General features: G+C 71.9%; 163 protein-coding genes, 2 tRNA genes, 3 pseudogenes and 1 riboswitch (1 of these 169 only partly in view). Of the genes and pseudogenes, 104 read left to right on the top strand and 64 right to left on the bottom strand.

The window, feature by feature from the left end; genetic code table 11:
* The 4 genes from ACH4KB_RS24280 to ACH4KB_RS24295 form a co-directional block, all read right to left on the bottom strand.
* Window positions 1–1194 carry the 5' portion of an aspartate:alanine exchanger family transporter gene (locus tag ACH4KB_RS24280; protein ID WP_398068143.1) on the bottom strand. 387 nt of this gene lie to the left of the window's left edge, so the window shows 1194 of its 1581 coding nt (coding positions 1–1194); it begins with the start codon at window positions 1192–1194; its stop codon lies off the left edge, out of view.
* 99 nt (window positions 1195–1293) lie between these two features.
* Entirely contained in the window at window positions 1294–2151 is an 858-nt protein-coding gene (locus ACH4KB_RS24285) for a hypothetical protein (RefSeq protein WP_398067998.1), read from the bottom strand.
* Entirely contained in the window at window positions 2151–3431 is a 1281-nt protein-coding gene (locus ACH4KB_RS24290; protein WP_398067999.1) for a VWA domain-containing protein, read from the bottom strand. The genes ACH4KB_RS24285 and ACH4KB_RS24290 overlap by 1 nt, the downstream gene beginning before the upstream one ends.
* Window positions 3432–3472: 41 nt before the next feature.
* Window positions 3473–4132, bottom strand: coding sequence for a TetR/AcrR family transcriptional regulator (locus ACH4KB_RS24295; protein ID WP_398068000.1), 660 nt, complete (start codon window positions 4130–4132; stop codon window positions 3473–3475).
* Between the two features lie 156 nt (window positions 4133–4288).
* Between ACH4KB_RS24295 and ACH4KB_RS24300 the strand changes: the two genes are divergently transcribed.
* Both ACH4KB_RS24300 and ACH4KB_RS24305 read left to right on the top strand, forming a co-directional pair.
* Window positions 4289–5908 carry an ABC-F family ATP-binding cassette domain-containing protein gene (locus ACH4KB_RS24300; protein ID WP_398068001.1) on the top strand — a complete coding sequence of 540 codons (1620 nt, stop codon included), beginning with the start codon at window positions 4289–4291 and terminating at the stop codon, window positions 5906–5908.
* 72 nt (window positions 5909–5980) lie between these two features.
* Window positions 5981–7156 (top strand): macrolide family glycosyltransferase, encoded by a 1176-nt coding sequence (locus tag ACH4KB_RS24305; protein WP_398068144.1) that lies wholly within the window; start codon window positions 5981–5983, stop codon window positions 7154–7156.
* Here the strand turns inward: ACH4KB_RS24305 and xylB are convergent.
* Entirely contained in the window at window positions 7143–8627 is a 1485-nt protein-coding gene (gene xylB / locus ACH4KB_RS24310; protein WP_398068002.1) for a xylulokinase, read from the bottom strand. The two genes, ACH4KB_RS24305 and xylB, sit on opposite strands and share 14 nt — an antisense overlap.
* Window positions 8628–8848: 221 nt before the next feature.
* Here xylB and xylA point away from each other — a divergent pair, with 221 nt between their 5' ends.
* On the top strand, window positions 8849–10015 hold the full coding sequence (gene xylA / locus ACH4KB_RS24315; protein ID WP_398068003.1) for a xylose isomerase: 1167 nt from the start codon (window positions 8849–8851) through the stop codon (window positions 10013–10015).
* A gap of 46 nt (window positions 10016–10061) precedes the next feature.
* Here xylA and ACH4KB_RS24320 read toward each other — a convergent pair whose 3' ends face one another.
* The 4 genes from ACH4KB_RS24320 to ACH4KB_RS24335 all read right to left on the bottom strand — a co-directional run bounded on the left by ACH4KB_RS24320 (window position 10062) and on the right by ACH4KB_RS24335 (window position 13311).
* Window positions 10062–11309, bottom strand: coding sequence for an ROK family protein (locus ACH4KB_RS24320; protein WP_398068004.1), 1248 nt, complete (start codon window positions 11307–11309; stop codon window positions 10062–10064).
* Window positions 11310–11445: 136 nt separating this feature from the next.
* Complete coding sequence (locus ACH4KB_RS24325) at window positions 11446–12105, bottom strand: DUF305 domain-containing protein (RefSeq protein WP_398068005.1); 660 nt, start codon at window positions 12103–12105, stop codon at window positions 11446–11448.
* The gene (locus ACH4KB_RS24330; RefSeq protein ID WP_398068006.1) at window positions 12102–12752 is read right to left on the bottom strand and encodes a DUF3105 domain-containing protein; all 651 of its coding nucleotides are present in this window, start codon (window positions 12750–12752) and stop codon (window positions 12102–12104) included. Before ACH4KB_RS24330 ends, ACH4KB_RS24325 begins: the two co-directional genes overlap by 4 nt.
* Window positions 12753–12879: 127 nt before the next feature.
* Window positions 12880–13311, bottom strand: coding sequence for a hypothetical protein (locus tag ACH4KB_RS24335; protein ID WP_398068007.1), 432 nt, complete (start codon window positions 13309–13311; stop codon window positions 12880–12882).
* Between the two features lie 145 nt (window positions 13312–13456).
* Here ACH4KB_RS24335 and ACH4KB_RS24340 point away from each other — a divergent pair, with 145 nt between their 5' ends.
* The 8 genes from ACH4KB_RS24340 (at window position 13457) to ACH4KB_RS24375 (ending at window position 22519) form a co-directional block, all read left to right on the top strand.
* Window positions 13457–15166, top strand: coding sequence for an FUSC family protein (locus ACH4KB_RS24340; protein ID WP_398068008.1), 1710 nt, complete (start codon window positions 13457–13459; stop codon window positions 15164–15166).
* Entirely contained in the window at window positions 15163–15669 is a 507-nt protein-coding gene (locus ACH4KB_RS24345) for a MarR family winged helix-turn-helix transcriptional regulator (protein WP_398068009.1), read from the top strand. The genes ACH4KB_RS24340 and ACH4KB_RS24345 overlap by 4 nt, the downstream gene beginning before the upstream one ends.
* 463 nt (window positions 15670–16132) lie before the next feature.
* Complete coding sequence (locus ACH4KB_RS24350; RefSeq protein ID WP_398068010.1) at window positions 16133–17773, top strand: sensor histidine kinase; 1641 nt, start codon at window positions 16133–16135, stop codon at window positions 17771–17773.
* Entirely contained in the window at window positions 17770–18177 is a 408-nt protein-coding gene (locus ACH4KB_RS24355; RefSeq protein ID WP_007454741.1) for a roadblock/LC7 domain-containing protein, read from the top strand. Before ACH4KB_RS24350 ends, ACH4KB_RS24355 begins: the two co-directional genes overlap by 4 nt.
* Entirely contained in the window at window positions 18174–18545 is a 372-nt protein-coding gene (locus ACH4KB_RS24360; protein WP_026290056.1) for a DUF742 domain-containing protein, read from the top strand. Before ACH4KB_RS24355 ends, ACH4KB_RS24360 begins: the two co-directional genes overlap by 4 nt.
* Window positions 18526–19140, top strand: coding sequence for a GTP-binding protein (locus tag ACH4KB_RS24365; RefSeq protein WP_398068011.1), 615 nt, complete (start codon window positions 18526–18528; stop codon window positions 19138–19140). Before ACH4KB_RS24360 ends, ACH4KB_RS24365 begins: the two co-directional genes overlap by 20 nt.
* A gap of 236 nt (window positions 19141–19376) precedes the next feature.
* Window positions 19377–21038 carry a cytochrome P450 gene (locus ACH4KB_RS24370; protein WP_398068012.1) on the top strand — a complete coding sequence of 554 codons (1662 nt, stop codon included), beginning with the start codon at window positions 19377–19379 and terminating at the stop codon, window positions 21036–21038.
* A 134-nt stretch (window positions 21039–21172) separates the two neighbouring features.
* A complete protein-coding gene (locus ACH4KB_RS24375) occupies window positions 21173–22519 on the top strand; it encodes a 6-phospho-beta-glucosidase (RefSeq protein ID WP_398068013.1) in 1347 nt (448 codons plus the stop codon).
* 92 nt (window positions 22520–22611) lie between these two features.
* Here the strand turns inward: ACH4KB_RS24375 and ACH4KB_RS24380 are convergent, their stop codons facing one another.
* Window positions 22612–23052 (bottom strand): hypothetical protein, encoded by a 441-nt coding sequence (locus ACH4KB_RS24380; RefSeq protein ID WP_398068014.1) that lies wholly within the window; start codon window positions 23050–23052, stop codon window positions 22612–22614.
* Window positions 23046–23522, bottom strand: a complete 477-nt coding sequence (locus ACH4KB_RS24385; protein ID WP_398068015.1) for an ATP-binding protein — start codon at window positions 23520–23522, stop codon at window positions 23046–23048. The genes ACH4KB_RS24380 and ACH4KB_RS24385 overlap by 7 nt, the downstream gene beginning before the upstream one ends.
* A 207-nt stretch (window positions 23523–23729) precedes the next feature.
* On the opposite strand from ACH4KB_RS24385, the gene ACH4KB_RS24390 reads away from it, so the two are divergent.
* The 4 genes from ACH4KB_RS24390 (at window position 23730) to ACH4KB_RS24405 (ending at window position 26176) form a co-directional block, all read left to right on the top strand.
* Entirely contained in the window at window positions 23730–24590 is an 861-nt protein-coding gene (locus ACH4KB_RS24390) for a helix-turn-helix domain-containing protein (protein ID WP_398068016.1), read from the top strand.
* Window positions 24590–24826 carry a DUF397 domain-containing protein gene (locus tag ACH4KB_RS24395; protein ID WP_018955330.1) on the top strand — a complete coding sequence of 79 codons (237 nt, stop codon included), beginning with the start codon at window positions 24590–24592 and terminating at the stop codon, window positions 24824–24826. The genes ACH4KB_RS24390 and ACH4KB_RS24395 overlap by 1 nt, the downstream gene beginning before the upstream one ends.
* Window positions 24827–24869: 43 nt before the next feature.
* Complete coding sequence (locus ACH4KB_RS24400) at window positions 24870–25679, top strand: SAM-dependent methyltransferase (RefSeq protein ID WP_398068017.1); 810 nt, start codon at window positions 24870–24872, stop codon at window positions 25677–25679.
* A 62-nt stretch (window positions 25680–25741) separates the two neighbouring features.
* Complete coding sequence (locus ACH4KB_RS24405) at window positions 25742–26176, top strand: YchJ family protein (RefSeq protein ID WP_398068018.1); 435 nt, start codon at window positions 25742–25744, stop codon at window positions 26174–26176.
* A 75-nt stretch (window positions 26177–26251) separates the two neighbouring features.
* Here the strand turns inward: ACH4KB_RS24405 and ACH4KB_RS24410 are convergent, their stop codons facing one another.
* The 7 genes from ACH4KB_RS24410 to ACH4KB_RS24440 form a co-directional block, all read right to left on the bottom strand.
* On the bottom strand, window positions 26252–28345 hold the full coding sequence (locus ACH4KB_RS24410) for an MDR family MFS transporter (protein WP_398068019.1): 2094 nt from the start codon (window positions 28343–28345) through the stop codon (window positions 26252–26254).
* A gap of 60 nt (window positions 28346–28405) precedes the next feature.
* Window positions 28406–29260 (bottom strand): hypothetical protein, encoded by an 855-nt coding sequence (locus ACH4KB_RS24415; RefSeq protein ID WP_398068020.1) that lies wholly within the window; start codon window positions 29258–29260, stop codon window positions 28406–28408.
* 187 nt (window positions 29261–29447) lie between these two features.
* Window positions 29448–29624 (bottom strand): hypothetical protein, encoded by a 177-nt coding sequence (locus tag ACH4KB_RS24420; RefSeq protein WP_398068021.1) that lies wholly within the window; start codon window positions 29622–29624, stop codon window positions 29448–29450.
* A 421-nt stretch (window positions 29625–30045) separates the two neighbouring features.
* Window positions 30046–31260 carry an acyl-CoA dehydrogenase family protein gene (locus ACH4KB_RS24425; RefSeq protein WP_398068022.1) on the bottom strand — a complete coding sequence of 405 codons (1215 nt, stop codon included), beginning with the start codon at window positions 31258–31260 and terminating at the stop codon, window positions 30046–30048.
* 4 nt (window positions 31261–31264) lie between these two features.
* Window positions 31265–31738, bottom strand: coding sequence for an SCP2 sterol-binding domain-containing protein (locus ACH4KB_RS24430; RefSeq protein ID WP_398068023.1), 474 nt, complete (start codon window positions 31736–31738; stop codon window positions 31265–31267).
* 176 nt (window positions 31739–31914) lie between these two features.
* Window positions 31915–32178 (bottom strand): hypothetical protein, encoded by a 264-nt coding sequence (locus ACH4KB_RS24435; RefSeq protein ID WP_398068024.1) that lies wholly within the window; start codon window positions 32176–32178, stop codon window positions 31915–31917.
* 200 nt (window positions 32179–32378) lie between these two features.
* Window positions 32379–33593, bottom strand: coding sequence for a helix-turn-helix domain-containing protein (locus tag ACH4KB_RS24440; RefSeq protein ID WP_398068025.1), 1215 nt, complete (start codon window positions 33591–33593; stop codon window positions 32379–32381).
* A gap of 811 nt (window positions 33594–34404) precedes the next feature.
* Between ACH4KB_RS24440 and ACH4KB_RS24445 the strand changes: the two genes are divergently transcribed.
* The 17 genes from ACH4KB_RS24445 (at window position 34405) to ACH4KB_RS24525 (ending at window position 52455) form a co-directional block, all read left to right on the top strand.
* Window positions 34405–35340, top strand: a complete 936-nt coding sequence (locus tag ACH4KB_RS24445) for a hypothetical protein (protein ID WP_398068026.1) — start codon at window positions 34405–34407, stop codon at window positions 35338–35340.
* Window positions 35341–35552: 212 nt separating this feature from the next.
* Window positions 35553–36209, top strand: coding sequence for a hypothetical protein (locus ACH4KB_RS24450; protein WP_398068027.1), 657 nt, complete (start codon window positions 35553–35555; stop codon window positions 36207–36209).
* 573 nt (window positions 36210–36782) lie between these two features.
* Complete coding sequence (locus tag ACH4KB_RS24455; RefSeq protein ID WP_398068028.1) at window positions 36783–38279, top strand: DUF6801 domain-containing protein; 1497 nt, start codon at window positions 36783–36785, stop codon at window positions 38277–38279.
* A 529-nt stretch (window positions 38280–38808) separates the two neighbouring features.
* Window positions 38809–39795, top strand: coding sequence for an ABC transporter ATP-binding protein (locus ACH4KB_RS24460; RefSeq protein WP_398068029.1), 987 nt, complete (start codon window positions 38809–38811; stop codon window positions 39793–39795).
* A complete protein-coding gene (locus tag ACH4KB_RS24465; protein WP_398068030.1) occupies window positions 39792–40664 on the top strand; it encodes an MlaE family ABC transporter permease in 873 nt (290 codons plus the stop codon). The genes ACH4KB_RS24460 and ACH4KB_RS24465 overlap by 4 nt, the downstream gene beginning before the upstream one ends.
* Window positions 40665–40667: 3 nt before the next feature.
* Complete coding sequence (locus ACH4KB_RS24470; RefSeq protein ID WP_069755576.1) at window positions 40668–41471, top strand: ABC transporter permease; 804 nt, start codon at window positions 40668–40670, stop codon at window positions 41469–41471.
* Window positions 41471–42763: an MCE family protein gene (locus tag ACH4KB_RS24475; RefSeq protein ID WP_398068031.1), complete on the top strand. Its 1293-nt coding sequence runs from the start codon at window positions 41471–41473 to the stop codon at window positions 42761–42763. Before ACH4KB_RS24470 ends, ACH4KB_RS24475 begins: the two co-directional genes overlap by 1 nt.
* Window positions 42760–43791 carry an MCE family protein gene (locus tag ACH4KB_RS24480; protein ID WP_398068032.1) on the top strand — a complete coding sequence of 344 codons (1032 nt, stop codon included), beginning with the start codon at window positions 42760–42762 and terminating at the stop codon, window positions 43789–43791. Before ACH4KB_RS24475 ends, ACH4KB_RS24480 begins: the two co-directional genes overlap by 4 nt.
* The gene (locus ACH4KB_RS24485; protein WP_398068033.1) at window positions 43788–44807 is read left to right on the top strand and encodes an MCE family protein; all 1020 of its coding nucleotides are present in this window, start codon (window positions 43788–43790) and stop codon (window positions 44805–44807) included. The genes ACH4KB_RS24480 and ACH4KB_RS24485 overlap by 4 nt, the downstream gene beginning before the upstream one ends.
* Window position 44808: 1 nt before the next feature.
* Entirely contained in the window at window positions 44809–45963 is a 1155-nt protein-coding gene (locus ACH4KB_RS24490) for an MCE family protein (RefSeq protein WP_398068034.1), read from the top strand.
* Window positions 45960–47222 carry an MCE family protein gene (locus tag ACH4KB_RS24495; RefSeq protein WP_398068035.1) on the top strand — a complete coding sequence of 421 codons (1263 nt, stop codon included), beginning with the start codon at window positions 45960–45962 and terminating at the stop codon, window positions 47220–47222. Before ACH4KB_RS24490 ends, ACH4KB_RS24495 begins: the two co-directional genes overlap by 4 nt.
* Window positions 47219–48454, top strand: coding sequence for an MCE family protein (locus ACH4KB_RS24500; RefSeq protein ID WP_398068036.1), 1236 nt, complete (start codon window positions 47219–47221; stop codon window positions 48452–48454). Before ACH4KB_RS24495 ends, ACH4KB_RS24500 begins: the two co-directional genes overlap by 4 nt.
* A complete protein-coding gene (locus ACH4KB_RS24505; RefSeq protein ID WP_398068037.1) occupies window positions 48451–48972 on the top strand; it encodes a hypothetical protein in 522 nt (173 codons plus the stop codon). Before ACH4KB_RS24500 ends, ACH4KB_RS24505 begins: the two co-directional genes overlap by 4 nt.
* Window positions 48973–48995: 23 nt before the next feature.
* On the top strand, window positions 48996–49586 hold the full coding sequence (locus ACH4KB_RS24510) for a hypothetical protein (RefSeq protein WP_398068038.1): 591 nt from the start codon (window positions 48996–48998) through the stop codon (window positions 49584–49586).
* Window positions 49587–49765: 179 nt separating this feature from the next.
* Window positions 49766–50263, top strand: coding sequence for a nuclear transport factor 2 family protein (locus ACH4KB_RS24515; protein WP_398068145.1), 498 nt, complete (start codon window positions 49766–49768; stop codon window positions 50261–50263).
* A 61-nt stretch (window positions 50264–50324) separates the two neighbouring features.
* On the top strand, window positions 50325–51146 hold the full coding sequence (locus ACH4KB_RS24520) for a hypothetical protein (protein WP_398068039.1): 822 nt from the start codon (window positions 50325–50327) through the stop codon (window positions 51144–51146).
* A gap of 25 nt (window positions 51147–51171) precedes the next feature.
* Window positions 51172–52455 (top strand): lytic murein transglycosylase, encoded by a 1284-nt coding sequence (locus ACH4KB_RS24525; protein ID WP_398068040.1) that lies wholly within the window; start codon window positions 51172–51174, stop codon window positions 52453–52455.
* 41 nt (window positions 52456–52496) lie between these two features.
* Here the strand turns inward: ACH4KB_RS24525 and ppk2 are convergent, their stop codons facing one another.
* The gene (gene ppk2, locus ACH4KB_RS24530; RefSeq protein ID WP_398068041.1) at window positions 52497–53465 is read right to left on the bottom strand and encodes a polyphosphate kinase 2; all 969 of its coding nucleotides are present in this window, start codon (window positions 53463–53465) and stop codon (window positions 52497–52499) included.
* Window positions 53466–53599: 134 nt separating this feature from the next.
* A complete protein-coding gene (locus tag ACH4KB_RS24535; protein WP_398068042.1) occupies window positions 53600–54661 on the bottom strand; it encodes an ATP-dependent DNA ligase in 1062 nt (353 codons plus the stop codon).
* Between the two features lie 76 nt (window positions 54662–54737).
* On the opposite strand from ACH4KB_RS24535, the gene ligD reads away from it, so the two are divergent.
* Window positions 54738–55781, top strand: a complete 1044-nt coding sequence (gene ligD / locus ACH4KB_RS24540) for a non-homologous end-joining DNA ligase (RefSeq protein WP_398068043.1) — start codon at window positions 54738–54740, stop codon at window positions 55779–55781.
* The gene (locus tag ACH4KB_RS24545; protein ID WP_398068044.1) at window positions 55778–56845 is read left to right on the top strand and encodes an ABC transporter permease; all 1068 of its coding nucleotides are present in this window, start codon (window positions 55778–55780) and stop codon (window positions 56843–56845) included. The genes ligD and ACH4KB_RS24545 overlap by 4 nt, the downstream gene beginning before the upstream one ends.
* Before the next feature lie 15 nt (window positions 56846–56860).
* Here the strand turns inward: ACH4KB_RS24545 and ACH4KB_RS24550 are convergent, their stop codons facing one another.
* Complete coding sequence (locus tag ACH4KB_RS24550) at window positions 56861–59098, bottom strand: OmpL47-type beta-barrel domain-containing protein (RefSeq protein WP_398068045.1); 2238 nt, start codon at window positions 59096–59098, stop codon at window positions 56861–56863.
* Window positions 59095–61599, bottom strand: a complete 2505-nt coding sequence (locus ACH4KB_RS24555; protein WP_398068046.1) for a ThuA domain-containing protein — start codon at window positions 61597–61599, stop codon at window positions 59095–59097. Before ACH4KB_RS24555 ends, ACH4KB_RS24550 begins: the two co-directional genes overlap by 4 nt.
* 271 nt (window positions 61600–61870) lie before the next feature.
* Between ACH4KB_RS24555 and ACH4KB_RS24560 the strand changes: the two genes are divergently transcribed.
* The gene (locus ACH4KB_RS24560) at window positions 61871–62920 is read left to right on the top strand and encodes a multicopper oxidase domain-containing protein (RefSeq protein WP_398068047.1); all 1050 of its coding nucleotides are present in this window, start codon (window positions 61871–61873) and stop codon (window positions 62918–62920) included.
* Window positions 62921–63040: 120 nt separating this feature from the next.
* On the opposite strand, the gene ACH4KB_RS24565 is transcribed toward ACH4KB_RS24560, so the two are convergent.
* Complete coding sequence (locus ACH4KB_RS24565; protein ID WP_398068048.1) at window positions 63041–65269, bottom strand: DEAD/DEAH box helicase; 2229 nt, start codon at window positions 65267–65269, stop codon at window positions 63041–63043.
* 423 nt (window positions 65270–65692) lie between these two features.
* On the opposite strand from ACH4KB_RS24565, the gene ACH4KB_RS24570 reads away from it, so the two are divergent.
* Together ACH4KB_RS24570 and ACH4KB_RS24575 are read left to right on the top strand one after the other, a co-directional pair.
* Window positions 65693–66487, top strand: a complete 795-nt coding sequence (locus ACH4KB_RS24570) for a VOC family protein (protein ID WP_398068049.1) — start codon at window positions 65693–65695, stop codon at window positions 66485–66487.
* Between the two features lie 114 nt (window positions 66488–66601).
* Window positions 66602–66856: a WhiB family transcriptional regulator gene (locus ACH4KB_RS24575; RefSeq protein WP_398068050.1), complete on the top strand. Its 255-nt coding sequence runs from the start codon at window positions 66602–66604 to the stop codon at window positions 66854–66856.
* A 107-nt stretch (window positions 66857–66963) separates the two neighbouring features.
* Here ACH4KB_RS24575 and ACH4KB_RS24580 read toward each other — a convergent pair whose 3' ends face one another.
* From ACH4KB_RS24580 to ACH4KB_RS24595, 4 genes are all read right to left on the bottom strand, one after another.
* Complete coding sequence (locus ACH4KB_RS24580; protein WP_398068051.1) at window positions 66964–67938, bottom strand: acyl-ACP desaturase; 975 nt, start codon at window positions 67936–67938, stop codon at window positions 66964–66966.
* A 175-nt stretch (window positions 67939–68113) separates the two neighbouring features.
* A complete protein-coding gene (locus ACH4KB_RS24585) occupies window positions 68114–70489 on the bottom strand; it encodes an ATP-binding cassette domain-containing protein (RefSeq protein WP_398068052.1) in 2376 nt (791 codons plus the stop codon).
* Window positions 70490–70606: 117 nt separating this feature from the next.
* Window positions 70607–72238 carry an ABC-F family ATP-binding cassette domain-containing protein gene (locus tag ACH4KB_RS24590; protein WP_398068053.1) on the bottom strand — a complete coding sequence of 544 codons (1632 nt, stop codon included), beginning with the start codon at window positions 72236–72238 and terminating at the stop codon, window positions 70607–70609.
* Between the two features lie 210 nt (window positions 72239–72448).
* Entirely contained in the window at window positions 72449–72865 is a 417-nt protein-coding gene (locus ACH4KB_RS24595; protein ID WP_398068054.1) for an SsgA family sporulation/cell division regulator, read from the bottom strand.
* Window positions 72866–73073: 208 nt separating this feature from the next.
* On the opposite strand from ACH4KB_RS24595, the gene ACH4KB_RS24600 reads away from it, so the two are divergent.
* Window positions 73074–74210 carry an oxidoreductase gene (locus ACH4KB_RS24600; protein WP_398068055.1) on the top strand — a complete coding sequence of 379 codons (1137 nt, stop codon included), beginning with the start codon at window positions 73074–73076 and terminating at the stop codon, window positions 74208–74210.
* Window positions 74211–74249: 39 nt separating this feature from the next.
* On the opposite strand, the gene ACH4KB_RS24605 is transcribed toward ACH4KB_RS24600, so the two are convergent.
* Window positions 74250–75119 (bottom strand): alpha/beta fold hydrolase, encoded by an 870-nt coding sequence (locus ACH4KB_RS24605; protein WP_398068056.1) that lies wholly within the window; start codon window positions 75117–75119, stop codon window positions 74250–74252.
* A gap of 76 nt (window positions 75120–75195) precedes the next feature.
* Entirely contained in the window at window positions 75196–75492 is a 297-nt protein-coding gene (locus ACH4KB_RS24610) for a YciI family protein (RefSeq protein WP_398068057.1), read from the bottom strand.
* 107 nt (window positions 75493–75599) lie between these two features.
* On the opposite strand from ACH4KB_RS24610, the gene ACH4KB_RS24615 reads away from it, so the two are divergent.
* The 3 genes from ACH4KB_RS24615 (at window position 75600) to mmpA (ending at window position 77069) form a co-directional block, all read left to right on the top strand.
* Window positions 75600–76292 carry an endonuclease V gene (locus ACH4KB_RS24615; protein ID WP_329161879.1) on the top strand — a complete coding sequence of 231 codons (693 nt, stop codon included), beginning with the start codon at window positions 75600–75602 and terminating at the stop codon, window positions 76290–76292.
* Window positions 76293–76406: 114 nt separating this feature from the next.
* On the top strand, window positions 76407–76844 hold the full coding sequence (locus tag ACH4KB_RS24620) for a glutaredoxin domain-containing protein (protein WP_398068058.1): 438 nt from the start codon (window positions 76407–76409) through the stop codon (window positions 76842–76844).
* Window positions 76845–76925: 81 nt separating this feature from the next.
* Window positions 76926–77069, top strand: coding sequence for a morphogenic membrane protein MmpA (gene mmpA / locus ACH4KB_RS24625; RefSeq protein WP_371627076.1), 144 nt, complete (start codon window positions 76926–76928; stop codon window positions 77067–77069).
* Between the two features lie 47 nt (window positions 77070–77116).
* Here mmpA and ACH4KB_RS24630 read toward each other — a convergent pair whose 3' ends face one another.
* Complete coding sequence (locus tag ACH4KB_RS24630; RefSeq protein ID WP_398068059.1) at window positions 77117–78307, bottom strand: saccharopine dehydrogenase family protein; 1191 nt, start codon at window positions 78305–78307, stop codon at window positions 77117–77119.
* Window positions 78308–78512: 205 nt separating this feature from the next.
* Here ACH4KB_RS24630 and ACH4KB_RS24635 point away from each other — a divergent pair, with 205 nt between their 5' ends.
* From ACH4KB_RS24635 to ACH4KB_RS24650, 4 genes are all read left to right on the top strand, one after another.
* Complete coding sequence (locus ACH4KB_RS24635) at window positions 78513–79661, top strand: CaiB/BaiF CoA transferase family protein (protein WP_398068060.1); 1149 nt, start codon at window positions 78513–78515, stop codon at window positions 79659–79661.
* A gap of 8 nt (window positions 79662–79669) precedes the next feature.
* A complete protein-coding gene (locus ACH4KB_RS24640; protein ID WP_398068061.1) occupies window positions 79670–80812 on the top strand; it encodes an acyl-CoA dehydrogenase family protein in 1143 nt (380 codons plus the stop codon).
* Between the two features lie 70 nt (window positions 80813–80882).
* Window positions 80883–82097 (top strand): acetyl-CoA C-acetyltransferase, encoded by a 1215-nt coding sequence (locus ACH4KB_RS24645; RefSeq protein ID WP_398068062.1) that lies wholly within the window; start codon window positions 80883–80885, stop codon window positions 82095–82097.
* A gap of 39 nt (window positions 82098–82136) precedes the next feature.
* Window positions 82137–84311 (top strand): 3-hydroxyacyl-CoA dehydrogenase NAD-binding domain-containing protein, encoded by a 2175-nt coding sequence (locus tag ACH4KB_RS24650; RefSeq protein ID WP_398068063.1) that lies wholly within the window; start codon window positions 82137–82139, stop codon window positions 84309–84311.
* 36 nt (window positions 84312–84347) lie between these two features.
* Here ACH4KB_RS24650 and ACH4KB_RS24655 read toward each other — a convergent pair whose 3' ends face one another.
* Window positions 84348–85079 (bottom strand): MerR family transcriptional regulator, encoded by a 732-nt coding sequence (locus tag ACH4KB_RS24655; protein WP_398068064.1) that lies wholly within the window; start codon window positions 85077–85079, stop codon window positions 84348–84350.
* 131 nt (window positions 85080–85210) lie between these two features.
* On the opposite strand from ACH4KB_RS24655, the gene ACH4KB_RS24660 reads away from it, so the two are divergent.
* From ACH4KB_RS24660 to ACH4KB_RS24675, 4 genes are all read left to right on the top strand, one after another.
* Entirely contained in the window at window positions 85211–85687 is a 477-nt protein-coding gene (locus tag ACH4KB_RS24660; RefSeq protein WP_398068065.1) for a macro domain-containing protein, read from the top strand.
* A 115-nt stretch (window positions 85688–85802) separates the two neighbouring features.
* A complete protein-coding gene (locus ACH4KB_RS24665) occupies window positions 85803–86702 on the top strand; it encodes an oxygenase MpaB family protein (protein ID WP_398068066.1) in 900 nt (299 codons plus the stop codon).
* 288 nt (window positions 86703–86990) lie between these two features.
* Entirely contained in the window at window positions 86991–88379 is a 1389-nt protein-coding gene (locus ACH4KB_RS24670) for a M14 family metallocarboxypeptidase (RefSeq protein ID WP_398068067.1), read from the top strand.
* 73 nt (window positions 88380–88452) lie between these two features.
* Window positions 88453–90219 (top strand): BCCT family transporter, encoded by a 1767-nt coding sequence (locus ACH4KB_RS24675; RefSeq protein ID WP_398068068.1) that lies wholly within the window; start codon window positions 88453–88455, stop codon window positions 90217–90219.
* 219 nt (window positions 90220–90438) lie between these two features.
* Here ACH4KB_RS24675 and ACH4KB_RS24680 read toward each other — a convergent pair whose 3' ends face one another.
* Entirely contained in the window at window positions 90439–91371 is a 933-nt protein-coding gene (locus ACH4KB_RS24680) for an FAD-dependent oxidoreductase (protein WP_398068069.1), read from the bottom strand.
* 121 nt (window positions 91372–91492) lie between these two features.
* Here ACH4KB_RS24680 and ACH4KB_RS24685 point away from each other — a divergent pair, with 121 nt between their 5' ends.
* Window positions 91493–93130, top strand: coding sequence for an ABC-F family ATP-binding cassette domain-containing protein (locus ACH4KB_RS24685; protein WP_398068070.1), 1638 nt, complete (start codon window positions 91493–91495; stop codon window positions 93128–93130).
* A 92-nt stretch (window positions 93131–93222) separates the two neighbouring features.
* On the opposite strand, the gene ACH4KB_RS24690 is transcribed toward ACH4KB_RS24685, so the two are convergent.
* Complete coding sequence (locus ACH4KB_RS24690) at window positions 93223–95676, bottom strand: Tex family protein (protein ID WP_398068071.1); 2454 nt, start codon at window positions 95674–95676, stop codon at window positions 93223–93225.
* 190 nt (window positions 95677–95866) lie between these two features.
* Window positions 95867–96736 carry a hypothetical protein gene (locus ACH4KB_RS24695; RefSeq protein WP_398068072.1) on the bottom strand — a complete coding sequence of 290 codons (870 nt, stop codon included), beginning with the start codon at window positions 96734–96736 and terminating at the stop codon, window positions 95867–95869.
* Window positions 96737–96911: 175 nt separating this feature from the next.
* On the opposite strand from ACH4KB_RS24695, the gene ACH4KB_RS24700 reads away from it, so the two are divergent.
* Together ACH4KB_RS24700 and ACH4KB_RS24705 are read left to right on the top strand one after the other, a co-directional pair.
* Window positions 96912–97883, top strand: a complete 972-nt coding sequence (locus ACH4KB_RS24700; RefSeq protein ID WP_398068073.1) for a GlxA family transcriptional regulator — start codon at window positions 96912–96914, stop codon at window positions 97881–97883.
* Between the two features lie 39 nt (window positions 97884–97922).
* Entirely contained in the window at window positions 97923–98558 is a 636-nt protein-coding gene (locus ACH4KB_RS24705) for a DJ-1/PfpI family protein (RefSeq protein ID WP_398068074.1), read from the top strand.
* Here ACH4KB_RS24705 and ACH4KB_RS24710 read toward each other — a convergent pair.
* Window positions 98548–99312, bottom strand: coding sequence for an enoyl-CoA hydratase/isomerase family protein (locus tag ACH4KB_RS24710; protein ID WP_398068075.1), 765 nt, complete (start codon window positions 99310–99312; stop codon window positions 98548–98550). The genes ACH4KB_RS24705 and ACH4KB_RS24710 overlap by 11 nt on opposite strands.
* An 80-nt stretch (window positions 99313–99392) precedes the next feature.
* Here ACH4KB_RS24710 and ACH4KB_RS24715 point away from each other — a divergent pair, with 80 nt between their 5' ends.
* Both ACH4KB_RS24715 and ACH4KB_RS24720 read left to right on the top strand, forming a co-directional pair.
* Window positions 99393–100016 (top strand): HdeD family acid-resistance protein, encoded by a 624-nt coding sequence (locus ACH4KB_RS24715; protein ID WP_398068076.1) that lies wholly within the window; start codon window positions 99393–99395, stop codon window positions 100014–100016.
* 146 nt (window positions 100017–100162) lie between these two features.
* Complete coding sequence (locus tag ACH4KB_RS24720) at window positions 100163–100618, top strand: ATP-binding protein (RefSeq protein WP_097870931.1); 456 nt, start codon at window positions 100163–100165, stop codon at window positions 100616–100618.
* Between the two features lie 27 nt (window positions 100619–100645).
* On the opposite strand, the gene idi is transcribed toward ACH4KB_RS24720, so the two are convergent.
* The 4 genes from idi to galE all read right to left on the bottom strand — a co-directional run bounded on the left by idi (window position 100646) and on the right by galE (window position 104994).
* Window positions 100646–101239 carry an isopentenyl-diphosphate Delta-isomerase gene (idi, locus tag ACH4KB_RS24725; RefSeq protein WP_361866758.1) on the bottom strand — a complete coding sequence of 198 codons (594 nt, stop codon included), beginning with the start codon at window positions 101237–101239 and terminating at the stop codon, window positions 100646–100648.
* 147 nt (window positions 101240–101386) lie between these two features.
* Entirely contained in the window at window positions 101387–102655 is a 1269-nt protein-coding gene (locus ACH4KB_RS24730) for a GNAT family N-acetyltransferase (RefSeq protein ID WP_398068077.1), read from the bottom strand.
* 239 nt (window positions 102656–102894) lie between these two features.
* Window positions 102895–103836 carry a cation diffusion facilitator family transporter gene (locus tag ACH4KB_RS24735; protein WP_398068078.1) on the bottom strand — a complete coding sequence of 314 codons (942 nt, stop codon included), beginning with the start codon at window positions 103834–103836 and terminating at the stop codon, window positions 102895–102897.
* A 180-nt stretch (window positions 103837–104016) separates the two neighbouring features.
* Window positions 104017–104994, bottom strand: coding sequence for a UDP-glucose 4-epimerase GalE (gene galE / locus ACH4KB_RS24740; RefSeq protein WP_398068079.1), 978 nt, complete (start codon window positions 104992–104994; stop codon window positions 104017–104019).
* 315 nt (window positions 104995–105309) lie between these two features.
* Between galE and ACH4KB_RS24745 the strand changes: the two genes are divergently transcribed.
* The 17 genes from ACH4KB_RS24745 (at window position 105310) to ACH4KB_RS24825 (ending at window position 123428) form a co-directional block, all read left to right on the top strand.
* A complete protein-coding gene (locus tag ACH4KB_RS24745; protein WP_398068080.1) occupies window positions 105310–107070 on the top strand; it encodes a DUF5941 domain-containing protein in 1761 nt (586 codons plus the stop codon).
* A complete protein-coding gene (locus tag ACH4KB_RS24750; protein ID WP_073868898.1) occupies window positions 107067–107804 on the top strand; it encodes a sugar phosphate nucleotidyltransferase in 738 nt (245 codons plus the stop codon). The genes ACH4KB_RS24745 and ACH4KB_RS24750 overlap by 4 nt, the downstream gene beginning before the upstream one ends.
* Window positions 107792–108853 (top strand): iron-containing alcohol dehydrogenase family protein, encoded by a 1062-nt coding sequence (locus ACH4KB_RS24755; RefSeq protein WP_398068081.1) that lies wholly within the window; start codon window positions 107792–107794, stop codon window positions 108851–108853. The genes ACH4KB_RS24750 and ACH4KB_RS24755 overlap by 13 nt, the downstream gene beginning before the upstream one ends.
* Complete coding sequence (locus ACH4KB_RS24760) at window positions 108831–109610, top strand: CDP-alcohol phosphatidyltransferase family protein (RefSeq protein ID WP_215101549.1); 780 nt, start codon at window positions 108831–108833, stop codon at window positions 109608–109610. The genes ACH4KB_RS24755 and ACH4KB_RS24760 overlap by 23 nt, the downstream gene beginning before the upstream one ends.
* An 8-nt stretch (window positions 109611–109618) precedes the next feature.
* On the top strand, window positions 109619–110491 hold the full coding sequence (locus ACH4KB_RS24765) for a glycosyltransferase family 2 protein (RefSeq protein WP_398068146.1): 873 nt from the start codon (window positions 109619–109621) through the stop codon (window positions 110489–110491).
* 101 nt (window positions 110492–110592) lie between these two features.
* Entirely contained in the window at window positions 110593–111522 is a 930-nt protein-coding gene (locus tag ACH4KB_RS24770) for an ABC transporter permease (protein ID WP_398068082.1), read from the top strand.
* Window positions 111515–112300 (top strand): ABC transporter ATP-binding protein, encoded by a 786-nt coding sequence (locus ACH4KB_RS24775; protein WP_398068083.1) that lies wholly within the window; start codon window positions 111515–111517, stop codon window positions 112298–112300. Before ACH4KB_RS24770 ends, ACH4KB_RS24775 begins: the two co-directional genes overlap by 8 nt.
* Window positions 112301–112774: 474 nt before the next feature.
* Window positions 112775–113686: a squalene synthase HpnC gene (gene hpnC / locus ACH4KB_RS24780; protein WP_398068084.1), complete on the top strand. Its 912-nt coding sequence runs from the start codon at window positions 112775–112777 to the stop codon at window positions 113684–113686.
* A 29-nt stretch (window positions 113687–113715) separates the two neighbouring features.
* Window positions 113716–114636 carry a presqualene diphosphate synthase HpnD gene (hpnD, locus tag ACH4KB_RS24785; protein ID WP_398068147.1) on the top strand — a complete coding sequence of 307 codons (921 nt, stop codon included), beginning with the start codon at window positions 113716–113718 and terminating at the stop codon, window positions 114634–114636.
* 118 nt (window positions 114637–114754) lie between these two features.
* A complete protein-coding gene (hpnE, locus tag ACH4KB_RS24790) occupies window positions 114755–116140 on the top strand; it encodes a hydroxysqualene dehydroxylase HpnE (RefSeq protein ID WP_398068085.1) in 1386 nt (461 codons plus the stop codon).
* A gap of 29 nt (window positions 116141–116169) precedes the next feature.
* The gene (locus ACH4KB_RS24795; RefSeq protein ID WP_398068086.1) at window positions 116170–117240 is read left to right on the top strand and encodes a polyprenyl synthetase family protein; all 1071 of its coding nucleotides are present in this window, start codon (window positions 116170–116172) and stop codon (window positions 117238–117240) included.
* Between the two features lie 107 nt (window positions 117241–117347).
* The gene (gene shc, locus ACH4KB_RS24800; protein ID WP_398068087.1) at window positions 117348–119345 is read left to right on the top strand and encodes a squalene--hopene cyclase; all 1998 of its coding nucleotides are present in this window, start codon (window positions 117348–117350) and stop codon (window positions 119343–119345) included.
* Complete coding sequence (locus ACH4KB_RS24805; RefSeq protein ID WP_398068088.1) at window positions 119345–119992, top strand: 1-hydroxy-2-methyl-2-butenyl 4-diphosphate reductase; 648 nt, start codon at window positions 119345–119347, stop codon at window positions 119990–119992. The genes shc and ACH4KB_RS24805 overlap by 1 nt, the downstream gene beginning before the upstream one ends.
* 5 nt (window positions 119993–119997) lie before the next feature.
* Window positions 119998–121017, top strand: a complete 1020-nt coding sequence (gene hpnH, locus ACH4KB_RS24810) for an adenosyl-hopene transferase HpnH (RefSeq protein WP_397927141.1) — start codon at window positions 119998–120000, stop codon at window positions 121015–121017.
* Between the two features lie 91 nt (window positions 121018–121108).
* Window positions 121109–122506, top strand: coding sequence for an aspartate aminotransferase family protein (locus ACH4KB_RS24815; protein ID WP_398068089.1), 1398 nt, complete (start codon window positions 121109–121111; stop codon window positions 122504–122506).
* Window positions 122507–122580: 74 nt separating this feature from the next.
* Window positions 122581–123189: a helix-turn-helix domain-containing protein gene (locus tag ACH4KB_RS24820; RefSeq protein ID WP_398068090.1), complete on the top strand. Its 609-nt coding sequence runs from the start codon at window positions 122581–122583 to the stop codon at window positions 123187–123189.
* 65 nt (window positions 123190–123254) lie between these two features.
* Window positions 123255–123428, top strand: a complete 174-nt coding sequence (locus ACH4KB_RS24825; protein WP_398068091.1) for a DUF6126 family protein — start codon at window positions 123255–123257, stop codon at window positions 123426–123428.
* 48 nt (window positions 123429–123476) lie between these two features.
* Here the strand turns inward: ACH4KB_RS24825 and ACH4KB_RS24830 are convergent, their stop codons facing one another.
* On the bottom strand, window positions 123477–124289 hold the full coding sequence (locus ACH4KB_RS24830; protein ID WP_398068092.1) for a tyrosine-protein phosphatase: 813 nt from the start codon (window positions 124287–124289) through the stop codon (window positions 123477–123479).
* A gap of 443 nt (window positions 124290–124732) precedes the next feature.
* Window positions 124733–124893, top strand: a riboswitch (cyclic di-AMP (ydaO/yuaA leader).
* 2 nt (window positions 124894–124895) lie between these two features.
* On the opposite strand from ACH4KB_RS24830, the gene ACH4KB_RS24835 reads away from it, so the two are divergent.
* Together ACH4KB_RS24835 and ACH4KB_RS24840 are read left to right on the top strand one after the other, a co-directional pair.
* Window positions 124896–125867 (top strand): peptidoglycan DD-metalloendopeptidase family protein, encoded by a 972-nt coding sequence (locus ACH4KB_RS24835; protein WP_398068093.1) that lies wholly within the window; start codon window positions 124896–124898, stop codon window positions 125865–125867.
* Between the two features lie 188 nt (window positions 125868–126055).
* The gene (locus ACH4KB_RS24840; RefSeq protein WP_398068094.1) at window positions 126056–126883 is read left to right on the top strand and encodes an SGNH/GDSL hydrolase family protein; all 828 of its coding nucleotides are present in this window, start codon (window positions 126056–126058) and stop codon (window positions 126881–126883) included.
* A gap of 12 nt (window positions 126884–126895) precedes the next feature.
* Here ACH4KB_RS24840 and ACH4KB_RS24845 read toward each other — a convergent pair whose 3' ends face one another.
* Genes ACH4KB_RS24845 through ACH4KB_RS24870 form a run of 6 tightly spaced genes read right to left on the bottom strand, consistent with a single transcriptional unit; the run spans window position 126896 to window position 133134 of the window.
* The gene (locus tag ACH4KB_RS24845; RefSeq protein ID WP_398068095.1) at window positions 126896–127819 is read right to left on the bottom strand and encodes an STM4011 family radical SAM protein; all 924 of its coding nucleotides are present in this window, start codon (window positions 127817–127819) and stop codon (window positions 126896–126898) included.
* 7 nt (window positions 127820–127826) lie between these two features.
* The gene (locus ACH4KB_RS24850) at window positions 127827–129209 is read right to left on the bottom strand and encodes an STM4012 family radical SAM protein (protein WP_398068096.1); all 1383 of its coding nucleotides are present in this window, start codon (window positions 129207–129209) and stop codon (window positions 127827–127829) included.
* On the bottom strand, window positions 129206–130036 hold the full coding sequence (locus ACH4KB_RS24855) for an STM4013/SEN3800 family hydrolase (protein ID WP_398068148.1): 831 nt from the start codon (window positions 130034–130036) through the stop codon (window positions 129206–129208). The genes ACH4KB_RS24850 and ACH4KB_RS24855 overlap by 4 nt, the downstream gene beginning before the upstream one ends.
* Before the next feature lie 43 nt (window positions 130037–130079).
* On the bottom strand, window positions 130080–131237 hold the full coding sequence (locus tag ACH4KB_RS24860) for an STM4014 family protein (protein ID WP_398068097.1): 1158 nt from the start codon (window positions 131235–131237) through the stop codon (window positions 130080–130082).
* Entirely contained in the window at window positions 131218–132177 is a 960-nt protein-coding gene (locus ACH4KB_RS24865; protein WP_398068098.1) for an STM4015 family protein, read from the bottom strand. Before ACH4KB_RS24865 ends, ACH4KB_RS24860 begins: the two co-directional genes overlap by 20 nt.
* Window positions 132178–132183: 6 nt before the next feature.
* A complete protein-coding gene (locus tag ACH4KB_RS24870) occupies window positions 132184–133134 on the bottom strand; it encodes an STM4015 family protein (protein WP_398068099.1) in 951 nt (316 codons plus the stop codon).
* 176 nt (window positions 133135–133310) lie between these two features.
* On the opposite strand from ACH4KB_RS24870, the gene ACH4KB_RS24875 reads away from it, so the two are divergent.
* The 5 genes from ACH4KB_RS24875 to ACH4KB_RS24895 all read left to right on the top strand — a co-directional run bounded on the left by ACH4KB_RS24875 (window position 133311) and on the right by ACH4KB_RS24895 (window position 138116).
* On the top strand, window positions 133311–133637 hold the full coding sequence (locus tag ACH4KB_RS24875; RefSeq protein WP_398068100.1) for a hypothetical protein: 327 nt from the start codon (window positions 133311–133313) through the stop codon (window positions 133635–133637).
* A gap of 71 nt (window positions 133638–133708) precedes the next feature.
* On the top strand, window positions 133709–134710 hold the full coding sequence (locus tag ACH4KB_RS24880) for a DUF6745 domain-containing protein (RefSeq protein WP_398068101.1): 1002 nt from the start codon (window positions 133709–133711) through the stop codon (window positions 134708–134710).
* Between the two features lie 193 nt (window positions 134711–134903).
* Window positions 134904–135344, top strand: a complete 441-nt coding sequence (locus ACH4KB_RS24885; protein ID WP_398068102.1) for a PPOX class F420-dependent oxidoreductase — start codon at window positions 134904–134906, stop codon at window positions 135342–135344.
* 104 nt (window positions 135345–135448) lie between these two features.
* A complete protein-coding gene (locus ACH4KB_RS24890) occupies window positions 135449–136645 on the top strand; it encodes an MBL fold metallo-hydrolase (RefSeq protein WP_398068103.1) in 1197 nt (398 codons plus the stop codon).
* A 352-nt stretch (window positions 136646–136997) separates the two neighbouring features.
* Window positions 136998–138116 carry a pentapeptide repeat-containing protein gene (locus ACH4KB_RS24895; protein ID WP_398068104.1) on the top strand — a complete coding sequence of 373 codons (1119 nt, stop codon included), beginning with the start codon at window positions 136998–137000 and terminating at the stop codon, window positions 138114–138116.
* A gap of 760 nt (window positions 138117–138876) precedes the next feature.
* On the opposite strand, the gene ACH4KB_RS24900 is transcribed toward ACH4KB_RS24895, so the two are convergent.
* The 3 genes from ACH4KB_RS24900 to ACH4KB_RS24910 form a co-directional block, all read right to left on the bottom strand.
* Window positions 138877–139275, bottom strand: coding sequence for a hypothetical protein (locus ACH4KB_RS24900; RefSeq protein ID WP_398068105.1), 399 nt, complete (start codon window positions 139273–139275; stop codon window positions 138877–138879).
* A gap of 543 nt (window positions 139276–139818) precedes the next feature.
* Window positions 139819–140580 (bottom strand): MerR family transcriptional regulator, encoded by a 762-nt coding sequence (locus tag ACH4KB_RS24905; protein WP_398068106.1) that lies wholly within the window; start codon window positions 140578–140580, stop codon window positions 139819–139821.
* Between the two features lie 145 nt (window positions 140581–140725).
* On the bottom strand, window positions 140726–141223 hold the full coding sequence (locus ACH4KB_RS24910) for a hypothetical protein (protein WP_398068107.1): 498 nt from the start codon (window positions 141221–141223) through the stop codon (window positions 140726–140728).
* A 148-nt stretch (window positions 141224–141371) separates the two neighbouring features.
* On the opposite strand from ACH4KB_RS24910, the gene ACH4KB_RS24915 reads away from it, so the two are divergent.
* Both ACH4KB_RS24915 and ACH4KB_RS24920 read left to right on the top strand, forming a co-directional pair.
* Window positions 141372–141854, top strand: a complete 483-nt coding sequence (locus tag ACH4KB_RS24915) for a hypothetical protein (protein WP_398068108.1) — start codon at window positions 141372–141374, stop codon at window positions 141852–141854.
* A 228-nt stretch (window positions 141855–142082) separates the two neighbouring features.
* A complete protein-coding gene (locus ACH4KB_RS24920; RefSeq protein WP_398068109.1) occupies window positions 142083–142511 on the top strand; it encodes a pyridoxamine 5'-phosphate oxidase family protein in 429 nt (142 codons plus the stop codon).
* Between the two features lie 90 nt (window positions 142512–142601).
* Here ACH4KB_RS24920 and ACH4KB_RS24925 read toward each other — a convergent pair whose 3' ends face one another.
* Entirely contained in the window at window positions 142602–143381 is a 780-nt protein-coding gene (locus ACH4KB_RS24925) for an SDR family NAD(P)-dependent oxidoreductase (protein ID WP_398068110.1), read from the bottom strand.
* A gap of 173 nt (window positions 143382–143554) precedes the next feature.
* Here ACH4KB_RS24925 and ACH4KB_RS24930 point away from each other — a divergent pair, with 173 nt between their 5' ends.
* A complete protein-coding gene (locus ACH4KB_RS24930) occupies window positions 143555–144028 on the top strand; it encodes a nuclear transport factor 2 family protein (protein ID WP_398068111.1) in 474 nt (157 codons plus the stop codon).
* A 91-nt stretch (window positions 144029–144119) separates the two neighbouring features.
* Here ACH4KB_RS24930 and ACH4KB_RS24935 read toward each other — a convergent pair whose 3' ends face one another.
* Window positions 144120–145565 (bottom strand): glyceraldehyde-3-phosphate dehydrogenase, encoded by a 1446-nt coding sequence (locus ACH4KB_RS24935; RefSeq protein WP_398068112.1) that lies wholly within the window; start codon window positions 145563–145565, stop codon window positions 144120–144122.
* Between the two features lie 423 nt (window positions 145566–145988).
* On the opposite strand from ACH4KB_RS24935, the gene ACH4KB_RS24940 reads away from it, so the two are divergent.
* The 7 genes and pseudogenes from ACH4KB_RS24940 to ACH4KB_RS24970 all read left to right on the top strand — a co-directional run bounded on the left by ACH4KB_RS24940 (window position 145989) and on the right by ACH4KB_RS24970 (window position 150843).
* On the top strand, window positions 145989–148130 hold the full coding sequence (locus ACH4KB_RS24940; protein WP_398068113.1) for an ATP-binding protein: 2142 nt from the start codon (window positions 145989–145991) through the stop codon (window positions 148128–148130).
* A complete protein-coding gene (locus ACH4KB_RS24945) occupies window positions 148127–148561 on the top strand; it encodes a roadblock/LC7 domain-containing protein (RefSeq protein WP_398068114.1) in 435 nt (144 codons plus the stop codon). The genes ACH4KB_RS24940 and ACH4KB_RS24945 overlap by 4 nt, the downstream gene beginning before the upstream one ends.
* A 2-nt stretch (window positions 148562–148563) precedes the next feature.
* Window positions 148564–148935: a DUF742 domain-containing protein gene (locus tag ACH4KB_RS24950; RefSeq protein ID WP_006128964.1), complete on the top strand. Its 372-nt coding sequence runs from the start codon at window positions 148564–148566 to the stop codon at window positions 148933–148935.
* The gene (locus tag ACH4KB_RS24955; protein ID WP_398068115.1) at window positions 148913–149536 is read left to right on the top strand and encodes a GTP-binding protein; all 624 of its coding nucleotides are present in this window, start codon (window positions 148913–148915) and stop codon (window positions 149534–149536) included. The genes ACH4KB_RS24950 and ACH4KB_RS24955 overlap by 23 nt, the downstream gene beginning before the upstream one ends.
* Window positions 149533–150117 (top strand): GAF domain-containing protein, encoded by a 585-nt coding sequence (locus ACH4KB_RS24960; protein ID WP_361866685.1) that lies wholly within the window; start codon window positions 149533–149535, stop codon window positions 150115–150117. The genes ACH4KB_RS24955 and ACH4KB_RS24960 overlap by 4 nt, the downstream gene beginning before the upstream one ends.
* 179 nt (window positions 150118–150296) lie before the next feature.
* Window positions 150297–150401 (top strand): annotated as a pseudogene (locus tag ACH4KB_RS24965) (ABC transporter ATP-binding protein); the annotation flags it as partial.
* 31 nt (window positions 150402–150432) lie between these two features.
* A complete protein-coding gene (locus ACH4KB_RS24970; protein WP_398068116.1) occupies window positions 150433–150843 on the top strand; it encodes an MmcQ/YjbR family DNA-binding protein in 411 nt (136 codons plus the stop codon).
* A gap of 127 nt (window positions 150844–150970) precedes the next feature.
* On the opposite strand, the gene ACH4KB_RS24975 is transcribed toward ACH4KB_RS24970, so the two are convergent.
* Window positions 150971–151873 (bottom strand): transketolase family protein, encoded by a 903-nt coding sequence (locus ACH4KB_RS24975; protein WP_398068117.1) that lies wholly within the window; start codon window positions 151871–151873, stop codon window positions 150971–150973.
* Between the two features lie 78 nt (window positions 151874–151951).
* Window positions 151952–152662: a transketolase gene (locus ACH4KB_RS24980; RefSeq protein WP_398068118.1), complete on the bottom strand. Its 711-nt coding sequence runs from the start codon at window positions 152660–152662 to the stop codon at window positions 151952–151954.
* A gap of 127 nt (window positions 152663–152789) precedes the next feature.
* Here ACH4KB_RS24980 and ACH4KB_RS24985 point away from each other — a divergent pair.
* The 4 genes from ACH4KB_RS24985 (at window position 152790) to ACH4KB_RS25000 (ending at window position 154912) form a co-directional block, all read left to right on the top strand.
* Window positions 152790–152863 (top strand) — tRNA-Pro (locus ACH4KB_RS24985).
* A 678-nt stretch (window positions 152864–153541) separates the two neighbouring features.
* Window positions 153542–154306 (top strand): hypothetical protein, encoded by a 765-nt coding sequence (locus tag ACH4KB_RS24990; protein WP_398068119.1) that lies wholly within the window; start codon window positions 153542–153544, stop codon window positions 154304–154306.
* Between the two features lie 239 nt (window positions 154307–154545).
* Entirely contained in the window at window positions 154546–154680 is a 135-nt protein-coding gene (locus ACH4KB_RS24995; RefSeq protein WP_398068120.1) for a hypothetical protein, read from the top strand.
* 58 nt (window positions 154681–154738) lie between these two features.
* Complete coding sequence (locus tag ACH4KB_RS25000) at window positions 154739–154912, top strand: hypothetical protein (protein WP_398068121.1); 174 nt, start codon at window positions 154739–154741, stop codon at window positions 154910–154912.
* 74 nt (window positions 154913–154986) lie between these two features.
* Here ACH4KB_RS25000 and ACH4KB_RS25005 read toward each other — a convergent pair whose 3' ends face one another.
* On the bottom strand, window positions 154987–155460 hold the full coding sequence (locus ACH4KB_RS25005) for a MarR family winged helix-turn-helix transcriptional regulator (RefSeq protein ID WP_398068122.1): 474 nt from the start codon (window positions 155458–155460) through the stop codon (window positions 154987–154989).
* Between the two features lie 277 nt (window positions 155461–155737).
* On the opposite strand from ACH4KB_RS25005, the gene ACH4KB_RS25010 reads away from it, so the two are divergent.
* The 7 genes from ACH4KB_RS25010 (at window position 155738) to ACH4KB_RS25040 (ending at window position 170739) form a co-directional block, all read left to right on the top strand.
* Window positions 155738–156673, top strand: a complete 936-nt coding sequence (locus ACH4KB_RS25010) for an NADP-dependent oxidoreductase (protein WP_398068123.1) — start codon at window positions 155738–155740, stop codon at window positions 156671–156673.
* Between the two features lie 285 nt (window positions 156674–156958).
* Entirely contained in the window at window positions 156959–157819 is an 861-nt protein-coding gene (locus tag ACH4KB_RS25015; RefSeq protein ID WP_398068124.1) for a DUF4132 domain-containing protein, read from the top strand.
* Complete coding sequence (locus ACH4KB_RS25020; protein ID WP_398068125.1) at window positions 157816–163035, top strand: hypothetical protein; 5220 nt, start codon at window positions 157816–157818, stop codon at window positions 163033–163035. Before ACH4KB_RS25015 ends, ACH4KB_RS25020 begins: the two co-directional genes overlap by 4 nt.
* Window positions 163032–164282 carry an AAA family ATPase gene (locus ACH4KB_RS25025; RefSeq protein ID WP_398068126.1) on the top strand — a complete coding sequence of 417 codons (1251 nt, stop codon included), beginning with the start codon at window positions 163032–163034 and terminating at the stop codon, window positions 164280–164282. Before ACH4KB_RS25020 ends, ACH4KB_RS25025 begins: the two co-directional genes overlap by 4 nt.
* A 3-nt stretch (window positions 164283–164285) precedes the next feature.
* Window positions 164286–168527, top strand: a complete 4242-nt coding sequence (locus tag ACH4KB_RS25030) for a DUF5682 family protein (protein WP_398068127.1) — start codon at window positions 164286–164288, stop codon at window positions 168525–168527.
* Window positions 168524–170431, top strand: coding sequence for a hypothetical protein (locus tag ACH4KB_RS25035; protein ID WP_398068128.1), 1908 nt, complete (start codon window positions 168524–168526; stop codon window positions 170429–170431). The genes ACH4KB_RS25030 and ACH4KB_RS25035 overlap by 4 nt, the downstream gene beginning before the upstream one ends.
* Window positions 170428–170739, top strand: coding sequence for an NIPSNAP family protein (locus tag ACH4KB_RS25040; protein WP_398068129.1), 312 nt, complete (start codon window positions 170428–170430; stop codon window positions 170737–170739). Before ACH4KB_RS25035 ends, ACH4KB_RS25040 begins: the two co-directional genes overlap by 4 nt.
* 21 nt (window positions 170740–170760) lie before the next feature.
* On the opposite strand, the gene ACH4KB_RS25045 is transcribed toward ACH4KB_RS25040, so the two are convergent.
* Window positions 170761–171477: a DUF899 domain-containing protein gene (locus ACH4KB_RS25045; protein ID WP_398068130.1), complete on the bottom strand. Its 717-nt coding sequence runs from the start codon at window positions 171475–171477 to the stop codon at window positions 170761–170763.
* Between the two features lie 64 nt (window positions 171478–171541).
* On the opposite strand from ACH4KB_RS25045, the gene ACH4KB_RS25050 reads away from it, so the two are divergent.
* Together ACH4KB_RS25050 and ACH4KB_RS25055 are read left to right on the top strand one after the other, a co-directional pair.
* Window positions 171542–172198 (top strand): alpha/beta hydrolase, encoded by a 657-nt coding sequence (locus tag ACH4KB_RS25050; RefSeq protein ID WP_398068149.1) that lies wholly within the window; start codon window positions 171542–171544, stop codon window positions 172196–172198.
* A gap of 91 nt (window positions 172199–172289) precedes the next feature.
* Window positions 172290–174356: a phosphocholine-specific phospholipase C gene (locus tag ACH4KB_RS25055; protein ID WP_398068131.1), complete on the top strand. Its 2067-nt coding sequence runs from the start codon at window positions 172290–172292 to the stop codon at window positions 174354–174356.
* Window positions 174357–174443: 87 nt separating this feature from the next.
* Here ACH4KB_RS25055 and ACH4KB_RS25060 read toward each other — a convergent pair whose 3' ends face one another.
* The 4 genes and pseudogenes from ACH4KB_RS25060 to ACH4KB_RS25075 form a co-directional block, all read right to left on the bottom strand.
* Complete coding sequence (locus ACH4KB_RS25060) at window positions 174444–175352, bottom strand: DUF2510 domain-containing protein (protein ID WP_398068150.1); 909 nt, start codon at window positions 175350–175352, stop codon at window positions 174444–174446.
* A gap of 75 nt (window positions 175353–175427) precedes the next feature.
* A pseudogene (locus ACH4KB_RS25065) lies at window positions 175428–175667 on the bottom strand (response regulator transcription factor); the annotation flags it as partial.
* Window positions 175668–175883: pseudogene (locus ACH4KB_RS25070) on the bottom strand (sensor histidine kinase); the annotation flags it as partial.
* Window positions 175884–176110: 227 nt separating this feature from the next.
* The gene (locus ACH4KB_RS25075; RefSeq protein ID WP_398068132.1) at window positions 176111–178036 is read right to left on the bottom strand and encodes a DUF2264 domain-containing protein; all 1926 of its coding nucleotides are present in this window, start codon (window positions 178034–178036) and stop codon (window positions 176111–176113) included.
* Window positions 178037–178176: 140 nt separating this feature from the next.
* Here ACH4KB_RS25075 and ACH4KB_RS25080 point away from each other — a divergent pair, with 140 nt between their 5' ends.
* The gene (locus tag ACH4KB_RS25080) at window positions 178177–178962 is read left to right on the top strand and encodes a sulfite exporter TauE/SafE family protein (RefSeq protein ID WP_398068133.1); all 786 of its coding nucleotides are present in this window, start codon (window positions 178177–178179) and stop codon (window positions 178960–178962) included.
* Between the two features lie 34 nt (window positions 178963–178996).
* On the opposite strand, the gene ACH4KB_RS25085 is transcribed toward ACH4KB_RS25080, so the two are convergent.
* Both ACH4KB_RS25085 and ACH4KB_RS25090 read right to left on the bottom strand, forming a co-directional pair.
* A complete protein-coding gene (locus ACH4KB_RS25085; protein ID WP_398068134.1) occupies window positions 178997–179443 on the bottom strand; it encodes a hypothetical protein in 447 nt (148 codons plus the stop codon).
* An 87-nt stretch (window positions 179444–179530) separates the two neighbouring features.
* A complete protein-coding gene (locus ACH4KB_RS25090) occupies window positions 179531–180010 on the bottom strand; it encodes a DUF309 domain-containing protein (RefSeq protein ID WP_398068135.1) in 480 nt (159 codons plus the stop codon).
* 110 nt (window positions 180011–180120) lie between these two features.
* Here ACH4KB_RS25090 and ACH4KB_RS25095 point away from each other — a divergent pair, with 110 nt between their 5' ends.
* Window positions 180121–182775: an ATP-binding protein gene (locus ACH4KB_RS25095; RefSeq protein WP_398068136.1), complete on the top strand. Its 2655-nt coding sequence runs from the start codon at window positions 180121–180123 to the stop codon at window positions 182773–182775.
* A 50-nt stretch (window positions 182776–182825) separates the two neighbouring features.
* Window positions 182826–182899: transfer RNA gene (locus ACH4KB_RS25100), tRNA-Pro, on the top strand.
* Window positions 182900–183017: 118 nt separating this feature from the next.
* Here the strand turns inward: ACH4KB_RS25100 and ACH4KB_RS25105 are convergent.
* The 3 genes from ACH4KB_RS25105 to ACH4KB_RS25115 all read right to left on the bottom strand — a co-directional run bounded on the left by ACH4KB_RS25105 (window position 183018) and on the right by ACH4KB_RS25115 (window position 187671).
* Complete coding sequence (locus tag ACH4KB_RS25105; RefSeq protein ID WP_398068151.1) at window positions 183018–184235, bottom strand: tyrosine-type recombinase/integrase; 1218 nt, start codon at window positions 184233–184235, stop codon at window positions 183018–183020.
* A gap of 1122 nt (window positions 184236–185357) precedes the next feature.
* Window positions 185358–186842, bottom strand: a complete 1485-nt coding sequence (locus ACH4KB_RS25110; RefSeq protein ID WP_398068137.1) for a hypothetical protein — start codon at window positions 186840–186842, stop codon at window positions 185358–185360.
* 20 nt (window positions 186843–186862) lie between these two features.
* Window positions 186863–187671 (bottom strand): IS5 family transposase gene (locus ACH4KB_RS25115; protein WP_398068138.1). Its coding sequence is split into 2 segments (ribosomal slippage): window positions 186863–187332 and window positions 187332–187671, totalling 810 coding nucleotides; the frame shifts between segments, so codons are not numbered across the junction.
* Window positions 187672–188476: the final 805 nt, after the last annotated feature.

Below are 188476 nucleotides of genomic sequence, written 5' to 3' on the forward strand. Positions count from 1 at the left end.
GCGCCGGCGCCGGCCGAGGACCATCCCCACCACCAGCGGTCCCGCCCCCGTGCCCAGGGCGAGCGTGGTGGAGCCAAGGGTGAGAGAGGGGATGCCGACGAGGAAGCCCAGGGTGAGACCGAGGCCCAGGCTGACCGCGCTGACCTCGCTGACCTTCGCCTCGGTGTCCCCGAGGTACGTGGTGACCTCGCCCGTCCGCTCGCGCGGCATGACCACCCGTACCCGGTCGTCGAGCTGGAGCAGCAGGCCGTCGTGGGCGAGCATGTCGAAGTCGCCGCGCCGCACCCGGCTGACGAGGGCCCCGTACTTCTCGCCGAGCCCGAGCTCCCCGACGGTGTGCCCGGCCAGGTCCGGGTTGGTGAGCAGGACCCGCCGGTAGTCCACCGCACTGCGGTCGTCCAGCAGATGGCGCGGAGCGAGGGACCCGAGCGCGTCCGTCGCCGCCCCTACGTCGTCCTCGCCGCCGACCAGCACGACCTGGTCGCCGGGGGAGAGGCGGCCCAGCTCCCGGGCGACCCGGGTCGCGCCTTCGGCGGGACGGTACTCGCTGGCCAGTACCCGGTGCGCGGCGACGCCGGGCACGTCCGCCCAGCGCGCGTTCCGGGCCACTTGGACCGTACGGGTGACGAGGGCGGCCGGCAGGCCCGGGTCGGGGTCCCGGCGGGCGGTCCAGTGGCGGCGGGCCGCGATCGCCGAGACGCACATGATCGTGATGACGACGGCGAGCGGGTAGCCGATGGCGTACCCCACGGCGGGCTGCGTCGGATCATCCGAGGCGTCCTGGGCGGCTGCGAGACCCGGGGTGGTGGTCCCGATCCCCGCGTATCCGCCCGCGAGGAACGGTCCGTCGATGCCGAACCAGCGGTGTCCGACGAAGCCGACCACCGCCGCGGTGAGGGCCAGGGCCGCCACCGCTCCGGCCATCACCGGGAGCTGGCCGCGCAGTTCACGGAAGAACGCGGGACCCGACTCCAGGCCGACCGTGTACACGTACAGTGCCAGGCCCAGTGCCGAGACCCCGGCCGGCACGGCGGCGGCGATGTCCTCGTCGAGCGCCCCGACGAGGAGGCCGACGAACAGGACGCCGGCCGCGCCGAGCCGGACCGGGCCGAAGCGCACCATGCCGAGCAGCGCGCCGAGCGTGATCACGGCGAACACCGCCACCCACGGATTGTCCGCGAAGAACTGCCACACCGGCCCTGCCTCCCCGGCCTCGACGATCCCGTCCCTGTCGGGGGCCAGGATCTTCGAGGCCGGGGGAGGCCGCCACCCGGGGAGCGGCGGCCACATCTCTCAGACGCGGGGCGGCACGTGGGCCGGCCGGCCCCGGCCCCGCGTCAGCGAGTAACCGAACACGGCCGCCAGCGCGGCGAGCACGCCGCCGCCCGCGGTCCACAGCCAGCGGTCGGTCCACCAGCCCGACGCCCAGCCGTCCTCCGGCTCACCGGCGGACGGCACCCGCGGCGTGCCCGCGTCACCCGTGTCACTGGCGTCGCCTGCCGAGGCGACCGAGACGCCCGGCACCAGCGGCTCGGAGAGCGCACCGTCCACGTCGTGGGCCCCGCCCTGCTCCTGGACGGTCGCCTTCACCTCGGCGCCGACCGGCAGTCCGAGCTCGTCGGCGGGCAGGTCCACCACTGTGAGCCGGACGTAGTAGCTGCCGGGCAGCGGGTCGTTCGCCCACGGCTCGGACCAGGCCCGCACGGGCCGCAGGACGCAGGACAGCTCGACGGTGGCCGCGTCGGCCGCCGCCTTCCTGGTCTGGTGCCCGTACATGCAGGCCTGGCGGCGGCGCAGCCCGTCGTACACGTCGATCTGCCAGGTGGACGTGGAGCGCCGGGCCGCGTTCTCGGGCAGCTTCACCGTGGCCGTGACGGTGGGCCGCTGACCGGCGTCGGCCGGGAACACCCAGTACAGGTAGTCGCCCGCCGAGGCGTGGGCGATGCCGGTCTGGTCCTGCTTCAGCGCGGTGGCCGTGCGGAAGGTGGTGCCGGCCTCGGTGGGGCCCGCCTCGTCCTCGGCGGGGCTCGCGCTCGCCGACGGGTCGTCCGCCACCGCCGCGCCGGCCGAGGTGAGCAGGGTCAGTCCGGCGAGCAGCGCTCCGGTGAGCGCGCGTCCTGTGCCGTGGGTACGGCGAGGGGTGGTGTGCATCAGTTGGTCCTCCATACGGCGACGCGCCAGCGCGAGATCCAGCCGGTCAGCAGGCCCGCGACCAGTCCGGTCAGGACGAGCACGCCGAGGAGCCACCAGCCGCGGCCGAGCCCGAAGGCCGCCACGTCGGAGGCGTCGTCCGGGCCGTCCACCAGGTCCACGGTCAGTTCGACCGGCAGACCGGGTGACTTCTTCACCGAGGCGGGCGCGGAGAAGGAGTGGGCGAGCTGGAGGCAGACGGTCTCGGCGGCGGGCTTGCCGTCTCCGTCGTCGCCGTCCTCCACCTCGGGCTTCGGATAGCGCAGCCCGGACGAGATGACGTCGGTGCGGCCGGCCCCGGCCTCGGAACCCCGGACGATCTCCCGGCCGTGCACGGTCACCGCGCGCAGCAGCACCCCGTAGTCGTCGTCCACGGCACGGTCGGCGGCCACGCTCGCCGAGGCGCGCAGCTCCTGACCGGGCAGCACGGCGACGCGGTACCAGCGGTGCTGGGCGATCTCCGCGCGGTCGGTGTAGAGACCCGGCTTGAGCTCGGGCGCGGCGGAACAGCTCCCGGCCCCCTCGGTCGCCACCGGGGTGATGACCGGCTCGGCGGCCCGGTCCACCAACTGCTTGACCCGGCCGGAGAGTTCGTCCTTGTGCTGGACGGCGGTGTACGTGCCGCCGGTGGCCTCCGCGATGCAGGTCAGCTGCTGGCGGATCTTGGCGTTGGGCACCAGACCCAGCGTGTCCACGACCAGGTGGGTGCCGCGCGCGGCGATCTCCCGGGCCACCTCGCACGGGTCGAGCGGCCCGCAGGTGTCCTCGCCGTCCGTGATGAGCACGATCCGCCGCGAACCCTCCCCGCCCTCCAGGTCGTCGGCCGCGCCGAGCAGGGCCGGGCCGATCGGGGTGAAACCGGTCGGGGCGAGGGTGGCGACGGCGGCCTTGGCCTCGGTACGGTCCAGCGGGCCGACCGGGTAGAGCTGCCGGGTGTCCTTGCAGCCGACCTTGCGGTCCTCACCCGGATAGTCCGCGCCGAGCGTCCGGATGCCGAGCTGCACCTCCTCGGGCGCCGCGTCCAGTACGTCGTTGAACGCCTGCTTGGCGGCGGCCATCCGGGACTGGCCGTCGATGTCGCGGGTCCGCATCGAGCCGCTGACGTCGAGCACCAGCTCGACCTGGGGGGAGGGGGCGGCGGGGGCTTCGTCGGCGGCGGCGGGGATCGCGCTGCCGAGACCGGCGGCCAGGGTGGCGAGCGCTATGCCCACCCCGGTCGTCAGCCGTTTTCTAGTGATCATCGCCGGATCTTATGGAAAATCAGTTCGTATTCCCAACCGGGTCACTTGGGGCCCGCCTCCTCCGGTGCGGGACGGTCGAACGCGCCCGCGGCGGCGGCCAAGGTCGCCGTGGTCGCCGCTCGGGCGGGCAGCTGCGGATCGGGAGCGGTCCGCAGGAGCACCAGCTGGTGGTAGAGCGGTGCGGTGGCGGCGATCAGCAGATGCCGCGCGTCCGTGTGCCGCGGCAGTTCACCGCGCTCGGCGGCGCGCTCGACGATGATCTCGCAGCGCGCGTACCGGTCCTCCCACAGCCGCCGCTGGGCGTCGGCCGCCCGCGCGGAGCGGAACGAGGCGGCCATCAGCGCCTGGGGGATCGACGGCCGTACGACCAGCGACTCCTGGATCTCGTCGTTGAGGGCCGTCAGATCGCCGTGCAGCGAGCCCGTGTCCGCGGGGCCCCAGTCGTCCTCGCCCGCCGCGTCGAGCACATCGGCGAGCAGGCCGCCGACGTCCTCCCAGCGTCGGTAGACCGTGGTCCGGTGGACGCCCGCGCGGGCCGCGACGCCCTCCATCGTGAGCCCCTCGTAACCGTGCTCGCCCAGCTCGGCGCGTACCGCGTCGAGCACCTGGGCACGGACGCGCGCGGTGCGGCCGCCCGGCCGGCGGTCCGGTGCCTGGGCGGCGCGGGCGGGTAGCGGTGGGCCGGCCGGTGCGTCGTTCATCGGGAATCCGGTTGCCCGGCGGTATGGGTCATGGCACCATCTTAAAGCAACAGTTGTCGCACTAGTGGAGTCACCGATGCTCTTCCGAAGCTTTCCCCCGGCCTTGCGGTCCGCCGCCACCACCGCTTCGTCCACGACAGCTTCGGAGTTGCCCGTATGCCAACACAGATCACCGCACTCGCCGTCAGCAAGGCCTTCGACGGCAGGCCCGTTCTCGACTCGGTGAGCTGCTCGCTCGCACAGGGCGAGCGCACCGGAATCGTCGGTGAGAACGGCTCCGGCAAGACGACCCTGCTGCGGCTGCTCGCCGGGCGGGTCAGCCCCGACCGGGGACGCGTCATCCTGCGGGCCGACGGTGGCGTCGGCTACCTCGCCCAGGACGAGCCTCTGCCTGCCGATATGACGGCCCAGCAGGTCATCGACCGCGCGCTGGGCGACCTTCGCGCGATCGAGGCACGTATGCGCCGTCTGGAGGCGGCGATGACCGACGGCGACACATCGGCGCTCGACGCGTACGGCGAGGCCGTCTCCGCCTTCGAGCTGCGCGGCGGCTACGACGCCGACGCCCGGCTGGAGCGCGCCCTGCACGGCCTCGGCCTGAGGCAGGTGGACCGCACCTCGGCCCTGGGCGCCCTCTCCGGCGGGGAGCGGGCCCGGCTCCGGCTGGCGGCGGTGCTGGCGGCCGCTCCGGAGGTGCTGCTCCTCGACGAGCCGACCAACCATCTGGACAAGGCCGCCCTGGCCTGGCTGGAGGAGCACCTGCGCGGCCGCCGGGGCACCACCGTGACCGTCTCCCACGACCGGCGCTTCCTCGAACACGTCGCCACGAGCCTCCTGGAGGTGGACGGGGACCGGCAAGGCGTCGTCCGGTACGGCAACGGCTATGCCGGCTACCTCGCGGAGAAGGCGGCGGCACGGCAACGCTGGGGCCGGCGCCACGAGCGGTGGTGCGAGGAGGTCGACCGGGCGCGCGAGTCGGCGGCTGTCACCGCCCGCCGGGTCGCTCCGGGCCGCCCGATGAAGGACGGCGACAAGCTCTCCTACAACCAGGCCGGGGCCCGGGTGCAGCAGTCCCTGGCCGGCCGGGTCCGCAACGCCGAGGAACGGCTGAACCGCCTGCTGGCCGACCCGGTCCCGGCCCCGCCGGAGCCGTTGAGCTTCTCGCCCGTGCTGCGCGCCGGACCGCTCTCCGGCACCGTGCTCAACGCCGCGGGGGTCTCGGTCGCGGGCCGACTCGGCCCGGTCGACCTCACGGTTCGGGCGGGCGAGCACCTGCTGATCACGGGCGACAACGGCACGGGCAAGACCACCCTGCTGCGCGTCCTCGCCGGAGACCTGACGCCCGACCGGGGCCACGTCGTCAGACGCGGCCGGATCGGCTTCCTCCCCCAGGACCCGGCGCCCGGTCCGGCGCACGAGACGTTGCTGGCCGCCTACGCCCGGGGGCTCCCCGGGGATGCGGACGAGCACGCCGAACGGCTCCTGGCCCTCGGGCTGTTCGACCGTGCCCGGCTGACGGTGCCCGTCGCGCGGCTTTCCACCGGCCAGCGGCAGCGGCTCGCCCTGGCGCGGCTCGTCAGCCGGCCCGCCGACGTCCTGCTGCTCGACGAGCCCACCAACCACCTCTCTCCCGCCCTCACCGAGGAGTTGGAGAGCGCCCTGGCCGGTTTCGCCGGCACGGTCGTCCTCGTCGGCCACGACCGGCTGCTCCGGAACCGTTGGCGGGGCGCCCAGTTGGCGCTGCGGGCCGCCCAGGTCCCCGCGCTCAAAGGCTGAGGCCTCCGCCGGCCCCGTACCCCTACCCGAAGCGAGTGATCACCCTTGTCCCCACGCCGCTCCCACATCGCGATGATCGGCGTCCCGATCGTCAGCCATGTCCTGCCCGGCCTCGGCATCGTCCGTGAACTGGTGGCCCGCGGCCACCGGGTCACCTACGCCAACGACCCTTTCGTGGCGGACCGGATCGAGGCCACCGGCGCCGAACTCGTCCCCTGCACCTCGGTGTTGCCAGTCGTCGACAACAACTGGCCGACCGATCCCGTCGCCGCGATGGACCTCTTTCTGGACGAGGCGACGCAGGCCCTGCCCCAACTGCACGCCGCCTACGACCACGACCCGGCGGACCTGTACCTGTACGACATCGGCGCCTACGCCGCCCGCGCGCTGGCCGAGTCACAGGGACGGCCCCTCATGCAGCTGTCCCCTTCGTTCGTGGCCTGGGAGGGCTACGAGGAAGAGGTCGCGGCGCACCTGCGGGCGCTGCCCGGAGCCCCCGCGCACCGGGAGCGGTTCGCGCGCTGGCTCGCCGGCTGCGGGGCGTCCACCCTCGACGTGGACGCCTTCTCCGGCCCTCCCTCGCGGGCCCTCGCGCTGATCCCCGAGGCCATGCAGCCCAGCGCCGACAGAGTCGACACCGGGACGGTGACCTTCGTCGGGCCCTGTTTCGACACGCGGGCCGACACCGGCCGGTGGACCCGGCCCGAGGACGCGGAGAGGGTCCGGCTGATCTCCCTCGGCTCGGCGTACACGCACCGGCCGGAGTTCTACCGCCAGTGCCTCGCGGCGTACGGGAACCTGCCCGGCTGGCACGTCGTGCTCCAGATCGGCAGGCACACCGATCCGCGCGAGCTCGGCGGCATCCCGCCCAACGTCGAAGTGCACCCGTGGGTCCCGCAGCGGGCGATCCTGGAACAGGCGGACGCCTTCGTCACCCACGCCGGCATGGGCGGCTGCGGCGACGGACTTCTCGCGGGCGTCCCGATGATCGCCGTACCGCAGGGCGCCGAACAGTTCATGAACGCGGACCGGCTGGTGGAGCTGGGCGTCGCCCGCCGCATCGACACGCCGGACGCCACGGCCGAGACGCTGCGGGCGGCCCTGAACGCCCTGGTCACCGACCCGGAAACCGCCCGCCGGTCCGCGCGGCTGCGCGTCGCCGCCCGGGGCGAGGGCGGCACCCCGCGCGCCGTCGATCTCATCGAGGACATGGCGGCCCCGGCCCCAGGGGGCGTCAGGGGCCGGTGAGCAGGGGCCCGGAGGCGCGCTCCAGGACCGAGGTGACCCGCTCCCAGGTCCCCGTGTCCCGTTCCACCGGAGGCAGTCGGCGGTCCGTCCCGGACCGCTGCCAGACCGTCGCCAGCGCCACCGGATCGCCGCCGCCCGCCGCCGAGGCGGCGAGCGCCGCCGCACCGAGGGCGACCAGCTCGCCGCTGCCCGGGATCACGAGCGGCCGGCCGGAGAGCCGGCGGACCGACTCCACCCACATCCGCCCCCGCGCCCCGCCGCCGATCAGGCGCAGCGGGCGGGCGGCGACCTCGGGCGCGTGCGGGTCGAGACCGCAGGCCGACAGCAGCTCGTCCATGGCCCGCAGCACGGTGACGGCCGCGCCCTCGTAGGCGGCGCCCAGCAGTTGCTGCCGGGTCGTGTCGTGGCGCAGGCCGGTCAGCAGCCCGGAGGCGGTCGGCAGGTCGGGGGTCCGTTCGCCGTCGAGATAGGGGAGCAGGACGGCCTCGCCGCCGGGCGTCGCGTCCTCGCGGTCCAGGCCGAGCAGGGCGGCCACCTTGTCCACGGCGAGCGTGCAGTTGAGGGTGCAGGCCAGCGGGAGGTAGGTGCCGTCGGCGGCGGCGAACCCGTTCAGCGCGGTGGACGCGGGCCGGGTGCGGGAGGCCGCGAACACCGTGCCGGAGGTGCCCAGACTGAGGACCGGGTGGTCCAGCAGTCCCTCGCCGCCGAGCCCGAGCCCCACGGCGGCGCTCATGTTGTCGCCGGTGCCGGCCGCCACCGCGATGCCCGCGGGCAGCCCGAGCGCCTCGGCCGCCGACTCGGTGAGCGAGCCGATCCTGGCCGCCCCGGTGGGCGCGACCTCCGGGAGCAGCGCCGCGTCCAGACCGAGCAGCTCCAGCAGATGGGGGTCGTAGGCGCCGGTGGCGGTGGAGTACCAGCCACTGCCCGAGGCGTCCCCGGGGTCGGTGGCGGCGACGCCCGCGAGGCGCTCGGTCAGGAAGTCGTGGGGGAGCCGGACCGCCGCCGCGTTCGCGGCGCTCGCGGGGTCGCTCTCGCGCAGCCACTGCCACTTGGACGCGGTGAGCGAGGCGACCGGCACGGACCCGGTCCGTTCCGTCCAGGCCCCGGGCCCGCCGAGCGCGTCGGTGAGCGCGGCGGCCTGCGGAGCGGAGCGGGTGTCGTTCCACAGCAGCGCGGGGCGCAGCGGCCGGCCCGCCCCGTCCAGGACGACGAGCCCGTGCTGCTGCCCGGCGACCGCGATGCCGGTGACCGTCCGGGCGGGGAGGCCGGACTCCTTCAGCCCGGCGCCCACCGCCTCGCACAGGGCCCGCCACCAGATCTCCGGGTCGCTCTCCCGGGCCCCGGCCTCGCCGGTGACCACGTGCGGGGAGCGGCCCACGGCGAGCTGCTCGCCGGTCGCCGCGTCGATGAAGGCGGCCTTGGTGGACTGGGTCGAGCTGTCCACGCCGATGACGACGGCGGGTGACGGCATGGGGAGCCTCTTTCGCACGGGACGGCCTGATCATTTGGCTGGGCCACGAACAAATTACGGGATGAGCGGCGCCCTGCACAGGGGGGCGGGGGTGCCTTCGCCCGGCAGGGGGGTTCCCTCGTCGAGGTGCGGTGTGCTTGATTAGTCATGACACTGAACAAATAGGGATGCCGGGCCGACGGCCGGGCGTCCCGACGGCAGGCGAAGGCGGACGGACGACGATGACGGAACGCTTCACCCCCACCCCCGAGGACAAGTTCAGCTTCGGCCTGTGGACCGTGGGCTGGCAGGGCCGGGACCCCTTCGGCGACGCGACCCGTGCGGCCATCGACCCCGTGGAGTCGGTTCGGCGGCTCGCGGAGCTGGGCGCCTGGGGGGTGACCTTCCACGACGACGACCTGATCCCCTTCGGGGCGCCGGAGACCGAGCGCGAAAGGATCGTCAAGCGCTTCCGTACGGCGGTCGACGACAGCGGGCTCGTCGTGCCCATGGTGACGACGAACCTCTTCACCCACCCCGTCTTCAAGGACGGCGGATTCACGGCCAACGACCGTGGCGTACGCCGCTACGCGCTCCGCAAGACCCTGCGCAACATCGACCTCGCCGTCGAGCTGGGCGCGACCACCTTCGTGGCGTGGGGCGGCCGCGAGGGGGCCGAATCCGGCGGGGCGAAGGACGTACGCCTCGCCCTCCACCGGATGAAGGAGGCCTTCGACCTGCTGGGCGAGTACGTCGTCGAGCAGGGCTACGACCTGCGCTTCGCCATCGAGCCCAAGCCGAACGAGCCGCGCGGCGACATCCTGCTGCCCACCATCGGCCACGCCCTGGCCTTCATCGAGCGCCTGGAGCGCCCCGAGCTGGTCGGCGTCAACCCGGAGACCGGGCACGAGCAGATGGCCGGGCTCAACTTCCCGCACGGCATCGCCCAGGCCATGTGGGCGGACAAGCTCTTCCATATCGACCTCAACGGGCAGTCCGGCATCAAGTACGACCAGGACCTGCGCTTCGGCGCGGGCGATCTGCGCCAGGCGTTCTGGCTCGTCGACCTGCTGGAGAGCGGCTACGAAGGCCCCCGCCACTTCGACTTCAAGCCCCCGCGCACCGAGGACTACGACGGTGTCTGGGCCTCCGCCGCGGGCTGCATGCGCAACTACCTCATCCTCAAGGAGCGGGCCGCCGCCTTCCGCGCCGACCCCGAGGTGCGGGCGGCCCTGCGCGCGTCCCGCCTGGACGAACTGGCGCGCCCCACCGTCGGCGAGGGACTGGCGGGCCTGCTCGCCGACCGCAGCGCGTACGAGGACTTCGACGTGGACGCCGCCGCGGAACGTGGCATGGCCTTCGAGGCACTGGACCAGCTCGCCATGGACCACCTGCTCGCCGTGCGCTGACGTCGGGCCCGTCCCACCGGCTGGGCCGGAGCCGTCCGGCGCCGGCTCAGCCGCCGGACGGCTCCGCGTACGCCACCGGATCGTCCAGCACGTCCCGCACCACGAGCGCCGCCGCGCCCCGCGCCGCGTCGCCCGCCACCGACGACGCCCGGAGCCGGCCGCTGCCCCGGGACCAGAGCCCCGACACCACCCGGCCGGTCAGCTCCTCGTCGGCGGGCGGCGCCAGCCACGGCATCAGTCCCCGGTAGATCCCGCCGAGCACCACCGCGTCCGGGTCGATCAGGTTCACCGCGCCCGACAGCACCCGGCCCAGCATCCGGCCCGCCTCACCGAGCGCGGCCACCGCCCGCGGGTCCCCGGCGCCCGCGCGCCGCTCCAGCTCCAGCACCCCGGAGGCGCCGCCGAGGCCCTCGATCCCGGCCGCCCGCAGCAGCGCCGCCTGACCGGCGTACTGCTCCAGGCACCCCCGCGAACCGCACCGGCACTCCGGCCCCGCCGGATCCACCACGACATGCCCGATCTCCCCGGCGAAACCGTGCGCACCGCGCGCCAGTTCGCCGCCCAGGACGAGGGCGCCGCCGACCCCGATCTCCCCGGTCAGATAGAGGAAGCTCCGAACATCCCCCAGGCCGCCGAACCACAGCTCGGCCAGCGCCGCCAGATTGGCCTCGTTCTCCGAGGCGACCGGCAGCACCGGGTGGCCGGGGCGCAGGGCCGCCAGCGCCTCGGCGAACAGCTCCTGCGCCGGGACCTCGTTCCAGCCGAGGTTCGGGGCCTGCCGCACCGACCCGCCGGAGACGAGACCCGGCAGCGCCAGTGCCGCGCCCACCGGGCGCAACTCCTGCTCGTACGCCGACTCCAGGGTCCGCGCCGCGATCCGGGCCGCCCGGGCCAGAGCCTCCTCGGCGGGCGCGCCCCGGCTGTCGAGGTGCTCGGTCTGCCGGACCCGGCCGGTGCCCGCCAGGTCGACCACGCACACCGAGACGTAATCGATGTTGATCTCCACGCCGAGCCCGGCCGGTCCGGTCCTGGCCACCTTGAGCGCGGTGCCGGGGCGGCCTGCCTGCCCGCTGAACGTCTTGCCCGACTCGGTGAGGAACCCGCTGTCCATCAGCTGCTCGACGAGCGAGGACACCGCGGCCCGGGTCAGCCCGACCCGGGCGGCCACTCCGGCCCGGGTCGCCTCGCCCCGCTCACCCTCGTCCCGTACGGCGCGGAGTACCAGGCTCAGATTGTGCCGTCGCACGGTGTCCTTGTCGGCCTTGGGCCCCAGCGGAGTGAGGATGCTCTTCATATCGTCGCCGAGCCTATGCGATGCGGGGCGCCCGGCGGGGGTGCGGGGACGGGCGGTATCGCGGAAGCGGAGGAGGAGGCGTCACGGAAGGGGGGCGGTCCCGGCCGTCCGGCCCGAACCGCCCCCTCCGATCGGCTCAGGGCTTGGCGCCCCGGTCCTTCAGCATGGTCGCCATCAGGCCGATCTCCGACTGCTGGCCGCGGACCATGCCCGCCGCCAGATCCCGGATGGCGTCCGTCCTCGCCGCACCGGCAGCCGCCCGCGCCATGTCCGCACCGGCGCGGTGGTGCACGGTCATCAGGCGCAGGAACAGCACCTCGGCCTTCTCACCCTTCGCGGTCGTGAGGGCCGCCAGCTCCGCGTCGGTGGCCATGCCCGGCATCAGCGAACCGTCGTCGGTCGGCGTGAGGGTGTGCCCCATCCACTCCATCGGCGGTCCGGACGCGCTCTTCGGCAGCCCCCACAGCTCCAGCCAGCCCAGCATCATGCCGCGCTGGTTGGCCTGGGTGTTGATGATGTCGTACGCGAGACGCCGCACGTCCTCGTCGTCGGTGCGGTCCCGCACGATGAACGACATCTCGACCGCCTGCTGGTGGTGGATCGACATGTCCCGGGCGAAGCCCGCGTCCACGGAGTCCTCCGCCGGAGCGGACCGCGCCGCCGAGGACGCCCCGGACGGGGAGGCCGCGGAGGGGCGTACGACCATCAGCGCCACCAGCCCGAGCGCCAGGAGCAGCACGGCGGCCCCCGCGAGGACCATCCGGCGCGTGGAGCCGGAAGGCGTCAGGGCGGTCACTTGTCCAGCCCGCCGGTGCAGGCGGCCCCCGGCTCAGGGGTCTGCGGGCCCTGCACGTACTTGGTGAAGAACTGCGCGACCCGGTCGTCCGTGGCGCTCTTGACCGTCACCTGCTTGCCCCACGCGCTGAGCATCAGCGGGTCCTTCTGGTCCTTGACCGGACTCATCAGGGAGTACGGAGTCGACTTGACCTTCTTGGTGAGCGCCTCGACGTCGGCGTCGGAGGCCTTGTCGTTGTACGTGACCCAGACCGCGCCGTGCTCCAGCGAGTGCACGGCGTTCTCCTTCGGTATCTCGTCGGTGTAGACGTCGGCGTTGCAGTTCATCCAGACCTGGTTGTGGTCGCCGCCGACGGGCGGGTTCATCGGGTAGTCGACCTTGGTCGTCACGTGCTCCTGCGTCAGCTTGTCCCAGCTGCGCTCGCCGGTGACCGGCGAGGTCTTGGCCTGGTTCTCCTTCTCCTCCTTCTCGTTCGCCTGCGACATCAGATAGCCGCCTCCGGCGACCAGCGCGGCGACCACGGCCACCGACGCGCTGATGGTGATGGCGCGGACCCGCCGCTCGCGGGCGCGTTCCTTGCGGCGCGCCTCCTCGAGCTTGGCGCGACGCGCTGAGGCCGGGTTGTTCGGGTTCTTGGCGGAAGCCATGGGGAGTCCTCGTCGTTCAACCGATGCATACAGGGCGATGCATGAAGGGGAAGGTGCGGTGCGGGCATGCGGAAAACCGCTCCCGGTGAACCGGCGCCGGGGCGCGGCGGGAGAGCGGACCCGGCCTCTAGATCCGCTGGACCTGAAGGCGTAGTTGATCGACGGAACGCACACCGTCGTGCGCGGGACCCCGGATGGCCGCCGCGCCGGTGAGCGGGGTGGCGGGGACGAAGGTCACGGGCGAGGGGACGGCGGCGGGAGCGGACGACGCCGGAAGCACGACGGCCGCCGTGTGCGTGGAGCCCCCGTGGCACGACGTCCCGAGCCCGCGGTCCGCCGGGGAGGCCAGGACGACCGGTTCGAAGGCGGCGTCGGGCGTCGGGGTGAAAGCGCGGACAGCACTCGCCCCGGCCGGGCCCGCCGCCACCGGGGCGCCGGCCGACGAGGTGGCGACCGAGCAGCAGAAGAGCATGGCCAGGAGGAAGAACACCCAGCCCAGAGCGAGGGGCGTGCGAGAGCGGTACCGCTGCCGGTCCGTCCGCGTGCTCACCCTGGTCATCGCCCGTCATCGTAGTGGGTGCATGAAGATTCAAAGAATATGGGTCGCGCTGTCCGCGGGACAGTGTGCCCGAGTCGCCGTCGCTCGAACAGAGCCCCATGAGGTCCAGGTGATTTACGAGTGTAATACCTGCTAACGTATATGAGTGACTGATACACCTATCCGTTCGGGGCGGCCCGCCGCCCGGGCCCTCCCGCCGGCCCTCCGGCTCTCGCGGCCGTCGGACACCTGGTTCAAGCCCGCCCTCAGCGTGGTCGTCGCCTCCGCCGCACCCCAGCTGACGCTGCTTGCCATCGGCCGGCTGGACCTCGTGATGTACACGATGGCCGGTTCGCTCTGCGCGCTCTACGGTCACGGCCTGCCGTACGCCCGGCGGGCCGGGGCCGTCGCGGGCGTGGTGCTCGGCATGGCGGCCTCGCTCGCCGTCTCCCTGGTCACCGCGTCGCTCACCGGATCGACCGCCGTGCTCATCGCGGTCGGGGCGTTGCTCGCCGCCGCCCAGAAAGTGCTGTGCGACGCCACCCGGATCGGACCGCCCGGCCATGTGATCTTCACCTTCGTCAGCTCCGCCGCCCTCTTCGCCCCGCAGCGCCCGGAGCAGATCCCCGGTCACCTCGCCCTGACCCTCGGCGCGGGCGCGTTCGCCTGGCTGGTCGCCGTCGCCCCCGCCCTGGTCCGTCGCGAGGGCCCCGAACGCCGGGCCGTCGCCCGCGCCCTGGAGGCCGCGGCCGTGTGCGCCGCCGACCCCGGCCCCCGTACCCGCAACGCGGCGGCGGCCGCCGTGCACGCCGCCTGGCAGTGTCTGCTCGCCTCCGGCCGCCCCACCCCCGTACGCCGGTCGCTGGAACGCCTGGTGGTGCACGCCGAGGCGGCCTTCGCGGCCCCGCGCCCCGGGGGTGGAGCCGTGGATCCGGACCGGCTGCGCGCCTGGGCCGCGCTGACCCGGGCCCGGGGCCCCGTGCCCACGCCGCCGCCGGCCCCCGGCACCGCCGACGAGCTGTACGGGATCGACGCGGAGCGCGCCGCCCGGCGGGCCCCCGAGGGGCGGCGCGCGGCCCGGCGCGCCCTGCTCCGCCGCCTCGGCCCGGGATCGCCGCTGCTGCCGGTCGCCGTCCGCACGCTGGCGGGCTGCGCGCTCGCCGGATACCTCTGCGCCGCGCTCGGCGTCGGACGCCCCTACTGGGCGATCGTCACCGCCGCCTCCCTCTACCAGGCCAACATCACCCTGTCGTGGAACAGGGCCCTCCAGCGCATCCTCGGCAACCTCCTGGGCGTGCTCGTCTTCGCCGCCGCCCTGCCCGTGTCCCGGATCAGCCCGCTCGCCCTCGTCTGCTGCTGCCTCTTCTTCGGCTTCGCCGCCGAGGCCCTCATCACCCGCAACTACTGGCTCGGCTCCGTCGCGGTGACCCCGATGGCCCTGCTGGTCCTGGAGTTCGGCGGCGCCCATCCGGCCGGGGAGCTCATCGGCGACCGGGTCCTGGACACCGTCCTCGGAGCGGTCGTCGGCTTTCTGGCCGCGACGCTGGTCACCAACCGACGGGCGGCGGGGCGCGTCGAGCGGGCGCTCGACGCCCTTGACCGGGCCCGTGCCGACGCCGAACGGACCGGAGTCGACCCCGGGGCGGCGCCCGCGACGCGGGACCGGGCGCGCCGGACGCTCACCGCGAGCCTCGTCGAACTGCGCGAGGCCGGCGACACCGCCGCGGGCGAATGGTGGCAGCGCGCCCTGCCCGAGCAGCGCCTTCTCGCGGCCGAGCGGGCCGGACACCGTACGCTCGCCGCGACAGCCATACGGCGGGGGCCCGGGGGCGATACGCCTCCCGCGGCCCACGCCCCTTCGATCGGAGCGGAGTGACCGACGACATCGTTGCCTCGGTGGTCCGGCAGTGGCAGGCCGTCAACCCCGGGCTCGACACCGGACCGATGGAGATCATCGGCCGGATCAACCGCTGCGCGGCCCTGCTCCAGCAGGCGGAGGACGCCCCCGTGCGTTCCGCCGGACTGACCCGCGCCGAATTCGACCTCCTCGGCGCCGTGCGCAGGACGGGCCGGGAGCTCACCCCCGGCGAGCTGGCCCGTGAGACCTTCTCCTCCGGAGCCGCGGTCACCAAGCGGCTGCGCGCCCTCCAGGACCGCGCCCTGGTCGAGCGCCGTGGCGACGCCCGCGACCGGAGGGTCGCCCATGTCCGGCTCACCGACGAGGGCCGGGCCCTGGTCGACCGGATCCTGCCCGAACAGCTCGCCTACGAACGCGCGGTACTCGCCGGTCTGGACGGCGACGCACGCGACGAACTCGGCTCCAGGCTGGGCGAGTTGCTCGTCCAGTTGGAGGGGCGCCTCGGCGGGGCCCGGCGCTGACCCGGCGGCTCGGCCCAGGGTCTTGGCAACCGCGTCAGCGCGGCGCTTTCGCGCGTCACTCGCTCGTCGGTCAGGAATCTGCGCCTTTCGATCTGGTTCGATCACTTGTGTCGTTGTCCTGTTCTGCCCTACGAAAGTCGCCCATGCAAGGGTGATTTGCCCTAGAAAAGGCCCTTAATCGGCGGTGAATGCCCGGACTCACCGGGCCCGGGGGCCTCCTCAGGGAGGCGATTTCGGCCATCGTCACTCACCGCGCACGTCTCGAAGCGCAGCGTGCAGAAACTGGCGAGTGTATTCCTCTCGGAGAGCTTCCGCAGGGGGTTGGGTGAATATGCCGAAGCACTGTTCTGATCTGGCTAAGCTCACGCGCAGTGAAGTCGAGTTGAGATGAATTCGAGCACTTGTTCCTGAGTCTCCGCTCACGTGCGCATACATCCCGGAATCAACCGCCAGAGGGTTTTAGATGGTCCGTGCTGAATCACCGCCGACCGACAGAGAAGTTCCCGTCGTCCGCGTAGTCCTGCTGCCCGTGGCCCTGCTCCTCGGCGCCACCGCCGCCGGCTCGGCCGTGGTCGCACCGGCCGCGCGGATACCAGTCGCCGTGTGCGGTGCGATCGCCACGCTCGTGGTCGCCGTACTCACCGTGGCGCTGCACCGCCGCCGACGCGCCATGCGCGTCCAGCGCGCGGAGTACGAACAGCGCATCGCCTACCTGGAACACCGCATCCTCTCGCACGACGCCGAGACGGTACGGCTCACCAAGGAAGTCATGCCCGCCGCCATCCGGCGGCTGCGCGTGGGCAATTCGCCCGAAGAAGTGATGCGCGACATCGTCGACGCGGACGCGGCCAACCGGCATCTGCCCAAGGCGCTGCGCGAGCAGGTCTACCAGGTCCTCGAAGTCATCGACAACGAGGAGGCGCGGCGTGACTCCGCTCAACGCGCCTTCGTCAGCGTCGCCCGTCGCGTCCAGGCGATCGTGAACCGCCAGGCCAGCGAACTGCGGGAGATGGAGAACCACTACGGGCGCAACCCCGAGGTCTTCGACGACCTGCTGCGCATCGACCACGGCACCGCGCTGATCGGCCGCCTCGCCGACTCCATCGCCGTGCTCGGCGGCGCCCGCCCGAGCCGACAGTGGCCCAAGCCCGTACCGCTGTTCAGCGTGTTGCGCGGAGCGATGTCCCGCATCCTGGAGTACCAGCGCGTCGAGCTGCACTCGATCGCCAAGGTCGCCATCGTCGGCACCTCGGTCGAACCGCTCATCCACGCCTGCGCCGAACTCCTCGACAACGCGACCCGCTACTCGCCGCCCCAGACCCGGGTGCACGTCACCGCGGTCGAGGTGCAGACCGGCATCGCCATCGAGATCGAGGACGGCGGCGTCAGCCTCAGCGAGGAGGCCCGCGCCCGCGCCGAGAACATGCTCGCCCAGGCGCAGGCCGGCATCAACATGAACGACCTCGGGGAGTCCCCGCGCCTCGGCATGGCCGTCGTCGGCCGGCTCTCCCGGATGTACCAGCTCCAGGTGTCGCTGCGTCAGTCGGCTTACGGCGGCGTCCGCGCCGTCCTCATCGTGCCGCGCGACATGATCACCACCGGACCCGCCCCGGGCATCGCCCACGGCATCGGCGCCACCTCGCGGCCCACCAGCTCCCTGGACATGTCGCAGCTCCAGCACGTGGTGCCGCCGCCCGGCAAGCGCAAGTCCAAGCCCGCCGCCACCGGCCCCGTGCCGTCCGTGACCGCACCGGTCTCCACCGGAGCCCCCGCGGCCACGTCGCACCAGGCCCCTCCCGCGGCAGCCATGGAGGACGACCTTCCCGTGGTCACCGAGTGGACCGAGAACGGGCTGCCGCAGCGCCGCAGCCGGGGCCGCGCCCCGCTCGGCTCGCACAACCTCCCGCAGCAGCCCCCACCGGCCCCCGCTCCCGCCAACGGGTTCCACCCCGGCGCGGACGAGGGCGCGGACGGCGGACGCGGCGAGGAGAAGCCCCCCGGCCTCTGGCTGGAGGCCTTCACCAAGGCCGTCAACGGCGTACCGCAGGAACGAAAGCACGGCGAAGACACCGATGACGCGTGGGACAAGGGAGACCTGAAGTGATCCAGCAGCGGGGAAACATGGACTGGATGCTCAAGGAGCTGGCCGACGACGTTCCGAGCATCCACCAGATCGTGGTGCTCTCGTCGGACGGTCTGCGCATCGCGATGCACGGCGGCGACCCCGACGTCGCCGACCGGCTCGCGGCGGCCTGCGCGGGACTCCAGAGCCTGGCCGCCGCCGTGGCCACCGAGATCCCGTACAGCGACGGCCTCATGAAGCTCGTGGTCATCGAGGTGACGGGCGGGTTCTTCTACCTGATGGCGGCCGGGGCCGGCGCCTATCTCGCGGTCCTGGCCGGCGAGACCGTCGACGCCGGACTCGTCGGGGCCCGGATGCGGGACATGGTCGTGCGGATCGGAGCCCACCTGACCAGTCCGCCCCGCCACGGCGGGCAGTCCGGATGAGTGGTCCTCGACGAGAACGCCGCAAGGCCGATCCGGACCTGCACGATCCGGAACGGCTGTACGTGATCACCGGTGATCTCGACGACAGTGAACGGTCCGCGCTCGACCTGGTCACGATGGTCGTCGCCAAGGCGGAGCCCTCGCCGACCTTCCAGCCCGAGCAGGCGGCCATTCTGCGGCTCTGCCAGGCGCCGTTGTCCGTCGCCGAGATCTCGGCCTACCTCAGCCTGCCGTTCAGCGTGGTCACCTCGCTCCTGAGCGATCTCCTCGCGACCGATCTCATCCAGTCGCGTGCGCCGATCGTCCGTGCCACGCTCCCCGACAGGTCCCTTCTCGAAGCGGTGATGCATGGACTTCAGAAACTCTGACACGATCACCGGACCCCGCAGCGAGGACGTCCTTCCCACCACGGCCACCGCCGCGGTGAAGGTCGTGATCGTCGGCGGGTTCGGCGTCGGCAAGACGACCATGGTCGGTTCGGTGAGCGAGATCCGGCCGCTGACGACCGAAGAGACCATGACCCAGGCCGGCGTCGGCGTGGACGACAACGCCGGGGTGGAGACGAAGACCGCCACCACGGTCGCCATGGACTTCGGACGGATCAGCCTCAGCGAGGAACTGATCCTCTACCTGTTCGGCACCCCCGGCCAGGAACGCTTCTGGTTCCTCTGGAACGGCCTCTTCGAGGGCGCCCTCGGCGCGGTCGTCCTCATCGACACGAGACGGCTCGAAGTCAGCTTCGACGTCATCGGCCGGCTGGAGGAGCGCGGAGTGCCCTTCGTGGTGGCCGTGAACACCTTCCCCGACGCGCCGCACCACCCGGTCGAGGCCCTGCGCAGAGCCCTCGACCTGCCGGACGAGGTCCCGATGATCGACTGCGACGCCCGGCTGCGGGTCTCCAGCCGCGATGTGCTGATGACCCTCATGCGCTATCTGCACAGCCTGGCCGTCCCCCTCGCCTGACACCGCACCAACCTCGGGACAACCCCGGTCCCGCGGATCCACGACCGGATCCACGACCGGATCCACGACCGGATCCACGACCGGATCCACGACCGGATCCACGACCGGATCCACGACCGGGGGCGCGCGCCATCCCGCGGCGCCTGCCCCCGGTCCGGCCCGGACCGGGCCGCGAACCGTCGACCCGTCCCGCCCACTTGCGCACCAGCCCTGGAATCCTGATCCCTGGAGCCCCTGTGACAACCCCCTTCCACCACGAACCCGGCGCCGTGCCCCCGCCCCAGTGCCCGGCCCACAACCTCGACATCGGCCCCGGCGGACTGCGCCGGCTCTACGGCCCCGAGGCGGAGAACGACCCGGCCGGCCTCTACGACAAACTCCGTGCCGAACACGGCTCGGTCGCCCCGATCCTGCTCCACGGCGACGTGCCCGCCTGGCTCGTGCTCGGCCACAGCGAGAACCTCCACGTCACCCGTACGCCCTCCCAGTTCTCCCGGGACTCGCGGCGCTGGCGGGCCCTCCAGGACGGCAGCGTCGCGCCGGATCACCCGCTCGCCCCGATCTTCACCTGGCAGCCCGTCTGCGTGTTCGCCGACGGCGCCAAACACGAACGGCAGCGCGGCGCGGTCACCGACAGCATGGAGCGCATCGACACCCGCGGGGTGCGCCGCCACATCAACCGCTTCAGTAACCGTCTCGTCAACGACTTCTGCGAGAAGGGCACCGCCGACCTGGTCAGCCAGTTCGCGGAGCATCTGCCGATGATGGTGGTGTGCGCGATCTTCGGCATGCCGGAGGAGTACGACGAGCGTCTCGTCCAGGCGGCCCGGGACATGACGCGCGGCACCGAGACCGCCGTGGCCAGCAACGCCCACGTCGTGTCCGTGCTGACGCGCCTGGTCGAGCGCCGCCGCGCCGAATCCGCGCCGGACCTGGCCTCCTGGCTCGTCGAGCACCCCGCGACGATGACCGACACCGAGGTCATCGAGCATCTGCGCCTCGTCATGATCGCCGCCTACGAGTCCACCGCCAACCTCATCGCCAACGTGCTGCGCATGGTCCTCATCGACCCGCGTTTCCGCGCCCGGCTCAGCGGCGGGCACATGACCGTCCCCGAAGCGGTCGAGCAGACCCTGTGGGACGAGCCGCCGTTCACCGCCGTGTTCGGCCGCTGGGCGGTCGGTGACACGGAGCTGGGCGGCCAGCAGATCAAGGCGGGCGACGCCCTGCTCGTCGGGATCGCCCCGGCCAACACCGACCCCACCATCCGCCCGGACCTGGCCGCAGACATGAGCGGCAACCGCGCCCACCTCGCCTTCAGCGGCGGTCCCCACGAGTGTCCCGGACAGGACATCGGCCGGGCCATCGCCGACGTCGGGGTCGACGCCCTCCTGATGCGCCTGCCGGACCTGGAACTCGGTGTCGGGGAGAGCGAGCTGCGCTGGGTCGGCAACATCATGTCCCGCCACCTGGTCGAACTGCCGGTGAAGTTCGCCCCCAGCCCCCAGCAGAAGCTGGACGCCGACCCGCTCTCGGTGATGGCCCGCGCCGCCCGCCCGGCCGACGCCTGGGAGATCTCCTCCCCGGCCAGGCAGGTCCCCGAGCCCCGGCACGAGGCGGCCGTGGCGCAGCCCGCCCACGCCCCGGGAGCCACACCCGCCCACGCCCCAGGACCCACACCCGCCCACGCCCCAGGACCCACACCCGCCCACGCCCCAGGAGCCACACCCGCTCCCGCCCCGGTAGCCACACCCGCTCCCGCCTCGGCCGCACCCCTCGTGCCCGACCCGGCCCCTTCCCCCGAACCCGCTCCGGTGGCGGCGATCCCGCAGCAGCGCCGGCCGGCCGCCCCCGCCCGGCTCTGGCAGGCCGTCGTCCGCTGGTGGAGCGGCTACTGACACGCCGTCGACCCCGTCTCCGGCCGCGGCGGCCCCGGATCACGCCCACGGGCCCGGGGCCGCCGCGTCGCGCTCGGGGGGCATGGGCGCGGGCAGCACCGGGGAGCCCGGACCTGCCCGTACCATCGAGCAGCGTGAAACTGACAATTCTTGGCGGTGGCGGATTCCGGGTGCCTCTCGTGTACGGGGCCCTCCTCGGCGATCACGCCGAGGGCCGCGTCTCCCGGGTCACGCTGTACGACACCGACGCGGACCGGCTCACCGCCGTCGCCCGCGTCCTGGAGGAACAGGGGCGGGGCACCGCGGACGCCCCCGCCGTCGTCGCCACCACGGAGCTCGACGAGGCACTGCGCGGCGCCGACTTCGTCTTCTCCGCCATCCGGGTCGGCGGGCTGGCCGGACGCGCCGCCGACGAACGGGTGGCTCTCGACGAAGGCGTCCTCGGCCAGGAGACCGTCGGCGCCGGAGGCGTCGCGTACGGGCTGCGCACCGTCCCCGTCGCCCTCGACCTCGCCCGGCGCATCGCCCGCCTCGCCCCGCACGCCTGGGTCATCAACTTCACCAACCCGGCGGGCCTCGTCACCGAGGCCATGTCCCGGCACCTGGGGGACCGGGTCATCGGGATCTGCGACTCGCCGGTCGGTCTCGGGCGGCGCGTCGCCCGCGTCCTGGGCGCCGACCCGGACCGGGCCTGGATCGACTACGCCGGGCTCAACCACCTCGGGTGGGTGCGAGGGCTGTACGTGGACGGGCGGGACGAACTGCCCCGGCTGCTCGCCGACCCGAAGCTGCTCGCATCCTTCGAGGAGGGCCGCCTCTTCGGCGCGGAACTGCTCCGGTCGCTGGGCGCGATCCCCAACGAATACCTCCACTACTACTACTTCAACCGTGAAGCCGTCACCGCCTACCAGGAGGCCGAACAGACCCGCGGCGCCTTCCTCCAGGAACAGCAGGAGGGCTTCTACGCCCGCATGCGGGAGCCCGGCACCCCTGCCCTGGCCACCTGGGACCGCACCCGCGCCGAACGCGAGGCGACGTACATGGCGGAGAACCGCGACGTCGCCGGGGCGGGGGAGCGGGAGGAGAGCGACCTGGAGTCCGGCGGCTACGAACAGGTCGCGCTCGCCCTGATGCGGGCAGTCGCCCGCAACGAACGGACCTCGTTGATCCTCAACGTCCGCAACCGCAGCGCCCTCTCGGTCCTGGACGCGGACGCCGTCGTCGAGGTGCCCTGCCTCGTCGACGCCAACGGGGCCCACCCGGTGGCCGTTTCCCCCCTCCCGCACCACGCGGTCGGCCTCGTCACCGCCGTGAAAGCGGTGGAGCGGGCGGTGCTGGAGGCGGCGGAGAGCGGATCCCGCGCGGCGGCCGTCCAGGCGTTCGCGCTGCACCCGCTGGTCGACTCCGCGGCAGTGGCCGGGCGGCTGCTCGACCGGTACGTCGAGGTCCACCCGGGGCTCGCGTACCTCGACAGGCGCTGACCCCGCGGGTCCCGCGTCGGAACGATACGGGCCCGACCTGACCGGGCCCGGCTCGCTCCGACGCGGGACCCGCCGCCCGGTCGCCAGGGAGACTACGGCGCTGACACGACGCTCGGCCTGCCGGCCGTGGCCCAGCTCGGCGCCACCCCGGTCACCTGGCAGACCATCAGGAAGAGCGGAATGGGCGGGGTGTACGGAGTGAGTCCCTCCGGAGAGTGGATCAGCCGGGGCCGCCCCCCGGGCACGACCGCGTCGCGCGCGTACGTCGCCTGCTCGGGCCAGTCGAGGTCCAGGTCGGAGCCGGCCGGGACGATCCACCACCAGCGGTCCGCGTCGGCGAAGACGCATCCGGTGCGCGGCAGATGGGACATGAGGCGGAAGCCGTGCCGGGCGGGCACCCCGACCGCGTCACAGCCCAGGGTGGCCGACATCGAGGCCGGCAGGACCAGCCGCACCCGGCCGCCGCCACGGGCCTGCTCGGGCGTCCGGGCCCGTTGCGCCGAGCGCAGCCTGGCCAGCGCGTTCTTCAGCATGGCCGCTCCGTGCCGGACGGCTGCTCGGCGTCGGGCGCCAGCTCCGCCCAGACGATGCGTCCCGAGGCGTTGCCCGCGTCGTGCGAACCCCAGGCGCTGCTCATCGCGTCGACCAGGAGCAGACCGCGGCCGTGCTCGTCGTCGGACGAGCGGCGCAGCCGTGGACCGCCGGGCTGGTGCCCCTGGTCCTGCACTGCTATCCGCAGTCGTCTGCCGAACCGGGTCAGCTCACACACCACCCGGGTGCTCGCTGTGTGCACGACGGCGTTGGTCACCAGCTCGGAGACGATGAGGACAGCCGCGTCACCGGTGTCACGGCCCAGCTCCCAGGCGTCGGTCCGGGCTCGCGTCAGCTCGCGCGCACCGGCCACCGACTCGGGGTGCGCCGGCAGCGCGAAGCAGTATCGGAGCGCCTCCGTCCCGGGGCTGAGGTCCATGAGCCGGGGGATGAGCGCACTGCCAGGTGCCACGACCGATTCCTCACAGTGGGGGCTGCGTCACGCTTCGTTCCCCGGGTGATCGGGGGCGGGCGTGACTGAGCGAACTGGTTCGGGAGTCAACTCTCCCCCTGACGATGACACTTGGCAAGAGGCACTCTGAAATTTCCAGAGTGACTGTGTCGTTGGGGGCGCACGCATGGCACACTGCTCGCAAAACAGCGCATGGGGAGGTCTGAAGTGAGCGAACCGCGGTCCGCCCCGACCGTGGGCCAGGTCGTTCTCGGCAAGCGCCTGCAAGATCTGCGCGAGCGTGTCGGTCTGACCCGTGACCAGGCGGCGAAGGTGCTCAGGGTCGCCCCGGCGACGATACGCAGAATGGAAACGGCCGAGGTCGGGCTGAAGATCCCCTACGTCCAGCTGCTGCTGAAGGCGTACGGCATCGCCGACCAGGAGGCCGACGCCTTCGTCGACCTGGCCGAGGAGGCGAACAAGCCGGGCTGGTGGCAGCGTTTCCACGACGTCCTGCCCGACTGGTTCAGCATGTACGTCAGCCTGGAGGGCTCGGCGAGCCTGCTGCGCATGTACGAGCCGCATTTCGTGCCCGGACTCCTCCAGACCGAGGACTACGCACGTTCCGTGATGCGGACCGGAGCGGTCGGCCAGACCCGGCCCGAGGACATCGAGCGCCATGTGGCGCTGCGGATGGAGCGCCAGTCCCTGCTGGCGAGGGAGGACGCCCCCCGACTGTGGGCGATCATGGACGAGACCGTCCTGCGGCGACCCGTCGGCAGCGCGCAGGCGATGCGCGGGCAGATCGACAAGCTGCTCGAAGCCACGGAGCTCCCCCACGTCACGCTTCAGATCGCGGAGTTCGCCTCCGGCCACCACCCGGGAACCTACGGACCGTTCGTCCTCTTCCGCTTCGCCGTCCCCGAACTCCCCGACATGGTCTACAGCGAGTACCTGACCGGAGCCGTCTACTTCGACGCCCGACCCGAGGTGGCCTCCTACCTCGAAGTCATGGACCGCATGGCGGCTCAGGCCGCGACTGCACAACGCACGAAGGAAATCCTCCGGGACTTCCGCAAGGAGCTGTGATGAACCACATATACAACGGCATGCCCGCCGGTGACCTCGGCTCCGAAGGCTGGTACAAGCCATGGAGCGGCGGGAACGGCGGCAACTGCGTCGAGGCCATGAAGCTCGCCGACGGGCGGGTCGCCGTACGCCAGTCCGCCGACCCGGACGGCCCCGCGCTCATCTACTCCAACGGCGAGATCGCCGCGTTCATCCAGGGAGCCAAGGCAGGCCAGGCCGACTTCCTTCTCACCTGAGACCCCCTCCTCTCTGTACGGACACCCGACCACGGAGCGCGCCATGACCGGGCAAGAACCCCACTCCATCGAGATCGACACCAGCAAGCCGCACCCGGCCCGGATGTACGACTGGTTCCTCGGCGGCAAGGACAACTACCCGGTCGACGAACAGATGGCGCGACAGCTGCTCGCCCTGGACGCACGGGGCCGTGACATGGCACGGGTCAACCGGGCGTTCATGCACCGGGCCACCCGCCGGCTCGCCGGGAGCGGGGTGCGCCAGTTCCTGGACATCGGCACCGGCATACCCACCGAGCCGAACCTCCACCAGATCGCCCAGCGGACCGCCCCCGACTCGCGCGTCGTCTACTGCGACAACGACCCGATCGTGCTCGCCCACGCGGCGGCGCTGCTCCGCTCCACGCCCGAGGGCGCCACCGAGTACATCCAGGCCGACGCCCGCAGGCCGGAGACCATCCTGGCGGAGGCCGGCAAGGTCCTGGACTTCGACGAGCCGATCGCCCTGTCGATGCTGGCCCTGCTGCACTTCATCGACGACGAGGACGGCGCGGCCGAACTGGTCGGCAAGCTGGTCGAGCAGCTTCCCTCCGGCAGCTATCTCGTGCTCTCGCACACCACCGGCGACTTCGACCCGGAGGGCGCCGCGCAGGCACGGGCCATGTACAAGGCGCGCGGGATGACGCTGCGTCCCCGCAGCCGCGCCGAACTCACGGCGTTCTTCGACGGTCTCGAACTGGTCGAGCCGGGCGTCTCGCTCTCCGCCGACTGGCATCCGGAGCTCGGAGAGGTCATCGACGTCCCGGGCGACGAGCCGATCCCCGGCTACGCCGGCGTGGCCCGCAAACCCTGAGCCCGCGGCCACGCGCAACACCCGCAAACCCCGAGCTCGCCACCACGCGTCACAATGGACCCATGTCACGACGCACCTCCCGGCCGCGGGGGCCCGCCGCCGCGCGGATCACCCCCGCCTCCCCATGCCCCTGCGGCCTGCCGGCCGCCTACGGGGAGTGCTGCGGCCGCTTCCACTCCGGCAGCGCCGCCGCGCCGACCTGCGAGGCCCTGATGCGCTCCCGGTACGCGGCCTTCGTCGTCCGGGACGCGGCGTACCTGCTGCGCACCTGGCACCCCGGGACCCGGCCGCCCGGCGTCGACTTCGACCTCGCGATGCGCTGGACGGGGCTGGACATCCTGGACACCACCGAGGGCAGCGCCTTCCACTCCACCGGAACGGTCACCTTCCGCGCCCACTACACCGACGACGGTCGCCCCGACTCCCTCCACGAGAAGAGCCGCTTCGTCCGGCACGAGGGCGCCTGGGTCTACACGACGGCGGTCTTCGTCGACTGAGCCCGCCCGCACGGCAGCGGCCGCGACCGGGAGCGGGCCCGGGCCTCGGACCGGGGCCGGGTGGCGGCCCGGGACTCAGACCGGGGCCCCCACCCGCCTCGACCCCCCGGGACCGGCCGCCGGGGACAGCTCCTGGGCCAGGTCCTCCGCCAGCAGCCGTTTGGCGATCACGTCCACGGTGGCCCGGAGCCGGCGGTCGTCGGGGCGGGCGCCGTCCTCGGCCAGGCGCTCGTTGAGCCAGCGGCCCCAGGCGTCGGAGATCACCGCGGCCTCGCGCCGGCCCGCCGCCGTGTGCGAGAAGATCCGGCCGTCGCCCGTCAGATAGCCCTCGTCGATCATCCGGTCGAAGACGGGCACCAGCACCTCCGGCGGGATGCGGTGCCGGGCCGCGATCAGCCCGAGGCCCGCATGGCCGACCATTCTGGTGAAGAGGTCCACCTGCATCACCGCCCAGGCCCCCGCCATGTCGAGCCGGGTGTCGGACCCGGCGGTGATCCGCCGGGCGGTGTCCGGGCCCGCGCCGTGCAGGATCGTGGCCACGGAGTACTCCAGGACCTTCGCCGAGTCCCCGCTGCCCGGCTGGGCGAAGCCCTCGCCCATGTCCGTCGACCCGAGCCGGGCCGAGTCCCGCAGCTTGACCTCCTTCAGGAACAGCGCGACGACGAAGCCGATCAGGGCGACGGGCACCGTCCACAGGAACACGGTGTGCAGGGTGTCCGCATAGGCCAGGGCCAGCGGTTCCGACTGGGCGGCGGGCAGCGCGTGCAGCGCCTGCGGGTTCTGCGAGGCGCGGGCCAGGGTCGCCGGGTCGCCGCCCGCCGCCACCGCCCGCGCGATGCCGTCGGTGAGGTTCGGCTTCAGCGCGTTGGCGTAGATCGTGCCGAACACCGCCGTGCCGAAGGCGCTGCCCAGGGTACGGAAGAACGTCACGCCCGACGTGGCCGTGCCCAGGTCCTCGTACTCGACGGTGTTCTGCACGGCGATTGTCAGCACCTGCATGGCCAGACCGATGCCGAGCCCCAGCACCACCATGTACAGCGACTCCAGCCAGACGCCGGTCCCCGGCCCCATCCGGGACAGCAGGAACAACCCGGCCGCCATGACCAGCGTCCCCACGATCGGGAACACCCGGTAGCGGCCCGTCTTGCTCACCACGTTGCCGCTGAAGATCGAGGCGGCCAGCAGACCGACGACCAGCGGCAGCGTCCGCACCCCCGAGAGCGTCGCCGAGTCCCCGTCCACGTACTGGAGATAGGTCGGCAGGAAGATCATCGAGCCGAGCATCGCGAAGCCCACGATGAAGCTGAGGATCGAGCAGACCGTGAACACCGGGTTCCGGAACAGCCGCATCGGCAGCATCGGTTCCTTCGCCCGTGTCTCCACCACGCAGAACAGCGCCAGGGCGATCAGCCCGCCGGCGACCAGCCCGATGATCATGGGTGAGCCCCAGGCGTACTCGTTCCCGCCCCAGCTGGTCGCCAGGATCAGCGCGCTCGCCCCGACGGTGACCAGCGCGATCCCGGCGTAGTCGATGACCGGCCGGCCGGCGGCCTTCACCGACGGAATGTTCCGGGCGGCGGCGATCACCACCACGATGGCGATCGGCACGTTGACGTAGAACGCCCAGCGCCAGGTCAGATGGTCGGTGAAGAGCCCGCCGAGGAGCGGCCCGATCACCGTCGAGATGCCGAAGACCGCCCCGATCGCGCCCTGGTACTTGCCCCGTTCGCGCAGCGGGATGACGTCCGCGATCAGCGCCATCGACGTGACCATGAGGCCGCCCGCGCCGATGCCCTGCATACCGCGCCAGATGATCAGCAGCAGCATGTCGGAGGCGAGGCCGCACAGGAACGAACCCGTGACGAAGATGATCGCCGAGACCTGGAAGACCAGCTTCCGCCCGAACAGGTCGCCGAACTTGCCGACCAGGACGGTGGCCACCGTCTCCGCCAGCAGATAGGCGGTGACCACCCACGACATGTGCGCGGCCCCGCCCAGCTCCGAGACGATCGTCGGCAGGGCCGTGCCCACGATCGTCTGGTCCAGGGCCGCGAGCAGCATGCCCAGCACGATCGTCGCGAAGACGATGTTCCGCCGCCGCCGGTCGAGGACGGGCGGCGGCGCGGCGGCACTCTGCGCGGCGGGAGCTTGCTCGCTGGCAGTAGTCACCTCTGCACCCTCACACCGGCCCCACGCCCCCGCATGCGGGAGCGGGCCGGACGGGGGTGGTCAGCGGGGCAGTGAGGCGATCGACGTCTTCAGCCGCGCGACGAACGCCTCGCGGACGTCCTCGCCGACCCGGTCGAGCGAGAGATACGGATTGAGGTCCTCCAGCTCGACGAGCAGCAGCGCGCCGTCCCCCGTGCGGCAGGCGTCGACCCGCTGGATCCCGTGGGTGAGGGAGTTCCAGGCGATGAAGCGCTGGGCGAACTCCAGGTCCGCCGCGCTCGCCGCGTACGGCTCCAGCACCCAGCGCCGTTCCGGGTCCGGCGCGTACAGCGCGTACTGGAAGTCCTGGTCGATGAAGTAGAAGGACACCTCGTGGCGGAAGTCGATGCGCGGCTGGACGAGGAGCGAGCCCTCGGCCGCCCGCTCCAGCTCGGTGGCCGCCTCGGCCGCCGTGACGAAACGCAGCCCGACCGAGTCCGCCCCCAGCTTCGGCTTGACCACGTAGGCGGGGGCGTCGGGCAGCTCCGGCAGCGCCGCCGCCCGGTCCACCGTGGGGATGACCGGCAGGCCGGCCCGGTCCATCTCGACCAGGTACTCCTTGCCCGCCATGTCACCACGCCCGTTCAGCGGGTTGTAGACCGGCGTCCGCAGCTCCCCGGCCCGGGAGCGGTACGCGTCGTAGGCCTCCCGGTGGTGCAGCACCGGTCCGCTGTTGCGGATGAGTACCGTGTCGAAGCCCTCCAGCAGCGCGGCGGCGTCCCGGGGGTGGCAGAGCGCGACGTCGAACGACTCGCGCAGCCGGGAGCCGAGGTAGATGTCCTCGTCGCAGTAGCGGCGGCCGCGGGCCTCGTACGCGAGATCGGTGACGAGCAGGAGGGACGGGCGGCGTGCGCCGGCGGGTGACGCGGCGGTCATGAGGTTCTCCCGGGGTCAGGACGCGGACGGACGATCACTATCGCCGACGCCCGGCCGGACCCGCGGAGCGGGTGGTTCCCCCGCGTCCGAAGCCCTGCGCCCGCCCTCGCGTCCGGATCTTCCTCCTGCGTCCGGATGCTCTTGCGCCCGGGCCCTCACCGCTTCCGGTGGCAGCGCGGACCCGCGATCAGACAGCGTCCGTGGATCCGCTCCGTACGGCCGCCACCCATTCGACGAGCAGCCGCTCGTACTCCCGGCGACCCTCCGGCGACACCACACCGCCGTCGGCGACCAGAGCGCGGATCTCCGCGTTCAGCTCAACCAACGGGCGGGCAGGCGTCGGCTCGGTCGAAGTGGAGGTCATGTGAAGAGGCTAGTGGCAGGGAGGCCGGAGAGGCACCGGGCAAACATGTGGGGCCCACCACGGGCACCGTTCGTCGTCGGCCCCGAGGCGGCGCCGACGCGCTGTCGTCCCGTGTGGCGACGCTCTCCACGCCGTCGTCACCGATCGCCGCGCATCGTCACGACCGGACGATCCGGGCCCTGTTGCCGCACGTCGGCGGCGTGTGGCACGGCCTCGGCGTTGTTGCGTACACGCCCCGACGCGCTCGGTGACGATCTCCGTCCGGCCTGGCCCGACGAAGAATTCCACGGCTCCGTTCCCCATCGGTGTACGCGTTCGGCGCGACGAGGATCACACGGATTCTGGGCGGATTCCGCCCGGCTCAGGTCCGGATCCCGCCCGGATCAGGTCAGGATCAGGTCCGGATCAGGGCGGATTCAGCTCAGCGGATGTGCCGACCCGAGATCGCCCGCGCGATGACGAGGCGCTGGATCTCGCTGGTGCCCTCGAAAATGGTGTAGATCTTCGCGTCGCGGTACATCCGCTCCACCGGATGCTCCCGGCTGTAGCCCGCGCCGCCGAGGATCTGGACCGCCTTCTCCGTTGCCGCCACCGCGAGTTCGCCGGCCCGGAGCTTCGCCATGGAGCCCTGGCCCGCGTCGAAGGTCCGGTCGTTGCGGGCCATCCAGGCGGCCTGCCAGATCAGCAGACGTACGGCTTCGATCTCGGTGCGGAGGTCGGCCAGGGCGAAGGCGATCGACTGGTTCTCGATGATCGGCCTGCCGAACGCCTCGCGCTCCCCGGCGTATTCCAGGGCGTACTCGTAGGCCGCCCGGGCGATGCCGAGTGCCTGCGCCGCCACGGTCGGGCGGCTGACCTCGAAAGTCGCCATCGCCGCCTGGCTCTTGGCGGTGTCGCCCTCGCGTGCCCGCGCGAGGCGGGCGTCCAGCTTCTCCTTCCCGCCCAGCAGACAGTGCCCCGGTACGGTCACCTCGTCGAGGAAGAGATCCGCGGTGTGCGAGGCGCGCAGCCCCAGCTTCTTGACCGTACGGCCCGCCGTCAGGCCCTTCGTGCCGGGCGGCACGATGAACGCGGCCTGTCCGCGGGCGCCGAGCGCGGGATCGACCGAGGCGACGACGACGTGGACCTCGGCTATGCCGCCGTTGGTGATCCACGCCTTCTGACCGGAGATCACCCAGGAGTCGTCGGCCTCGGTGTAGCGGGCCTTCGTCGTCATCGCGGAGACGTCGGAGCCGGCCCCCGGTTCGGATACGCAGAAGGCGGCGACCTTCGGGTCGTCCTCGTCCCCGTAGCACTGCGGCACCCACTCGGCCAGCTGGTCCGGGGTGCCGGAGGCGAAGATTCCGGCGACCGCGAGCGAGGTGCCGAACAGGGCCATGCCGATGCCCGCGTCGCCCCAGAACAACTCCTCGTTGGCGATCTGGAGGGAGAGTCCCGTGGGGTCCCCGTACAGGTCGGCGAGCGACTCGAATCCGTACAGCCCGATCCGCGCGGCCTCCTGGATCACGGGCCAGGGGGTTTCCTCCCGGGCGTCCCACTCGGCGGCGGCCGGGCGTACCACCTGGGCGGCGAAGCCGTGCACCCAGTTGCGCAGGTCCTGCTGCTCCTCGGTCAGGGCGAGGGAGAAGAAGCTCATGCGCTCACGCCTTCGGGATGTCGAAGTAGCGGGTCAGGCCGGAGGCGAGGCCGACGTCACCGGCGACCTTGAGCTTGCGCGTCATGAACATGGTGACGGGGTTTCCGTTGCCGGAGACGAGCTTGAGGAACTCCGCGTCCCCCATCGTCAGCGTGGTGCGCGGTTCGGCGTCCGAGCGGCCGGGGGTGACCCGGCAGGCTCCGTCGGCTATCGCGGTCTCGTAGAGGGCGTCGCTCTCCCCGGTGATCCTCCAGCGGATCAGCGCGGTGAGGCCGCCCGCCGCCTCGGGCCGGAACTGCTGCTTCATCCGGCCGAAGACCTCGCCGAGTATCCGGGTGCGCAGCTCGCCCCTCATGACCTCGGCGAGCTGCTTCGCGGACAGGCGCTTGACGATGCGGGCGAACTCCTCGGGTGCGACCGCCGCGAAGTCGAGCCCGGACAGGTCGTCGGTGAGGTTGCCGCTGTTGGTTCCGTCCACGCCAGATCCTTACTCCAAAGTAAACTTACTTTTGAGTAAGGTAAGGGGAGTGGGGGCGCCCCGCAAGGCCGGTCCGCGGTCGGTCCGAGGTCGGTTCGGGGTCGGACCGGTCCGCGGTCGGTCCGCGGTCGGTTCGCGGTGAGAGGGGCAGGTGGGTGGTGAGGGGTGAGAGGCGGTCAGAAGAGTGAGCCCGGGAGCACGGCGAGTCCGGGGTGGTGGGCGGCCAGCATCTTGTTGGCGCGGGCCAGGTCGGACAGGGCCTGCTCGCGGTCGGCCTGGTCCTCGACGCCCAGCCGGGGGCCGCGGAACCTGCGTACCTCGCGGGCCGCGCAGTCGGCGTCGAACTCCGCCTGGAGGATGTGCGGCGGAATGCACGAACCGATCAGCGCGGCGACCCGGTCCGGGATCGGCACGGGGACGAGGAGGTGCGAGGCGGTCATGGGGCGTTCCCTCTCGGATGGTTGGCCAGGAGGCGGTGCACGGGCCTGTCGCCTGGTGGGCGGCAGGTGCCCTCCTGTTTACGGGAGGCGGTTCCGGGTTTCTCGTCGGATACGTCTCCGTGTCGCAACCGTTTGGGACTGACCGTCTATTTCGCCTTACGCGCCGGTAAGTTGACCCGCCGCGCCAAACGTGATCCGGATCAGGGGGATGTGCCCGTGGCGCGGGAGCGCAGCCGCAGCGCGCGCAGCACCGCCTCGGTGGTGAAGCGGCTCTCGGGATTGACGAGTTGGTCACCGAAGATGGTCTCCAGGCTCCGCATGCGGTAGCGCACGGTCTGCGGGTGGACATCCAGCAGTGCGCCCATCTGGGCCGCGGTGCCCCGGGTGTCGAGCCAGATCCGCAGGGTCTCGACCAGCCGGTCACGGCGGGTGGCGCTGATCCCCGCGACGGCGGCCAGTTCCCGCTGGGCGAGCTGGTCCAGCAGGGCGGGGTCGGAGAGCAGCCACAGGGTGGTGAGGTGGTCCTCGCAGCGGATCAGCGGTGCGTCGTCGATCACGCCGGAGTCGACGAGCTCCAGGACCCGGCGGGCCCAGCGGATCGACTCGCAGGCCAGCGCCGTGGGGACGGTCAGCCCGATCGCCGCGCGGCCGGCCGGCAGGGCCTGTTCCAGCATGGATCTTCGTGCGTCGTCCAGTGCTCCGGGGATGAGCAGATGGGGCTGCGGCGCGCTGAGATCGACGAGGAGATCGCGGTCCGCGCGGAGCCGGTCCAGCTCCGCCGGGGCGCGGGCGGCGATCAGCGTGACCTCTTCCGGCAGCGCCCATCCGACCTGCTCGCACAGGTCGGCGATGGCGCTGCCGGGTGCCGGGCGCCCGGCGAGGATGAGGTGGAGCAGGCGGCGGCGCAACGCCTCGCTGTGCTCGCCCGACTGGGACTGCACCTCCTGGAATCCCTCCCGGGAAAGCGATTCCAGTTCGTCGACGTAGGCGAAGAGCGCGTCGGCGAAGCTGAGCATCAGGGTGGGGGACAGGTGGTAGCTCTGCCCGACCTTCTTCGCCCGCCGCAGGGCCACCCGTGCGCCCAGCCGGTAGGCCCCCTGGAGGGTGTCCATGCTCCGGCCCTCGTACGCCTCGAACCGTCCGAAGCGCCGGCACATGTCGTCGCGGAGCGTGGTGGAGGAGGAGGGTTCGGCCACCAGATCGACGAAGGAGGCGAGGCTCTGCTCCACGCCCACCCGGATGGCCTGCCCGTTCGGGCCGTCGAGCAGTCGGGCGTATTGCGGATAGGCCCGGGTGACCTCTACGCCGATTTCCTTGATGAGACTGGGCAGTTCGGGCCGCATGATCGCCGCGAATTCCTGGGGGAGCGGCCCCAGCGGGTCTTCGCTATCCAACGGCCGTATGAGATGTGGCATGACAGGTCCCCTTGCTCTCGGCGCCCGGTGGTGGGGTGAGGCGGTGGGGGGAAAGCGCTCCCACGAACCGACAGGTGCGTACCAAGTTCGCGACGAAGATAGACCAACGAACAGGCACTGCACACCACTTGCGCAAGATCGAAGTGCAGGGGGCACCCATCCCGGCCGCACTGCGCGACTTCCGTGCAGGTCGGGCGGCACTACGCGCTTTCGGACAATGAATTTCGGCCGCGTGCTCCGGCGATGACAACAAAGCCGTTCCGCTGCCCGGAGATGTTTCCCGAGTGGTGCGTGCAGTATCGGTCGGCTCTCGTGACGAACGGGCGCGCAGGCGGCTCACCACGGCGAATGATGGTGGGTGGCCGCTCTGTGCTGAGCATTTTCGGCCGAGTGGCTGATTTGCGCGCCGTCCGAGCGTGAGTGGAGGTGGGGCTTCCGGCCGCCCCCGCCCCCATGGGGCCGCGTGCGCACGGCACGCGGGGTTCCGGTCGCCGCTGCGCAATTCCCTGCCCCCGGGTGCGCATTCCTTGACAAGGATACGGTGTCCCGATGCTCATTTCCGGATCAAAAAGGGCGCGATGCAAAGAATCTTAGACGGACGGATTGTGTCGCCCGGTTTCCCGCGAGTAACATCACGCCTCGATCAATTCGGTCACGAAATCTGCCCGAAATTTGATGCTCCGATACTCCGCCCCCGGGCCCACCCGAGGCTCCAACGCCGTCGAGAAGTCGTCGCGGTGCGGGCTCGCATTGCGGAACCGCTCAACTTCGTGCACGAGGCCGCGCCACGGCGGCCGACAGAGGGGACGACATGAGATCCGTTTCCAATCGAACCCGCGTAGGTCTGCTCGCGGCGTTCACGGCATTCAGCGCTCTGCTCTCCACCGGCTCGGCCACCGCCGCCACCCAGCTCAACGGCGACTGGGCGCCCTTCGACCGCTGCCCGGTCGACGCGGCCCCCATGCTGGCCGCGGACGGCCTCAACACCATCGCGACCTGCATAGCGTCGAGCTCGGCCACCGGAACCATCACGCTGGGCAAGACGAAGGTCTCCACCGGCAACACCGACCTGCAGCTCGGAGTCATCCAGCGCCCCGACGGCACCGCCTCCCTGGTGGCCCCTCCCGAGGGGGCGCTGACCGCGGACCCGGCGGAGGTTCCCGGCGGGCTGATCGGACTGATGTGTCCCAGCGGAATTCCGCTCGTATCGGGAATCTGCCGTCAGTTGACGGACAACAATCTCAACCGGATCACAGCCACCATCGAACCGGCCGGAGCGCCACGCGACTTCCATATGAGCGCGGCATTCTCCACCGGTGAGCCCATTCTCACGATCCCGGTCCGCATCCACCTCAAGAATCCGTTCCTCGGTGACAAGTGCTACATCGGGACCACTTCCAACCCGGTGCTCCTGAAGCCCCAGAACGTGACGGCGCCGAGCCTCTCGCTGCAGCGGTTCTCGGCCGACGGCACCCCGAACGACGACGAGGGCGAGATGGGGCGCTACACCTTCGACGGCGCCGACCAGGGTGACGCCACGTTCGCCGTCCCCGGGGCCAGCGGCTGCGGTGCCGGGCTCCTGGACTGGGCGGTGAACCTCAAGACCGGTCTTCCGTCCGCCGCCGGCAAGAACAGCGTGACCCTCGACGCCACCACCACGTACTTCGGCAGCCCCTACGACCCCGCCGGCCTCGCGCCGAACGAGGGCAGGAAGCTGTCCGAGTTCTGGCACTCCGCGAAGCGGTAGCCCCGGTCCCGATCCGCCGGACCCGCCCTGACGCCGAGTACCGAGGAGGTGATGCGCGACCGCCCCCGATTCCTTGTCCGCGCGCCTCGACACGAGCCGGTGCCGTGGACCCGCCGAGTGCCGCACCGTCCGGCACGGCGAGCAACTGAGCAAGCGCCTCTCCAGTCACGTTCAGTCGAATCCCCAACGGGACGAGAAAAGGGAGTACCCCCATGTTCAAGCGAACCGGTGTCCTGACCGCGATCGGTGCCGCCGCGGCATCCGTCGTCCTGGCCGCACCGTCGGTCGTCGCCGCGCCGACCAGCTGGACGATCAGCCCGACCGGTGCCTTCAAGGGCACCGCCGGAGTGACCGTCCTGACCGACAACAACGGCAACAAGATCCAGTGCGCGACCTCCGCCGCCTCGGGCTCGGCGCCGACCTCCCCGGTCGCCGGGAGCCCGGCCAAGCTCGCGTCCATCTCGGCGATCTCGTTCAACTCGCCGTGCACCGGGCCGTTCAGCTCGACGTGGACGGTGACCACCACACCGCCGTGGGAGATCTGGGGCCTGGACTACGCGGCGGGCGCCGGCACCAACTCCACGGGCCAGGTGACCGGCGAGATCAGAGCGATCAAGGCGAAGGTGTCCGGGAGCAGCATCCTCGGCCCGTGCACCTTCAACGTGACCGGCAAGGTCGCGGCCAAGTACAACAACCCGACCCTGAACGGGAGCAACGGCACCCTCAACACCGCGGGCGGCGGGCTCACCCTCTCCATCGCCAACAAGGTCGGCGGCGGCTGCGGCATCGTCGGCACCACCGCCAGCTTCCAGGGCCTGTACACCATCGTGAACACGGCCTCGGGCAAGTCCCCGGTCATCAGCGGGTGACCCACCGCCGATGACGTCCCGTACCTGAGCGTCGGGGGGGGGGGGGGGGGGGGCCCCCCCCGGGGGGGGGGCGGCCGGGGGGGGGGGGGGGCCGCGGCGGGGGGCGCCGCGGGCCCCCCCCCCCCCCCGCCCGCCGCCCCCCCCCCCCCCCCCCCCCCCCCCCCCCCCACGGCGAGCGGGGTGCTCCACCGGCGTCGGCCGGAGCCGCGCGTGCCACTCCACCGCGCCGGCGGACCTGTCCCGTTTTCGCGCACCCGCCGACAAGGGCGCGGCCGCGGATTGTCACCGGCTGCCAAAGTCCGAACACCCGTGATCCGAACGGAAACCCGGCCCTTCCCAGGCGTCGTCGGCGTGCGTACCGTACCCGTCGGTAGGGGCCGTATCCCCGTCCGGACGGCGTACCACCGAAGCCCGGCCGACGTCCGTTCGGACTCCGCTCGACGTACCACCGAAGCCCGCCCGACGTCCGTTCGAACTCCGCTCGACGTCCGCCCGCAGGGGGCCGTTGCCGAGAAGCGGACCCGCTCTCCGCGACCACCCCCGGGCCCACGCGCGCCGGAAGGACACACCCGTATGACCGTCGATGCACGCGCCGCAGCGAGACGACCGATCCACTGGGCCGTGGGCGGGGCGCTCGTCGTCGCCACCGCGCTCGTCCCCAGCGCCGAGTCGGCCGCCGCGGAACAGACCTCGGAGGTCGCCCTCCGCTACGCCTGCCCGTTCCCCTCCGGGCCCGAGGAAGTGGACGTCGTCGTCTCGGCGGTGCTCCCCACCTCGGTCCGCACGGGCGAGGAGATCCGCCCGTCCCAGGTCTCCGTGGAGGTGAACCTGGAGCCCACGGCGCTCGCCCGGTTCGGGGAGCTGGACGCCGCCACCCTGTCGGCGGTCGCGCGGCTCACCGTCCGCAACACCGTCGGCGACAAGTCCGCCGACGCCTCCTGGCAGGACCTGACCGCTCCGCCCGTCGCCCTTCCCGGGCCCGACGGGGGCGGGCTTGCCCTGACCGCGACCGGTGACGTGCCGACGGTCGCCTTCGGCAGCCCCGGGCGCGCGACGCTGGCCCCCGCCGGGCTGGCCCTCACCCTGTCCTCGCTCACCGGGGCGGGCGAACCGACCACACCTCCGGGGCTCGATGTCGTCTGCGAACCGTCCCCGGGTCAGGAACCCGAACTCGCCGCGATCACCGTCCGCGGCGACAGCGGCCCCACGGCCCCCGCCCCGCAGCCGTCGGCGAGCGACCCCGCACCGGACCCGGCCCCCACCCGGCCGGCCGAGGGCCTGTCGCCCGGTGCCCGGAAGAAGATCGACGCCCTCACCGACGAACGGCTCGCGGCCCTGGACGGCGAGGACCCGGGCAGCTGCCCGATCGAGATCCCGCCCGAGTGGGTGATGACCACCGCCGAGACCTACGCGGCCGGCTTCGCCAACGCCGCCAAGCTGGACGGCGCGGCGGCGCTGGGGCCCGCGTTCATGAAGGTGGTGCTCAACAAGCGCTACATCAACGACTCCTGCGCCTCGACCGTCGACGTCAGCTCGGAGGTGAACTTCGACTACCAGGGGCGCCGGCAACTCCCCCCGACGAAGGCCACGTTTCTCAGCTACGGCTTCATGCCGACGACCGCGACCATGACGCTGGAGCAGGTCGGCCCGCCGGCCGCGATCCACACGCACACGGTCACCAACACGCCCACCTACCCGGAGGAGACGACCGTCACGGCCCAGCTCGTGATGCGGCTCTCCGACGTCGAGGTGAACGGTGTACCCCTGGACGTGGGCCCCGACTGCCGCACGGAGCGCCCCTTCGAGCAGGTGCTGAGGGGGTACGGCCAGAGCTATCCGCCGGCCGGCTACCTCGTGGCGTACGGCGGCACCCTGACCGGCTACGCGCACATCCCGCCGTTCGAGGGATGCGGCGTGGGCGAGGACCTCGACCCGATCTTCACCTCGGCCATTTCCAGCCCGGGCAAGAAGGCCGACAACTACACCAAGATGACGCAGGCGCCCCTGTGCGTGGCCACGAACCCGGAAGGGCCGGACTGCCCGCCGAGGGTGCCCGACCCCGAGCGCTGACCCGGACAGCCCTTGGCCCTTCCGGTTTCCCGACCGGAAGGGCTCTTTCCTGCCCACCGGCCGTCGCGTGATTCCTCATCATCCGACAGGTTTGACGCGCGTATTACTCACCCGTGAACAATTCTTCGCCCCGCGTGAATTCTCGCCGAGGAAAGTCTGTACCCAGTATTGCGAAGTCAGGTTACCGGCCCGTAGCGTCCCAGACGTGCCGATCGAAACCGACTGCGTGCCTGTTCGGCGGGCACACCCGGGCCCGGTTCGCTCCGCTCCGGTCCAGGGGCGCCCCGGATCGAACGCCGACTGCTTGCGCAGATTTCGACAAGGACGGGAAGCGGCCTTGTCACCGAATGACAAGTGATCCATTCTCAGCCCCGCGTTCGCCGATCTTCGCTGTTCAACGGCTTGCCCTGACGGTTTCGGCGGACATAACGTGCGCCCCCTGGTGCACGTGTGACGAGCCGCCATCGCCTTTCTCAGAGCCGGAGCGCCAATCGATGAACACGTTCACCGCCACTTCGAGGGAGGGCCGATGGGAATCGAAGTAGTCGTCGAGGGCCTGACGAAGTCCTTCGGCAAGCAGAACATCTGGCAGGACGTCAGCCTCACCCTGCCCGCCGGTGAAGTGAGCGTCATGCTCGGTCCTTCCGGGACCGGAAAGACCGTCTTCCTGAAATCCATCATCGGGCTGCTCAAGCCCGAACAGGGACGCGTCCTCATCAACGGCGTCGACATGGTGAACAGCTCCGAGCGCGACATCATGGAGACCCGGAAGCTCTTCGGCCTCATGTTCCAGGACGGTGCCCTCTTCGGCTCGATGTCGCTCTTCGACAACATCGCCTTCCCGTTGCGCGAGCACACCCGCAAGAAGGAATCCGAGATCCGCCGCATCGTCATGGAGCGCATCGACATCGTCGGGCTCCTCGGCGCCGAGGGAAAGCTGCCGGGCGAGATATCCGGCGGCATGCGCAAGCGCGCCGGCCTCGCCCGCGCCCTGGTCCTAAACCCGCAGATCATCCTCTGCGACGAGCCGGACTCCGGCCTCGACCCGGTCCGCACCGCCTACCTGTCGCAACTCCTCATCGACCTCAACGCGCAGATCGACGCGACGATGCTCATCGTCACCCACAACCTCGACATCGCGGCGACCGTCCCCGACAACATGGGCATGCTGTTCTGCCGCAACCTCGTCACCTTCGGCCCGCGCGAGGTGCTCCTCACCAGCGACACCCCGGTCGTCTCCCAGTTCCTCGCGGGACGCCGCGAAGGCCCCATCGGCATGTCCGAGGAGAAGGACGCCGCCACCCTCGCCGCCGAGCAGCTGGCCGACACCGCCCCCTTCCGCACCGGGCCCCGCACTGTCGTCCCCCAGCTGGAGCCCTCGCCCGGGATGCCCGTACGCCAGGGCGCGCTGCGCCGCCGGGAGCGGGTCATGTCGATGATGGGCCAGCTGCCGGAGGCCGCCCGTACGGCGATCCTCGACAGCTACGCCCCGGCCGCGGGAGGTGCGCGCGCGTGACCGCCCCGATGCCGGTGCGGCCGCCCGAGCCGCCCGAGAAGCCCCCGCCGCCCCCCGACCCCGGGACGGCCGACCCGTCCGCGCCCGAGCAGCGGCGGCCCTCCCGGCTCCTCGCCCCGCTCCGCGAGACCGGGAAGCTGTTCGCACTCGCCGTCGCGGTGGCCCGGGCGATCTTCCGCCGCCCCTTCCAGGTGCGCGAGTTCATCGAGCAGTTCTGGTTCGTCGCGAGCGTCACGATCCTGCCCGCCGCCCTCGTCTCCATCCCCTTCGGCGCGGTCATCGCCCTCCAGGTCGGCTCCCTCACCCAGCAGCTCGGCGCCCAGTCCTTCACCGGCGGCGCCAGCGTGCTGGCGGTGATCCAGCAGGCGAGCCCCATCATCGTGGCGCTGCTGATCTCCGGGGCCGCCGGATCCGCGATCTGCGCCGACCTCGGCTCCCGCAAGATCCGCGAGGAACTCGACGCGATGGAGGTCATGGGCGTCTCGCCCATCCAGCGCCTCGTGGTCCCCCGGGTGCTCGCCACGATGCTCGTCGCCGTCCTGCTCAACGGCCTGATCTCCGTGGTCGGCACCCTCGGCGGCTACTTCTTCAACGTGATCATGCAGGACGGCACCCCGGGCGCGTACCTCGCGAGCTTCTCCGCCCTCGCCCAGCTGCCCGACCTCTACATCAGTGAGTTCAAGGCGCTGATCTTCGGCTTCATCGCGGGCATCGTCGCCGCCTACCGGGGCCTCAACCCACGCGGCGGCCCCAAGGGCGTCGGCGACGCGGTCAACCAGTCCGTCGTCATCACCTTCATGCTGCTGTTCTTCGTGAACATGGTCCTCACGGCGATCTACCTCCAGATCGTCCCCGCGAAGGGGAGCTGACCCATGGCGATGCTCAGCTGGCTCGACCGATCGGGCGACCAACTCACCTTCTACGTCAAGGCACTCGTCTGGATCCCGCGCACGCTGCGCCGCTATCTGCGCGAGGTGCAGCGGCTGCTGGCCGAGGTGGCCTTCGGCAGCGGCGGACTCGGCGTCATCGGCGGGACCATCGGCGTGATGGTCGCCATGACCCTGTTCACCGGCACCGTCGTCGGACTCCAGGGCTACGCGGCCCTGAACCAGATCGGCACCTCGGCGTTCACCGGGTTCATCTCCGCCTACTTCAACACCCGGGAGATCGCCCCCCTGGTCGCCGGCCTCGCCCTCTCCGCAACCGTCGGCGCGGGCTTCACCGCCCAGCTCGGCGCGATGCGGATCAACGAGGAGGTCGACGCCCTGGAGGCGATGGGCGTCCGCTCCATGCCCTACCTCGTCACCACCCGGATCATCGCCGGAGTCGTCGCGATCATCCCGCTGTACGCGATCGGGCTGCTCTCCTCGTACGTCGCCTCCCGCTACATCACCATCTTCTTCAACGGGCAGTCGGCGGGCACCTACGACCACTACTTCAATCTCTTCCTCTCCCCGGAGGACGTGCTGCTGTCGGTGCTCAAGGTGCTGATCTTCAGCGTGCTGGTGATCCTCGCCCACTGCTACTACGGCTTCCACGCCACCGGCGGACCGGCCGGAGTGGGCGTGGCGGTCGGCCGGTCGGTGCGCAACGCGATCGTCCTCATCAGCGTCACCGACTTCTTCCTCTCGCTCGCCATCTGGGGCGCCACGACGACGGTGAAGGTGGCCGGCTGATGCGCACCTCAAGCGCCACCCGCACGGTCCGCCGACGCCTGGCCGGAGTCACCTTCCTGGTGGTGCCCGCCGTCCTGGTGTGGGTCTCGGTCTCCGTGTACGAGAAGGACTTCACCGACGACGCCACGGTCACCGTCCGCACCGGAGCGGTCGGCAACGAGATGCACGACAACGCCGATGTGAAGCTGCGGGGCGTCGTCATCGGACAGGTCCGCTCCATCGCCACCGACGGCGACGGCGCCCGCCTCACCCTGGCCATCGACCGGGACAAGCTCGATCAGGTCCCCGCCGACGTCACCGCCCAGATGCTGCCCACCACGCTCTTCGGCGCGCGGTTCGTCGCGCTCGTCCCGCCCCGCATCCCCACGGGCACCACGATGCGGGCCGGGGCGGTCATCCCGCAGGACCGGTCCAGCAACGCCATCGAGCTGGAACAGGTCCTGGACAACGTCCTGCCGCTGCTGACCGCCGTGAAGCCCGAGAAGCTCTCCGCCACCCTCAACGCCGTCTCCCAGGCGCTGGAGGGACGCGGTGAACGCCTCGGCGAGACGCTGACCACGCTGGACGGCCACCTGAAGAAGTTCAACCCCCAACTCCCCACCCTCAACGCCGACATCAAGGAACTCGTCAAGGTGAGCACGCTGTACGCGGATGCCGCGCCGGACGTCCTCGACGCGCTGACCGACGCCACGGTCACCAGCTCCACCCTCGCCGACCAGGAGGCGCGGCTGGCCGGGCTCTACGGCACCACCACGGCCGCCGCGCAGGACACGACCTCCTTCCTGCGGGAGAACCAGGAGAACCTCATCCGGCTCTCCGCCGCCGGCCGTCCTTCCCTCGAACTCCTCGCCGAATACGCCGAGTCGTTCCCCTGCACGCTGCGCACCATGGCCGGCTTCGTGCCCGCCATGGACAAGGCGCTGGGCAAGGGAACCGACCGGCCGGGGCTGCATGTGTCGATCAAGTCCGTGCCCTCCAAGGGAAAATACCTCCCCGGCAAGGACACCCCGGTCTACAGCGCGAGCGGCGGGCCCGCCTGCTACTCGGTGCCGTACGTCGGTAAACACGCCCCGACCGCCGACTCCCGCCACGCCGCCGACGTCACCGCGCCCCCGGCGGACCCGGGCGACGACGCGGACACCGCGCTCGGACTGCCCAACTCGCCCCAGGAGTCCCGGCTCGTCAACGAACTGGTCGCACCTTCGCTGAAGGCCCGGCCCGGAGACCTGGCCGACTGGAGCAGCGTCCTCATCGGCCCGGCCTTCCGCGGTGCGGAGGTGAAGCTCAAGTGAAACGCCGCTCGCTCGCGGGACCGGTCGCCAAGTCCCTCGTCTTCATCGTCGTCACCGTGCTGGCCACCACCGTCCTCGGGCTCTCCATCGCCAACACGGGCGTCGGCGACACCACCACGTACCGGGCCCGGTTCACCGACGCCACCGGCCTCATCCCCGGCGACAGCGTCCGGATCGCCGGAGTCGAGGTCGGCCAGGTCGAATCCGTGAAGGTCGCCGACCGCCGGGTCGCCGAGGTCGCCTTCGCCGTACGCAAGGGGCGCAGCCTCCCCGCCTCGGTGACGGCGTCCATCAAGTACCTCAACATGGTCGGCCAGCGGTACGTCGACCTCGACCGGGGCCCCGGACCCGTCGGCCGGGCCTTCGCGCCCGGCGACACCATCCCGCTCTCCCGCACCACCCCGGCACTCGACCTCACCCAGCTCTTCAACGGCTTCCAGCCGCTCTTCGAAGGGCTGTCGCCGCCCGACGTCAACCAGCTCGCCGGCTCCATCGTCCAGGTCCTCCAGGGCGAGGGCGGCACCGTCGACAGCATCCTGCGGCACGTCGGCTCGCTCACCACCACGGTCGCCGCGAAGGACAAGGTGATCGGCGAGGTGATCAAGAACCTCAACACGGTCCTCAAGACGGTCAACGACCGGGAGGCCGGCTTCGACGACCTCGTCGTCACCCTCCAGAAACTCGTCACCGGATTCTCCGGCGACCGCGAACCCCTGGGCGAGGCCATCACCGCGATGGGCGCGCTCACCACCGTCACCGCCGACCTCTTCCAGGACGGCAGGAAGCCGCTCAAGGACGACATCCGCCAACTCGGACGTCTCAGCGGCCAGTTGGAGAAGGGGACCCCGCAGATCGAGAACTTCCTGGAGAAGACCCCGGCCAAGATGGCGGCCATCACCCGGCTGACGTCCTACGGATCGTGGCTCAACCTCTACCTCTGCGAAGCGAAGGTCAGCGGCGTCACCCACGACGACGGCAGCCAGCCACCGGGCGGCATCGCGATCACCCAACCGAGGTGCCTGGCATGAGAATCACCCCCATCCGGGAACGCAACCCGGTCGCCGTCGCCGTCGTCGGGCTCCTCGTCCTGACCCTGCTCGGCCTCGCCGCCTGGCGCGCCGACTCCCTGCCCTTCGTCCAGGGCGGCACCTCCTACAGCGCCGACTTCACCGAATCCGCCGGGCTCACCGACGGCGACGAGGTGCGCATCGCCGGAGTGAAGGTCGGTGAGGTCACCGGCGTCTCCCTCGACGGCGCGAAGGTCCGCGTCGACTTCCGGGTGAGAGGCGCCTGGATCGGCGACTCCTCCACCGTGGGCATCGCCGTCAAGACCCTGCTCGGCGAGAAGTACCTCGCCGTCGACCCCCTCGGCGACGCCCCGCAGGACCCCGGCTCCCGCATCACCGCGAGCCGCACCACCTCCCCGTACGACGTCACCCAGGCGTTCAACGGCCTCGGCGAGACCATCGGGGAGATCGACACCGAACAGCTCGCCAAGAGCTTCGAGACGATCTCCGCCACCTTCAAGGACTCCCCGCCGCACGTCCGCAGCGCCGCCGACGGACTCTCCGCCCTCTCCCGTACGGTCTCCGAACGCGACGCCCAGCTCGCCACCCTGCTCCGCAACAGCAAGAAACTCACCAAGACCCTCGCCGGGAAGAAGAGCAGCTTCGAAACGCTCCTGGAGGACGGGAACCTGCTGCTCGGCGAGATCCAGGCCCGCCGCGACTCCATCCATCTGCTGCTCACCGGTACCCGTGACCTCGGCACCCAGCTCACCGGACTCGTCCGGGACAACGACAAGCAGCTCGGGCCGACCCTGGAGTCCCTCGGCCGGGTCACCGCCGTCCTGGTCAAGAACCGCAAGAGCCTCGACAAGGTCCTCGCGATGACCGGCTCCTACAGCCGGCTCGTCGGCAACACCCTCGGCAGCGGGCGCTGGTTCGACAACTACGTCTGCGGAGTCGTGCCCAAGAACTACCTCCCCGCCGGCACACCCCCGGCGACCGGCTGCATGCCACCCCGGCAGCAAGGGGGCCGCTGACATGAGACGTACCCGCATCACCGGCATCACCGCCGGACTCGCCCTCGTCGCCGTCGCGGCCGCCACCGGCGTGAGCGCCCTGGAGGAGGACGGCAAGACCACCGTCACCGCCTACTTCGAACGCGCCACCGGTGTCTACGCCGGATCAGACCTGCGGATCCTCGGTGTCAAGGTCGGCACCGTCGCCTCCGTCGAGCCCCGCGGCGAGGAGGTGAAGGTCGTGCTCCGCCTCGACCACGGCATCGACGTCCCCAAGGACGCCCACGCCGTCGTCGTCGCCCCCAGCCTCGTCGCCGACCGCTACGTCCAGCTCGCCCCGGCCTACGACGGCGGCCCCCGGCTCGCCGACGACGCGGTCCTGCCCGCCGCCCGCAACGCCACCCCCGTCGAGGTCGACGAGCTGTACGCCTCCATCACCGAACTCTCCACCGCCCTCGGCCCGAACGGCGCCAACGCCGACGGGGCGCTCGCCCGGCTCCTGGACACCGGGGCGAAGAACCTCGACGGCAACGGCAAGGCCATCGGCGACTCGATCGAGCAGTTCGGCAAGGCCACCAAGACGCTCGACAAGTCCAGCGGCGACCTGTTCGACACCCTGGCCCACCTCCAGTCCTTCACCACCATGCTCAAGAAGAACGACGGCAACGTCCGCAGCGCCGAGCAGCAGCTCAACACGGTCACCTCCTTCCTCGCCGACGACAAGAAGAACCTCAGCGCGGCCCTCAAGGAACTGGGCACCGCCCTCGGCCAGGTCAAGACGTTCATCGCCAAGAACCGCGGCGCGCTCAAGAAGAACGTCGAGGCGCTGGTGCCCGTCACCCAGGCGCTCGTCGACCAGCGCGCCTCGCTCGCCGAGGCGATGGACACCCTCCCGCTCGCCGCGGGCAACGTCCTCAACGCCTACGACCCCGCCAACCGCACCCTCAACGGACGCACCAACCTCAACGAACTGTCCATGGGGGGGCCGCTCGTCGACCCCGGAGCCGCCTCGGCCGCCGGCCGGCTCACCGGTCTCGCCCCCGTCGACGCGACCCGCCGCAAGGCCCTGCCCGTCCTGCCGCTCCCGGAGGTCGGCACGGTCTACGGAACCCCCGACAAGCAGCCCGACAAGCAGCCCGGCAAGCAGCCCGGCAAGGAGAAGGGGGCGCGACGATGAACGACGACGACCGGCGCAGACCCGTCGTACGGGCCGCCGTCGCAGCCGTGTCCCTCCTGGCCACCGGCGCGCTGATCGCCCTGGTCGCGGTCGGTCCCGACGGCCCCTCCTTCAGGGGCATCGAGCAGATCCCGCTGCCCGGCGGCGCCGACCTCGGCGACCGGCCGTACGAGGTCACCGCCGAGTTCGGCGACGTCCTCAGCCTCGCGCCGCAGTCCTCGGTCAAGGTCAACGACGTGGCCGTGGGGCGCGTCACGAAGATCGCGCTGGCCCCGGACGGCTGGCGGGCCCGGGTCACCATGCGGGTCAACGGGAAGATCAAGCTCCCCGCGAACTCCTATGCCCGCCTCGAACAGTCCAGCCTGCTCGGCGAGAAGTTCATCCAGCTCGCCCCGCCCCCCGAGGGCACCGCACGAGGATCGCTCGCCGCCGGCGGCCGCATCCCGCACTCCCGCACCAACCGGAACCCGGAGGTCGAAGAGGTCTTCGGGGCCCTGTCCCTGCTCCTCAACGGGGGCGGCGTCAACCAGCTCAAGACCATCACCACCGAACTCAACAAGGCGCTCGCCGGGCAGGAACCGCAGATCCGCTCCCTGCTCAACCGGGTCGACACCCTCGTGACCAACCTGGACGGGAACAAGGGCGACATCACCAGGGCCCTGGACGGCGTCAACCGCCTCGCCGCCACCCTCGCCACCCGCAAGCAGGACGTCGGCACGGTCCTCACCGGACTCAGCCCCGGACTCAAGGTCCTGGAGAAACAGCGCGGCTCGCTGCTGACCATGCTGCGCTCCCTCGACACCCTCTCCACCGTGGCCGTGGACACGATCAACCGGAGCAAAGCCGACATGATCGCCGATCTCAAGGCGCTCGCCCCGACCCTCAAGGCGCTCGCCGACTCCGGCCAGGACCTCCCCGACTCCCTCCAGGTGCTGCTGACCTATCCGTTCACGGACGAGGTGCTGCGCGGCGTCAAGGGCGACTACCTCAACGTCTACCTGGACGTGACGGCCCTGCCCGGTACGCAGATCATCCCCGCGCTCACCCCCGATCCCCCCGGGATCCCGCCGCTGCCCCCGGCCGAGGGCGAGGGCGCGGCGGCCAGGGGCGCGCTGCCCCTGCCCCTGCCGTTGCCCGCCGTGTCGGGAACGCCGAAGACCGGGGCGCCGAAGACCGGGACGCCGCAGACCGACGCGCCGCAGCCCGAGGCTCCGAAGCCCTCGGGGGCCTCGAACAAGGCGAAGGGGGCGACACCGTGATCACGCTCGCCATCCGGCTGAAGAACGTCGCCTTCCTCGTCATCGCCACGCTGGCCCTCGGCTACCTGGGGGTGCGGTACGCCGATCTCGGCCACTACGTCGGACTGCGGAGCTACTACACCGTCACGGTCCAGCTCCCGCAGACGGGCGGCCTGTACACCCACTCCAACGTCACCTACCGGGGCGTCTCCGTGGGCCGCGTCGGCCCCATCGAGCTGACCGAGGACGGCGTCGAGGCCGAGTTGCGGATCGAGAACGACGCGCCGCCGATCCCGGACAGCCTCACCGCCGTCGTCGCGAACCTGTCGGCGGTCGGCGAGCAGTACGTCGATCTGCGGCCCACCCGCAAGGAAGGGCCCTTCCTGGGCAACGGCTCGGTCATCGACGAGGCCGACACCACCACCCCCGCACCCCCCACCTCCGTCCTCACCAGCGTCGACGACCTGGCGAGCAGCGTGGACCTGGAGAGCCTGCGGACCGTCGTCGAGGAGTTCGGGGCCGCCTTCGAGGGGCGCGGCGACGACCTCCAGGTCCTGCTGGACACCGGCGGCGACTTCGTCGAGGCCGCCGACAAGGCCCTGCCGGTCACCACCCGGCTGATGGCCGACGGCGAACGCGTCCTGCGCACCCAGGCCGAACAGGGGCAGGCCCTCAAGGGCTTCGCCTCGGGGGCCAAGGAACTGGCCGCCGAACTCAAGGGCTCCGACACCGACCTGCGCCGCCTCATCGCGACCACCCCGGACGCCGCCGTCCAGATCAGCGGACTGCTGCGCGACCTGGATCCCGCCTTCGGTGTCGTCGTCGCCAATCTCCTCACCACCTCGGAGGTCGCCGTCACCCGCCAACGGGGCCTGGAGGAACTCCTCGTGAAGCTGCCCGCCGTCGCCGCAGCCGGAGCGAGCGCGGTGGACGACGACGGCGCCCGGTTCGGGATGTCCGTCACCTTCTTCGAACCGCTGCCGTGCACCGCGGGCTACGGCGGCACGGTCTACCGCAACGGCCTCAACACCTCGGACGGGCCCGCCGTGAACACCGCCGCCCGCTGCACGTCCTCGCCCGGCACCGGCATCAACGTCCGGGGCAGCGCCAACGCCCCCCAGGGCGGCCCGGTGCCGAAACCGGCCGTCCCGGGCTCGATGAAGCTGCCCGGAACCCCGGACGGTGGGTCCGCGACCGCACAGCCGCCGGCCGAGGGAATGGCCGGGCTGCTGGGTCTGGGAGGCGGCTCATGACCCCCCGCACCCGACGCCGGGCCGGCTGGGCCGTCCTGCTCGTCGCCGCCCTGCTCTGCGGCCTGGGAGCCTGGTCGTACGGGCAGGCGCGCGGCGACCGCTCCCTGTCCTACGCGAAGGCCCGCGACACGGCCCTGGCCGAGGGCAGACGGCACCTGGCGACGCTGAACAGCCTCGACGGCGAGGACGCGAAGCGGGTCGAGCACGGGTTACGGGCCTGGCTGGACTCCTCCACGGGGCCGCTGCACGACCAGCTGAAGCGGACCCGGAAATCCGACGCGAAGTCCCTGACGGCCGCAGGCGACACGGCCCGGGGCAAGGTCACCTCGGCGGCGCTGACCGCACTCGACGAGCGCACGGGCACGGCGGAGCTGATCGCCACCGTGGACGTCGAGGTCACCCCGCGCTCCGGCGCGGCCGGCACCCAGCGCAAGCGGTTCGGGGCGACCCTCGCCCGCACGGCCGACGGCTGGAAGGTCAAGGCGCTCACAGCGATCGGAACGGGCGGCGGCCGATGAGACCGCGGGGAGGAACGGCGACGATGAAGAGCGACACGGTCCTCGATCCCGACGTGGACCGGGAAGCCGGGACGGAGACGGCGGACCCGGACGGTGCGGCGGCGGACGTACCCCTCCGGCGGTGGCCACGCGCCCTCGGCGCCCTGCTGACGGTCGTGCTGCTCGCCACCGGGGGCGCCCTGTACGCCGAGGGACGCCACCTGCGGGACACCCCGGCCACGGCGAACCTCGCGCTCACCGACGCGGAGGCGACCGCCCGCGTCACCGGTGACGTCAGCAGCGCGCTCGGGAAGATCTTCTCGTACGGTCCCGGGGCCACCACCGCCACCAGGGCGGCGGCGGAAGACGTCCTGGCGGGCAAGGCGCTCCAGCAGTACGCGACGCTGTTCGGCCAGGTCGAGCGGCAGTCCGCCGACCAGAAACTGACGCTCACCACCGAGGTCGTCCGGGCCGGCGTGACCCGGCTGACCGGCAGCAGCGCCCACCTCCTGGTCTTTCTCGACCAGGTCTACGAGCGCCGCGGCCGCGCTCCCACCACCGCCTCCGCACAGCTCACGGTGACCGCGCGACTGAGCGACGGACGCTGGTGGATCGTCGAGATCGGCTCCACATGACGGCGGGCCGGAGGCGATGGGCAAACGGTCCGGTTCGGCAGGCAGGGGAGAGGCAGCGCATGGCACGGCAGGGGACGGCACAGCAGGACCCGGCAGGGCAGGACTCGGCAGGGCAGGACTCGGCACAGGAGAACTCCGCGCCGGCGGGGACGGCACGGGCGGGGGCGCGGAGCCCGCTGGTGATCGCCGCACTGGCGCTGGCGGTCTGCGCGGCCGGAGCGGCGGGCTGGGGCGGCTGGCTGCGCTACGAGGCCACGCACGACGACGCGGCGTCCTTCGCACAGGCGCGGGACGACGCACTGGCGGCCGGCGAGCAGGCGGTGCAGAACATGAACACCCTGGACCACCGCTCCCTGGAGCAGGGGCTCGACAGCTGGGAGCAGTCCACCACGGGCGATCTGCACAGCCAACTCGTCGACGGACGAGACGCGTTCGCCGAGCAGATCGCCGCCGCCAAGACGGTGAGCACCGCGAAGGTCCTCTCCGGCGCGGTGACCGAACTGGACCAACGGGCGGGCCGGGCCGGGGTGATGGTGGCGCTACGGGTCACCGTGACCGCGCCGAAGGGTGAACCGGCGGTGAAGGAGAGCCGGTTGCTCGGGAGCCTCACGCGCACCGCCGACGGGTGGAAGCTCAGCGCGCTCGGCCAGGCGCCCGTCGGCGGCACGGGCGGCTGACCCCGGTCCCCGTATCCGCCCGCACCCGCCTGCCCGCACGCCCCGGAGAGGACCCCGCCCCATGTCGACGACCCGTCACCTCGTGAACCGCCGCCGCCGGCTGGCCACGGCACCACCGCGCACTCCGGGGGCCGAGACCGACCCGGCACCCGAACAGACCACCGCCACCACCACCGCTGTCTCCGCGGCCGAACCGCCGCAGACAGCGGAGAACACCGCCACCGATCTCGGCACCGGCCCCGACCCCGACGCCACCGACGGGTCCGACGCCACCGACGGGTCCGCCACCACCGACGGGTCCGCCACCACCGACGGGTCCGACGCCGCTCCCGAGGCCCCGGCGGACGCCCCCCGTGCCACGGCGTCCCGCCTGCGCGTCGGGCTCCCCGCCGTGCTCTGCGCGCTCACCGTCCTCCTCGGAGCCTTCGCCGCCTGGGCGTTCACCTCCGCCGACAGCCTCCGCGACGAGCCGGCCCGGCAGAACACCGCGCTCACCGACATCGGCCGGACCAGCGAGGTGAAGGGCCGGATCAGCGAGGCGGTCGGCGCGGTGTTCTCGTACGACTACGCCTCGCCCGCCCGGTCCGACCGCGCCGCGAGCACCTATCTGACCGGCCGGGCCGTCCAGCAGCACAAGGACATGCTCGCCGACGTACGGGAGCAGGCCCCGCAGCAGAAGCTCGTCCTGACCACCACCGTGACCGAGAGCGGGGTCGAGTTCCTCGACGGCGACCGCGCCCGGCTGCTGATCTTCGCCGACCAGAGCAACACCCGTACCGGCAAGGACGAGGAGACGACGTACGCGGCGGCCATGTTCGCCGTGGACGCCGTCCGCCGCGGGGACACCTGGCTGATCGCCGCCATCGACACATTCACCCGCTGAGCCCCGGAGAGGGAGTCGAGTCCAGATGAGCTTCAACCGCACGGTGCGCCGACGGCTCGGCACCACGGCCACCGCGGTCGCCGCGATGACCGCGCTCACCGCCTCCCAGGCCCCGGGGATCGCGCTGCCCGAGCCCCGGCAGGGGAAGGCGGCGGCTTCGGACGACGTCGTGTGGAGCGAGGTGCCGGGCGACGACGTCTACCACACCGAGTTGCCTCCGCTGCGGTCCCCGAAGCCGCCCGCTCCCCTGAAGCCCGGGACGAAGCCCGGTCCGCTCGTGGCCCGCGCCTGGTCCCAGGCGGGCATTCCGGCGACCGTGCTGGCCGCCTACCGCAAGGCCGAGAGCGCGCTGCGCCGCGGCGACCCGGGCTGCGGGCTGCCGTGGCAGCTGCTCGCGGCGATCGGCAAGGTCGAGTCGGGCCAGGCGTCCGGCGGGCGGGTCGACGCCCGGGGCACGACGCTCACCCCGATCCTCGGCCCCGCGCTCGACGGCAACGGCTTCGCCCTGATCCGGGACACCGACGACGGGGCGTACGACGGCGACCGTGCCTACGACCGGGCCGTCGGGCCGATGCAGTTCATCCCCTCGACCTGGGCGGCCTGGGGCGCGGACGGCAACGGCGACGGCCGCCGGGACCCGAACAACATGTACGACGCGGCGCTCGCCGCCGGACGCTACCTCTGTGCCGGGCCCCGCGATCTGACCCGCCGCTCCGACCTGGACCGGGCGATCCTCAGCTACAACCGGTCCGACACCTATCTGCGGACCGTGCTGTCCTGGCTGGAGTTCTACCGCAGCGGAAGCCACGCGGTCGCCGACGGGCAGGGCGTTCTCCCGGCCGGCCCCGGCCCCGGCGGGAAGACCCCACCCACCTCCTCGGTCGGCGGACCGGGCGCGCCGGAACGTCCCGGCAAGGGCGACGGAGGCGTCGTCGTCGGCCCGCAGCCCACCCGGCCGCCGGGCCCGACGCCCACTCCCCGTCCCACGGGCCCCGGCTCACCGAGCCCGAGCCCCGACCCGACGGATCCCGGCCCCACCGACCCCGGCCCGGGACCCAGCCCCGACCCGACCGGTCCGACCGACCCGGGTCCCACCGATCCGGGCCCGGGCCCCAGCCCCGACCCGACGGACCCCGGCCCCACCCCATCGCCCGACCCCACCCCATCACCCGACCCCACCACCTCGCCCGACCCCGGCGAGACCGGCCCGGACTGCCCCGATGGCACCCCGTCACCCTCCCCGTCGGCGCCTTCTCCGGGCAAGGAGCCCCTGAGCGGCCAGGACGAACCCGGCGATCCCTGTGCCTGAGGAGGAGAAGGGGGAACGCCCTGGGGCGGAACGCTCCGGGGTCACGTCCGCCCGGGATGGTCGCCCGGCCCGTGGACCCCGCCGGTCAGGGGGGTGGGCGAGAGATCCGTCCGTTCCTCACCCGGCTCCAGCAAGGTGTCCGCGGGACCCACGATGAGCGGATCCGGGGCTCCTACGCCCTTCTCATCCTTGTTGTCGTAGTCGAAACGCCACAGAAGGCTGCGCATCGCCTCCAGCCGGCCGCGCTTCTTGTCGTTGTTCTTCACCACGGTCCACGGCGCGCACTCGGTGTCCGTGGACCGGAACATCTCGACCTTCGCGGCGGTGTACTCGTCCCAGAGATCCAAGGAGGCCATGTCGGTCGGCGACAGCTTCCACTGGCGTACCGGGTCGACCTGCCTGATCGCGAAGCGGGTCCGCTGCTCGGCGCGGGAGACCGAGAACCAGAACTTCACCAGCAGGACGCCGTCGTCGACGAGCATCCGCTCGAACTGCGGGGCCTGCTTCAGGAAGTGCTTGTACTGCTCCGGTGTGCAGAAGTCCATCACCCGCTCCACCCCGGCCCGGTTGTACCAGGAGCGGTCGAAGAAGACGATCTCGCCCGCGGTCGGAAGATGCGCCACGTACCGCTGGAAGTACCACTGTCCGCTCTCCCGCTCGGTGGGCTTCTCCAGGGCGACCATGCGCGCCCCACGCGGGTTGAGCCGCTCGGTGAACCGCTGGATCGTCCCGCCCTTGCCCGCCGCGTCGCGGCCCTCGCACAGGACCACCAGCCGCTGCCCGCTCGCGCGGACCCACCGCTGGAGCTTCAGGAGCTCGATCTGGAGGAATCGTTTCTCCCGTTCGTACTCCCTGCGGCGCACCCGACGGTCGTAGGGATGGTTCTCCCGCCACGTCTCCAGAGGATGGCCCTGTTCGTCGAGGAGCACGGGCTGCTCGGGGCGCCGGCCGTCGACGGTCAGTCCCTTCAGGAGCTCCGCGGGGTCGGTGTTCCGGTCGTCGTCGGTCATGGTCGTTTCCCCGTTCGCTTCGCAGGGTCCGGTGCGGCGGGAGAGGGCCCACCCGCCGCGGATGAGCCCTCTTCCGCCCGGGAATGTTCCCCGACAACGGCCGGGCATGTCCGTGCGGGCACGGTGAGCAGGGTTCAGCCGCCCGACAGCACCTCGGACAGGTCGTAGGAGACGACCTCCTCCAACTGCGCGTACGTACAGCCGGCGGGGGACCGGTCCGGCCGCCACCGCCGGAACTGGGTGGTGTGCCGGAACCGGTCGCCCTCCATGTGGTCGTAGGCCACCTCGCACACCCGCTCCGGGCGCAGCGGCACCCAGGACTGGTCCTTCTTGCCCGACCAGCGGCTCTGCGTCCCCGGCAGCCGGGACTGCTCGTGCGCCGCCGCGTCCGCCCAGGCGCCCCACGGGTGTTCGGCGAACTCGGCGCGCAGCGGCGCGAGTTCCCCGGCCAGCTCGGCGCGCCGCTTCATCGGGAACGCCGCGCAGACCCCGACGTGATGCAGCACGCCGTCGGCGTCGTACAGGCCGAGCAGGAGCGAGCCGACGACCGGGCCGCTCTTGTGCTCGCGATAGCCCGCCACCACGACGTCGGCGGTCCGCTCGTGCTTGATCTTGTACATCGCCCGGGCGTCCGGCCGGTAGGGGAGGTCGAGCGGTTTCGCCACGATCCCGTCGAGCCCGGCCCCCTCGTACCGTTCGAACCACTCCCGGGCGATCTCGATGTCCGTGGTGGCCGGGGCGAGGAAGACGGGCGCGGACGCTTCCGAGAGCGCGGCTCCCAGCACCTCTCGCCGGTCCGCCTGCCCGGTGGGGAGGAGGGAGGTGTCGTCCACGGCGAGGACGTCGAAGGCGATCAGGCTCGCCGGGGTCCGCTCGGCGAGCAGCCGCACCCGGGAGTCCGCCGGATGGATGCGCTCGCTCAGCCGATCGAAGTCGAGTCGCCCCTCGTGGGCGACGACGATCTCCCCGTCGATCACACAGCGCGGCGGGAGGTTCTCCCGTACGACGTCGACCAGGTCGGGGAAGTAGCGGGTCAGGGACTTGCCCGTGCGGCTGCCGATCTCCACCTCGTCCCCGTCCCGGTACACGATCGCCCGGAAGCCGTCCCACTTCGCCTCGTAGCTCATGCCCGGCGGGATCTTGGAGGCCGACTTGGCGAGCATCGGCTTCACGGGCGGCATCACCGGCAGGTCCATGGGCCGATTCTGGACCGCGACCCCGCCCGTGTCTCCCGATGTGCGGCATATGTGCGACCGGCCTACGGTGGCCGTCATGGGAGCAGCGGTGGAGCTGGACGTGGGCGGACGGGCCGTGAGGCTGTCCAACCCGGACAAGGTGTACTTCCCGGAGAAGGGCTACACCAAGAGGGACGTGGCCGAGTACTTCCTGGCGGTGGGGCCGGGGATCACCCGCGCTCTCGACCAACGGCCGACCACGCTCCAACGCTTCGTGGACGGAGTGGAGGGCGACTTCTTCTACCAGAAGCGCGCCCCGAAGAACCTCCCCGAATGGATCCCCACCGCTCGCATCGACTTCCCGAGCGGCCGTTCCGCCGACGAGATCTGCCCCACCGAGCTCGCCGCCGTCATCTGGGCCGCCAACCTCGGCACCCTCACCTTCCACCCCTGGCCGGTCCGCGCCGGGGACACCGACCACCCGGACGAACTCCGCATCGATCTGGACCCGCAGCCCGGCACCGACTACGCCGACGCGGTCAGGGCAGCCCACGAACTGCGCTCCGTCCTGGAGGACCACGGTGTACGCGGCTGGCCCAAGACCTCCGGCGGCCGGGGCATCCACGTCTTCGTGCCCATCGAGCCCGCCTGGACCTTCACCGAGGTGCGCCGCGCCGCCATCGCCGTCGGGCGCGAGCTGGAGCGACGGATGCCCGAGCGGGTGACGACCGCCTGGTGGAAGGAGGAGCGCGGCGAGCGGATCTTCGTGGACTTCAATCAGACCGCCCGCGACCGCACCATCGCCTCCGCCTACTCGGTGCGCCCCTTCCCGCACGCCCCGGTCTCCGCGCCGCTGCGCTGGGAGGAGATCGACGACGCCGAACCACGCGACTTCGACATCGTCACGCTCCCGGCGCGCTACGCCGAACTGGGCGACGTCCACGCCGACATGGACCAGGAGGCATTCCGGCTCGACGCCTTGCTGGAACTGGCCGACCGGGACGGGAAGGAGCGCGGGCTCGGCGACATGCCCTATCCGCCGGAGTATCCGAAGATGCCCGGCGAACCCAAGCGCGTCCAGCCCAGCCGCGCCCGCCACGACGACGGCGACGACAGCGGCGACGACGGCGGGACGGCGTGAGCGGGGGCACGGAGCGGCACGGCGCGCACGCGCTGCCCCCGAACCCCCGCCAGCGCTGGGAGGCGTACAAGAACGGCCCGTTCCTCCCCGCGACCGTCCTCGTCCTGATCGTCGCCGCCGCGGCCGGCCTCTTCGCCGGTTCCTACACGTACGCGATGGCCGACCCCACCCCGCACCGCATCCCCGCGGCCCTGGTCACCCGGCCGGAGGCGGCGCGCGGCGAGGCGTTCGTCGCGGGCATGGAGAAGGCCCTCGACGCCTCCCTCGAACTGCGCGACTACCCCGACGTCGCCGACGCCCGCCGCGCCCTGAACGAACAGAAGGTCTTCGCCATCGTGCGCGCGTCCGACGGGGGAGTGGCGCTCGACGTGGCCGGAGCCTCCGGCGCGTCCGTGGCCGAACTGCTCGGCAAGGCGGCCCTGGAGGTGGGCGAGGCCACCGGGGTCGAGGTCACCGTCCGGGACATCAAGCCGCTCCAGCGGGGCGACCCGCGCGGACTCGCCCTGTTCTACATCTCGCTGGCCGCCGTGATCATGGGCTTCCTCGGCGCGATCCAGCTCAGCGTGCACGCCCGCGGCCTGAACCCGGCCGAGCGGATCGCCTTCACCGTCGCCTACGCCCTGCTCGGCGGGTTCGCCATCGCGGCGGCCGTGGACTGGTGGCTCGGGGCGGTGGACCTGCCGTTCGTCCAGTCCTGGCTGATCCTGGCGTTCACGATGTTCACCTCCGGCATGGTCTTCACCATGTTCAACACGTTGATGGGCCGCTGGGCGATGATCCCCACCTGGGGCGTCATGGTGCTGCTCGGCAACCCGTCCTCCGGCGGCGCGGTGTCCTGGCCGCTGCTGCCCTCGGCGCTCGGGCACATCGGCCGCTGGCTGCCGCCGGGCGCCTCCGTCAACGCCCAGCACACCGCCGTCTACTACCAGGGCCACCAGTTCGTCTTCCCGTACCTGGTCCTCGCCGGCTGGGCGCTGGTCTCCTGCACGGTGTTCTGGGTGTGGCGCCACCGGCACCCCGGTGGCCGCGTCCGCACGCCGGAGCATGCGGACGCGGCCACCTGAGCGGGATCCTGCGGTCTACAGCTCCTTGATCCGGATGTCGCGGTACGAGATGACGTCGGTGACGCCGTGCACCTGGAGCCCGATGTAGCCGGAGGCGAACCGCCGGCCGTCGGTGCCCGGGTCGTCGCCCCGCGGCGGCTCGAAGAGCTGACCACGGGTGTTGTCGAACTCGTTGATCAGGACACCGTTGCGGTAGATCTCGTAGTGCTGGTCCACCACCTTGATCTCGTAGTCGTTCCAGGTGCCCTTCGGTGTGACCCCGGCGCCGCCGAGACCCACCCGGTCGAAGCCGTACACCGAACCGGTCTTGTACATGTCGCCGTCCGGCCGGTCGTTGACCTGGATCTCATGGCCGTACTTGATGGCGACCCACTCCGGACGCGACTCCTCCGGGTGGTCGTGGACCTGCGGGAAGCGGACGAAGACCCCGCCGTTGGCGTTGCCCGAGCCCGGGGCGTCGTCCCGCCACTGGAGCTTGAGCGAGTAGTCGCCGTAGGCCCGGTTCGGCAGCCACAGCATGCCCATTCCACCGACCGTGGTGGAGCTGGTGATGGAGCCCTCCTCCTCGTTCAGCTCGAACTTGCCGCCGCCCACGTGCTGCCACTTGGCGAGCGAGGCCGCCGTACCGTCGAAGAGCTTGGTGTAGCCCTCGACCTGGCCCGGCTTCCCGATGCCCGACTCCTTGGCGGCCTGGTTGATCGCCCTGCGCTCGCGCCGGTCGATGACGCCGTCGGCCTTCAGCTTGTCGATCACCGACGTCACGTGCTTGAGAAACAGCGCGTGGGAGGACCAGTCCTTCTCGTCCTCGATCAGCTCGTTGATCGTGCAGCGGTTACGGGTGATCCGGTTCGGCACGCCCGTGTCGATCGTGCCGACGAAGACGGTGTGCCGCTCGTCGAACTCCGCGCAGTTCGGCGCGGGAACCCCACCGCCCTGGGCGATGGTGAACGACACCTTCTTCGCCTCGGAGGTGTTGCCCGCCTTGTCCGTCGCCCGGTGGGCGATGGAGTGGTAACCGACCCGGTCGACGATCACCGGGGTGGTGTACGCCAGGTAGGGGCCGCCGTCGAGGGAGTACTCGACCTTGTCCACGCCCGAGTCGTCGTCGGTCGCCGAGACGGTGGCCTTGGCGCTGGTGATGAACGCGCCGTCACTGTTCTTGTCGCCCTCGACCTTCACCGAGGTCTCCGGAGCCGTCTGGTCCTTGGACGGCGGCTCGACCACGGTGAAGTCGACGGCCTTCCCGTCCGCCACGTTGCCCGACCGGTCGGTGGCCCGGTAGCGGACCTGGTGCTCGCCCAGCTCGTGGACCATCACCGGTGCGGTGTACGGCTGCCACGCGCCGTCCGCGCCGAGCGCGTACTCGATGGTGTTGACGCCGGACCCGGTGTCGGACGCGGTCACGGTGACCGTGGCCATCCCCAGGTACGCGCCCGCGTCGTCCTTCTCGCCCGAGACGGTCGCCGAGGTCTCCGGCGGCGTCTTGTCGTCGGTCGGGGGTGCGGCGACCGCGAAGTCGACGGACTTCTCCGCCGCCACGTTGCCCGCCTTGTCGGTGGCCCGGTAGCGGACCGTGTGGTCGCCGACCTCGTTCACCACGACGGGCGAGGTGTAGGGCTGCCACTCGCCGTCCGCCCCGAGGGCGAACTCGACGGTGTCGACGCCGGAGCCCGTGTCGGTGGCCTCGACGGCGACGGTGGCCTGGCCGATGTACGCGCCGTCGCCGTTCTGGTCGCCGTCGACCTTCGCCGAGGTCGCGGGGGCCTCGGTGTCCTCGCCGCTGCCCTCGGTGACGGTCAGGATGCCCTGCATCATGCCGTGGCCCGGGATCGTGCAGTGGTAGAAGTACCGGCCGGGCGACAGCGTGACCTCCACGCTGTGCTTGCCGCCCTCGGCGTCGCCGGGGTTGGCCAGGATGTTCAGCTGGACGTCGTTGTTGAACTCCGGGTCCGACACGCCGAACGTCAGCGTGTGCGGCATGCTCGTCGTGTTCCCGGTGGCCGTGCTGTTCTCGAAGACGATGGTCGCCCTGCCGGCCACCGCCGTCTTCGGCGCGGACAGATAGCGGTCGATCGGGTCGCCCGCGGTCCAGGTCAGCACCTGGTCGGCGGCGGCCGCCGGGGGAGCGTCGTCCCCCTTGCCGTACGCGGCCGTCGAGGTCAGTCCGAGAACCATCAGGAGGGAGGCCAGCAGGGCCACCCAGAAGCTCGGCGGACGGTGCCGCCCGCGTGTCAGGAGCGAGTGGTGTCTCACTTCGCCGCCGCCTTTCCGACGAGGTCCTTGGCGGCCGGGGTCGCGGCGCCGCCCTTGTACGTCACGCGCCACAGCGCCGACTTGGAGTCGGAGGTGAAGAAGCCGCGCCCGTAGTCCAGGACGTACAGCGAACCGTCCGGCGCGAACTTCCAGTCCATCAGGTTGCGGATGCCGTCGGCCCCGACCGGGATGATCTCCTTCAACGACTCCGCGTGCGTGGGCAGTCCGCCCTTGCCGACCGTCCTCGGGTCGGTCAGCACGGCGTGCCGGGGCTGGGTGGCGTCGTAGAAGTCTCCGACGAACCACTTGCCGTCCCAGTAGGCGGGCCACTTGGCGGTGGACTCGCTCTGCGCGTCGTAGCGGTAGACCGGGCCGTTCATCGTGGCCTGCCCGCCGCCCTTGAGCCAGGGGAGCAGCTCCTTGCCCTCCTCGGTCTTGTAGCTCGGTACGCCGTTCTCGTCGCGCGGGTAGTCGACCCCGCCGCCCTGCGGGGAGTACCAGATGGTGTTCGGGGTCACCGGCGGGATCTTGACCAGGCCGTCGTTGTGCGGCGACTCGTTCTTCGGGGCGTCGCAGTCGTACCAGCCCAGCGGCTTGCTCGGGTCGGGCAGATTACGGTCCCGGTAGGGCTGGTTGTTGCCCATGCAGTACGGCCAGCCGTGGTTGCCCGCCTTGGTGATCGCGGCGAACGTGTCGTACTTCGCCGGACCCCAGGTGGTGGACGGGGCGCCCGCGTCGGGGCCGACCCACCCCGCGTACAGGGTGTCCGTCGCGGTGTCGATCGAGATCCGGGCCGGGTTGCGCACGCCCATCACGTAGATCTCGCCGCGGGTCTTCCCGCCGCCCTCGTCCGGCTCCTCGCCGGTGAAGAGGTTGCCGGACGGCAGGGTGTACGTGCCGTCGTCCTCCGGGTGGATCCGCAGGATCTTCCCGTTGAGGTTGTTGGTGTTGCCCGCGGTGCGCCGCGCGTCGGCGAAGGAGACGCCCTTGTAGTTCGGCTCCGGGTTGTTGCCGGAGTAACCGCCGCTGAACCCCGAGGAGTTGTTGTCACCGGTCGCGATGTACAGGTTGTCCTTCGAGTCCCACGCCATACCGCCGCCCGCGTGGCAGCAGCTGTTGATCTGCACCGGCCAGCCGAGCAGCACCTTCTCCGAGGCCAGGTCCAGCTTGTTGGTCGCGGAGTCGAAGGTGAAGCGGGAGACCTGACGGGTCGCCATGCGCTTGTCGCGGTCGATCTTCGCGTGCGGCGTGTAGTGCAGATACACCCACCCGTTGGACGCGAAGTCCGGGTCCAGCTCGATGCCGAGCAACCCCTCCTCGACCTTGACCAGTTCGTCGCCGCCGCCCTTGTTGCCGAAGACGTCCAGCGCACCCGCCAGGGTGACCTTCCCGGTCTTCGGGTCGTAGACGTGGATCTCGCCCTTGCCCTTGCCGATGTCCGGGTCGTTCCAGTCGATGACGACCGGGACGGAGCTGTCGGCCCCGCCGCGCCCGATGTAGAAGACCCGGCCGTCCGGTGCGGTCACCAGGCCGTGCGGCTCGCCGATCTGGTCGTTCTGGCCCGGCTGGTTGGGCTGGGTGACGCGCTCGGCGGTGTAGTTGGAGGTGATCGTCGCCTTGCAGTCGGCCTGCGAGGTCCGGTTCGTCCACGCGAGGGCGCCGCGCAGATGGTCGCGGAAGTCTGTCTCCGCGAAGCTGTTGACCGTACCGCCCATGGCCGTGTAGAAGGACCGGCCGCCGTCGTAGTCGCGGCACCAGGAGACCGGGTGGTCCCAGCCGTTGGCGCTCGCGCCCGGCTTGTACGTCAACTCCCGTACGCGTGCCACTGTGTGGACGTCACCGGACGGGTTCTTCGTCCAGTTGAGCCACTTGTCGGGGCGCTTCCACTCCAACGGCAGGTTCTTGGTGGCCGGGTGGACCCGGTCGCCGATCTCCACGGTCGCCCGCTGTGTGGAAGCCGGGCTGTTCGCCGCGGGGCGGGCTCCGACCAGTCCGGTGAACCAGTCCGAGTACGGTTCGGTCCGCGCCGCGTCATGGATGCCGAGGAAACCGCCGCCCGCCTCCATGTAGGCCTCCAGGCCCGCTTCCTGCTCCGGGTCGAGGACGTCGCCCCCGCCGGTCAGGAAGACGACGGCGTGGAACGAGCCGAGCCGCTTGCCGTTGGTGAAGACCCGGGGGTCGGCCGTGGCCACGGTCGCGAACCGCCCGGCCTCCGGGCCGCTCAGCCCGATCTTCTCGATCGCCGCGATACCGGCGTCCGTGTACGGTGCCTCGTCGCCGGCCGAGGCGTGGAAGACCAGCACCTTGACCTGCTTGGCGGAACCGGGCGGAGTCGGCAAGGACAACGTTGTCGCCATCTTCTCGACCAGGGCCCGGTCCGGCGACTGGTCCGCGCTGGCCGGGCCGCCGCCGCCCAGCATGGACACGGTCAGTGCGCCGGCCGCCACGGCCGCCGCGAGGCCGCGTCGTGATCTGGACCGGTGATGTGATGCGCGCTGCATGTGGTCACCCACCCCTCTGTGGTCACTGCACCTCTCGGTGACTGTGGCTTGCTCACTCTTCGTCAGTACCTCTTGATTCACTGTGACAGCGCACGAAGCTAGACCTCTTTTCGCGGTAGGCCAATAGGTATGGCAGCAATCGTGTGAACTTTGTCCTGGGTGTGGATAAACGAGGATGCCCCGGCTACGGTGTGGCCCGTTCCGGGATCCCGTGAGCGCCGTTCCGTTCCTGCGGCATCGCCAGTTCTCTTATCGCAGTGGGGAGTTCGACATGGACCGAAGGACCTTCAGCCGGCGGATGCTGGTCGGTGGCGCCGCCGCGGCGGCGACCGGGGTGACATCGTTGTCGCTCGGAGCGGTGGAGGCGAGCTCGGCCGAGAACCCGCCCCGTACGGCCCCGGCCGGCGGGGTGGTGCGACGGCTGAAGATGTACGCCGAGAAGCTGCCGAACGGCGAGCTGGGCTACGGCTTCGAGAAGGGCAGGGCCTCGATCCCCGGCCCCCTCATCGAGCTGAACGAGGGCGACACGGTCCACATCGAGTTCGAGAACCTCACCGACGTCGACGCCAGCCTCCACGTCCACGGCGTCGACTACGACATCGCCAACGACGGCACCCGGATGAACAGGAGTCACGTCGAGCCCGGCGGCACCCGGACGTACACCTGGCGCACCCACGCCCCGCGCCTCCGCAAGGACGGCACCTACGAGCCGGGCAGCGCGGGCTACTGGCACTACCACGACCACGTCGTCGGCACGGACCACGGCACCGGCGGCATCCGCAAGGGGCTGTACGGGCCGGTCGTCGTGCGCCGCAAGGGCGACATCCTGCCCGACCAGACCTGCACGGTCGTCTTCAACGACATGATGATCAACAACAAGACGGCCCACAACAGCGTCAACTTCGAGGCCACGGTGGGTGACCGGCTCGAATTCGTGATGATCACGCACGGTGAGTACTACCACACCTTCCATATCCACGGTCACCGCTGGGCGGACAACCGGACCGGCATCCTCACCGGCCCCGACGACCCCAGCCGGGTCATCGACAACAAGATCTGTGGACCCGCGGACTCCTTCGGCCTCCAGATCATCGCGGGCGAACGCGTGGGCGCGGGCGCGTGGATGTACCACTGCCATGTCCAGAGCCACTCCGACATGGGGATGGCCGGGCTCCTGCTGATCAAGAAGCCCGACGGCACCATTCCGGGGTACGAACCCCACCACGCGGCGGGCGGCGCGGAGAAGAAGGCCGAGGAGAAGAGCGGCACGCAGAGCACCGAGGAGAAGTCCGGGAAGGGCACCGGGGAGCACCAGCACTGACCCCGTCCTTGCCCCCGTCCGCCACGGGGCCCGCGGAGGGGGCGGCCCCGGTCATGGACGGCGGGCGGGCCCGGTCATGGACGGAGGGGCGCCCCGGTCGCTTCCGGCGGGCGGCCCCGGTCACGCACGGCGGGCGTCGTCCGCGAGCCGCCGCTGCTCCTCCTCGACGATGCGCCGGGCCAGCTCGGCGTCGGAGACGTCCACCGCGTCCGGGGTGGTCTCCGCGAGATCGCTGCGCCGGGCGTACGCGTCGAAGAGCCGGTCCTTGCGGGCCAGCGGCTCCACCAGGCGCTGGTCGACGCTCTCCGTGGCCAGCAGCCGGTGCACCTGGACCGTGCGCACCTGGCCCATCCGGTGCGCGCGGGCCACGGCCTGGTGCTCCAGCGTGGGTTTGATCTGCGGCTCGCACAGGATGACCACGGAGGCGGCCTGCATGTTCAGACCGGTGCCCCCGGCCTGGATCTGGCTCAGCAGCACCGCGTGCCCGTCCACGGCGGAGAAGGCGTCGACGAGCTCCTGCCGCCGGGCCGGCGGGACGCTCCCGGAGAGCGGCCCGAAGGCGTCCGGGCCCAGGGCTTCGCCGACGGTCGCGAGGACCTCGCGGAAATAGGAGAAGACGACCACCTTCAGGCCGGTCTCCCGCGCCTCGCCGACCAGTTCGCGCAGCCGCTCCAGCTTGGCGGACGCCTCGGGCACGGCGTAGGCGGCCCGGCGCATCCGCATGAACCGCCCCGAGGCGACCGCCTGCCGGTAGGCGTCGCGGTCCTCGGCGCCGAACTCCTCCCACTCGTCCACGTGGACCAGCGCCGGGAGTTCGGCCAGCACGTCGACCTGGTTGCGGCGCAGATAGGCGGGGGCGACGGCCCGGCGGAAGGCCCGCGAACCGGCCGCGCCGTGCGTACCGCTGACCGACGGCGCGAGCTCGGGGCGGAGCTGGCGCACGAGGCTGCGGAACTCCTCGACCCGGTTCTCCATCGGGGTGCCCGTCAGGAACAGCACCCGCTCCACGTGCTCCGCCCAGCCGGCGACCGCCCGCGACCGCCGGGCCGCGGGGTTCTTCACGAAGTGGGCCTCGTCCACGACCAGCATCCCGGGCCGCACCGTGGCCGCCGCCCCGGGCAGCAGGTGCAGCGCGTCGAACGTGGTCACCGCCACCCCGCCGTTCTCCCGCCAGTCCGCGAACGCCTCGGTCCGCTCCGCACCGTGCACCGGCACGGCGCGCAGGGTGGAGCGGGCCCGTATCTCCCGCGTCCAGTTGATCAGCACGCTCGCCGGGCAGACCACGAGGAAGTGGCTCTCGCCGTGGGCGGCGAGATGGGCGAGCGCCGCGATGGCCTGCACGGTCTTGCCGAGCCCCATCTCGTCCCCGATGACGACCCGTTTCTGCGCCAGCGCGAAGCGCGCCCCGAACGCCTGGTAGCCGCGCAGGGAGACCCGCAGATGCGTGTCGTCCAGGCGCAGCGCGCGTACCCGGTCCGCGATCCCGGCGGGCAGGAACCCCTCGGCGGCGTCCCGGTCCGGACCGCTGCCGGACAGCTCGGCGAGCAGGCTGTAGTACTCGGCGGACCGCAGCTCGAAGTCCACCCAGGCCTCGACGGGCGACGCCGGTGACCGCAGCAGGTCGGCCGACGCCTGCGCGAAGAGCACCGGCAGCTCCCGCTCCACGGCGTCCGCCACGGCCGCGTGCACCGCGCCGACGGCCTCGCGCGCCCGCGCCCGCCCCTGCCGTCCCGTGAACAGCATGCGCAGCCGGCTCCCGGCCGGTGCGGCCGCCGCCGCCGGGGGGCCGAGCCGCTCGGCGAGCCGGCGGGCCGCGTCCACCGCCCGCCGCGCGTCCGTACCGGCCTCGGCCAGCCGGTGCAGGGCGACGACCAGTGCGGTGCTGGTGTCGTCCGGGGCGTCCACGTCGATCCGCACCGAGACGGTGTCCCGCACGGCGTGGGCGATCTGCGCGGCGGCGGCCAGCGCCTGATCGGCGGTGTGCGCACCGACGCCGGGGAGCTGCCGGAGCTCGTAGCGGTTCGTGCCGTGGACCTGCCCGACCGTGCCGAACCCGGCCTGCTCCAGCGCCCCGAGTCGCAGCCGCCCCTCGGTGACGTCCTTGAGCCGGGAGACGGGGATGGCGGCCAGCTCCCGGCCCACCAGGGAGTCGAGCAGCGGATCGAGCACGGAACGTACGGCGTCCACGGCGGCTCCCCGGTCCGCCGGCACGGCACGGGCGCTCTCCAGGAGCCGCTCGGCCCGCGCGAGCAGCTCCCGGACCGCGCCGCCCGTCGGCACCGGGCCCGCGGCGGACCCCTGCGCGCGTGTCCCGAGGGCCGTGCCGCCCGCCGCCCCGCTCTGCTTCATGTGCGTCCTTCTGTTCCCCGAGTGGGCGCCTCACCGCTCCGGGACCGGTGTCTCACCGCCCCGGGACCCGCTCCGTCGGCTTTCCCGCCATCGTGCCACGCACTGCCGGCAGGCCCCGGGCATGCACTCCCGACCCCCGACAGCCGCGGGACGCGTCGGGCGGCAGGACGCCGACGTACGGCGCCGCACGAACACCGCCCGACGGCCGGGCCGACGCGCCGGTCCAACGCTTCGCCCCGGCCCCCCGGTGCTGTCTACGCTGCACCGTGTGACAGCAGCGATCACCGTCGGCCCCGGCTCCCACCGGACCGCCCGGACCGCCCGGACTGCGGTCGTCGGTGCCCGGTGCAAGACTCGGAACGAGTGGAACCACCAGGCAGCACCGGACGAGCCACCTCATCCGGACCGACTGAGGAGCACGCCATGATCAGCCCCACCTTCCTCGACGGAGCGCCCAACTGGGTCGATCTCGGCACCCCCGACCTCGACGGGGCCACCGCCTTCTACCGGGAGCTGTTCGGGTGGGGCCTGATCCCCGGCGGCCCCGAGGTCGGCGGCTACGGGATGCTCACCCTGGACGGCCGTTACGTCGGCGGTGTGATGACGGTGGCGGAGGAGGAATCGCCCAGCGCCTGGTCGGTCTCCTTCCAGTCGCCCGACATCGCCGCCACCGCCGCGGCGGTGGAGCGGGCGGGCGGCACCGCCGCGTTCGAGCCGATGGACGTCCTGGACCTCGGCAGCATGGGCGGCTTCACGGACCCGGCCGGGGCGTATTTCGGAGCCTGGCAGCCGAAGGAGCACCCCGGCTTCGGCGTGGTCCAGGAGCCCGGCTCGTTCCTCTGGGCCGAGCTGTACACCTCCGACGTCCCGGCGGCGGCGGCCTTCTTCGGAACGGTCTTCGGCTGGGGGACCGACCAGTTGAAGGTGGAGGGCACCGACTACACCTACACCACCGTCCACCCGGCCGGCGCCGGCCCGGACGCGTCGTTCGGCGGCCTGGTCCGGATGGGCGACGTCCCGTCCGAGGCTGCCCGGGGCCCGCACTGGCTGCCGTACTTCGCCGTGGCCGACGTCGACGCCACGGTGGCCGGGGCGAAGCGGCTCGGCGGCACGGAGACCCTGGCCGCCATGGACGTGCCCGGCGTCGGCAAGATGGCCAACGTCGCCGATCCGTACGGGGCGGTCTTCGCGGTCATGAGGCCCGAGCCGAGGCAGTAGTCACGGGCCGGGACGGCGGCCCCGAAGGCTCGGGCGGGTACTTCGTGGCCGCCCGCGGAGCGCATTGATGAATCGTTGATCAGCTGTTTATCGCCACCGGGCACCGTGTGCACCATGCTGATCAACACCGTGACCGACGACGCGCTCGCCTGGCAGGAGTCCGCGCTGTGCGCGCAGGCCGGGCCCGAGTTCTTCTTCCCGGCCCCGGGCAGTTCGACCCGCGAGGCCAAGCAGTTGTGCAACGCCTGCGAAGGCCGACTGGCCTGCCTGGAGTACGCCCTCGCCCATGACGAGCGGTTCGGCGTCTGGGGCGGGCTGTCGGAGAAGGAGCGCGAGCGGCTGCGCAGAGAGGGCCGCGACCGGGGCTGAACACCCCGGACCGGGGCTGAACACCCCCGGCCACACCGTAAAACCCCGGGTGTTCGGGGCGGGGGTGAGGCCCCGGCTCGGATCAGGGCACCGGCCGGGGGCTGGGATCAGGCGCGGCCGCGCGCCACCATACGGGCCTTGCGGGCGGCGAGCTTCTCGTCGAACTTCGACGCCTCGCTGTCCAGCCCGCCCATGTACAGACCGAGCTCCTCCTGCGCCTTCGCACCCTCCGGGCCGAGCCCGTCGATGTCCATCACCTTCAGGAAGCGCAGCACGGGCTGGATCACGTCGTCATGGTGGATGCGCATGTTGTAGATCTCGCCGATCGCCATCTGCGCGGCGGCCCGCTCGAAGCCGGGCATGCCGTGTCCGGGCATCCGGAAGTTGACGACCACGTCGCGCACGGCCTGCATGGTCAGGTCCGGGGCCAGCTCGAAGGCGGCGCCCAGGAGGTTGCGGTAGAAGACCATGTGGAGGTTCTCGTCGGTCGCGATCCGGGCCAGCATCCGGTCGCAGACCGGGTCGCCGGACTGGTGGCCGGTGTTGCGGTGCGAGACGCGGGTGGCCAGCTCCTGGAAGGCGACGTACGCGACGGAGTGCAGCATCGAGTGCCGGTTGTCCGACTCGAAGCCCTCCGCCATGTGCGCCATGCGGAACTGCTCCAGCTTGTCCGGGTCAACGGCGCGCGAGGTGAGCAGATAGTCGCGCATCACGATGCCGTGGCGGCCCTCCTCGGCGGTCCAGCGGTGCACCCAGGTGCCCCACGCGCCGTCGCGGCCGAAGAGGGAGGCGATCTCGTGGTGGTAGCTGGGGAGGTTGTCCTCGGTGAGGAGGTTCACCACGAGGGCGATCTTGCCGATGTCGGTGACCTTGGACTGGTCGGCCGCCCACGCCTCGCCGTCCTCGAAGACGCCGGGGAAGTTCCGGCCGTCGGAGAAGGGGACGTACTCGTGGGGCATCCAGTCCTTGGCGACCTTGAGATGGCGGTTGAGTTCCTTCTCCACCACCTCTTCCAGCGCGTACAGCAGCTGGGCGTCGGTCCACGCCTTCGAACTGCCGAGGTGGGGAGAGGCGATCGTCACGGGGAGCTCCTGGGGACGGGAGAATTACCTACGGCTTCGTAGGTTACGTGACCGTAGGTTAAGGCGACCGTAAGGTCAAAGCCAAGCCCGTCCCCGGGGACAGCCGGACACGCGGAGTCATCAGGCCAGGTGGGAGGGTGTGCGCGAGCCCTCCCGGGCCCTTCCGAGCCCCGTTTCACCGTTCCGGAATGGGTTGCTCCACTCCTGGGCTCCGAGGCCGTTCCGCCCCGGCGCCCGGGCGTGGCGCCGCGCCCGGGTCCCGCCGCAGGTAGTGGCCGGTGACGGACGTCGGATGAGCGAGCAGATCGGCGGGCGTTCCCTCGAAGACCAGCTCCCCGCCGCCCTTGCCGCCGTCCGGACCGAGGTCGATCACCCAGTCCGCCCGCTTGACCACATCCAGGTTGTGCTCCACGCAGATCACCGTGTTCCCCGCGTCGACCAGCCGGTCCAGCAGAGCCACCAGCGTGCCCGTGTCCGCCAGGTGCAGCCCGGTCGTCGGCTCGTCCAGCACGTACACGCTGGAGGTGCGGTGCAGCTGGGTGGCGAGCTTGATCCGCTGACGCTCACCGCCCGACAGGGAGGAGAGCGGCTGGCCCAGGGTGAGGTAGGTGAGGCCGACCGCGTCCAGGGTGCGCAGCTTCCGCAGCAGCACCGGGTCCTCGAACAGCCCGGCCGCCCGCGCCGCCGTCATGTCCAGGACGTCCACGATCGACCGGCCGCCGACCCGGTGCTTCAGCACATCGTCGTGGAACCGGCGGCCCTCGCACTCCGGGCAGGTCGTGGTGACCGGATCCATGAACGCCAGGTCGGTCGAGATCTCTCCTCGGCCGGAGCAACCCGCGCAGGCCCCGGCGGAGTTGAAGCTGAACAGCCCCGCGTCCACGCCGTTCTCCCGGGCGAACACCTTGCGGATGGCGTCCAGCGCGCCGATGTACGAGGCGGGGGTGGAGCGCGACGAGGCCGTGATCGCGCTCTGGTCGATCACCACCGCCTCCGGGTACGCCGCCGTGAACACCCGTGAGACCAGGGTCGACTTCCCGGATCCCGCCACCCCCGTCACCGCGGTCAGCACCCCGGTGGGGAACGACACGTCCAGTCCCTTGAGGTTGTGCAGGTCGGCCCCGTACACCGGGAGCCGGCCGGTGGGGGAGCGGACGGCCTCCTTGAGCGGGGTGCGGACGCGCAAGGAACGGCCGGTGAGCGTGTCGGCATCGCGCAGCCGCTCGAAGCTGCCCTCGAAGACGATGTGTCCGCCGTCCGCCCCGGCCCGCGGCCCCATGTCGACGACATGGTCGGCGACAGCCATCACATCCGGGTCGTGCTCGACGACCAGCACCGTGTTGCCCTTGTCGCGCAGCCGCACCAGCAGATCGCCCAGCCGCCCGACGTCGCGCGGATGCAGCCCGACGCTGGGCTCGTCGAAGACGAACGTCAGCCCGGTGAGCGAACTGCCCAGGTGCCGCACCATCTTGAGGCGCTGGCCCTCGCCCCCCGACAGGGTCGTGGTCTCCCGGTCCAGGCTCAGATACCCGAGCCCGATGCCGACCAGCCGCTCCAGCCGTTCCCGGGCCGCGGCGGCGATGGGGCCGCCCACCGGATCGACGATCCGCTCCAGGACGCCGACGAGTTCGGAGACCTCCATCCGCCCGTAGTCGGCGGGCGAGAAGCCGTCGATCCGGGTGGCGAGCGCCGCCGCGTTCAGCCGCGCCCCGCCGCAGGCCCCGCACACCCGCTCCACGGTGAACCGGGCGGCCGCCTCGCGCCGCTTCTCGGACAGCGAGGCGGTGTCGCGCTTGAGGTACAGCCGCTCGAACCGCGTCACGACCCCCTCGAACTTCATGTCCGCCGAGCCGGTCCGCATGTCGATGCGAACGCTGAACCCGGAACCGTGCAGCAGGATCCGCCGCTCCTCCTCGCCGAACTCGGACAGGGGCAGATCGTTGTCGAAGCGCCCCGACCCCCCGTACAGATTCCACTCCCAGCTGCCCACCGTCAGCCCGGGCAGCAGCAGCGCCCCCTCGTTCAGCGACTTCGACCAGTCGATCGCCCGGTCGAGATCCAGCTGGACCGTGCGCCCCACGCCGTCGCACTCCGGGCACATCCCGCCGGGGTCGTTGAACGAGTACGCGGTCGCCCCGCCCGCGCTCGGAGTCCCGAAGCGGGAGAACAGCACCCGGATCACCGACCAGATGTCGGTCGCCGTGCCGACCGTGGAGCGGACGTTGCCGCCCAGCGGCTTCTGGTCGATCACGATGGCCACCGACAGGTCCTCGACGGACTCGACGTGCGGTCGCTCGTACTTCGGCAGCCGGTTGCGGAGGAACGAGGTGAACGTCTCGTTCAGCTGCCGCTGCGACTCCACGGCGATCGTGTCGAAGACGACCGACGACTTGCCCGAACCGGACACACCGGTGAAGACGGTGATGCGGCCCTTGGGGATCCGGAGGGAGACGTCGCGCAGGTTGTTCTCGCGCGCGCCGGTGATGACGATGTCGCGGTGCGCGGAGCCAGGGGTGTACGGCTCCGCGTCGCGCTCGGGGAAGCGATCCATGAGCGCGACGCTAGGCGGAATACCCGACAGCTCCTGTCCCCTTTTCCCGGGAGATCCGATGCCACCTGCCCGTACCCCGGGATCCCCGCCCCCGGCGCCACCCCGCCCCGGCCGGTCTCAGCGGCCCTCGCGCACCGCCCGGGCCGTCGTGTCCGACAGCCCGCCGTCGAGCCGGAGCCAGCGGGTGATCCCGATCGACTCCAGGAACGGCACGTCGTGGCTCGCCACGATCAACGCCCCCTCGTAGGCCCCCAGCGCCTCGGTCAGCCGCCGTACGCTCGCCAGATCGAGGCTGTTCGTCGGCTCGTCGAGCAGCAGCAGCCTGGGCGGCGGGTCGGCCAGGAGCAGCATCGCCAGCGTCGCCCGGAACCTCTCCCCGCCCGAAAGGGTCCCCGCCGGGCGGTCCGCCGCCGCCCCCTTGAACAGGAAACGGGCCAGCCGCGCCCGTACGGCGTTGTCCGTGCGGTCGGGAGCCGACCGTGCCACGTTCCGCACCACCGACGACGCGTCGTCCAGCACGTCCAGCCGCTGCGGCAGGAACCCGGTCGCGACCAAGGGGGTCACCTCGCCCGAGACCGGCGTCAGCTGCCCCGCGATCAACCGGAGCAGCGCGGTCTTCCCCGCCCCGTTGCGACCGGTCAGCGCGATCCGCTCGGGACCCCGCACCATCAACTCGCCCCGCAACGGCGGGCCGTAGGGCGGCACCGGATCGCGCAGCAGCAGCACCTCGCCGCCCGGATGGACCCGGGTCCCCGGCAGCTCGACCCGGATCTCCTCGTCCTCCCGCACCGCCAGCTCCGCCTCGTCGAGACGCTCCCTGGCCGCGGCCAGCCGCTCCGTGTGCAGGATGCGGTGCTTGCCGGCCGACTCCTGCGCGGAGCGCTTGCGCTGCCCCATGACGACCTTGGGCTCCCGCTTGGTGTCCCACATCTTCTGCCCGTAGCGCTTGCGCCGGGCCAACTTCATGTGGGCGTCGGCCAGTTCACGCTTCTGACGCTGTACGTCCGACTCGGCGACGCGCACCATGCGCTGCGCCGCCTCCTGTTCGACGGCGAGCGCCTCCTCGTACGCCGACAGGTTCCCGCCGTACCAGGTGACCGAACCCTCGCGCAGGTCCGCGATCCGGTCCACCCGTTCCAGCAGCTCCCGGTCGTGACTGACGACGAGCAGCGCACCGGTCCAGGCGTCGACCGCGTCGTGGAGCCGCCGCCGGGCGTACACGTCCAGGTTGTTCGTCGGCTCGTCCAGCAGCAGCACCCCGGGCCGCTCCAGCAGCAGCGCGGCGAGCCGCAGCAGGACGCACTCGCCGCCGGACATCTCCCCGACGGCGCGGTCGAGCCCGATGTGGCCGAGGCCGAGCCCGTCCAGGGTGGCGAGGGAGCGTTCCTCGATGTCCCAGTCGTCGCCGATCACCGCGAAGTGCTCGGGCCGGACGTCGCCCGACTCGACCGCGTCGAGCGCGGTGCGCCGGTCGGCGACGCCGAGCACCTCGTCGGCCCGCAGCGTGGTGTCCAGGATCAGGTCCTGGGGAAGGTAGCCCAGTTCGCCACGGGTCCTGACCACACCGGACCGTGGGGCGAGGTCACCGGCGATCAGGCGCAACAGAGTCGATTTGCCGCAGCCGTTGAGGCCGATGAGACCGGTGCGGCCCGGCCCCACGGTCAGATCGAGACCGGTGAAGACCTCGCTGCCGTCGGGCCAGGAGAAGGCGAGGGAGGTACAGCTGATGTGGGTGTCGGCGGTAGACATACGGATCTCCCGTTGTGCGTCGGGAACGACAGGGACGGCCGGCGGAAGCTGAGATCGCACACGGGCGCTCCGGGCCGCGGCAAGGCGCGGCGGGCGCTGCACGGTGTGCACAGGACCTCAGATCAGCAACGTCCCACTCCGATCGACGACAACAGGAACCGTCACGAAAATAGGGCCGGGGGCGTGGGCCCGGCAACCGGATTTACGAGGTCAGCGAGGACCGCCGAGCAGATCGGTCAGACCCCGGTCCAGGTCCAGATACCGGTGCTCGTCGCCCATCGGCACGAGATCCTGCGCCCGCTGGAGGAAACGCCGCAGCTCCTCGGTGCGCACATGGACCATGGCGATGCCCTCGGGGGCATGGAACTCCAGCACGGTCCGCTCGTACCCGAACGGCCGTACACGTACGTCCCCCTGCCCGGCGGGGGAGTCCACCCCGGTGGTCAGCAGCTCGCGGGAGAACTCCCAGGACACCTCGGTGCCTTCCAGGGTCGCCGGAGCCGGGAACGCCATGCGTACGGCGAACGGGTACTGGCGGTCGTACTGAAGAGTGGCGGGCAGGGTCTCCATCCGCGGTGCGGACGCGACCATGCGGGCTTGCACGGACTGCTCGATAACGCTGGACAAGACCTGCTCCCTCTCGCGCGGCCGGATGAACGGCTCCCGGCATTGGAGTAGACGACGGAACTCCTGGTTTCGTGCACCGGCGCGCGGCGTGAGCTGCGTCACCGGCTCCCGGCGGTTCCGCCCGGGCCTCGCGCACCCCCGCTCTCCTGCCCGCTCGGCGGCGACGCACCCTGGACGGGCCCTAACCCGTCGGCTAGCTTCCAGCGCCATGAAGGCCATGGGGAACACGAGACGGCTGATGGCACTGGTGACCGGCGGCGCGGCCCTGGCCGCCGCACTGGTCACACCGGGCGCGCATGCGGCACCGACGGAGGGCCCGGCCGGGACGGGGGGAGCGCCGGCCGCGTCCCGGGAGGCGAGCACCCGCGGGCCTCTGCCCGGCTGGCAGCTCACCGAGACCGCCGCCGACGCCCGCTTCCGGGGGCTGGCCGCGGTCAGCCGGACCACCGCCTGGGTCGCCGGGGCGAAGGGCACGGTCCTGCGCACCGGCGACGGTGGCCGCACCTGGCGCGACGTGTCACCGCCGGGCGCCGCCGAACTGGAGCTGCGGGACATCGAGGCGTTCGACGGCCGCCGGGCCGTAGCCCTGGCCATCGGCGAGGGCGAGGCCTCCCGGGTGCTGCGCACCGACGACGGCGGGGCCACCTGGACCGAGTCCTTCCGCAACACCGACCCCCGCGCCTTCTTCAACTGCCTGACGTTCTTCGACAGTCGGCACGGGCTCGCGGCGGGCGACCCGGTGGACGGGAAGTTCCGGGTCCTGTCCACGGCGGACGGCGGCCGTTCCTGGCGGGTCCTGCCCGACGCCGGGATGCCCGCCGCCCAGCCGGGCGAGGCGGGCTTCGCGGCGAGCGGCCAGTGCCTGGTCAGTTCCGGCCCCAAGGACGTCTGGCTGACCACCGGGGGAGCGGCGACCGCCCGGGTCCTGCACTCCCGGGACCGGGGCCTGACCTGGACGGCGAGCGCGTCGACCATCCCGGCGGGCGACCCGGCCCGCGGGGTCTTCGCCGTCGCCTTCCGCGACCGGGGGCACGGCATCGCCGTCGGCGGGGACTACCGACCCGACCAGGCCTCCCCGAGGGCCGCCGCCGTCAGCGGAGACGGCGGCCGGCGCTGGCGGGCGTCCGCCACCCCGCCGCCCGCCTACCGCTCCGGCGTCGCCTGGCTGCCCCACAGCCGCTCCGCCGCCCTGGCCGTCGGCCCGACGGGCACCGACCTCACCCTGGACGGCGGACGCACCTGGCGGACGGTCGACTCCGGTTCGTACGACACCGTCGACTGCACGCCCGACCTGGGCTGCTGGGCGGCGGGCGAGAAGGGGCGAGTGGCCCGGCTGGGGTTCTGAGGGCTGCCCCGCGATTCCCGGCGACGCCACGCCCGCGCTCTACGAGGCGCCGTCGAGCACCTCCCGCAGCCGCTGCCCGAACTCGTCCGGCTTCCCCGGATAGCCGAACTCCCCGTCGAGGAAGCCGCCGTGATGGCTCGGGAAGACGGACACCCGCTGCCCGAGCAGTTCGGCGGTCGCGACGGACGTCCGCCCCGTCTGGACGCTCCGGGACTCCTCGCCCACGGCGATCACCACACGGGTGGCGGCCGCGGCGAGGGCGTCGGCGTCCGGCCGGTAGTCGCTGATCGCCCACGACCGGTCGGACAGCAACGGGTCGCCGCGCGAGCCGTCGTCCTCGGCGGGCATGCCGAACGCGGCGGGATCGGGTTCGGGCTGGGCGAAGTACGCGTCGGTGAACTCGCCCTCCCACGAGGTCATCGCCACGAACGCGGCCATCCCGGCCCCCCACCCGCGCTTCTCGTAGGCGTCCCGGACCCCGGCCCGCGCCCGGACGGCGGCCGGACCGTCCGGGGTGAGGGTGATGAGCGGCGGCTCGTGTGCGACGAGGGTGGTCACATCACCGGGGTGACGCGCCACGAGGGCGAGAGCGGTGACCGCCCCGCCGCTGCTGGCGAACATCTCGACCGGCCCGGCCCCGAGCGCCTCGATGACGGCGTGCACGTCGTCCGCCTGGGTCTCGGGCGTGTGGTCGGTCCGGCCGTCCTTGCGGATGCTGCGGCCGAGCCCCCGGGGGTCGTAGGTCACCACGGTCCGCCCGGGGAAGCGGGCCGCGAGCGCGACGAATCCGGTGGCGTCCATGGGCTGCCCGATCATGAACAACGGCGGGCGGCCGGCAGCCGTCGGCAGGGGCCCGCGGACGTCGTGGACGAGGTCGGCGCCGGCTGTCTTGAGTGTGTGCGTTTCCATACCCGTGCAGACCGGCCCCGCCGCGAAAACTCATCGGTGGCGCCCGGATCCGCCGCGGGCGGGGCCCGACTGCCCGCTACGGCAACCGCTGCTGGTACGGAGCGAGTTCGGGCGCCGTCCTGGTGGCGACGAACTCGGTGATCCGGTACGCGCACACACCGTGCTCCGCGAACGGATCGGCAGCCGCGATCCGCTCGATCGCCGCCCGGTCCTCCCCGACGGCCAGGATCACTCCGCCGTCCCGCGGGTTCTTGCGGCCCGAGGCGATGAAGACGCCCGCCGCGTAACTCTCGTCGAGCCAGGCGATGTGCTCCCGCATCAGGGCGTCGACGCGTTCGACCGGAGCCGTACAGGTCAATTCGAGTACGAACATGATCGTCAGGCTACGGGACTCCGGCCGCCCGCCCCGAGGTCCCGCGACGGGCGGCCGGCGGACACCGCGTAACGGGCCGGGGCCCGTCACCGCATAAGCTTCCGGGCATGACGACCTCCCCCACCCCCGCCCACGAGACCCCCGCCGACGAAGCCGAGGGCCGGGCGATCCAGGACCGGCTGCGCGGCCGGGTGATCCTGGACGAGGCGGGTCCGGAGCCCGGAACCGGCCTGGTCACCGGGGTGGACGTGGCCTACGACGACGTGAAGGACGTCGTCGTCGCGGCGGCCGTGGTGCTGGACGCCGTGACCCTGGAGACGGTCGACGAGGCCACCGCCGTCGGCCGGATCACCTTTCCGTACGTTCCCGGGCTGCTGGCCTTCCGGGAGATCCCGACGGCGCTGGAGGCGCTGGAGGGGCTGAGCGTCGACCCGGGCCTCGTCATCTGCGACGGCTACGGTCTGGCGCATCCGCGCCGCTTCGGACTCGCCAGCCACCTCGGCGTGCTGACCGGCCTGCCGGTGATCGGCGTCGGCAAGAACCCGTTCACGTTCACGTACGAGGCGCCCGGCCCCCGGCGCGGCGACTTCTCGCCGCTGCTGGACGGCGAAGAGGTGGTCGGCCGGGCGCTGCGCACCCAGGAGAACACCAACCCGGTGTTCGTCTCGGTGGGCCACCGCATCAGCCTCGACAACGCCTGCGCCCACACGCTCCGCCTCGCCGGCCGGTTCCGCCAGCCGGAGAGCACCCGCCGGGCGGACGCCCTGTGCCGGCAGACCCTGCGGGAAGCGACCGCCTGAGGCGGAACTCCAGGACCCCGTGCGGGCTCCACGGCCCCCGTGCGGGGCTCCACGGCCCCCGGGCGGGCGACCCGCCTCAAGGGCCGGGCGCGCGCGGGGATAGCGTGCGTCCTCATGACGCGTGTGTGGATGCTGCCGGTCCTGTTGCTGCTCAGCGGCGCCGCCGTCGCGACGGGGCTCGCCCGCGGCGGCGACCCCGTCCTGGCGGCCGTACTCCTGGTGCTGTTCGTGCTCTTCGCCGGGATGACCTCGCCCCTGGTCTTCCCGGGGCCGGTCCCCGCCGCCGAGGCCCGGCGGCGCAGCGCGGCCGACGGCCGCCCGGTCGTCTACTGGCGCCCGGGCTGCACGTACTGTCTGCGGCTCCGCCTCCGGCTGGGCCGCGACGCCTCCCGGCTGCACTGGGTCGACATCTGGCGCGATCCGGCGGGAGCGGCCGAGGTGCGGGCGGCCAACGGCGGCGACGAGACCGTGCCGACCGTCTTCGTGGCGGACCGGCCGCACACCAATCCGGACCCCTCGTGGGTGCGCGGACAACTGCCGCCTGCCGCGTGACGGTCCCGGGCGTGGAACAGTCCTGCGACTGAGTACCCGTACGGATGGCGTAGATCTGTACAGCTGGGCAGGCTAGAACGCATGAACGCCTCTCGTGCAGCCGTCCGCACCGCGCCCTTCGACCCCGCTCAGCGCCGTATGGCCCTCGGCATGCTCCTCGGGAGCGCCGCCGGCCTCGTCTGGCTGGGCGCGATGCTCTACACGCTGGCCGACTGGATCCTCTAGACGCCTCCGCATCTTCTGGACGCCCCCGGCCGACTCCCGGGCGTCGCCTACCGCACCGCCGCGACCCGGAACCGCAGTCCCGCCGCCGTCAGCCTCTCCAGGAGCGCGTTGCCCATGGCCACCGCCGTGGTCACCTGCCCGGAGGTCTCCGGCAGCTCGTCCAGGGCCAGGCACACCGCCGACTCGGCGAGGATCTTCGCCGTCTCGCCGTAACCCGGATCGCCGCCCGACACCTCGGTGAAGACGCGCCGTCCGCCGCCCTCGCCGACGAAGCGGATGGTGAACCAGCTCCGCTCGCGGCGTTCCTCGTCCGGCCCCTGCCCCGGCTCGTAACGCCCCATCAGCCACTCCCGGGCGCCCTTCACCTGCGCGGCGGCCACCAGCGCGCCGATCGCCACCGGGGCGCCGAGGGCCATCGGCAGGGTCTTGACCGAGGCGAAGTGCCGGTAGCGGAAGTCGGGACCGTACCGCTCCAGGGAACGAGCCGAGCGGCCCACGATCGTCGGGTCCACCGTCGGCAGCGGCAGCGCCCACGTGCCGACGGACCCGCTGAAGTGCGGGGGGCCCGCCGGGGTGCGGACCCGCCGCCCCACCAGGCGTGGCTCGTGCAGCCGGCGTTCCCGGGCGGCGGCCAGCAGCTGCGGGCCCCGGCCCATCGCGGTCAGCGCCGAGGCGAACGTCCCGCCGGAGAACACCGCGTCGGTACGGACGAAGCCGTCGACGGTGAGGGGGACGTCCTCGGGCAGTTGCTTGACGGTGAAGTACGCCCCCAGGTCGTGGGGGACGGAGTCGAAGCCGCAGGCGTGCACGATGCGCGCCCCCGTCTCACGGGCCCGTGCGTCGTGCTCCAGATAGGTCAGGTCGATGAACTCCGCCTCGCCCGTGAGGTCCGCGTAGTCCGTCCCGGCCTCCGCGCAGGCGGCGACGAGCTTCCCGCCGTAACGGATGTACGGCCCCACCGTCGTGGCCACCACCCGGGTGGAGGCGGCCAGCTCGGCCAGGGCCTCCGCGTCGTCCGCGTCGGTCTCCAGCAGCGGCAGCTCCGCGCAGCCGGGTGCGATCGCCGTGAGCCGCTCACGCAGCCGCTCCAGCCTGGCCCGGCTGCGACCGGCCAGCGCCCAGCGCAGGCCGGCGGGGGCGTGGGCCGCCAGGTACTCGGCCGTGAGCGTCCCCACGAAGCCGGTGGCACCGAAAAGGACGACGTCCAAGGGGCGGGGCGCGTCGTTCTGCCTGTTCACGAGTACCTCCACTGCGAGCCGGTGCCGACGTGGCAGGCAGAGGGTAGCGGAGAGCGACGTGGCGGCGCCCGGCCGGGCGGCCGGATGCGAGAGGATCGAGGGAAAGAACTAAGCGCTTGCTCGGCCCGAGGGGTTGTGCGGAGCGGGGCGCGTTCTTAGCATCACTGATGTTACATCGCTTGTGTCACACCACTGGGGGTCACAGATGGCGAAAGGTCCAACGCCCGGGCACGGTCCGCTGACCGGTGTCCGCGTCGTCGAGCTGGCGGGCATCGGACCCGGACCGTTCGCCGCGATGCTGCTGGCGGACCTCGGGGCCGACGTCGTACGCGTGGACCGTCCCGGCGGCGCGGGGCTCGGCATCGATCCCGCGTCCGACCTCACCAACCGCAACAAGCGCTCCGTCCTCCTGGACCTCAAGAGCGACGAGGGGCCGGCCCGCGTCCTGGACCTCGTCGAGCGCGCCGACATCCTGGTCGAGGGCTACCGCCCCGGCGTCGCCGAACGCCTCGGCGTCGGACCCGAGGCCTGCCTCGCCCGCAACCCGAAGCTCGTCTACGGCCGGATGACCGGCTGGGGCCAGGACGGGCCGCTCGCCCAGCGCGCCGGACACGACATCGCCTACCTCGCGCTCACCGGCACCCTGTCCATGATCGGCAAGCCGGACGAGCCGCCCGTGGTCCCCGCCAACCTGCTCGGCGACTACGCGGGCGGCTCGCTCTACCTCGTCATCGGTGTCCTCGCCGCCCTCCAGCACGCCCGCGCCCACGGTGAGGGGCAGGTCGTCGACGCCGCCATCGTCGACGGCGCCGCCCATCTCGCCACGATGATCCACGGCATGCTGGCCGCCGGGAGCTGGCAGGACCGGCGCGGCACGAACCTCCTCGACGGCGGCTGCCCCTTCTACGGCACCTACGCCACGTCCGACGGCGGCCACATGGCGGTCGGCCCGCTGGAGGAGAAGTTCTACACGGAGTTCGCCGGCCTCCTCGGCATCGCGGACGCCTTCCCCGACCGCTGGGACCTCGCCCGCTGGGACGAACTGCGCGCCGCCGTCACCGAGCGCTTCCTGAGCCGTACGCGCGCCGAGTGGACCGAGGTGTTCGACGGCACCGACGCCTGCGTGGCCCCCGTACTCTCGCTCGCCGAGGCGCCGCACCACCCGCACCTCGCCGCCCGCTCCACCTTCGTCGAGCACAGCGGCCTTACCCAGCCCGCCCCCGCCCCGCGCTTCTCGGCGACCCCCGTATCCGTACGCGGCGGGCCCGCCCTGCCCGGCGCCGGCACGGCCGCCGTCGCCGCCGACTGGGACGTCCCCGCGCTGCGGCCCGCCGACTCGACCGACACCCACTAGGAGCCCCCGTGCAACGGCAGATCTTCACCGAGGAGCACGAAGCCTTCCGCGAGACCGTCCGGGCCTTCCTGGCCAAGGAGGTCCTCCCGTACTACGAGCAGTGGGAGCAGGACGGCATCGTCTCCCGCGACGCCTGGCTCGCCGCCGGACGCGCGGGACTGCTGGGCCTCGCCGTCCCGGAGGAGTACGGAGGCGGCGGCAGCGACGACTTCCGCTACAGCGCCGTCCTCGCCGAGGAGTTCACCCGGGCCGGGGCCCCCGGCCTCGCGATCGGCCTGCACAACGACATCATCGGCCCCTACCTCACCGGCCTGGCCACCGACGAGCAGAAACGGCGCTGGCTCCCCGGATTCTGCTCCGGCGAGACCATCACCGCGATCGCGATGACCGAGCCCGGCGCGGGCTCCGACCTCCAGGCCATCCGCACCACCGCCGAGGACCAGGGCGACCACTGGCTGCTCAACGGCTCCAAGACCTTCATCTCCAACGGCATCCTCGCCGACCTGGTCGTCGTCGTCGCGAAGACCACCCCCGACGGCGGGGCCAAGGGCCTCTCGCTGATCGTCGTCGAACGCGGCGCGGAGGGCTTCGAGCGTGGCCGCAACCTCGACAAGATCGGCCAGAAGTCCCAGGACACCGCCGAACTGTTCTTCAACGACGTCCGCGTCCCCAAGGAGAACCTCCTCGGCGAACTCGACGGTGCGTTCATCCACCTGATGACCAACCTGGCCCAGGAACGCATGGGCATAGCGGTCGCCGGGATCGCCGCCGCCGAACACCTGCTGGAGATCACCACCCGGTACGTCAAGGAGCGCGAAGCATTCGGACGCAAGCTCTCCAAGCTCCAGCACATCCGCTTCGAGATCGCCGAGATGGCCACCGAGTGCGCCGTCACCCGGACCTTCCTCGACCGGTGCATCGTCGACCACTCCGACGGGACGCTGGACGCCGTCCACGCCTCCATGGCCAAGTGGTGGGCCACCGAACTGCAGAAGCGCGTCGCCGACCGCTGCCTCCAACTCCACGGAGGCTACGGCTACATGAGCGAATACAAGGTCGCCAAGGCGTTCACCGACGGCCGTATCCAGACCATCTACGGCGGCACGACCGAGATCATGAAGGAGATCATCGGCCGCTCGCTGCTCGCCTGAGCCGCCCCTCATCGGGCGGCCCGAGCCGCCCCTCACCCGGGCCGACAACCACCCTCGAAAGGCAGCTGTCTTGAGTACCGAAGCATTCGTCTACGACGCGATCCGCACCCCGCGCGGCCGCGGCAAGGCCAACGGCGCCCTGCACGGGACCAAGCCGATCGACCTGGTCGTCGGCCTCATCCACGAGATCCGGGGCCGCTTCCCGGACCTCGACCCGGCCGCCATCGACGACATCGTCCTCGGCGTGGTCAGCCCGCTCGGCGACCAGGGCTCCGACATCGCCCGCATCGCCGCCATCGCGGCCGGTCTGCCCGACTCCGTCGCAGGGGTCCAGGAGAACCGCTTCTGTGCCTCGGGCCTGGAAGCGGTCAACCTGGCCGCCGCCAAGGTCCGCTCCGGCTGGGAGGACCTCGTCCTCGCCGGTGGCGTCGAATCGATGTCCCGGGTGCCGATGGGCTCCGACGGCGGGGCCTGGGCCATGGACCCGATGACCAGCTTCGAGACCGGCTTCGCCCCGCAGGGCATCGGCGCCGACCTCATCGCCACCATCGAGGGCTTCAGCCGCCGCGACGTCGACGAGTACGCCGCGCTCTCCCAGGAACGCGCCGCCGCCGCCTGGAAGGACGGCCGCTTCGCCCGCTCCGTCGTGCCCGTCAAGGACCGCAACGGCCTCCTCGTCCTCGACCACGACGAACACCTGCGCCCCGGCACCACCGCCGACTCCCTCGCCGCGCTCAAGCCGTCCTTCGCGGGCATCGGCGAGATGGGCGGCTTCGACGCGGTGGCCCTCCAGAAGTACCACTGGGTCGAGAGGATCGACCACGTCCACCACGCGGGCAACTCCTCCGGCATCGTGGACGGCGCGTCGCTCGTCGCCATCGGCTCCAAGGAGGTCGGCGAGCGCTACGGCATGACCCCGCGCGCCCGTATCGTCTCCGCCGCCGTCTCCGGCTCCGAGCCCACCATCATGCTCACCGGCCCCGCCCCCGCCACCCGCAAGGCGCTCGCCAAGGCCGGGCTGACCATCGACGACATCGACCTCGTCGAGATCAACGAAGCCTTCGCCGGAGTCGTCCTGCGCTTCGTCAAGGACATGGGCCTGCCCCTGGACAAGGTCAACGTCAACGGCGGCGCGATCGCGCTCGGCCACCCCCTCGGCGCGACCGGCGCGATGATCCTCGGCACCGTCATCGACGAACTGGAGCGCCGCGACCAGCGGTTCGGCCTGGTCACCCTCTGCGTCGGCGGCGGCATGGGCGTCGCCACCGTCGTCGAACGCATCTGACCTGCCCCGGCCCCACCCGCTTACGGAGAAGACACCGACATGACCGAGAGCACGACCATCCGCTGGGAACAGGACGAGACCGGCGTCGTCACCCTCGTCCTCGACGACCCGAACCAGTCGGCCAACACGATGAACCAGGCCTTCAAGGACTCCATCGCGGCCGTCGCCGACCGCGCCGAGGCCGAGAAGGACTCCATCCGCGGCATCATCTACACCTCCGCCAAGAAGACCTTCTTCGCCGGCGGCGACCTCAAGGACATGATCAAGGTCGGCCCTCAGAACGCCCAGGACGCCTTCGACGCCGGCAACGCCATCAAGGCCTCGCTCCGCCGCATCGAGACCCTCGGCAAGCCCGTCGTCGCCGCCATCAACGGGGCGGCCCTCGGCGGCGGCTACGAGATCGCGCTCGCCTGCCACCACCGCGTCGCCCTCGACGCCCCCGGCTCCCGCATCGGCCTGCCCGAGGTCACCCTCGGCCTGCTCCCGGCGGGCGGCGGCGTCACCCGGACCGTACGCCTCATGGGCATCGCCGACGCCCTGCTCAAGGTGCTGCTCCAGGGCACCCAGTACACGCCGCTCCGCGCCCTGGAGAACGGTCTCGTCCACGAAGTCGCCGCCACCCGCGAGGAGATGACCGAGAAGGCGCGCGCCTTCATCGACGCCCACCCCGAGTCCCGGCAGCCCTGGGACGTCAAGGGCTACAAGATCCCCGGCGGCACCCCGTCCAACCCGCGCTTCGCCGCCAACCTGCCCGCCTTCCCGGCCAACCTGAGGAAGCAGCTCGCGGGCGCGCCGATGCCCGCGCCGCGCAACATCCTGGCGGCGGCCGTCGAGGGCTCCCAGGTCGACTTCGAGACCGCCCTGACCATCGAGGCCCGGTACTTCACCGAGCTGGTGACCGGCCAGGTCTCCAAGAACATGATCCAGGCGTTCTTCTTCGACCTCCAGGCCGTCAACTCCGGCGCCAACCGCCCGAAGGACATCCCCGAGCGACCCGTCCGCAAGGTCGCCGTCCTCGGCGCCGGCATGATGGGCGCGGGCATCGCCTACTCCTGCGCCAAGGCCGGGATCGAGGTCGTCCTCAAGGACGTCTCCACCGAAGCCGCCGCCAAGGGCAAGGCCTACAGCGAGAAACTGCTCGCCAAGGCGCTCTCCCGGGGCCGTACGACCGAGGCGAAGCGCGACGAACTGCTGGCCCGGATCACCCCGACCGGGGAGGTCGCCGACCTCGCGGGCTGCGACGCGGTGATCGAGGCCGTCTTCGAGGACACCGCCCTCAAGCACAAGGTGTTCCAGGAGATCCAGGACGTCATCGAGCCGGACGCGCTGCTCTGCTCCAACACCTCGACCCTCCCGATCACCGTCCTCGCCGAAGGCGTCTCGCGCCCCGTCGACTTCATCGGGCTGCACTTCTTCTCGCCCGTCGACAAGATGCCGCTCGTCGAGATCATCAAGGGTGAGCGCACCGGCGACGAGGCGCTCGCCCGCGCCTTCGACCTGGTCCGCCGGATCAAGAAGACGCCGATCGTCGTCAACGACTCCCGCGGCTTCTTCACCTCGCGCGTCATCGGCCAGTTCATCAACGAGGGCGTCGCCATGGTCGGCGAGGGCGTCGAGCCCGCGTCGATCGAGCAGGCCGCCGCCCAGTCCGGCTATCCGGCCAAGGTGCTCTCCCTGATGGACGAGCTGACCCTGACCCTGCCGCGCAAGATCCGCGACGAGACGAAGCGCGCGGTTCAGGAGGCCGGCGGCAGCTGGCCCGGCCACCCCTCCGACGAGGTCATCGACCGCATGGTCGACGAGTTCGGCCGCCCGGGGCGCAGCGGGGGAGCGGGCTTCTACGACTACGACGAGGACGGCAAGCGCACCGGTCTCTGGCCGGGCCTGCGCGAGCACTTCACCACCAAGTCCGACGCGGACGTCCCCTTCGCGGACATGAAGGAGCGGATGCTCTTCTCCGAGGCGCTGGACAGCGTCCGCTGCCTGGAGGAGAACGTCCTCATCTCCGTCGCCGACGCCAACATCGGCTCCATCATGGGCATCGGCTTCCCGCCGTGGACCGGCGGCGTCCTCCAGTACATCAACGGGTACGAGGGCGGCCTGCCCGGCTTCGTGGCCCGCGCCCGGGAACTCGCCGAGCGTTACGGCGACCGCTTCCTGCCGCCCGCCCTGCTGGTGGAGAAGGCGGAGAAGGGCGAGACCTTCCACGACTGACGCGCCAACAAGCGTCGCTGCGGACCGTGTTCACCGTCACTCGGCGGTGAACGCGGCCCGCAGCTCCTCCTTCAACGACCGCTGAAACGCCGTCACCAGCGCCTGCACCAAGATCGGTTGCATATCGGCGGACAGCGACTTCATCGCCGCCACGTGTTCCGGGTCGCCCTCACGCTCCCGATAGGGACTCCACACCTCGTCCCGGAACAGCCGGGTCATCTCCTGGGCCGCCGAGCGGGTGTGCTCCAGCAGAACGGTCCGCGCCGCCAGGATCGTCTCGTGCGCGATCGGCACGTCCAGCAGCTCCACCCCGAGCCGCAGCAGCCCCAGATCCACCCGGTACGCCCCGTCGCCCTCCTGCGGCCCGACCAGCACCCCCATCGCCGCCAGCCGCTCCACATCCGCCTCCGACAGCGCCCGCCCGGCCCGCCGCTCCAGCTCGGCCCGGGAGAGGTCCTCGGTCCGGTCCGGCGCCCAGGACGCGACCAGCGCCCGGTGGATCGCCAGATCGTGGGCGCTCAGGTCGGGCGGCAGCTGTTCCAGATACCGCTCGATCGCCGCCAGCGTCATGCCCTGCTGCTGGAGCTCCTCGATCAGCGCGAGCCGCGAGAGATGGTCCGGCCCGTAGCGTCCGACCCGGCGGGGCCCGATGACCGGGGGCGGCAGCAGGCCCCGGGTGCTGTAGAACCGCACGGTGCGCACGGTGACCCCGGCGCGCGCCGCCAGCTCGTCCACCGTGAGCGTCGGCTCGTCGGTCCCCGTCGCCATCTCTGCTCCCCGCCGTCGAACGCTCATGTCGGACAGTGCCGCTGTCTCACCACTACTGTGAAAGTCTCCGGCACCATCGCCCCGCCGTCCACCCCGGACCCGTTGTCAGTGGCGGCCCGTACGGTGAGGGAATGTCGGAGATCACCTATGTACGGGGGGACGCCACCGCCCCGCAGGGCAAGGGCGTCAAGCTGATCGTCCACGTCTGCAACGACCTCGGCGGCTGGGGCAAGGGTTTCGTCCTGGCCCTCTCCCGCCGCTGGCCGGAGCCCGAGGCCGCCTACCGGCGCTGGCACCGGGAGCGCGCGGGCAACGACTTCGCCCTGGGCGTGGCGCAGTTCGTGCGGGTGGGGCCCTGCCTCTGGGTGGCCAACATGGTCGGCCAGCGGGGCATGCGCACCGGCAGCAAGGGGGCGCCCGTGCGGTACGAGGCGATCGACGCGGCGCTCGGCGCGGTGGCCGTCAAGGCGGGCGAGCTGGGGGCGTCGGTCCATATGCCCCGGATCGGCTGCGGGCTCGCGGGCGGCACGTGGGCCAGGATCGAGCCGCTGATCGAGCGACGCCTGATATCCGCCGGCATACCGGTGACGGTGTACGACCACGACTGACCGGGGCGACGGCGGTCCCGGACCCCGCCGCCGGGGTTCTTCCGCGAGCGAGGGATCATGGAGAGGAAGGGGACGGGCAGCGCACGGCAGGCCCGCCGGGACCGCGGGAGCACGGATGAGCAGCGCGACCGACGCGTGGAACCCCGAGCCGCCACCGCCCGGAGGGGTGCTCTGGAGCCTGTCCGGGGACATCCGCGCCCTGCTGATGCTGCCCGCCGCGCTCACCCTCCAGGTCGCCCACCCGGCCGTCGGCGCCGGCGTCGACGAGCACTCCGTCTTCCGTACGGACCCCTGGGGACGCGGTGAACGCTCGCTGCGCTCGCTCCAGCTCTGGGTCTACGGCGGCGCGGAGGCCGCGGAGGAGGGCCGCAGACTGCGGGTGCTGCACCGCACCATCCAGGGGACCGACACCCGCGGCCGCCGCTACCACGCCCTGACGCCCGCCAACTACGCCTGGGTGCACGCCACCGGCTTCCCCGTGTACCAGCACGCGGCCCGGTATCTGATCCGCCCCATGAGTCCCGACCAGGAGCGTGCCCTGTACGCGGAGTGGCTCCAGGTCGGCCGGATCCTGGGCATCCACGACCGCGACATGCCCCAGACCATCGAGGACTTCTGGCCCTACTGGGAGAAGATGCTCGCGGGGGAGATCGAGGCGACCGCCGTCGTCCGGGAGCTCGTCGCCACCGACCAGTCCGTCCCGCCGCCGGACCGGGGGCCGTGGCCGCTCCGGCTGCTGCTGCGGGCGCTGTGGCCGGTGCTGCTGCCTCCGCTGGCCCGCTTCCGCCGGTTCGTCACCATCGGGCTCATGCCGCCCGACGCCCGCAGGGCCATCGGCCTGCCGTGGACCCAGGACCAGGAGAAGCGGCTGCGCCGGATGTGCGCGGTGCTGCGGGTCGTCGTCCCCGCCCTCCCGGAGCGGCTGCGCTATCTGCCCCGGGCGCGAGCGGCCCGCGCCGCGTCGCGTACGGCGGGGCAGGACGCCCGCGCCGCCGAGACGGGTCGCAACGGCTGAACGCCCGCCGCTCCGACGCCCCCGGGACCCGTCAGCGGTGGTCGTGCCCCGCGTGCTCCCGGCCGACTCCCTCTTCCGGCCGGTCGTCATAGGGCCTTGCGGGGCGGAGCAGGAGGTGCCCCGCCGGTCGTCTCTGTCACATGATCGCCCGTCCGCCGGCATGCGCGGCCCGTACGACAGCAGTGATCAACCCCTGTCGCCCAGGAGTTGACCGGGGTAACGTCCGCACATTGCCGACAGCCGGACGGGCGTCACGGCGCCCGCCCCCCCATGCTCCGGAGGCCGCTGATGACCCCTCGCATCGCTCGTGCGCTCCGCATGCTCAGCCCGCACCCGTGGCTCGCGCCGGTCGCCGGCCCCGCCCGGTGGCCGTCGCCGCCCGTGCGCCGCGGGGCGAGGGCGATGCGCCGGACAGCCGTCGCGGCGACCCTCGCCGGGCTGGCCCTCCCGTTCGCCATCGCGCCCGCCGAGGCCGCGCACCGCCCGCCGCGCACGGGGTTCGAGACGAGCGAGGGGGCCCGCTGGACCGGCGAGGCGGAGGAGCGGTCCTTTCTCGCCGAGGTGGACCGGGAGAGCGACCGGGTCTCCGTGGACCACGTCGGAACGACCCGTCAGGGCCGCCCCCTGCGGCTCGTACGCGTCGGCCAGGAACGCCCCGGGGCCGCCACCACGGTGCTCCTGATCTGCAGCCAGCACGGGGACGAGCCCGCCGGGCGCGAGGCCTGTCTGGCCACCATCCGTGACCTGGCGTTCGCCGAGGACCGGGCGACTCGCGCCTTCCTGAGCCGTACGAACCTGCTGGTGCTGCCCACGGCCAACCCCGACGGACGCGCCGCCGACACCCGCGGCAACGCCGACGGGGTCGACGTCAACCGCGACCACATCGCCCTGGAGACCGCCGAGGCGCGGGCCGTCGCCACCGTCGTGCGCGACGAACGGCCCCAGGTGATCTACGACTTGCACGAGTACGGCGCGACCCCGCCGTACTACGACAAGGACCTGTTCGCGCTGTGGCCGCGGAACCTCAACGTCGACGACCGGGTCCACGACGTCTCGCGCACTCTCTCCGAGCGGTACGTCCGCCCCGCCGCGACGGCGGCCGGCTACAGCAACGGCCATTACGGCATCTGGACCGACCCGGCCACCGGGGAGCCCGTCAAGCAGGTCGCCGGCGACGGTCAGGAACGCATCCTGCGCAACACCTCCGGCCTCAAACACGCCGTCGGCCTGCTCATCGAGTCCCGGATCGACGCGCTGAGCGACGCGGAGAGGGCCGATCAGGCGCTCAACCACCGTCGCCGGGTCCACTCCCAGCAAACCGCGCTCGGCGGTCTCTTCGCCTTCACCGACGAGCAGCGTGCCCGGCTCCGGTCGGCCACCGCCCTCGCGCGCCTGACCGGCCTCGCCGACCGGGGGCCCGTGTATCTCGGCGGCGCGGACAACGACCCGGCCGAGCCCTTGGAGGTCCTCGCCGACCCGCCGTGCGGCTACCGGCTGGACGCGGCCCAGTACGTGGCGGTGAAGGACGAGCTGGCCCTGCACGGCGTCTCGGCCCGACCGGAGGAGGGTGGCGCGTTTGTGCCTATGCGTCAGTCGGCTCGACGCTTGATTCCGCTGCTTCTCGATCAGAGAGCGACATATCACCTCACAAACGGTCAAGCCAGAACCGTTTGTTGATCCTTCGAGTTCCAGGGCAGGTGTGGTACTGCCTACGGAGAGCGTTTTTCAGACTCGGTGAAAGGTGCCATCAGTGTCCCAGGACGACCAGACAACGGACGGGCGGGAAGTGCTGTCGGTCACGGCGGACCTTCCCCCCGAACCGCTCAGTACCAGGATTCCGAGCACCGACCGGGTGGTGTTCGGTGTCACGGCGGTCCTCACCCTCGCCTTCGTCATCTGGGGCGCGACCGCCACCGACTCCCTGGAGACCGTTTCCGGCAAGTTGCTCACCGGGCTGATCCACAACGGTGGCTGGGCCTTCATACTGGCCGCGTCCGCCTTTGTCATCTTCGCCCTGTGGCTGGCCGTCAGCCGGTACGGGAAGATCTGCCTCGGCCAGGAGGGCGAGAAGCCGGAGTTCCGGACCATCTCCTGGATCGCGATGATGTTCAGCGCCGGTATGGGCATCGGGCTGATGTTCTGGGGCGTCGCCGAACCCCTCGCACACTTCCGGACCCCGCCGCCGGGCACCGACCCCGCCGACTCGGCCGAGGCCATGCAGACGGCGATGGCCACCACGCTCTTCCACTGGACGCTGCACCCCTGGGCCATCTATGCCGTGGTCGGGCTCGCCATCGCCTACAGCGCCTACCGGATGCGCAGGCGGCAGACGATCAGCGCGGTCTTCGAACCGCTGATCGGCAAGCGTCATGCCTACGGCGGCGTCGGCCGCGTCATCGACATCCTGGCCATCTTCGCCACCCTGTTCGGCTCCGCGGCCTCCCTGGGCCTCGGCGCGCTCCAGATCGGCAGCGGTATCCAGGAACTGGACTGGCTGGAGAAGGCGGGCACCGGGCTTCTCGTCACCGTCATCGCCGTGCTGACCGTCGCCTTCGTCGCCTCGGCGGTCTCCGGCATCGAGAAGGGCATCCAGTGGCTGTCCAACATCAACATGGTGCTGGCCCTCCTTCTCATCGTGTTCGTCTTCATCGCCGGTCCCACGATCTTCGTGCTCGACCTGGTGCCCACCTCCCTCGGCGCGTACGTCACCGACCTGGGGCAGCTCGCCGGACGCACCGAGGCGACAGGCGGCGGCGACGTGGCCGACTGGCTCGGCAGCTGGACCGTCTTCTACTGGGCCTGGTGGATCTCCTGGACGCCCTTCGTCGGCATGTTCATCGCCAGGATCAGCCGCGGTCGCACGATCCGTCAGTTCGTCGGCGGCGTCATCCTGGTGCCCAGCACCGTCAGTCTGATCTGGTTCGCCGTCTTCGGCGGCTCGGCCATGAGGCTGGACGAGGCCGGGAAGCTCGGTGGCGCCGACACTCCGGAGGCGCAGCTGTTCGGCGTCCTCCAGGAGTTCCCGATCGCCACGTTCACGAGCATTCTGGTGATGGTCCTGGTCGGCATCTTCTTCGTCTCCGGAGCCGATGCCGCCTCCATCGTCATGGGCACCCTCTCCCAGAAGGGCGTCCTCGAACCGAGCAAGTTGGTCGTGATCTTCTGGGGTGTCGTGACCGGGGCCGTGGCCGCGATCATGCTGCTCATCGGCGACGGCAAGGAGAACGCGCTCCAGGGGCTGCAGAACCTCACCATCCTGGTGGCCGCCCCCTTCGCCCTCGTCATGATCGGCATGTGTGTGGCCCTGATGCGGGACCTGCGCAAGGACCCGCAGATCGTCCGCCAGGAGTTCGGCGTGGAGGCGGTCGAGTCCGCGGTGATCGAGGGGCACGCCAAGTACGACGGCGACTTCGAGATCCGCATCGGCCCCGGGACCACGACCATCACGGACGAGCGCCACAGTCCCGGCGCCACCGGCTCGGGCTCCACGGCCACCGAGAAGCGCCCCTCCGACTGACCGGGGCACCGCCTGTCCGTATCCGTACCCGAACCGGAGCCCGCGACCGCCGACAGGCCGCGGGCTCCGGTACGTCGTGCCCCACGCGCCACGGGGCGGGCCCGGCACCCGGCAGGTATCCGCGCACCACCGGACGGCCCCAGTCCAGGCCGGCCCGCGCACCAACCGGCGGGCCCGCGCGCACCACCCCGCGGGCCCGTGCCGTGACCGGGGCCCCGGTCAGCCCACCAGCGCCGCTGCCGCCCGCGCACACCCCCAGGCCACGGTCACGCCCGCGCCGCCGTGCCCGTAGTTGTGCACCAGCAGACCGCCGCCCGGCAGCGCCTCCGCCTCGATCCGCACCCCGGCCTCCCGCGCCGGGCGCAGCCCCACCCGGTGCCCGAGCACCCGGGCCCCGGCGATCTCCGGCCTGATCCGCGCACACCGCGCCACGATCTCCCGTGCCGTCCCCGGGTCGGGCTCCGTGCGCGGATCGTCCACCTCGGCCGTACCGCCCAGCACCAGCCGGCCCGGCTGCGGGAAGAAGTACGTCGTCGCGGCCGACGCCGGATCCGCCTCGGTGTACCACTCCTCGATTCCCGGGTTCTCCACCGCGACCAACTGCCCCCGCACCGGCCGCACCCCCGCGTCGGGCACCAGCTCGCGCGCCCCGAGCCCCGTGCAGTTCACCACCACCGGGCTCCGCTCCGCCGCCTCGCCGAACCCCGTCACCGCCCGCCGCTCCACCGCGCCGCCCGCGGCGGCGAGCCGCCGCTCCAGCCACGCCAGATGGACGGGCATGTCCAGCAGCGGCAAGGTCACCCGCAGCCCTTCGGGCACTTCCGCGGCGTCCTTCAGCCCGGCCGCCCAGTCGCCCAGCGCCGCGAGCCGCTCCCCGCCGTGCAGCCCCGCCACCCGCCGTACGCCGGTCTCCTCCGCGGCGCCCGACAGCTCCTCGTAGACCGCCAGTGTCGCCAGCGACCAGTCGCCCACCCGCTCCGCCGGCTCGATCCGGTACGGCCACCACAGGGCCCCCGCCACCGCCGACGTCGTCGCCCCGGCCGGATCGCGCGACCAGACCCGCACCCGCAGCCCGCGCTCCGCCAGCGTCACGGCGGTGGTCAGACCGACGACCCCGCCGCCCACCACGATCACATCCGCCATCACGGCCACTCCTGTCACAGTCCCACCGGTGCACCCGGTCGCTGCGTGGACGCTAACGGAAGCCCGAATCCGGAGGCCAGGGGCACAGGGCGACGGGCATGGAGTGCCGGAGACTAGGATCGGCACCCTGATGACTGCCACTCTCGTCGCCAAGGACCTCGCCGCCGGACACGGCGACCGCACGCTCTTCGCCGGGCTCGACCTCGTCGTCGCCCCGGGTGACGTGATCGGTCTCGTCGGAGTCAACGGCGCCGGCAAATCCTCCCTGCTCCGGCTGCTCGCCGGGCTCGACCGCCCGGAGGAGGGCGAGCTCAGGCTCTCCCCGCCCACCGCCACCGTCGGCCACCTCCCGCAGGAGCCCGAGCGCCGCGACGGCGAGACGGTGTCCGCGTTCCTGGCCCGCCGCACCGGCGTCGCCGACGCCCAGCGCACGATGGACGAGGCGACCGAGGCCCTGGTCGCGGGCGCCCCGGGCGCGGACGACGCCTACTCCGAGTCCCTGGAGCGCTGGCTCGCCCTCGGCGGCGCGGACCTGGAGGAGCGGGCCGAGCAGGTCGCCGCCGAGCTGGGCCTGACCGTGGGCCTCGACCGGCCCATGACCGCGCTCTCCGGCGGACAGGCCGCCCGCGCCGGACTCGCCTCGCTGCTTCTGTCCCGTTACGACGTCTTCCTGCTCGACGAGCCCACCAACGACCTCGACCTGGACGGCCTGGAGCGCCTGGAGCGCTTCGTGTCCGGCCTGCGCGCGGGCACCGTCGTCATCAGCCACGACCGCGAGTTCCTGATGCGCACGGTCACCAAGGTGCTGGAGCTGGACCTCGCCCAGCAGCAGATCAACCTGTACGGCGGTGGCTACGCGGCCTACCTGGAGGAGCGGGAGACCGCCCGGCGGCACGCCCGCGAGGGCTATGAGGAGTACGCCGACAAGAAGGCGTCCCTCGAAGCACGCGGCCATATGCAGCGCTCCTGGATGGACAAGGGCGTCAAGAACGCCCGCCGCAAGGCCACCGACGGCGACAAGCTCGGCCGCAACGCCCGCAGCGAGGCCAGCGAGAAGCAGGCCGCGAAGGCCCGCCAGACCCAGCGCATGATCGAACGCCTCGATGCCGTCGAGGAACCGCGCAAGGAGTGGGAGCTGCGGATGGAGATCGCCTCCGCCCCGCGCTCCGGATCCGTCGTCGCGACCCTGCGCGACGCCCGCGTGGCGCGCGGCGACTTCTCCTTCGGTCCTGCCTCGCTCCAGATCGACTGGGCGGACCGGGTCGCCATCACCGGGGCCAACGGCGCCGGCAAGTCCACACTGCTGGCAGCCCTGTTGGAGCGGTTGCCGCTGGACTCCGGGAACGCCACCCTCGGTTCGGGCGTCGTCGTCGGGGAAGTGGACCAGGCCCGCAAGCTGTTCCTCGGCGCGCAGTCGCTGCTGGACGCGTTCTGCGCGGCCGTGCCCGACACGGAACCGGCGGAAGTCCGCACCCTGCTCGCCAAGTTCGGCCTCCGCGCCGACCACGTGATGCGCCCGGCGACCAGCCTGTCCCCGGGTGAGCGCACCCGCGCCGCCCTCGCCCTGCTCCAGGGCCGGGGCGTCAACCTCCTGGTGCTCGACGAGCCGACGAACCACCTGGACCTGCCCGCCATCGAGCAGTTGGAGGCGGCCCTGGAGACGTACACGGGCACCCTGCTGCTGGTCACCCACGACCGGCGGATGCTGGAGGCGGTCCGCACGACCCGGCGCATCGAGGTGGCCGACGGCCGGGTCAAGGAAGTCTGAGCGGAGGCACGGGGGGTGGGGCGGGCCGCATACGGCAGCCCGCCCCACCCGGGCGGGCCGCACACGGCAGCCCGCCCCCACCTCTGTCCGTCTCAGCGCCCCCGGCCGCCGCCCTGCTTCGGGTCGGTCAGCCCGGCCCGCCGCAGCGCGTCCGCCATGGCGCTGTTCGCCGGAGCCGGGGCCCCCTGGCCCTGCCGGGACGCACCGCCACCACCGCGTCGGTCCCGGCCGCCGCCGCCCTGCCGGCCCTGGCCGCCACCGGACGGCTGCCCCTGGCCCTGGCCCTGCCCCTGGCGCTGCTTCGGGGGACGGCCGCCGCGCTCGCCGCGGCCCTGCTGCCCGCCGCCGGAACCGCCGCCCGCACCGGGCTCGTCGTCCAGCCGCAGCGTCAGCGAGATCCGCTTCCGGGGCGCGTCGACGTCCATGACCTTGACCTTCACGATGTCCCCGGGCTTCACGATGTCGCGCGGGTCCTTCACGAACGTCTTCGACAGCGCGGAGACGTGCACCAGACCGTCCTGGTGGACGCCGACGTCGACGAACGCGCCGAACGCGGCCACGTTGGTGACGACGCCCTCCAGCACCATGCCGGGCTCCAGGTCGCCGAGCTTCTCGACGCCCTCCTTGAAGGTCGCCGTCCGGAAGGCCGGACGCGGGTCGCGCCCCGGCTTCTCCAGCTCTTTGAGGATGTCCGTCACGGTCGGCAGCCCGAACATGTCGTCCACGAAGTCGGCGGCCCGCAGGGTGCGCAGGGCCTCCGCGTTGCCGATCAGCGAGGCCACCTCGCCGCCCGCGCTCTTCCCCATCCGCCGCACCACCGGATAGGCCTCGGGGTGCACGCTGGAGCCGTCGAGCGGGTCGTCGCCGTCCCGGATCCGCAGGAAGCCCGCGCACTGCTCGTACGCCTTCGGACCCAGCCGCGCCACGTCCTTGAGGGCCTTGCGGGACCGGAAGGGGCCGTTGGAGTCCCGGTGCGCGACGATGTTCTCGGCGAGCCCCGAGCTGATGCCCGACACCCGTGAAAGCAGCGGTGCGGACGCGGTGTTGACGTCCACGCCGACCCCGTTCACACAGTCCTCGACGACCGCGTCCAGCGAACGTGACAGCTTCACCTCGGACAGGTCGTGCTGGTACTGGCCGACACCGATCGACTTCGGGTCGATCTTCACCAGCTCGGCCAGCGGGTCCTGGAGCCGCCGGGCGATGGAGACGGCACCGCGCAACGACACGTCCATGTCGGGCAGTTCCTGCGAGGCGAACGCGGAGGCGGAGTACACCGAGGCGCCCGCCTCCGAGACCATCACCTTCGTGAGCTTCAACTCCGGGTGCTTGTCGATCAGTTCACCGGCGAGCTTGTCCGTCTCGCGGGACGCCGTGCCATTGCCGATCGCGACCAGGTCGACCGCGTGCTCCTTCGCGAGGCGCGCGAGCTTCGCCAGCGCCTGGTCCCACTTGTTCGCGGGCACGTGCGGGTGGATCACATCGGTGGCCACGACCTTGCCGGTGGCGTCGACGACCGCGACCTTCACCCCCGTACGGAACCCGGGGTCCAGGCCCAGCGTGGCCCGCGTCCCGGCCGGGGCGGCGAGCAGCAGATCGCGCAGGTTCGAGGCGAAGACCCGCACCGCCTCGTCCTCCGCCGTCGTGCGCAGCCGCAGCCGCAGGTCGATGCCCAGGTGCACCTGGATCCGGGTCCGCCACGCCCAACGCACGGTGTCCCCGAGCCACTTGTCGCCCGGGCGGCCCCGGTCGGCGATCCCGAAGCGGCGGGCGATCATGTTCTCGTACGTGGACGGGCCGGGCCGCTCGGCGGCCTCCGGCTCCTCCGGTTCCAGGACCAGGTCGAGGACGTTCTCCTTCTCGCCGCGCAGCATCGCGAGCACCCGGTGCGAGGGCAGCGCGGTGAACGGCTCCGCGAAGGCGAAGTAGTCGGCGAACTTCGCGCCGGCCTCCTCCTGGCCCTCACGCACCTTCGCCGCCAGCCGGCCGCGCGTCCACATGCGCTCGCGCAGCTCGCCGGTCAGGTCGGCGTCCTCGGAGAACCGCTCGGTGAGGATCGACCGGGCGCCGTCCAGGGCGGCCGCCGTGTCCGCGACGCCCTTGTCGCCGTCCACGAACGCGGCGGCCGCCGCGAGCGGATCGACCGACGGGTCGCCGAGCAGGCCGTCCGCCAGCGGTTCGAGCCCCGCCTCCCGGGCGATCTGCGCCTTCGTCCGCCGCTTCGGCTTGAACGGCAGGTAGATGTCCTCCAGGCGCGCCTTGGTCTCGGCGGCCCGGATGCTCGCCTCCAGCGCCGCGTCGAGCTTGCCCTGTTCGCGTACGGAATCGAGGATCGACGTACGCCGCTCCTCCAGCTCCCGCAGATAGCGCAGCCGCTCCTCCAGCGTGCGCAGCTGCGCATCGTCGAGGGATTCGGTCGCCTCCTTGCGGTAGCGCGCGATGAACGGCACGGTCGATCCGCCGTCGAGCAGCTCGACGGCCGCCCTGACCTGTCGCTCACGTACGCCGAGCTCCTCGGCGATCCTGCCTTCGATGGACGTCGTCACGGTTTTCCCGACTCGCCTTCTCGTACTGGCTGTGCTGGTCGTGCTCGTGTCGCGATGAGCACGTTCTTGCTTGCCGGGGGTGTCCCCCCTGGCCTGCATTCTGCCGGGTGGCCGGGGGCCGTGTCGCGTGACCTCGACGAACACGCCCGGAGCCCCCGCGGCGCGTGCGACGGCTCCGGACGGTGCGGGGTCAGCCCTGGCCGGTCGCCGAGGCCGGGAAAGCGCCCGCGGCGGCGGCCGTGAGGAGGAAGCCGCGCCCCAGCTCGGTGAGCCGCTCCACACCTTCCGCGCCCAGGTGTTCGTACGGGGCGGAGTCCATGCGGTCCGTCGCCTCCTCGACCTCCGCGCGCAGCGCCGTGCCCGCCTCGGTCAGCGCCAACTCCTCGCCCTCGGCCAGCAGCCCGCGCTCCCGCAGCCGGCCGCACGCCGCCTCCCAGTCGGTGCGGCGCCAGCCCCGGGAGGACAGGATCCAGCCGATCGCCATGCCCTTGCCGGTGGCCGTGTGGCTGACGAGCGACTCCAGCGGGTCCAGGCCGGCCGCGAGGAGTACGGCGAGGTGCGCGTCGCCCCGGTGCTCGCGCAGCAGGGTCGCGGCGTGCCAGAACGCCAGGTGCGGCTCTTCGGGTACCGGCAGATCCGCGTGCGCGGCGTACAGCGGGCGGGCGTGCGGGGTGCAGGCCTCGGTGGCGCGCAGCGCGAGCCGGGCCGCCTCCGCCATCGTGTCGGAGGCTATGACCTCCTCGCCGAGCAGCCGGCGCAGCGTCGTGTCCGCCGCCCGCAGCCGGGCGCCGAGGACCACGTCGGGGGAGGCGGTCTCCCAGACGGCGGGCACATGGCGGGCCACCAGCTCGGGGTTGAAGTTGTAGAAGGTGGCGCTGACGGTCCCCGCCCCGACCGCGCCGAGTGCGGCGGCCCGGGTCGCGAAGTAGGCGGCGCTCTGGTCCTCGATGCCGATCTTCGCCATCTCCGCGCCCAGGTCGGGGGAGAAGAAGAGGCTGGAGTGCAGGGGGTTGACGGCGTTGTGGCAGCGGCGCTCCGCGCGGGCCGGAAGAATACTCATACCGGAACGTTACCGACTGGTCGGTACGGAGCGGAACCCCGGGGGAGCGGAACGCTCCACCAGGGCAGGTCCAGAGCAGGCCCAGGACAGGCCCGGCGCCGGGCGGGGCGAGGCCGGTAGATGGCAGGAAAGGTGGGGTACTCGTCATTGCGGCCATCGTCGCCCACCGCGCAGGATGGCGGACGTGCAGCAGCGAACCGTGCTCGTCGTCCTCTTCGACGGCATCCAGAGTCTCGACGTCACCGGCCCGGTGGAGGTCTTCGCCGGAGCCTCCCGGGCGCCGGGCGTCTCCTACGGCCTGTGGACCGCCTCGCTCGACGGCGGCCCCGTCCGCTCCACCAGCGGCCTGACCCTGATGCCCGACAGCAGCCTCGCCGACGCACCCGAACCGCACACCCTGCTGGTGCCCGGCGGGCACGGCACCCGGGGCGCCCACCCGGAGCTGACCGGCTGGCTGCGCGAGCACGCGCCGCGGGCGGAGCGGCTCGTCTCCGTGTGCACGGGCGCGCTGCTGCTGGCCGAGGCGGGCCTGCTGGACGGACACCGGGTCACCACCCACTGGAACTACTGCGAGCAGTTGGCCCGCGACTACCCGGCCGTTCACGTCGATCCCGAACCGATCTTCGTACGGGACGGGCGGCTGGCCACCTCGGCGGGCGTCACCGCGGGCATCGACCTCGCCCTCGCGCTCGTCGAGGAGGACCACGGGCGGGATCTCGCCCTGGACATCGCCCGGCATCTCGTGGTGTTCCTGCGCCGCCCCGGCAACCAGGCCCAGTTCAGCGCCCAGCTCTCCGTCCGGACAGCACGGAGCGAACCGCTGCGCGAGGTCCAGCACTGGATCACCCAGCACCCCGAGGCCGACCTCGGGGTCGACGCCCTCGCGGCGCGCGCCCGGCTCTCGCCCCGGCACTTCGCCCGCGCGTTCCGGGCGGAGACCGGAACGACCCCGGGGCGGTACGTCGAGCGCGTCCGCCTGGAGCACGCCCGCCGGCTCCTGGAGGACACCGCCGACGGCGTCGAGCGGGTCGCCCGCGCCAGTGGCTACGGCACCCCGGAAGCCATGCGCCGTGCCTTCGTGAGGACCCTCGCGACGGCGCCGGCCGAATACCGCCGCCGCTTCCGCACCCCCGCGTCCAGCACCTGAACCGCACCGTCCGACCGACCCAACCGAGAGGCAGCTCCCGTGCAGATCGCCATCCTGCTCTTCGACCGCTTCACCGCCCTGGACGCGGTGGGCCCGTACGAGATCCTCAGTCGTGCGCCCGGCGCCGAGCCCGTCTTCGTCGCCGAACGGACCGGCCCCGTCCGCAATGACAGCGGGAGCCTCGCGCTCGTCGCGGAGAAGACCCTCGCCGAGGTGCCCTCCCCGGACCTGGTGATCGTCCCGGGCGGCCCCGGCCAGAGCGACCAGATGGAGAACGAGGCCCTGCTCGGCTGGCTGCGCTCGGCCGACGCCACCAGCACCTGGACGACCTCCGTCTGCACCGGGTCGCTGCTGCTGGCCGCCGCCGGGCTGCTGAAGGACAGGCGGGCCACCTCGCACTGGCTGGCGCTGGAGGTGCTGAGGGGGTTCGGCGTCGAGCCCACCGGGGAGCGTGTCGTCCTGGACGGCAAGTACGTCACCGCCGCCGGGGTCTCCTCCGGCATCGACATGGGGCTGACCCTGCTCGGCCGGATCGCGGGCGACGACGTGGCGCGCTCGGTGCAGCTGCTCACGGAGTACGACCCGCAGCCGCCCTACGACTGCGGGTCGCCCGAGAAGGCCCCCGCGGCCCTCGTCGAGGAATGGCGGGCCAGGAGCCGCCACATCACCCGGTAGCCCCCGCGGTCCAGGTGAACCGGGGCGCGCGCCGCTCCAGGAAGGCGGCGGCGCCCTCCGCCGTGTCACCGCTGCCCCGCGCCTCGGCGGCCCAGTGGGCGTCCCGGTCCGTCCGGCCCGCGGCGAATTCCTTCGCCGCGGCCTGGGTGAGCAGGGACCGGGACGCCAGGACCCGTACGTACTCCTCGACCCGCCCGTCCAGGCCGCCCGCGGGCAGCACCTCGTCGACCAGGCCGGTGCGCAGCGCCCGTTCCGTGCCGATCAGCTCGCCGGAGAACAGCAGGTGCTTGGCCGTGGCCGGACCGACGAGGGCGACCAGCCGCCGGGTCGAGGAGGCGGGGTAGACGATGCCGAGCCTGGCCGGGGTGACCCCGAAGGAGGCCCCCTCCTCGGCGAACCGCAGATCGCAGGCGGCGGCGAGCTGGCCGCCGCCGCCCACGCAGTAGCCGCGCACCGCGGCCAGTGTCGGCAGGGGGAACGCGGCGAGCGCGTCCTCGGCCGCCACCGCCAGGCCCTGGGCGGTGTCCGCGCCCTCCCGCAGCGTGGAGATGTCGGCGCCGGCGCAGAAGGTGTCCCCGGCCCCGGTCAGCACCAGCGCCCGGACCGCCGGATCGGCCGCGAGCCGCTCCAGCAGCTCCGGCAGACTCCGCCACATCGCGGTGGTCATCGCGTTGCGCTTGGCGGGGTTCGCGATCACGACCGTGGCGACGCCGCGCTCGACGGTCGTGATCAGGTGGGGGTCCGTAGGGTCCATGCGCCGGATGCTATCCGGAGGGTTCGAACCTATGATCAAGAAGGGGTCGCGGGGCGGGCACGCACCGTAAGGAGTCGTCGATGAACGAATCCACCGCCGAGGGCCGGAAGCTCAGCCGCAGTTTCGGCTGGCTCGCGCTGCTCGGCACGCTGCTGGTGGTCGCGGGCGTCATCGGTCTCGTCTACACCGGCGTCGCCACGCTCACCTCGATGCTGCTCTTCGGCTGGCTGCTGCTCGTCGGCGGCCTGGTCGGGCTGCTGCACGCGATCGAGTCGCGCGGTACGAACTACTTCTGGCTGGGCGTGGTGGTCGCGGCCCTCAACCTCGCCGCGGGCGTCGTCGTCATCAAGCACCCCGAGGGCACGGCCGAGGCGCTGACCATGTTCGCCGCCCTGCTCTTCCTGACCGGCGGGGTCTTCCGGCTGGCCGGCAGCGTCGTCGTACGCGGTCCGCAGATGGGCTGGACGCTGCTGCAGGGCGCCTTCGGCCTGCTGCTCGGCCTGCTGGTGCTGTTCGACTGGCCGCACAGCAGCCTCTACGTCCTCGGCTGCTTCTTCTCGCTGGCCCTGCTGTTCGACGGGCTCGGCCTGATCGCCATCGGCGTGGGCGGCCGACGCATCGTGAGCATGGTCTCGGAGCGGCTCGATGAAGCCACCCCGCCCCCGGACGAGCCGATCACGTCACCAGAAGACGAGCGGAAGTAGTCTCCGGGACGTCAGAATCGTGCACGTTTGGTCAAATAGCGCCGATACCTGGCTACTTCCGATCAGTGGCACGGGCCGGACCGGGCCATTCCCAACACTCTTTACTCGACGGTCAGTGCAGTGCGAGTGAGAGCTGGTGCCGGACGATGGAGAGCCTCGGGAGTGCCCCTGCCGACCCCGTGTCGTACGAGGGGGTGTGGCGCTTCACCGCCTCCGCCGTGGACGCGTCCGTGCCGAGCGCCCGGCACGCCGTACGCGACCTCCTCGACCGGCAGGGCGTGCCGATCGAGGACGACATCCTCCAGGGGCTCCTGCTGATCGTCTCGGAGCTGGTCACCAACGCCGTCAAGCACGCGGCGCTCCTCTCGCCCGAACTGGCCGTCGAGGTGGCCATCGCCGCCGACTGGGTCAGAGTCTCGGTCGAGGACAACCACCCCTACCGCCCCACCGCGCTGGAGACGGACTACGCACAGACCGGCGGCCGGGGCCTGCTGCTGGTCAAGGTGATCACCGCGGAGGCGGGCGGCACCTGCGACGTCGAGCACACCGCGAGCGGCGGAAAGATCATCTGGGCGGCGCTGCCGTTGAAGACGCAGCTCTGACCGCCCCGTACCGATACGAGCGGGGGTTCACCAGCCCGCGGAGGGGCCCGTCAGCTCACGGATCGCCGGCCGTGCCGCGTCCAGCACCGTCATGAACCACGCCGAGAACGGCGCCCGCGCGTGGCGCTCCGCCAGCTCCGCCGCCGTCACGAAGGCCGTCTCGCCGACCTCCTCGGGGTCCGGTTCCGGGGCAGTCTGCGCCATCCCCACGAACAGGTGGTTGAACTCCTGCTCCACCAGCCCCGACACGGGGTCCGGGTGGTTGTAGCGGACCGTTCCGGCCTCGGCCAGCAGCGAGGGGGAGAGCCCCAGCTCCTCGTACGTACGCCGGGCGGCGGCCGCGAACGGGGCCTCGCCCGGGTAGGGGTGCCCGCAGCAGGTGTTCGACCAGACACCGGGGGAGTGGTACTTGCCGAGTGCCCGGCGCTGGAGCAGGAGCCGCCCCTGCTCGTCGAAGAGGAACACGGAGAACGCGCGGTGCAGCTGCCCGGGGGCCTGGTGGGCCGCCAGCTTCTCCGCGGTGCCGATCGTGGTGCCGTTCTCGTCGACCAGTTCGAGCATGATCGCTTCTGCGGTGCCGTTCGACGAGCTGTGCGTCGCGGTGGCTGGTGTGGTCGGCATACCCATCCTTCGCTTTGGTCCCCGGCCTTGTGCGCCGGGCCCCTGGAGTCCGGTCAAGTCTGCCGTACAAAAGCCGCTTGTCCGCACTGCGGGGCCGGGCATGTCCGCCCCGCCGCGGCCCGGGAGCGCGGCGGGGCGGACGGGGCGTCAGACCCCGAAGGCCGCCGGATAGCGGATCACGCCCGCCGGAACAGGAACGGAATCGTCCAGTACCAGGGCCATCATCGCCTCGTCAGGCACCTCGAAACCCGGCCGGATCCCATAGCGCGAGGCCGGCACGAAACCGAAGCGCGGATAGTACTCGGGATGGCCGAGCACCAGCACCAGCGCCTCACCGCGCATGCGGGCTCCATCCAGCACCGCCCGCACCACGGCCTGCCCCGCACCCTGCCGCTGGTACGCGGGAGAGGTGGCCACCGGGGCCAGGGCGAGCGCCGGGGCGTCGCCGACCCGGCAGCGGGTGAGCAGCGCGTACGCCGCCGGTGAACCGTCCGGGGCCTCGGCGATACGGCCGAGCTCCGGCAGCCAGGCCTCGGAGTCGGCCCGCAGGGCGTCCACCAGGTCCGCCTCGTCCCGGGTGGGGAACGCGGCCGTGTTGACCGCGTGCACGGCCGCACGGTCCTCCGGCGTCTCCGGACGGGTCTTCCACCGGGGGTCGGCGGGGCGCAGCACATACGCGGCGTAGCCGTACTCCGTGCCGTGCTCCCGCCGCACCGCCAGCTCCTCACGGGTGGCCGCGAGCGCCCACTCCATACCGGGAGTGCCGGGGTCGGCGCTCCCGACCCGTTCGGCGAGCGGGACGTAGTACTCGTCCCAGTCGCTCTCGGGCTGGACCAGCACGGCGTCGACCGTGCAGCCGGCGGCGACGGCCGCCGCGGTGGTCTCCGGCAGGGTGCGCAGGGGGCCGTTGCGGTCCCAGAAGTCGCGCGCCACGGCGGACGGCGCGTCCGTGGTCCAGACGCACTCGGAGATCATCATCGTGCCGCCCGGGGCCAGCAGGCGCTGCCAGTCCCGGACGGCGGTGTCGAACCCGATGCAGTACGCGGAGCCCTCGGCCCAGATCAGGTCGAAGGACCCCGCGGGGAACCCGGGGCCGGTGAGGTCGCCCATGTCCGCCTTGACGGTACGGACGCGATCGCCGAGGCCACGGGCCCCGGCCGCCTCGCGCAGCTCGTCCAGGAACGGCTGGTGCAGGTCGACCGCGGTCACCTCGGCGCCCGCCTCGGCGGCGAGCAGCAGAGCGGCCCGGCCGGGACCGCAGCCCAGGTCGAGGACGCGCGGGCGGTCGGGCAGCGGGCCGGCGAGAGCGAGCAGCCGACGCGTGGTCGCGTCGGAGCCGGGACTCTGCCGGGGAAGACGGTGGTGCAGGGTGAAGAACGCCTCGATGCGCGAGGCGTTGTCAGTGTGGTCGGTCAACGTGGGAACCCTTGAGTGTGAGGGCTCCGACCCGATCCGGGAAGAAAGTGGACCTAGCCGGAAACCCGGGAGATGAGGAAGGACCGATTGCCGCGCCGGGAAGGCGTCGTCGCGACCGTCATCAACCTCAGCTCCTCTCGAAAGGGGTCCCGGTGTCACCGGGGTCCGCTCCACCGCGAGACTCGAACGTCTCAGCGAAGCCACCCTAGCACCAGCTCGGTCCGCACTTGGAGGGCGCCTCAGTGGCAGAGCCGCGCCTCGTGCTCCGCGTGACCGCTCGGCTCCAGCTGGAAGGTGCAGTGCTCCACGTCGAAGTGGTCCCCGAGGCAGCCCTGCAACTCGTGCAGGACCTTCTCGTGCCCTATCGAGTCGAGCATCTCCTGGCGCACCACCACATGGGCGGAGAGCACCGGCATCCCCGAGGTGATCGTCCAGGCGTGCAGGTCGTGGACGTCCAGGACCCCGGGCAGCTCCGTGATGTGCGCCCGTACCTCCGCCATGTCCACGCCCTTGGGCGCCGCCTCCAGGAGCACGTTCAGGGTCTCCCGCAGCAGCTTCACGGTCCGGGGAACGATCATCAGGCCGATCACCAGGGAGGCGATCGGGTCGGCGGGCTGCCAGCCGGTCGCCATGATGACGCCCGCCGAGATGATCACCGCGAGCGAGCCCAGGGTGTCGGCCAGCACCTCCAGATAGGCGCCCCGCACGTTCAGGCTCTCCTTCTGCCCGCGCATCAGCAGGGAGAGGGAGACGACGTTGGCCACCAGACCGACGGCGGCGAACGCGATGGCCAGGCCGCCCTTCGTCTCGGCCGGGGTGATGAACCGCTCGACCGCCTCGAAGACCAGATAGCCGCCGACCCCCAGTAGCAGCAGACAGTTCGCGAGCGCCGCCAGGATCTCCGCGCGGGCGAAGCCGAAGGTGCGGTTCGGCCCGGCCGGACGGTTGGCGAAGTGGATGGCGAGCAGCGCCATCCCGAGTCCCAGGGCGTCGGTGGCCATGTGGGCGGCGTCCGCGATCAGGGCCAGTGAGTCGGAGAGCACCCCGCCGACGATCTCCATGACCATCACGCTCAGCGTGATCCCCAGGGCCACCCGGAGCCTGCCCCGGTACGCGGCGGCCGCCGTGCCTGTCGGAGGCGGTCCGCCGTGTGTATGCCCGTGATCGTGGCCAGCCCCCATGCGAAACGCCTCCAGGTCCGTGCGGCGCGCCGGGGCGGAACCGCCCCGGCGTGGCCAGTGAACTACGGGTGGGGGGTATCGGGCAACACGGCACTGAACACCGTTGTCATTGGCTCTGACCTGCGGAAACGTTCCGCAGGTCACGGCGTTGACACGATCGCCGGCGCCACCTGTGACCGATCATGAACGCGCCTCGGGGTGACGCAGGCACCAGCCCTCCCAGGCCGACTCCACCATCTCGCGGACGCTCCGCCGCGCCGCCCAGCCCAGCTCCTCGGTGATCCGCGCGGACGACGCCACCGCCGTCGGCGCGTCGCCGGCCCGGCGCGGCTCGACCACCGGCTCCAGGGCGTGGCCGGTCACCTCGCCGATCACCGCGGCCAGCTCCCGGACCGAGACGCCCTCGCCCCGGCCGACGTTGAGCGTCAGCTCACCGGCGCCCGCTCCGTCCAGCCGCCGGGCGACGGCGAGATGCGCCTCCGCCAGATCGGCGACATGGATGTAGTCACGGACACAGGTGCCGTCCGGCGTCGGGTAGTCGTCACCGAAGATCCGCGGGGCCTCGCCGCGCGACAGCCGCTCGAACATCATCGGCACGATGTTGAAGACCCCGGTGTCCGCGAGTTCCGGTGCGGCGGCGCCCGCCACGTTGAAGTACCGCAGGCAGGCGGTCGAGAGCCCGTGGGCCTTCCCGGTGGCCCGCACCAGCCACTCACCGGTGAGCTTGGTCTCGCCGTACGGGTTGATCGGGAGGCAGGGGGTCTCCTCCGTGATGAGGTCCACGTCCGGTACGCCGTAGACGGCCGCCGAGGACGAGAAGAGGAAGCGCCGCACCCCCGCCGCGACCACGGCCTCCAGCAGCACGGCCAGTCCGGCCACGTTCTCCCGGTAGTACAGCAGCGGCTTCTCCACGGACTCGCCGACCTGCTTCTTCGCCGCGAGATGCACCACACCGCTCACCGCGTGGTCGGCCAGCACCCGGTCCAGCAGAGCCCGGTCGGAGGCCGAGCCATCCACCACCGTGACGGCGTCCGGCAGCCGGTCCACGATGCCGCTGGAGCGGTCGTCGAGCACCACGACCCGCTCTCCCGCCGCCACCATGGCCCGCGCCACGTGTGCCCCGATGTATCCCGCCCCGCCTGTGATCAGCCATGTCATGAGCGCCAGCCTAAGCGTCCCGCTCACCTGGTCCGGGCGCGGTTTGTGGGCCGGGCCCCCGATCGATGATGATGATCGCCAACGCCGCCCGGGCCCGCGGGTCCACCCGTACAGCGCGCAAACGGGCGGTGAACTCGGTCTTCCGTTCATCCGATAGCCTCAGCCGACACGCCGCCGGCCCGCCTCGTGGCTGTGCCGTCGTGTGTCGTCCACGTCAGTGCCAAGGAGTGAGTTCGTCTGTCGACCGCCATTCTCACCGGTACGCCGGTACCCGGGTCGTCGCTCGCGGACGATCTGCGGTCCCTGGGTTTCGACGTGCGGACCGCCGCCGACGCCGCTGACGCCGCCGCCCTCCTCGCCGCCGTACCGGCAGGCCGCCGGGTCGCCCTCGTCGACCCGCGATTCGTGGGCCACGTCCACGCGCTGCGACTCGGGCTGACCGACCCGCGCTTTCCCGCCGCCACCGTCCCCGGCGCGCTCACCGCCCAGCCCGAGGCGCGCGGAGCCCTGCTGCGCGCCCTGGACCGCACCGCCGCCGCCGTCGGCGCGGGCGCCCCGGTCGTCGAGCCGGCGACCGACCCCGCGCCCGAGGACCGGACGGTCCCCGGCCGGATCGCCGTCGCGCTGGAGGCCGAGGGCACCGCCGTGCAGCGCCCCGCCCTCGGCTCGCTCGTCGCGGCCGTCCCCACGGACCCGGAGCAGCGGGCCGCCGCCGAGGCGGGCCTCGCCTCGGTCGACGACGAGGCGGTGCGGCTGCGCAACGCGGTCAAGGCCCAGGACGGCTTCTTCACCACGTACTGCATCAGCCCCTACTCCCGCTACATCGCCCGCTGGTGCGCCCGCCGCGACCTCACCCCGAACCAGGTCACCACCGCCTCCCTGATCACCGCGCTCATCGCGGCGGGCGCGGCGGCCACGGGCACCCGGGGCGGCTACGTCGCCGCCGGAATCCTGCTCCTGGTCTCCTTCGTCCTGGACTGCACCGACGGGCAGCTCGCCCGCTACTCGCTCCAGTACTCCACGATGGGCGCCTGGCTGGACGCCACCTTCGACCGGGCCAAGGAGTACGCGTACTACGCCGGGCTCGCCATCGGCGCCGTACGCGGCGGCGCCGGTGATGATGTGTGGGCCCTCGCGCTCGGCGCGATGGTCCTCCAGGCCTGCCGCCATGTCGTGGACTTCTCGTTCAACGAGGCCAACCACGACGCGGTCGCCAACACGAGCCCCACCGCAGCCCTCTCCGGCAAGCTCGACAACGTCGGCTGGACGGTCTGGGCGCGGCGGATGATCGTGCTGCCGATCGGTGAGCGCTGGGCCATGATCGCCGTGCTCACCGCGCTCACCACCCCGCGCATCGTCTTCTACGCCCTGCTCGTCGGCTGCTCCCTGGCCGCCTGCTACACCACGGCGGGCCGCCTGCTGCGCTCGCTGACCCGCAGGGCCAGCCGCACCGACCGCGCCGCGCAGGCCCTCGCGGACCTCGCCGACTCCGGGCCCCTCGCCCAGGCGGTCGCGAAGGTGGCGCCGGGCCTCCCGGGCGCGTTCACGGCCCCGGCCGTCGCCCTGCTCGGCACGCTGGTCATGATCGGCGGGGCCCTCTTCCTCCCGTACGGCAGCCCGCTGACCGTCGCCGCGGCCGCGGTGTACGTGGTCCTCTCCGGCCTCGCCGTCGCCCGCCCGCTCAAGGGTGCGCTGGACTGGCTGGCGCCGCCGTTCTTCCGGGCCGCGGAGTACGTCACGATCCTGGTGCTGGCGGCCCGCAGCGACGTCCCGCACGCCGTTCCGGCGGCCTTCGGGCTGGTCTCGGCCGTCGCCTACCATCACTACGACACGGTGTACCGCATTCGCGGAGGCACCGGCGCGCCGCCCCAGTGGCTGGTGCGGACGATCGGTGGACACGACGGGCGCACCGCGCTGGTGGCCGTCCTCGCCGCCGTACTCACCCACACCTCAGGTTTCACCACGGCCCTGACCGCGCTCGCGGTCGCCGTGGCTCTGGTGGTGCTCGTGGAGTCCATCCGCTTCTGGGTGTCCTCCTCGGCCCCCGCCGTACACGACGAAGGAGAACTCGCATGATCGGCCTCGTACTGGCAGCCGGTGCAGGACGACGTCTGCGCCCCTACACGGACACGCTTCCCAAGGCGCTCGTCCCTGTCGACGGCGACAAGACGGTCCTCGACCTCACGCTCGCCAACTTCGCCGAGGTCGGACTCACCGAGGTCGCGATCGTCGTCGGCTACCGCAAGGAGGCCGTCTACGCCCGCAAGGCCGAGCTGGAGGCGACCTACGGCGTCACCCTCACGCTCATCGACAACGACAAGGCCGAGGAGTGGAACAACGCCTACTCCCTGTGGTGCGCCCGTGACGTCATCAAGCGCGGCGTGATCCTCGCCAACGGCGACACCGTGCACCCGGTCTCCGTCGAGAAGACCCTGCTGGACGCCCGCGGCAAGGGCCAGAAGATCATCCTCGCCCTGGACACCGAGAAGGTCCTCGCCGACGAGGAGATGAAGGTCATCACGGAGGAGGGCAAGGGCGTCCAGCGCATCACGAAGCTGATGGACCCGGCCACCGCGACCGGCGAGTACATCGGCGTCACCCTCATCGAGGCCGAGGCCGCCGAGGAGCTGGCGGACGCGCTGAAGACCACCTTCGAGCGCGACCCCGACCTCTACTACGAGGACGGCTACCAAGAGCTCGTGAACCGCGGCTTCACCGTCGACGTGGCCCCCATCGGCACCGTGACCTGGGTCGAGATCGACAACCACGACGACCTCGAGAAGGGCCGTGAGATCGCGTGCCAGTACTGACCCGGCTCATTCCGTCCCCGGTCGTCGTCGACATCCGGCGCGGCGCCATGGACGATCTGGCGGGTCTCCTGGCCGATCAGCGCATCTCCTCCTCGGGCAAGCTCGCCATCGCGATCAGCGACGGCTCCGGGCGCGCCCTGCGGGAGAGGCTCGCCCCGGTCCTGCCGGGAGCCGACTGGTATCCGGTGTCCGACGGAACGATCGACTCCGCGGTGAAGCTCGCCGACGGCATCAAGGGCAACCGGTACGACGCCGTGGTCGGCCTCGGCGGCGGCAAGATCATCGACGTGGCGAAGTACGCCGCGGCGCGGGTCGGGCTGCCCATGGTCGCCGTCGCGACGAACCTCTCGCACGACGGCCTGTGCTCGCCGGTCGCCACGCTCGACAACGACAACGGGCGCGGCTCCTACGGGGTCCCCACCCCGATCGCCGTGGTCATCGACCTCGACGTGATCCGTGAGGCGCCCGCACGCTACGTCCGTTCCGGCATCGGCGACGCCATCTCGAACATCTCCTGCGTCGCCGACTGGGAGCTGGCCCACGAGGCCAACGGCGAGGAGATCGACGGCCTGGCGGCCGCGATGGCCCGCCAGGCGGGCGAGGCCGTGCTGCGCCACCCCGGCGGGGTCGGCGACGACGCCTTCCTCAAGGTGCTGGCCGAGGGGCTCGTGCTGACCGGCATCTCGATGTCGGTCGCGGGCGACTCGCGTCCGGCCTCCGGCGCCTGCCACGAGATCAACCACGCCTTCGACCTGCTCTACCCCCAGCGCGCGGCCAGCCACGGCGAGCAGGTCGGCCTCGGCGCCTGCTTCGCCATGCATCTGCGCGGTGCCCGCCAGGAGGCCCTCCTGATGGCATCGATACTGCGCCGCCACGGTCTGCCGGTCCTGCCGGAGGAGATCGGGTTCAGCGTCGACGAGTTCGTACACGCCGTCGACTACGCGCCGCAGACGCGTCCGGGACGCTTCACCATCCTGGAGCACCTCAACCTGTCCACCGACCAGATCAGGGACGCGTACGCCGACTATGCGACGACCATCAGTAGCTGAACTCCGTCCGGTCGTGCACCCCCCGGGGGTGAAGGACCGGCGCAGCGGCGAGCACTGGGCCGGGCGCATGTACATGCGCGAGGTCTCGCTGCGCGTGGACCGCTACCTGGTCAACACCCGGGTCTCGCCGAACCAGGTCACGTACGTGATGACGCTGGCCGGGGCCCTGGCCGCCCCGGCGCTGCTGGTGCCGGGCATCTGGGGCGCCGTGCTCGGCGTGGTGATGGTCCAGCTCTACCTGCTGTTCGACTGCGTGGACGGCGAGCTGGCCCGCTGGAAGAAGCAGTACTCGCTCAGCGGGGTCTACCTGGACCGGGTCGCCGCCTATCTGTGCGACGCGGCGGTGCTCGTCGGCCTCGGTCTGCGCGCCGCCGACATCTGGGGCGAGGGCCGGATCGACTGGCTCTGGGCCTTCCTCGGAACTCTCGCCGCACTCGGAGCGATCCTCATCAAGGCCGAGACGGACCTGGTCGGCGTGGCCCGCCACCAGGGCGGGCTGCCACCGGTCAAGGAGGCGGCGTCCGAGCCGCGCTCCTCCGGCATGGCGCTGGCCCGCCGGGCGGCCGGGGCGCTCAAGTTCCACCGGCTGATCCTCGGCATCGAGGCCTCGCTGGTGATCCTCCTGGTGGCCGTGATCGACGCGATCGGGGGCGACCTCTTCTACACCCGCCTGACCGTCGCGGTGATGGCCGGCATCGCGCTGCTGCAGACCCTGCTGCACCTGGTGTCCGTCCTGGCGTCCAGCAGGCTGAAGTGACCTTTCCCATGAAACTGGGCGCGGTGATCATCACCATGGGCAACCGCCCGGACGAGCTCCGCGCCCTCCTCGATTCGGTCACCACCCAGCACGGTGACCGGATCGAGGTCGTGGTGGTCGGCAACGGAGCCCCGGTCCCCGACGTGCCCGCCGGGGTGCGCACGGTGGAACTGCCCGAGAACCTGGGCATCCCCGGCGGCCGCAATGTCGGCATCGAGGCGTTCGGCCCCTGCGGCGCCGACGTGGACGCGCTGCTCTTCCTGGACGACGACGGGCTGCTCCCGAACCGGGACACCGCCGAACTGTGCCGACAGGCGTTCGCGGCGGACCGGAAGCTCGGGATCATCACCTTCCGGATCGCCGACCCGGACACGGGCGCCACCCAGCGGCGGCACGTGCCCCGGCTGCGGGCCGCCGACCCGATGCGCTCCTCGCGCGTGACGACGTTCCTGGGCGGCGCCAACGCCGTACGCACCCGGGTCATCGCCGAGGTGGGCCCGCTGCCGGAGGACTTCTTCTACGCCCACGAGGAGACGGACCTGGCCTGGCGGGCGCTGGACGCGGGGTGGATGATCGACTACCGCGCGGACATGGTGCTGAACCACCCCACCACCGCCCCCTCCCGGCACGCCGTCTACCACCGCATGGTCGCCCGCAACCGGGTCTGGCTGGCCCGCCGGAACCTGCCCGCCCCCCTGATCCCCCTCTACCTGGGGGTGTGGCTGCTGCTGACCCTGGTCAGACGTCCTTCGGCGCCCGCGCTGAAGGCCTGGTTCGGCGGATTCGGGGAGGGCTGGACGACCCCCTGCGGGCCCCGGCGCCCGATGAAGTGGCGTACGGTGTGGCGGCTGACGAGGCTGGGCCGACCTCCGGTCATCTGAGAGGCTTTCCTCTGAGACCATGAGGCGTATTTTCTTTCCGGAACCTGTCCGCCTGAGCCGCGCCCGCGACTGGCTGCGCGTGAAGACGAGAGTTTCAACTTGTGAGTGACACGACCCACGACGGTGGGGTAGCCCTCGGGACCCCGCCGTCCGCCGACGAGGGCCTCGACGCGGCCCAGCTGGCCGCCAAGTACGGCCTGACCGTGAGCGGCGCCAGGCCGGGGCTGATCGCGTACATGCGACAGCTCTGGGGACGACGCCACTTCATCCTGGCCTTCTCCCGGGCGAAACTGACCGCGCAGTACAGCCAGGCCAAACTGGGCCAGCTGTGGCAAGTGGTCACACCTTTGCTGAACGCCTGTGTCTATTACCTGATCTTCGGGCTGATCCTGGGGACCAGGGAGGGGATTCCCCACGACGTCTTCGTGCCCTTCCTGGTCACCGGCGTCTTCGTCTTCACCTTCACCCAGAGCTCGGTGATGGCGGGTGTCCGCGCGATCTCCGGCAACCTCGGACTGGTCCGGGCCCTCCACTTCCCGCGGGCGTCGCTGCCCATCTCCTTCTCGCTCCAGCAGCTCCAGCAGCTGCTGTTCTCGATGATCGTGCTGGTCGCGGTCGCCGTCATCTTCGGCAGCTACCCCTCGCTGTCGTGGCTGCTGGTGATCCCCGCCCTGATCCTCCAGTTCTTCTTCAACACGGGGCTGGCCCTCGTCATGGCGCGGCTCGGCTCCAAGACCCCCGACCTCGCGCAGCTGATGCCGTTCGTCATGCGGACCTGGATGTACGCCTCGGGCGTCATGTTCTCCATCCCGGTGATGCTCAAGGACAAGCCGGCCTGGATCGCGGACGTGTTGCAGTACAACCCGGCCGCGATCTACATGGACCTGGTCCGCTTCGCCCTGATCGACGGATACGGCTCCGAGAACCTGCCGGACCACGTCTGGGCCGTCGGCGTCGGCTGGGCCGTACTGCTGGGTGTCGTGGGATTCGTGTACTTCTGGAAGGCAGAGGAACGGTACGGCCGTGGCTGAGGACAACGCACAGGGGCGCATCCCCACGGTGATCGCCGACGACGTGCACATCGTGTACCGGGTCAACGGCACGGGCGGCGGCCGCGGCAGCGCCACCGCCGCGCTGAGCCGCATGATGCGGCGGGGCAAGGGCGAGCCGCGCGGTGTCCGGAAGGTGCACGCCGTGCGCGGTGTCTCCTTCACCGCCTACCGCGGCGAGGCCATCGGTCTCATCGGCACCAACGGCTCCGGCAAATCGACGTTGCTGCGCGCCATCGCCGGCCTGCTGCCGACCGAATCCGGTCACGTGTACACCGACGGTCAGCCCTCGCTGCTCGGCGTGAACGCCGCACTGATGAGCGATCTGACCGGTGAGCGCAACGTCGTGCTCGGCGGACTGGCGATGGGCATGAGCCAGGACGAGATCCGCCGGCGCTACCAGGACATCGTGGAGTTCTCCGGCATCAACGAGAAGGGCGACTTCATCACCCTGCCCATGCGGACGTACTCCTCCGGCATGGCGGCGCGGCTGCGCTTCTCCATCGCCGCCGCCAAGAACCACGACGTCCTCATGATCGACGAGGCGCTGGCCACCGGTGACCGCAAGTTCCGCGTCCGCTCCGAGGAGCGGATCCGCGAGCTGCGCAAGGAGGCGGGCACCGTCTTCCTGGTCAGCCACAACAACAAGTCGATCAGGGACACCTGCGACCGCGCGCTCTGGCTGGAGAAGGGCGAACTCCTGATGGACGGCCCCACCGAGGAAGTCCTCAAGGCGTACGAGCGCGAAACGGGCAAGTAGCCAGAACGTTCGCCGCGGCCCCCGCCGGACCGGTCCGGTGGGGGCCGCGCGGTGCCCGGCGCCGTGCGGACCGTCCGCGGTAGGCCCAGGGGCGTGCGGACCTTCCGCGGTAGGGCTCAGGGGCGTGCGGACCTTCCGCAGTAGGACCCAGGGGCTATCTCCTCCCGGCGGATGACGTCAATTCCGCCACGCGCGGGGAAGGTTGACGGGAGCGGCGGAGAAGCGGCGGCGGGCGCTCCACCCCGCCGATCCCCTGCGAGCTGTACAACGTAAGCTGTAGCGGTGCTGATTCATGGCAAGTAGGGCGATACGCCCCGGCACCGGCCGCTCTGCCGCAGTGCACTCGGAAGACCGAGCGGCGTGTCCGAAAAGGGTTGTTTTGGATCAGCAGTGTAGAACGGGAGATGTGACGGCAATGACGGAAGATCTCCACCTCCGGCGTGGTCTCGCCGTCCCCGCGCCGGGCGGTCCGCAGTGACCTCGACCCCCGAGACGCGCATCGGTGACGCCACCCTCGGCAAGGCCGCGGACGAGAACTTCCCCGTGGCGCCCTTCTTCCTGCCCCGCGCCTGGCGCGACGACCTGATGGCGGTCTACGGCTTCGCGCGGCTCGTCGACGACATCGGCGACGGCGACCTCGCCCCCGGCGGCGCCGACGCCCGCCGGCTCGGCCTGGAGCCGGAGCAGAGCGACGACCGCCTCGCCATGCTCGACGCCTTCGAGACCGACCTCCACCGCGTCTTCGCCACCACCGGTGAGGAACCGCGCCACCCGCTGCTGCGCGGCCTCCGCCCCACCGTGCGGCGCCGGGCGCTCACCCCCGAGCCCTTCCTCGGCCTGATCGAGGCCAACCGCCAGGACCAGAAGATCCGCCGCTACGCCACCTACGCCGATCTCGCCGCCTACTGCGAGCTCTCGGCCAACCCGGTCGGCCGCCTGGTCCTCGCCCTCACCGGCACCACGAGCCCGGAACGCGTCCGCCGCTCCGACGCGGTCTGCACCGCACTCCAGATCGTCGAGCATCTGCAGGACGTGGCCGAGGACCTGGAACGCGACCGGATCTATCTGCCCGCCGAGGACATGGAACGCTTCCGGGTCACCGAATCCGACCTGGCCGCCCCCTCCGCCGGAGCCTCGGTCCGTGCCCTGATCGCGTACGAGGCCCAGCGTGCGAGCGAGCTGCTGAACGAAGGCCCCCCGCTGGTGGGCAGCGTCGACGGCAGACTCAAGCTGCTCCTCGCCGGATTCGTCGCGGGCGGGCGCAGCGCGCTCACGGCGATCTCGGCCGCCGGGTTCGACGTACTGCCCGGACCGCCCAAGCCCACCAAGCCCAGCCTGCTGCGCGAAGTGGGAATCGTCTTGCGAAGAGCGCGTGGAGAGAGGTGAGCCGGACCGTGGAGGGACAGACGACGTACATGTCGCCGCCGGTGCAGGCCGCATACAGTTACTGCGAGGCCGTCACCGGACAGCAGGCCCGTAACTTCGCCTACGGCATCAGGCTGCTGCCGTACGAGAAGCGGCAGGCCATGTCGGCGCTGTACGCCTTCTCCCGTCGTGTCGACGACATCGGCGACGGGGAGCTGGACCCGGAGATCAAGCGGACCCGGCTGGAGAGCACCCGCGAACTGCTGGAGCGGGTCCGCAAGGACGCGGTCGACGAGGACGACACCGACCCGGTGGCCGTCGTGCTCGCCGACGCCGCCCAGCGGTTTCCGCTGCCGCTCGGCGGGCTCGACGAGCTGATCGACGGCGTCCTGATGGACGTCCGGGGTGCGACCTACGAGACCTGGGACGACCTGAAGGCCTACTGCCGATGCGTCGCCGGAGCCATCGGACGCCTCAGCCTCGGCGTCTTCGGCACCGCGCCGGGCGCCCGCGGGGCCGAGCGCGCCGCGGAGTACGCCGACACCCTCGGCCTCGCCCTCCAGCTCACCAACATCCTGCGTGACGTCCGCGAGGACGCCGGCAACGGGCGCACCTACCTGCCCGCCGACGACCTGGCCAAATTCGGCTGCTCGGCAGGCTTCCACCGGACCACCCCACCCCCCGGCTCCGACTTCGCGGGCCTCATCCACTTCGAGGTCCGGCGCGCCCGCGCCCTGTTCGCCGAGGGCTACCGGCTGCTGCCGATGCTCGACCGCCGCAGCGGCGCCTGCGTCGCGGCGATGGCCGGGATCTACCGCCGCCTCCTCGACCGGATCGAGCGCGACCCCGAGGCCGTGCTGCGCGGACGGGTCTCGCTGCCCGGCCACGAGAAGGCCTACGTCGCGGTGCGTGGTCTGTCCGGACTGGACGCCCGCCACATCTCGAAGCTCACCACCAGGGGGCGGGGCTGATGCGTCTTCGTGGCTCCGGCTCCCGGGCAACCCTCCAGTGGCCCGACGCGTCACCCACTGCGACGATCTCCAGGATGAGGACCCGGCAGAGCGCACCGACCCGGCGAGAGGGGCACGCATGAACGACGAGAGCCCACGCCCCGTCGCCGTCGTCGTCGGCGGCGGACTCGCCGGCGTCACGGCGGCGCTCCGCCTCGCCGACGCCGGACTCGACGTGACCCTCCTGGAAGGGCGGCCCCGCCTCGGCGGCCTCGCCTTCTCCTTCCAGCGCGGCGACCTCACCGTCGACAACGGCCAGCACGTCTACCTGCGCTGCTGCACCGGCTACCGCTGGTTCCTCGACCGGATCGACGCCGCCCACCTGGCACCGGTCCAGGACCGTCTCGACGTGCCCGTGCTGGACGTCGGCCGGGCCGCCGGGCCGCGCCTGGGACGCCTGCGGCGCACCGGTCTGCCCGTACCGCTGCACCTCGCCGGCGGACTCGCCGCCTATCCCCACCTCTCGCTCGCCGAGAAGGCGGGCGTGGGCCGCGCCGCCCTCGCGCTCGGCCGCCTGGACCCCGCCGACCCCGAGCTCGACCGCGTCGACTTCGCGACCTGGCTGCGGCGGCACGGCCAGTCGGAGCGCACGATCGAGGCCCTCTGGGACCTCGTCGGCGTCGCCACGCTGAACGCCACCGCCCCGAACGCCTCCCTGGCCCTCGCGGCGAAGGTCTTCAAGACCGGCCTGCTCTCCGAGCCCGGCGCCGCCGACATCGGCTGGGCCACCGTGCCGCTCGGCGAGCTGCACGACACCCTCGCCCGCAAGGCCCTGGACACCGCGGGCGTCCGCACCGAACTGCGCGCCAAGGCCGGCTCCCTCATCCGCACCGAGGACGGCCGCTGGCACGTCGAGACGGCGGGGGAGCGGATCACCGCCGACACCGTCGTCCTGGCCGTACCGCAGACCGAGACCCACGACCTGCTGCCCGCGGGCGCGCTGGACGAACCGGATCTGCTGCTCGACATCGATAACGCGCCCATCCTGAACGTGCACGTGATCTACGACCGCAAGGTGCTGCGCAGGCCGTTCTTCGCCGCGATCGGCTCCCCGGTCCAGTGGGTCTTCGACCGCACCCGCTCCTCGGGGCTGACGGGCCCCGGGCAGTATCTGGCGGTCTCGCAGTCGGCCGCCCAGGACGAGATCGACCTGCCCGTCGCCGAACTGCGCTCCCGCTACCTGCCCGAGCTGGAACGGCTGCTCCCCGCCGCCCGCGGCGCGGGCATCCGCGACTTCTTCGTCACCCGGGAGCGCACCGCCACCTTCGCGCCCGCCCCGGGCGTCGGGCGGCTGCGCCCCGGCCCCCGCACCCGGCTGTCCGGACTTCAGCTGGCGGGGGCCTGGACCGACACCGGCTGGCCCGCGACCATGGAGGGTGCCGTGCGCAGCGGCGCCGGCGCCGCCGACGCGGCGCTCCACGACCTCGGCCGCCCCCCAGGACATCCGCTGCAGGAGGCGGCATGAGCAGTACCACCGGAACAAGAGGAGAGTCTGTGACCCCGGCGAATCCGGCTTTCGACACCGTGGCGGACACCGCGGACGTCACCGCGCTTCTGGAGCGCGGACGAGCCCTGTCAGCGCCGGTCCTGCGGGCTGCCGTGGGCCGGCTCGCGCCGCCCATGGACACCGTCGCCGCCTACCACTTCGGCTGGATCGACGCGGAGGGGCAGCCCTCGGACGGCGACGGCGGCAAGGCCGTGCGCCCCGCGCTCGCCCTGCTGTCCGCCGAGGCGGCGGGGGCCCCCGCCGAGGCCGGCATCCCCGGCGCCGTGGCCGTCGAACTCGTGCACAACTTCTCGCTGCTGCACGACGACCTGATGGACGGCGACGAGCAGCGCCGCCACCGTGACACCGTCTGGAAGGTGCACGGCCCCGCCCAGGCGATCCTGGTCGGCGACGCGCTCTTCGCGCTCGCCTACGACCTGCTGCTGGAGCTCGGCACCGTCGAGGCGGGCCGTGCGGCCCGCCGGCTGACCACAGCCACCCGCAAGCTCATCGACGGGCAGGCCCAGGACATCTCCTACGAGCACCGCGAGCGGGTCACCGTCGAGGAGTGCCTGGAGATGGAGGGCAACAAGACCGGCGCCCTGCTGGCCTGCGCCGTCTCCATCGGCGCGGTGCTCGGCGGCGCCGACGACCGTACCGCCGACACCCTGGAGGCGTACGGCTACCACCTCGGTCTCGCCTTCCAGGCCGTCGACGACCTCCTCGGCATCTGGGGCGACCCGGAGGCCACCGGCAAGCAGACCTGGAGCGACCTGCGCCAGCGCAAGAAGTCCCTGCCCGTCGTCGCGGCGCTCGCCGCCGGCGGCGAGGCCTCCGACCGGCTGGGCGAACTGCTCGCCGCCGACGCCAAGAGCAACGACTTCGACAGCTTCTCCGAAGAGGAGTTCGCCGCCCGCGCGGCACTCATCGAGGAGGCGGGCGGCCGCGAGTGGACCGCCCAGGAAGCCCGTCGTCAGCACGGAAACGCCATCGAGGCGCTGCACGCCGTCGACATGCCCCACCGGGTGAGGGAACAGCTCACCGAGCTTGCCGACTTCGTGGTGGTACGAAAGAGATGACAACGCTTCGCATATGACTCGCAGTCGCCGGCCGGCGCCCCTCACCGGGCGCCGGCCGACGGTGACCCCAGCACAGCAGAGAACCGACTGCACGTAAGGGGAAGCTCATGACAGCGACGACCGACGGATCGACCGGGGCCGCGAACCCCGAGGCCACGGCCCACGATCCGACCGACACGACAACCGCCGCGGACGACGTGACCGTCGCCGCGCGGCGGGCCGCGGAACGCTCGGTGGAGCACCTCCTCGGCAGGCAGGACGAGCAGGGCTGGTGGAAGGGCGACCTCGCCACCAACGTCACGATGGACGCCGAGGACCTGCTCCTGCGTCAGTTCCTCTCCATCCAGGACCCCGGGACCACCCGGGCGGCCGCCCTCTTCATCCGTGGCGAACAGCTCGGCGACGGCACCTGGAACACCTTCTACGGCGGACCGGGCGACCTCTCCGCCACGATCGAGGCGTACGTCGCGCTGCGGCTGGCCGGGGACCGCCCCGACGAGCCGCACATGGCCCGCGCCTCCGGCTGGATCAGGGAACAGGGCGGCATCGCGGCCGCTCGCGTCTTCACCCGCATCTGGCTGGCGCTGTTCGGCTGGTGGAAGTGGGACGACCTCCCCGAACTGCCGCCCGAGCTGATGTTCTTCCCCAAGTGGGTCCCGCTCAACATCTACGACTTCGGCTGCTGGGCCCGGCAGACCATCGTGCCGCTCACCATCGTCTCCGCGAAACGCCCGGTGCGCCCGGCGCCCTTCGCCCTGGACGAACTGCACACCGACCCGGACCACCCCAACCCGCCCAGGAAGCTCGCCCCGCCCGCCAGTTGGGACGGCGTCTTCCAGCGCCTCGACAAAGGGCTGCACCTCTACCACAAGGTCGCCCCGCGCCCCCTGCGCCGCATCGCGATGAACCTGGCCGCCCGCTGGATCATCGAGCGCCAGGAGAACGACGGTTGCTGGGGCGGGATCCAGCCGCCCGCCGTCTACTCCGTCATCGCCCTGCACCTGATGGGCTACGACCTCGACCACCCGGTGATGAAGGCGGGCCTGGCCTCGCTCGACCGGTTCGCCGTCCGGCGCGAGGACGGCGCCCGCATGGTCGAGGCCTGCCAGTCGCCCGTCTGGGACACCTGCCTCGCCACCATCGCGCTGGCCGACGCCGGGCTCCGACCCGACCACCCCGCCCTGGTGAAGGCCGCCGACTGGATGCTGGCCGAGGAGATCACCAGACCCGGTGACTGGTCGGTACGGAAGCCTGAACTGGCTCCAGGAGGCTGGGCGTTCGAGTTCCACAACGACAACTACCCGGACATCGACGACACCGCGGAAGTCGTCCTGGCGCTGCGCCGGGTGCGCCACCCCGACCCCGCCCGCATGCAGGCGGCCATCGACCGCGGGGTCCGCTGGAGCCTCGGGATGCAGTCCCGCAACGGCGCCTGGGGCGCGTTCGACGCCGACAACACCAGCCCCTTCCCCAACCGCCTGCCCTTCTGCGACTTCGGCGAGGTCATCGACCCGCCGTCGGCCGACGTCACCGGCCATGTCGTGGAGATGCTCGCCGTCGAAGGGCTCGCGAGCCACCCCCGTACCCGCGAGGGCATCGCGTGGCTGCTGGCCGAACAGGAGGCGTGCGGGGCCTGGTTCGGCCGCTGGGGCGTCAACTACGTCTACGGCACCGGGTCCGTGGTGCCCGCCCTGATCGCCGCCGGGCTGCCCGCGGGGCACCCCGCCATCCGCCGGGCCGTCGGATGGCTGGAGTCCGTCCAGAACGACGACGGCGGCTGGGGCGAGGACCTGCGCTCCTACCAGGAGGAGAAGTGGATCGGGCACGGTGAGTCCACGGCCTCCCAGACCGCCTGGGCGCTGCTCGCGCTCCTCGCCGCCGGCCGCCGCGACACCCGCCCGGTCGCCCGCGGCGTCACCTGGCTGACCGAGGCGCAGCAGGCCGACGGCTCCTGGGACGAGCCGTATTTCACCGGGACCGGCTTCCCCTGGGACTTCTCCATCAACTACCACCTCTACCGCCAGGTCTTCCCTCTCACCGCGCTCGGCCGCTATGTGTACGGCGACCCGTTCGCCGGCCGGGCGACCGCCGCCGAGGGGGCCTGATGGGAGACCCGGGACGGCGGGGGAGTCCCGCGACGCCCCTGCTGGTCGCCTGCGCCCTCGGCATCGAGCAGGTGGCCCTGCGCAGCGGCAGGGGCACAACGGGCCCGGTGCGGGTCCTGCGCACCGGAATGGGCCCCCGGGCGGCGGAGGCGGCCGTGGCGCGCCTCCTGGGCCCCGGCGGGGTCCCCGACGCCGCCGTCATCGCCTCCGGCTTCTGCGCCGGCCTCGCCCCGGGGATGCACCCGGGGGACCTCGTCGTCGCCGAGGAGACCCGGGACGCCGACGGCACCACACCCTGCGCGGGCACCGGCGTCCTGGTCGCCGCGCTCGCCAGGGCCGTTCCGGGCCGTACGGTCCACACCGGCCCGCTGACCGGCTCCGACCACGTCGTACGGGGCTCCGAGCGGGCCGCGCTGCGGGCGGGCGGCGCCATCGCGGTGGACATGGAGTCCGCCGCGACACTGCGTACCGCCCTGTGCCACGGGCCGCGCCCGGTTGCGGCCGTCCGGGTGGTCGTGGACGCTCCAGAGCACGAGCTCGTCCGTATCGGCACCGTACGCGGTGGAATATCGGCGTTCCGCGTTCTTCGTTCCGTCCTTCCGGCTTTCTACGAATGGCACCGATCTTTACTGCTCCCCAGGAGGTGAGCTAGATGGCCATGCCGCTCCGCCAGTCCATCAAGGTTGCGACGTATCTCCTCGAACAGAAGCTCCGCAAGCGTGAGAAGTTCCCACTGATCGTCGAGCTGGAGCCGTTGTTCGCCTGCAACCTCGCCTGCGAGGGGTGCGGGAAGATCCAGCACCCGGCCGGTGTCCTGAAGCAGCGTATGCCGGTCGCCCAGGCGGTGGGCGCGGTGCTCGAATCCGGCGCCCCCATGGTGTCCATCGCCGGTGGCGAACCGTTGATGCACCCCCAGATCGACGAGATCGTGCGCCAGCTCGTGGCCAGGAAGAAATACGTCTTCCTCTGCACCAACGCGATGCTGATGCGGAAGAAGCTCGACAAGTTCACCCCGTCCCCGTACTTCGCCTTCGCCGTGCACATCGACGGACTGCGCGAGCGGCACGACGAGTCGGTCGCCAAGGAAGGCGTCTTCGACGAGGCCGTCGCCGCGATGAAGGAGGCCAAGCGGCGCGGCTTCCGCGTTACCACCAACTCCACCTTCTTCAACACCGACACCCCGCAGACCATCATCGAGGTCCTCGACTACCTCAACGACGACCTGCACGTCGACGAGATGATGATCTCTCCCGCCTACGCCTACGAGAAGGCCCCCGACCAGGAGCACTTCCTCGGCGTCGAGCAGACCCGCGAGCTGTTCAAGAAGGCTTTCGCGGGCGGCAACCGGGCCCGCTGGCGGCTCAACCACTCACCGCTCTTCCTGGACTTCCTGGAGGGCAAGGCGGACTTCCCGTGCACCGCGTGGGCGATCCCCAACTACTCGCTCTTCGGCTGGCAGCGCCCCTGCTACCTGATGAACGACGGCTACGTACCGACCTACCGCCAGCTCATCGAGGAGACCGACTGGGAGAAGTACGGCCGGGGCAAGGACCCTCGCTGCGCCAACTGCATGGCGCACTGCGGCTACGAGCCCACGGCGGTGCTCGCCACCATGGGGTCCCTGAAGGAATCCCTGCGCGCGGCGCGGGAGACCATCAGCAGCAACCGCTGAGGCGGTGTCCGACGAGGTACGGCCGGCCGCCACGGTTCTCCCGGGGCGGCCGGCCCTCATGGCGCAGCACACCCGAAGGGAAGAGCGGGCGATGACGGACGGCGGATCCCAGGGCTTCGATCTGGCTCGGCTCCTCGCCGAGCGCGGGGCCGAACGGTACGACCTGCACGCACGCCACCTCAACCACCAGCTGCCGCGCATGCTGCACACCATCGGCTTCGACAAGGTCTACGAGCGGGCCGAGGGCGCGTACTTCTGGGACGCGGAGGGCAACGACTACCTCGACATGCTCGCCGGGTTCGGCGTCATGGGCCTCGGCCGTCACCACCCCGTCGTCCGACAGGCGTTGCACGACGTCCTGGACGCCCAGCTCGCCGACCTCACCCGCTTCGACTGCCAGCCGCTGCCCGGCCTGCTCGCCGAGAAGCTCCTCGCCCACAGCCCGCACCTGGACCGCGTCTTCTTCGGGAACAGCGGCACGGAGGCGGTCGAGACGGCGCTGAAATTCGCCCGCTACGCCACCGGGAAGCCCCGGGTCCTCTACTGCGACCACGCCTTCCACGGGCTCACCACCGGCTCCCTCTCGGTCAACGGGGAGAGCGGCTTCCGCGACGGCTTCGCCCCCCTGCTGCCGGACACGGCCGTCCCGCTGGGCGACCTGGCGGCACTGCGGCGCGAGCTGACGCGGGGCGACGTCGCGGCCCTCGTCGTGGAGCCCGTCCAGGGGAAGGGCGTGCACGCCGCACCGCCCGGCTATCTGCGCGGGGCGCAGGAGCTGCTGCACCGGCACAAGGCGCTCCTGATCGTCGACGAGGTGCAGACGGGCCTCGGCCGGACCGGGGACTTCTACGCCTACCAGCACGAGGAGGGGGTGGAGCCCGATCTGGTGTGCGTTGCCAAGGCGCTCTCCGGCGGCTATGTGCCCGTCGGCGCGACCCTCGGCAAGGACTGGATCTTCCGCAAGGTCTACTCCTCGATGGACCGGGTCCTCGTCCACTCCGCGAGCTTCGGCTCCAACGCCCAGGCGATGGCGGCCGGGCTCGCCGTCCTGACGGTGATGGAGGACGAGGAGACCGTCGCCAACGCCCGGCGCACCGGCGACCTGCTGCGCGAGCGGCTGGCGGCCCTGGTGGACCGCTACGAGCTGCTGCACGAGGTCCGCGGGCGCGGGCTGATGATCGGCATCGAGTTCGGCCGGCCCGCCTCGCTCAAGCTCCGCAGCCGCTGGACCATGCTCCAGGCGGCCCGCAAGGGCCTCTTCGCGCAGATGGTCGTGGTGCCGCTGCTCCAGAAGCACCGGATCCTCACCCAGGTCTCCGGCGACCACCTGGAAGTGATCAAGCTGATCCCGCCGCTGGTCATCGGGGACGCGGAGGTGGACCGCTTCGTGGCGGCCTTCACGTCCGTCATGGACGACGCGCACAGTGGCGGCGGACTGATGTGGGACTTCGGCCGGACGCTGGTCAAGCAGGCCGTGGCCAACCGCTGACCGGCCGGGAGGAGAGGGATTGCCTCTGAGGCAATTTATTTGCCTCAGAGGAAAGATCCTGGCCCAATGGAGCCATGAACCCTCCGGACGAAGGGGTGCCGGACGAGCTCCCCGGCGTCGCACCCCGACTGCGCGACCTGCGCCGCGATCGCGGCCTCACCCTGGAGACCGCCGCCGGCCGGGCCGGACTCTCGCCGGCCCATCTCTCCCGGCTGGAGACCGGCCGCAGGCAGCCCTCGCTGCCGATGCTGCTGGGCCTGGCCCGTATCTACGGTACGACGGTCTCCGAACTGCTCGGCGAGCAGCCGCCCGAACGGGACGCGATCGTCCGCGGCGGCGGCTTCGAGGGGGCGGAGGCCGACGGCTGGATGTACCGGCAGGCCGGCGGATCCGGCCGCGCGATGCAGGCGCTGCGGGTCCGCGTTCCGTACGGGGCCCAGGGCGACCTGGTCCGGGTCCACCCCGGCGAGGAGTGGCTGTACGTCCTGGAGGGGCGGCTGCGGATCGGGCTCGGCGACACCGTCCACGACCTCGAACCCGGCGACAGCGCCCACTTCGACTCGCTCACCCCGCACCGGATCGCGGCGATCGACCGCTGCGGCGCGGAGCTGCTCTTCGTCCACTCCCTGCTGCAGAGCCCCGCCGCCGAGCTGTGCCTCGGCAGCGCCCTTCACGCGCGCTGAACCGGCCGTCCCGGCCGGCCTCATCCTTCGCTCCACCGGCCGTGAGGCCGACCGAGAGGACCGTCATGTCCGATTCCGAGCACTACGACCCGCTGGGCCCCGGCCGCCGCCCGAACGAGGACCCGCAGGAGAAGCGGATGCCGCGCGGCGTCATCATCCGGCTCTTCGCCTACCTGGTGGCGGGCCACGTCGTCGCGGGCTTCCTCTATCTGCTCTTCGTGGTGGCCGGGAGCAAGTGACGGCGGTCGGACGACCCCCCGCCCCGGACGGATCGCTTCCCGTCCGGGTCAGCCCTGGTCGAGCAGGCGCTCGCGCAGCCGCTCCCGGGTCTCGGAGGAGACCTGCAGCCCCTCCGCCAGGTAGCGGTCCGTCGTTCCCCAGTTCTCCTCGATGGCCGTGAAGGCCGCCGCGAGGTAGGCGGGCCGCGCCCCGAAGAGCGGATCCAGCAGCTCCAGCACCTCGGGCGACATACCGGTGCCGGACGGGTCGGAGCGCTTCACGGCGTAGCGGCGGTGGAGGTCGTTGGACTTGAGGTAGTCCTCCTCGATCGCCTCCGGCTCGACGCCGACCGCCAGCAGGGCGACCGCGATCGAGAGACCGGCCCTGTCCTTGCCCGCCGCGCAGTGCATCAAGGCCGGGACGCTGTCCTCGGCCAGGGAGTGCAGCACCCGGCTGTGCTCGGCGGTGCGGTCCAGAATCGTCGCGCGGTACATCCGGATCATGCGGTCGACGCCCTTGCCGTTCGCGAGGGCCGAGCGCAACTGCTCGATGTTCCCGTCGCTCACCAGCCGCCAGAACTCCGCGCCGTCGGCCGGATCCGAGAGCGGAATGCTGATATTACGGACACCTGCCAGCTCGATGTCGTATCCGTCGAGCTGGTGGTCGGCGGAGTGGCGGAAGTCGAAGATCGTGTGCAGCCCGAGCCCGCCGAGGAAAGCCGCGTCCTCGGCCGTGGCGTGCGCCAGGTGGCCGCTCCGGTAGAGCCGCCCGAAGGCGGTGCGCCGGCCGTCCGCGGTGGGGAGCCCGCCCACGTCGCGGAAGTTGCGGACTCCGGTCAGCACGGTCTCTGTCGGCGGGACCTGCGGCACCTGCTGCGTCACGGTGGCTCCTGGGATCTCTGGCGTCGGCGCGGCTCGCCGGCGAGGGCGCTCCCGTGACGATACGACATCGATTCGACGGAAAATCATCACGGTCGCGCGCCCGGTGCGGGGTGCCGGGGTGGTCGGTCTGACTCAACGTCAGCAGCGAAGCCGATCGCGTGTCCGTATTGGTGCATTTCGCAGAACATGCCCCGCTAATGGGGGAGATGGGATTTCGGAGGTGAGCGGGATCATATCCGTGACGGTCCGTGGTGAGCGCGCCCCAGGGTATTCCCGTTGCCCGCACGGAAAGTCAAGATCCGTAATCCACGGAGTGTGACGGGAATTCCGGATCGCTATGGAACCGATGATTCCGGCGAGCAACCGATGGCTTGTTCAGCTCGTCCTGACTCGTTTACGGTCGCCGCAATCCGGACGGACCGCCTAATCCTGCCGCCGCCCGGAATTCGCACCCACCCACTCACGCGTGGCAGGAGCGGGGGAACCAGGTAAGCCGCCGATCCGGAGCGATCCGGGCCGGCTCGGGGTGAAGTCGCCGCAACGCGACCGGGCATCTCCAGCCCGAACCCGACAGCTCACCTCGCAGGCGCCGGAGAGGAACTTCCCATGCCCGCAAAGGGTAAGCACCGCCGTCCGAAGTCCGGCCCGATCTCCCGCGGCGTCCTCGCCGCGGGGACCGGCGGCGCCGCACTCGCCCTCCCGCTCATCGGCGCCACCGTCGCGAACGCCGCGGACCAGGCCGCTCCGGCCGCGAAGCCCGCCGCCGCCTCGGTGGCCGCCGCGCAGACCGCCCCGGTCACCGCCCCCGCCGCGTCGAAGGCCGCCCCGAAGACGTACGCCGTCGTCTCCGGCGACTACCTGGCGAAGATCGCGGCCGAGCACCAGCTCAAGGGCGGGTGGGAGAAGCTGTACCAGGACAACCGCTCCACCGTCGGCGAGAACCCCAGCCTGATCCACCCGGGCATGAAGCTGACGCTCGGCGCCAAGGGCTCCGCCCCGGCCGAGAAGTCCGCGGCTCCCGAGGCCGCCCCGAAGAAGGCCGCACCGAAGAAGGCCGCACCGGCGCCCAAGGCCGCGCCGAAGGAGGCCCCGAAGGCGGACACCGTCTCCGCCGACGACTCGGAGGGCTCCGGCAGCCCGTCGCGGACCGGCTCCTCCGAAGCCACCGGCTCCGGCTGGTCCGCCCCGCTGGCCAGCGCCAACGTCACCACCCAGTACCGGGCTTCCGGCGCCAGCTGGTCCAGCGGCTACCACACCGGCTCGGACTTCCAGGCCGCCTCCGGCACCCCCGTACTCGCCATCGGCCCGGGCACCGTGGTCTCGGCCGGCAACAGCGGCTCCTACGGCAACGAGGTCGTCATCCAGCACGAGGACGGCATGTACTCCCAGTACGCCCACCAGTCCTCGCTCAACGTCTCCGTCGGCCAGACCGTCACCGGCGGCCAGCAGATCGGCCTCTCCGGCTCCACCGGCAACTCCACCGGCCCGCACCTGCACTTCGAGGTCCGCACCGGCCCGAGCTACGGCTCGGACATCGACCCGATCGCCTACCTGCGTCAGCACGGCGTCTCGGTCTGACGTCTCCGTCCGGCGTCTCCGTCCGACCGGACCCGGGCGAGAAGTGATCAAGGGGCGGTGCGCTGCGGCGCACCGTCCCTCCACTTATTCCGGCTTTACCAAAAACTGACCGGGTGGTCTATCTCACCACCCGTCAACCCCGTATTACGGTCGCGTAGGTCACATCGCACGATGCAGGATAAGTGCTTGTGGCAGACGATTCGAGAAACAACCAGCAGCACACCATCGGGTCGTACGCGGCGATTGGCGACAGTTTCACCGAGGGCGTCGGCGATCCCGGCCCCGACGGGACATATCTCGGCTGGGCGGACCGCTTCGCGGTGCTCCTCGCCGACCGGCTCCCGGCTCCCGAGGGGGCGACCGGCCCCGAAGGCTCCCCGCACGGGGACTTCCGCTACGCCAATCTCGCCGTACGAGGACGTCTCCTCGACCAGATCGTCGAGGAGCAGATCCCGCGCGCCAAGGAGCTGGCCCCCGACCTGGTCAGCTTCTGCGCGGGCGGCAACGACATCATCCGGCCCGGCACCGACCCCGACGACCTCGCCGAGCGTTTCGAGCGGGCGGTCGCCGACCTGAGCAACGCCGTCGGCACGGTCATGGTCACCACCGGCTTCGACACCCGGGGCGTTCCGGTGCTGCGCCACATGCGCGGCAAGATCGCCACGTACAACGTCCATCTGCGGGCCATCGCCGACCGCTACCACTGCCCCGTGCTGGACCTGTGGTCGCTGCGTTCCGTGCAGGACCGGCGCGCGTGGGACAACGACCGGCTGCATCTGTCGCCCGAGGGCCACACCCGCGTGGCGCTGCGCGCCGCGCAGGTCCTCGGCCACGAGGTGCCCGCCGACCCTGACCAGCCCTGGCCGCCGCAGGTCCAGCGCAGCCCCTTCGACGCACGGCGCGACAACATCCAGTGGGCCCGCGAATACCTCGTGCCCTGGATCGGCCGTCGGCTGCGCGGAGAGTCCTCCGGCGACCACGTCGAGGCGAAGCGCCCGGACCTCCTGCCGCTGTAGCCGTCGAGCCGGTCAGAGCTCCAGCAGGGGAAGCGCACGCCGGGACGGGCCCGGCACCACGAGCCCGTCCGGCGGCGTGCCCCCGCCCCGGGTGTGGGTCGCCGGTATCCGCTCCAGAACACCGCCCGCGAACACGTCGTACAGCGGCAGCGACTCCAGATGCACATAGCCGATGTGGCAGTCGCACACGGCGAGCGGACAGGCCCGCGGGCCGAGCGCCCGGCGGTAGCTGCCGTCGTAGAGATTGCCCAGCTCCGCCTTGACGAAGTGACAGCGCCGCACCGTGCCGTCGCCGTCCACCGAGATCACCGACTCGCCCGTCCGGCAGGGCAGCCCCGCCGAACGGTGCGGATCACGGCTGAAGGGGAACAGCGGATCCAGCTCCGTCCACCGCGCCGCCTCCTCGTCGGTGTAGGAGTGCCCCTCGGCGGCGTTCACCCAGAGATAGACCTCCTCCGGCAGCGCCGCCCGCAGCCGCCGGGCCTCCTCCAGATGGGCGTCGAAGCCCACCACCCCCACGCTGTAGCGGATCCCCTTGGCGGACAGCTCCCGGCACTTGCCCAGGAACCTCTCGTACGGTGTCTGTCCCGGGTGATACGTGCACCAGAGCGCGATCCGCTCCGGATCGGCGTCGGCCAGCCAGTCGGTGCGGCCGCTCAGATTCGTCTGGATAGCCACCCGCCCGATGTGCGGCAGCCGCGAAAGCTCGGTCAGCGCCCGCCGGTACCAGGAGCGCACCAGGCCCTCGCCCCACGGGGTGAACAGCACGGACAGCCGGTCACCGGTCCGCTCCGCGACCCAGCCCGTGAACCGCTCCAGCGCCTCCCGGTCCGCCGTGAGCTGCGCGCGGCTGTCCCGCCGCTTGGCGAACGGGCAGTACGGACAGTCGTAGTCGCAGGAGGCGAGCGGGCCCCGGTAGAGAATCGTCAGGTCCATGGCCTCCTCACTTCCGCTCGTACGCGGCCATCGCGGCCCGCACCCCGGGGGAGAACAGCGCGGGACCGAGCGCGTCGGAATGGGCGAGGCCCGACCGGGACAGCCTCAGCAGACCGTCCGGCGCCGACGCGTCCAGCCAGCCACGGGCCGCGAACCCCGCCAGCTCTGCCGGGAAATCCACGCCCGGATCCGTGCCGAACCGTGCCCGGTACTCCGCCACCGGCAGCCCCGCCGCCTGGAGCAGCGACTGCAGCAGATACCGCCGTCGCGCCTCGTCCGCGTCGACGTACCGGCCGACCTCGGCCCGGGAGAAGTCCTCGGCGGCGGTGAACCGGTCGATGATCGACCGGATCTCCCGCATGTCCACCGCGTAGTCGAAGGAGTAGTGCAGGGCCGCCGTGTACGAACGGGCACCGCAGCCGAGGCCGATCATGCCGTCGGTCTGGCAGGCGTAGTCCTCGGGACCCTCCTGCTCCCGCGGTCCATCGGACCGCCGGAACATCCGCATCGACACCTGCTCGTAGCCGTGCGCCAGCAGATGATCCCGCCCCACCGCGTACAGCCGCAGCCGCTGCTCGTCCCAGGCGGCCTGCTCCAGGGCCTCCGCCTCGGCGCCGGCCGCCGCGCCCAGGCGGTGCAGACCGGTGAGCGGGCGGACGTACAACGGATACAGATACAGCTCCTCCGGCCGCCAGGCCAGCGCCGCGTCCAGCGAGGAGAGCCAGCTGCGCTCGGTCTGCCCGTCGATGCCGTAGATCAGGTCGATGTTCAGCACCGGGATCCGGGCCTCGCGGATCCGGCCGAGTGCCGCCTCCACATCCGCGCGGCGCTGCGGACGGACCGCCGCCCGCGCCTCCTCGGCCACGAAACTCTGCACACCGATGCTGATCCGCGTCGTGCCCCGGTCGGCCAGCACCGCCAGCCGGTCCGCCGTCGCCGTGGACGGGGAGGTCTCCACTGACAGCGGCCCCGAACGCAGGTCGGCGCCCATCCGCTTCTCCGCTATGTCGCACAGCCGCTCCAGCTCACCCGCGGTGAGGAACGTCGGCGTGCCGCCCCCGAACGCCGCCGCGGCGAACCGCACCGGCTCCTCGTCGCCCAGCGCGTCCCGCACGGCGACGGCCTGCCGCTCCAACGCGTCCAGATAGCGCGTCGTCAGCTCCTCGGGCGCGCCGATCCGGGTGAAGAGGTTGCAGAAGCCGCAGCGGATCTCGCAGAACGGTATGTGGAGGTAGAGGGAGAGCGCCTCCTTGGGCTCGGCCGCCCACAGCGACCGCAGCGACGGGCGGTCCTCCAGCGGCCGGTAGGCCGTCTTGTGCGGATAGGCGTAGACGTAACTCTCGTACGGCCGGACGGCGGTGGCCGCTTCCGCGGCGACGGTGGTGGTCATCGGGCGGCCCCCGGGGCGAGCGATGCGGGTGGTTCGAGGAAGAAGTGGGCGTACGGGACGGTCCAGACAGCCGGGTGGCCGAGCCGGTGACCGGTGTAGCCGTCGTCGCCGTAGGCCGTGCCGTGGTCCGAACAGACGATGGCGAAGCACCGGCGACGGCTGCTCGCCGCGGCGAAGAGCCGGCCGATGTGCCGGTCCACGTACTCCAGGGCCGCCGCGTGCGTGGCCCGCGAGTCACCCGCCTCACGGGTCGCCCCGGGCAGATGGAACCAGTTCGGCTGATGCAGGGCGGACACGTTGACGAAGAGGAACAGCCGCTGCTCCCGGGGGAGCGCCGCGACGACCTGCTCCGCCCTGGCCACCTGCTCCTCGAACGAGGTGGGGGAGGCGACGCCGAAGCCGGGTTCCCAGTGGCTCTCCTGAAACATCCCGGGCAGCACCGAACCGAGCGGCCCCTGGCGGTTGAAGAAGCCGACCCCGCCGACACACACCGTGCGGTAACCCTCGGCGGCCAGCCCCGACACCAGATCAGGCGTGTCGAACACGAACGTGCCGTCCGCCGTCGTCTCACTGCCCGCGAACCGCGCGGCGAACAACCGGGGATGCGGTCCCGGGTAGGCGGGCGTCGGCAGGAACCCGGCGAACATCGCCTGGTGCGAGGCGTAGGTGAAGCTGCCCGGAGCATGCCGCTCCTCCCAACCGCCCCCGGGCAGATGCCGGGCGAGGTTGGGGAGCCGCCCGGCGGCCGCCAGCTCGACGGCGACATCGTGCCGCAAGGTGTCCAGGGTGACCAGCAGCAGATCGTGGCTTCCCACGACCTCGCCCATGTCGGGCCGGCCACCACCGCCGGGCAGTGGGGACGTGTCGGGGTCAGGAAGGGGTGACGGCACGGTGGTTCCTTGCTCGGTCCAGTACGGCGGCGACCTGCGCCGCATAGGTGTCCAGGCCCTCGGCGCCGCTGCCCGGCAGACCGGTCAGTCCGGGCAGCAGATCGCCGAAGGCGTTGACCTCGCCGACGGCGAAGCGCCGCCAGCCGGCCGTGGGCAGGAGGTCGACGCCCACACAAGGCGTCCCGGGGAAGCAGGCCGCCGCCCGCTCGCACATCGCCAGCGCCTCGCGCCAGCAACCGCCGGCGGCGGCCACGGCGGCCCGGACCTTGTCGAGGTCGCCGCGCGCTCCGCCCAGATGCAGATTGGTCATGGGACTCGTGCTCGTCCGTACCACGGCGTGCGTCGCCCGGCCGCCGACCACCACGATCCGCAGATCCGCGGCCCGACCCCGCTGGGACGCCTTCGGCAGCCAGCGCTCGATGTGCAGCCCGTCCGGGGCCAGCGCGTCCACGACCGCGCCGACCTCCGCCTCCGAGCTGTAGCGCCGCACCCGCAGCGAGTTGAACAGCCGCCCCGACGCGTCCCGCTCCACGGAGGTGCTCGCCCGGACCCGGCCGGGACCCGCCGTCTCCACCGCCAGCACCCCGGAGGCGGAGGAGCCGTGCGCGAGCTTCACGAACGCCCGGGGCATCCGGTGCTCGCGCAGCAACTCCCGTACGTCGGACCAGCCGTGCACCTGGGCCGCCCCCGGGCCGGACGTCGGGGAGGCGGGCACGGGGACCCCCGCACGGTCGAGGAGGCCGTGGCACAGCCGCTTGTCGAAGAGCACGGCGATGTCACCGGGGGAGCCCAGCACCTCGGCGCCGGCGGCCGAGGCCGCGCCCGCCACCGCGTCCACCGCCGCCGTGAAGCGCGCGTACCACCGGGCCGAGCCCTCCACCCGGGTCGGGTCGTCGACCCCGCGGAGCAGCCGCTCCACCTCGGCGTCCTCACCGGGCGAATCGATCCGCACGCTCTCGCCCGCCGCGAACACCGCCTCGCCGCGCATCACCCGGAGCCAGGACACCACCCGGGCCGGTGGCAGCCCGGCGGAGCGCACGGCCTCCTCGAAGAAAGCGACCCGGCGGTTGTCCGGATTGCCGACGACCGCGAAGCGCGGCCCCGGGCCGTCCCCGCCGCTACTCGCTGACCGCGACATAGCGTTCCGGTTCGTAGTCCTCGTCGTCCGGGTCCCCGTAGTCCTCCTCGGCCTCGCCGGCCTCGACGACGGCCGGGGCACACGCGGCCCTGACGCGGTCGAGCACCGGCTCGGTGAGGTAGTGGTGGCGCAGGTCGAGCGTGGCCAAATGGTTCAGGGGCTGCCCGTTGAGCAGGGCCTCGCCGCCCGTGTCGCTCAGGGTGCCCATCGACAGCGCCAGGGTCTCCAACTGGGCGACGACGGGCGCGGAACCCACCGCGGCGGCGATCTCGTCCTGGATCTCGCTGTTCTGCAGCCCCAGGTGGCGCAGCCGGGGGAACACGCCTCCCGACAGGACCGGCCGGACGTCGTCGACGGTGGCGTCACCGCCGTACCACGAACTGCCGAACCACAGGTCCAGCCGCTCCAGCGCGGGCAGTTCGCTCGCGGCGACGGCCCGCACCACCATGCCGGGCAGGCCGCCGGACTCGAAGCGCAGCGACTTCAGCGACGCATGGCGCAGCGGGCGCAGCCCCAGGCCCTCCCGGCCGCAGCCGCGCACGGCGAACTCCTCCAGCAGCGGCAGCGCTTCGAGCACCGGGGTGATGTCGCACATCCGCAGCCAGGAGACCTCGCACTCCTCGCCCACCACATCGGCGAGGAAGAGCCCACGCAGGGCGGGGAAGCGGTCCGCGTGGGCGACGATCAGCTCCATCACCGGGGCGAACGGCGTGTACTCGTCGCTCCACCAAGGGCCGATGACGAGTGCCCGGACCCGGGTCGTGTCCACCGCCTCCAGGAACTGCTCCCACAGGGAGGCGAAGCCGGCGTCCTCGCCGTAGTCGCACACCAGCCGCCAGGCGACGGAGTCGGCGGCGGGCAGGGACCCGGACGACGGCACCGGGGTGTGGACCGGCAACCCATGGAAGCGGTCGAGATGCTGAATGCCGATATGCGTCATGGCGCCCTACTCCGAGACGGCGGTGTAGCGGCCCTCGGCACCCCGGTCGCCCCAGGGCTCGCACGTCTCGGAGAGATCGACGCGCACGCCGTGCGGCTCCAGGGCGGAACGGACCCGCTCCGCCATCGCATCGGTGAGGAAGTGGTGGTGGAGATCGAGGAGTTCCAGGTGGGTCAGCGGCTGCCCTTCGAGGAGGGCGGCCGCCCCTTCGTCGCCCAGCGTCCCGTTCGACAGGTCGAGCACCCGCAGCTGGGCGACGACCGGAGCCGAGGCGATGGCGGAGGCGATCTCGTTCTCGATCTCGCTGTTGCGCACTCCCAGGTGGTTCAGCCGGGGGAAACGGGTGCCGGCGAGCAACGGAGCGAGGTCGGTGAGGTCGGTGTCGCCCTCGTAGGCGGAGACACCGAGCCAGAGGTCCAGCCGCTCCAGCGCGGGCAGTTCGCTGTCCAGCACACCCCGCACCACCTCGGCGGGGAGACCGCCCGCCTGGACGGTCAGCGACCGCAGCCGATCGTGCTTCGTCGGCGGGAACACCAGCTCGGAGCCGCCGCGCACGCCGAACTCCGTCAGCCCGGGGAAGGCGGCCAGCAGCACGGTCACGTCCGACTGCTGAATCCAGGTGATCTCGGCTTCCTCCGCCTCCAGATCCCCGACGAACACCGCCTCCAGCGAGGTCAGCCGGTCGGCGGCGGCGATCACCAGGCCGATCGGCGCGGAGGAGGTCTCCTCGTACACCTCGCCCCACTGGCCGATGACCAGGGCCCGGACGCCGGCCGGGTCGACCTTGTCCAGGAAGTCGGCGAACTCCTCCTCCCAGGGCCGGTCGTCGTCGTACGGGTCGACGGAGACACGCCAGGCCACGGCGTGCGCGGCGGGCCGGGGGTCCCCGTCGGACGTGTGCTGGAAGTCGACGACCGGAAGGCCGCCGAACTCGTGCAGATGCTGCGCACCGTACATGGCCCTGAACTCCTGATCCTGGGGACTGCGGATGTCCGCAAGGTTTATCAAGCCGCACTGACAACGCCGCGACCGGGACCCGGCCAGGGTTGTCGCGGCGGTCCGTTGTCAGACCCTGCCCGTAGCGTTTTTCCCATGGCCGGCACAGCGGGTGCCGCGACCGAGGGGAGACGTCTGTGTACCGGCAGGGCGATGTACTGATCATGGAGTTGGAGGAGTCGGCGGTGCCCGCCCCCTTCCTGGAGGCCCCGGGGGAACGGCGCGACGGGCGGGGGAGGCTGGTGCTCGCGCTGGGAGAGGTCACCGGACACGCGCACGCCGTGCAGGGCCCCGGCCGGCTGATCCGGGAAGCGGGTCAGTTCGGCCCGATGCTGCTCCATCTCCCCGAGGGCGGGCGGGTGGTGCACGAGGAGCACGCGGTGATCCCGCTCCCCAAGGGCTGGTTCCGCGTCGTGCGGCAGCGGGAGTACGCACCCGGCGCGGTCCGCGTCGTGGCGGACTGAACGCTCCGCCAGGCCGGAGCAAGCAGAGCTTTCCAGAGCGAGCAGAGCAGAGCAGGGAACGGGGACAACCGATGCAGAACGTGAATTCCTGGCGGAGCGTGGCGGCGGCGACCGGCCGGGCGGACCGGGCGGCGGCCGAGGCCGGTGTGCGGCGTGCCTATCGCACCGCGGGCCTGGCCGAGCCGGACCGGATCATCTGGGCCGCATCGCCGCGGGCCGCCGTCGAAACGGTGGAGAAGCTGGCCGGCGCCGGACGGTCGGTGCGCGAGGAGGTCCGCACCCGCCCCTGGGCCGAGGAACGCCGCCGCATGTACGACGAGCTGGGCCCGGCGGGCTGGTCGGCGCTCTGGTCCGCCACCGGGGCCCAGCTGTGGGAGACCACGGGCGCACTCGCCGAGCGGATACGGACCGGTGTCGTCGCGGACCTGGCGCCCCGGCCCGCGGACGAGGGCGCCGTGCGGCTGGTGCTCCTGGACGCCGTGCTCGGCCAGCACGACGCCGCCTGGCTCGCCGCCTTCGACGGGCGGGGCGACCGGCTGACGGGCCTCGCGGAGGTGGCCCGCAACGCCGGCTGGTGGTGGCCCTACGAGCACGCCGCGGTCATCAGCGAGCGGCCCGACGTCCTCCACCGCGACGAGGCGGGCCGGCTCGACCACGGCGAGGGACCGGCCCTCGCCTACGGGGACGGCTTCGCCCTCCACGCCTGGCGCGGCATGCCCGTCCCCGCCGCGTTCCTGGCCGAGCTGTCCTCCCTCACCCCCGAGCGGATCCGCGCCGAGGAGAACGCGGAGCTGCGCCGCGTGATGCTGGAGTACTACGGCTACGACCGGTATCTCACCGAGTCGGGCGCCGAACCGGTCCACCGCGACGAGGCGGGCATCCTCTGGCGCATCTCCCTCGCGGGCGACGAGGACGTGGTGATGGTCGAGGTGGTCAACTCCACCCCCGAGCCGGACGGCACGTACCGCACCTACTGGCTGCGCGTCCCGCCCGCCACCCGGACCGCGAAGGACGGGGTCGCCTGGACGTTCGGACTGGACGGAGCGGCCTACGCACCGATACGCCAGACCTGACCCCGACCGTCTCGCGCAACAGCTCCCCACGCCGCTCCGCCATGCTCAACCGGACTCCAGCCACCGGGCCACCCCCACCCCCTGACCCACTGACCCATACGCCAGGTCAGCGACGATGGGACGGCGTCCTACGGACGCATCGGCGGATGCGGCGCACCGGAATCCGCCGGACGGCCCGGACGTTGCATCCTGCATGACGCGAATCGAACCGGCACAGGAAGCACTGCTCCGTCTCTTCGGTGAGCAGGACGGCGGAGTCCTGGTCACTCTGAAACAGGACGGACGCCCCCAGCTGTCCAACGTCAATCACGCCTTCTATCCGGAGGAGCGGGTGGTCCGTGTCTCGATCACCGAGGGCCGCGCCAAGACCCGTAACCTGCGGCGCGACCCCCGGGCCGGCTACCACGTCACCAGTGACGACCGCTGGGCCTGGACCGTCGCCGACGGGACCGCCGAACTGACTCCGCCCGCCGCGGCGCCCGACGACGCCACGGTAGAGGCGCTGATCACGCTCTACCGGGACGTCAGGGGCGAGCACCCCGACTGGGACGACTACCGGCGGGCCATGGTCGAGGACCGCAGGGTGCTGCTCACCCTGCGCATCGACCATGTCTATGGGCAACCGCGTTCCTGACGTCGCCGCCGGCCGGGCCGGTTGCCCCCTTCGGCATCTTCTGGGCTCGCCCTGTCGTACAGGCCGACCATAATGAGACGACACCGACTCCCTCAGGAGATGTTGTGACCGGCGCTGACTACTTGCTTCCGTTCCGCACGAAACTGCGCTCGATGCGCACCGAGTCCTTCGGGGCCGACCCGGCCGGAGCGCGGATGGAGCGCATCCGCCGCTCGCCCCATTTCGTCGACGGAGTGTTCCAGAACCCGGTGGGGGCGCGGACCAGGCCCTCCGGGTCCACCGTCGAGTTCGCCAAGATCTACTTCCACAAGGAGCAGCGGGTCCGCAGGACGCCGGCGGGCAACGTGCCCGTGCACGCCACGACCCTCGCCGATCTGGCCCTACCCCCCGCCACCGGGCTCCGGCTGACCTGGATGGGCCATTCCAGCGTGCTGGCGGAGATCGACGGGCGGCGGATCCTGTTCGACCCGGTCTGGGGCGAGCGCTGTTCCCCGTTCCCCTTCGCCGGGCCCAAGCGCCTGCACCCCACGCCGCTGTCGCTGGCCGCGCTCGGACCCGTCGACGTGGTCGTCATCTCCCACGACCACTACGACCACCTCGATCTGCCGACGATCCGCGCACTGGCCCGCACCGACACGGTCTTCGCCGTGCCCCTGGGGGTCGGAGCCCATCTGGAGCGCTGGGGCGTTCCCACGGGCCGGATGCACGAGCTCGACTGGAACGAGACCGCGACCGTCGCCGGAATCAGCCTCACCGCCACCCCAGCACGCCACTTCTGCGGCCGCGGGCTGCGCAACCAGCAGCACGCGCTCTGGGCGTCGTGGGCCGTCAAGGGTCCGGAGCACCGGGTCTACCACAGCGGGGACACCGGCTACTTCCCCGGCTTCCGGGACATCGGGGCCGAGCACGGGCCCTTCGACGTCACCATGATCCAGATCGGCGCGTACTCGGAGTACTGGCCGGACATCCACATGACCCCCGACGAAGGCATGCGCGCCCACCTGGACCTCCAGGGCGGTCGCCCGCACGGCGTATTGCTGCCGATCCACTGGGGCACCTTCAATCTGGCCCCGCACGCCTGGGCGGAGCCGGGCGAGTGGACGAAGGACGCCGGCGAGGAGGCCGGGCAGACGGTGGCGTTCCCCCGGCCGGGCGAGCCGTTCGAGCCGGCGGGGAAGCTGCCGACCGAGCCGTGGTGGCGTGCGGTGTCCCAGCCGATCACGACCCCGTGGCGGCGTCCGAAGGTGACGGACGCCCCATCGGTGCATCGAGAGGAGGTCGACCTTGCGGGTGAGCGGTGATGGCGGACGAGGGTGATCCTGAGCAGCTCTCTCAGCTGTTGAGTGACCTGCCGCGCGAACAGAGGGCCAGGCCATGGGCGGCTGTGGATGCACCCTCCCGAGGCGGACGGCCGACCGTGCCGCGACAGTGTGAGCCGCTGCCCGCCGCGCAGGGACGGCGCGGATCCTGGTGAAAACTCGCACGCTCTGATTCGTCTGTGCCGCGGCTGGGTTTCGTGATCGTTCACGAGTTCTCCGCGAACAGGGTGTCCGCTGTCCGGTGCGACTCCTCCAGCGCACCGAACCTCAACAAGAGCTCTGGAAAAGCTGACTCGTCGCATGTTCGCATCATCGGCCGGACATGATGCCGGGCATGAAGTGGGAGACAAAACGGAAGCTGGTGTGGGGCGGTTGTGTGGCTGCGGCCGCAATCTTCCTCGCGGCCCTCGTCTGGGGACCCTGGCTCCTCGAAGGCCACCACGTCCGAGACAGCAAGCTCGCACCATCCGCCGGAATCATCATCACCGGATTCCGTACCATGCTCGTCGCCCTCGCCGCCGGCGCCATCGCCGGGCTGGGGCTCTACTACACCCACCGCAATCACAAGCATGCGGAAATGCTCTATGCCCACAGCCAAGAACAGTTCGCCCATGCCCGGAGCACAGACAAGGAGCAGGCCGACCTGGCCCGCGAGGGACAGGTAACCGGCAGATATGTCGAGGCCAGCAAGCTCCTGGCGTCAGAGAAGCCAACCGAGCGCCTCTGTGGCATCTATGCGTTCGAGCGCATCATGCGGGACAGTGCAAAGGACCATCAGGCCGTTGTCGAAGTCCTGGCAGCGTTCATACGGCAAGGTGCGCAGGAGGACCGGTCTGACGACCACGGAGTTGACAGCTCACGGCCGGAGAGAGCCTCCGAAGACGTCATCGCGGCCTTCACGGTCCTCGGACGACGCCCAGATCGCACCGAAGCTTTCCGGACTGACCTGAAAATTACCGACCTGCGAGGAGCACACCTGACTGGCGCGAACCTTCATCGCGCCAACCTGGAAGGTGCTCGAATGCAGTCCGTAGTGCTGACGGAGGCCAACCTCCACAGAGCAAGCATCGCAGGGGCCAATCTTGAACGGGCGGATCTGAGGGCGGCGAACCTGCATGATGCCGATGCTGTGTCAGCGAACCTCGGACACGCTGACCTGCGGGGAGCGAACCTGCACGGTGCCCTTCTCCAAGCGGTCAATCTTGAAGGCGCGGATCTGCGTGAAGCCAACCTCCACGATGCGGTTCTGGCTCGTGCAGATCTGCTGGACGCAGACCTGCGTGGCGCGTCCTTGGCAGGAACCCACATGTCCGAGGTCAGGCACGTGACGGTCGAACAGCTAGTGCTCGCGGATCTCTACAGCTCAACCGCCCTTCCCCAGCATGTGGCTGCAGACGTCCGAGTCCAGGCTCGAATCCGAGCGTGCGAAGAGGAGCGGCGGGGCGGAAGCTGAGTCATCTCCCGCCGGGGGCCTCGCCGCGTGCCACGCCCGTGCCAGGCGCACTGACCTCACCGCCCGCCCCAGAGCACCCGGCGGCGGGATGGCTCTTCGTGGCTCGTTGACAGATCTGCTGGGGATCATGCCCCTATGGACTCCGACCTCGCCCCACCGACCACCGACCGGCGTTGGCCGTTCCGGGCCACCGAGTTGGCAAGGCCGTCGTCCCGGACGGACCGCGTCCTGCTCCCGGGTGTGAACGTATTCGCGCTTCCGGCCCGCGAGGGTGTCCGGCGCGTCGGGGGAGTTCACCTCGGTCGAAAAAGATCCTGACGACGATGCTTCATTCATTGCCCCGGACTTGCTGCTGAGCTTCTGGCGTCCGTTCGCAGCCGATGACGAGCCGGAGGAAGAGCAGGGCTGCTACTTCTACTTCGGCTCGGTCTTGCTGGCTCGGCCTGGCTACTACGACACCCCTGCTCAAACTGCGGAGCGGCTACAGCAGAGCTCATCACGGTTCCCGTCAGGATGCCGGCGGGGATCGTTTCCGCCAGAGGCCGCTGCCGATGCGGCCGTACAACTGACGCTCGATCATTTTGATCCGGTTGACGTGGCCTTCGACGGTATCGGAGCTCCACGGCAGTACCGCGCTGGCGGTGACTGCGGCGAGATATCGTTCGAGGCCGTTGACGCGGGTGTGGACGCTGGGCAGGACGTCGGTGCGGACCCCAGAACCGCGGACCCCAGAACCGCGGACCCCAGAACCACGCGCCCCTCACCATCGGAATTCACCGTCGTAGAGGCGTCGGTGCCACCAATCGCCATGCCACCGCAGGCGCCGGTGGGCATGGGGGTCGGGCAAGGTCCGGCGGCGGAACTCTACGTCCAGACGCGCCACCACGCGCCCGAGTTCGGCGCGGGACGGCTGCGGAAGCGAACGCATCGCTTCTTGCAGAATGTCCCGGGCGTTCGCCACGTCGACGAGCGAGGACTCCGGATGGGGAGAGGCTGGGAAGCACAGGTCCAGGTAGCGGCCGGGCTGTCGCAGGAACGCACGGTAGTGCCTGAGCGCGGCTTCCACCGCCCCGTCCCACAAGCCGTCCCGCAGCTCGGCCCAGGAATCACCGTGCTCACGCTCCGTGCGCTGGATCTCGGCGCAGGTGCGCTCGGACAACCCGGGAATTCGACAGGTCCACGGGCTCCAGACGGGCGGGACCGGATTTTCGGCGCGAAGCGCGCCGGGCCGTCTACGCGGCATGGGCCTTTCGGTAGGTCATCATGCTCGCGATCATGCCGGACGGCCCGACAGCCCACAAGGCCCTGTGGCCCTCACCGCCTCTCGGCGAACTCGCACCATCCGATTCTTCCGGCTCGCGCTCGCCGGCACTCACTTGTCGAACGTAGCGTCGATGAACAGCGGCCCGCACCCCGCCCTGTCGCGGACCCTCGACATCAGCGATGCAGCGTGGAGGGTCACCGCCGCTGTCGTGCACGCCGCGGTGAGGACACAACGCACCGATCCACCCTCGCGCGCCCGGCCGTCGAGCCGCGCCGATGAGCCGACCCGCCCGTGGCGCCGCGACGAGGAGCCGGTCGGCCCCGCGGAGCGGTCTCGGCGGGCCGGGGAGCGCTGGTCACGCGCGGTGCGTACACCTCCGTCCGCGCCGCTGAAGGCTGAGGGCCGCCGCCGGGTCGTCAAGCGGCGGCCCCGTCCTGGTCAGGTGAGCCGGGAAGCGGCGTACGCGTCGATGGCGGCCCGCTGGTATGCGGCCAGGCCCGGGGCGATGGCCTCGTACGCGACGCGCCACTGCTCGTTGTCCACGCAGGAGCGCCCGATCGCACGGAACTCGTCGGCGGACACCGGGTGCAGTGCCGTGAGTGCCCGGTACTGCCCTTCGATCTCGGTCTGTACGGGCTCGGCGTCGGCCGGGGCGCCGGCGGCCATGTGCTCGGCCAGCCGGATCATCAGCGCCGTGCGCTCACGCTGCCCGGCCTCGGTCTCCGCCGGGGTCATGGTGGCGGCCCGTCGGCCGGCCTCCTCGGCGAGGCCGGGAAAGTCGCGCAGGTTCTCCTCGTACCGGGAGGGCTGAACGCCCTCGAACAGGTTCTCCGGCCGGTGGATGGCGGTCATGGCGGTACCGTCCTTTCTGGACTGTTCCAGCTCGGCGATCGTGCGGGAGACGGTCGCGGCCAGGCTGTCCAGCCGGTCCCGTTCGGTGAGCAGCCGTCGATGGTGTCCGCGCAGGGCCTCCACGGTGTCCACCTGATCGGCGAGGACCCTGCCGATCTCCGGCAGTCCGACGTCCAACGCCCGCAGTACGAGGATCTGCTGCAGCAGCAGGAGCTGGTGCTCCTCGTAGTAGCGGTGGCCGTTGGAGCCGATCCTGGCCGGTGGCAGCAGACCGATCTCGTCGTAGTGCCGCAGGGTCCGGGCGGTCACCCTCGACATCCGGGCGACCTCGGAGATCGGCCAGTCCATCGCCACTTCCTCACTCCCTCACGTGCGCCTCACGAGGCCGGTTCCTCCGGCCCTGGTCACGACCGTAGAAGCTGCCGCTGCGGCAACTTCAAGTCCGCGTCCGCGCCCGTCGGAATACCGGCTCACCGGGGCATGGCGGCCGGTTTCAGCACCGGCTCTCCTCGACGGTGATGGAGAGGGTCACCGTGATGTTCTCCAGCGCCGACTCGGGCTCCGGCGGCGACACGCTCAGACAGAACGTGGCGTCGACGTCCTTCGCCGTGACCTCGAACAGGTCGACGGACGGGTCCGCGTCCTCGTCGTAGGGGTCGTTCGCGTCGTCGACGTACACGATGCCGCCGGTCGTGGGGCCTTCGCCGCTCTCCTCCAGCGCGTCGCGGATCAGACGGTCGTAACCGCCGGTCCAGGTGCTGAAGGTGTGCCGCTCCGACTCCAGATCCCGGACGGCCGTGTGCACGGCGTCGCGCAACTCGCCCTCGCTCCACGAAGAACTCGCGTGGAGGTAGTACATGCCCCCGGCGGCGAACAGGAGGGAGCCGATGATGAGGGCGACACCGACCGGATTGTTCGGGTTGTAGACGTATCGACTTGTCCCCCAGTTCGAGCGGACGAATATCGGCTCGTCTTCATGGTCCTTGCTCATGTGCGCGAGCCTAGAGCCTCCCGTTCGGGCCATGCCGGGCCGGTCTCCGCCGGGCTGCGGAACTCGGACGGGCCGCGGTGTCCCGGCATGCACCCGGCATCGCCCGCGATGCAACGATCGGGGGCCGGTGAGCGTCTCATCGGGTGTGATGGATCTTCCCGAGACCACGAACCCCGTCGACACCCAGGACGAGCACCAGGACGAGCACGAGGACGAGCGCGTGCGGTCCGGCCCGCTGTGGCGTCATGCGCTGTGGGCGGCGCTCGTCACCGCCGCCGGAGTGACGCTGGGGTGGTTGGGCGCCCTGTTCCGCATCGGTCCGGAGGAGTACGGCCTGCCGCCCGCCGCTCCGGGAGCGCTCTGGCCCTATCTGCTCGCCTGGGCCGTGATCGGTCTGGTGCTGGGCGCCATCCTGCGGTTCGTGGCGGCCAAGGTGCCGGTCTACTCCCCGTCGGAGGTCCTCCTCGGCACCGTCATGATCGGCACCCGGCTGTCTCTGGGCTGGCGGCCGGAGCCCCTCGAAGTCGCGGGCCTCGCCGCCGCCGCGCTGCTCCTGGTGGCCGTCTGGTGCGCCGTCGCCCTGCGTGGGGCGACCGTTGTACGACGGTCCCAGGACGCTCCCACCCCTTAGGTCCGGTCGATGAACTGCCGTCGTCGTCCGGAGGGCGGCCCCGCGGGGTCAGGCGGCGGTTTGACGACAGGGCCTGGAAGTCTGTGCGCCGGACCGCCGGGTGTCTCGCGGCGGCCGCGAGGTGCCCCGTACGACACGCCGCGCACTCCGGCGCCGGTGACGGGAGACAGGCCCGGCGCGCGGGGCACACTGGGGCAGCCCCCGAATCCCCGCACGAAGGAGCGCGCAGTGGCACTCACCCGTGAGGAGCGCGAACAGTTCCTCGCCGAACCCCATGTCGCCGCCCTGGCCGTCGCGTCGCGGGGCAGCGACCGGGCCCCGCTCAGCGTCCCCATCTGGTACCAGTACGTGCCGGGCGGCGACGTGCGCATCCTCACCGGCCGCACCTCCCGCAAGGCCGAACTGATCGACGCGGCGGGCCGGTTCACGCTCCTGGTCGACCGGCTGGAGCCCACCATCCGCTACGTCTCCGTCGAGGGGCCCGTCGTCGACACCCGCCCCGCCACGCGCGCGGACCTGGAGGAGGTGTCGGCGCGTTACCTCGCGGCCGAGATGGTCGCCGGTTACGTGGACTTCGCCTGGGAGAACCACGGCGAGCAGGTGGTGATCACCCTGGGCCCCGAGCGCTGGGTCAGCTCGGACCTCGGCCAGGTCTGAGCCCCGGCCGTGCGGCCCGCGCGGCGGGTTCTCCCGCCGGCCTCGCCCGGACGCGGCGTCGGTACCGACTCGCTTTCGCCGGAGACGGTGTCACAAGGCGTGCCCGCCGGCTACCTGCAGCACCTGTCCGGTGATCCACCGCGCTTGGTGGGAGGCGAGGAACACGACGGCGTCGGCGATGTCCTCCGGCTCGCCAACCCGCCCCAGGGGGATGGCGAGCCGGGCCCGGTCGATCAGGGCCGCGTCCATCCAGCCGGTCTGCACGGGCCCGGGGGCCACGGCGTTGACCCTGATCCCTGAGCGCCCGAGATCGAGCGCGGCAGCCCTGGTGAACGCCTCCAGTGCCGCCTTGGACGTGCCGTAGCCGATCTGCCCGGGGAAGGCGCGCGCAGCATCGGTGGAGATGTTCACCACGCAGGGCGACCGGTCGGGGCGGGCGCGGTGGGCGAGTGCGGACGTGAGCAAGGCCGGAGCGGTGACATTGACCCGGTAGTGGCGCTCCAGACCGCACGCGGTCAACGCGTCGAGGGTGTCCGGACTCTCGCAGTGGGCGGCGTTGTTCACCAGCACGTCAACGGGCCCGAGCCGGCCTTCGACCTCGTCGAACAGGCGATCTGCGACGTCCGGGGCGGAGAGGTCGGCCGCGACGGTGATGGCGTCGCCCAGCTCCCGTACGAGATCCACCGCCTCCTCGGCCGGCGGAATCGCATGCTCCCAGCGCTTTCCCGGAGGAGGCTCCTGCTCCGGGACGTAGTGGTGCACGGCCACGCGGGCGCCCTCGGCGGCGAAGGCACGACTGATCGCTCTGCCGATTCCTCCACTTCCCCCGGTCACGAGCACGATGCGTCCGGCGAGACCTGTTTCGATCATTCCTGAAGCATCGGGGGCGCGTCTGCCCCACGCAAGCCGCTTCCAGCCCGATGCCTCCGGAGCGCGCTACGCCCGGCCGCTGAGGGGGGCCGGACGGCGATGCCGGGTGATGCTTTCCGGGGCCGCCGAAAACAAGTCGTGTGCCCCCGGGGGGCGTTGGTAGGAATGGGCGCATGGAAGCCGATGCGCTGGATCCCCTGGACCGTCTGATCGCCGAGCGAGCCTGTGAGCGGCTGGTCGTCGAGTTCGTCCGCACACTCGATCTGGGTGAACCCGGCGACGTGGCGGAGCTGTTCACCCCCGACGGGGTCTGGGAATGGGCCGAGGGGGACCGGCGGATCGAGGGCCGGGACGCCCTGCGCGCCTACTTCGGCGGCCGTCCCGCCGACCGGCTCTCCCGCCGCCTGTGCACCAACATCCTGGTGAACCTGACGTCCGCGACGTCGGCGAGCGGGAGCACGTACTTCACGACGTACCGCGTGGACGGTCATGCCGGCGGCATGCTGCCGCCGCGCCTTCCCGTCCAGGTCGGACGCTACGAGGACACCTTCCGGGAGGTCGACGGACGGTGGCTCCTCGCCGAGCGGGCCACATTCCTCGACTTCGGAGGGCCGACCGAACGGCTGGGGCCGGCCGCCCCGCGCTGAGGCGACCGCCCGCCCGCGCCGCTCACACGCCCGGTGCCCGGCAGGGACCTGCCGGGCACCGGGGGCGTACGCGCACCAGAGCGTGCCGGGGTCAGACCGCCGGGGCCGGGTAGGTCGGGTACTCCACTCCGGAGACGTGCTGGACGACCCGGATGACCTGGCACGAGTAGCCGAACTCGTTGTCGTACCAGAGGTAGAGGATCGCGTTGTCGCCGTCGACCTTGGTGGCGCCGGCGTCGACGATCGAGGCGTGGCGCGAGCCGATGAAGTCGCTGGAGACCGCGTCGGGCGCGCTGATGAAGTCGATCTGACGCTTGAGCGGCGAGGCCAGCGACACGTTGCGGAGGTAGTCGAGGACCTCTTCACGGGTGGTCTCGCGCTCCAGCCGCAGGCTGAGGATCGCGATCGAGACGTCCGGCACCGGGACGCGGATGGAGCTTCCGGTGATCGGGGCGTCGAGGTCGGGCAGCGCCTTCGCCACGGCCGAGGCGGCACCGGTCTCGGTGATGACCATGTTGAGCGCCGCCGAACGGCCACGGCGGTCGGAGCTGTGGTAATTGTCCAGCAGGTTCTGGTCGTTGGTGTACGAGTGGACGGTCTCCACGTGCCCGCGCAGCACGCCGTACTCGTCCGCCATCGCCTTCAGCGGCGGCACGATCGCATTGGTCGTGCAGGACGCGCAGGACAGGATCCGCTCGTCCGGCTTGATCGTGTCGTGGTTGACCCCGTGCACGATGTTCGGGACGTCGCCCTTGCCCGGTGCGGTCAGCACGACCTTGGCGATGCCCGCCCGGAGGTGCTTGGAGAGGCCCTCGCGGTCGCGCCACCGGCCGGTGTTGTCGATCAGGATGGCGTCCTTGATGCCGTACGCCGTGTAGTCGACCGCCGTCGGGTCGTCGGAGTAGATCACCTGGATCTCGTTGCCGTTGGCGATGATCCTGCTGTTCGCCTCGTCGACGGTGATAGTGCCCTGGAACTGGCCGTGGATCGAGTCGCGCCGCAGCAGCGACGCGCGCTTGACGATGTCCTGACCGGAACCCTTGCGGACGACGATGGCCCGCAGGCGCAGGCCGTTGCCCGAGCCGGCCTTCTCGATGAGCAGGCGGGCCAGGAGTCGGCCGATGCGGCCGAAGCCGTAGAGCACCACGTCACGCGAAGCGCGGCGCTCGATCTTGTTGTCGCCCGTCGCCCCGGCGACGGCCTCCGCGGTGAACTCCTCGACGGAGAGTCCGCGCCCGTCGGCCCGGTACGTCGCGGCCAGCATGCCTATGTCGATCTGGGAGGGGCCGAGATCGAGCGTCGTCAGAGCCTTCAGGAAGGGCATCGTCTCGGTGACCGAGAGCTCCTCGCCCGCGATCTGCCGGGCGAAGCGGTGCGTCTTGAGGATGCTGACCACCGACTTGTTCACCAGGGAGCGGCTGTGCAGCAGGACATTGACATCCTGCTCGCGGTGCAGCTTCCCGATGATCGGGATCATCGACTCCGCGATCTCCTCGCGGTGCATCCAGTTGGTGAACGAGTCGTCATTGACAGTCACAAGTTTATCTTTCGAGCTAGGCGGCGCTCATATGGTAACCGGCCGCCTCCTCGCGCCGTCGGGTGGTCCCCTGCCTGCGGGTGAACCCCATGCGGGTGCCCGTCGGGCGGCCCCGGCGGGCCTGAAGTGTCCAGCATGCGGGCAGCCTGTCGACGTCTCGGGCCGAATCGGGGTCAAGGCGGCGCAATCGGGCGCGCGTGCGAGTGGTCATACCAGAGTGGGACGGATGGCGGGCAAGTTCGACAACTGCCCGTCGCGCATACGTCATTGACGACTACCGTGTGTGCCCGGTGATCAACGGTGGGCTCATGACGTTCGGGCCTGCCCGACCGATGACCCGCGCCTGACCGACCACCGTAGGGGCCACCGCATGGACGCCGGCACGACCGCCGATCCCCGGTGCCCCCTGTACCTAGGACACTGATGTCTCAACTTCGCGCCCCCGACGCGCGACCGGACCGCCGTGAAGGCGGGCGGCACGGCCGCCCCGGCACGCGCGCCCACTCGGCCACTACCGGGCCGCGCGCCGCAGGGCCTCCCCCCGACGCCCGCATACGGCCCCAGCTGCTGCGGACCGCACTGCTCCCCGCCGTCGCCGCCGTGCTCAGCGGCGCCGCGGCCGTCATCTTCACCGTCCGCGCGGGCGCCGTGGACGCCTCGCCCAGCCTCTGGGCGGCGCTCGGCGGCTCCGGCGCGCTCGCCGTCGCCGCCGTCGCGGCCGCCTACCTCGGCGCCAACCGCGTCGCCGGCCAGGTGCTCGACCGGGCCCTCGCGCTCCGGCGCGCCAGCGCCCAGGGCCAGGCCGAGCTGCAACGGGTGATGGAACAGCTCCGCAACGGGGAAGCCGCCACCGCCCGGCCGCCCTCGCAGCCCCCCGCGCCCGGGGCCGACGCCTTCGACCTGCTCGGACAGGAGATGGCGCGGGCCCAGGAAGCCGCCGTCGCCGCCGTCGTCCAGGCGTCCCAGCTCTTCAGCAGTGCCGGCAACGAACAGAAGGTCGAGGTCTTCGTCAACCTCGCGCGACGGCTGCAATCCCTCGTCCACCGCGAGATCCAGATCCTCGACGAGCTGGAGCACGAGGTCGAGGACCCCGACCTCCTCAAGGGACTCTTCCACGTCGACCATCTCGCCACCCGGATCCGCCGCCACGCGGAGAACCTCGCCGTGCTCGGCGGGGCCGTCTCCCGGCGGCAGTGGAGCAACCCGGTCACCATGACCGAGGTGCTCCGCTCGGCCATCGCCGAGGTCGAGCAGTACCCCCGGGTCAAGCTGGTCCCGCCGATGGAGGGCACCCTGCGCGGCCACGCCGTCGCCGACGTGATCCACCTGCTGGCCGAGCTGGTCGAGAACGCCACGGTGTTCTCCGCCCCGCACACCCAGGTCCTGCTGCGCGTCCAGCACGTCACGGCCGGTCTCGCCCTGGAGGTGGAGGACCGCGGCCTGGGAATGCCGGACCACGAGCAGAAGCGGATGAACGCCCTGCTCTCCGACCCCGACCAGGTCAACGTCGGCCACCTGCTCCAGGACGGCCGGATCGGGCTGTTCGTCGTCTCGGCCCTGGCCCGCCGCCACGGCATCGCCGTCCGCCTCCAGAGCAACATCTACGGCGGTACGCAGGCGGTGCTGGTACTCCCGCAGTCGCTGCTCGGGACCGACCCCGACGCCCCGCGGCCGCCCGACGCCGCGCCCGTACCGCCCCCCGGCGCCGTGCACCGGCCGCCCGCCGAGGCCCGGGCCCCCGCCGCCCCGCCGCAGAGCGGTACGGCCCGGCCTTCGCGTCCGGCCCAGGCGTCCACGGACGGATCGCACCAGAGGCCCGGCCACGGGCAGAACGGCAGCCCGCGGTCGGCGGCCGGCGATCACCCGCAGAACGGCCGCCCGCAACCGCCCGCGGGCGACGCCCCGCCCCTCCCGCTGCGGGCCGAACGCGTCGACCGGCCCACGCCGCACGCCTCCCCGCCCGAGCACGGCGGCCGACCCGCCACGGCGGCCGCCCACGAACGCGACGACCGCCCGGCTCCGTCGCGCTCCCGGCCCGAACTGCCCAAGCGGACGAACCAGGAATCCCTCGTCCCCCAGTTGCGCGAGGCACCAGCTCCCCGCGTCGAGGACGAACACGCCCTGCACGACCCGGGTCTCATGGCGGCCTTCCGGCGCGGTGTCGATCTCGCGGAGGCCCAGACCGCCCAGGAAGAGAGCCCCGACGGCGGATACGGGGGTCCTGGCGACACGGGGGCCGGGGGACAGACCGCCCTCGACGCCCCGCTGGAGTCCCTCTCGCCCCTCCCCGTACGCGGAGCCACCGCCCCGCCCTACCTCCCCGGCCCGGCCGAGGCGTCGCGGGCTGATCACGCACTGCCCGCGGCCGGCCTGCCCGTACCGGACGGCTACCCGCCCGATGCGTACCCGCACGACAGCCCCGCGTACGGGCGCGGCACCTACGCCGAGAGCCCCCACGACCGTGCCCCGGGCGAGCCCGGAGCGTTCGCGTCCGACCCCTTCCTGCCGGGCCGGGTTGTCCCGGAACCCCGAAAAGACGCCACCTTCAAGGAGCAGACACCATGACGACCGAAATGCCGTCCGGTCAGGTCTCGGACCTGGACTGGCTGCTGAGCGGACTGGTCCAACGCGTGCCCTACACACGCAGCGCGGTCCTGCTCTCCGCCGACGGGCTGGTGAAATCCGTGCACGGCATGGACCACGACAGCGCCGACCACATGGCGGCCCTGGCCGCCGGCCTGTACTCGCTGGGCCGCAGTGCCGGGGCCCGCTTCGGCGACAACGGGGACGTACGGCAGGTGGTCGTCGAGCTGGACTCCACCCTCCTGTTCGTCTCCACCGCCGGATCCGGCACCTGTCTCGCCGTCCTCTCGGGACGCGAGGCGGACGCCGCGGTGCTCGGCTACGAGATGGCGATGCTGGTCAAGAGCGTCCGCCCCTATCTGACGACTCCGCAGCGGCAGCCGGCCGGGGCCCCGTTCACCCCGGGGCGCTGAGGATGCCGGCCCCGCAGGACGGGCCCCTGCTCGACGACGCGGCCGGCCGGCTGATCCGCCCGTACACGATCAGCAACGGCCGCACCCGGCCGTCCACAGCGTTCGACCTGCTGTCCCTGATCATGGCCACGGGCATCGAGCCGGACATTCCGCTCGGCCCGGAGCACACCGTGGCCCTCGGCATGTGCGAAGGGCCGATGTCCGTCGCCGAGATCGCCGCACACCTCCGGCTGCCCGCGGTCGTCGCCAAGGTCATCCTCTCCGACCTGGTCGCCTGCGGCGCGGTCACCGCGCACGCTCCCGCTTTCCATGACATGCCCACCGACCGATCCCTGCTGGAGGCAGTGCTCGATGGTTTACGACGACAGCTCTGACCGCACCCGAACCTCCGAGTTCTTCCCCGTGGCACTCAAGATCCTGGTCGCCGGTGGATTCGGGGTCGGCAAAACGACGTTCGTGGGCGCGGTCAGCGAGATCGCGCCGCTGAGCACCGAGGAACTGCTGACCCAGGTCAGTGTGGGGACGGACGATCTGGAGGGCGTCGAGTCCAAGACGGCCACCACCGTAGCCATGGACTTCGGCCGCATCACCCTCTCCGAGCAGCACGTGCTCTATCTGTTCGGCACGCCGGGCCAGGAACGCTTCTGGTTCATGTGGGACGAACTCTCCCAGGGCGCGCTCGGGGCCGTGGTGCTGGCCGACACCCGGCGCCTCGCCGAATGCTTCGCCGCCGTGGACTTCTTCGAACGGCGCGGCATCGGATTCATCGTCGCCGTCAACGAGTTCGACGGCGCCTACCGCTACGAGCCGGACGAGGTCCGGGCCGCGCTCGACCTCGGGCCCGAGGTGCCCGTCGTCCTGTGCGACGCCCGGATCGCCAGCTCCGGAACGGGCGCCCTCGTCACCCTCGTACAACACCTCATCAACGCCACCACGGCGCCCGCCCCACTACAGACCTTCGGAGCCCACCCGTGACATCCTTCGCCACCGGCCGGATGCTCCTGACGCCCACCGACCGGCACGGCCCGGCCCGCGCGGAGCGGCTGCGCAAGCTGGATCTCGGCGAACGTCCCGACGCCTCCTACGACAACTTCGACGCCTTCGCCGACAAGGTGGCCGAAGTCACCGCCACGCCCTTCTCGATGGTCAACTTCATCGACGAGAACCGGCAGTTCTTCGCGGGACTGCACACTCCGACGGGCAACCGCGGTGGTCAGGACCTCGGATCGGCCGCGGCGGGCAGCAACCGCAGCAGCCGGTACATGGCCCGCGACCACGGCTACTGCCCGCACGTCCTCGTCCGACGCAAGGCCCTCGTCCTGGACGACGTCTGCGACTACCCGCGCTTCGCGGGCAATCCGGTGGTGGACGACATAGGCATCCGCTCCTACCTCGGGGCGCCGCTGATCGACCGCACCGGCATCGCGCTGGGCACCGTCTGTGCCGTCGACACCGTGCCGCGCCCCTGGGGCCGGGCCGGGCTCGACACCATCAAGTCGCTCGCCCATGAACTCGTCCGCCAGATCGACGACCGGGAGGGCCACCACCCCCTCTGACACCCCCCCCCGCGGGTGGTGCCGCACCCAACTCCCGGCCGGCGCACCGACGCTGCTCCGCAGGACCACGTTGCCCTCGATCCGCAGCACCCGGGAGCGCCCCGCCCCCGACGGTGTCCGCGACGCGAGGACGCCTGCCAGCACGGACTTTCCGACGGTAGGCAGCCGCGTCGCGCTCTGCCCCGCGCCCCGGCATCGTCACGGAAATCATCGAGGTGGGCCCGCCCGTCGAGCGCGACTACGGCGGGACGCTGGGCCGCCCGGCGTTCCGCGCGCATCCGTGATCTGCTGGGCGCGGAGAAACGGAGGCCCGGGATGACCGACGACGCCGCGATCACCGCCGCCGATGTCCGCTCGGCCGCGCTGTCCCTGCCGGACACCACGGAGAAGCTCGCCTGGGGGCAGCCGACCTTCCGGGTGGCGGGCAGAATCTTCGCCTCGCTCGGCGACGACGAGACGGCGATGGGTGTGAAGTGCCCCCAGGAGGACCGTGCCGAGCTGATCGCCGCCGAGCCGGAGAAGTTCTTCATCCGTGACGGGCACGACGACCACTACGCCTGGATGCGCGTCCGGCTGTCCGCCCTGGAGGACGCGGATGAGCTGGCCGCCATCCTCGCCGACTCCTGGCGGCAGGTCGCCCCGCGCCGACTGGTGGCGGCGCACCCGGAGCTGGACGTGTCGGGGGATGGGGTGGCAGGGGAGAGCGAGGGTGAGGACGAGGGGTGAGCGCGACGGCCCGAACGTGCGGGCTTGCCTCCGGCCGGGCTGACGGGGCGGGCGGATCGCGGGGGCGTGCCCGGGCCGGCCGGGCTGACGGGCGGAGTCGGCGGGTCGGGTGGGTGGGCCCTGCGGATCAGGGGCGCAGGAAGCCGGTGATCCGCTTCCGCAGGCCCTGCGGGTCCAGGCCGTGTGCCGCGAGGTGCTCCTCCAGCTGCCCGTACCGACGCAGTTCGGCGCGGCCCACCCCCAGCCCGAGCACCCGGTGGGGCAGGTCGATCAGCGCTTCGCCCGCCGCGGTGGCGGAGGTGCCCGCCAGATAGGGCTCCACGATCACCACGTCCGCGGTCGTGGCCGCACCGGCGGCCCGGCGCACCCCCGCCGCGTCGAACGGCCGCACGGTCGTCGCGTACAGCACGGTGACGTCCAGCCCCTCGGTGGCGGCGAGGACGTTGTCGAGCATGGGGCCGACCGCGATCACGGTCCCGCGCCGCCCTTCGCGCACCTCGGTGAACCCCGCCGTGCCGCTCACCGGCAGCGCCTCCCGGTTCGCCTGGAGCGAGAGGCGTACGTACACCCGGTCGTCGCCGGCGACGGACTCCCGCAGCAGTGCCTCGGCCTCGTCCGGATGGCCCGGCACATGCACGGTCCAGCCGTCGAGCGTGTCCAGGAGGGCCACGTCACCGGGGGACATGTGCGTGAAGCCCCCGGCCGGCCAGTCGTACGAGGCGCCGGCGCTCACCAGGATCCCCCCGACCCCCTGGTGGCCGAAGTCCAGCTTGACCTGCTCGAACGGTCGCTCGACCAGGAAGCTGGCGAAGGTGTGCACGATCGGCCGCATTCCCGTCAGCGCCATCCCCGCGCCGGCCCCGACCAGCAGTTGCTCCCGGATCCCGACGTTGATGACCCGGTCCGGGTGGGCACGCCGGGCCGGGGCGAAGCCGTCGGCGCTGATGTCGGCGAGCACGACGGCCAGCCGTGGCTCCTCGTCCAGGAGTCGCGAAGCGGTGCTGATGAATCGGTCACGCATGGTGTCCATGAAGGGGTCCCTCCCGGGGGCTCCGGTGTGCGCAGCGGCGGTGGTGCGGTGGTGGTCGTACGGGGTCGGTCGGTGCGGTCAGTTCTTGGGTTCGACGCGGGCGACTACGGCCAGCGGTTTACCCGGGTGGGGTGTGGTGAACGCCGTGTACAGGGCCTCGTGGTCGCGACCGTCCACGGTCACCGCCCCCCACCCGGCGGACGTGAAGCGGGAAGCGATGCCGCCGGGCCAGCCGTGCGTGGCGGACGCGTTGTCGATCACGAGTGTGTGCAACTGTTCGAGTCCGGCGGGGCCCGCGTGGGCGATGGCCTCGTGATTGCTGCCCTCGTCCAGTTCGGCGTCGCCGATCAGGACCCACACCCGGGGGTCGGTGAGGCCCTGGGCGCGCAGCCCGAGCACTGTTCCGACGGCGAGCGGCAGCCCGTGCCCGAGGGATCCGCTGCCGATCTCCGCCCCCGGCACCAGCAGCCGGTCCGGGTGGTGGCCGAGCGGCGAGTCGTACGTTCCGAAGCCGGGCAGCAGCTCCTCGCCGAAGAAGCCGTGCGCGGCGAGGACGGCGTAGTACGCCATCGGTCCGTGCCCCTTGGACAGGAGGAAGCGGTCCCGCCCGGGGGCCTCGGCCGTGTCCGGGGTGACGCGGAGCACTCTGTCGTAGAGCACCCACAGGGCGTCGAGCGTGGAATGGGCGGCGGGGGCGTGCTTCTCGGCGCCGGTCATCAGGGCGATCAGGCGGTCGAGGTCATGGAATGCGAGGGGGCCGCGTACGGGTGAGACGGTCGTGTTCGTCATGACACCGAGCGTTCAACATCAACCACGGTTGAGGTCAAGCGCGGAATGGTGTTGGTGACCACCTGCTGGAGTGCGGTATTGTTCTCATGCACGTTCGGCCAGGGGAAACCCCAGGTCAGACGGGCAACGGGACGTGGCGCAGCTTGGTAGCGCACTTGACTGGGGGTCAAGGGGTCGCAGGTTCAAATCCTGTCGTCCCGACTGGAGACAGTCGCAGGTCAGGGCCGGTTTCGGAGCAATCCGAAACCGGCCCTTGATCGTTTTTGGGGACCAGGTGGGGCCGGCTGGGAATCCGGCGTCCTTGACCGGGTCAGCGGGTCATGGCGATGGGGCTCGGCAGTGGAGGTGCTCGGGGTGAGGCAGCCCTCGTCGAGTGGCAGCCCATGCCCAGGCGTCACACACCATCAGCAGGCCGGGAGCAGGCTCCGACGTGTCGTTGAGCATGGCGAAGAGTGCTGTGTGGGCTCGGGAGCCCCGGGACCTGAGGGCCCCACGGGGCATGGGCCCGCGGGGGCCTCGTCGTCGTACGGCATATCCAGGAGCTGGGTCAGCACGAATGCCTCGCGGCGGTCGTCCGGCAGTTATTAGCGAGGGGCATCAGTGTGTTCACCGTGCCCGACGAACTCGCCAGCGCCTCGGCCGCCACTCCTTGGTGGCCGCGACTGCACGAATCCCTCGGAGCCCAGGCCTCCAGATCCTCGCCGCCCTCCGCTTATCGACGACGGCCTATGGACTCTCGCCGCTGCGAGCGGACTGCCGGTACAGATGCTGCTGCACCAAAGGGTGCCTTGACCGGTCCGGGCACGGCAGTAACGATGACGGCCATGATCAGGTGCCGCTCGCACCGTGCTGTCGGTGGGGCATGGCACGGTGACATCCATGACCGCAACCGCATCTGAGACCGTCCGTGATGCCGGGCGGGCCCTTGGCGTACCCGAGTCGGTGACCGAGGCGTTCGTCCGCCTCCTGCGCCCCTGCGTCTACCTCTGCCGCTACGAGCAACTGCCGGAAGAGCTGAGGAAGAACGCCGCTCCGGCTGCTCATGCAGGCGGGCCCGCTCATCTGCCGGAGGGTGTGGTCGTGCCCGCGTACGTGCCGCACGTGGTGACCGTCGACTGCGCGGCCATACCCGCCGACGTCCTCGACATCGACTTTCCCACCGACGGCCAGGTGGTCATCCTCGCCGAAGTCACGGACCAGGACGAAGGCTTCGTCATCCACCTGCCGACGGGGACCGAAACCGTCGAACGCCACTCCCGGGAAGCGGAGCCGGACGGCCCGGCGTCCTACGCATCGTTCCCGCTGTACGCGGTACCCGGAACCACCATGCCCGGCGCTCTCCACCGGTCGCACGTGGCGGAAGCGGTCGACTACGTCGAGGGGGACGCCGAGCGAGCCCGCCTCGTGGACAGCCTGGTGGATGAGATGGGGGCGATTCTCGCCGTGCGCTGGGGGTACGGCATTCAGCTCGGCGGCTTCTCTCCTGCCTGGCACGATCCATTGGAGGACCGGGGAAACGTACTGTTCATGTCCATCCCCGAGAGCGCGGTCTTCGGCGGGGACTGCATCACCCTCGTCTCGGGGTCTCGGGAGCAGATCGCGGAGCGCCGCTACGACGAACTCGAATTCGAGGTCGAGTCCTGACCGGAGACCACGAGCCATCGACCGCAGGACGGCAGCCGCGGGCCGCGATCTCGGCACGTTCGATGATCAGAGCATCGGCCGGCCGAGCGCGCGCCCGCCGCCGACGTGCATGGACATGTGGTACCGCGCGAAGTTCCAGCAGCCGCGCGACGAGGTGAGGCTGGCCGAGCTGCTGTGCTACGTCCAGCAACTGGTGGCCTACAAACGATCGCACCCGGGGGGACGACCTGCCGACGCGGTTGATCGAGTCGGGCGCGCTGACCGGGGACGAGCTGGAGGTGATGGTCATGACGTTGATCGGCGCCGGTCACATCACCACGATCCAGTTCCTCGGCGCCACCATCCTGCGCCGCCGCCCTGGACCTCACCCATGACGCTCGCCCGCACCTGGCGTTCGGCCACGGCGCGCACACCTGCCTGGGCAGCCACCTGGTGAAGCTGGAGACGGAGATCGCGATCACCACGCTGTTCGGCCGCCTGCCCGACCTGACCCTGGACATCCCGAGCGGCGAGGTCGCATGGGGCTATGCCCCGACGTTCCGCGGCCCCCAGGCCCTCCCGGTCACCTTCACCCCCTCCACGAGCCGACCACCCCGCCCCCGCTGAGAAGCCCTTCCTCGACGAGGAAGTGCGTGCTGCACGGACAGCGGCGTACACCCGCGCGGGCGCGGCCCTGGTGCTCAGCCTCCTTCGAGTTCCCGGCGCACGGTGGCGGCGATGCGGGTCAGCGCGGTTTCGAGGTGGCGGCGCTGGGCGGCGCTGAGCGGATCGAACACGAGCCGCTTCACCTGCGCGACGTGTTCCGGTGCGCTCTCGACGAGCTTCTGCCGGCCGGCGTCGGTCAGGGAGGCGAGGGTGTATCGGCCGTCGCCGGGGTCGGTTCGGCGGGCGACCCAGTCGCGGGCCTCGAACCGGTCCATCACCTTCGAGAGCCGGGGCTGGGTGCTGTCGCAGAGCCGGGCCAGTTCGCTGAGCCGCATTGTGGCCTCGTCGGCCATGGAGAGCTGGGCCAGGACGCCGTACTCGAAGTTGGAGATACCGGCGTCTCGCTGCAGTTGACGGTCGAGGGCCGCCGGGAGGGCGATGACGACCGTGAGCAGCGCCTGCCAGAGGTCCTGCTGGTCGTCGTCGAGCCAGGGTGACTGAGTGTCCATGTGCCTCATCATACTTGCCCGGGCAAGTCTCATCACTTGCCTGGGCAACTCGTCGTGGACTACCTTCTGACTTGCCTCGGCAAGTGAAAATATTTTCCTGGGCAAGTGAAGGGGTCCCTTGTGAAGGGGTCCCTTTCCGATGGCGGCGGCGCGAGCGGCCCGGCCGGCGTACCGGTCGTGCGACCGCCGGACGCCGAGCGCCCCGAAACGCTTCACCGTCCCGCCCGACCGCCCCAGCCGCGGGCGGCGGAGTCAACACACCCTGGAGGAAAGTGCCATGAAGGCCATACGTTTCCACGAGTTCGGCAGCAGCGAGGTCCTGCGCCACGAGGACGTCGAGCGCCCGGTCCCCGGCGCCGGTCAGGTGCTGGTGCGGGTGGCGGCCACGTCGTTCAACCCGGTCGACGACCACATCCGCGCCGGCTTCCTGGCCGAGATGATCCCGATCGCCTTCCCGTACGTTCCCGGGCTCGACCTGGCGGGCACCGTGGCCGAACTCGGTGCGGACGTGACCGGCCCGGAGGTCGGCGACCGCGTCGTGGCGATGCTGCCCCTCGACTCCGCCGGCGGCGCAGCCGAGTACGTGCTCGTCCGGGCCGAGTCACTCGCCCCCGCGCCCCGGACGACCGAGCTGGTCGACGCCGCGGCGCTGCCGCTGACCGGGCTGGCGGCCTGGCAGACGCTGTTCGAGCTCGCCGAGCTGAAGCCCGGTCAGACCGTGCTGGTCAACGGAGCGGGGGGCGCGGTCGGCAGCCTCGTGGTGCAGCTCGCCGTCGACGCGGGGGCGCACGTGACGGCGGTCGACGCACCGCGGCACGCCGGCCGCCTTCGGGGTTACGGTGCGGACCGGGTCACCGGCCCCCTCGACCTCGCTGCGGGCCCGGGCGCCGTGGGCGGCCCGTTCCAGGTCGTGGTGAACCACGTTCGTGTCTCGCCGGAGGAGCTGGCGCGGTTGACGAGCTACGTCGCCGACGGCGGGGTAGCCGCCAGCACGGCCGGTCCGGTCCCGGAAGACCCCGCCCGGGGTGTACGCAGCGCGAGCCTGTGGGTCCGCAGCGACGGCGCCCAACTGACCGAGCTGGTCGCCAAGGTGGATGCCGGCAAGCTTCGGGTCCACGTCGCCGCCCACCGCCCGGCGGCCGAGCTGGCCGCCGTACATGAGGACGCCGGCGCCGGGCGGCTGCCCGGCAAGACGGTCGTGCTCGCTCCCTGACCGCACCCGAGCGGGCCGCACGCTGTCCCGCGTGCGCTCTCGCCGCTCACGCCGGACGTTCCGCCCGTTGCTCCGGCGGGTCCCTCGACGTGGCGGACCGGAGCTCGGCGCACGGCGGGCGCTCCTCCCGGGGCGCCTGCCGCAGGACGCTGGTGAGGGGGCCCGGGCCCAATGTCACTGGGGCCGCCTAGAGTCTCTCCCACTCGTCACGGTGCGTTGCCGTCGACGGGTCTCATCAGCGTGCCACCGGTTCGGCGGCCGTTCGGAAACAGGGGAGAACAGCGCATGGGGTGGGTGTCGGCAGGCGACTACGAAGTCGCTCTGGAAGCGGGCAAGGTGGTCTGCCGCAACGGGAAGGGGCGGCGGCTGAAGTCCGTTCCGGCCAAGTTGAAGGACGATCCGGCGGTCGTGGGTCTCCGGCAGCTGACCGAGTGGATGGAGCGGCACGAACGCCGGTGCCTGACCGACGTCGAGCAGTGGATGGTGCGCTCGCTGCCCGTTCCCACAGCCGTGCTCGCCAGGGTCTGGCCCGACCCGGCGTGGCAGGCGGCCCTGCGGGACGTGGTGGTCACCGGCGCGGACGGCGGGGTCGCCGGGTTCCTGCGCGACGTCGATCCCGAGCGCGGTCTCGGCCTCGTCGACCTGGACGGAGACACGGTCCGCATCACCCCGGACGTGGTGAGCGTGCCCCACCCCGTGCTCCTCGACGACCTCGACGAACTGCGGGAGTTCGCGGTCGAGCTGGGAGTGCGCCAGAACGTGGAGCAGCTGTTCCGCGAGGTGTGGCGCCGGCCGCCGCGCCTCGCCCCGGAGACCACCTCCGTGGATACGTACGCCGGCGGCGTGTTCAAGGAACTGCGCTTCCTGCACGGCCGCGTCACTCAGCTCGGGTACCGGTCACGCGGGGGATACGCGGTCTGCCCGGTGGTCGAGGACGGCGCGACCGCCGAGGCACGCATCTGGGTCGGCGAACACGACGGGTACGACGCGTACGACACCGAGACGGGCCCCCTGGGCTGGACCGACCCCGCGGGGCGCGCGCTGACGGCGGCCGAGGTCGGCCCTGTGGCGTGGTCGGAGGGCATGCGGATGGCGGCGGCGCTCTACGCCGGCCGCGACGTCGAGGACGAGGAGCGGGCGGCATGAGCATCACGACGACGAACACGTACGCGAACACGACGGCAGCGCACGCGCCCACGACGGCAGCGGACGCGGCGTCCCTTCCCGGCCAGGCCAGGGGCGAGAGCGCCTCCGGCTCCGCCGCCCGGGCCCGCGCGACAGCCCTGCTGGACGCGGGCGCGATCCTCCCGGCCGGCACCACCGACCGGGACGACGCCGACGCGCTGACCGCCCGCACCTACACGCACACCGCCCTCGGCGACCGCCCCGTGGTCCGCCTCGTGCCCGGCACACTCGGCGAAGCGGAGGACCTGGCCCTGGAGTTCCTCGGGCTGGCCCGGACCGCCGAGGCCCCCGTAGTGGGTCAGGTGCGCCGCGAGACGCTGGGCTTCCCGGCCTGGGCGCTGGTCAACGACCCGGCCAACGGGCACCACGCCCTGGCCCTGGTCAAGGACATCGAGCGGCTGGGCCGGCAGGCCATGGGCCGTGCCGGAGCGGCCAAGGAGGGCTTCGACGCCCTCGGCACCCGGCTCGGCCGGGCCGTGCCCCACTTCCTCCCCACCTACTACGAGCAGGTGGCACGCCTCTTCCTCCAGGCCGAGAACACCAGCTACGCCGCCTCCTTCTTCGGCAAGGCCCGCGAGGCCGAGCGGGTGCACGGGCTGGTCGTGGACGAGGAGCGGCAGCGCGCTGTCTTCCTGGAGTTCGCCCTCGTCGGCGCGCTGACCGTCAAGGCGCTCCGGCAGTACGTACGGGACCTGGTGGCCCGGCTCGCACCGGCGGACGCCTGGGCGCAGTTCCGCCGTCTGCTGGTCGAGCGCTGTGCGGCCGGCATGCCGCCGTACGCGGCGCTGCCGCAGGACGTGCGCGCGCTGGTCAAGGCCGCCGGGCTGGACCGCGAGGCCGCCGAACGCGAGCTGGTGGCCGATCTGATCGGCTCGCCGGGAGTCGTCCGCGCCCCCGCCTCGTTCTGGGAGACCTACCGCTCCTCGCTCGTCGAACTCGCCCGACGAGACGCGGCCGTGAAGGCCCGGCTCCTGGGCTTCTTCCCGGAGACCTTCAGCGAGCGCGGCCGGGACGCGCACGGCGAACCGGGCTGGCTCGCCCTGCTGGCCGAGTCCGGCGCCGATGAGCTCCTGACCGCCCTCCCGGACAACTCCGGCGACCCGACGTCCGACTCCGCCGCCCTCTCCACCCCGCCCGTCTCCCCGGCGGACTGGCTCGCCCGCTGGGAGGCACACCGCGGGCGCGGCCGGGTCACCTCGGGCCGCTGCCCGGCGACCCTCGGTCTGACCGCCCGGATGGCGGACCGGCTGCGCGCCGACGGGCACCCCGTCGAACTGTTCCAGGGCCGCTGGCAGCGCACCGCCGACCTGGACCTTCTCGACTTCTGCCTGGCCTCCGGCATCCCCGTCGCCGAGCCGGACGACCAGGACGCGGGGACCGCGCGGTCCCTCGGATTCCCGATCGGCCCGTGGCTCATCGACACCACGCCCGGCGCGCGGGACCTCACCGCCGTTGCCGAACGCCCGTTCTTCCGCGCCCTGCTGAGCCGGAACCTCGGGGACCTGGGCGACGGACACCGCCAGCGCCTGAGCGACGCCGGCCTGGCCAAGGTCGCGGCGCACCCGGTGCTCTCCGTCATCCTGCGGGAGTGGCTGACCGCCCGCGCCGAGGAGTACACGGCCGCGCGCGGGCTCCCCGGGCTGCGCACCGCCCTCAACAGGCTCTCGTCGTTCCGGTCCGTGGTCGCGGACGTCGCCCCGGAAGCCGTACGACTCGTCGAGAGCCACGACGTCGTACCGCTGCTCGCTGCCACCCTGCGTACCGGCGTCCTCGACGAACTGGGCTGGCCCGCGCTCGACGAGACCTACGCCGAACTGGCCGCCGAGGCCGCCGAGGCCGCGCGCCATCAACGCAACCGGCGGGAGAGCGTCGGCGTCACCGGCGCCTGGCCCGCGCTGATCCTCAACACCCTCGAACGGGCCGTCGTCGTCGGCCCGGAAGGTGTTCTGCTGCGGCACACCCTGCGGCTCCCCGTCGCCGTCGACCACTGGCGGACGATCGCTCTGCGTTACGTCGACGGCGAGTTGCTGGTCATGTGGTGGGAGGACGGCAAGCAGCGCGGCTACTGGTCGCACCGCCCCGCCGAGGTCTTCACCGTCGGCGGAGAACAGCTCCCCCGCTGGGGCGGTTCCGACCCCTCGGACGAGGTCTGCCTGCCGCTGCCGGGCGGCGGCCGCGCCACGGGCGGCAAGGCCCTGCACGCGGGCGACACCTCCCTCCCGCCCCAGCGCGCCGTCATCTCCGACGGCACCGGCCACTGGCGCGAGGGCCACCAGGGAACCCAGCGGGTGTGGCTGGAGTACGACCCGGCCGGCGGCACGCACGGCCGCGCGTCCCTCCCCGCCTTCCTCCGCTCCGGGGTGCGCGACGGCGCCCGGCTGCTCGCCGAGCACTGCCAGGTGCTGCCGCTCCAGCCCGGTCTGGAGACCACCCCGTTCGGCACCGACGGCATCGTCCTCGGCCGCTGGGTCCGCCGCACGGTCACCGAGACCGGCACGGCCGCCCCCGCCGACGGGCACCGCATCGTCGCCGGCACCCCCGACGGCCGCACGGTCACCCTGCCGCACCCGCTGCCCGGCGGCGGCTCCCCGGTGCCGCTCGGCGCCCTCGCCCTGCCCGGCGGATCGAGGCCGGTCGCGGTCCTGGGCCACCGCTCCGTGGAGGCGCACCCGGCGGACACCGACGGTACCGGCGGCAACCTGTGGTCCGTCACCCCCGGCCGCTCCGGCGGGAACGACGCGGCGGGCACTCCCTACGTGCCGCCCGTCTCCTACTGGCACGCCCTGCGCCCGAGGGACGAACGGGGCTCCCTGGCCCTGCGCAACCTGACGGACTCCCGGGCGGAGGAGCTGTTCAACGAGGTCGCCGCCGCGGTCGCCCGGCACCTGGAGGCGTTCCGGGCCGTCGAGGAGTACACCGGGCCCTCCTCGCGGGAGCTGACCGAGGAGGCCGCAGCCCGGGTGCTGCCCGAGGTGTCCGACGCCCGGCTCCTCGCCGGTGTCACCGCGCTCGTCCGGGACGCGGTGGACCGGGCCGTCTCCGCCGCCCGGTATGTGGAACCCCCCGAGCCCGTGGAGCCGGCCACTCCCCGCGACACCGCGCGCACGAAGGGCATGTTCTTCGACCACGAGCCCGAGCACGGCGACGACGCGACGCTGCGGGACGCCTCCGCCTGGGGCTCCGAGCGGATGCACGGCAGCTGGTGGGGAGGCGGGCACCGGTGGACCGTGATCCGCCAGATCCTCGCCGTCAACCATGTTCTCGGCGGCGGGCCGGCGTTCGGCCCGCCCACCCCGTCGAAGGTCCCGTTCACCCCTGTGGACGGCTGGCAGCGGGACGAGTACACCGTGCCCGGAGACTCCCTCACCTGGCTCTCCCTCCTCGACAAGCTGCCCGAACTGGCCTACCGGGCCGCCTCGGAGACCACCTCGGCCGAGCACCGCACCGGGCTCCTCGTGCTGCTGGAAGCGCTCGCCGCGGGCCCGCTGGCCGACCCGGCGGGCACGGTCCGGCAGGTGGAGCTCGTCGAACCGCTCGGCGGAGCGACGCCCGGGCGGGGACGCCCCGAGGCCGTGCACCGCCTCGGCCAGGTGCTCCGCAAGGGCACCCGCACCGTCGTCGTCCTCACCGACCGCGGCCGGAACACCCGGGACGACGCGGCCCGCTGGCTCGCCCTGGACCACGACCCGACCGGCGCCTTCGGCCCCGTCCCCGGCTTCACCCTGGACCGCGAGCGCGTACACCGGCACGGCATCGCCTGCGACCGGCTCACCAAGCTCACCGCCCTGGTACGGGAGCAGGGCCCGGCGCCCTGGCGCCCGGAGGCCGCCGAGGCGTTCCACACGGCCACCGGAATCGGTCCCCTCCAGTCCGCCGCCCTGCTGTCGGCGGCCGTCCAGGAGCCCGGCGCCGAGGCGCTCGTGCTGCTCGGTGCGAAGACACGTGCCTTCGAGGAAGCCGTGGCACGGCTGGACGCCCTGCCCCGCGACGACCGGCACGCCCTGCTCCGGGCGCTGCTGCCCGAGGACCCGGCCGAGCTGTGGTCCACCGGCCCCGACGTCCGGGCCGCCGCCGAGGTCTGGCAGGAGCGTCTGGCCTCCCTCGTCCGCGTCCCGGAGGAGCTGGACCTCGATCTCTCGGGCACCACCCCGGGCGCCGTCGACCTGGTCCTCAACGCGGCCTCCCGGCCCTGGCTCGCCCACGGCACCGCCGTCCAGGACGGCACCGGCCGCCCGGGCCCCCGCGTGACGGGCGCACGCGGTACGGTCTCCTCCGCCCTGACCGCCCTGCACACCCTCGCCTACACGCTGCCGTACGGGCACCCCCTCCGGGCCCACCTGCCCGTCGGGCTCGCGGCCCTGCGCGGCCGCCTCGCCGACCCGGACCTGGTGCTGGACCTCGGTCTGCACTGGACCGAGTCGGGAGGCCCGATCGGCGCCACGGTCCGCGCCGCCCACGGGCTCCCCGAGTCCGGCGGCGCCGACGCCGACGGACTGGTCCGGGCCGGCACGGCGCTGCTCCTCACCCCCGGTTACGGCGACAAGGAGAAGCTGCTGATCCGCCCGGCCGGCCTGGCGGGCCCCGACGACCCGGCGTTCGGCCTCGTCGAGGGCACCGTCAGCAGTCACGGCACCGGCGATCTGCTCGCCCTGCGAGCCCTGCTGGGTGAGGAGACCGACCTGCTGGCCTCGGCGGGCGCCCCCGACGGCTCCCCGCACCACCCGGCCCAGGACCCGACGCGTGCGGTGCCGCACCTGGTTGCCGAGGCCGCGGACGCCCTCGACCTGAGCGCGGACACCGCCGCCCTCTACCTGATGCTGCTCGCCCTGCCCGACCCCACGGACCGCAACTGCGTCCGCTGGACGGAGTGGAAGCCCGCACGGATCAAGAAGGCCCGGGCGGAACTGGCCGCCACCGACCTCGTCGTGGAGGCGAAGCGCTCCCGCGCCGGCCGCACCCTGTTCCTCCCCTGCGGCTGGCTGGAACGCGGAGCCCCCGCACTGCCGCTGGAGACCTGGAAGGAACGCCTGTACCCGGTGGCCGGGTCCACCCGGACCCTGCCCCACCTCTCCGTGCCCGCGCTGTACGAGGCCGCCTGGACACGGGTCCGCGACGGCGACGCCCCCGCCTTCGAAGAACTGGACACCCGCGCAACCCGGAAGGGCCGCCGTCGATGACGAACGACAACACGACCACCACTACCACCCCGGAAGACACCGCCACGGGCAGCACCGCCACGGGCCGCATCCCGGGCCGGGCGGCGCCCGGCCGGGAGCGGGAGCACCGCCAGATCACGCTCCCCGAGGACCGGTACGCCACCGAGCTGGCCTTCCTCGCCGCCCACGACCCCGGCCCCAGGCCCCCCGGCTGGCTGCTCACTCCGCGCGCCGTCGTCACCTTCGTGACGGGCAGCGCGGGCGAGCCACTGGCCTTGCCGAAGGGCGCCGCCCCCGGCGCCGGGGTGCCGCGCCGCCTGGTGATCGAGCAGAAGTTCGTCGGCGAACGCGCCCTGGTCGAACGGTGCGTGGTCACACTCGCCGGGGAGCGCGGACTCCTCCTCGTCGGCGAACCCGGCACCGCCAAGTCCATGCTCTCCGAACTGCTGTCGGCAGCCGTCTGCGGGACCAGCGCACTCACCGTGCAGGGGACCGCGGGCACCACCGAGGACCAGCTCAAGTACGGCTGGAACTACGCGCTGCTGCTCGCCCAGGGGCCCACCGAGCAGGCCCTGGTGCCCTCCCCGGTACTCACCGCCATGACCCGGGGGGCCGTCGCCCGCGTCGAGGAGGTCACCCGCTGCCTGCCGGAGGTCCAGGACGCTCTCGTCTCGCTGCTCTCCGAGCGGCGGATCGCGGTCCCCGAACTCGCGGGAAGCGAGAGTGCCCAGGTGCACGCGGCCCCCGGGTTCACGCTCATCGCCACCGCCAACCTGCGGGACAAGGGCGTCTCGGAGATGTCCGCCGCGCTGAAGCGTCGCTTCAACTTCGAGACCGTGGGCCCCATCGGGGACGTGGACGCCGAGACCGCGCTCGTACGGCGCCAGTCGCGGGCAGCCGTCGAACGCGTGGGCGCCGCCTACCAGGTGGACGACGCGGTCCTCGAAGCCCTGGTCACCGCATTCCGGGACCTGCGCGACGGCCGCTCCGTGGAGGGCTGGGAGGTGGAGCGCCCCTCCACGGTGATGAGCACGGCGGAGGCGGTGTCCGTCGCGGGCTCCCTCGGCCTGGCCGCCGCCTACTTCCCCGGCGACCGGGACGTGCTCTCCCTCCTGCCCGGCCATCTGCTCGGCGTCGTCCGCAAGGACGACCCCGCCGACGCGGCACGGCTGCTGGGGTACTGGGACGGCCCGGTGCGCAGACGCGCCGAGCAGGGGGCGGCCACCTGGCGTGCCCTGTGGGACCTGCGCGCGGTGCTGGAGAACTGACGGATGAGCGAGTCGACCATCCCCGGGGCGCGGTCCACCTCGGAGGCCGCGGTGGCGGCCCTCGCGGCGACCGGCCCGGGGCAGCCGTTCCTGATCGGGGTGCGCCACCACGCGCCCTCGCTGGCGGCCGCCCTCCCGGCGCTGCTGGACGCGGCGGCCCCCGACGTCCTCCTCGTGGAACTTCCCGCCGAGTTCCAGCCGTGGCTGGGCTGGCTCGCCCACGAGGAGACCGAGGCGCCGGTCGCGCTGGCCGCCGTGCCCGCGGACGGGCCCGGCACCGGCGCGGCAGACGAACGGAGGCCGGCCTTCTACCCGTTCGCCGACTTCTCGCCGGAGCTGGTCGCCCTGCGCTGGGCGGCGAGAAACGGGGTTCCGGCCGTGGCCTGCGATCTGCCGCTGGCCGACCGGGCGTGGGCGGGGGGCGGCCCCGCCACCCCCGCCCCGGCCCCCGGCGCCGACTCCGCACCGGTGCCGGAGGAGGGGCACGGGCTGTCCGCCGCGCTCCGGTCCCGGCTCACCGGCCGCGAGGGCGACGACCTGTGGGACCGGCTGGTGGAGGCCCTCGCGCCCGGTTCGACACCCGAGGCGCTCCGCCGCGCCGCCCTGCTCACCGGCTGGGCACTGCGTTACGAGGCCGAGGCGCGGGGCGGTGTGCACGGCACGGACCTGGTGCGCGAGGCGTGCATGCGCCGACATGTCACCGAGGCCCTGGCGAGCGGGCGGCGGCCCGCCGTGGTGGTGGGAGCCTTCCACACCCCGGCGCTGCTGCCGTCCGCCGCCGGGGGCCGCGCGCCGCACTCGTCGGAAACGCCGGAAGAAGTGGAAGCACCAGCAACGCCGGAAGCACCAGCATCGCCGGAGGCGGCGACAACGCCGGAAGCACCAGCATCGCCGGAAGCGGCGACCGGCGCGGAAACGCCAAACCGGGCCGCCGCGCCCGAGCCGGGTGCGGAGGGTGCGGAGGACGGGGACGCCCCCCTGCACGGCACCGCCGGGACGACCGGCTGCACGGTCTCCCTGGTCCCGTACACATACCCCCTGCTCGACTCCCGCTCCGGCTACCCGGCCGGCATCCGGGACCCGGAGTGGCAGCACACCGTCCTGGACGCGGCCGGGGACCCGGCGGCGCTGCACGAGGCGCTGATCCGCACCGCGGTCCGCGTCTGCGCCGCCCTCCGCGAGCAGGGCCACCCCTACGGCCCGGCGGACGGCCGCGAGGTCGTCCGGGTGGCCGGTGACCTGGCCCGCCTGCGCGGCCTGCCCGCCCCCGGCCGCGGCGAACTCCTGGAAGCCGTACAGACGGTGCTCGGGCGCGGAGAGACCTACGGCACGGGCCGCGCCGTCGCCGGAGCCCTCGAACGCGTACTGGTCGGAGCCCGCACCGGGCGGCCCGCACCCGACGCGCCGCGCAGCGGGCTGGGCCCCGCCGTCGAGGCCGAGACCGCGGCGCTCGCGCTTCCCGGGCCCGAGGACGCGCACGAGAGGACACCGCGCGACCTCCGGCTGGACCCGGCGCGCTCCACCCTGGACCGACGCCGCGAACTGCTGCTGCGCAGGCTGACGGTGTGCGGCATCCCCTACGCGCAGGAGCAGGGGGTGGCCGGGGCGGCGGGCGGTGAAGGGCTGACGACGCGCTGGCAGGTGCGGTGGACCCCGGCGACGGCCGCGATGCTCACGGCGGCCGGGGCCCGCGGTGTCACCCCGGCCCAGGCGGCCGAGGGCGTGCTGCGGCAGCGGCACGCGGCCGAACGCGCGGAGGGCGGTCCGACGGCCGCCCAGGTCGTCGGCGGCCTCGCGGAGGCCGCCGAGTGCGGACTCCCCGCCCTGGCCGACGAACGGCTGACGGAACTCGCCGCCGTACTCCCCGCGAGCGGGACCCTTCCCGAACTCCTCGCCGGGCTCGACCTGCTGGATCGCGTGGACGCCGGCCACCTGCCGGGGCTGGCCGCGCCCGACGGTTCCATGGCCCCGGACACCAGCGCCCGTGCCGCCCGTACCGCGCGCGCGGCCGAACTGCTGACCTCGGCCGCGGTGCGCCAGGTCGACGGACTGACCGGTTCCGAGGACCCCGAGGACGCGCGGGCGCTGCTCGAACTGGCCCAGCGGGCCGACCGGGTGGGCGGCATCCGGCTCACCGGCGCCCTCGCCCGGCTGGCCGCCGACGGCACCCCGTTGATCGCCGCGGCCGCCGGAGCGGTCAGGGTGCTCACGGGCCACGAGGAGGCGGAGTCCTTCGGGGGGCGCGTCGCCTCCTGGGTGGACGGAGCCGTGGGCAGCGCCTCCAGGGCCGCGCTCACCGCCCGCCTCACCGGCGTCCTGACGGTGGCGGGCCCGCTGCTGACCGTCGGCGTCGGCGCCCTGGACCCGTTGCTGCACCGGGTCGTCGAGCTGGACGACACCGCGTTCCTGGCCCGGCTGCCGGCCCTGCGCGGTGGCTTCGACACCCTGAGCCCGGCCGCCCGGGACCGGCTGCTGGACACGGTCGAGGAGCGGCTCGGTGAACGGGTGGACACCCTCGACGCGGACGACCCGGCCGAGCTGGCCCGCCGGACCACAGCCGACCTCGCAGCCCGCGAACTCCTGACCGGCCTCGGCCTGCCCGTCCCGCCACCCACGCGGGACCACCGGCTCCCGGCCCCACCGCAGCCCGGCCGCCAGACCGCCGCGCCCGCCACCGAACCCGCCGCCGCGCCCGACACTGAATCCGCCGCCGCGCCCGCCACCGAACCTGCCACCGAACCCGCCGCCGCGCCCGCCACTGAATCCGCCGCCGCGCCCGCCGCCGCGCCCGCCGCCGCGCCCGCCACCGAATCCGCCGCCGCGCCCGCCGCCGCGCCCGCCACCGAATCCGCCACCGAACCCGCCGCCGCGCCCGACGCCGGGACCGCCATGGCGCCCACGCCCGCGACCGAGGCTGCCCTCGCCCCCGCACCCGACACCGAAGCCGCCCCCGTACCCTCCGCCGGAGACACCCCCACGCCCCCCAAGCCTGATAGCGCACCCGCCCCCGCCCCTTCGACCGGCTCGACCGGCTCGACCGGCTCGACCGGTTCAACTGGCTCGACCGGTTCAACTGGTTCGACCGGTTCAACTGGTTCGACCGGCTCCACCGGGACCGCCCCCGCGCGGACCCTCGCGGCCGCCGACCGCTGGCGGCTCGTGCTCGGCCGCCGCGCCGATCAACTGCCGTCCGGCGCCGCCCGCCTGGCGACCGCTCTGGACGAGCTGTACGGCACTGGGCACGGCGAGGGGTCCCGTGGCGGCCTGCCCGGTCACGGCGGCTCCGGTCCGCGCGGTGGCCGGGAGCCCTCGTTCCCCGGCGTCCGCGAGTGGTCAGAGGAACTGGCCGCGCTGTTCGGCCCCGGCGTCCGCGAGGAGGTTCTCGCCGCCGCGGCCGTGACAGGACGGCAGGACGTCCTCGCCGAACTCGACCCGGCGGCCGCCACTCCCTCCGTGGAACTGCTCCGGACGATCCTGCGGTACGCCGGCGGGCTCCCCGAAGCCCGCCTCGCGGCGCTCCGGCCCCTGGTCCGCCACCTGGTCGACGAACTGACCCGGCAGCTCGCCACCCGGCTGCGCCCCGCCCTCACCGGCACGATGTCGGCCAGGCCCACCCGCCGCCCGGGCGGCAGGCTGGACCTGCCGCGCACCCTGCGCGCCAACCTGGCCACCGCCCGCCGCACGACCGACGGAACGATCCAGGTGATCCCGGAGAATCCCGTGTTCCGCAGCCGTGCCCGCCGGTCGGCCGACTGGCGCCTGATCCTGGTCACCGATGTCTCCGGATCCATGGAGTCGTCCACGATCTGGTCCGCGCTGACCGCCTCGGTGCTCGCCGGGGTGCCGACTCTGAGCACCCATTTCCTGGCCTTCTCCACGGAGGTCGTCGACCTCACCGGCCATGTGCACGATCCCCTCTCCCTCCTGCTGGAGGTGAGCGTGGGCGGGGGCACCCACATCGCCGCCGGGCTGCGGCACGCCCGCAGCCTGATCGAGGTGCCCAGCCGCACCCTCACCGTCGTCATCAGCGACTTCGAGGAGGGCGCCCCCCTCGCCGGACTGCTGGCCGAGGTGCGGGCCCTGGTGACCACCGGCTGCCACGTCCTCGGGTGCGCGAGTCTCGACGACGCCGGCCGGCCCCGTTACTCGACGGGGGTCGCCGGGCAGCTCGTGGCCGCCGGCATGCCCGTGGCCGCCCTCAGCCCACTCGAACTGGCCCGCTGGATAGGGGAGAAGACCGCATGAACGACGACCGGTTGCCACCCGTCGCCCCGGAGGTCACGGCCACGCTCGTGGAGGACCTCTCGCCCCGGCTGCGCAAACGGCTGGACGCGGCGGTCACGAAGGTCGGCGCCCGCCCGAAGCGCCGCGACGGGGACACGGTGACGATCGAGGTCGACGACGAGACCGAGTTGCGTCTGCACGCCCCGGGCGGCGTGGTGGCGACGACGGACGCCATCACCTGCGGCTGCCTCCTCGCCCCGGCATGCGTCCACCGCGCGGCCGCCGCCTGCGCCGCCCCCGCGGCGGACCTGCCGCCCGAGCTCGTCGACCGGCCCCCCGCGGAGATCCCCGACCCCGGCTCGGCAGCGGACCTGGCCCGCGCACCCGGCTCCGTGACGGACCCGGCCCCCGCTCCCGCTCCCGACTCCGCCTCCCCGCCCGAGGTGGCGAGCCCGGCCCAGCGCGCCGCCGCCGACGCCCTGTGGTCGGCGGGCGCCGCCGTGCTGGAGGCCGGCGTCGACGGGGCCGGCGCCGTCACCCAGTCGGCCCTTCTCCGCGCCGCGCACACCGCCCGACTCCGGCAGCTGCCCCGTGCCGCGGCCGCCGCGCTGGCCGTCGTCACCCTGCTGCGAGCGGCCCGCGCGGGCGACCCGTCCTACCGCACGGCCGACCTCGTCACGGCCCTGGCCGAACTCCTCGGCACCGCGCACCGGGTGGGGACGACGTCCGGGACGGAGCTGGCCGCCGTCCGGGGCCGGGCCCGCCGCCCGTACAGCCCGGACGGCTCGCTGCGCCTGTACGGCCTGTTCACCGAACCCGTGGTCACCGACTCGGGACACGGTGGTGTCCGCACCTGGGTCGCCGGATCCGACGGCCGCCTTTTCACGGTCGGCGACGTGGCGCCCGGCGGCGTCGGACGCGCCCTGGGCGTGGCCGACCGGGCCGTGCGCCTTGGAGACAGTGCGCTCACCCACCGGGAGCTGGGCCGGGCCGGCCTGGCGGTCTCCGGGGCGACGGCGTCGCCGGACGGCAGACTGGGGGCCGGAAAGGGCGTCAAGGCCGTAACCGCCCGGGGTGCGGCATGGACGGAACCGCCGCTCGCCGCCCTGTGGGAGACGCCGCCGTCCGAACAGGCCGCCCGCGCCCTGCGGTCCACTGCCCGCTACGCGGACCCGGAGGGCGGCGGCAGCGACCTGCTCTTCCTGGACGTCGAACTCCTCGGTGCGGTACGGGAGTCGGGCGGCTCCTGCCTGCTCGCGCGGTGCGAGGGCGGCATTCTCGTCCGGCTCGCCGTCGCCGACGACGACCCCGCGCTGGCCCATCGCGACAACGTGATGCTGCTGGCCGCGGCACCGGGGACGCGGCTGCGGATCATCGGCCGTCTGGCGCCCGCCCCCCACCCCCGGCTCACCCTTCTCGCCTGCTCGCACCCCTCCGGCGAGGGCACGATCGACCTCGGCTTCGACCGTCTGCGCCGGGCCGACCTCCCGGACCCGAACGCCCCCGTGTACCCCGCCCCGCCCCGGCCCGGAGACTCCGGCGCGCACTCGCCGCTGTACCTCCTGGAGCGCCGGGTGGAACAGACGGTCCCAGCGGGCCGCGCGGCCCTCGGCCTGCTCGGCGACGTCACTGCCGAGACCCGCCGGATCCGCCGCGCGGGTCTCCCCACGGCCGCCGGACTCCTCACCGCACTGTGCGCATCGGCGGCCCAACGCGACCGCGATCCGTTCGGCCGCCTGCTCCCCGCCGACACCGACGGTTTCGCCTCCCACTGGCTGGCCGCCGCCCGCTACACGGCCGCCGTGGCCGAGTCCCTGTGCTCGGCGTCCTGGGAACCGGCGCAGGAGGGCGTTGCCCAGGCGTTGCCCACCCCGACGTCCCCGCTCACGAGATCCGAACCGGCACACGGCATCATGCAGGCATGATCACCATTCACCTGAAGTACGAGATCGACGCGGACAGGATCGAGGACTTCGAGGAGTACGGTCGCCGCTGGGTCCGCCTCGTCAACCGTTTCGGCGGAACACACCACGGCTACTTCCTGCCGAGTGAGGGCGACAGCGACATCGCCTACGCCCTCTTCTCCTTTCCCGGCCTTGCCGCGTACGAGCAGTACCGCACGGACAGCATGTCCGACCCGGAGTGCCAGGAGGCGTTTCGGCTGGCCCGTGACACCCGCTGCATCAAGCGGTACGAACGCCGCTTCCTCCGGCCGCTCGACGGTTCCGCCTAGCGGAGCCCGCGGGGGCGACTCCTACCCGCCGTAGTCGTCGTGGTGGCGGACCCAGTCCATGATCCCGGCCTCCTCCTGGCGCCCGAGGGGGGTCAGGTCCAGGTAGTTGAAGGTGCCGTTGAGGAGATCGGTGCCACGCGAGTAGGTCGAGTAGGTGTGAAACACCCGGTCGCCCTCGCGGAGGAAGACGCTCAGGCCGTGCTGCTCGCCGCTCAGGGCCCAGGACCCGACTCCGGCCTCCCGCAGTTCTTCCTTCGTGCGGAAGTTGAAGAGAACGGGCGTCACGGATTCATCCATGGTGACGTGGAAATCGTAGTTGAACGACGTGCCGTGGGAGGAAAACCAGGGGAAGGTCCACTCCATGCGTTCACGGAACTTCGTGATCCTCGCGAGAGGAGCGCGCGAGACCGCGGCGAATGATGTCCGGGCCGCGTGCAGATGCGCCAAGTGGCCGATGTTGTCGGCGAGGAGCGAGCACCCGGTGCAGCCGGCCTCCCAGTCGGGTGCCAGCATGAAGTGGTAGACGATGAGCTGGCTGCGTCCGTCGAACAGGTCGACGAGGCTCGCCGTGCCGTCCGGACCGTCGAAGACGTACGGTTCGGTGACCTCGACCATGGGCAGGGCCCGGCGCTGTGCGCTGAGCGCGTCCCGTTCCCGGTCGAACTGCTTCTCCCGCGCCAGCAGTTCCTTTCGGGCCGCTAGCCATTCTTCTCTCGAAACGATCGCCGGACTGTTCATTCTCGGTCCTCGCTGTCGCCGTACATTCCCAGCTGTCGGAACGTTACGTGAGGAGGCGGACGCTCTGTCTGTCGTCCTGCTGGTTCATGGCCTGTACCACTGTCCCGAGCACTTCGGCAGGGTGGCGGAACGCTTGCGGACCGCGGGAATCGAGGTCGTCGTGCCCGAGCTCCACCGAGGCTCGCTGGCCGCCGACACCGCAGCGGTCCAGGCCGCCGTCGACGCAGTGGCGGAGCCTCCCCTCGTGCTCGGCCACTCCTACGGCGGGTCGGTGATCACCGGAGTGCGCGGAGCGGGACAGCTGGTCTATCTGGCGGCCTTCGTGCCGGACGCCGGCGAAAGCGCGGCCACTTTGGGCGGGTCGTCGCCGCGACTTCAGCAGGCGATCAACCCCGAGCCCGACGGATCGACCAGTCTGCGTCCCCAGCAGGCCACCGAGGTTCTCTACAACGGCTGCTCCGAACCCCTCGCCGCATGGGCGGCCGGCCTGCTCCGTCCGCAAGCCCCCGGCTGCGGACGAGGAGTCCCGCTCCATCACAGCTGGAAGGACACGCCCTCCACGTACGTCGTCTGCGGCCAGGACCGGGTCATCGATCCCGCTTTGCAACGGAAGATGGCCGCGCGGTGCACGGAGGTACGTGAGTGGCGGACGGGCCACTCCCCGTTCGTGGGGCACCCCGGTCTCCTCACCGAACTCCTGGAGGAACTCACGCGGCGTTAACCGATCCGTCACGGCCTCTTCCGTTCTGTTCGATTCTCTTGGAACATCCTGTTCGCTTCTGTTCCCCCACACTCCAAGAGGCCCCTCACTCATGGCTGATATGAATCGGCGCCGCTTCTTCCAGATAGCCGGTGCGACGGCGGGATTCGCCGCACTGTCGGGCAGTATCGACCGAGCCGCCGCCATCCCCGCCCACCGGGCCTCCGGGACGCTCCAGGATGTCGAACACATCGTCGTCCTGATGCAGGAGAACCGTTCCTTCGACCACTACTTCGGGGCGTTGAAAGGCGTGCGGGGGTTTGGAGATCCGCGGCCCGTGACGCTGCCGAGCGGGAAGTCCGTCTGGCATCAGGCCGACACGACGGGCAAGGAGACCCTGCCGTTCCACCCGACCGCCGACGACTTGGGGATGCAGTTCCTCCAGGGCCTCAACCACGACTGGGCGGGCGGTCACCGGGCGTACAACGACGGCCGGTACGACCGCTGGATCCCGGCCAAGACGCCGACGACGATGGCGTATCTGACCCGGGACGACATCCCCTTCCACTACGCGCTCGCCGACCGGTTCACCGTGTGCGACGCCTACCACTGCTCGTTCATCGGGGCCACCGACCCCAACCGCTACTACCTCTGGTCGGGGCACACCGGCAACGACGGCACCGGCGGCGGACCCGTCCTCGGCAACGAGGAGCGCGGCTACGGCTGGACGACGTACCCCGAACGACTGGAAGAGGCCGGAGTCTCCTGGAAGATCTACCAGGACATCGGCGACGGCCTGGACGGCCCCGGCGGCTGGGGCTGGATCGACGACGCCTACCGGGGCAACTACGGCGACAACTCGCTGCTCTACTTCGACAGGTACCGCGACGCCCAGCCCGGGAACCCGCTGTACGACAAGGCCCGCACCGGCACGGACGTGGCCGACGGCGACGGTTACTTCGACGGCATCGCCGCCGACGTCCGGGCCGGGACACTGCCGCAGATCTCCTGGGTCGCCGCCCCGGAGGCCTTCACCGAGCACTCCAACTTCCCCTCCAACTACGGCGCCTGGTACATCGCGCGGCTGCTGGACGCGCTGACGTCGGACCCCGAGGTGTGGAGCCGGACAGCCCTGTTCATCACCTACGACGAGAACGACGGCTTCTTCGACCACGTCGTGCCGCCCTACCCGCCGACCTCCGCGGACCGGGGCCTGTCCACGGCCGACACCTCGACCGAGGTGTACGCGGGCGGAGCCTCGTACGGCCCCGGTGTCTACGGACTCGGGCCGCGCGTCCCGATGCTGGTCGTCTCGCCCTGGAGCACCGGCGGCTATGTCTGCTCCGAGACCTTCGACCACACCTCGGTGCTGCGGTTCATGGAGCGGCGCTTCGGCGTGCGCGAGCCGAACATCTCACCGTGGCGGCGTGCCGTCTGCGGCGACCTGACCTCCGCCTTCGACTTCGCCCGCACCGCGCCCGCCCCCGGCGACCTGCCGGACACCTCCGCCTACGAGCCCCCGGACCGCGAACGTCACCCCGACTACCGGCCCACCCCGCCCGCCGTCGGATCGCTGCCGAAGCAGGAGCCGGGCAGCCGGCCCGCCCGGCCGCTCCCGTACGCCCCGTACGTCGACGGCGCCGTCGACGCGGGCACCGGGAAGATCACGCTCACCTTCAGCCCGGGCACGGCGGCCGGCGCGCAGTTCTACGTCACCTCCGGGAACCGGACCGACGCCCCGTGGACGTACACCGCCGAGGCCGGCCGGACGGTGTCGGACGCCTGGAACTCCGCCTACTCCGGCGGTACCCACGACCTCACGGTCCATGGCCCCAACGGCTTCCTCCGTACGTTCAGGAGCCCGGGTTCCACCGTCGGTCCCGCAGTCGCCGCCCGCCACAACGACGGGAGCGGCAACCTCGACCTGACCCTCACCAACCCCGGCGACACCGAGGTCCGCCTCACGCTCTCCAACGCCGACGCCTACGGGGGAGCGGAGCAGTCGGTCACCGTCCGGCCCGGCGCCACCGTGTCGCGCACCATGGACCTGAGGGCGGGAAGGCGCTGGTACGACGTGTCCGTCACCGCCGAGGACGACCCGGCCTTCCTGCGCCGCTTCGCCGGTCATGTCGAGACGGGGGCCGCCGGGGTCAGCGACCCGGCAACGGCCACGGTCTGACGGGAGGACTACCCGACGGCGAAACGGCGGGGCCCGGACCGCATCCGGTCCGGCCTCCGCCGGTCACGCGACGCCGGGCGGGGCCGTTCAGACGGCTCCGCCGCCGCCGCTTCCTCCGGCACCGGAGGCGGCCTTGATCCCGCGGGTGATGTCGTCCAGGACGGACAGCTTCGGCGCGTCCTTGTTGACGTCGAACCCGGACCGGACCACGACGAGCATGTTCTTGGAGACGGGGGAGGGGAACACCAGCGATTCCACGTAGCCGTCGTCGCCCTTCTCCGTCACCACCTTCCAGCGCACGACATAGCCCTTGCCGCCCGCCACCGTGACGGCCTCGGACTTCAGCTCGTCGTGCGAGGAGATCTTCCCGTAGCTCTTACCGCCGTAGGACTCCTGCGCGTTGCGGGCGATGTCCTTCTTGGCCGCCTCCTCGGGCGTCCCCGCGGTGAGCTTCATGGCAGCCGCCGGGGCGGAGAACACACCGCCGCGCACACAGGTCTCGGCGGTGTCGCCGGGACACGCGTGCTCACCCGTCGTCAGTCCGGCGCCGACCGCCCCGGAGGTTCCCTTCCAGCCCTTGGGCACCGGAAGGCTGATCCCCGCTGCCAGGTCCGTGGCGAAGCCCGGCTCGGCCGGCGGGAGCCGGTCACCGGGCCCCTGACCGTCTCCGTTCTCCCCGCCGTTCCCCCCGTCGCCCTCCTGACCGTCCTTCTCCCCGCCGTCCGGTGCGCCCGGCGGATCGGGGACGGCGGACGGTGAGGAGGCCGCCGTGTCCGGCCGGCCACCGTCCTCGCCGAGCAGATACACGCCGCCCCCGATGGCGGCGAGCACCACCGCGCCCACCGTCACACCGACGCCGATGCGGATCCCGCGACGGCGCGCCGCACCGGGCGATGCGCGGACATGGCCGGTCCACTGCGCTCCGTCCCACCAGCGTTCCTGAGCGGGGCCATTGCCTGAGTGCCCGGGGTCTGGGTGCCAGCCGGGCGGGGTCATCTGGGTCACGGGGGCACCCTATGCGGACCGGGTGAGAATCACATGAACTGCCCGCGCCGCCCTCGATCCCGCGGGTCAGGGTTCGATCAGCCCGGCGCGGATCGCGTAGCGGGTGAGCTCCAGGCGGTCGCGCAGACCGAGCTTCTGGAGCAGGTGGGCGCGGTGCCGCTCCACGGTCTCGACGCTGATGACGAGCAGGTCGGCGATCTCCTTGGAGGAGTGGCCCTCGGCGACCAGCTTGAGGATCTCCTCCTCGCGCTCCGTGATGGCCCCCGCCGGCAGGTCCTCGCCGTCCCTGGCCCGATCGAGGAAGTCGACGGGCACATCGAAACGTACTTCGGTGCCGCCCTGCGGGCCGGAACCGAGGAAGACCTCGGCGCCGATCAGCAGAGCGCGTTCGCGCATACCGCGCAGGCCCGCTCCCTCCGGGGCGTTCCCGAGGCCGCGGCCGTCGTCGCTGATGTGCAGGTCCACTCCGCCGGGGCTGCGCCGCAGCGGCAGTTCGAGCCGGGTGGGGCGGGCATGCCGGACGCCACACGGCGGCGCTCGGCCTCCTGCGCGGAGAGCGCGCGGGCACTGCCGGTGGCCCGCTCGGTCTCCAGCCGGCGACGCCCGGCGACGGTCCGCGCGGCGTCCACCTGGTCCTCCTCGACAACGGCCGTACCGCCGCCCTCGCCGCCGCCGTCGGACGCACGGCCCTCTGCACGGCCCCCGGAGGCTGGTGGTGGCGATCCGCACGGACGCGTAGCACGGAGGCCTCAGACGGCGGCGCCCGCCGGCTCGTGATCCACCGTCACCGCCGCACCGCCGAACCTGATCCGCGTCCGGGCCCCGTCCTGCGCCCAGCGCACCTCGACCGTGTCCCCGGCCACCCTCACCCGGCCCACCACCTCGGCGGGCTCCGGGTCGGCTTCCGGGGCGGCGGTGAGGGAGGCCAGGGCGGCCAGGACCACCGTGCCGGTCACATCGGCGGCGAGCCGGGGCACGGTCGCCCAACGGGCGAACGCCGTCCCCTGCGGGGCCCGTACGTCCTCGCAAGCCTCCCAGCCGTGCAGCCCCCACAACCGTGAGCGCACCGTGCCGCCGGGGTCGGTGGCCCAGCCCGTCAGCTCGGCCCGCGCCCCGTCCGGCGCGCCCAGCACCCGGTGCACCCGCAGTTCGTGGCGGCCCCGGGCCACGATCGCGCTCTCCACCCGCAGCCCGGGGACGGTGGACGGGCCCGCCGGAAACACCGGCAGGTGCCAGGAGGCCGCCCAGCCCCAGCCGTCGCCGTGCCCGGACCCGAGCGGATGGATGCGCCGCCGTGCGCTGCGCGCCCCGCCGACCGTCAACGACAGATGGTTGTCCGCGGTGTTCGCCGCCGAGGTGGGCCCGGTCACCGTGGAGTACGCGAGCCGCGCGTAGTGCGGGTCCTCGTCGGCCGCGGACTCGCCCTCGTCCGGGCGGACATGGTCGCTGCCGTGGTTGTGCAGCCGTACCACGCCGTCCGCCCGCGTCGACTGCACCAGAAAGCCCGCCGCGGGCACGGACAGCACCCGGTCGGGTCCCTCGCTCGGGGCCGCCTCCTCCGGCGACGACCAGAATGGATGCTCGGCGGGAGCCAACAGGGACACGAACGCCTTCGACGCCCAATAAGGCGACGCGGGGCCGGAGTACGTCTGTAGCGTCGCCGCGTGCGGGCCGTGCCAGCCGAGGCTCAACAGCCCGCTCCCGTCGACCGCGCCGCGCTCCAGGAAGTACCGCAGCGCCCCACTGACCACCCGCCGGGACGCCCCCGGGGCGAGCGGTGTGTGCCCGGTCACCGCGCCCAGACCCACACCCGTGCTCGCGGCGAAGCGATAGGTCAGCGAGCGCCCGAAATGCAGCGGGGCCCCGTCGCCGCCGAACATCAGCGCGAAGCTCTCCAGATGTTCGCGCAACCTCGCCCCGTGCCGTGCCGACTCCCGTGCGTCGCCCGACAGATGGGCGTCGAGCAGCGGATACAGGTGCAGCGCCCAGCCGTTGTAGTGGTCAAAGGCGCGCCCGTCCCCGTCGGCGTACCAGCCGTCGCCCCGGTACCAGCTCTCCAGCAACTCCAGAGCCCGCTCCCGGGCCCGTGCCGTCTCGGCGTCGCCCCGGCCCACCGACTCCAGGAAGCCGGCCACGGTGTACGGGAAGAGATACCAGTTGTTGCCCGCCGGAACGTGCCGCAGCGAGCCCCGCAGCCAGTGCTCCGCCCGGTCCCGCACGTCGGGGGTCAGCCGGTCCCAGAGCCAGGGCCGGGTGAGCCGCAGCCCGAGGGCCACCGAGGCCGACTCCACCATGGGCTGCCCCTGCACATCGTGGTCCAGGATCAGCGGCCAGGACTCCGCGTCGTCCCGGCCCGGTGTCCGCGTACCGGTGTCGAGCCCGTCCGCGTACCGCTCCAGCAGGCCGTTCGGGTCCTTGCCGCCCGCCCCCGCGACCCGGAAGCCGGCCGCCAGGAACGTGCGCGCGTACCCCTCCAGCCCGTCGGAGCGGACGCCCGAGTGCGACGGGGGGCCGGGCAGGTCGAGCCGGGCGCCACCTGGCGTGGCCCACTTCCACGCGGCGTCCAGCATCCCGTCGGCGGCCGCCTCCCAGTGGGCGTGGGTGTATCCGGTGTACGGGCTCGACGCGCGGTCCTCGGGAGGGAGTTCAAGGAGGCCACCAAGGGAGACGGTCATGCGGGAATCCTGAGCGACTGATCGAAGAGGGTCAATGGATCAATCAAAAGCGGGCTAAATCGAGCAAACGCTCACGCGTGCAGGGGTGAGGGCAAGGGTCCGTCGGCCCGGTAACCGGTGCGCTTACCATCTTTCCCGACATGGACACCATCAGCCTCTGGCAACTGGCCGTACTCGCGGCGGCATCCACCCTCGTCGGCTTCTCCAAGACAGCTGTCAGCGGTGCCAATACGATCAGCCTCGCGGTCTTCGCGGCCGTCCTCCCGGCCCGCGAATCGACCGGGGTGCTGCTCCCGATCCTCATCGTCGGCGATCTCCTCGCCGTACGCGTCTACCGTCGTCACGCGCACTGGCCCACCCTGCTCCGGCTGTTCCCCGCCGTCGCCGTGGGCGTCGTGGCGGGCACCCTGTTCCTGGTGTGGGCCGACGACGCGGCGGTCCGTACCTCCATCGGCGCGATCCTGCTGTTCATGACGGGCGTGACCCTGTGGCGCCGCCGGATCGCGGAGAAGGGGACCGGGTCCGAGGCGGACACCGGACCCGCCGAGGGCGACGAACCCGCTCCCGGCACCGGTCGGACCGCCGCGCGCGGCTACGGGGTTCTCGGCGGGTTCACCACGATGGTCGCCAACGCCGGCGGGCCGGTGATGTCGCTCTATCTGCTCTCGGCCGGCTTCCGCAAGCTCGGCTTCCTTGGCACCTCGGCCTGGTTCTTCCTGATCCTGAACGTCTCCAAGGTGCCGTTCAGTGTGGGCCTCGGCCTGATCGACGCCCGCTCCCTGCTGCTCGACGCCTGCCTGCTGCTGTTCGTCCTGCCCGGCGCCTACCTGGGCCGGGTATGCGTCGACCGGATCAACCAGAAGGTCTTCGACCGGATCGTCATCGGTGCGACGGTGATCGGTGGACTTCAACTGCTGCTGATCTGAGGCATCCGAGCCGCCGGACCGCCGGACCGCCTCCTCAGGGAAGCAGCAGCCAGTCCGCTCCCACGGCGGCCAGCAGCCCGGTTCCCAGCAGCCAGCTGGCCAGCCGGGTGCGTCCGTTCCTGCTCAGCTCGATGACCACGCCGCACAGGATGAGCGCGAGCCCGTAGACGCCGACGACGAGCACCGACGAGCGGCTCGCGATACGCAGCCCGAGCACGAGGGCCATCGTCGCCATGCCCAACGAGGAGAGCACGATCCGCAGCCGCCGGGCCTGGCGCGGGGTAAGTCTCTTCCCGTCCTGACTGTCCCCACGGTCCTCACCACCGGGAACATCGACTCCGACCGTAGCCGTAGCTGCAGCCGTAGCCGCAGCCGTCTCCGCTTTCGTCTCCGCGGCGGCGCCGGCTATCGGGGAGTCGGTGCCCCCGTCCTTCCCGCGCTGGTCCCGGGGCTGGTCCTGGTCCTGGTCAGAAGTGCTCATGGAGCCGGATCGTAGTAGCTGTACGGAGCCGGGACCCGCGGACCCGGTTCTTCCGCTCCTGGCCCCACCCCGGCCGCGGCCTTCGGACTACCTCCGCAGGCGGGGCGCCTCGGCCGCCGCGTCAACCGTCGGGCCTGCCTCCACCCGGTCCGCCAACTGCCGGGCCCAGTCGGCCAGTCCCGCGACCGCGATCCCGTGCGGCCCGGACACGGTGAACGGGGCGAGCGCCCCCGCGCCCCGGCGCAGCAGCCGCGCGCCGCCCGCGGTGTTGCCCCGCGCGGAATGGGTCAGCCCCACCGCGAGCTGGGCCAGCCCCCGCCAGAGCTCACGCTCGTCCTCCGGCCCCGACTTCCAGGCGTCCTCGAAGACCTCGTGCGCGTGGAACGGCATTCCCGCGTCCAGCAGTCGCTGTGCCTCCCGGAGCGTTTCCGAGGGCGTGCGGACGACCCCCTCCGGCTGTCGTTCGACGCCGGGCGTGCCGTACGGCAGGGGGCGTCCCAGCCCGTCACGGGGGCGCGCGTTGCGCGCCCGGCCCTCGGCATCACGGTCTCTGCGCGTCTCGTTCACCCCTCGATTGTGCCCCGCACCTGCGGAGAATCGCGCGAACCCTGTCGACGAGCACCCGCGCACGACTAGGCTCGACCGTCGAGAAGACTGCCTCTGTGGGAAGGGTGGGCATGAAGCCGTCCCAACCGTTGTACGAGCGTGAACCGGAACTCGCCGCCGCCGCGAAGGCGGTGGACGCCCTCTGCGGTGCGCAGGCCGTCGGCGGACTCCTGGTATTCAGTGGAGAGGCGGGGATCGGCAAGACCGCACTGCTGGCGGAGATCCGGAGGATGGCCGCCGACCGCTGCACCGTCTGGTCCGCCCGGGGAGGCGAGACCATCACCTCCGTACCGTTCCACGTCGTACGGCAGTTGTTGCAGCCCGCACTCGATCAGTTCCCGCCCGACGAGACCCGCGCCCTGTTCGGCGACTGGTACGAGACGACCGCCCCGGCCCTGGGACTCGCCCAGCCGAGCGGACCGCAGCCCGATCCGCAGGGTGTGCGCGACGGCCTGGACTTCGTCGTCGGCCGACTCGCGTCCCGGCTCAGCCACCGGCCGTTACTGCTCATCGTGGACGACGCGCACTGGGCGGACGGCGAATCCCTCGCCTGGCTGGCCTCGTTCACGGCCCGTCTCGGTGAACTGCCGCTCCTGGTGGTGCAGGCCCACCGCCCGCAGGAGCTGGCCGAGCGCGACGCCAACTACATCGCCGACCGCGAGGCCGAACGCGGCTTGGGCAATCAGGGGACGGTGACCCGGGTCGCCCTGCGGGCTCTGACTCCGGACGCCACCGCCGTACTGGTCCGCGCGGGCCTCGGTGATCACGCCGACGACCCGTTCTGCCGTGAGGTGTGGGCCGTCACCGGAGGCAATCCGTACGAGGCGGTCGAACTGGTCGCCAAGGTCCAGGACCGCGAACTGCCGCCGGTGGAGGAATCCGCGGGCGAACTGCGCGAACTCGGCGCGTCCGCCAGGGGCAGCGGCCTCGTCGCCCGCCTGGAACGGCTCGGCACGAACGCCAACCGGTTCGCCTGGGCCGCCGCCGTGCTGGGTACCGACATCTCGCAGGAACTGGCCGCCACACTCGCCGGAATGAGCTCGGCGGAGGCCGCCGACTGCACGGCCCGGCTGCGTGACGCCCGTATCGTCAGCGGCTTCGACCCGTTGGAGTTCGTCCACCCGCTGATCGCGACGGCGGTCTACCGCTCGATCCCGCCGGCCACCCGCACCGCCATGCACGGGCGTGCCGCCTGGGCGATCACCCGGGCCGGCCTGGGCGCCGCCGCGGCTTCCCGGCACCTGCTGGAGGTCCACCCGGACGACGACCAGGAACTGGTCGCGCAACTACGGGAAGCCGCCGGCCAGCACCTCGCCGTCGGTGCGCCCGAAGCGGCCCGGCGCTGCCTGGAACGGGCACTGGAGGAGCCGCCGCGCCCCAAGGACCGGGCTGTCCTGCTGTACGAGCTGGGCTGCGCGACGCTGCTGAGCTCCCCGCCCACCACGGTCCAGCACCTGCGCGCCGCCCTGGACATGCCGGGGCTCGACGACGGGCTGCGGGTCGACGCCACCTTCCGGCTCGCCGCCGCGCTCGCCCACAACAACCAGCTCAAGGACGCGGCGCTCTCGCTGGCCGCCGAGGCCGCGCGCACCGCACCCGGCCCCGGGCTGATGCGGCTGCAGGCGGCGCACTTCATGTGGGAGGGCATGCAGGCCACCGAGGACGACGGACCGGCCCGCTCCCGGCGGCTCACCCGCAACGCCGACCACCTCAAGGGGCGCGACAACGCGGAGCGGGCGCTGCTCACGCTGCGGGCCTTCGACGCCATGGTGCGCGGTGAGAACGCCCAGCTCATCGTGGACCTGTGTGAACGCGCGCTGATCGACGGCAGTCCCGCCCGGGGGCTCGGCTGGACCGACTCCGAGTGGGGTTTCGAACTCCCCACCATGGTGGGTATCGCCTACACCTTCGTCGACCAGCTGGACCGCGCCGAGAGCCTCTTCGGCGAAGCGGTACGGGCCTTCGAGATCTCGGGCTGGAGCGGGGCCCACCTGGCGTTCGCGCACACCCTGCTCGGCATGGTCCACCGCCGTCGTGGCCGCCTCGCCGAGGCCGAGGGCTTCCTGCGCGAGGGGCTCCGTCTCGCCGACCGCGTCGGTTCCGGACTCCCCGTCCACTGGGACGCGGCCTGCCTGCTCATCGACACCCTGCTGGCCCGCGGGCGCACCGAGGAGGCCCGCCGCATCGCCGACCGCTACGACTTCGGCCCGCCCTACCCCAGCGCCATGGTGCTGCCCGACGGACCATCCATGCGAGGCCGCCTGCTGCTGGCGGAGGGCCGCAGGGAGGACGCGATCGCGGAGCTCGAAGTGGCGGGCGCCGCTCTGGAGTCGCGCGAACGCTTCAACGGCGTCTGGGCTCCCTGGGCCGGCGACCTGGCGCGGGCCCTGGCCGATGACGACCCGGCCCGCGCGGCCCACCTCGCCGCCCGGAACCGCGTGCACGCCGAAAGGTTCGGAACGCCGACCGCCATGGGCGAGGCGCTGCGCTGCGTCGCCCTCTTCGCACCCCCGGAGCGGGCCGCGCAACTGCTGGCCGAGGCGGTGGGGCACCTGGAGAAGTCTCCTTCCGCCTACGAGCACGCGCTCGCCCGGGTCGACTACGGCATCGCGATCGGTTCGCACCGGGAGCTCGCCCGCGCCCAGAAGCAGGCGATGGCCTGCGGCGCCGAGGGTCTCGCCGCCCGCGCCCAACAGGCACGGGCGTCGATACGGTCCTCGGAGTGAGGTAATGTTTGTCCTGCGCGGTCACCCGGGGAAAGCCGGGGGAAACGCGGCGGGACGTGGCGCAGCTTGGTAGCGCACTTGACTGGGGGTCAAGGGGTCGCAGGTTCAAATCCTGTCGTCCCGACTGGAGACGGTCGCAGGTCAGGGCCGGTTTCGGAGCAATCCGAAACCGGCCCTTGATCATTTTTGGGGACCAGTTGGGGACCAGCTGGAGGTCCGGCGTCCTTGACCGGGTCTGCGGGTCAGCGGGTCATGACGATCGGGCTCGGCAGTGAGCGTGGTGCGCGCAGCACGTTGAAGTGGGCCGAGAGCACCGCTCCGGCGGCCGTGATCTTGTGGACGTCCGGGTGAAGGTAGCGCTGGGTGGTGGTCAGCGAACCGTGGCCGGCGATCCTACGGAGGACGTGGACTTGGACCCCGGCGTCGGCGAACCAGGTGAGTGCGGTGTGCCGGAGGTCGTGGCGGCGCAGATGCTCGTAGCCGAGCTTGGTGACCACGTCGTCCCAGTGTGTGGCGTCGCGCAGGACGGCGGTGGAGATACGTCCGCCTCGCGGTCCCGTGAACAGGCGGGCGTCCGGATTGGGGCCGGCGGACAGGATGCGCTGGGCGACGAGGGGGCGGATCTCCTCGACGATGGGCACCTTGCGGGCCCGCTTGCCCTTGGTGCCCTTGTCGGTCAGCCCGCCGGGGGCGGGTGTGGTCTGACGCCGCACGGTCCAGATCCACTGGGTGGTGTCGATGTCTCCGACGCGGCAGCCGGAGATCTCGCCGATCCGTGCGGCGGTGCACGCGGCGAAGATGACCACCTCTCCCCAGCCGCGGTACTCGTCGTGGGAGGCGGCCACGAGTGCGTCGGCCAGTGTGACGAGTGTTTCCCAGTCGGGCAGGGCGAGCGCGCGTGGGTCGAGGAGTTCGTCCTCGGCCTGCTTGTAGAGCTTCTGCCAGCCGGTCACCCGGGCGGGGTTCACCTTGATGATGCCGTCGCGGACTGCCTGCTCCATGACGCGGACCAGGACGGCGATGGTGTTCTTGACCGTTGAGCGGCTGAGCTCGTCGGCGATCCAGTTCTGCACGGTGCGGTCGACAGTGCCGTTGGTGATTATGCGGACCGGGAGGTGGCCCAGGGCGGGCACGACGCGCATCCGCCAGCCTGACAGGTAGGGGTCGAGTGTTTTCAACTCCAGGCCGCGCAGGGCGAGGTCCATGTTCGTGTTGCCGTATTCGGCGAGCTTCATGGTGGCGAGCGACGGGGACAGCCCTGCTTCAGCCGCTTCGATGATGGACTGGAGCCACTCCTGTGCTTCGTCCTCGTCCGCCTTCCCCTCCGACAGGGACAGCCGCCGCTTCGTGGCCGGGTCAAACCAGCGGACTCGGGCGCGGTACGGGTTGAGGCGATTAGGCCGGTACTCGATGTCGGTGGTGAGTCGGACACCGACCGGCACGATGGCCTTGTCGGCCATCATGTGTCTCGGCGCGGGACGGTCCGGTGGCGACGCAGCCATTCCTCGACGTCGACCGCGCTGTACATGACGACGCGTTCCGAAACGGCGACGAACGGCGGACCCTGGGGCGGCCGAGCGGTGCGCCAACGGCGCAGAGTCGAGGTGTTTACATGCAGGCAGGCGGCGAGGTCGCGCGTCGAATACCAGGCATTGGCCAGGAGAGACGACCGGCTGTCCTCTCGGACGAAAGGGGCACCATCCTCATTCTTCGTGTGTGTCTGACGGTCTGTGTGGTCTGCTATCGGTTCGGTGGACAAAGGCGGTGGATCTCCGGGGGTACGGAGCACCAAAGGGATACAGAAGGCGGTCGGCGACAAGCGGGGCGGCCCGCAGGTGGAGAACCGTGGGGTTCTGCATGAACAGAAGCGGTGAGTCTCTTCTGTTGGAACTGATCCGCAGTGGTGCTCTGGGCAAACGGTGGACAACAATCGTCTGCAGAAGCGCCGGTTTGGCTAACCGGCGATGTTCGGCTATGTTGCCCTCATTTGCGACGCGGCGAGCATCACGTGCTGTGTCGATGAGTGTTTCTCGATGACGCACCACGTGGAGTGCGTCGCGATCCTCGAACCCATCGCAAAGGCCGCCTGACTTGCAGGTTCGGGTGGTGTGCGTTATGTGCTGCGTGGGCGTTACGGGCGATATCTTGACGCTAAAACGACGCTCTACGAGGCATCTTGACGCTCTTTTTGATGGCCCGTCAGGTGCGTTGCCCCGCTGGTCAGGCGGCATCCTGGCTGCGCGGGTGTGGCAAGGCGCCGGGAATTTCGTGGTGCTGAACGCTCCCACTCAGCCGCCTCGGCAGCGTGCCAGCAGGTTCTTCGTCTGCTGGTGGTACATGCCTCGCATGGCCGCTGACCAGCGGAAACGGCCACGATTCGGCCAAGCTGCAGGCGGCTGGTCCGCGTATGGCCCGGATCTTGGTCGGCACGGAGTGCACCCCTGACCGTCGGCCCATGGCGGTGGCGAGCTAGCACATAGACGAGGGGTGTGCTGACAGGGCTCCACGGAGCGTGCCTCGACATGACGCGCTGGACTGCCGACCGCCGATAAAAGTGCGAACCACGGCGGCACCGCAGCTCTTCAGCCGTGCGGACCGGGCCGACGAGCCTGAGCCAGCAGAGCAGCGTGCCGACTACTCCGGGCGAGGGCTGATGGTGCCTCGGCAGCCCAATCTCGGGTATCGGCGGAGAGCCGCCGGTCATGGGCCATAGCGGCGAGCGTCTGTCTTGTGCTTCTTGAGCAGGAGGGATCAAGGACCAGCAGCAGTAGCGCGGCCTCGACTCGGTCTGGTTCCAACAGGGCCCTGTTCCGGGCAAGCGGGGCGAGCACCTGTTCGGCTTGCTCGATGGCACCGACGGTGGCGAGTTCTCTTGCGATCTGGATGCTCAACAGAGGCGGCAAGGTTTGGCGATTTGTAGTCAGAGCCTGCAAGGTGCGCAGTGCTGTAGGGATGTGCTGCGGGCCGTACCTGTATAGGCGGCGTGCTGCGAGGGCGCGCGTCGTCGGAGGCTCGGATTCGGTGTCGGCCAAGGTTGTTAGGAGCGCCGCCGCTTGAGCTCCAGAGCTTTGCCAGTTCAGGTGATTGATGAGATCTATGGGACCAAAGCGATCAGCCACGGATTCTGATGTCCGAACTCGGCTAGACAGCAGGGTTTGGGTGGCCTCGTGCAAGTCGGGCCCGAGCAGGGCGATGCCCTCCAGAGGCCCAGACCACTGCCGCCAATCCGTTGAGCCTCGTAGTAGACGTACAAGATCGCGGCAAAGGCGGGCTCGGGCGTAGGGGCCGAGACTGGCCAGCTCGGCCACAACCAGCTCCGTGGGGAGTCCGACCGAACCAGACTCCAGACAGGTGCGCAGGAATGCTTCGGACCGATCACGTACTGTCGGGCTGATGCATGCGACCTCGGCGGCGAAAGCCACCGCCCCCTGGGGTGGTTGTTTGGGGTCAAGTCTGTCGAGAACGTTCAGGACGACTGATTCGTCGTCCGGCCCGGCGCCGAGGCGGGCAAGGAGGCTGGCCGCTGCCATTCGGTGCATGTCGGACGCCGCAGCGGAGCTCGCTACGTGTCCCGCACAGGGCCCTGTCTCCGCCCGATTGTGACTGGCGAGGACTGTGGTCACGGCAAGCGCTTGCGTGGAGCCACCCCCCGTAAGAAGCGCAATCTCCTTCAACATGCGGGCCAGTTCGTCACGGTCACCGCGCGAGCCGGTCCCCAGCAGGAGGCTCGCTGCATTGCACCAGCTTTCGAGCACGTCATCCAGCGAGTCGAGAGCCCTACGCTGCAGGTAGCCCACCGCTTCCGCTCGGTACTGGCGGCCCAGCGAGAGGACATTTGTGGTCACCATGTAGGGGTCGGCTGCGCAGTGCTGGGTGAGGAAGGTGGCCGCGGCATCGGCGTCGATGCTCCGGACCGACATCAGAATGTCTTGCCTGCATAGATTCGGTAGACGCGAGTCCAGCAAAATGCGGCAATGCTGGGTGACCACCTGCTCGCGTAGCCCTGGTTGGTACGAGGCCGCGACCTGCAGCAAGAATCGGACGACGTCCACGTCCCAGATGGCCATCGGCCCAGTCACTGATCGTTTCAGAATGAGGTCCGGAGTCGTCTCAAGCAGATGACGCAGCAAGCGAGTTGGAGTAGTCCGAGGTGGAGGTCGGCTCGTATCTCGTAGCGGATGCGGAGTCTTTTGAACTGGTGGAGCCAGGCGAAGGTGCGCTCGACGACCCACCGAGTCTTGCCCAGGCCGGAGCCGTGCGGGGTGCCGCGGCGGGCGATCTTGGGTGTGATCCCGCGAGCCCGAATGAGACGGCGGTATTTGTCGTAGTCGTAGCCGCGGTCGGCGAACAGCCGCCGGGGCCGGTGGCGTGGCCGGCCGCGCAGGCCACGGATGCGGGGTATGGCGTCCAGCAGCGGCATGAGCTGGGTGACGTCGTGGCGGTTTCCGCTGGTCAAAGAGACGGCGAGCGGGATTCCGTGCCGGTCGACGATCAGGTGGTGCTTGCTGCCGGGGCGGGCCCGGTCGACCGGCGAAGGTCCGGTGTGAGCCCCCCTTTGAGAGCCCTGATGTGCGAGCCGTCGATCGCGGCATCGTCCATCTCCAGCAGGCCCTCTTTGCGCAGTTCTGCCAGCAGGACCTCGTGCAGGCGGGGCCACACTCCGGCCTCGGTCCAGTCCCGCAGACGCCGCCAGGCCGTCACTCCACTGCAGCCCACCAGCTCCGCAGGTACATCCCGCCAGCTCACACCCTTGCGCAGCACGTAAACGATGCCCCGCAGAGCAGCGCGGTCATCCGCCGGCAACCGCCCGGGATACCGATGCCTTCGAGGCGGTCGCTCCGGAAGCAGCGGGGCTATGCGTTCCCACAGATCATCAGGCACAAGGTCAGCAGACACCCACCAGATCCTGCCGACCCCACACCCAACTGCCAAGGCACCACACCGATCTCATTCTGAAACGATCAGTCAGTAGCCGCAGCCCGGCCAGCTGGTGTTCAGGCTGAGCCCGCAGCAGCAGTGCGGCCAGGACGGCCCGCTGTGGATGGCTGACGAGAAGGCCGGGGCGGTGATCCACCTGGTTTTGGTGACCGGCGACGGCTTCCAGGAGCCGTATCACCGATGTCGCGTGCGCGGAATGTAGCTGCGCAGGTCGGGTGCCAAGCCACTTCGCGAGCCGCGACCATGCGCTTGCAGCCTGACGTACGCCAGGTGGGGACTGCCCTCGCAGGATGCAGGACAAATCTGCGGCCACCGCCCGGACTGCTGCTGCGGCCACCTCTTCTTCATCCGCCGTCGGGGAGACAGACAGAAGCTCAGCGACGTCGACGGGCAGGTCCAGGAGACTTGTCTCGGCGGACCATGGCACCACCTGATCTGAGTCGCGAGGGGACTCCATGAAGCCTGGCGGGGTGCTCAAGTCCTCCGCATGTTCCTCCTCGATGGATAGGTCTGCTGGAATCGGGCGTAGATCGATGAGGGAGGGGCCGGCGGCTGGCCTGTGGGGAAGCGAGTTCCACCCGGGGGCGTCGCTCAGTAGCTGCTCGGCCATGTTGCAATGATGCTCGTGGAGGAACTCCTCGTCCTGTGACAGGAAAGTGAGGCTTTCCCTAGTGTCTTGAGTCGGTAGTTGGCTTGCGGTTATAGGGTGGGTCGATGCCTGGTCCGAAGCCCTTGCCGCTGGAGTTGTCCGATCACGAACGCC

It is taken from the genome of Streptomyces sp. NPDC017520 (assembly GCF_044329855.1).
Classification (GTDB): Bacteria; Actinomycetota; Actinomycetes; order Streptomycetales; family Streptomycetaceae; genus Streptomyces.

Coding starts and splice junctions, on each gene's coding strand:
- ACH4KB_RS24685 (WP_398068070.1), top strand. CDS start 91,493: ATGACTGCCACTCTCGTCGCCAAGGACCTCGCCGCCGGACACGGCGAC.
- ACH4KB_RS24975 (WP_398068117.1), bottom strand. CDS start 151,873: ATGGACACCATGCGTGACCGATTCATCAGCACCGCTTCGCGACTCCTG.
- ACH4KB_RS24665 (WP_398068066.1), top strand. CDS start 85,803: ATGAGCAGCGCGACCGACGCGTGGAACCCCGAGCCGCCACCGCCCGGA.
- ACH4KB_RS24655 (WP_398068064.1), bottom strand. CDS start 85,079: ATGGCGACGGGGACCGACGAGCCGACGCTCACGGTGGACGAGCTGGCG.
- ACH4KB_RS24420 (WP_398068021.1), bottom strand. CDS start 29,624: ATGACCTCCACTTCGACCGAGCCGACGCCTGCCCGCCCGTTGGTTGAG.
- ACH4KB_RS25030 (WP_398068127.1), top strand. CDS start 164,286: ATGAGCGAGTCGACCATCCCCGGGGCGCGGTCCACCTCGGAGGCCGCG.
- ACH4KB_RS25045 (WP_398068130.1), bottom strand. CDS start 171,477: ATGAACAGTCCGGCGATCGTTTCGAGAGAAGAATGGCTAGCGGCCCGA.
- ACH4KB_RS24395 (WP_018955330.1), top strand. CDS start 24,590: ATGAACCACATATACAACGGCATGCCCGCCGGTGACCTCGGCTCCGAA.
- ACH4KB_RS24980 (WP_398068118.1), bottom strand. CDS start 152,662: ATGACGAACACGACCGTCTCACCCGTACGCGGCCCCCTCGCATTCCAT.
- ACH4KB_RS24915 (WP_398068108.1), top strand. CDS start 141,372: ATGGATCTTCCCGAGACCACGAACCCCGTCGACACCCAGGACGAGCAC.
- ACH4KB_RS24490 (WP_398068034.1), top strand. CDS start 44,809: ATGAGACGTACCCGCATCACCGGCATCACCGCCGGACTCGCCCTCGTC.
- ACH4KB_RS24925 (WP_398068110.1), bottom strand. CDS start 143,381: ATGATCGAAACAGGTCTCGCCGGACGCATCGTGCTCGTGACCGGGGGA.
- ACH4KB_RS24620 (WP_398068058.1), top strand. CDS start 76,407: ATGACGCGTGTGTGGATGCTGCCGGTCCTGTTGCTGCTCAGCGGCGCC.
- ACH4KB_RS24360 (WP_026290056.1), top strand. CDS start 18,174: ATGAGTGGTCCTCGACGAGAACGCCGCAAGGCCGATCCGGACCTGCAC.
- ACH4KB_RS25035 (WP_398068128.1), top strand. CDS start 168,524: ATGAACGACGACCGGTTGCCACCCGTCGCCCCGGAGGTCACGGCCACG.
- ACH4KB_RS24885 (WP_398068102.1), top strand. CDS start 134,904: ATGACGCGAATCGAACCGGCACAGGAAGCACTGCTCCGTCTCTTCGGT.
- ACH4KB_RS24400 (WP_398068017.1), top strand. CDS start 24,870: ATGACCGGGCAAGAACCCCACTCCATCGAGATCGACACCAGCAAGCCG.
- ACH4KB_RS24295 (WP_398068000.1), bottom strand. CDS start 4,132: ATGAACGACGCACCGGCCGGCCCACCGCTACCCGCCCGCGCCGCCCAG.
- ACH4KB_RS24365 (WP_398068011.1), top strand. CDS start 18,526: ATGGACTTCAGAAACTCTGACACGATCACCGGACCCCGCAGCGAGGAC.
- ACH4KB_RS24970 (WP_398068116.1), top strand. CDS start 150,433: ATGACCGACGACGCCGCGATCACCGCCGCCGATGTCCGCTCGGCCGCG.
- ACH4KB_RS24505 (WP_398068037.1), top strand. CDS start 48,451: ATGACCCCCCGCACCCGACGCCGGGCCGGCTGGGCCGTCCTGCTCGTC.
- shc (WP_398068087.1), top strand. CDS start 117,348: ATGACAGCGACGACCGACGGATCGACCGGGGCCGCGAACCCCGAGGCC.
- ACH4KB_RS25085 (WP_398068134.1), bottom strand. CDS start 179,443: ATGAGCACTTCTGACCAGGACCAGGACCAGCCCCGGGACCAGCGCGGG.
- ACH4KB_RS24450 (WP_398068027.1), top strand. CDS start 35,553: ATGTTCAAGCGAACCGGTGTCCTGACCGCGATCGGTGCCGCCGCGGCA.
- ACH4KB_RS24590 (WP_398068053.1), bottom strand. CDS start 72,238: ATGTCTACCGCCGACACCCACATCAGCTGTACCTCCCTCGCCTTCTCC.
- ACH4KB_RS24880 (WP_398068101.1), top strand. CDS start 133,709: ATGCAGAACGTGAATTCCTGGCGGAGCGTGGCGGCGGCGACCGGCCGG.
- galE (WP_398068079.1), bottom strand. CDS start 104,994: ATGACATGGCTGATCACAGGCGGGGCGGGATACATCGGGGCACACGTG.
- xylA (WP_398068003.1), top strand. CDS start 8,849: ATGACGGAACGCTTCACCCCCACCCCCGAGGACAAGTTCAGCTTCGGC.
- ACH4KB_RS24720 (WP_097870931.1), top strand. CDS start 100,163: ATGGAGAGCCTCGGGAGTGCCCCTGCCGACCCCGTGTCGTACGAGGGG.
- ACH4KB_RS24650 (WP_398068063.1), top strand. CDS start 82,137: ATGACCGAGAGCACGACCATCCGCTGGGAACAGGACGAGACCGGCGTC.
- ACH4KB_RS25055 (WP_398068131.1), top strand. CDS start 172,290: ATGGCTGATATGAATCGGCGCCGCTTCTTCCAGATAGCCGGTGCGACG.
- ACH4KB_RS25040 (WP_398068129.1), top strand. CDS start 170,428: ATGATCACCATTCACCTGAAGTACGAGATCGACGCGGACAGGATCGAG.
- ACH4KB_RS24470 (WP_069755576.1), top strand. CDS start 40,668: ATGGCGATGCTCAGCTGGCTCGACCGATCGGGCGACCAACTCACCTTC.
- ACH4KB_RS24560 (WP_398068047.1), top strand. CDS start 61,871: ATGGACCGAAGGACCTTCAGCCGGCGGATGCTGGTCGGTGGCGCCGCC.
- ACH4KB_RS24535 (WP_398068042.1), bottom strand. CDS start 54,661: ATGGACCTGCCGGTGATGCCGCCCGTGAAGCCGATGCTCGCCAAGTCG.
- ACH4KB_RS24750 (WP_073868898.1), top strand. CDS start 107,067: ATGATCGGCCTCGTACTGGCAGCCGGTGCAGGACGACGTCTGCGCCCC.
- ACH4KB_RS24320 (WP_398068004.1), bottom strand. CDS start 11,309: ATGAAGAGCATCCTCACTCCGCTGGGGCCCAAGGCCGACAAGGACACC.
- ACH4KB_RS24615 (WP_329161879.1), top strand. CDS start 75,600: ATGACGACCTCCCCCACCCCCGCCCACGAGACCCCCGCCGACGAAGCC.
- ACH4KB_RS24425 (WP_398068022.1), bottom strand. CDS start 31,260: ATGAGCTTCTTCTCCCTCGCCCTGACCGAGGAGCAGCAGGACCTGCGC.
- ACH4KB_RS24605 (WP_398068056.1), bottom strand. CDS start 75,119: ATGGAAACGCACACACTCAAGACAGCCGGCGCCGACCTCGTCCACGAC.
- ACH4KB_RS24870 (WP_398068099.1), bottom strand. CDS start 133,134: ATGTACGGTGCGCAGCATCTGCACGAGTTCGGCGGCCTTCCGGTCGTC.
- ACH4KB_RS24950 (WP_006128964.1), top strand. CDS start 148,564: ATGCCGGCCCCGCAGGACGGGCCCCTGCTCGACGACGCGGCCGGCCGG.
- ACH4KB_RS24945 (WP_398068114.1), top strand. CDS start 148,127: ATGACGACCGAAATGCCGTCCGGTCAGGTCTCGGACCTGGACTGGCTG.
- ACH4KB_RS24910 (WP_398068107.1), bottom strand. CDS start 141,223: ATGAGCAAGGACCATGAAGACGAGCCGATATTCGTCCGCTCGAACTGG.
- ACH4KB_RS24455 (WP_398068028.1), top strand. CDS start 36,783: ATGACCGTCGATGCACGCGCCGCAGCGAGACGACCGATCCACTGGGCC.
- ACH4KB_RS24905 (WP_398068106.1), bottom strand. CDS start 140,580: ATGGACTGGCCGATCTCCGAGGTCGCCCGGATGTCGAGGGTGACCGCC.
- ACH4KB_RS25105 (WP_398068151.1), bottom strand. CDS start 184,235: ATGGCCGACAAGGCCATCGTGCCGGTCGGTGTCCGACTCACCACCGAC.
- ppk2 (WP_398068041.1), bottom strand. CDS start 53,465: ATGACCGACGACGACCGGAACACCGACCCCGCGGAGCTCCTGAAGGGA.
- ACH4KB_RS24715 (WP_398068076.1), top strand. CDS start 99,393: ATGAACGAATCCACCGCCGAGGGCCGGAAGCTCAGCCGCAGTTTCGGC.
- ACH4KB_RS24435 (WP_398068024.1), bottom strand. CDS start 32,178: ATGACCGCCTCGCACCTCCTCGTCCCCGTGCCGATCCCGGACCGGGTC.
- ACH4KB_RS24895 (WP_398068104.1), top strand. CDS start 136,998: ATGAAGTGGGAGACAAAACGGAAGCTGGTGTGGGGCGGTTGTGTGGCT.
- ACH4KB_RS25075 (WP_398068132.1), bottom strand. CDS start 178,036: ATGACCGTCTCCCTTGGTGGCCTCCTTGAACTCCCTCCCGAGGACCGC.
- ACH4KB_RS24585 (WP_398068052.1), bottom strand. CDS start 70,489: ATGGATCGCTTCCCCGAGCGCGACGCGGAGCCGTACACCCCTGGCTCC.
- ACH4KB_RS24460 (WP_398068029.1), top strand. CDS start 38,809: ATGGGAATCGAAGTAGTCGTCGAGGGCCTGACGAAGTCCTTCGGCAAG.
- ACH4KB_RS25080 (WP_398068133.1), top strand. CDS start 178,177: ATGGACACCATCAGCCTCTGGCAACTGGCCGTACTCGCGGCGGCATCC.
- ACH4KB_RS24555 (WP_398068046.1), bottom strand. CDS start 61,599: ATGCAGCGCGCATCACATCACCGGTCCAGATCACGACGCGGCCTCGCG.
- ACH4KB_RS24635 (WP_398068060.1), top strand. CDS start 78,513: ATGGCGAAAGGTCCAACGCCCGGGCACGGTCCGCTGACCGGTGTCCGC.
- ACH4KB_RS24475 (WP_398068031.1), top strand. CDS start 41,471: ATGCGCACCTCAAGCGCCACCCGCACGGTCCGCCGACGCCTGGCCGGA.
- hpnD (WP_398068147.1), top strand. CDS start 113,716: ATGTCGCCGCCGGTGCAGGCCGCATACAGTTACTGCGAGGCCGTCACC.
- ACH4KB_RS24485 (WP_398068033.1), top strand. CDS start 43,788: ATGAGAATCACCCCCATCCGGGAACGCAACCCGGTCGCCGTCGCCGTC.
- ACH4KB_RS24760 (WP_215101549.1), top strand. CDS start 108,831: ATGCGACGACCATCAGTAGCTGAACTCCGTCCGGTCGTGCACCCCCCG.
- hpnH (WP_397927141.1), top strand. CDS start 119,998: ATGGCCATGCCGCTCCGCCAGTCCATCAAGGTTGCGACGTATCTCCTC.
- ACH4KB_RS24520 (WP_398068039.1), top strand. CDS start 50,325: ATGTCGACGACCCGTCACCTCGTGAACCGCCGCCGCCGGCTGGCCACG.
- ACH4KB_RS24600 (WP_398068055.1), top strand. CDS start 73,074: ATGAAGGCCATGGGGAACACGAGACGGCTGATGGCACTGGTGACCGGC.
- ACH4KB_RS24850 (WP_398068096.1), bottom strand. CDS start 129,209: ATGACCACCACCGTCGCCGCGGAAGCGGCCACCGCCGTCCGGCCGTAC.
- ACH4KB_RS25020 (WP_398068125.1), top strand. CDS start 157,816: ATGAGCATCACGACGACGAACACGTACGCGAACACGACGGCAGCGCAC.
- ACH4KB_RS24305 (WP_398068144.1), top strand. CDS start 5,981: ATGATCGGCGTCCCGATCGTCAGCCATGTCCTGCCCGGCCTCGGCATC.
- ACH4KB_RS25010 (WP_398068123.1), top strand. CDS start 155,738: ATGAAGGCCATACGTTTCCACGAGTTCGGCAGCAGCGAGGTCCTGCGC.
- ACH4KB_RS25110 (WP_398068137.1), bottom strand. CDS start 186,842: ATGGCCATCTGGGACGTGGACGTCGTCCGATTCTTGCTGCAGGTCGCG.
- ACH4KB_RS24570 (WP_398068049.1), top strand. CDS start 65,693: ATGATCAGCCCCACCTTCCTCGACGGAGCGCCCAACTGGGTCGATCTC.
- ACH4KB_RS25060 (WP_398068150.1), bottom strand. CDS start 175,352: ATGACCCCGCCCGGCTGGCACCCAGACCCCGGGCACTCAGGCAATGGC.
- ACH4KB_RS24330 (WP_398068006.1), bottom strand. CDS start 12,752: ATGGCTTCCGCCAAGAACCCGAACAACCCGGCCTCAGCGCGTCGCGCC.
- ACH4KB_RS24380 (WP_398068014.1), bottom strand. CDS start 23,052: ATGCTGAAGAACGCGCTGGCCAGGCTGCGCTCGGCGCAACGGGCCCGG.
- mmpA (WP_371627076.1), top strand. CDS start 76,926: ATGAACGCCTCTCGTGCAGCCGTCCGCACCGCGCCCTTCGACCCCGCT.
- ACH4KB_RS24700 (WP_398068073.1), top strand. CDS start 96,912: ATGGCGGACGTGCAGCAGCGAACCGTGCTCGTCGTCCTCTTCGACGGC.
- ACH4KB_RS24285 (WP_398067998.1), bottom strand. CDS start 2,151: ATGCACACCACCCCTCGCCGTACCCACGGCACAGGACGCGCGCTCACC.
- ACH4KB_RS24835 (WP_398068093.1), top strand. CDS start 124,896: ATGCCCGCAAAGGGTAAGCACCGCCGTCCGAAGTCCGGCCCGATCTCC.
- ACH4KB_RS24670 (WP_398068067.1), top strand. CDS start 86,991: ATGACCCCTCGCATCGCTCGTGCGCTCCGCATGCTCAGCCCGCACCCG.
- idi (WP_361866758.1), bottom strand. CDS start 101,239: ATGCCGACCACACCAGCCACCGCGACGCACAGCTCGTCGAACGGCACC.
- ACH4KB_RS24865 (WP_398068098.1), bottom strand. CDS start 132,177: ATGACGCATATCGGCATTCAGCATCTCGACCGCTTCCATGGGTTGCCG.
- ACH4KB_RS25015 (WP_398068124.1), top strand. CDS start 156,959: ATGGGGTGGGTGTCGGCAGGCGACTACGAAGTCGCTCTGGAAGCGGGC.
- ACH4KB_RS24735 (WP_398068078.1), bottom strand. CDS start 103,836: ATGGGGGCTGGCCACGATCACGGGCATACACACGGCGGACCGCCTCCG.
- ACH4KB_RS25095 (WP_398068136.1), top strand. CDS start 180,121: ATGAAGCCGTCCCAACCGTTGTACGAGCGTGAACCGGAACTCGCCGCC.
- ACH4KB_RS24510 (WP_398068038.1), top strand. CDS start 48,996: ATGAAGAGCGACACGGTCCTCGATCCCGACGTGGACCGGGAAGCCGGG.
- ACH4KB_RS24805 (WP_398068088.1), top strand. CDS start 119,345: ATGGGAGACCCGGGACGGCGGGGGAGTCCCGCGACGCCCCTGCTGGTC.
- ACH4KB_RS24565 (WP_398068048.1), bottom strand. CDS start 65,269: ATGAAGCAGAGCGGGGCGGCGGGCGGCACGGCCCTCGGGACACGCGCG.
- hpnE (WP_398068085.1), top strand. CDS start 114,755: ATGAACGACGAGAGCCCACGCCCCGTCGCCGTCGTCGTCGGCGGCGGA.
- xylB (WP_398068002.1), bottom strand. CDS start 8,627: ATGCCGTCACCCGCCGTCGTCATCGGCGTGGACAGCTCGACCCAGTCC.
- ACH4KB_RS24575 (WP_398068050.1), top strand. CDS start 66,602: ATGCTGATCAACACCGTGACCGACGACGCGCTCGCCTGGCAGGAGTCC.
- ACH4KB_RS24695 (WP_398068072.1), bottom strand. CDS start 96,736: ATGAGTATTCTTCCGGCCCGCGCGGAGCGCCGCTGCCACAACGCCGTC.
- ACH4KB_RS24845 (WP_398068095.1), bottom strand. CDS start 127,819: ATGGACCTGACGATTCTCTACCGGGGCCCGCTCGCCTCCTGCGACTAC.
- ACH4KB_RS24660 (WP_398068065.1), top strand. CDS start 85,211: ATGTCGGAGATCACCTATGTACGGGGGGACGCCACCGCCCCGCAGGGC.
- ACH4KB_RS25025 (WP_398068126.1), top strand. CDS start 163,032: ATGACGAACGACAACACGACCACCACTACCACCCCGGAAGACACCGCC.
- ACH4KB_RS24940 (WP_398068113.1), top strand. CDS start 145,989: ATGTCTCAACTTCGCGCCCCCGACGCGCGACCGGACCGCCGTGAAGGC.
- ligD (WP_398068043.1), top strand. CDS start 54,738: ATGGGAGCAGCGGTGGAGCTGGACGTGGGCGGACGGGCCGTGAGGCTG.
- ACH4KB_RS24990 (WP_398068119.1), top strand. CDS start 153,542: ATGACCGCAACCGCATCTGAGACCGTCCGTGATGCCGGGCGGGCCCTT.
- ACH4KB_RS24820 (WP_398068090.1), top strand. CDS start 122,581: ATGAACCCTCCGGACGAAGGGGTGCCGGACGAGCTCCCCGGCGTCGCA.
- ACH4KB_RS24335 (WP_398068007.1), bottom strand. CDS start 13,311: ATGACCAGGGTGAGCACGCGGACGGACCGGCAGCGGTACCGCTCTCGC.
- ACH4KB_RS24860 (WP_398068097.1), bottom strand. CDS start 131,237: ATGTCGCGGTCAGCGAGTAGCGGCGGGGACGGCCCGGGGCCGCGCTTC.
- ACH4KB_RS24955 (WP_398068115.1), top strand. CDS start 148,913: ATGGTTTACGACGACAGCTCTGACCGCACCCGAACCTCCGAGTTCTTC.
- ACH4KB_RS24440 (WP_398068025.1), bottom strand. CDS start 33,593: ATGCCACATCTCATACGGCCGTTGGATAGCGAAGACCCGCTGGGGCCG.
- ACH4KB_RS24930 (WP_398068111.1), top strand. CDS start 143,555: ATGGAAGCCGATGCGCTGGATCCCCTGGACCGTCTGATCGCCGAGCGA.
- ACH4KB_RS24290 (WP_398067999.1), bottom strand. CDS start 3,431: ATGATCACTAGAAAACGGCTGACGACCGGGGTGGGCATAGCGCTCGCC.
- ACH4KB_RS24855 (WP_398068148.1), bottom strand. CDS start 130,036: ATGGGCGAGGTCGTGGGAAGCCACGATCTGCTGCTGGTCACCCTGGAC.
- ACH4KB_RS24495 (WP_398068035.1), top strand. CDS start 45,960: ATGAACGACGACGACCGGCGCAGACCCGTCGTACGGGCCGCCGTCGCA.
- ACH4KB_RS24445 (WP_398068026.1), top strand. CDS start 34,405: ATGAGATCCGTTTCCAATCGAACCCGCGTAGGTCTGCTCGCGGCGTTC.
- ACH4KB_RS24765 (WP_398068146.1), top strand. CDS start 109,619: ATGAAACTGGGCGCGGTGATCATCACCATGGGCAACCGCCCGGACGAG.
- ACH4KB_RS24525 (WP_398068040.1), top strand. CDS start 51,172: ATGAGCTTCAACCGCACGGTGCGCCGACGGCTCGGCACCACGGCCACC.
- ACH4KB_RS24405 (WP_398068018.1), top strand. CDS start 25,742: ATGTCACGACGCACCTCCCGGCCGCGGGGGCCCGCCGCCGCGCGGATC.
- ACH4KB_RS24815 (WP_398068089.1), top strand. CDS start 121,109: ATGACGGACGGCGGATCCCAGGGCTTCGATCTGGCTCGGCTCCTCGCC.
- ACH4KB_RS24610 (WP_398068057.1), bottom strand. CDS start 75,492: ATGTTCGTACTCGAATTGACCTGTACGGCTCCGGTCGAACGCGTCGAC.
- ACH4KB_RS24415 (WP_398068020.1), bottom strand. CDS start 29,260: ATGACCGCCGCGTCACCCGCCGGCGCACGCCGCCCGTCCCTCCTGCTC.
- ACH4KB_RS24825 (WP_398068091.1), top strand. CDS start 123,255: ATGTCCGATTCCGAGCACTACGACCCGCTGGGCCCCGGCCGCCGCCCG.
- ACH4KB_RS24710 (WP_398068075.1), bottom strand. CDS start 99,312: ATGGACCCTACGGACCCCCACCTGATCACGACCGTCGAGCGCGGCGTC.
- ACH4KB_RS24300 (WP_398068001.1), top strand. CDS start 4,289: ATGCCAACACAGATCACCGCACTCGCCGTCAGCAAGGCCTTCGACGGC.
- ACH4KB_RS25005 (WP_398068122.1), bottom strand. CDS start 155,460: ATGGACACTCAGTCACCCTGGCTCGACGACGACCAGCAGGACCTCTGG.
- ACH4KB_RS24350 (WP_398068010.1), top strand. CDS start 16,133: ATGGTCCGTGCTGAATCACCGCCGACCGACAGAGAAGTTCCCGTCGTC.